This is a genomic window from Pseudomonas sp. LBUM1666 (genome assembly GCF_059695775.1).
On record NZ_CP166789.1, the window covers coordinates 3830463 to 4061148 of the forward strand.

Genomic DNA, 230686 nt, shown 5'->3' on the forward strand with positions numbered 1-230686 from the left:
CGACCCTGACGGCCCTGCCACCAGTAAGGAATAACCACGGGGCAGGCCACCGCCGAGCATGTCATCGAGTTGCGGCACACCCATTTTTAGGCGTTTGATCGGGAACTCCAGCGGCGCTTCCACCGGGTTCAGTGGTGCGGGCGCAAAGACCTTGATCCCCGACGTCGCGATGCGGAAGGTGTGCAGCCCCGGCAATGTCGGCTGGCCGCGCATCTTCATGATATCCATCTTGCGCACCATCGAGTTGCGCTCAACGCTTTGGCGCAGCCAGATCAGGCCATCGGCCACGGTGAAAATCGGGTTGGTGTCGGTTTCGGTGAAGTATTCGCCAATCAGGAAGGTCGTCGCCTGCCAGGTGGTCATCAACATGCCCAGTCGCTGAACGAACTGCGGCAGGTTGTTGTTGGGATTGTCCTGGGTCTGGCTGGCCAGTACCACGGAGCGGAACGAGTCGACGAACACCAGTGACGGCGAGTGCGCCTCCACCTCGCTGACGATCCGCCGCAGCACCTCGTCCAGATCCCCGACCAGGGTGTCGTCGGCCAAGTTGATGTAGCGGATCGACTGGTTGATCGCTTCGCTGTCGAAAAAGTCGAATTGCTGTTGATAACGCAGCATCTTCAGCGGCGGCTCGCCGAGTACCGTAAAAAACAGCGCCGGGCGTTCAGGCGTCGCCAGGGCAAACATCATTTGATGCGCCAGGGTGGTTTTTCCGCAGCCAGGCGGGCCGGCGATCAGGTTGAACGAAAACTCCGGCAATCCTCCGCCCAGCACCTCGTCCAGTCCTGGCACACCGGTGGCTAGGCGGTTGATAGTCACTTTGGTGCTCATGGCGAATTTTCCTGCGAAGGGGTGTCGCTCAAAGAAGGTTCCCACACGCCACGAAGCAATTGTGCGGTGAGCGAGGGCCCGATCAGCGTGATCAGCAGCTCGTAGAAGGTGGTCAGCAGCACTTCACCGAAGAACAGCGCATCGGCTTCGCTTTGCTCGGCGAGTACGGACTTGAGGGCAATTAGATCCATGCCGGCCGGCACTGTGCCACAGGTGCCGGCCAGTCGCGGATGAGTGGAAACGCACAGATTGAGGCTTCGGCGATAAAGCGCGGCAACCCCTTGCTGACCGATAATGGGCCCGAGGGCTGCGTCCATATCCTGCAAGGTTGAAATAATCGCGTGGACGGTCTTTGCAAGACCAGCAATGTCACCAACACGGTGCGCCAGAGAAGCTACGATCTGGCGGCCCCCTTCGCTTTCCATGGAAATGGCTCACTAATTTTTGATGGGCACCTATCGATGGTACACCCTATAACCTGTGATCGAGTTTTCATTTGGGCGCAGAGCTGATGATGTTCGGATACCTGCTAGGTGCCTGCAGAGAAGTATTCCCAAACAGCAAGGATTTGCCTCTCTGTCTACGTATCAAGCACCTGGATTTGTGATTTGGATACAAACCGACCAAATGCCAAGCAATATCCAGAATGTCGCAAAGATCCAAGGTGTGCGCACCGAAAACAGCAACGCCTTTCGATACCCCTTGTGCGTGGACTCTCGCTCACAAAATAAAGGCGATTCGTCATACGCCAACCCCATTACAGGCTCGCTATGCAATAGCTCGCTCTGCTTGAAATGCCAGTGGCCGATAATGTCGTATGCCGCGCGAATACCGGGCCAAGCATTCAACGAACTTAGCACTCCAAGCAACGTAAGAAACGGTGGTACTACCAGCGTGAACAACTTGCCCCATTCGGGGTTGAGATTGCCCATAGAAGAGGCAAATGCGATGACCAAAAAAGACTGAGATGCCAAAAAGGCGTCAGTTCGATTAGCCAAGATGCTGGTTTCGTACTGAATCTCTCTTCGGTAAAAGTCCAAGCGCTCCTTTGGCGATCCGAACATCCTGGCATTGTGCTCGTTTAGTGCAGTGTCACTTATCTGGGAAGTCAAAATTCTCGGCAAGGTGGGTTCATCCTTATCAAACATGTGAAGCCGGCTTACCACCCATCCCAACCTGCGAATTGAACTGGATTTCTCCCACGTTAGCATTGGTACTCACTAACATCTGTGTTAGCCGGACGTTTATCCGCATTCCCCGCAACGCCAACAAAAATGGCCCTCTCGGGCCGTTTTGTACTCAAACTAAACTCACTTGGAAAGCCGGGACTCGACGGTGTCGGAGCCGTGTTCAGCGTTCCATTCTTTAAGACCCTTGTGGTTACCGCCTTTGGTTTCGACGACCTCGCCGGTGTGCGGATTTTTGTAGAATTTTACCCGCGAGGCTTGCTCAGCATGTCGCAGATGACAACTGTCGCCACTTCGTACTCATGATGTATTTCTAACGCTTTTGCTAAAAACACTCCTTGCCGACTCATAGGACTCTCCTGCATCAGACAAAAAGCATTGATCGAGATTGTCAATCTCAGCTAGTGAGCCCGTCCTTTTCAGAATCCGCAATTTAAATATTTGTGTTAGGCGTATTCATAAAGGCATCCCAGCTTTCATAGGCGTCGTGCTGCCTCTTGCTGGCAAAATCCCAGTCGGGGCCTGAAACGCATTTGGATGTCACCAGCGTCATCATTTCCATCGTAGCGGCGTCGAGTTCTATCAGGAGCTCGTGTGATTTCATCCTGAAATCTTCGATCGATGCCATTAGCTTTGCCTCGGCGCGGAGGTCACCGCCATTGAGAAACAACTGCTCCTCGAGCGGTGGAGTACGAACACGCCAAATAATTCATACCGTCTGATCGCTGGTTCGTTTAGCCCCGAACCTTCTCCGTCAAAGTCAGCCGCTATAGCGGGACGGAAGAGTCGTGCATGAAAAAAGGGGGCGGCCCGATCGTCCCCGCGTTTGAAAGCGACGCGGATCAGTCGATGTCGCCGACAATGCGCACAGCGCGCTGGACGCCATCGACAGAAACGAAAAGTTCATCAAACTGACGCTCGCGGTATTGACGTCCCCCGGCGTTACGGCGTTCGGCCAGAAGCAACCATTCAAATTACCCAAATTAGATTCATACATGAAAGATTCACATCGACAAACAGCTCGAACTTGCGGCTTGAATTGAAAGGTGGCCAGCAAGGCAACGGGCCCTCCTGATGAGCGCCCCGCCTCTACTTGGACAGGAGAAAACGCAAAGCCCGGTGATGCATGGAGAGATCCGTGTCTTTCCAAACTCCTGAACTAGCTTAGATAGATGTCTTTCAAAGATTCTTCGATCACGCTTTTCCCCGCCAACACGGAAACGATCTCCCCGACGCGAATCGCATACACCCGGGTCGCCATCTGGATGGCTTCCACTGTTTTCTGTTCGACTAGCAGGATTGGCGTTTTACGCGAGCGGATCTCTCGAAGGGTATCCAGCACAACCTCAATTATTTTAGGTGAAAGCCCCATTGTCGGCTCATCCAAAATCAACAACTCCGGACGGGACATAATCGCCTGGGCAATGGACAGCATTTGTTGCTCGCCGCCGGACATGGTGCCCGCATGCTGCTTGCGTCTTTCCTTCAGCAGCTGGTACATATCCTCGATATCTTCATCAATGGCTTTGCAACCTATCTCGTGTTAATCCACGAGATGCCATCAATTAGAAGTCATCAATATCAACTATACAATTCCTACCCTTGGATTTTGCGTGATAGAGCGCACTGTCTGCGGAGATTAACAACTGCTTGAGAGTGGATCGCGATTCATTCATCGAGGCACACCCAATACTGACTGTGATTTTAATTTCCTCACCACCAGTATCGACACTAGATGCTTCAATGCTGCTCCTGAGTCGCTCCGCAATAACTGACGCATCGAGGCTATTTATCTTAGGCAACATAACGACAAACTCTTCGCCCCCAAACCTAGCTATAGTATCTCCGGGACGAAGAACTCCCTCAGCAATTTTCACTATAGACTTAAGAACTTCGTCGCCAATGGGATGCCCCCAGCTATCATTAACATGCTTGAAGTGATCGGCGTCTAGCATGATTATCGATATTGAGTGCTCGTATCGACTTGCCCGAGCAAACTCTTTCTCTGCCAAGTTGAAAAAGTGAGCGCGATTAACTGCGCCTGTGAGGTGGTCTTTAGTGAGCAAGTTGGCCAGATTATCACTCGACACCTTTCGCTCGGTGATATCTCGAAGCACAACTGTATAGCCAGAAAACTCATCATCTTCTTCACGTAAAACGGCGATCATCGTTTGAGCGAAAAAACTGTGTCCTGATTTGTGTTGGCAAAGATAGTCTCGTGAATGCCAACCTTCTTCACGTGCGAATGTGAGATGTTCATCCAAAACATTAACTTCCAAGGCGGACAAATTACAGAAGCGGCGCAACGTCTCACCAATAGCCTCGGATTCCGTGTAACCTGTTAAACGCTCTGCCGAAGGGCTCCAGCTATTAATTACTCCCTGTTTAGTCAAGCCGAGAACTGCGAAATCGTTAACAATCGTATAGATGGCGTCCAACCATGAGTCTGTTTGCCTTAGTCTCCTTTCAGTTGCAACTTGGCAAGAGACATCAGTCAGAACTGTTATTAGAACCTCGTCGTTGACCTTTACAATTGTACATGCGAGAACAATACCTCCGTCAGCTGCGGACGACACGTGGATTCTATGATTTACACATATTGATCCGCATGATTCTCTAAAACTCGTTACAAGGTTACGTAATTCAGGCGCTACGGAAGCAAGTGTTTCAAACAGATTTTCAAGGCCAATAGACTTAACCAATGGCATCAACAATTGTGTTGCCATGGGGTTAAGCATATCAATTTTTCCGCTGGGGTCGGTTCTTACCAGCCCTACTGGCGATAGATACATGAATGAAAGTAATGCTTCGTACTCTGACTCGATTGAGTCATTGCCCTGCTCGATGCTACTCATTTTTTATGCCCATTCAACCAGTAGGAAGCGGGTATTATTATCAATTTTTTTAAGTAGTCTTAATCTGACGGGGATTGGCCGCATTCTAAGCGCCAGAACGTAAGAAATGATCACGTCTAACTCAGGTTCATTCTCAAATCTGTGAGCGACCATGGCGTTATTCATGCAGGGAGCAATTTCCAAAAATAAATTCTTACCTAAAACACGTGCCTGTCGTAAGGCCGCACTTGTAGCTTCAAAAGTATTGTAAATTACCACCTTTGAAGCGTCGTTAAAGCCAATTATGCCGAAGTTCAGAGTATCCAGCTGATCAGGCGCACCCAACAATGCTTGCATCGATGCTTCTTCGAACGTAAGATTCATTTTCCTACTCACTCCCAAAGTGCAATATTAATTTGTAATCCCTGTCGGGCTGTATTCACCCTGCCATATAGCAATAAGTACTCTCCCCTTTTAGAATTTAATGATGACATATAGTAGCAGCAAATTATTTTGAAGAGCGGATGGATATTTTCCAACTTGACCTTGAGCCCCTCTACCACCGCCTAGCATCTCAAGCGCCTACCTTCGGAACGTTGCAAAAAGAGTCTAGTATCAAATCAAGCATAGCTACTCATTTGCTATTGTGCTGTCCACTCACCGTATTTTAGCCAATCCCGGACTGTCACCCTGGGTAGCTATCGATCCCTTATGGGTAATCTGTGATATAGATACTCAGGTGCGAGGTGCGACGTTTACCTTTAGTGCCTTTGGCTACGGCGCTTTTCAGATTAAAGGAGCATCGGCGTCACTACGCCTCTGTGTAATCTACGCTTTTTTCCAAGCATTAGGTGCGACCAGAGCCATTGCTTGAAATGCAGGCTTGGCGAACCAAAACCCTTGCATTAGATAAACTCCGCAATCGGCCAGAAAATCCCGTTCCTCGGCATGTTCGATTCCTTCTGCAATGATTTTAATATCCAGCTCCGCACATATTATGACAACACCACGGACGATAGCCTGACGGGAGCGATCACGATGGATATTACGCACTAGCGCTATATCAAGTTTTATAAGATCCGGTTGAAAGTCTGCCAACAGTGTGAGCCCTGAATACCCTGAGCCAAAGTCATCAATTGCTGTTTTGAAACCGAACTCCCGGTATTCACGTAGAATATTGGTCAGATGGTGATTATTCTCAACGTATTCGCTTTCGACTGTTTCGAAAATCAGTCTGTCGAGCGGGAAGTTATGAATTCGCGCGGCTTCCAACGTGCTTCTAATGCACAATTCTGGACGGTAAACCGCGTTGGGTAGAAAATTAATCGATAGGTTTTGAGTCATTCCAAGTTGCGCAGCAGTGGAAATAGCCCGTGTGCGGCAAAGCTGATCGAATCGATAACGGTTATTATCGTTTACTTTCTCCAGCACTGACAGAGCACCCTCACCATTAAGGCCTCTCACCAACGCCTCATGTGCAAAAACCGATTGATCGCGCACGTCCACAATTGGCTGAAAAGCGAAAGTAAAATCTAAATCCAGTTCAAGAGTGTTTTTGCAACCTTGGCAACCATTGGACGAAGTCAATGAGCTTGGAAAAATTGTCACGTCGTACTCCAAAAATTAATTACCATTTTTATGGTAGTTATTCTAACCAAGCCATAAGTATTGGAACAAACAACAAATTAACTTTGGGTAAAGTGATGATGATTCACTTAGGAATTTTGATTGTAGCAGTTTATTTTTAAATCGATTCTTCCCGGCTGATAAATGCACGATTATCTTCCCTCAAAATCACACGATGATGTTAAAAACGGTTATGACTTAGACACTTACCCTTATTTCACACCGCTGGATTTTTTTGATTTAGGGAACTGTCAGTCGATGATTACAAGGCTCTGCGACGAAAATAGAGGCCAAAATAGTCAGATGGGCAGCTCCAGATGAGGGGGCTTGGGGTACAATGCTGGGTGAATTGCCCCCAGTTGCTTAGACTCATCAACGGATAGTTATGAGACGGGGGTATCTGATAGACCCCGCAACGGTACCGCCATCAACCACCTACCTGCACAAGCCTTGGTCATTGGACGACTTGGTAATCGCGGTAGCGTCTCTCCTGCAGCCTGATTACCCCATTCGTAAGATTTGAGTCGTTGTTGGCCTGTTAGCTCTGATGCTCCCAAGTCCACCATTTGCCCTCGGGCTCACGCACAGATCGCTTGGCGCGCCGCCATTTCAATTCTGAGTTCGCCAATCAAATTTGAAATCGCCCGACTGGACGTGAGATCCGATGCCAACACGCCGGGGACAAACAGTTCCACGCGGCCAGAGGAAGGCTCAATCATCTTGATCAATAGCGAACCTTTGGGATTCACGGAGCAGGTGCAGGAGCGAGGTAATAAACCGCTTTCAATGATATGTCGGAGCTCAAGAGAAGAAATCATGGGGTACGTCCGAAGGAAAAATTCCTTCTCAGTCTTGTCTATGAAACCCAGTAGTCAAGGAACACGCCGGAGTAAATTCACGACCAATTGTTTCCCGTCCACTGGCCTTGAGCTGACGCGGCTGACTATTCATTTTTTATACTGCTAGGCTTGGCGTTTTCATGGAGGAACCTTGATGCCAAATTCAGATTTGCTCCCTTCCCTGCTCTTCAAAATCAATCAAAACCAATTAGCTCTTGAGGCCGCCATCATGGAGCTGACGCTCTGGGTCGAGCAACGTGGTTCTGCTGAAGTCGCCGGCAACGTTCGCGGTGCTTTAGACACGATTAGCAAAAACGAGGAATTCATCAATATGAGTCTTGCGGTGCTTATGTCACCTGAGTGACCTGGCCAAAACGCTATCAGTGGCGTCGTTCAGTCAATACTGCGCCAAGGATCGCGTGAGTAATGAGACAAGCTGCCGAGGCTATGTATCGTCGTCGTGGCCGAAGAATTTGGGATCAAGCACCAACGCGCGTAATGGCTTCAAACGTTTTTCGGCGAGATCAGCTTGCCGGGAGCATTCAGTGGCGTCCCCGGCAGCGCCCACAGCCGTCGCCTGCTCATTCAAATAAGTTTGGTCACAGCAGTGACCAAAACTTAATTCTTTATATTTATGAAGTTATATTCAAGCCGGAGACGTAGTTGCCATAATGGGAAATCGTTTAATCTAGGTGTCTACGATATCGATCTAGTTAATACCCATAATAAAAACAAAGCATCACACATGGATAGCACACTAATTAAAAGCTGATTAACTTTTTTACTTCCAATTTGCCATTCGTCGTCATGCAGAAAAAAAATTCAACTTTTTCGAAAGCGGGTGACTCTCACTAATACAGCCATCAAGGCGGTGGGTGCATTTTCTGATTGATTGGCGATTGCTGATAGGAGATAGTAATGAACTACGAAGATCGCGATACCTATGGCATGTACAAAACCAACCTCCTACGAGATACCAGCTCTGAGGAACAGGGGCCTGGCCCCGACCTGATGGGGGCAGACACACTCATTGGAAATGATGTTTATAACCATAATGAAGAAGACTTGGGAGATATCAAGGAAATCATGCTGGATGTTCGCAGCGGTAGAGTGAGTTATGCTGTTCTCTCTTTTGGTGGCTTTCTTAGCATGGGAGAAAAACTGTTTGCGGTACCCTGGAATGCATTGACACTCGATACAGTAAATAAGCGCTTCGTACTAAACGTAGAGAAAGAACGCTTGGAAAATGCACCAGGTTTTGACAAGGACAATTGGCCTAATATGGCCGACGAATCTTGGGCAACTGAAATCCATTCTTTCTATGGAACTAAACCGTTCGATTACGATACTGTCTAGATACAAAGTATCGACAAAAGCTAACTGTCCATAACCAAAATGAAGAGTGATGCGCGCCGAGCAAACAACGACATGTTAAGATTGGTCGTTGGTGGCCAAACCCTAAGGCGCGCATTGCGGTGAAAAAGCGGTAACAACAAGGGTTTAGGGTGGATTCTGCTGACCGCCGTCGAATCCAAGGCTAGCTCAGCCGCATCGTACCCGAAAAGCTATTCGTTTGAAGTCCAAAAGCTCGCGCGTCACGCGGGCTTTTTTTGATGCGACATCTAGGCTCATCACGTGACTCTAACGATTTTGGCTAGCGAATGAGACTAATGGCGGTGGCTCGGATCAGAATTTCTTCCTGTTGAAAACGCCCTTCAAGATCGCGCTTAATGTAGTGGTCTAATGAAACCGGACACCCATTTAGGCGAGAATGCTCGCCAGATCGAGGTGTCAGATGACCAAACAACGCCGTTCCTTTTCCGCTGAGTTCAAACGCGAGGCTGCCGACCTCGTGCTCAAGCAAAACTACAGCTACATCGAAGCCAGCCGTTCACTCGGCGTCGGCGAGTCGGCCCTGCGCCGTTGGGTTGACCAGGTTCAGAAGGAACGCCAAGGCGTTACTCCGCAGAGCAAAGCGCTGACATCAGAGCAGCAGAAAATCCAGGAGCTGGAAGCCCGGATCGCCCGCCTTGAACGGGAGAAATCGATACTAAAAAAGGCTACCGCGCTCTTGATGTCGGAAGATCACGAGCGTACGCGCTGATCAATCAGCTGAGCGTCCACGAGCCGGTTGATTGGCTGTGCCAAGTGTTTGAAATCAACCGCTCAAGTTACTACGCCCACCGCCTCAAGCGTCGAACGCCTGATGTCGAACGGCTTCGGCTACGCAGCCGGGTGAGCGAGTTGTTTTCGCAAAGTCGCAGTGCTGCCGGCAGCCGTAGCATTCTCTCGTTGATGCGTGACGATGGTGAGCAACTCGGTCGGTTCAAAGTACGCAGCTTGATGCGTGAGCTTGATCTCGTGAGCAAACAGCCAGGGTCTCATGCTTATAAACGGGCGACGGTTGAGCGGTTGGATATCCCGAACATCTTGAATCGGGAGTTCGATGTCCCGGCACCCAACCAAGTGTGGTGCGGCGACATCACCTACATTTGGGCTCAGGGGAAATGGCATTATCTGGCTGTCGTGATGGATCTTTGCGCGCGCCGGGTGGTGGGCTGGGCGTTGTCGGAAAAGCCGGACGCCGAGCTGGTTATCAAGGCGCTGGATATGGCCTACGAACAACGAGGAAGGCCTCAGGGCCTGCTGTTTCACTCTGATCAAGGGTCGCAGGGCGGATTCAACCGGTCGTCGCAACACTGGATTGTTGAATTGATTTTAGATACTTGTTTAGTGCTTCGGCAGGTGTTTTCCAGCCGAGTGTTTTCCGAGGCCTTGTGTTCAGCGCATGGGCTACGGCTTGGATCTCTTGGGCACTCCAGCGAGACAGGTCGGTACCTTTCGGGAAGTATTGGCGCAGAAGACCGTTCGTATTCTCGTTCGTGCCGCGCTGCCATGGACTATGAGGGTCAGCAAAAAAGACCTTCACTCCGGATTCGATGGTAAATCGAGCGTGATCAGATAGTTCCTTTCCACGATCCCAAGTCAAAGATTGCCACAATTCGATGGGTAGGTCAGTCACCGTCTTCTTCAGTGCATTGGCCATAGTGACAGCCCCGTAGCCGGCCAGCGCCGGGCCGTTCTTCGTTCGAGGAATTAGCCCATAACCTTCCTCGCGAGGCAGGTGGACGAGCATGGTGAATCGAGTTGAGCGCTCGACCAGGGTTCCAATCGCAGATCGGTTCAGACCGATGATCAGGTCTCCCTCCCAATGCCCTGGTACAGCCCGGTCTTCCACCTCAGCAGGGCGACTGGAGATCATGACATCCTCGCTGACGTGCGCCCATGTTTTGGCCTGCGCCCTAGCTCTCGGCACACGCAATGCTCGCCCTGTGCGCAGGCAGCTCACTAGCTCGCGCTTAAGAGCTCCTCGCCCCTGAATATAGAGGGCCTGATATATGGCTTCGTGAGAGATGCGCATGGATTCATCGTCCGGAAAATCGATCTTTAACCGGTTGGTAATCTGTTCGGGCGACCAGCCATTGACCCATTTACGGTCACTGCGATGTGGTTTATTTCGGCCTTTGAAGGGAGCTTGTCGAGGCCCAACAATCTCGCGACCATTAGCGCCGTGAACTTTACCCTCCAGACGGTCTTGCACGTAGTGACACAGCCGCGGGTTAGTCAACAGTTTCGCTGGCTTCGGTCTTTTGGCAACCAGTTCTGCCTTCCATTGTGCGACTGAAGCACGATACTCAAGCCGACCGCAACGAGTTGCAGCATTACGTGTCAGTTCCCGTGAAACTGTCGACGGGCTTCGTCCAAGGAGACGCGCAATCTCACGTACGCCAACACCTTTCGCCCGAAGCAGCCCAATCTCTTCTCGCTCTGCGAACGATAAGTACCTTCCGGATATTTGGTTAGACATGAACAATGGCATCCCGCCCCGATGACGGAACCAGCGTGTGCCTACCGCTGATGATACGCCAGTCGCCTCCGCTGCCTTTTCGCTTGTGATCCCGGTTGCGATTTGTTTCCAGAATAGCCGCTCGATTTCATTACGAAGTGACGGCGCACCTGGCGAACGCATCGCTCCACGCCCCGTCAACTTTTGCATCCAGCCTGCAGACCGTCCCATAAACACCTCGATCAAAGGTGTTGCGACGACCGGTTGAATCCGCCCAGTATGCGAGTCGTTTATTTCGCCAGCGACTGTGGCGTTATCGAATGCGTCAGAGCATGAGTCGTCGGGGAAATTGCTGGGACAACGCGCCGATGGAGCGCGTGTTCCGCAGCTTGAAAACAGAATGGATACCGACCACGGGCTACAGGACTGCTCAAGAAGCCCAACGCGATATCAGTGATTTTTTGATGCATCGGTACAACTGGATTCGGCCCCATCAATTCAACGATGGACTGGCGCCAGCTCGGGCCGAAGAAAAACTTAACGTCGTGTCCGGGATTAGTTGACCACTACATAAAGCTTTGCCACCAAAGCCGATCAATAGCTTCAACCATGACCTCATAGACGATGATGTCGTCCTCTGCTCTCTCGTTATCTTTCTGCAGTGAAATACCTTTCGCCGGATTGCGAGTGAAAGCCGTCACTCCTCCGAACTGTTCGGCCAACTGCTCCCGTACACGGCGAAAAAGCTCGACGGGCTGAGGCGTGCCATCGTTCGTGTTGAGCGGCAAAAAAATCTCGATCAGGTGCATTAGATAACCACAGCAGCCCACGGCTGTAAGTAATGCGATTCCCCTTGGGCCCCCAAGGCCTGCGTTTCAGTTTCAGCTTCTGTTCCAGCTTTCAATCCTGTGGGATTAAAAAGCTAAAGAAAACAGAAGAAAAACCGGCGGCATCCTATCGGATAAAGGTGTTTGGGGGCAGCGCTGCTTTTCTCTTGCCTTCAAATATATAAACCCTGTTCCATCCTTGTATAAAGGCCCACTCTCACCATCAAGAATTTAATTCTGGAACCCGCTCCGGGTTTTATACTGTGGTTCCCAACAGGGTACCGACTCCTGCTGCCACCGCCATCGAAAGCGCACTCCAAAAAGTCACACGTAAAACCCCATTTTTAATATTCGCCCCACCGACCTTGGCCGCCAAGCCGCCAAGGATAGCAAGGAAGACCAACGACGCGACGACGATGACTGGGATGAGATGTTCTTGTGGAACTACTACGACCACGAGTAATGGTAGTGCCGCACCTACGGCAAAGCTTAGCGCAGATGCAAGAGCAGCCTGTAATGGCTTTGCACTCATCGCATCGGTGATTCCCAACTCATCTCGGGCATGCGCCCCCAAGGCGTCGTGATCCATTAGTTTAGTCGCGACTTCTTTTGCAAGCGGCACCTCAAGTCCTCGCTCAACATAAATTCCTGTCAGTTCACGATTCTCGCCCTTCGGATTTTCCTGAATCTCAATTCGCTCCGCCTCTAGGGCAGCCGCTTCCGTGTCGGCTTGGGACTGCACGGAAACGTACTCTCCGGTAGCCATCGACATAGCACCGGCGACGAGAGCAGAGACACCCGCTATAAGGATGCTGTTGTGAGTTGCGTGAGAGGCGGCTACGCCCAGAATCAGACTTGAAGTTGAAACGATTCCGTCATTGGCCCCCAATACGGCAGCGCGCAGCCAACCAATGTTGTCTATTGGGTGTTTCTCTTTATGATGCGCTGCCATTCTGGAATTCTCCGTGTGAAAAATTGCATTAGGTCAGGTCTCTGGCGTCATGAGCACCGTGAGATTCATGTTGATGAACGGAGATCCAATCACCGGCAATGACTGAATCAACCGATTAAATTACAGTTGAACCAGATAGTCAGCACTATCGAGCGTCGTGGCAGCCTTACCGACGTTAATATGCTGATGCACATTTGCTACTGCAAATATTTTGGCAGCCGCTCTTGAAATCTCCTTAGCCGCTTCAGAGTTGCCCAGCTGAGCACTCTGAATGCTCAGCATTGACACAATCAAATGGAGGCTATTCATGACTCGATGGTCAATTTCCTCGGCCATCAAGTGGGAATGATTCAGCGCTGCTTCCTTCTCAGCTATGGATCGCATGGCGGAGAGGCGCAGTTCAAGCTGATCCATTACAACGCTAGCAAGATCCGCCAACGTGTCTATCTGATCTTGGGTAACCGTGCGCGGCTGCGTGTCCAGCACACATAACGTACCGAGATTGAAGCCGTCGTGAGTATGCAGCGGCACACCCAAATAAAATTGAAGACCAAATTCACCTGCGACAAGGGGATTAGAAAGCGTTCGAGGATCATGCCTAGCGTCTGTTACTAACCAAGGCCCATTCTGTAAGATCGCGGAGGCACAGAGTCCTGGATTGCGGGAAATTTGATTTGCGTCGAGCCCATGATGGGATTTGAACCAGATTCGATCTGTATCGACGATGCTCACGATTGCTATCGGAGTACCGAGAAGGCGCGCTGCTATTGCGGTCACACGATCAAATGCGCCGTCCGGAGGGGAATCAAGAATGGCGTACCTACGAACGACGTTCATGCGAAGGGATTCATCTGGAGCTGTTTCACTGGAGCTAACGGAATGAGGCGTGGTGTTCGCAGTCATTTTTACTCCCGAACGGCTCAAGGTCACTGCTTTAAGTGGGTTATCCGATGGTATGCCCGCTTTCAAACCGTTGCACCAAGGTCGCACTCGATTGATGGCCTGGATGGCAGCAAAACGATGTATGGTCTCACGTTTGTATAAGCCATGTCAGGCACGCACACAAACCGCTGCAATCAGTGGGGTGGTGGCAATGATCCCGCTGCCCGCAGGTCACGCCCTTACCCACCTACCGGATTGTAAAATCCGTACCAGGGAACCGACAAGCACCAACAGGGCAGATTCCGCGCTTGCGCGAGTAAGCCTTCCGGTGAGTAACGGATGGTGCAAACTGGCTCACCATTCTTTGGCGAATCGAGGCTAAGGTTCATGTATTGGAGATTCAAATTCCACGACTAGCCCGTTTTCATCGCCCCCGTGGAGCTACTCAGAGGATGTAACGCTTTAGATGGGCAGGACTCACACAATTCAATGATTATCTAAAAAACCAAAAAAGAGGTGATGATGTCTCCCTTTGATATTCAACGGATGTTGATAGATGAGTTTCCACTAACATTTTTGCTAGAGGTAGGGTTTCGGGCAGCTTTTGCCTTTCTTGCCGTTTTCTTGTTCTTAAAATCAAGTGGCCGACGCGGGATAAGACAGCTCTCACTTTTTGAGTTGGTCGTGATTTTGACGTTGGGCTCCGCTGCCGGAGACGTGTCCTTCTACCATGATGTACCACTGTTGCCCGTTGCAGTCGTTTTCCTCACGCTGTTGCTGCTCTATCGCATGACGGTTTGGGTCATGACCAAAAGCAAGAAATTTGAAGCATGGATTGATGGTCTACCTGTAACCGTCATTCGCAATGGCTTATATGAACTTAAATCCTTAGAGAAGCTGAATATTTCATCGAGCGAAATATTGATGGAGCTTCGACAACGGGGCGTTGAGCACTTAGGCCAAGTAAGATTGGCGCTTATGGAAACAGATGGCGACATCAGTCTTTATTTTTACGATCAAGAAGACCTGCGCCCTGGCTTGTCAGTCCTACCTTTAGAACATCGTGCGGAGTTTATAAAAGTGCCCGCTTCGGGACTTTATTGCTGCGTGAGTTGTGGCTTTGCACAATCTATTCTTGAAGAACACGAAGCACGCTGCTCGCGGTGCGATCATGACATCTGGTCAAAGGCGCTGAGCACCCAACGCTGTAGGTGATGGTTGCTGGAAACAATCCCACCAGGCATCAGTCAAATCCACAGGCGCCAGCATTTTGAGGGGAACAGATGAAGGTATTCATAAGCTCGGTGGTAAGGGGATTTGAGCAATTCAGAGCGGCTGCCAAGGACGCCGTAGAAGCTCTGGATATGAAGCCGATCATGAGCGAGCATTTTGGAGCCCGCACCTATTCTTCCGTGCATGCCTGCCTGACAGAGGTTGATCAGTGCGACGTCTTTGTCCTCATCTTGGGCGCTAACTACGGCTACGAGCCTGAGCCGGGTCTGTCGGTTAGCCTTGGCGATTGCCTCTCACCACACTCAAGAATTCGACATTAGCCCCTTCGTGCTGGGCCTTCTGCTGTCCTCCTTTTTATGGCTTTACCTCTTCGCACTCATACCCATGGGAATGCTGGAGGATCGATACGATACTCGGCTGGTCAACGCCTGGGGCATCGGCGTCTGGTCTGTCGCCCCCCTCCTCTCTGCAGCATCAGGGGGGTTCTTCTCCATGCTGATCACTCGTTTGCTGATGGGTGTCGGAGGGTCGACTTCGTACCCCGCCGGGGGACGCGCTCTGCGCGAATGGGTGCCTGCCGGCGAGCGCGGAATGGCGACCTCACTGTTCCATGCCGGTAGCCTGATAGGCCCGGGGATTGCTGCGTTGGGCCCGAGCATTGTCGTCAACAGTTACGAATGGCGTGTTGCCTTCGTCATACTGCCGCTGTTCGATTCTTATGGCTGGCTGCCTGGCTGATATGGTTCAGGCAACCTGAAGTCGCGCGCTGGTTACATCCGCTTCAGGCGCTGCTCGCTGTCGTTAGGAATCTTGCTGCCTGAGCTAAGAGGCATAATTAAAACTTTAGCTGGGAAGGGGTGGATGGCTCGGCAATGTGCTCACTGCCGCCCGCCTTCGGGCCTGGCCTCATTTCACGGAAAAACATTCGCCGATACTCAGAAGGCGATGTGCCGAGGTGAACGCCGAACTGTTGTCTCAACGACAAAGGCGTTCCGAAACCCGCCTCACCGGCGACACACTCGATAGGTAGGTCGGTCGTTTCGAGCAGCTGTTGTGCTCTGGCGACTCGCTCAGCATTCAACCATTTAGAGACGGTACTGCCAGTGGCCTCCCTAAAGCGACGAGTAAACGTGCGCCTACTCATTTTCGCCATGTCTGCCAGGACGTCGAGCGATAGATCACTGGCTAGGTTCATTCGGGCCCACGCCAGTACATCAGAAAAATGAGTCTCGCTGGATAGCTGCGGCACAGGATGTTCTACGTATTGAGCTTGGCCTCCTTGCCTATGCGGCGGCGTCACCAGCATCTTCGCGGTGCGATTCGCCACATCAGCACCGAGCCGCTGGCGTATCAGATGCAGGCAACAATCGATTGCCGCCACGGTTCCCGCAGAGGTCATGATGTTGCCATCACTGACATAGAGCACCTCGGGCCTGAAACGAACTTCAGGGAAGCGTCGCGCAAACTCGTCTCTGACTGCCCAGTGAGTGGTTGCTTCTTTGCCATCAAGCAGCCCGGCATCTCCGAGCACGAATGCTCCCAAACATAACCCGACTATGAGCTTTCCTTGGACATTAGCGAGCCGTAAGGCTTTCACAAGCTGTGCAGATGCAGCGACCGATTGATCGCCCCACGCTGGAATGACAATTACATCAGATGCCTCCATCAGTTCCAGGCCATGAGTGACCTCTAAGCCGATGCCTTGGTCGCTACTCACCATACCCGGCGACTCTGCGCAGTAGCTGACCTCGTATTGAGGTTCACCAGGTGCGGATTGAACTGTCCCCAGCACCACTCCTGGCACAGAAAGATGGAACAGGCTTACGCCGTCAAAAGCTAGAACAGCTACACGTATGGATTGCATCAGGCAGCCTCGGATTTGCCGTGTACTTGCTATCGAACGCACACAGGAATTATGAGCGACCGTTCACAGAGATGTATTTTCACGGATGGAAGAGTACATCGCCCCCTCATCTCACATTTCCGGACGACGCGCATCACTTGGCCCGATTATATCGAAATGTGTCATTCAGGCCACTGTCAGGCTTCAAAGCATTCGGCAAGAATGGTGTCCTCGATGTATCAACAGGATTAATTTCATGAATCTTAGAACTCTTCCTCTTGCCCTCAGCATTGCTTGCGCTGCGGCCACCACAACGGCATTTGCGGACTCAAACGTCCCCAAGGCGCCGGACGCATCCCATAAAGTGGACTTGCAGCAAGTTCGTAACGCAACGGTGAAAATCTCCTACGGCGGTACGACCTTCCTGATCGACCCGATGCTGGCAAAAAAGGGAACCTACCCAGGGTTTGAAAATACCTACCGAAGCAACCTCCGCAATCCCCTGGTTGATCTAACCGAGTCGCCCACCGAAGTTATCTCAGGTGTCGACGCAGTCATCGTCACTCACACGCATCTTGACCACTGGGACGATGCCGCACAAAAAGCGCTGCCTAAAGACATCCCTCTGTTCACTCAGCATGAAGAAGATGCGCAGCTGATTCGTTCCCAAGGTTTCAAGAATGTACGCGTACTGACTGATGAAGCTGAATTCGGCGGCGTAAAAATCACCAAGACTGGTGGTCAGCATGGCACCGACGAAATGTATGCCGTACCAGCTCTTGCGAAACCTCTGGGCGAAGCAATGGGCGTCGTTTTTCAAGCACCAGGCTACAAGACCCTCTACCTCGCCGGTGACACCATCTGGCGTAAAGAGGTCGACCAGGCCATCGAGAAATATCACCCCGAGGTCATCGTACTCAATGCAGGGAAAGCAAAAATGACGGGGTATGAGGGTGCGATCATCATGGGTGAGGAGGATGTACTGCGCGCTTCACAGGCCGCGAAAAACGCGAAAATTGTCGCCGTGCACATGGATGCAATCAACCATATGTCCCTGACCCGCGAGGAATTGCGCACCTACGTCAAAAAGCAGGGTATCGAGAGTCGCGTAGACATACCGGAAGACGGCTCTTCGTTGGAGTTTTGATTTAAAGCACCGGGAGCCGCTGTTGAAGGCGGCTCGTGATCACCTATTAGCGACTGGGTTCTCACGAAGAGAAGTGGTTTATTCAACGGCCCGCTTTTACGCAGTCTGTGAGAGGCAGATCAGCCTTCACGGAAAAAACAAATTAGTGACTTAATTGGAGATCGTTATGAAACGAGGCCTTGTAGTAGTTGATCTGCAAAACGAATACCTGCCGACTGGCAAATTGCCTTTATCTGGGGTCGAAGCAGCTGTGGCGAATGCTAGCCGAGTGATTAGTCGCGCGCGAGATACAGGCATTCCAGTTTTTCATATACGACATGAATCCGATAATGAGGGTGCCACGATATTTATCAAGGGATCTAGCGGAGCGGAAATTCAGACCGCTGTAGCTCCTGTTGGTCAAGAACCCGTGATCGTTAAAAAGCACATCAACGCCTTCAGAGACACTGATCTCAAGAAGCAGCTAGATGCTTTCGATGTCCAGGATGTCGTGGTGGTGGGTGCGATGAGCCACATGTGCATCGACGCTGTAGTGCGTGCTGCGGCGGACATGGGTTATCCGGTTACTGTGCTGCATGATGCCTGCGCCACCCTGGATCTCACATTTCGCGGCGTGAACGTGCCTGCCGCTCAAGCGCATGCGGCGATGATGGCAGCATTTGAGTTCGGCTACGCCACCGTTAAATCTGTGGACGAGTACCTCTCGGCTTAAACGCGTAACGGTTCAGTTTTTCGGAGCCCGTGCGGGCTCCTTCTAGTTTCTAGTCATGATCGGGCGAGCTACACGAAAGCGGTTTGCCCCCCGCCTTTACATGACTCGGGTAAATGACGCAGGCGTGCACGTACGGCTCACGTGAAGTCCTCTAATCCTAGGCAGCTGTCAGTTGTTTTCCGACGGCTTCAAGATTCAGTCACGATTTTTTATCGCGTAGGCTCTCCTGTGGTGAAAATAATTACAAACGCTAATCGAGACCGTACCAGCCGATCACGCTGGGTACTCCAAGTGATCTTGTGCCTAGTAGCTTTCGCGGCAAATTCAATTTTTTGCCATCAGGCGTTGATGGAGGGGCAAATCGATCCCGAGTCATTTACGGCGATTCGATTGCTCAGCGGTGGACTTTTTCTGTTGCTGCTAACCAGATGGGGGACGGTGCAATTCGAATTCCAGATGAAGCGCTGCAGGAGCTGGAGCTTGATGTTGGCGACTTGCTGTATTTGATAGAGGAATTTGTCGGCAACTCGCACTGCCTAGTCCTATCAAAAAAGCCTCAAATCGCGGATCGAATGGACGAACTCACTGGGGCCTGGGATAGCGGACAGCCTGGAAACGCCGAGGTGAAATAAAGCAGTCACTCTAAGAGCCGGGCCTTAGGCTCCAAAACGCGACAACAACCCGTCTCAGAAGCCGGCTAGGAATGAAGCGCGAAACAAACCTTAGCAAGCCTTTCTCCTTGTAAAACGCTATCGACAAGCATTATTCCTTCAGCGCAAAAACTGCGCTCATGTCATCAATGCTCACGATAAACTTCGGCTTGCGAATCATCCCCTTCAGTCGTTCAACGGGATACGTTGCTGCCACGATGGCGAACTGACCATTCTCCAGGTCGACGAATTCGATTTCATCTACTGTTCGCAGGCCAAGAGTAGCCCGTACCTGAACAGGGATGGTGATTTGGCCTTTAGAGTTTTAATGATTCATTCTTTCGATGGTTGGACAGCCTTCGATTGACAGCAGTTCGCCAATGAGAAAGCCCCAATCAATTGATTCGGGGCTAGTACTGTTCAGTTGGCTAATTAAGGCGCTACATGCGTGTGGAAAATCTTGCTAACCACAGTCCACTTGCCTTCGACTTTCAGCAAATGGAAGAAGTCGGTGAAGGAGATCCCTGACATGTCGTTAGCGTCGATGCGAGCGCTAGCCGCAGTACCGACGATCTCGATACGAACGATAGCGGCCTGTGCGTCAGGAGATGGTCGGAAATCCTTGTCGATCCCATCAAACAGGATTGGAATCGCACCGCCTGCCAGCTTGCCATCGGCCCCGACGCTGTACATCGTCGCATGTTCGTTGAAAGCGGGCTTCATGATACTGCTCTTGGCCTGCTTGCAGCCCTCAATGTACTTGTTAAGCACCTCGGTGATAGCTTGGTATTCTTCTACGTACGTAGGTTTGCTCATTGTTTCACTACTGATAATTTGTTGGTCGCTCGGTAGGTTTTCTGCTTGAGCAATCGCGCCCAAGCTCGAAATTACTGCCACAAAAAACAAATTTTTTATAAAAGTAATTTTCATTTAGTCGCTCTTAATAAGTTTGGAAATTACTGATTTATACTCAACTGCAAAAAGCACAGCAGACGTTCCGAAAACTTCGGTGCTGCTGTAGCATCGCAATGAAATGAACGATGTGTTTTCAACAATCAATCCCGCAGTTTCACCGTGACCTGCGGGTTCTTTGTTCTTGAAATTACTTGTTCAGGCTGGTCTTGAGTTCTTGAGATGCCTGCGCGATCGCGCTGCGGGGCGCCGGCAGATGGCTGAACGCGTTCGACAGCCCAAAATCGTGAATCATTCCGTTGTAGCGCACCGACTTCACATGTACACCTGTAGCGTCGAGCTTTCGGCCGTAGGCTTCAGCTTCATCGCGCAGGACATCGAATTCGGCGGTCTGGATCAGGGTCGGCGGCAAGCCCTTCAACTGCTCAGCCGTCGCCTGCAGCGGTGAAGCGTAAATCTGCTTACGTGCTTCGGCGTCGGGCGTGTAATTGTCCCAGAACCACACCATCAAGTCCTTCGTCAGGAAGTAACCGTTGGCAAACTCCTTGTAGGACGGCGTGTCGAAGTTCGCATCCGTCACCGGACAAAGCAACACTTGCGAGCGCAGTGCTGGTTCACCCTTCTCGTTCGCCATCAAGGCAACCACGGCCGCGATGTTCCCGCCTGCGCTGTTGCCAGCTACGGCGAGGCGCTTGCCGTCTACCTTGACCTCTTTGCCATGCTCGGCCACCCATTTTGTCGCTGCATAGGCTTGCTGGATGGCGACGCCGTATCCCGCCTCAGGCGAGAGGGTGTAGTTGACGAAGACCGCCACCGCACCCGAGCCTACCACCAGGTCACGCACCAGCCGTTCGTGGGTCGGGAAGTCTCCCAAGACCCAGCCGCCTCCGTGGAAGTACATGAACGCAGGTAGCGTCTTCTGTTCGCTGCCGACCGGGCGAACGATGGTCAGCTTCAGGTCGCTGCCATTGACACTGATTGTCTTCTCGCTGACGTCAGCTGCCGGCAAGGCCACTTGCGGGGCAGCCTGGGCAGCCACCAGCGCAGCGCGGGCATCGACCGGCATCATGGAATCCAGCGTCTTGCCGCCTTCGAGGGATTTTAAGAATTCTGCCGTGTTGTGTTCAACGCTCCGCTGGTCGGCTGCAAGTGCATCACCAGGCGACAGAGTCACGACGGAAAGGGCGAAAGCGGAGGTGATGGTTTTCATGATCTTTCCTTTGTATTGCTTGGGTGTGTGCATTATTAAATTAGGCGTGCTGCGAAGCCTCATCTGCCCCCTTCTCAAGGATGGCAGAGGTTCAAGGGGCGACGTGGGTGTGGAAGATCTTGCTGATTACCGTCCACTGACCATCGACTTTTAGAAGATGGAAGAAGTCGGTGAAGGAAATGCCAGACATGTCGTTAGCGTCGATGCGAGCGCTAGCCGCTGTACCGACGATCTCGATGCGGACGATGGCTGCCGGTGCGTCAGGAGATGGGCGGAAACCCTTGTCAATCCCTTCGAACAGAATTGGAATCGCGCCGCCTGCCAGCTTACCTTCGCCATCGACGCTAAACATCGTTGCTTGCTCACTGAAAGCCGGCTTCATGACGCTACTTTTGGCCTGCTTGCATCCCTCAATGTACTTGTTCAGTACCTCGGTAATAGCTTGGTACTCTTGTACGTAAGTAGGTTTGCTCATGGTTTTACTCCTGCTTCGTTGGATTGCATTGATTACTGATTTGATTAATGCAGAAAAGCTTCAGGCTTTGGTATCAAGCCAGACAGATCCATAACGTGTGTAGGCCTCAGGAATCTCTATGACCTCCCTCAGATCATCTGCTGCGGTGCGCACCCAGAATGGATCTCGCAGCATTTGGCGACCCACGAACACCAGATCAGCTCGGCCGTTTTGCAAAATTTCTTCAGCCTGACGCCCACTCTGAATCACACCCACAGCACCAGTAGCAATATGCAGCTCCTTACGCAGTAATTCGGCGGCAGGTACTTGGTAACCCGGGTAGGTCTGCACCTTGACCATCTTGATTCCGCCGGAGCTGCAGTCGATCAGGTCAACACCCTGCTCTTTCATCCAGCGACCATATTCAAGGAACGACTCAGGCGTGTTTCCGCCATCGGCGTAATCAGAACTGGATATCCGTACGAACAGAGGACGATCACCCCAATGATTTTTTACCTCCTCCAACACCTCGCGCAGGAAGCGATAGCGACGCTTGGCATCACCGCCGTATTCGTCGTCGCGGGTGTTAGCCAGCGGCGAGAGAAACTCACTCAACAAGTAACCGTGCGCGGCATGGATCTCGAGTACATCGAATCCAGCGTCGCTGGCACGCCGTGCGGCATCGCCGTAAAGCTTAACCAAACCCGGAATTTCATCCGCCGCGAGTTCGCGAGGAACAGGGCTGGTTTCCGTGAACGGAATCGCCGATGGCGCGATGTGAATGAGATTGGGCAGGTCAGCATTGCGCCCCGCATGGCCGATCTGAGCGCCGGCTTTTGCACCAAAACTGTGAAGCAGTTCAGTTAGCGCTTTCAAGCCGACAACGTGTTCATCGCTCCAGATACCGAGGTCACCGGCTCCGATACGACCGTCAGCCTGAATAGCCAACGTTTCGGGAAAAATCAGCGCCGCCTGACCCAGAGCACGAGCTCCATAATGAACGCGGTGCCATTCAGTGACAAAGCCATCATCCGCTGCCATGTGCATGCACATAGGGGACATAACGACGCGGTTTTTCAGTTTAAGGCCTTTAATTTCATGGGGCGAAAGCAGCAAGCTCATCAAGCGGATTCCATAGTGGTTAATATGGAATCATGCTAACTTACGCAGCACTTGCGTGTAAGTACGCACAATTATGTGCTATAGGCACACTTTTTATACCGTGGTGATAACAGTGAAAAAATGTAACCCTCAGGATGAAATTGAGGCCTTCGCTTGTCCCGTCGCGTTTACTGTCGATGTCATTGGTGGAAAATGGAAATCGCTCATACTGTTTCACCTGATGTCAGGAACGAAGCGCTTCAACGAACTGCGACGCCTAATACCAGATATCACTCAGAGGATGCTGACACTCCAGCTGAGAGAGCTGGAGGTTGATGGGATTATTCATCGCGAAATCTATCGCGAGGTGCCGCCAAAGGTGGAGTATTCGCTGACAGAATTAGGTAGCTCTCTCGCGCCTTTGGTGAGTGCCATGCGGGAATGGGGAGCTGTGCATGAGCGTAAAATTTTGGAACTCAGGCGCTCTGCGGTGCCGGTAAGTTCGGTCGCCTCCTGTTCCAGCATTTGATCTCGCGCGAGCGTCGGGCCTTAGCGCAGCCTTAGCCTTGATACGCCCTGGCGTGATCGGCGACCATCGCAACGAATTCCGTCTCGCCAAGCGATTGCTGGTGGCAATCTTGGGCTCGAAGGGCCTCTGCTGCCCAAGCGATGGCGGCTTAACCCGGCGCCCAACATACACAGGCGTTGCTTTATGTGACCCTAACGCCCCAGCCCGGTGTGCATATCCTGCCAGCCGAGCGAGTGGTCTGAGTTTTTAATCCTTGTACTGACGTCACGCAGGCTACGGCCCGCCAGAGTTCCAGCAATGCACTCGGTTAAATAAAACACCCTGATCGAAACCCGGGTGTTCAGCGATGGCCGCAGTAAGTCAACTTAGCTGAATGTCATCAGCTTCCAAGGGCCCTTTTGCATTCAAGTTTAGAATGCTTGCCTAGCCACCAAGACTGGACGTGTCAATTCCTTTAAATCTTTAATGCCGGATTAGAAACAACTGAAGACTATTGTGGCCATCCACTATCAGTCCTCGTATGAGTTCCTGGTAGTGGTATGCTGTATTCAAATCTTGCAGGTCAAAGCTTGCAGACCAATTGATGAACGTCTTGGACTGTCCCGTAAGTGAGACCAATTTCACAGTGGCGAGATAGTTATCTAATGGTAACGGGGACTCCTCGAAGCGATAGCACAACGTTAGATTGCGATCATCCACCGTTAACAAACGCTCCCTGACAACCGCGCCATCGGCCAGTGTGAGCTTGCGAACACAACCAACCAATCCGTCAGGCTGGTTATCCTCAATACTGCTTTCGACTATAGAGGGATGCCATTTATGAATCTCTCCAAATTTTTTCAACACGCTCCAGGCGTGTCCTGTATCGCTGTCCAAGACAGCGGAAAACTCAACCATCGGCATTGTGTATCTCCCTTCAAATGATCTATTTGTGAAAACAGCTAACTCCGGCTCAAATGCAGCACTCGGAGGTGATTATGTGAACACCCGGTCTGTGCTCAAGGGCTGATTCGAGCAACACCTGGGCGATTCGCGACGCGGGGTTAAGTTGCCAGCGAACGGGTAACAATCTCCCCACCAGGCCCAGTACCACTACCAGTGCTCGCTCACCCAACCGCAGTTCGTCGCGCGTCCCACTGATGACGCCGGGCCTCACATAGGTGAGTGATTCAAAACCAAGCCTTGTAAGAGATGTCTCCAACTCGCCCTTTACCCGGTTGTAGAAAAAGCTCGAGTAAGGGTTCGCTCCGGTGGCCGAATTGAGAACGTATGCTGAGGTGCCATTCATCCTGGCCAAGCGCGCAACACCCAACGGGTACTCGTAATCAACAAGTCGAAAACTGTCTTTCGATCCAGCGCGCCGCATCGTCGTACCCAATGTGCAGATCACGGCATCCGCCCGCCACCAGTCGACTGTTTCCGGTAGATTGTCGAAGTCTGTTAGAGGCGCGTGTAACTTGGGATGCGCAGCAAGCGCACAGCGAGTCGGTGCAACCACCTGACTGATTCGTGGATCATCGAGCGCCTGTTTCAGTACCTCGCGCCCAACAAGACCGGTAGCGCCAACCAATACCAACTTCATTGCGAACAACGCCCACGATCAAGCCTGCGAACCGCGTCGGAGACTGGCGTGTCACCCTGAGTGAGCTCGATAATGACTCGGCTCACCTTGGGCTGGTCGATCAACTCGGCAGGAGTCGCTGCCACGTCATCTCTTGAAACTTCACCGTAGGGTATAGCGACATCAGCACGGATTTTGCCAGTGCCAGTGTCATTCAGAAGCGTTCCTGGGCGCACAATCACCCAGTCCAAATCCGTCGCCACTAGATGAGCATCTGCTCGTTTTTTCACGGCAATGTAATTTTCGAAACCTTCGGATAACCGGCTACCACGCAGCGCATCGGGGAAGGCCGAAACCAATATAAAACGCCTGACACCTGCTTGAATGGCTGCGGTCGCTGCCAACTCCAATGCTCGCCCATCAATCGCATTGGTCAGATCCATACCTGCACCGCCCGCGCCTGCAGTGAAGACCACGGCATCACTTCCCGACATAAGCTGCGCCATTTGCCCTGATGCAAGCTCCAACAAATTGCCCTCGATGGGCGTCGCCCCCAGAGCCGCGAGTTCACTTCCCTGCTCCGGGTTCCGATGCAGTGAGATAGCTTCGTGACCGCGTCCGACGAGTTGCTTAACCAATCGACGTCCCACTTTGCCAGCGGCGCCGATGATGAAAACCTTACTCATGATCCCTTCTCCATTTGACGATGAGCGAGCTCCTATCCCTGCATTGATTCAGCCGGGATCGATGAGCGCTCAACCTTCGAACTGGTGATAAACCTTGGCGATGATCTTCCAGGCGCCGTCGATCTTGATCAGGGTCAGGTAGTCGTTGTAGTCGGCACCGATCGCATCTTTTTCCATATCGACACGCACCACGGCTGTTGTGGGTGTGATCGCCAGTATGTCGAGGCGAGTCGTAATTTCTGGGGCGCTGCCGTTCTTCTGGACGAAATCAAACAGATTCTTGATCGGGCCGCCAAGCAGCTCACCATTTGTGAAACCGTACATCACGGCGTCTTTATGGAAAGCTTGCGCAACGCCTTCTGCGCTGCCCACACGCAGACCTTCAACGTACTGATTAGCGGTGGCGATGACATCGTTGTACTCAGCAGTCGAAACTGCCTTGATATTCTTTGACATGGTTCTCTCCTTTCAATAAGGGCGAGGTACAACAAACCTCGCCAGAGGCGCTCGAGTGTTCAAGCGCTCGGATGGGTGTGGTAAATCTTGCTGACGATCGTCCACCTGCCTTTTACCTTCAGCAGGTTGAAGAAGTCGGTGAAACGAAATCCCGAAACGTTGTCGGTATCGACGCGAGCACTGGCGGCAGTGCCCACGATGTCGATGCGAACGATCGCGGCCTTGGCTTCGGGAGATGGGCGGAAAGAGTTGTCGATCACGTCGTACAGATTCTGGATCGCACCGCCGACGAGCTTGTCGCCGTCGACCCCAAAAATGGTGGCTTGGTCGTTGAACGCGGGCTTCATCAATGTGCTGTCAGCCTTGGCACCACCTTCGTTGTACTGACTCAGAACGGCAACGATCGCGTTGTATTCCTGGACGTAAGTTGGATTGCTCATGATGTACTCCTGGTTGCATGTTGCCGGTGACCCTTTTGGTCAATCGGACACGAAAAACTCAACCGACAATTACCAATCCTGGCGAGTCGGCGAGATGATCAAATCGTTGACGGTGACGTTTTCCGGTTGGTTGAGCGCGTAAATCACTGCGCGGGCAATATCGTCAGGCGCAATGGCAATCCGGTTCAGCTCTTGGGCAGCCTTGCGCCCTTCAGGATCGCTGACCTTGTCCGCCCAGCCGGTGTTGATGACGCCGGGACTGACGGTGTTGACGCGGATGCCATGCTGTACGCCCAACTCCTTGCGCATGGACTCGGTCATGGCCTGGACGAAAAACTTGGTAGCGCTGTAAACACCCGCCGCCGGGCCGACCTGGTGACCTGCAACGGAGTCCATGTTGAGAATCTGCCCGGTCTTCTGTTCCAACATGAATGGCAGTACCGCAGCAGTAGCGTTGAGGTAGCCCTTGATGTTCACATCAATCATCTTTTCCCAATCTTCCACGGCCAGATCGACCCAGTTGGAAAAGAGCATCAGACCGGCGTTGTTGACCAAGATGTCCACAGCGCCGTAGGTGTCTTGTGCAAACTTCGCGAGAGCTTTGGTTTGATCCAGATGGGTAACGTCTGTGGTGAAAGCGACCACGTCGCTCCCGGCCTCACGTAGCTCGGCAACAAACGCTTCCAACCCGTTCTGATCGAGTGCTGCTGCCACGACGCGGACGCCCTGTGCGGCCAATGCGCGGGTGGTGGCAGCACCAATGCCGGAAGATGCGCCAGTGACGATGGCAACCTTGTTTTGCAGATAATTCATACTTGAGTACCTCTTGTGCGGCGAAATGCTTTCGCGACGGAGCCTCCCCACGCCGAGCTGACGCAAGGGGAACCTCTCAATAGTTGGAGTTGGCCGTTGGCCAATCGGTGTAGCCCTTGGCGCCTCCGCCGTAGTAACTCTCACGTGGCGCGATGGTCAGTTCGGCACCACGACGCAGGCGCTCTACAAGGTCTGGATTGGCAATGAACAAGCGACCAAACGCTACCGCGTCAATCCGGCCTTGCGCCCGACGCTCCAACGCCATATCCAGGTCATAGTTGTTGTTACCAATGAACGACCCTTCGAACTGCGCACTCAGCGCGTCCAGATCCACCCCTTCCGGAACGGTGCGAGAGGTGGCGGTTGCGCCTTCGACGAAGTGCAGATAGGCCAGGTTGAACCTGTTGAGCTGTTGAATCAGGTAACCGTAGGTCGCCATGACGTTGCTATCGGGAGGCGTGTTACCCGCATCAGGTGTCACTGGCGAAAGGCGGATGCCAACCCGGTCACTGCCCCAGATCGAAACTACAGCTTCGGTGACTTCAAGCGTCAATCGAGCCCGGTTCTCGATAGAACCGCCATAGCGGTCGGAGCGCTGATTGGTGGAGTCGCGCAGAAACTGGTCGAGCAGATAGCTGTTGGCAGAATGGACTTCCACACCATCAAAACCGGCTCGCTTGGCATTTTCTGCCGCATGCCTGTACTGCTCGATGATCCCCGGGATCTCTGAAGTCTCAAGCGCCCGAGGCATCGACACTTCGACCATGCCATTGTTGGTGTAAGTGCTGCCTTCGGCCTTGATTGCCGAGGGAGCCACCGGCGCCTCGCCGTTTGGCTGTAACTCGACGCTGGAAAAGCGGCCCACGTGCCATAGCTGGCTGACGATTTTGCCGCCCGCCGCGTGCACCGCGTCGGTGACTTTTTTCCAGCCTGCCACCTGTTCTTCCGACCAGATCCCCGGCGTCATCGCGTAACCGCGCCCTTGGGCGGAAATGTTCGTGGCCTCGGCGATGATCAAGCCCGCGCCTGCACGCTGGGCGTAATAGGTGGCGTGCAGTTCATTCGGCACACCCTCTTCTGCCATCCGGCTGCGTGTCACTGGGGCCATAACGATACGATTAGTCAGTTGCAAGGCGCCCATCTGCACGGGCGAGAAAAGATCGGTGTTATGACTGTTATCAATCATGCTGAATACCTCCTACTATTAGACCAGTCGTCTAGTAGGTCAGTTAAAAAAAACGCCCCTAGGCCAGCAGGCGTTTACTTGTGATCAGTGCGGTCTCAAAGGGAGCCGTGGTCTTCTTGACCTTGACCAACAGCGAGGCGCCAAGCCATAGCTGATACAGCGATTCGGCTAATGTCACCGCGTCCAGGGTCTGCGAGATGGAACCATCGGCCATGCCCTGCTCAACACAACGTGTGATCCGCTGGATGATCAGAGTGGTGCCTTCTTCCAGCACCGTGCGCATGTCTTCCGACAGGTCGCAGACCTCAGCGCCGAGTTTCACCACCAGGCATTTCTCCTCGGGATGATCGAACGCTTGCGTCTTTGCCCAGTAGTGCAAATAGCCCAGCAGCCGCTCGGCTCCGGTTCCTTCTGCGGCCATCACGATATCGACGCGCCCAATGTACTCCTGAAAATATTCTTCAAGCAGCGCCTGGCCGAATTCCTCTTTCGAACGGAAGTAGTGATAGAAAGACCCTTTGGGTACGCCAGCGGTTGTCAGCACTTCCGACAACCCCACGGCGGTGTAGCCCTTGTTGGTCATCAGCGACTTGGCCACGTCGATGATGTGCTGGCGCATATCTTGGATAGGTTTCTTCATAGGGAAGGCAGCCTACACAAAACTAGACCGGTCGTCTAGTGACTCTCGCCGGCACCTGATGAACTGAGCCGTTAGCGTTTCCTGTCGGACGCCTTCTCGCGGATTGCTATGCTTTTTGTGCTACCGGATTGACTCGTGAAGGCTCAAGGGCCGCCCTCTCCCACTTGGCGATTACCAACGGTGCGATGGCATTACCCAGCACGTTCAGCGTGGTGGTTCCGCTATCAATAATCCTGAAGATCCCCGCGATCAGTGCTACCCCTTCCAATGGAAGACCGGCAGAAGCCAATGTCGCAGACAGAATAATGATGGCAAATCCAGGTACCCCGGCAGCACCTTTGGAGGTCAGCACCATCGTGACCACCAGCAGAATCTGCTGAGACAGCGACAGGTCGATACCATAGAGTTGTGCGACAAAAATCGTAGCCACGCCAAGGAAAATCGACGCACCATCCAGATTGAACGCATACCCCACCGGCACCACAAAACTGACGATCCGACGCGGAACGCCATAGCTCTCCAGCTTGCTCATTAGCTGCGGCATAACCGCTGCCGACGCGGCACTCGAGAACGCAAGAATCAGCTCATTCCGGAAATATTTGATCAGCTTGAAAATGTTCTCGCCGATCAGATAGCAGATCCCCCCTAGCACCAGCAATGCAAAGACAATCAGTGCCAGGTAAACCACACCAATCAGCTTGAGCAAGGGCAATAGCGAGGCAAAGCCAAAGGTCGCAACAGTAGCGCCGATCATGCCAAATACACCTATCGGTGCGTACGCCATGACGATTGAGACGACTTTGAACATCGCATCGGAAATACCCTGAACCACCGCGACCACTGGCGCGCTTTTCTCTCTAGGTAGCGAGTTCAAGGCCATGCCGAACAACACCGCGAAGAACAGCACCGACAGCAGTTTCGCTTCCGACATCGCAACGAGGACGTTGTCCGGGACAATGTTCTGCACAATGACGAGGGCGCCCTTCGAAGGTTCCATCGTGATAGACGCAGCGCTATGCGTGATGCCCGAAATATCGGTTCCCATGCCAGGCTTGAAGATGTTTGCGAAACACAGCCCCATCACAATCGCCAGGCCGGTGATCGCAAAGAAATATCCCAGCGACTTCATGCCCATACGGCCAAATGACTTGTTATCTCCGCCTCCTGCGATGCCCAGGATCATGCAACAAAACACGATCGGAACAACTACCATCTTCATCATCTTGATGAAGATATCGCCAAGCGGTTTCAGGATTTCTGCACTGACCCACGATTGATACTGCGGATGCGTATTGAAGTACCAACCGACGAGCACGCCAAGCAACAGCCCGGCAATGATTTGCCACACCAAGGGAATACGTTTCATGTCTAGCCTTCTTGTTGGAATGAAAGGACTGCGTTAATTGGCAGTTGCTAGATTCATGAGCTTCCAGCTCACTTGAGTTCAAATGGCACAACGCTGTTGTGCCAACACTTTTCTTATTTTGCGAAGAGCTGGCTCATATCCTTGAACGCCTTGAATTCAAGGGCATTGCCACAAGGGTCAAACAAAAACATGGTGGCTTGCTCGCCGACCTGCCCTTTGAAACGAATGTAGGGTTCGATCACAAACTCTGTGCCGAAAGACTTCAAGCGCTCGGCCAGCGCCTCCCATTCTTCCCAGCCCAGGATGATCCCGAAGTGCGGAACAGGTACGTCGTGGCCGTCAACCGGGTTGCTATGGACGCTTTCCTGGGAAGCGGTTTTTGGGTGTTCGTGAATAACCAGTTGATGGCCATAAAAGTTGAAGTCGACCCACTGGTTGCTGGAACGACCTTCTTCCAGGCCGAACACTTCGCCGTAAAATGTGCGTGCGCCAGCAAGGTTGTAAACGGGGATTGCGAGGTGGAAAGGCGAGAGGCTCATCAGAACTCCAATACAGTTTTTTTGTTGGTGAAGGACGGAGCGTATGAATACTGGCCGTTGGTTTTTCGCGACGCTTCACGTTCCGCCGTCCCACCGACATCGGCTTATAGGTTCGGGCAGTTGCCGGGGGATAGGCACATCGTAGGGCGGCCAACCAAACAAAAAAATCAATATAATTTTCTTAGAAACACAATTAATATTTGTGAATGATCAAAGAACTCAAAACACTCATCGCCGTTGCACGGGAAGGTACGTTTGCCGCTGCAGGGAATAAAATCGGCCTCACCCAAGCAGCGGTGAGCGCCCAGATTCAACGTCTGGAGGCCGAGCTCGGCTTTGAGATATTCGACAGGAAGGGACGCTCGGCCCACCTCAACAGGATGGGCCATCAAATACTCCTGCAAGCGCAAGAGCTGCTTCGGCTTTACGACAATCTGGGCTCCACCACGGTCGGACTTCCTGCGAGCGTTCTGGTGAACATCGGTGCTATCGCTTCCGTACAGCGCTCCTATCTTCCAGATGCACTAGCCAAGTTTCACCAACAATGCCCGCAATGCCGAACCCGCGTAATCCCAGGGCTATCGATGGAGTTGGTCAACCTCGTGGATGCCGGCGAGATCGACATGGCCGCAATCATTCGCCCACCCTTCTCGCTCCAGAGCGATCTACGCTGGACGACCTTGGCGCTTGAGCCCTACCGGCTGATCGTCCCGCGCGACGTGCCGGGAGAAGATTGGTCAGAACTACTTTCAAGCCAACCATTCATTCGGTACGACCGATCATCCTTCGGGGGCAGGCAGGTGGATCGCTTCCTGCGCCAGATGCATTTCACCTTGCGTGAAGTTTGTGAACTGGATGAGCTGGAGGCGATCATCAAGCTAGTGGAAAATGGCGTTGGTGTAGCGCTGGTGCCGCAGACAGCGATACATCAGGAATGGCCAGCGGCTGTAAGAGTACTCGATCTCGGACAGCACACCTTCCACCGTGATATCGGGCTCGTACACAGGTCTCGCCAGAGCTTTACCGAACCGGTGCGGATACTGGCCCAACTTATTAGTGAGCAAGTTAAGACCGGTTCTGAATAAATCCACACAGAAAAAAAGGCCCTCTCGGGCCTTTTTGTACTCAAACCAAACTCACTTTGTCAGCCAGGACTCAACTGTGGCGAAGCCGTGTTCTGCTTTCCATTCTTTCAAGGTCTTGTGATTGCCGCCTTTGGTTTCGACGACTTCGCCTGTATGCGGGTTTTTGTAGACCTTCACTTGGCGTGGCTTTCTTGTACCGGATTTTGGCTCGGCCGTTGGTGCGCGACGACCAGCCTTAGGGTCAAGCAAGTTGATCACATTCAGCAGGCTATAGCCGTACTCGGCGAGCAAAGCGCGCAGCTTTGTTTCAAATTCAATTTCTTTCTTCAGGCCAGCATCGCCTTTCAGCGTTTCGAGAGCTTCGAGCTGCTCTGCTAGGTGTTTTTCGAGCTGGCGGAATTCTGCGAGCTTGGACATGGTTAACCTCGTAAATGATTGCGTGGATATGTGAGATAGGGCGAACCAAACAAGTTGTCCGTTCACCGCTGAAGAGTTGAGGTCAGGATATCTCACAACGCATCGGCCGTGCACTTCTGTGTAAGGTCGCGCGACCCACTTCTAATTTTTATCACAGCGGACATCGGGCGTTGGGAAAAAACCTCCATCCGATGTACGTCGACGGCAATTTACTTCGTAGGTTTAATCCAACTCGCTGATGCAAACCACTTTAGGCTGCGTCATGTCCTCATACGCAAATCGAACACCTTCGCGCCCCAGACTTCCGTACTTAAAACCACCGAAAGGCATGGCATCAAAACGATAATCGGAAGAATCATTGATCATCACACCACCCGCCTCAATCTGACGCGCTAGTTTCAAAGCTTTGGAAATGTCACGTGTAAAAAGACCTGCATGCAAGCTGTACTCTGTTGCGTTAGCCAGAGCAACAGCATCATCCAGATGGTCAAAAGGCTCCAGGATAACCACCGGCGCGAAGACCTCCTGCTGCCAAATCGTACTGCTATGCCTCACGTGTTCAAGCACAGTCGGCGCATAACTTCCCCCTTGGCGATGGTGCCCACACAGAAGAACGGCACCCTCGGCCAGCGCATCATTTACCAATTGTTCGGTACGACGCGCCGCCTGTTCCGTGATCATCGGGCCTACATCTGTTGCTCGCTGGTCAGGATCGCCCACCACCAATGCACGCGTTTGGCTGACAAAACGCTCACGGAAGTCCTCATAAATTGAACGATGAACAAGGATGCGCTGTGTGCCGATGCAATTCTGCCCTGCGGCCCAAAAGGCACCAGACACACAGGACTCCACGGTCGGTTCAATATCACAATCTTCAAGCACGAGAACCGGGGCATTCCCTCCGAGATCCATTGCCAACTTTTTCAACCCAGCGCTACGTGCAATAGCCTCTCCCGTGGCAAAGCCCCCCGTAAAGGAAATCATCCGAACTTCGCGTACCTCTACCAATGCTTTACCCAAGTCGACGCCACCTGTAGCCGGGGTAATCACAGAGGGTGGAAGTCCCGCTTTCACCAGGCACTCAACAAGCTTGAGAGCAGACAACGGCGCGAGTTCCGAGGGTTTCAAAATCACGGCATTGCCACCGGCGATTGCCGGGCCGAGTTTATGGGCGACCAAATTCAGCGGATCGTTGTAGGGAGTGATCGCGACGATAAGCCCCAACGGTTCCCGCGTGAACCAACCCTGACGCGACTCCGATCCTTCATATGCCCCAAATGGAATCACTTCCCCGGCGTTACGACGCGCCTCTTCCGCCGATAGCTTCAACGTGTTCACGCAACGCTTCACTTCCTTCTCTGCTTGTCGTAGCGTTTTTCCCGCCTCTGCAACGATCAGCTTGGCAAATGCATCAGACTCAAGATCCACACACCGGGCGGCGTCCTCAAGAATGCGCGCACGCAGGTGACGAGGCATTGCCGCACTCTCGCGCACGCCGATTCGCGCGCGTTCCAGCAAGCCAGGAACTGCGGCTGCATCGAGGCAAGGGACGCTCCCTACCAAGCGACCATCGAATGGACTGAACACATCAATCTGTTTGGCTTCAACAAGCTGGATACTGGCCATGCTGGATACGCTCATGACTATCTCCTGTTATTTGCCGTAGGTGGTGTGGATAGCGACGATGTCCGACAGCAATGCGAAGGCTGTCTCCATACGCCCTGCCCCAGGCCCGGACACCGTGACAGCCCCCAGCAGTTCGGTATTGAATGACACTGCATTCGTAGCACCGCAAATTCCGGCAAGAGGATGTGAGTTCGACAGTAACCGAGCCTCCACACTCGCTCGAACCGAGCCATCTGCTTCACGATCGGCTGAGCCAATCAGTTTCCAGCTCGCGCCATTTGCACTTGCCTGAGCAATATCTTCCGCGCTGATATTGCTGATACCCGAACACGCTACATCACTGACATTCAATCGTGCATTGAGCAGTTCGTTGGCCAGGATCACCACCTTGAGGCGTACGTCAAACCCTTCCACATCGGCGGTTGGATCTGCCTCCGCGTAGCCGAGTTGTTGCGCTTGTACGACGGCATCGTTGAACGCTAGGCCGTCTTTCATTTGGGTGAGCACGTAGTTGGAGGTGCCGTTCAGGATGCCTTCGAAACCTTGTACGTTGGCACCCGCCAAGGCCTGTTTGGCCAGACGAATCACGGGGGTGCCACTCATCACCGCCCCCTCGTATTCGAAAGCGACCCGGCTGCGACGGGCCAACGCCTTGAGCTCGGCACCGTGCAGCGCAATAGGCCCCTTATTGGTGGTCACTACATGAATGCCACTTTCCAAGGCCCAGCGGCAAAAGGTAGTTGCGGGCTCGCCATCCACCGGATTGGTGAAAGTGGCCTCAGCGATGATGTCTGCACCGGAATGCTTGATCACGTTTTCGTTGAATGCCTCAGCATTGCCGCCGGGCAGTTGAGCGAGTGCGCCTTTCTCAATCGGCAGCGCGACCAACTGTTTTGCATCCAGACCGTCTTTAGCAACGATGGAGCCAAGGAACAGATCGGTGACACCGACAATTTTAATAGTGAAGCCCAGTGACTCTTTCCACTCGGAATTACGATCGGCGACCAATTGGGCGAAGCCACGGTTCACGCCACCAAACCCTACCAAGGCAATTTTGTACTCAGTCATAAAAGCTGTTCCTTTATTGATGTTGTTCGATAGGAACATGCTAAGAGTCGGGCTTTGGCAGTTGAATATGGCAGTCTGCTGTATTAGTTGGGCATTTTGCCCAAGCACGACTTTTAAAACACTGCTGAAAGGACGAACGATGTCACGGTGTTTTCCACCCCCGGCATGGCCGCGATTTCCTTCCACACGAGATGGACACGTTCAGGTGTGGCTGCATTCACGCGCAGCATTAAATCGAACTCCCCACTGAGTACTTCACACTGCACGACTTCGGGAATGGAGCGCAGTGCAGCCAGTACTTCTTCGCCACGCATGCGGTCGTAGCGGTAGACAAAGATCACCGCGCTGATAAGCGACGTAGGCCGCCGCGACTCACCAAGAAGTACCGTATAGCCCTGGATCGCACCGTCGCGCTCAAGACGCTCGATGCGCTGGCGCACAGCATTGCGCGACAAGTTGATCTTGGCACCCAGTTCGATATGGGCTATTCGCGCATTAGCGGTAAGTTCGGCCAGTATGCGCTCGTCCAGCGGATCCAGAATGCGCTTCATGAAAGCCTCTGCTGCGCCACACGAAGAGCCTGGCACAGCCCCTCCAGATCGTCCTTGGCCAGGTAAGGTGGTTGTGCGCGCACCTCGACAGTGCTCGGAACGCTTGCTTGCCAGACACCCAACTCGGCCAACAGCGCCGCCGACTTGGCCGGCGCAATTTGCCCGAAGGTGACCATTGGCGCCCCCAGGCTGCGTCGATGAAGCCGGCCGGCCAGTACACCGACAGCGGTGTGAGGATCGATGGCCGAGCCTGTCTCTCGGAACAGTTCGACCACCTCATCGCGCACCTGGGATTCGTCTACCGCATAGGAATCGAAGAGTACTCGGGCACGCAGCCATTGCTGATTGCCGATGCTCATTTCTCCGCAACTTTCAAAATGCTCCATCAGCGCTTTTGTTGAGCAGCCATCGTGCTCGTAAATTTCCCAAATAAACCGCTCCAGGTTGGAAAACAACGAGAAGTCCATCGCCGGCGATACTGTTCGATTAGTCATCCGGGTGGAGTAGCGATTGCAATGAAAAAACTGGTGCAGGGCATCATTGCTGTTGGTGGAAATGATCACCTGATTGATGGGTAATCCCATTCTCTGCGCGATGTAGCCGGCATAGATCTCGGCCGAGCTGGCAGCTGGAACGCTAAAGCCAACGGGACGCGAGCCACCGCCCAGTTGCAACGCCGCGTGGAAGTAAAAAACTATCTGGGCCAGGACGCCGATCCAATTGGTCGAGTTGAAACAGACCGGCATCACTCCGTCCAACGGCCACTCACGCAAGAGTCGGGAGACCAGCGTCTGGCAATCATCGAAATTACCGTCAACCGGAAACAGCTGAACCCGCTGCGGGTCGGCTGCCTGCAATGCACCGAGTTGCTCAGGCGCAAGACCGTCGCGCGGATACAGTATCGCCATGCGGGCGGCCGGGCAGTTAGTAAAGGCTTCAAGCGCCGCGAGGCCGGTATCACCGTTAGTTGCACCGACCACCAACGCTTCTTTACCGACCTCCTCCAGAAAATGCTCGACCAGGCGCGACTGCAATTGCGCGGCGAAATCCTTGGAAGAACGGGTCGGGCCATGAAACAGCTGGAGTATCCACTCGTTATGCCCGATCTGCTCAAGCGGCGTAATAGCGCGGTGCTTGAATTGTTGATAACTGTCGCTGAGCAAGGCACGGAGGGTGCTTTCGTCGATGGACGAGCCAACAAAGGGCGAGATTACCCGCCATACCAGCTCATCAAACGGCAGCCATGACCAGCTGGTGATTTGTTGCTCAGTGAATACCGGCAAACTGGTTGGGACATACAGGCCACCATTTTCGGCGAGCCCCGACAAAACCACACTGCGAAAGTCCGCCCGCATGTCACCGCCGCGTGTGCTTACGTAATCCATGACCACTCCCAATCGGTATTACAAAAGGCGGTGAGCTTGAGCCACCAGCCAAGTAGAAAAATTTGCGGCATCAGGCGATAGCACTTCGGTCTGCTCGTGCACCAAATAAAATGATTCGCTGGCCTCGATTCTGTGGCTGAATGGCGCAACCAACTGCCCACTCTTGAGCAAATCCTCGACCACCGAAGACCGTGCTAGCGCAACGCCCTGCCCTAGTTCGGCCATGCGGATCGTGGAAATCAGCGTGTCAAACTGAAGGCCACGGGAATAGTCGACGTCGTCTGCTCCAACTCGCTTCAGCCAGTAACCCCAACCTTCTTCGTACCCCAACACATGAAGCAGAGAATGGTTCATCAAGTCACAAGGCTCATGTATTGGAGAGCTGGCCATGAGCTTTGGGGAGCAAACAGGCTGAAGGATGTCCCAAGTCAAACGCTGAGCGTGCAAGCCCGACCACTCACCGCATCCCCAGCGAATCTCCAGGTCATCCTCGCCGTCCGGTTCTTTCACCCAAATGTTGCTGATATATCGAATATCAATCTGGGGATACTCCCGACAAAAATCTGCGAGTCGGGGGGCCAACCAATAGTGAAGAAAGGAAAGGCTGCCGCGCACCTTCAAATGTCTTCGATTGTGCTGGCCGAAAATCTCGTTTGTGCCAACTGCAAGGCGACTGATCGCGTCTTGTACGACAGGCAGGTACGACTGCCCTTCCTCGGTCAAGCCAAGCCCTCGGGGTAAGCGCTTGAACAGCGCCACACCGAGGTGACTTTCTAACTGACGGATCTGCTGACTCACAGCCCCTTGAGTCAAATGGAGTTCCTCCGCCGCGTGGGTGAAATTCAAATAACGCGCCGATACTTCGAATGCCCTCAACCAATTCAAGGGTGGTAGTGACTTTTGGCTCATCGGCGCAACCTCATCAGGGCTTTATCTATGCTCAATCATTGCCTGAGAAATTCACGCGGTGCTAGAGGAATGAACAGCTGCGGCTAAAGCCAACCGCTCTGCTCTCTTGTTTCGAGTGATCCAGTAAACAAAATAACACCACGCGATAAAGGGGAGGCCGAAGTAAAGCGCCACTCGCTGCTCAGGATCAAAAGCGATACCCACACAGGCCAGCAGACAACACAACATTGCACCGATAGGCACCCATGGATAGCCACGTACACGGAAATGTAGGTCTTCAACTCGTCCGCCATTAGCGACGTATTGACGACGGAACGCGATCTGGCTTGCAGCAATGCTCATCCACACGACTACGACCGCCAGACCGGAAATGGACACCAAGGCCAAGTAAACCGTATCAGGGGCAAACACACTGCTGAGCAGAGAAGCCACTGCACCCGCCATACTAAGAACGATGGCGTTCACCGGTGTGCCCCGACTGGAGAGCCTGGCGTAGCGCTTAGGCATATGTCCTTGATCGCTCAATGTCCACAGCATGCGCGATGCTGCATACAGTCCCGAGTTAGCGGCGGAAATCAGTGCCGTGAGAATGACGAAATTCATAATGTCGGCAGAGTATGGGATGCCAATCAACTCAAACACCATGACGAACGGACTTTCTACGAGCCCCGCTTGTTCTCGTGGCAGTAACGTCGCAAGGACGAAAATTGTCCCCACGAAGAACAGAGCCAAACGTACCACTGTCGTGCGGATTGCCTTGGGCACGCTAGTTTGTGGATCTTGCGCTTCACCTGCCGCAATTCCGATCAGCTCAGTTCCGGAAAATGCGAAGGAAACAGCTAGGAGGGTCATTGCAATGGGTAAGAACCCGGTGGGGAAAAGCCCCTCACGTGTGAAGTTGGAAAGTCCCGCACCCTGCAAATTCTGTACTTGAAAAAGACCGAAAATTGCCGCTCCGCCGATCACAATGAACGTGATAACGGTCAGAACCTTAATCAGCGAAAGCCAAAATTCAGTTTCCGCAAACAAACGAACAGAGACAACATTGCTTAAGAAGACTGCAATGGCAAACAGCGCACTCCAAATCCAGACCGGTGTGTCAGGAAACCACCGAACCATCAGTATGCCCGCAGCTGTAAATTCTGAACCGATAGCTACTGCCCAAGTGAGCCAGTAAAGCCAGGCCACTGTATAGCCTGTGCCTGGGCCCAGGTATCGCGTGGCGTAGCTACTGAACGATCCGGTTTCTGGCATCTGAACAGCCAACTCACCGAGACAGACCATGACTAAATACACCATCACTGCACCGATCATGTAAGCGATCACTGCACCGAGTGGCCCTGCCTGATTAACCGTGTAACCGGAAGTAAGGAATAACCCCGTACCGATCACACCGCCCAACGCCAACATAACGATGTGGCGGGTTTGCATTTCCTTTTTGAAATGCGAATTTGGATCGGGCTGATTATCTTCTATCTGTGTGGTCATAGTTGTATTCTCATGAAATGTTCGGACAAGCGTCTTGTAACTGGCTTTTGGGCAGTACAATTTTGTTGTCACTGGATTTTATTATTTTCATTCTTCATGAAGGGCTTAAGATGAATATCGAAAGTCCTGCCCGTATTCAGGCTCCTACCTCAATGAAACGTTGAGCACTGTCAGCGTGAGGGCTTGCATCACCTTGCTTACTTCGCACTAAAGCGAAGGCTTGTTTTAGATCAGCCAATAAATCGGCTGAATCTTCAATACCTACGGACACTCGAACCAAACCTTCGGAAATTCCAAGTGCCTGACGTTCTTCCAAGGTATTTTCCACGTGACTGGTCGTCCGAGCCGGCCCATAGATGGTCTCGACAGCGCCCAAATTACCCGCCCGATGCGCATATCTGAGCAGCGGTAGCAAACGAGTAACTGTGTCCATGCCTCCTTTCAGCACGAAGCTCACGATGGCTCCGAATCCGTTCATTTGCGAACGAGCGATGTCATGACCTGGATGTTGAGGCAACCCCGGATAGTTCACAGACTCGACCAGCGGTTCGGTACAGAGGTACTCGGCCAAAAGTTGCGCGCTCGCCTGTTGCTGGCGAAGACGCAGAGCCAGAGTCTTGATGCCTCGGATGATTAGATACGCCGAAAAAGGATCCAGCGAGGCACCATTGATTTCACGGTAATGGCGAACTTGAGACATCAAATGCTCGGCGCCGCAAACCACACCACCGAGTACATCACCATGACCGGACAGGAATTTAGTCGCGCTGTGCACAACCACATCAACGCCTAAAGCGAGCGGATTCTGATTCAGAGGCGTCGCGAATGTATTGTCCGCGACAACCAAAGCACCCACTCGCTTCGCCGCTGCCGCAAGGCGACGAATATCAACGATTTTCAGCGTTGGGTTCGTGGGTGTTTCCAGGTACAGGACGCTGCAGCCTTTAGCGATCTCCTGCTCAAGTGCCACAGTGTCGAGCGTATCGCAAAGGGTTACCTCCACACCCATGCGTGGAAGAAACTCCTCAAAAATTTTGTTCGTACCACCGTAGCTGTCACGTGTAGATATCACACGCTGCCCATAGGATAGGAAGGTGTGTAGCACACCGCTGATTGCGGCCATTCCGGTGCTGAAAGCTACAGCCGACTCTGCGTTTTCGAGCTCACAGAGTTTATCTTCTAAGACAGAGACAGTGGGGTTGCTCATCCGGCTGTAAATGAAGCCGGGCTCCTTTCCCAATGCCACGTCATACCACTTATCGATATCGTCATAGCCATAGGCGGCACTGACCACGATGGGTGTCTGGGTCGCATTGTAGGGATGCTGAACTTGCTCTCCTCCCCATACGACTCGAGTCCCCATACCAACCTCTGAAGCTTGGACGGCGCGTTTCTTATTTTCCATAAAATGTCTCGCATCAAGGGAAACACAACCGTGTTCCATGTGGGCTTGGGAGGACTATAAGGAAGGCTCATGCTTGTGAAAAATCATGATATCTGGGAGTAAGGGGTGCTTTTTTTAATGGCTGGATGCGAGTTACAGATTGTCAAACCGTTACTAGCTGAGAGCACCTCACCAACATTCAGCTGCGAGACATCACGTGCTGGGTATGCAGCACTAAAGCACCATGGATTTGCAGAGATGAACCCAATGACTCCTGACGGTCGATACTTTGTAGTCAAAGGGCAGCTGTGGCGTTGCAGCAACCCTTCGCTGAATGAGATGACCCGCAGCGCCTTGTTGACGAGCTGATGGCAGCGCGACGTGAGGTAAAGGCAGCGAAAGCCTCGGGCGATCCTGGGCAGCAGAAGTTGGCAAGGGCGCGCGTCCAAACGGCGAAGGTGGCGCTCGGGGAGCGCGGGCCGGTTTGGTGGGACGATGGGAGTCCTGATTTCAATAGATGTCAGGTCGCTAATACACCCTATGCTGAATGGTATCTCTCATTGAGTGCCGCAAACTCCAGAACACCAAAGGAAAAATGAGCTGGGGAAAACGAACAGCAGAAGCGCGGCACCTCAGAGCATTTATGTTTATGGATACCCGCTCGATTGAGAGGCCCCAGAGTCAACACCATTGTATTAACCCTGGGCTTACAACGAGTCTATTTTTCCTGCTCTACTCGGCTCGCTTTTTCGAGCCTCAGTCGGCTGGACGCGGTCAGTTTCTGAAGTCCCAGCTCTCTGGCCATGGCGTGCAGTAATGCCTCCCCTGCTTTGCCTTTGGCACGAAGCTCCCGAGCGAGTGATGCCAGCTCATCGCCACAGATTTCATCAACCGGTCGGACACTCGCCTCATCTTCTGGACGCCGACAGACAACGGCAGATGCATCAGTTATCTGGCTCGGCCAGTAGAACTCCCCGACATCATCAATCGTCATACGATGAGTGCTCTGCGCCATCGCCGACACTCTTTCTCGAATCTTCGAACCCGTACGCACCCAACCATGAGCCCTGGCAATTCGCCGAGCAAGTATTACATCGAGAATAGGCCCTTCTTCGCTGATCACATGCTCGATGAGTGCGCTTAAAACGCCGGAGTAACTCGCATCAAAAAAAGCTTCCGGATCCACCCCTTGGACATTCGAAGCAGGATCGGATTCTCGGTAATAAACAACCGCCGCCGGTAAATAATGCGATTGGGGGCTGCTCACAGGCTGAGGTGCCAAAGCAACTGCTGCGTATTGCTGGCTCTGAGGGGCATCCGCCTCGTCATTAGCACTCTCGATTGTCAGCGGCTCAGTGATTGAACCTGTGACCTCCTCGATCAACTCGATGACCTCCACTACTGCAGTTTCGGCCTGCAAGCGGGCGGCCTCTTCCCGGGCTTCATGCTCGGCGCGTTGAGCTCGACTCAACACAAGCAAAGCGGTCAGACGTTCATGGATAAGATCAGCGGTGCCAACGGCGTTAATCCACCAGTCAGTTGACCAGATACGCAGAATCTCCCAGCCAAGCCCACGCAATACGTGCTCACGCAGCTTGTCTCTATCCCGCGCCGTAGCGCTGCGATGGTAGGTCGCCCCGTCACACTCCACACCCGCCAGGTAGCGACCAGGTGCATCAGGATCGACCACGCCCAAATCGATCCTGAATGCGGAAACACCGACTTGAGTATGCACCTGCCATCCTCGGCTTGTGAGCGCCGCGGCGACCGCTTTTTCGAAAGGACTGTCAAAGCCGCCGACACTGCCAGTGACTGCTTCAGCGAGCGCTCGAGGCCCGCGCTGTGCAAATTCAAGGAAGTGCTTCAGGTCACGTACGCCAATCGACTGTGTTCTCGTGAGATCTATTTGCTCAGGTTGCAAACTAGCGAAGACGCACAGCTCGTGCCGAGCTCTTGTAATTGCTACGTTCAATCGACGCTCGCCGCCAGGGCGATTGATAGGGCCAAAATTCATGGCCAGAGTACCCGCTGCATCGCGGCCGTAAGTAATCGAGAAGTAGATGATGTCTCGCTCATCCCCTTGAACACTCTCAAGGTTCTTAACAAACAGAGGCTCAAGTTCGGTGTCGGCAAAGTACGCTTCAAGCGAAGGTTCGTTACGACGAGCTTCGGCCAACAAATCCTCGATGAGCTTCTGCTGCTCACCGTTGAACGTCACCACACCAATGGTCAGCTTGCTTTCTCGGAAACCTGGTGAGCGCAGACGACCAACTACATCAGCGACGATAGCACGTGCTTCAATCAGGTTTGTTCTCGAACCACCCTTGGAGTAGACACCCGCGATCTCGTGCAGTTTAACGGCACGGTCATTCGTCACGGGGGATGGAAACGTCACAAGCTTGGACTCGTAGTAACGCTGGTTCGAGAAGGCAATCAAACTTTCATGGCGACTGCAGTAGTGCCAATTCAAGTGACGAACCGGAAGGTTCGCGCTGATGCACTCATCCAGAATGCTCTCAAGATCGGCCTCAACATCTTCATCATCCGCCGTCGATTCTGCGCGATCAAAGAATGACGTTGGAGGTAGCTGTTTGGGGTCACCGACCATCACAACTTGTTTACCACGCGCCATGGCCCCAACTGCATCCCACACGGGGATTTGCGAGGCTTCGTCGAAAATGACGAGATCAAATGCACTCGCGCCAGGTGTGAGGTATTGGGCGATGGATAGCGGGCTCATCAGCATGCACGGCGTCAGTTTCGTCAACGCATCTGGAATCTTGGACATCAACTCGCGAAGCGGCAAATGACGAGTTTTCTTACCCATCTCGTACCTGAGTACACCCCACTCCGAGGAACGGGTTACGCTCTCGGGATTAGGAAGATCCGCACAAAGACGTGCCCGCAGCCAATCACGAGTCAATGCAGTGAAACGGTCATCCAGGGCTCTGAAATCCCGAATTCGCTGCTCATGCTCAACGCTAACAAAACCGCGAATGACTGGTTCGTTATCGACAACCGCGTTCAGCCACCACCGCGCGTAGTTGGTTTCAAATGAATGGCGGACTTCACCGGCTCTAACAAGGTTGCCTTCCATAGCCTGAACCAGACTCGAGAGCCCCGCAGCAACCGCCTCTTCACGCACCTTGCGCCATGCACACCAGGCACGAACACCGGGCTCAGATCGAACCATGGACTCGCAATGCCGCAGTAGCGCATCCAGCGTAAACAGTTGGATGTCCGCTTGCCCTGATTCTGTAAAACGCCCCGCTGTTGCAAGAACATTCACACGCTGACGGAGTAACTCAAAGCACTCACGCAATTCAGCACCTGATTGGCAAACTATGCCCTCCGGTTCAAGCAGTGCATTCGCGTCGCCGAGCAGTACCTGTATTGCACTGCGATACGCAGATACAAGTTCAGGTGTCGTACCGAGCTGAGCGAGTGCAGATGCTAGCTTGCCTTGGAACGCTACCGCTTCCGTGACCTTGTCTACTTTGGTTTTAAGACCCGCCCACAATCCGGAGCTAACCGCACTCAGATCATCGAATTCCAATATGGCTTTTTCAACGAGATGTCGCTGCTGAAGCACGGCCAAATCCGACTGCATGGTCTTGCCACATCGGCCGACTGCTACTGGATCATGATCACCCTCGAGCCCACCCTGCTCAACCACTGGACGACGCGAGGTTTGAAAAGCAATTGCAGCGAACAACGGTACCGCGTCGGTATCAAGTCCAGACCATAATCCTTCTGTGAGATCGCCCAGGTGCAGGTAGGGAGCCAGCTCTTGGTCAAGCAGGACAATAGAGTGCATATGGGCGAGGTCAGATTTCAACTGCTCACCGCAATGACCTTCAGCGATAACATCGAACCCGACATCAGTCCAAGGCTCCTCCGCTGCCACGCACAGCGTTGCCTGGCGCAATTGAATGACAGCCTTAAGATGCTGCGCAACCGATAGTGAGCCGTCCCAGATTTGCGTGCAGTGTTCACCCAACTCCATTGTGTCGAGCTTCTCACGCAGGTCTCGGATCTGAATCCAGACAAGCAGGTCTTTCGCCACATCGGGTTCTGCATCACCGGAGACGGCTGTGGAGAGAGTCTTTGTGACTTTGCGAGTTCCCATCAGTGACTTGGGCCAGAACGACTGCTCTGCGCTTTGCCAATCTCCGACTAATTCGCGTACATCAAGTGTTTCGATGATGTCGGTATAAGTCACGGAGAGCTCTTGTTTGAGTTCCGCGATACCGTCGAGCATGTTGCCGCTGACCGAAAACTGACCCAGTAGAGGCTGTTCTGCCGACTGAAAACTGACCCAGGTGTTCAACTGCTTCTGCTCACTTTTCGAGCAGGAGAACACAGGGTGATCAGCATGGAAATGTTGGGAACAATCCGGCGGATGTACTTCCGCGACAAGCTCTCGCTGCACCAGATAGCCAAGCGTACCGGGCTGTCGAGAAACACCATCCGAAAATGGGTCAGAGCGCCCGAATCCACTCAGCCGGCGTACCAGCGGTGCGCGACCTTCAACAAACTCAGCCCATTCCACCACACGCTGGAACAGGCGCTGAAAGCCGATTCGTTCCGGGCAAAGCACAACCGCAGAAGCGCCAAAGCACTTTTCGAGCAGATCAAGGCCGAGGGTTATGACGGCGGCTATAGCCAGCTCACGGCGTTTGTACGCTCGTGGCGAGGTGAGCAAGGCAAGTCTTTACGCGCTTTTGTACCGCTGACGTTTGCGCTCGGTGAAGCCTTTCAATTTGACTGGAGCGAAGAAGGACTGCTGATCGGCGGCCTGTTTCGACGCATCCAGGTCTCCCACATGAAGCTGTGCGCCAGTCGCGCATTCTGGTTGGTTGCGTACCCTAGCCAAGGTCACGAGATGCTGTTCGATGCCCATACACGCTCGTTCGGAGCGTTAGGTGGCGTGCCGCGTCGCGGCATCTACGACAACATGAAAACGGCTGTCGACAAGGTCAACAAAGGCAAGGGCCGCACGGTCAATGCCCGGTTTGCCGTGATGTGCGCGCACTACCTGTTCGATCCGGATTTCTGCAACGTAGCCTCTGGCTGGGAAAAGGGCATTGTCGAGAAGAACGTTCAAGACAGTCGACGGCGCATTTGGCTTGACGCTCAAAACTGCATGTTCCACACCTTCGAGGAACTGAATGCCTGGCTCGGCCAACGCTGTCGTGCGCTCTGGAACGAGCTGCTGCATCCGCAGTACAACGGACTAACGGTGGCGGATGTTTTGGAGCTGGAACGGGTCGAAATGATGCCGATGCCGACGGCCTTTGATGGCTACGTCGAGCGCACCGTGCGGGTCTCCAGCACCTGCCTGATCAGCGTGGCGCGAAACCGCTATTCGGTGCCTTGTGAGCGAGTCGGCCAGTGGGTCAGCAGCCGTCTTTACCCATCCCGGATCGTGGTCATCGCCGATGACACGATGATCGCCAGCCACGAGCGCCTCTTTGATCGAGATCAGGTCAGTTTTGACTGGCAGCATTACATCCCACTCATCGAGCGCAAGCCGGGTGCACTGCGCAATGGCGCACCGTTTGCCGATCTGCCCAATCCGTTGCGGCTTCTAAAACGGGGCCTGAGACGTCACAGCAACGGTGATCGAATCATGACGCAGGTGCTGGCTGCCGTGCCCATCGCCGGTCTCGACCCGGTGCTGGTAGCGGTAGAACTGGTGCTTGAGTCGGGAAGTCTGAGCGCCGATCACATCTTAAATGTTCTCGCTCGACTCACCGCTACTGCACCGCCGCCTTCCGTAGAAACCAGCCTGCAACTCAAGGTGGCGCCTGTTGCCAACACGGCCCGATATGACCAACTCCGTACAACAGATGAGGAGAGCCGCAATGCGTGACTTGATGGCAGAACTTAAAGAACTGCGTCTGCATGGCATGGCGCAGGCTTGGGAAGAACTGGCGGCCCAGGGAGAAGCTTCGACGGCATCCTCGAAATGGCTGCTTGAGCATCTGCTCCAACAGGAGCAAGCAGATCGCGCCGTGCGCTCTGTGAATCATCAGATGAACATGGCAAAGCTCCCCCTGCACCGTGATTTAGCTGGCTTTGACTTCAGCGCTTCCAGCGCTGATGCCCGTCTGGTCAAGGAGTTATCCAGCTTGGAATTTACGGAGACTGCGCAAAATGTAGTTTTCATCGGTGGGCCTGGAACCGGAAAAACACACCTGGCCAGTGCCTTGGCCGTGTCCGGAATCACTACTCATAACAAACGAGTCCGGTTCTTCTCCACGGTGGATCTCGTCAATCTGCTGGAGCGTGAAAAGTACGATGGCAAGGTAGGCCGAATTGCCCAAGGACTGCTTCGAACAGACCTGGTGATACTTGATGAACTTGGGTATTTGCCCTTCAGCCAGAGTGGTGGCGCGCTGTTATTTCACCTGCTTTCAAAACTGTACGAACACACCAGCGTGGTCATCACCACCAACCTCAGCTTCTCGGAATGGTCGAGTGTGTTTGGCGACGCCAAGATGACCACTGCGTTACTAGATCGGCTGACACACCACTGCCACATCGTCGAAACGGGCAACGAGTCCTACCGTCTGCAACACAGCACCTTGGCCGCCCAGACAAAGATCAGGTCGCGTGAACGAAAGCGCAAGGATGAAGAGGGTATCGAGGACGATGAACCGTTTTGATCTGCACCATAAACACCCTGCCGCATGCCTGCATGCGGTGGGGCCAGATGCGTCTTCAACCAGGACACTACTGCTAAGCTTATCCACAATTGCTGGGACAAAAATCAGCAATCCGTCCTGGGTCAATTTTCAATCGGCAGGGTGGGTCAGTTTTCAATCAGCGCCAACAGACGATCTTCTTAAACGCGTAAAACGCATCGCTGGACAAATTCAAGCCGTTGAACGGACATTGGAATCGGATCTCGATTGCGCCAAAACACTGCACGTTGTTGCTGCCACTCGCGGAGCCATCAACGGCTTGATGGAGAAAATCATCGAGGACCACGCGCGGGAGCATGTCGCGAACCCTGCGCTCAGTGAAGAAGAGCGTGACAAGGGGGTCGAAGAGCTTCTTGAAGCCATTCGCCGTTACTCCAAGTGAACTCATCCAGGCAGCTGCCGCGGTCTGTACCGTTTTACTCAGCGTGCTGGTACTTGGCTTGAGTGCCAATCCATGGGTCTCAAGGCTGGCCCGTCGAACAGCGGACAAAGTCGATTGAAAATAAACAAAATCTCTACAACAAAGTAAGCTCTGTACAGAATTTGTAGAGGCTTTGATGGGCCATGACACCTTCCGAGAAACTCGTTCCATGGCACGGAAACTGGTTCCTTTCGCAAACAAAGATCATCTACAGAAACTGCAGGGCAGAGCAGTCCGAGTCAGATAAAGAACTCAAATTCCCTCACATCTCCCAGTGTTCCAGATCAGGCTCTGTATCCAACCCTTGGCAGGAGCTGGATGAGTTTTGCAATGCAGTTTGAGATAACCCTCCTTAACTGGAGCGACTGGATTCAAATTTGCAGTGTTCCCCTTACCAAGGCTTCCAGTCTGGGCAAAATACTCGCTTCGTCATTGCCCAAAATGGCAATCGAAGAACCACGCAACCCTGCCGACGAAGCGGCAGCTGCGTCGCCGGCCAAGGCCACTGGGCACGTAACGCCCATTTGAAGCGCACGCAGTCGCTTGTGCGCATCTGCCTGCAGTGGCGCCTGAACCAATAGCACCAGCGCGGCGGGCTGAATTGCTTCACACAGCAACGGCAGTTCTTCCAGAGGCTGGCCCGTGCCCAACACCTCGATGCGCAGCTGGTCACTACTCATCAACAAACCAGCACACAACAGCTCCAATTCGCGCGCATGGCCCGAGCCGTCTGCTAGCAGCACGCAAGCACCGTTGCTCTGGTTCATCTGCAGCCGCAATAACATCCGCGCACGCAAGAAGGCGTCAAGGAACAACCACTGACTGCGTCGACCGAAATTATTACCGGATGCCAGGCTGCGCCAGACCGGCAGCAGAATAGCCTCCAGTGCAGTAGCTTTCGGATAGATCGTAAATAGTTGCCCGTGCAGGCGCTCCAGCTCAGCGCCATCAAAAGCCAGCGTGGCATGATGAACTGCCTCTTGCCACTGGACCAGGGGGGCTTCGGCCGAGCCAGATACAGTGATACCGGGCGTGTCCTGCTGCCGGACGAGCAAAGCGCCTATCTTGCTGATGGGCAGGCCCCGGCTGGTCCAGAGCATGATGCTACGAATATGTTCGATGTCCTGTTGCGAATACAGGCGATGCCCTCCCACAGTGCGTACTGGTCGGATCAGCCCGTGGCGGCGCTCCCATGCCCGCAAGGTGATCGGGTTGACGCCAGTCAGGCTGGCTACTTCCCGCATGGGGAGCAAGGCGTCGTCGGAGGTGGATTCGATGGGCTCGGTCATTGAAAGTCGTTGCATCCTGAGTGTGTCGGCATTCTAAACCAGGCATGACACTTTTTAACCAGCACCAATCGATGTCCGACGGCCCTGCGTCCTGCCATCTAGGCATGGCAGTCGCTGACGACTACGCTATGGGGCAAACCCACGAATCACAATGAGCCCAGACCATGATTGACGCCAAACTCCTGCAACTTATGGTCGAAGCCTCCAATGACGGCATCGTCGTGGCCGAGCAGGAAGGCAATGACAGCATCCTCATCTATGCCAACCCTGCCTTCGAACGCCTGACCGGCTACAGTGCCGACGAAATTCTCTACCAGGATTGCCGGTTCCTGCAGGCAGACGATCATGCCCAGGCCGCCCTGGAGGCAATCCGCGACGCCATCCGCCTCGGTCAGCCCTGCCGTCAGGTGCTGCGCAACTATCGCAAGGATGGCAGCCCGTTCTGGAACGAGCTGTCTATCACTCCCGTGCACAATGATGCCGACCAGTTGACCTACTACATTGGCATACAGCACGACGTCAGCGACAAGATTGCCGCTCTGGAAAGGATTCAGTCACTTGAGACCGAAGTGGCCGAGCTTCGCAGTAAACTGGCAAGCCTCGGTGGCTAACGACGAGTAGCGCTACGACCGACACAAAAAGTGTACAAGAATATTGACTTGTACAATTTTCCCCGTAGGCTTCAGATAAATCTGTACAGTTTTCTCGAATTGTACAACTTTACCTGGAGCCTGCCATGTCTGCATATCTCCACCAATTCGCTGATACGTTCGCAACGCTGAACGCCGATTGCCTGGACCGCCTGGGCGAGCTATACAGCAACGACGTTCAGTTTCGTGATCCCTTGCATCAGCTGGATGGCTTGCCGGCACTGCGCACGTACTTTGAAAAACTGTACACCAACGTTCAGGATATCCGCTACGACCTCCTTGACGCGGATGAAACCGCCCCCGGTCACGGTTATCTGCGCTGGAACCTGCATTTTCGTCATCCACGCCTGTCCCACGGCCAGCCGATCAGTCTGCAAGGCTGCAGCCACCTGCGCTGGGCGACACATGTCTACCTGCACCACGACTACTTCGATGCCGGCGCCCTGCTCTACGAGCACGTCCCGGTTCTTGGCGGGGTGATCGGCTGGATCAAGGGCAGGCTCGCATGAGCCGCTGCTGGCTGACAGGCGCTAGCAGCGGCCTCGGTGCTGCCCTGGCTGAACGGCTGCTGGAGCAAGGCCATGAGGTGGCCTTGGGGGGCCGCCGGGCGGAGGCACTGATGCCGCTAGTGCTGCGCTACCCTGGGGCCCTGCTCACTACCGGCGATGTGACTGACCCACGACAGGTCTCGGCTATCTGCGAGAACATCGAGCATGCCTGGGGCGCACTCGACCTGGTGATCCTGAACGCTGGCACCTGCGAATACCTTGTGCCGGGCAGGTTCTCGGCCGAGACCGTCGAGCGGATGATGCGCACCAACCTGCTGGGGGTCAGCTACTGCCTGCAGGCGGCCCTTCCACTGCTGCGCCGTGGGCAACGACCACACCTGGTAGTGATCGGTAGCTCGGTGACCTGGCTGGCGCTGCCCCGGGCTGGAGCCTATGGCGCGTCCAAGGCGGCCCTGCGTTATCTGGTCGAGTCCCTGCGCCTGGATCTACATGCCGAAGGCATCGATGTAACGCTGGTCAGCCCAGGCTTCATCGACACCCCCCTGACTCAGCGCAACACCTTTGCCATGCCACAACTCTGGACGGCCGACCGCGCCGCGCGGCATGTCGTCGCGCGCCTGACGCGACGACCGTTGGAGATCAACTTTCCACGCCTCTTCATACTCATCCTGCGCTTGCTTGGCGCCCTGCCAGCGCGTTGGCGCCTGGCCCTGGGCCGTCGACTGGCGCGAACCGAACAGGAATAGCGTCATATGCGTATCGCCATTATCGGCAGCGGGATCTCTGGGCTGACCTGTGCCTATCTGCTGTCACGTCGCAATGAGGTGACCGTGTTCGAAGCGGCTGACTGGATCGGCGGTCATACCCATACTGTCGACATCGAATGGCAGGGCCAGCGTTATGCAGTAGACACCGGTTTCATCGTATTCAACGACTGGACCTATCCCAACTTCATCCGCTTGATGGATCGCCTTGGAGTCGTCTCACGCCCCACCGAGATGAGCTTTTCCGTGAACGATCCGGAGAGCGGCCTGGAATACAACGGCAATAACCTGGACACCCTCTTCGCCCAGCGCAGCAATCTGCTGTCGCCGGGCTTCTGGGGCATGTTGCGCGATATCGTGCGCTTCAACCGCCAGGCGGTGGCCGACCTTGACGGCCACCGCATTGAGCCAGGTATGAGTCTTGGTGATTACCTGCACACGCGAAGCTACGGGCAGCGTTTCATCCATCACTACATCGTACCCATGGGCTCGGCCATCTGGTCGGTATCACGGGCCGATATGCTGCGCTTCCCGTTGCACTTCTTCGTCCATTTTTTTCGTAACCATGGACTGCTCTCGATCAGCCAGCGGCCACAATGGCGAGTGATCGAGGGTGGCTCGCGCAGCTATGTGGAGCCGTTGTGCAAGACGTTCAGCGAACGCATTCGGCTCAACTGCCCGGTGATGAGCGTCCGCCGGGACGACAACGGCGTGGTGATCACTAGTGCGGCAGGCCATGAGCGTTTCGACAAGGTCGTGTTCGCCTGCCATAGCGACCAGGCTTTGGCGCTGCTGGAGAAACCGACGGCCACCGAGCACGAGGTGCTAGGCGCCCTCGACTATGCCGCCAACGAAGTATTGCTTCACACCGACACCCGCCTGCTGCCCAGCCGGCGCAAGGCTTGGGCCAGCTGGAACTATCGCCTCGGTGGACCCGCGCACGCCCCGGCGGCCGTGACCTACAACATGAACATACTGCAAGGCCTCGACGCCCCGGTAACCTTCTGCATAAGCCTCAATCAGGGCGATTGCGTGGACCCGTCGCAGGTGCTGGCTCGCTTCAAATATGCACATCCTCAATACAGCCTTGCAGCCATGGCGGCCCAAGCGCGCCAGGGCGAGCTACAGGGAAACCAGCACAGCTACTTCTGCGGCGCTTATTGGGCAAACGGCTTCCATGAGGATGGCGTGGTCAGCGCACTGGACGTCGCCCAAAGATTCGGGGAGCGCCTGTGAACAGCAGCCTTTGCTACGGTTGGGTCAGCCACCGGCGTCTGGTGCCGCGGTTCCATGGATTCCGTTATCGCATTGGCATGCTTTATCTGGATCTGGACGAACAGGATCTGCTGCTGGGCCTGTCCCCGTTACTCGGTGCTTTTCGCCTGGCGCCGTTGTGCTGGCGAGAAACCGATTACCTGCCAGCCTGGACTCGTCGCGGTATCCCCTTGAAGGAAGCTGTGCGCGAAGTGGTGGCCAAGGCCTTGGGCCAGGCGCCCTGCGGCACCATTCATTTGCTGACCCAGCCGCGCAGTTGGGGGGTTTCATTCAATCCGGTCAGTTTCTACTTTTGCCACGACAGTGACGGTCTCCTGGCGGCGATTGTGCTGGAGGTACGTAACACCCCTTGGCGTGAACGTTTTCACTACGTGTTGTCTGTGCTGCCCGGTCAGCCCCGGCAGTTCTCGGTCACGAAGGCATTCCATGTCTCGCCATTCCTGCCAATGGATATGCAGTACCACATGCGCTTTTCCATTGATGACGCGCACATGCGCATCCACATGGAAAACCGCCGCGAAGGACAAAAAGTATTCGAGGCCGACCTGTCCCTGCGCCGACAGCCGCTGGATGCCGCCGCACTACAACGGCACGTATTGGCCTTCCCCTGGATGAGCCTGCGCACCCTCGGTGCGATTTATTGGCAAGCCATGCGCCTGTTACTCAAACGCACCCCGCTCTATGCCCACAAGACCAGTCAGAGCAGCCAAAACCTTGGCCATCACGTCCACGAGGAGCCCAAGCATGTCCGATCCAACTCTGAGCGTTAGCAAATCGTTGGGCCTGGCGCCGTTATTCGGCGGCCTGGCCAGGAGCGCCGTGCTCACTCAGCTTCGCAACTTGCGCCAAGGCCGGCTGCGCCTGATCTACCAAGACCGGCAGTGGCTGTTCGGCGACGTCGCCAGCGCGCTACACGCTGAGGTCGAGATCTTCGACGAGGCAGCTTGGGGGATGGTGGCTGCCAACGGCTCTATCGGTGCCGGCGAAGCTTACATCCATGGCTACTGGCGCAGTCCGGACCTGGCCGCGGTCACTCGCCTCTTCGTCGCCAACCTGGAGGTACTCGACGCCCTTGAAGGCGGGTTGGCGCGCCTGGGCCGTCCGATCCTACGTCTGCTGCACTGGCTAAACCGCAACAGCCGGCGCGGCGCGCGACGCAACATTCTTGCCCATTACGATCTGGGCAATGCCTTGTTCGAGCGGCTGCTGGACCCGACCATGATGTACTCGGCAGCCATGTTCGACAGTCTGGAACAGAGTCTGGAGCAGGCCCAACTGAACAAGCTCGAGCGTATCTGCGCCAAACTTGCGCTGCGCCCCGATGACCATCTGCTCGAGATCGGTAGCGGATGGGGCAGCCTGGCGATCCATGCCGCCACCCACCACGGGTGCCGGGTGACCACCACCACGTTGTCCGAGGCGCAGTACGCCCATACCCTGCAGCGCGTCCAGGATCTTGGTCTGCAACACCGCATTACCGTCCTGCGCGAGGACTACCGCGACCTTGGCGGACGCTTCGACAAGCTGGTCTCTATCGAGATGATCGAGGCGGTCGGGCACCGCTATCTGCCTGTTTACTTTCAGCGCTGCGCGTCGCTGCTCAAGGATGACGGCTTGATGCTGCTGCAGGCCATCACCATCCGTGACCAGCGTTATGAACAGGCCCGGCGGTCGGTAGATTTCATTCAGCGCTATATTTTTCCCGGTGGTGCCCTCCCCTCCCTGAGCGTCATGCTGCAGACCGCCAGTTGCCATACCGCGTTGAACCTGGTGCACATGGAGGACTTCGGCCTGGACTATGCGCGGACTCTTCAGCACTGGCGCGACAACTTGCGTCAGTCGCGCACCGCCTTGACCGAGCTGGGCTATGACGACACCTTTCAGCGCCTCTGGGACTTCTACCTGTGTTACTGCCAGGGTGGTTTCGAGGAGCGTACTATCGGCGTCGCGCAACTGCTCTGGGCAGCTCCGGCCGCACGCCGCGCAGCGCTGCCGGGCGCCTGATTTGAGCCGGGCCTGGTTGATCGGCAACGCGCTATGGATGCAGGCCGCCTGGTGGGCTTGCGTACTGAGCGAGCGGCATCCTTGGCTGCTACTCCCCGTGGTGGCAGGCCTGTTGGTGCATGTGGCTGCTTGCCCACGACCAGGCGACGAAGCAACCGCTCTGGCCTGTGTGGGGATGGCAGGCTGTTTACTGGATGCCAGCCTGGGTGCGCTGGGAGTCTTCGATTTTGCCCAGCAACCCCTTCCCCTGTGGCTTGCCTTGCTGTGGCTGGTACTGGCCAGTGGGCTTCGCCACAGCCTGGCGTGGGCCCGACGTCCCATCTGGTACGGGGCGCTACTGGGTCTGTGCGGTGGACCTCTGGCTTACATCGCCGGCGCAACGCTGGCCGGTGTAGGTTTGCCTTGGGGCACCCTTGGCACGGCCCTGCTGCTTGCGATGCTGTGGGCTGTATGGATGCCAATCATCCTGCGACTGGCTGCGTCCCGCTGATAAACAACAGCCTTTTGAATGCGTGAATATCGCCTGCTTTGCCGGTTATGGTGGGTTTACGGCAGCGACTCCGGCTGACGGCGGAAGAACAGGATCACTTGTCCCAACTCGACTCCAAGCTTGCTCATATTCGAGCGATTGATCATCGTGTCTTCGTCCATCAGGTACATCCAGTCGTCCAGATCCACTTCCCAATGCCTGCCGTCAACCGGCAGGTCAAGGCGATAGCGCCAGCGCAGCGCGTTGCCAGCGACCTCGCCGCTAGCCTCTCCGACTACGTCGTCCGCACGACCACGCCAACGCCCGGCGCCGGCCGGTTCCAGCGTCCAGACGCGCCGTTGACGCGTGCCATCGCTGTAGAGAAATCGCTCGTCGAGGATCAACTGCTGGCCCTCGACGCGGCTTTCGATCTGGACATGGAAGCGCTTGACCACCTCGCCCGAGCGATTCTGGAACAGGCCCCAAGCCTGTACCGGCCGAGAGAAGAACGCCACGAGATCCAGCGTCGGTCGCTCCTTTGCGTAGTGCTCCACGCCAACGTTGTTACAGCTGACCAGCAACAGGCTAACGAGCAGTACCAGTATTTGACGCATCTCAACCTCCTCACTCCGCCGGCCCGGCCATCCCCAGCAGTCGTTGACGCAGTTGCTTGTCCCGAGTGCGCGGATCAAGCCAGATATCGAAGAAGGCGCGGGCGAATGCAGAGTCGTCGACCCGCCGGCGCAGCTGACCGTCGACGAAGAACGTGCAGCCTTTGCCGGGATGGTAGACCCCGGTGATGCGCATTCCGGGCCGAACATCGACGAAGGCTTCACGCATTTCATTGGACCAGCGTTGGAGGGTGGACTCCTCTAGACGAGCCTCTGCCATGCGCTCCATTTCATTGAGGCTGACCTCCACCAGCGTGTCCCGGGAAAAGACACGGTGATAAGTCAGTTCGAGTGCAAAGGGCTGATCCCAGGTCAGCGGCAACCCAGAGCTCCACAACCGCGCGGTGTATAGACTCACGCCGAACCAGGTAAAGTCGCCGCTGCCCACCAGACGCCTATCGGGCAGCGCGGGATGCCAGTCCGCCCAGGCAGGTACGGCGAGTAACATCGCGAACAGCCAGCATATCGACAGACGATGTTCGAGAAAGCGTCTGGAATCAGCCACGTTCATCAACGTCTCGGCCTTTTTTAAAAATTCTATACAAGACTAGCTCAATGCATAGTTTTTACGCCATCAGTACAGAACGTGTACAATTTTTTACCCCCAAGGGAAGCGGTTGAGAACATAGGTGCCGTCGACAACCCACTGGAGGTCTCCAACTTTATGCGCTAGAGGCTTCTTTGATGATCATCTTTATTGGGTCGTTTTCAGCCGGTCACGACAGGCAGAAATCGGCCGAGGCTGTGTAAAAACGTTTTGGAGCTGGTTTGACGGTCAGAAGAAGAGCGAAAATCCCGTTCCTACGCAAATTTCAGCTCCGCTACTTCACCAAGTACGGGCAGATTTTACGTAGCAACGCGAGCTTAAAATCGGTGCCTGCGTTTTTACACAGCCTGGGCCATAAGCAGCCGCTGGACAGACTAGTGGCTAATAGGTAGCGTCGACCCTCTGCACTGAATCTTTCCCGTAGTTGAGTCGTCAGGCGTATTGGTTGGAGGAGTTGCAATGACAACAATCGATGTGAAATCCCGATTCGAAGCAAAGCTTCTCCGTCCGGCAAAGCCTGGTAATGATACGTCGTGGGCGTTTCTGGTACTGCCAGGAGACGCGAGTGAACAGCTTCCGAGGCGAGGAAGGACGACAGTTGAAGGCACAATCAATGCGCACCACTTCCAGGCAACCCTTGAGCCGGATGGTCAGCTGAGCCATTGGCTGCGGGTCAGCAGAGAGTTACTCGAAGCCGCAGGCGCGGCTGTTGGGGACATCGTTACGCTGGAGCTAGCCTCTGTGAAGAAGGAACCCGAGCCTGACATCCCGGCAGATTTTCAGGAGGCACTGGCAGCCACTCCTGAGGCTCGTAAAGTCTGGAACAATACGACGACCATCGCACGAGTAGACTGGATTCACTGGATTACTTCAGCCAAGCAACTCAAGACCCGCGCAAAACGAATCAGTGATGCCTGCGAAATGCTCGCATCCGGCAAGAAGCACGTTTGCTGTTTCGACCAGTCCGGTTACTACAGTAAGGCCTTCCGTGCGCCCGAGGCGGATAATTCTTAAATGGGGCATTAGATTCAAATCGTTCGGCTCGTTCACCGGGACCGACTAAGCTGGTCTTTTAGCTTGATTGTTATGAATGTCTGCAAAGGGTTGTGGATTTCGGTCAGTTACGACAGGCAGCAATCGGCTGTGGATTCAACCGGTCGGCGCAACACACCTAAATCCCGCTGTCTGCCGAAGACGTTCACGGCGCCGACGCCCTATTGCATCGGTCTCGCTGATCCCGTCTCGCACCACCCCGAATGCATGTAAGGTCAGGGTGCGCGGGCTGGCGACGTTGATTCCGTACGTTGCACTATCTGGCTAACGACGTTCAGGCCTCCCCGAGGGCTGCCCGCGTTGAGCGGGCATCGGAAATCATCCGAACTAATTCAGGCACCTGATTCAGGGTCACTCGCAGGCATCCCGCGAGCCTCCTTATCGTTTTCGTCCTGGTCGTTCATCTGTGGGTCGTTGTCTGGGTTATCGACGTGGCTGTTCGTACCAGCTTTTGGATGCTCACTCGATACCGAATTAGTAGCATCCACATCATCCATATCTGCATCGACAGGAGCTTCATCGTCGGTCGGTAATGGAACTTCGTACTGGTTCCAGCTCGGGTCGTGGCCAGTTTCGTTGTCCGTGGTGCGTGTTTCGCGTTGCTGCGATTTATTGCCTGGTGCGTTCTCGTTAATTTCCATGGTGGCTCTCCGACCTAATGTGCGTGATTTCCGTGCTTAAACATGAGAAGCGGTCGTGCGCTGCAAGTGCCTACCATTGGACAGACGGCGAACACAAAAAACCCGGCTTGCTGGCCGGGCTTTCTCTCCTATCGCATATCGTCTGATAGCGGTGTTATTTCATCTGCCTCTGGTGTAGTCCTCTCACCAGGTTCTTTCCAGTCTTCTGGGCGATCATCGCTGGGTTTTGTTAACGGATCGTATTTATTCGGATCGTCTGGATCTAGCGTCGGCTCATCTGAACCTGGCTCAGGCTTGGATGGAACAGAACCTTGTGTTTGGTCTCGAAAACTCGAATCGGAAGACATACCCACCTCACCAATGAGGTCCAGCTTTTCTGGGCCGTAATAGTTTGAAGTTGGCAGGTGAAAAGTGTGCGACTGAGCAGATGAGCGGGCAGCAAAAAGCCGTTTGGGGTTGCACGGAATTGCCCCCAACTGCATCACCACTGACCAGTCATTTGCATCGGACTTGACCAGCGCACATGGGAATGACGACCGGCAGAGAACGGCCAAGAGCAGTCATTTGGGGAATCATCTATGAAATCAAGGACGATTCGGTCGTGCGGTACGGCGACCCTTCGTCCGGTCACTAATCGTCGAGCAAAACCTGAGCGTTCTGTCGGGTGCATGAGTCTCCGTAGGAAACTACTGGGATACTCAGTTCACTATGCTCAAGAGCGTCAGTCCAATCTGACCCGTGCTGGGGTTGGCCCATTAAGTTCCTTTGTGTTGACCTGTCGATTGGATACTGATCTCGGCCAGTGCATCTGCGAGACTGTAAGTCGACTCATTTGTTGGCCTCCATGAGGAACACCGATGCCTTCAATTATCTTCTTCGCATGGGGTCTGGCGGCCAGCACAGTGATCGTGCATGCAATCGGTTTGGCCTGGTTGCTGATGGCATTGATAGTTGTGGTGATCGGTTCGGTCATGAAGAAGAGGCTCCGCGGATTTAACGGAAGCCGCTTTGACCGACACTGGAGGGAACGGCTTGTGCGCTGTATCAACACCTGCGGTGGATGACTTATCCAGTGCCTCTCGATACCCTTTCGCACCTCGGGTGCCTGACAGTGTTCCAGGTCAAACCACACCCCATCCAGACGAACAAATAATGAAATCCTCCGCAGGTTTGCTGTTATCAGGTATTGAGCTGGACCGTGCCAGCTCCATACCCTTGTACCGCCAACTCTACTTGCAAATTCGCAAACAGATTCTCAGTGGAAGAATTCAAGGAGGCGTGCGCCTGCCATCGACCCGGACGTTGAGCAAAGAGCTGGAGCTGTCGCGGATTACCATTCTCAATGCGTTCGATCAACTGATTGCCGAAGGTTTTCTGACGTCGCGTACAGGGGCCGGTACCTATGTCGGCAATGAGTGGGACAGCCGTGGTATTGCCGACGATCAGCGCCAGCGCCAGCCTCCTCGCCTGTCCAATCTGAGCCAGTCCATGCTGTCGCTGCGCAGCAATCATTTTCAGGGGGTTTCCTATGCCGACTGGGCCGCCGGGACCCCAACCTCATTCCTGCCCAGCCACAGCGCTTACGACGCGTTCCCGCAACCTGTCTGGAAGCGCTTGACGAGCCGCCACCTGCACAAGCCGACCAAGGCCATGCTCGGCTATGGCGAACTGCAAGGATTGTTGGCCCTGCGCAAGGCGATTGCTGAATACGTTTTTGATGCCCGTGGCATCGACTGCAGTGCCGAGCAGGTGGTCATCGTTTCCGGCGCCCAGCAAGCCTTTAACCTGCTGGGCATGCTTTTGCTCAATCCACAGGACAGCTTTTGGATGGAGGATCCGGGGCATATCGCGGCGCGAATCGCGTTCCAGGCTCAAGGTGGTCTGGTGGTCCCGTTGCGTATCGACGAACAGGGGATCGATATCCAGCAAGGCCTGGCTCAGTGCCCTGACGCCCGTCTGGTGTTTACCACGCCTTCTCGTCAGCATCCCTTGGGCGTCACCATGAGTTATGTGCGGCGCCAGGAACTCATCGACTGGGCCGCGCACAACCAAAGCTGGATCATCGAGGACGACTGCGACAGTGAATTTCGCTACAGCGGCCGCCCCCTGCCTGCACTCTATGCCATGGACCAATGGGCCCGGGTGATCTACGTCGGAACGTTCAGCAAAGTGCTCTTCCCCTCGCTACGACTGGGTTACGTGATACTGCCGCACGCCTTGATCGAACCCTTCTGCACCCTGCGGGCGGTCATGGATCGCAGCCCGCCCACACTGCTACAGGCCGTGACAGCAGACTTCATGCGCGAAGGCCACTTTCTCGGCCATATTCGTCGCATGCGTGCGCTGTACCAGACTCGCCAGCAAGCACTGGTCGAACAACTGCAGCAACGGCTGGGCGGTTTCTTCAAGATCACCCCGGTGGAGGCCGGCATGCACCTGATCGCCTGGCTGCCACCGCAGCTTGATGACGACGCCATCGCCAAGGAACTGGCCCGGCATAATATTCATACCTATGCCCTGAGCGACTACTGCCTTGAGCATGTCTTGCCACCTGCTCTGTTGATCGGTTTTGCCGGCACGCCTGAGGACCAGGCCGAGGAGCGCGTCGAAGCACTTGCCCAGGCCTTGAGCAAAATGGGCTATCTGCAGCAGGCCACTTGAAGTATGGCAAGTGGTCTTATGATTTAACTGATAATGGATCTATCGAGAGTTCCTGACTGGCGCGATAAAGGCTGCGCCGGTAGACCCGGCGTCTGAACCAGGAATGACTCGAATGAACAATAAGATCCAGGAACGATTCAATGCCTTGCTCAGCCACAAGGCTGCCCGGGCCGGAACACCTCCCATACTGACTGAAGCACTGGCCCGCCAGCTGCTCGACCGGCTGGGGCAGATGCGCTTGTTTGCTCATGCCTACCCCTTGCTGACCAACCTCACCCATGGCCGTGTCACGCCTGCCGACCTGCTGGACTTCGCTTATCGCCACGAACTGCAGGGTCTGAGCCTGCACTTGCTCGACGGCGAGGAAAACAGCCTGAGTCAAATGACACCCGCGCAACTTCAGGCGTTTGCTGACAAGGCCAATGCACTCGGACTAGATGTGCACCTGGAAATCAGCAGCACGCTGAAAAAAGATGTCGATCAAGTGATCGCCATTGCCAAGGCTCTGGGCACCCGCAACATCCGCGTTTACTCACGCTACGAGGGGACCCTGTCCCGGGTCATGGACATGATCGAGTCAGACCTGCATTACCTCGCGCAGCAGGCAGACGAGCACGACCTGTTCTTCGACTTCGAGCAGCATGAGGAACTCAAGAGCGCCGAGATCGCGCAACTGCTGAACCGGCTAAACCACCCACGGCTACATGCCTTGTTCGACTTCGGCAACATGATCAATGCCTGCGAACAGCCCCTGCCGGCGCTCCGAACCTTGGCGCCGCACATACGCCAGACCCACCTCAAGGGTGTGCGCATCGTCCCCGAGCAAAACGGCTTCGGCCATTACGGCGTGCTGCAGGGCTGTGACGAAGACGATCTACCCAACGCACGCATGTTGTTCGAACTGTTGATGCTCGGCGAATCAACCCCGCAAGTGATCGCGTTCATTCTTGAGCAGGAAAATCACTACGTTGCCCCGGCGTTCCGCCAGATTGACGAAGCCGCCGACCCGTTCATTGCGTACCGGGAAATGAGTGAAACAGCGCTGCCAGGCGGCTACTCGCTGGAGCGAATGTTGGCCGATGAACACCGTTGGGCGAACAACCAGGTCGCCTATGTACGAAGCCTACTGGCCGAGTTCCGAACCCTGGCCGAGTTGACCCTGGGCAACCGCGCTAACGCCTGAACCTGACGTTGCTTACCCAATTACGCCTGGAGAACAATAATGACAACTCGTGACAAGGCCAAATGGCTCAGATTCCTGATTCTCATCCTCGGTGGTGGCACCATCTACAAGTTGGCGAACCTCAAAGACGCCTTCTATATACCCATGCAAGAATTCATGGGGTTGACCCACACTGAAATTGGCCTGCTGCTGAGCGCCAACGCCATTATCGCCACCGCGCTGTTTGTCGTGGGCGGGCTGCTCGCCGATCGGTACGACACTCGCAAGCTGATCCCCATCGGCCTGATCGGAACCGGCGGCCTGGGGCTCTACCTGGCGACCTTTCCGCCTTTCAGCAATCTGCTGATTGTATTCAGCCTGCTGGCCGTCTGCGCCGATTGCATCTTTTGGCCCTCGTTGCTCAAAGCCATCCGCAATCTGGGTGATGACCAGGAACAGGGGCGCCTGTTCGGGCTTCTGGAAGGCGGGCGTGGCGTCATTGATACCCTGGTAGCCTTTTCTGCGCTGGGCGTCTTCGTCGCCATGGGATCCGGTGAAACCGGTCTGAAATCGGCAATCCTTTTCTACTCGGTCATCGACATTCTTGCCGGAACCCTGACCTGGTTCCTGCTCAAGGGCGGCAGCACGCAGTCGACTGCCAAGCCGAAGAACGGTTTGTCGAACCTGCTCGAGGCCATCAAGGTGCCGGGTATCTGGCTGGTCAGCCTCAACGTGTTCATGGTCTACATCGTGTACTGCGGCCTGACCTATTTCATTCCCTACCTCAAGGAAGTGTACGAACTGCCCGTAGCACTGGTGGGCGCTTATGGCATCATCAACCAGTACTTCCTCAAAATCCTGGGCGGGCCCGCCGGCGGCTTCATTGCCGACAAGCAGTTCAAGAGCTCCAGCCGCTATCTGAAATGGGCATTCCTGGCCTTACTGCCGCTGATGGGCGTCATTATGCTCATCCCGAAAAGCCCGAGTTTCATCTACGCGGGCATGGCGGCCACCCTCTCCTTCGCGCTGATTGTTTTTTCCATGCGCGGCGTGTTCTGGGCGCCCATGGGTGAAGTCGGCATTCCCCAGCACATCACAGGCTCAGCCTTTGGTATTGGTTGCCTGATCGGCTATGCGCCAGGCATGTTTGCTTACGTCATCTATGGCGCAATACTCGACCATTTCCCAGGCCAACAAGGCTACAACTACGTCTTCAGTTTAATGAGTCTGTTGGCCATTCTTGGTTTCATGGTGTCCAGCCTGCTGTATCAGGCTGTCCGGAATAACTCCACGACCACCGGCAAAGTTAGCGCAGCGCAAACCTGAACATCGCCCTGGTAACCTGAAACTGGCTGGTCTCCTGGAAAAGTTGCTGTATGAGCAGTGGATTCCACCATACAGTAACCCTTAATCACGTGAGTACAGACGATCGCGCGAATGTCGGCTGTGTGAAAACGTTTTAGAGCAGGTTCGATAGTCAGAACCGCAACGAAAATCACGTTCCTACGCAAATTTCAGGTCTGGCTGACCAACCAAACGCTGGCAGATTCACCGTGTACTCGGAGAAGGTCGAGGTACCCATGTAGTGGAATATGGGTTGGTCTTTGTAGGAAAAGCGGCTGGTGCCGTCAGGCATCAGGCCTTTGCCCTGCCACAACTTCGATAATTTGCAGGGGCTGGTTAGCAGCGAAGGTTATGGCAGCTCGCAGGCGCGAGATTGAGAAAAGCAATCGCCTGACAGCCTGACAGACGATATCAGAACGTTGCAATACCGATCCCTGGTTTGCTCCACCGCGAAGTTGCACCAGGCTTCAAGCTGCGCTATCGATACCAAGGTACTGATCTAAAGGTGGTTTGTTGCACTGGTTTTGACAATCGCCAGTTCAGGGTGAGCAACAAGTTTATCAATATGCAATTGGTCGTTGTTCAACCAAGTCTCTGTCACAACACGGTAGTGTTCCATATCCTTGCAACGCATACGCAGACTGTAGTCGAACGGCCCCGTGATCAATTGGCAATCGAGCACTTGCGCACACGTTTTTACGGTGTTTTCGAACGCTTTCTGGGCGGTGCGCCCGCTTTGATTGGACAACGCCACCAGCACCAGCAACGATAACCCTGGCGAGACCGCCTGCATATTGATGATCGCGCTGTAGCCCCGAATAAACCCTTGCCGCTCAAGCTTGCGTACTCTCTCCAAGCAAGGTCTGGGCGTCAGATGCACTAAGGTTGATAGCTTTTCATTGGTGATCCGGCCGTCATGGCGTAACACCTCTAAAATGGCTTGGTCGATACGATCCAGCGCAGGGGGGACAAGCGGATTTCTTTCTTTGGTGTTCATCTTGGATTCTTGCTCACTGGCTTACTTCAGAGCACCGCAGAGAAATTGGCGCAGGCGTTCGCTTTTGGTCTGGCTGAAAACCTGCTGAGGAGTACCTTGCTCCTCTATATGGCCGTTGTGCAGGAAAATCACCTGAGTCGATACCTCACGGGCAAAGGCCATCTCATGGGTCACTACAATCATGGTGCGGCCTTCGGCGGCCAGGCCCTGCATCACCTTGAGCACCTCGCCGACCAGTTCCGGGTCGAGGGCTGAAGTCGGCTCGTCGAACAGCAAAACGTCCGGCTCCATGGCCAGCGCGCGAGCAATTGCCACCCGCTGCTGCTGGCCGCCGGACAAGTGCGCCGGATAAACATTGGCGAACTCACCGAGCCCCACCTGCTGCAGATACTTCTGACCACGGTTCAATGCTGCGGCGCGACTCAGGCCAAGCACATGAATGGGCGCCTCGATAACGTTCTCAAGTACGGTCAGGTGCGACCACAGGTTGAAGTGTTGAAACACCATGGCCAGCCTGGTGCGCATGCGCTGCAGCTGCTTGTGATCGAGGACCTGCAATTCTCCATGGCGATCCGTGCCCAGGCGAATGTCTTCGCTGCCCAGGCGGATCGCCCCGGCATTGGGTTTTTCCAGGAAGTTGATGCAACGCAGGAAGGTGCTTTTACCCGAACCCGAGGAGCCGATGATGCTGATCACATCGCCCTTTTGCGCAGTCAGCGAAACACCCTTGAGTACCTCCTTGTTGCCGTATTGCTTGTGAATATTTTCTACGACGAGGGTTGTCATTGTTATTCCTCTTGAACGGTATAGGACGACTCAATTTGCCGTGCGTGGCGCCAAATAAGCCAGGTATCGCACTTCCAGTAACCTGAAGAGGCCTACCAGAGCGAAGGTCATGACCATGTAAACCAGGCCGATAAAGAGAAACGCCTCGAACGGGGCGTAGTAGTCCGAGTAGACACTGCGGCCTGCCCCGGTAAGGTCCATGAGGGTTACCGCACTGGCGATGGATGACCCCTGCAGCATCAAAATCACTTCATTGCTGTAGGACGGGATGGCACGCCGCAAGGCCGACGGCAGGATTATCCGACACAGCAGTGTCACAGGACTCATCCCGTAGGCACGCGCGGCCTCGATCTCACCCTGTGGAATGTTGCGCATGGAACCGGCAAAAATTTCAGTGGTGTAAGCGCAGGTATTCAGCGCAAAGGCAATCAAGGCACACCAGTAAGGCTCGCGCAGGTAGGGCCAGAACAGGCTGTTACGTACCCATTCGAACTGTGACAAACCGTAATACAGCACCAGCAATTGCAGCAGCATCGGCGTACCGCGGAAAAAGTAGGTGTAGGCCTGGACTGACTGACTCAACCAGCGATTACGCGACACTCGCAGGCGCGCCAATGGCATGGCCAACAGAAGGCCGATCAACAAGGAGCAGCCGGTGAGTTTGAGGGTCATGAGCAAACCGGCAAAAAACAGTGGCAAGTTGTCGAGGATGATCTGAGGTTGCAGGTCGATCATGATCAAATCTCCGCGTGCCGAACGCCAAGGGAATAACGTTTGCTCAAGGTGCCGAGAGCATATTGAGAGCAGGCCGTCAGGGTCAGGTAGAGCAGGCATACCAGCATGTAGAACAGGAACGGTTGACGAGTCGCCCGACCCGCCTGATCAGCCATCCAGGTCATGTCCTGCAGACCGATCATGGTCACGATCGCGGTGCTCTTGAGCAGCACCAGCCAGTTATTGCTCAGGCCGGGCAGAGCGAAGCGCATCATTTGGGGGAACAGCACACGGCGAAACACTTGGCCGCGGCTCATGCCATAGGCAACCCCTGCTTCCAGCTGGCCTGCCGGCACAGCAAGAAAGGCACCACGAAAGGTTTCGGAAAAGTACGCACCGTAAATCAGTGCCAAGGTAATGACTCCGGCAACATAGGGATCGATATCCCATTGCGCCAAACCGTAAGCCTCGGTGAAGACGTTGCAGAAAATCTGCATCCCGTAGAACAGCAGTAGCATGGCCACCAGGTCTGGCACGCCCCGCATGATGGTTGTGTACAGATGCGCCGGCCAGCGCAGCCAGGCGAACGGCGAGAGCTTGAGACAGGCACCCGTCAGCCCCAGCAAAATGGCTAGCAGCAACGCCAACAGCGCCACCTCAAGGGTAGTCAGCACGCCAGCGAGAATCGCCGGGAGGTATCCGTTAAACATGGTTCCTCCGGGGCGTGCTGACGTGCAAGTCTTCGCCAGTGCGGGTGTCCGCCAGCATGTGTTTGCCGATCAGTACCAACGGGAAACGTAATTTCATGGTCATCTTATTGTTATTCCTGTTACCTGCCCTGCTTGACCGGGGGATGAATCCTTAGGCACCAAGCAAACATCCATTACGCAGCGGCACTTGCCCTGCGACGAAGGTCAGCTCGGTATTGGCTTCCGTGAAACGCTCAAGCACCCGCGCGTAAAACACGCCGCAAGTGTTGCTGGTGAGGGGGCTGACCCGATCAGTCAGCGGATCGATAACATCGGCCAAAACGGTGCCCGGCTCGACCCAGCTGCCGATCGGTACACGGTAAGCCACCACACCTGAGTGCGGTGCATTCAGCACCTCGACCCCAGCCAGCGGCGTCGGCTCGTGCACTGGCGGCGGCACCACCGGCTGCGCATCGGCGATCAGACCGAGGTGACCGAGGTAGGCGAGCAGCGCCTCGGCATCGGCCTGAGCCAGTTCATGACTGACATCATTGGTGCCGCGCAACTCGACCGTGGCGGCGAAGGTGGCCATGGGAATCGGCTGCTGCGCAAAGGCCTGACGCAGGTCATACCAGGCAGCGGTGAAGGTTTCGTCGAAGGAACTGCCGCCCTGCTTCAGGGCATGCAGAGTCGCATGCGCGCCGGTCAGGCCCGCCAGCACGCGGGCTTCGGCCTGCTGCTCGCTGTGCACATAGAGATGCACCATGGCCTCGCTGTCGCAATGCAAATCGAGCACGCAGTCGGCATCGCAGGCCAGCCGCAGCAGGGTCAGGCGCATCGACTCAAGCTCGGTGCGGGGCTGCAACGCTTGCAGGCTGCTGCGCATGCACTGGCGAATCAGTGCCACGTTGGCGTCGACATCCGTTCCTAACTCGTCGGCCACCTGCTCACGCACCAGTTCGGCTAGGTCAAGGTAGTGACGATTGAAGTTTTCCCGGCTGGACAACTCGAAACGCCCCAACTGGCGGCCGAATACGTAGTTGCTCAGACCAATCGGGTTGGCGATCGGTACCAGCACCACTTCACCGGTTAGTCGGCCAGCGGCCTCGAGTTCCAGCAGCCGCAGTTTCAGGTGATGCAGCACCAGCATGCCGGGGTGTTCGTCGGCATGCAGGCCAGCCTGCAGGTAAGCCTTGGGCCCCTGCCCTTGCGGGCCGAAGTGCAGGCTGATGATTTCGCGCGGGCTGCCCACGGTTTGCACTACAAGCGCATGTTGCTGCTGTTGCATGGGGATATCCAAATTGAAAGATCAACCTGGCGCGGCGAAACCGACACCAGTGAGAGGGCATCAGTCGTACTGGTTGTACGGGAAGTACTTATCGTTTATCTGCTTGTAGGTGCCATTGGCGAGAATGGTCTTGAGCGCCTGATTGAATTGCCCAAGCAGGGCCGGATCACCCTTGCGCATGGCAATCCCGGAGCCTGTGCCAAAGTACTTGGGATCATTGAATTTCTCGCCAAAGGCATGGTAGGCGCCCAGGTTCGGATCTTTCTGCGTGTCGTAGATAATCCCGACTTCCAGCACCACGGCGTCCACCCGCCCGGCGTTCAGATCCATCAGCGCCGTCTGCGTATCCGGGTAGCGCTGTACCCGGATGCCGGCCTTCTCGTAGTAATCCTTGGCGAAGTTCTCCTGAATCGAGCCTTTTTGCACGGCGATGACCTTGCCCTGCAGGGCCGCCGGGCTGCTGTCGGTCAGACTCTTGCTGCCGAACAGCATGGAGTAGCCGCCCTCATACTTGTCCGAGAATGCGACCTTTTTCTCGCGCTCCGGGGTAATCGCCATGGAGGAGACAATGGTGTCGTACTTCTTCGCCATCAGCCCGGGAATGATGCCGTCCCAGTCCTGTTTGATCAGTTTGCACTGGACTTTCATCTCCGCGCACAGGGCGTTGGAGATGTCGACATCGAAGCCACCGAGACTGCCATCCGGATTGACGAAATTGTACGGAGGATAGGCCCCTTCAATGGCAATCCGAACGATTGGAGTTTCTGCCTGGGCAAAACTGCAACTGGCAAAGATGAAAGAGCCGATGAGTATTCTTGTTATTGTGCGCATCTGGGGTGTTCCTCTGATGAGTGCTGGTAACGCCCCTCCACGTTATCCCTTCTGCGTTCAGGCTCCATACACAGCAGCCCCTAAATGGACCGCACCTGTATCAGTTGAAAAACCTGTACAGGGGGCGACAAAACATCGGGGCACGACCGCCCTGCACAGGCAGGTAGCCCCCTGGCGACTGCACCGGCAAACTTCCTTTCCAGGGCCAGCGCTCCTAAAATGGCAGCCATTGCCCCTCAGCCCGCGGATGCCTCCCCCTGCCAATGGAACCTGCTCGTAAAACCTCACTCATCGGTCAACTGGTAGAGCACTTTTCCCAGCGCATCGAACACGGCCAACTGGCCCAAGGCACTCGCCTGCCGTCTATCCGTTCCGCAGCCAAGGAGTTCGATGTCAGCACCTTCACCGTGGTTCAGGCATACGACCGTCTGGTTGCTTTGGGCTATGTCGAGGCGCGCAAAGGCGATGGTTTCTTTGTCGCGCAAACTACCCTTAGCATCGAGCAGCAGCGCATCACAGCGCCGCTCAGCGATGTTTACTGGCTGCTGGATGACGCCTTTCACCCAGATGCGGATGCCCTGCAACCAGGCAGTGGCGGTCTGCCGCACACCTGGCTGGATGAGCCAGGCCTGCACTTGGCGATGCGCGCCCTGGGCCGCTCCAGCGGGCTGATTACCGAGTATGGTGAATCCCGTGGCGACCATGGTTTGCGCAGCTGGATCCAGCGCTACCTGAGTGATCGCGGCGTTCCCGCGCACATAGACCATATCGTGCTCACCAACGGTGCCAGCCAGGCGCTCAATCTGGTGGTCCGCGCCCTGCTGCAACCCGGAGACTGCGTGCTGGTGGATGACCCCGGCTACATCAATCTGCTGGCCAACCTGCGCGATCACAAGATCAAAGCCATCGGTGTACCCTGGACACCGCAGGGGCCGGATGTGGAAAAACTCGACGAGCTACTGACGCTGCATCAACCCAAGGCATTCTTCACAAATCCCTGGCTGCAGAACCCGACCGGGGCCAGTTACAGCCCGGCCGTGGCGCATCGTGTGCTGCAACTGGCCGACACCCATGACTGCTGGATCGTCGAGGACGATGTGTCCGGTCAGTTGGTCGGCGACAATCAGGCACCGCTAGCGGCCCTGGACAATCTGCAGCGGGTTATCCACATCGGCAGCTTCTCCAAGACTCTGGCAGCCTCGCTACGCGTCGGTTTCATCACTGCGGAACCGGCGGTGGCCGAAGCCCTGCTGCATTACAAGATGACCACCGGGCTGTACAGTTCGCAACTGAGTGAACAATTAGCACTGCAGATGCTCAACGACGGTACCCAGCGCAAACGCTGCCAGAAGTTGAGCGCTCGGCTGCTCAACGCGCAATTGTCCGCACGACAGCAACTGCAACAACTCGGCTGGCAATGCTGGGCGCCCGCCGCCCCCACTCCTTATCTGTGGATCGGCAGTAGCAAGGCCGATTTTGATCCAGTGGCTCTGACGCGTGCCGGACTCAAACAGAACATCCTGCTGTCACCCGGCTGTATCTTCCGCCCTTCCCTACAAGCCACGCCTTGGCTGCGTTTCAACGTGGCTTTCGGCGAGAACCCATCTGTCTGGAGCTTTCTCGCCGAGGCCCATCAGAACCAGGCATGATCCAAGGTCAGAGTCGAGTGCCTGCGCAAGTACTGCTGGGGCGTTCGACAAGCAAGGTTTTCAGGTATTCGTCTCGCTCATGCGCAGTTGATTGCCTGTTACCCTTGATCTTGCCAACTGCGGCTTTGGCGCTCGACACAGCTGCAAACGAGTACCTAGTCCGGTGGAAGGCTGTCAGGAGCGCACCCGCCGAAGGCCTGGCGCTGATGCTCGTGAACAGCAACGAACAGTGCTTCCGCTTCGAGGCGCAGCTTCTCCACTTCTTCCGCAGGCTAAGTCTCTGCGCTTCGTGGTACCGGCGTAATGCTTGCACCGCCTGTTCCATCAGCGGTTCGCCTGTTTTTACTTTTCACCCAGGCTCTGGTTTTCCTCGCTATCTCTATCCTTACTCATCGCATTTCCTTTCAAACTTTCAGCTACCCGTCCTATCACGCACTTCCGCATCGGCTTAGGTAATCGGCTACCTTCCTCAGTGCGTGAAGGGCAGAAAACGGCCAATTGCAGTCCTTCGCGACAGGCATTAACCGGCCGAAGCGGACGGTCGCACAAGCGCTGCGCACACTGGCTTCCGTCTACAGGGCAATGGGTAAGACGCGTTCATGAGGAGACTCCATCCCATGGCAATCTAATTGCATTTGCAATCATATTAAGGCGTGCAGTATGGTGCAAGCATGACGGAACGCACGGAGATTTTCGGAATATGATCGGCTTTTCCAGCTTCAGCAAAACACCAGATACCCGCCTTGCCGCTCAGGCCTGCATCGATAAAATCCGAACCCCGGCACATCAACACACCGCTGGCTTCTCCTCTCCGCTTTACACCATGATCGATATCGCCAACCGACTGGAAAGGGATCCGGGAACGGCCAGGCATGTCTGGGTCATCCGGTCCGACAAGCAGTCTCAAGTCGAAAGCTGTCACACACGTATCAGCGCCTGGCCTCTGCGCTTTAGCCATACTGCCTGCGCCAGCGAAAAACCGCTGTTGTACCTGACCAGTTCTGCGACATCAGCCGAACTTTGCGCACTTTCAAACGAGTCCGCCCGCCGGGGCATTCTGTGCAATGACATAGAAACCCTGCCCTCCCGCTGGCCTAAAGGCGCTCACCCCTGGGTTCCGCTTTGGCTGGCCGCCAACCCGCACTGCCTGCCCTTCGACCCCGCCAGCGGTGCCGAAGCGCACGCCATTGCGCTAGCTGCGTTGCAAAGTTTGTATGTGGAAGACAATGCCGGCTTCTATTACATGGCGCTTCACGATGAACCCAATGATTTCGTCGCCCCCATCAGCCACCTTAGTGCGAGCCAGGCCTTCAAGGGCATGTACAAACTCAACGAGATTGATACAGATGCCGGGCAACCCCGGGTCCGCTTGTTGGGCGCGGGGCTGGCCTTGCAGTCGGTAGCCTCAGCGGCGCAGATGTTGCGTGATGACTGGGGCGTCGAAAGCGAACTCTGGAGCTGCCCCAGCTACACCCGCCTGGCCCGTGATGCAGACAAGGCACAACGCTGGAACCGGATGCATCCTGACATGCCGCGGCGGTCGTCGCATTTGCTCGACTGCCTGAGCGCCGATGATTGCCCGGTGGTGGCTGTGACCGGTTATGCCCAGCATGTCGCCGATCAGATCGGTGGGCATATCCAGTCACGGTTCGTGGCGCTCGGCGCGGACTCAACCGAAACATCTTCGGGCAAATCGGTGGATAAACGCTGGATCGTGGCACTCGCTCTGCGAGCCCTAGCCCAGGAAGGTGTTATCGCGCAGGCGTGCGTCGAACAGGCCATGGGGCGTTATCTGCTGCAATGACAGGACAACGCTCAGCCCGCTCGCCCACTGTTGCGCGCTGCCATTGCGGCCCGCTCAAGCGCGTCACTGAGGAATCGCTGTTGCTCGTCGTCGAATTGCGACAAAAACAGCTCGTCCACCGCCCCTTCATAGATTTTCCACATTTTTTTACGCAGCACTTTCCCGCTCTCGGTAATGGCGGCATACGCACCACGGCCGTCATCGCTGGCACGGCTGCGTGTGACCAGGCCTTCGGCCTCCAGACGGTCCACCAACCGGGTGAGGTTGTAGCGCTCGATCGCCATCACGTCAGCCAATTCGCTCATGCGTCTGGTGCCTTCAGGGCCGCTTTCCAGGCCCCATAACGCGTCGTACCACGCGTACGCCGGCAGCCCGGCAGCCGCCAGTCGACGCTCGATTTCCCGGATCAGGCAGCGGTGGGCCCTGACGAATCTGAACCAGGTATCCGGATCGCTTGAAGACATGCATCACCCTTTTCATGACATCGATTTAGTTGCAATTGTAGCGTGTGGCAGGCTAAGTTCTCGCATGTAGTTGCAACTGCAACTACAAATATTCTTTTAGGTTGGCGTCGACCCACGCCCCTTAGCCAGGCACCCAACGACTCGGTGCTGCTGCACTGTCCAGGAGACGACGATGGCACAACAACCCCTGTTTCTCGACGAGGATCCACAAGAAACTCGCGAATGGCTCGAATCCATCGAATCGGTGGCGAGCGTCGAAGGGCGTTCTCGCGCTCACTACCTGATCGATCAGATGCTGGATTTCGATGCCAGCCGCCATGGTGATTTTTACGGGCGCGTCACCACGCCCTACGTCAACACAATCCCGGTCGACCGTCAGCAGCCCTACCCCGGAGACCTGACAATAGAGCGCCGGATCAATGCTTATATCCGTTGGAACGCTTTGGCCATGGTGCTGCGCGCCGGAAAACATTCGAACGTGGGCGGGCACATCGCTTCCTATGCCTCGGCAGCCATTCTGTACGACGTCGGCTTCGAGCATTTCTTCCGTGGGCGCACCGAGCAGTTTGGTGGCGACATGGTGTATATCCAGGGCCACTCTTCACCGGGCATCTACGGGCGCGCCTATCTGGAAGGTCGCCTGAGCGAAGAACAGCTGGACAACTTCCGCCGCGAGACTGACCGCGACGGTGTCTCGTCATATCCGCATCCAAGGCTCATGCCGGACTTCTGGCAATTTCCGACGGTGTCCATGGGACTAGGACCGATCACCGCCGCGTATCAGGCCAGATTCATGCGCTACCTCGAAGACCGTGGCCTGAAAGAACATCAAGGGCGCAAAGTATGGGCGTTTCTCGGTGACGGAGAAATGGACCAGCCGGAATCCCTGGCGGCGATTTCCCTGGCGGGTCGGGAGAAGCTCGACAATATTATTTTTGTCGTCAACTGCAACCTCCAGCGTCTGGACGGACCGGTGCGCGGCAACAGCAAGGTCATTCAGGAGTTTGAAAGCCTGTATCGGGCGGCCGGCTGGAACGTTATCAAGGTGATCTGGGGCAGCGGTTGGGATGCCTTGCTGGAAAAGGACAAAAGCGGCCTGCTACGCCAGCGGATGATGGAATGCGTGGACGGCGACTATCAAAACTACAAATCCCAAAACGGCGCTTACGTCCGTGAGCATTTTTTTGGCAAATACCCCGAGTTGCTGGAACTGGTCAGCGACCTGAGCGACGAAGAAATCTGGAAGCTCTCTCGCGGCGGCCATGACCCGGAAAAAGTCTACAACGCCTACGCCGCCGCGATGCGCCACACCGGCGGGCCGACGGTCATTCTGGCGAAGACCGTGAAAGGCTTCGGCATGGGCGAAGCAGGCGAAGGCCAGAACATCAACCATCAGCTCAAGAAGATGGGCGAGGACGCTGTCAAAGCGTTCCGTGATCGTTTCGCGCTGGACCTCACCGACGATCAACTGGGCGACATGCCTTACCTCAAACCGGCAGCGGACAGTATCGAGGCCCTTTATCTGCAAGCCAGGCGTACCCAACTGGGCGGTTACGTGCCTGCACGCTTCAGTGCAGTCGAGCCGTTGCAGATCCCGCCATTGTCGGCCCTGGACACCCAGCTCAAAGGCACTGGCGAGCGCGGTATTTCCACCACCATGGCGTTTGTGCGCATCCTCGGCACGTTGCTCAAAGACCCGAATATCGGAAAGCTGATCGTGCCCATTGTCCCGGACGAATCACGCACCTTCGGTATGGAAAGCCTGTTCCGCCAGATCGGCATCCATTCCCACATCGGCCAGTTGTATACCCCTCAGGACGCCGGTCAACTGAGTTATTACAAGGAGGCGCGGGATGGGCAGATCATGCAGGAGGGACTGAACGAGTCCGGCGGGATTTCTTCGTGGATCGCGGCGAGTACTTCGTACAGTACGCACGGCGTGACGACGGTGCCCTTCTACATCTTTTATTCAATGTTCGGCTTCCAGCGCGTCGGCGATCTGGCCTGGGCGGCTGGCGATGCCCGCGCCCGAGGTTTTCTGCTGGGCGCAACGTCCGGCAGAACCACGCTGATGGGCGAAGGCCTGCAACATGACGATGGTCACAGCCATGTGCTGTCCTCCACCGTACCGTGCTGCGTGTCCTACGACCCGACGTTCGCCTATGAACTGGCCGTGATCATCCAGGATGGCATGCGGCGAATGTATGTCGAAAACCAAGACATTTATTACTACATCACGTTGTTGAACGAAAACTACGCCCACCCGCCCATGCCCGAAGGTATCGAGCAGGACATTCTTAAAGGCATGTATCGACTCTCAGCCCCGGCGCAGCCAATCGAAGGCAAGCACGTACAACTGATGGGTTGCGGTTCAATCCTGCAAGAAGTCATTGCCGCCGCGCAGTTGCTGGAGCAGGACTTCGACGTCAGCAGCGAAGTGTGGAGCGTCACCAGCCTGACCGAACTGCGTCGGGACGGCCAGGATGCCGAACGCTGGAATTTGCTGCACCCGCATAAGGCGCCACGTATCGGTCACGTTGAAAGTTGCCTGCAAGATAAACAGGGTCCGGTGGTGGTCGCGACTGATTACATGAAGATATTCGCCGACCAGATCCGCCCGTTCGTGCCCATGCGGCGCTTCGTGGCATTAGGCACCGACGGTTTCGGCCAATCGGATACCCGAGAATCGCTGCGCAGGTTTTTCGAAGTGGATCGCCACTTCATCGCGTTGGCGGCCTTGAAAGCGCTGGCCGATGACGGAGGGGTGCCAAGGGAAAAAGTAGCTGAGGCGATTGCGCTTTATGGGATTGACCCGGAGAAACAGAACCCAGCGAAAGTTTGAGTCTTATCTGTTGTAACTGCCTCCCACTGTAAATCGGGAGACGGCTTCTGGCCGCTGTGTTTGCAGCGGCCTTTTTATGGACTCTATTAACCTACCTGCTATTTCTTCGCGCAGATACGAAACTTCAAACCAGCCCCCCGCAGCCCGGCGATTCGACAGTTTGTTTGTGAGGGGACCTCGGCAAACTCAAGCCAACAGCTCGGTGATCCACCGGGGCCTGCCGGGCGATATCCTGCACCTTCTCCTTGTTTGCGGCCCCTCGCCACAGGCAGAAAACGGCCAAGGGCGGCCGGTCACAAGTGACAGCAGGCCAACGAACGGGGCTCTGGCGTCTCTAGAAAGCAGTCACTAAATGCACACCAAGATAAGGTAGTACCTCTTGATAGCGCCGCCGTCAGCACCTCGTCAATGCCTAGCTCAAAGTATCTCTTTGAAAGTACTATCACCAAGCCAGGACATTGTTTCGACAGGTGGATTGATGAGCTCTAAGGTCGTTGAGTTCTTCCGATGCCATAGCCTGATGACCGCTGGTGTCGTATAAGGAGGGGGCACGTCCTTAATAGTCGTTAATATGATTTTAACGCTTTCCTCTAGATGTGGCCGTTCAGCATGCCGCACAGCCTCCCAAATTGATTCAAGCTCGGTCGTGACCTTGCGAGGCAATGGGTCCACAGGGAACCGTGTACCTAGTTTTTTTAGATCAGCCTTAACCGGCCCCCAAATATCTCCACCATCACGCAGTAGCTGCTCCGCATCGAACAATAGATGCAGTGCGTGCATCGTCATTCCGCTAGTTCCTATTGCTGTGGTTTCAAAGTCGACAACACCCACCGGCGCACCACAATATTGAGAGAAATTTCTAAGTTTGTAGATAAAGCGGTAAGCGAAAACGCCATCGAATGCAGCTTCTATATGCTTGCGAAATGCTCCAAAGACTTCTGGAATTTTGGCATATTCTCTCTTTAGACGTGTCTCAGTGTGATCTAGGAATTGTCGTACGGCGGCTAAGAAGTTCAGAAAATGGCGATTGACTTCTATTTTCGCTTCCCGCTGTAGCACGCCACGTCCGCCGGGACCTGGTTGTTTTTTTGATAGTTCCCTTGCGCAATTCTCAAAGGCTGCAAGGTTTCTTCTTACGATCTCGATTAGAGAGGTCGCTTCGTCATGATTCAATAGGTGTTGATGAGCCTTACAGTAAGCGACAGCTTCGGGGGCAGTGAGCTCGCGAACCATATTAATATTTCCAGGGTTCATCGCCGCCAATCGCAACACTTTGTCAGGTTTCGCGCCTGCAGTTCCTACCATATTGTAGTGGTCAACTAATCCCGGACACGACGTTAAGTTTTTCTTCGGCCCGAGCTGGCGCCAGTCCATCGTTGAATTGATGGGGCCGAATCCAGTTGTACCGATGCATCAAGAAATCACTGATATCGCGTTGGGCTTCTTGAGCAGTCCTGTAGCCCGTGGTCGGTATCCATTCTGTTTTCAAGCTGCGGAACACGCGCTCCATCGGCGCGTTGTCCCAGCAATTTCCCCGACGACTCATGCTCTGACGCATTCGATAACGCCACAGTCGCTGGCGAAATAAACGACTCGCATACTGGGCGGATTCAACCGGTCGTCGCAACACTGGATTGTTGAATTGATTTTAGATACTTGTTTAGTGCTTCGGCAGGTGTTTTCCAGCCGAGTGTTTTCCGAGGCCTTGTGTTCAGCGCATGGGCTACGGCTTGGATCTCTTGGGCACTCCAGCGAGACAGGTCGGTACCTTTCGGGAAGTATTGGCGCAGAAGACCGTTCGTATTCTCGTTCGTGCCGCGCTGCCATGGACTATGAGGGTCAGCAAAAAAGACCTTCACTCCGGATTCGATGGTAAATCGAGCGTGATCAGATAGTTCCTTTCCACGATCCCAAGTCAAAGATTGCCACAATTCGATGGGTAGGTCAGTCACCGTCTTCTTCAGTGCATTGGCCATAGTGACAGCCCCGTAGCCGGCCAGCGCCGGGCCGTTCTTCGTTCGAGGAATTAGCCCATAACCTTCCTCGCGAGGCAGGTGGACGAGCATGGTGAATCGAGTTGAGCGCTCGACCAGGGTTCCAATCGCAGATCGGTTCAGACCGATGATCAGGTCTCCCTCCCAATGCCCTGGTACAGCCCGGTCTTCCACCTCAGCAGGGCGACTGGAGATCATGACATCCTCGCTGACGTGCGCCCATGTTTTGGCCTGCGCCCTAGCTCTCGGCACACGCAATGCTCGCCCTGTGCGCAGGCAGCTCACTAGCTCGCGCTTAAGAGCTCCTCGCCCCTGAATATAGAGGGCCTGATATATGGCTTCGTGAGAGATGCGCATGGATTCATCGTCCGGAAAATCGATCTTTAACCGGTTGGTAATCTGTTCGGGCGACCAGCCATTGACCCATTTACGGTCACTGCGATGTGGTTTATTTCGGCCTTTGAAGGGAGCTTGTCGAGGCCCAACAATCTCGCGACCATTAGCGCCGTGAACTTTACCCTCCAGACGGTCTTGCACGTAGTGACACAGCCGCGGGTTAGTCAACAGTTTCGCTGGCTTCGGTCTTTTGGCAACCAGTTCTGCCTTCCATTGTGCGACTGAAGCACGATACTCAAGCCGACCGCAACGAGTTGCAGCATTACGTGTCAGTTCCCGTGAAACTGTCGACGGGCTTCGTCCAAGGAGACGCGCAATCTCACGTACGCCAACACCTTTCGCCCGAAGCAGCCCAATCTCTTCTCGCTCTGCGAACGATAAGTACCTTCCGGATATTTGGTTAGACATGAACAATGGCATCCCGCCCCGATGACGGAACCAGCGTGTGCCTACCGCTGATGATACGCCAGTCGCCTCCGCTGCCTTTTCGCTTGTGATCCCGGTTGCGATTTGTTTCCAGAACAGCCGCTCGATTTCATTACGAAGTGACGGCGCACCTGGCGAACGCATCGCTCCACGCCCCGTCAACTTTTGCATCCAGCCTGCAGACCGTCCCATAAACACCTCGATCAAAGGTGTTGCGACGACCGGTTGAATCCGCCCTGCGACCCTTGATCAGAGTGAAACAGCAGGCCCTGAGGCCTTCCTCGTTGTTCGTAGGCCATATCCAGCGCCTTGATAACCAGCTCGGCGTCCGGCTTTTCCGACAACGCCCAGCCCACCACCCGGCGCGCGCAAAGATCCATCACGACAGCCAGATAATGCCATTTCCCCTGAGCCCAAATGTAGGTGATGTCGCCGCACCACACTTGGTTGGGTGCCGGGACATCGAACTCCCGATTCAAGATGTTCGGGATATCCAACCGCTCAACCGTCGCCCGTTTATAAGCATGAGACCCTGGCTGTTTGCTCACGAGGTCAAGCTCACGCATCAAGCTGCGTACTTTGAACCGACCGAGTTGCTCACCATCGTCACGCATCAACGAGAGAATGCTACGGCTGCCGGCAGCACTGCGACTTTGCGAAAACAACTCGCTCACCCGGCTGCGTAGCCGAAGCCGTTCGACATCAGGCGTTCGACGCTTGAGGCGGTGGGCGTAGTAACTTGAGCGGTTGATTTCAAACACTTGGCACAGCCAATCAACCGGCTCGTGGACGCTCAGCTGATTGATCAGCGCGTACGCTTGTGATCTTCCGACATCAAGAGCGCGGTAGCCTTTTTTAGTATCGATTTCTCCCGTTCAAGGCGGGCGATCCGGGCTTCCAGCTCCTGGATTTTCTGCTGCTCTGATGTCAGCGCTTTGCTCTGCGGAGTAACGCCTTGGCGTTCCTTCTGAACCTGGTCAACCCAACGGCGCAGGGCCGACTCGCCGACGCCGAGTGAACGGCTGGCTTCGATGTAGCTGTAGTTTTGCTTGAGCACGAGGTCGGCAGCCTCGCGTTTGAACTCAGCGGAAAAGGAACGGCGTTGTTTGGTCATCTGACACCTCGATCTGGCGAGCATTCTCGCCTAAATGGGTGTCCGGTTTCATTAGACCACTACATATTCAGTCATCGCCTCAGTTTATTGCATACAGAAATTTGCACGATTAGGACTCAGATCTGCTGATTGTTTCAACTCTCTATAGCACTCGTAACGTACAGGAACCGCTCGGCCAGGCCTACATCAAGGTTTAGCAGACCTGCACTCAATGACCGCTATGGGGCGGTCGTTAGCTGCTTTTCGTGAAAGGACAGCTTGGGGTCGACTGCGGTCTGATGCCACCGGCGGCACCCTCGTGGCAGCAGCCATTCCGATGGGCTGCAAGCCGAGTACTGATCCTGCAGCGGTTTAACTATGCAATAGTTAGCCCGTCGGACCAGCCGACCACACAAATGCTCAAGCAAACCCTGCGGCTCTAGAAGCCTACGTCCAGCACCACATTGTCGATATACGTCCCCCCCGGCGGGGTGTTCTGGTCCGTGTAGATCTTGGCGTTGTAGTTGAAAATCTGACTGCCGGTACCCAGGCCGTTGCCCGGGTTGACCTCGGCCGTGGAGCTGGCGCGGCGCGCGGTCGTCACACTGCCCCAACGGGTGGTGGTGGCGCTCTTGAAGATGTCATAGGCCAGCAGATTGCTGCCGGAGATCATCTGCCGCCGCCCGCCCACGCTTGCCGGGTTCTGGCCGTCACTCAAGCCCACGGTGTAGGCACTGCCCTTGGTGCAGGCGATGTTGATGGTTTGGCCGGTCACCGCGGCGAAGCCACTGACCACCGGTGCGCTGCCAAAACTGATATTGGGCGCGGTGATCTGGCAGTCATTGGTCACGGTCATGCTGACGGTCAGGCTGGCGACGCCGCTATTGATGTCGCGCAAAATACACAGACTACCCAGCCCCAGGGCCGCGCAGTAATTCCAACTCCAGGCAATGCTCAGCGTTTCGGTGTAAAGGCCAGCTGCCACATTGCTGCCGGTAATGCTGCTCAGGTAGATCGGCACGGTTTTATTGCCGGGTCCGGAGATCAGGCCCAGGCTCTGGGCAATACCGTTGCTGGCAAAGTCGAACTGGGTCCCACGAGTGATCGGGTAACTGGTGCTGTTATTGGCGTAAATCGTATAACCAATGACGTCACCCGTCGGGCCGACCATGCCGCTGGTCGCCGAAGTGATCGTTGCATAGAAGTGATCGCTGGCCGCCAGCAGCGAGATCAACGTCTCTCCACAACTCAAGCCGGCGTTGGTGGTCGAGCTGGTCTGGGCGGCGGTACGCACCGTCATCGAACTCACCGAGCCGAAACCGGCCGGCATGGTCGACACCACTGAGCAAGCCGCCCGGGCCTGTTCCGCGAAACCCAGGCTTGCCAGCAGCGCCAGGGAGTACCCCCCTTGCTTGAGCCGCATGTCCACACTCCTTACGTCATTGACAAACCAACGGGCCAATCAGCGGCACCTGTTCCTGCTTGATGTCCAGTTCGAATGTCGCCTGGCACGTGTGGCCCTCGCCCACAGTCACCCGCAACGTGTTGTGCTCGGCCAGGCCCTCCAGGTAGACCAGGCCATCCCAGCCCACCACCGCCTGCGCGCCGCTTTGCTCATGCTGCACCAGGCTGCCCAGGGGCAGGTCCTGGTGCTGAGCATCCACCAGGGTGATGCTGGCCGCAATGACCCGGCGCACTGGAAACTCCAGCACGTAGCCGCTGCCTCGGCGAACCGCGACGCGTTGTTCGACCTGCGGGGTTTGCACGTTGGACGGCAGGTTCAACGGATCGATTTCATACTTGGCGCGGTAATACGCGCTGCTCCAAGGCACCAGCAAATGCCCGTTGCGGTCGGTTTCCCCTACCTTCTGGTTCTCGTAGAGCACCGGCACACCGGCAAAGCCATCGGTGCTGACCACCACAAAGGCGTCATTGACCCGATTGGCGGCGAAGACTTGCTTGTCCATCCAAACCAGCGAGCCGCTGGCGTCCGCCCAACGGGTTTGCGCATCGCTGCTGCCATACACGCCAGCCTGCAACTGCACCGATTGCAAGCGCCAGATCAGGTCCGCCTGGCGATAGGCCGGACCGTCGCCATGAGCGTAGCCGAGGTTGTAGCCAACGCCGCCATCGGTGGGGACTGCACGGCTGTAGTTGACCCGCTGACGATTTTCCCCGGTCTGGCTGCGTTCATTGCCCAGGCTCAGGCTGCCGTACATGTCGAAGGGGATCACCAGTTGCGCCTGCATGGCCCAGTTGGTGTCACCAATCTCGCGGTTGGCGGACAGGTAGAAACTGGTGTTGTGCCACAGCTGTTTACTCCAGGTCAGGTTCAACAGCCGCGTGCGTGAATCATCCGCCGCCTGCACATCAAAATAGCCGGCGCCAATGCTACCGTAGCTGTCCAGATTCAGGCTCAGGGTCACCTGTTCGCTGCGCTTGCTGAGGCTGGCGTATGGCGTGTCGATCAGGGTCAGGTCGGCGTACTGGTCACGACGCCGTACCCTCTGGTAGGACAGGCTGTAGCGCTGGCTGCTGTACTGATAGCCCAGGCTAAATTGCTGGCCTTTCTCGCCGTCGAACTGACTCTGGCTGAGGGCCGTGTTGAGCACACCGAAGTTGCCCAGCCGCAGGTTGCCGCCCAGCCCTCCCAGGGTCAGGGAATTGGAAGCTTCGGCATGGCTCTCCAGGGTGAACGTGTCCGATAGCCCGTAACGAAAACTGCCGCTGGCCACCCCGGGCCCGTAGCCAAAGTCCCGTACGGTGTAGTCCCGGCGCAGAGTACCGGCGGCCACCGAAAAATCCGAAAGGCCTTTTTGCAGCAGCGTACTGGTGACGTAGAACGGCACCGTAGTCGAAACCTGTCGACCCAGGGCATCAGTGGTGACCACCACCGCTTCACCCGCGCCGTTGATAAAAGGAATATTGGTCAGGGTGTAGGGCCCCGGCTGCAGGTCGGCACCGCTGGATTTATAACCGTTGATAAACAGGTCCACCGACGATGGCACGGCGGCCTCACCGGCGAATTGTGGCAAGGGGTAAGTCACCAAGTCCGGGCGCACGGCAAAGTCCCGGGACAGTTGCACACCCCCCAGGCGTACCGAACTGCTCCAGGGCAACGCACCGCTGATCACGTCGCCGGCCTCGTAAGTCAGCAGGCGTTCATCGTCGGAAAAGCGCCAGGTGGTGTCATAGCGCCGGTAGCCATTGTTCAGGGTGCTGCCTTCCACTTGGGAGCCAATGGTGCTGCGATACTGGCCGGTGTTGGACAGCGTACCCCAGGTATCAAACAGCCGTACTTCATTCCAGACGGCCAGGTAAGTACCGCTGTCGTCGGTGTCGTTGAGGTACACGTCATAGTTGAGCAAGGCGCCAAAACTGGTCATCGCCTGGGTACGCGGGTAGTTGCTGCGGTTGCCGATGAGCTGATCCGGCAACCAGGCTGGCGGCACATTCAGCAACAAACGCTGGCCCTGACTGTCGTAGTCACTGTGCAGCCCGGCCAGGCTGTCGAGTGCGACTTCTTCGGTCACGCCAGCGGGCAGATTCATACCCACGTCACGCAAGGTGGCCGCCGGCAGGAACAACCGTTCGGCACGCTGATTGACGGCGACCACCCGGCCGGTGTCCATCTGGTTGACCACAAGTTCCAGAAACAACTGTGCATCGGCAACAGCCTCCATATTGCCGGGGGGGGGCGGCAACGCAGCGGCCATGCCCAGAGGCGCGAACACCAGGCCATACAGGTAACTCACTGCCAACACCGATCGCCACAGATAACGATGCCGATCATGGCTCATGAAGGCTTTGTGTCCTTCAATGGACATCTCCATCCTGTTAATAGCAGGGGCTGCCCCTGCATCACGCTCCAGACCGTGGCACTACCGTGCTGGCTTAATGTTTTCCACGTTTGTTGCCCCGTTGATCCGCACCTGCAACGGCTGATCGGCCGGCACCGTATCCGGTACCGGCCAGCGCATGGTCGCGCCCGGCAGCACGTAGCCGAGCAAGCCCTCCACCAGCGGCCTAGACTGGCCGCCCTGCTTGAGCGCGGCATCAGTCAGCCGGGCGTGCACCGCACCTTGATTGCGCATTTCCACATAGTTACGCCCGGCGACGGTGACCTTCTTCCAGCTCAGATCAGGCTTGCCCGCGCCTTTCGGATCCCGCTGGCGGGTGCTGTCGTCCTTGCTCCACAGGCCGGGGCCATAGACGAACAAGGGCACCGAATAACGCATCTGAAAGCGGATGGCAGCAGCCGTCTTGCCATCGGCAGGTGGTGCTACCGGCGTCGCCGAAGGGATTTCATCGATGATGATCCGATAGGCCAGCTCCTGGCCCGGCGGTACTTCCCGGGTTCGGGTCAGGCGCACCAGTTGCTTCTGCCCAGGTTCGATCTTGGCCACCGGCGGGCTGCCAATCACGTCGCGCTGGTTCTGGTATTGATCATCAAACCCGCTCTGGCTCCAGGCGAACACACGGATTTGCAGGTTGGCAGTCTCGGTGCCACGGTTCTCCAGCCACAACGCGCTGGCCTGTTGATCCGCTTCCAGAACCGGATCAATGGGCCAGATCAGCACGGAGCTGGCGGCCTGAACCTTTCCCATGCCTAACGCCACCAGCCCGATAAAACCCGCAACCCATAACCGCCGGGAAGCTGAATACATAGACCCCACTCCTTATGCCAATAGCCTTACCACGACAGCTGCACCTGCAACACGTCGCTGTACGTCCCCCCAGGCTGATTACCCGGTAACTGCACCTGTCCGTAAATCGGCAGGGTGATGTTGTTGGCGTTGCTGTAGGCCACGTTGACGCTCTGGCTGATCCCCAGACTCTGGCTCAGCGCGGCATCCCGAAACAACTGGTACGCCACCTGTGCACTGCCGCTATTGAGCTGCAGGTGCCGGCCACTGCTGTTGTACAAACCACCATCGACGCTCATGTTCAGGGTCACTCCCGGCGTGCATTGCAGGGTCACACTGCCGCTCAGCGGTACGGAAACGCTGCTGGTGGATAACGCCGAATAGGTGCCGAAGGTCAGGCTGCCATAGTTCGACCCGCCGCCGACCACCAGGCAACCCGGCGTAATTGTCGCGCTGACCTGGAATGTTTGGGTGGTGACCGCCAACAGTGACACCGGCATCCCCCAGCCGATAACCACCGCCGCCGTCGTGTACCAGACGCCTTTCATGGCTCTAGAACGTCAGTTGCACGGATACCGTATCGGTGTAAGTACCGGCCGGCAGCCCCGTCTTGCCCACGGCTTGACCGTAGATATTCACGGTTTGCGCCAGGCCTGTGCTCGCGCCCACGTTGATCGTTCCGCTGATAGCCAGAAGCGTCGAATGCCCGGAGTCGGTATAGAAATCATAAGGCACATAATTGGCAACGCCGTCGTACAGTGCCCGGGTACCGCCCGTCGATTGGCCGTCATGGGCCCCTGCGCCCACGGTGATCACCGGCGATGTGCCCGAAGAACACTGAATGGACAGGGCGCCCCCACCGCCGCCCAGCACTTGGCCGTTGGCCGTGGTGAACTGGCTGTTGGTGGTACCAAAATTGAGCGTACCGAAGTTCAAGCCCGTGGTACCGCCCACGCCATTGACCAGGCAACTGTTGGTCAATATCAGGGTGGAACTGATTTGCCCGGTCACGGTGGTCGCCGCCTGAGCGCTGGAGGCCAACACCAGCGCCATCAACGGAAGACCTACTTTCGAGACAAGTGCATGCATGATGTTCTCCTCATGGTTTACCAATCCAGTGTCACCGTCAGGGTGTCTGTGTAGATCCCGGCCGGTAAGGCCCTGGCATTCGCCTCCACCGAGCCGAATACCAGAATCGGTATTTGTGTGCTCTTGGTCACGACGAAATTGCGTTGTTGGCCGATGCTGTAGCTGTTGCGACCGGAAGCATCGGCAGAAAGACGATAGGGAATGGTCTGTCGACCGTTGCTCAGACGCCGGGTGCTGCCGTCGCCATGGGCACCACCATCGATGGTCACAGTGAAGCTGCTGACCGACGGGTTGCAAGAGACCGCCAACGGCGCCCTTTCACTGTCACTGATCTCGGCACTCGAGCGGTTGTCCCAAGTCGGGCCATGGTTACCGAAATCCAGCACCGCCACCCGGCCGTCCGGGCTGACCGGGGCGCTGTCGGTGCCTTTGCTCACCTCGCAGCTGGCGGTAATCACCAGCCGCGCGTGAATCTGCCCGCTGACGGCAGCGTTGGCGTCATCGGCCAGCAGCAAGAGGCCGGCCAGCGCCGCGAAGGCACAACGGCGGGCTACCATGTCACCGTCACCTTGAGCAGGTCGGAATAGCGCCCAACCTGGGGAATGCCCTTGAGCGGCTCAATACGCCCGTAAAGCGGTAAATCCACCGACCCTGAATCCGGTACACGACCGCTGACCGGCACATCCACGGCCAGAGGGATTCGCCGGGCGGCGTCGGTATAAATCCGATAGGGAATGGGTTTGCCTGACGCAGACGCGGCAGCCAGGTAACGCACCTCGCCAACGCCACCGTGCAGGCCACCGTCGACTCGTACCTGATAGGGCGTATCCGGGTTGCACTCCAGGCGTGGTTGGCGCTGGCTGATCAGCGCGGCACTCAACGGGCCAGCAGGGTCATCCAGGCGCGGGCCGCTGCCAAAATCCAGCACCCCGAGTTGTTCGATACCGGTACTGCGAGTGGTACCCACCAATTGGCAACCACGCTGTACGTCAATGCGCACCTCCACTTGGAGCTGTGCACCGTAAACCATGTCGCAGAGCATCGCGCTCACGACTGCCAAGACTGCGTGTCCCTTCACTGCCCCAATCCTTGTACAGGGGTGATTGCTGTGTATGAGGTTAGCAACGCAGGGGGAATCTGCCAGTCGGATCAGGTCTTGACGCCGGGCGTGGGGGCGGCTGACGGCCAGAAGCGACTCTCGAACGCTCAGCGCTCAATCCGGACGCTACTCAGATTCGGCACATGGCTCCCCGTAGCTAAACTAGCGCAAGGCTTTTTCATTCAGGCGCTATGCTTTCCACGATGCGCTCACAGCATGGCGCCCAGATTGAGACAAGAAAATCATTTATTCCCATAGAAAGTCCGCCGTACTCTGACTTTTTGTTGTTCTCCCTAACCATTGCAGGCTCAACATCGTCGCACGGGCTTAATCCATGCCAATAACCGCACTACAGTCACCGCATAATCGACAAAAAAATAAATGCAACCAATTGTTATTAAAGTATTTTTAGTAATATCGCATTAACTTTTCTGAATGGCAGTCGATGGCCTTATAGGAACCAGGGAGCAGTCATAATGAGAAATAATCAGCCAGTTACGCAGCGTGAAATTTCACTCGTCCCTCAGCAGAAGCTCATCTCCACAACAGATGCAAGAGGCGTTATCACATACTGCAATGACGCCTTCGTCGAGATCAGCGGTTTCAACAAGGTGGATCTGATCGGCGCGCCGCAAAATATCGTTCGTCACCCCGATGTACCCTCCGCCGTATTCGCCCACATGTGGGCCGCCCTTAAGCAAGGCAAGCCCTGGATGGGCATCGTCAAGAACCGCTCCAAAAACGGCGACCACTACTGGGTCAATGCCTACGTCACGCCCGTTTTCGAAGGTAGCCAGGTCGTTGGTTACGAATCGGTCAGAGTAAAGCCGACGGCCAACCAAATCCGCCGCGCCCAAGCGCTCTACAAGCGCATCAGCCTCGGAAAGGCTGCTGTCCCAAGCCGGGATCAATGGCAACCCGCCCTACTCGGCTGGGTGCCGGTTTTGGCGATGGGTTTAGTGGGCACGCTGGGCGGCGTCTTTCTCAGCACTGCTGAGGCCATCATGCTGGCTGTCGGGGTATCGGTTCCGGTCGGGCTGATTGTCTCGCGCCAGCAAAATCGAGGAGCGCTGCGTTTGTTGGAAATGGCTGAAGCCTCAACCTCAGACTCGTTGCTGGCCAAAATGTACAGCGACGAGCGCGGCCTTCAGGCGCGTCTTGAAACGGCCTTTGAGAGCCAGGCATCCCGGCTCAAGACGTGCCTGACTCGGTTACAAGACACCGCAGAGCAACTCACAGGTCTGGCCGGAAGATCTGACGGCCTTGCCTCCGATAGTTCGCGCGGACTCGAACGCCAACGAGTCGAGACTGAGCAAGTGTCAGCCGCCGTAAATCAGATGGCGGCGACCACACAAGAGGTCGCCAGCCATGTTCAGCGCACGGCTGATGCCACCCAGGAAGCCAACGTGCTGACCGGGCGTGGACGCGACGTGGCCCGAGACACCCGCGAAGCCATTCAGCGCCTCTCCGTGGTGGTGGGTGAAACAGGGCTGACGGTCGCGCAATTAGCTAAAGACAGTAATGAAATCGGGATGGTGGTCGACGTCATCAAAGGCATTGCCGATCAGACCAACCTGCTGGCGCTGAACGCTGCCATCGAAGCCGCGCGCGCGGGAGACATGGGTAGAGGTTTCGCGGTGGTCGCCGATGAAGTGCGCCAGTTGGCACAGCGCACGACTCAGTCCACGACTCAAATCCATAGCCTGATTTCCAAGCTACAGGTCTCGTCCAACAATGCCGTAAAGACCATGGAAAGCGGGCATCGACAGGCCGAAGAAGGCGTCGCCTGGGTGCTTGAGGCAGACAAAGCATTGGTCGGTATCAGCGAAGCCGTAGCGCACATTACGGACATGACCACCCAGATTGCCGCGGCGACAGAAGAGCAAACCGCCGTAGCAGAGGAAATCAGCCGCAACATCACGACCATCGCGAATCTGGCAGATCAAACATCTGAACAGGCGAAACATTCCGCAGAGCTGAGTAAGGAATTAACTCAAACAGCCATGACCCAGTACTCATTGGTCGAGCGATTTAACCGCTAGTCAATCAACCTGCTCGACAAAAGCCCGCTATGCGCGGGCTTTCTAATTGCATTTGTATCCGTTCGCTCTGGGTCGATTTCGGCCAGTTGTGACAGGCAGAAATCGCCAAAAGCAGACATTGGGCTTGATCAGTCAAGACGAGTATCCGGTTAAACGAAACCCCCTTGAATCTCTCGATTCAGGGGCTTTTATTTGGTGCTTACTGCGCCAGATGTAGCAACAGGAAATCGATGAATGCCCTCGATTTGTGGGGCAAATGCGGGCTGTTGGGAAACACCACGTTGACGGTCTGCGAGGGCAGCGAATAGTCGGGCAACAACCGGATCAGCCGCTCGCTGGCGATATCGTCCTTGATCACCCAGGCGGGCAGCACCGAGACGCCTAGCGACGACAACGTCATGGAGCGGATGGCCGTGGAAGAATTAGATTCAAACTGATTGATCCCGTTGATCTCGACAGCCCCCAAGTGCGGATGGCGCAACGTCCACTGGGTCGGTGCCTGCAGGTTGCTGTTGGCGATCCACGGCACCGAATTCAGGTCCTGAGGATTCTGCACCGGGTGACGTGCAAGAAACGCCTCGGTAGCCACCAGGACAATTTCATAATCCGCCAGTTTACGGCTCTTGAAAGCCGAGTCCGCCAAATTGCCTAAACGGATTACCAGGTCTAACTTTTCCGCCACCAGATCATTGAGTGACGAGTTGAAGTTATAACAGAGTTTTATTTCCGGATAGCGTTCTATAAATTGCGGTATCAACGGAAGAATATAGGCCTCGCCGTATTCACTGGTGGAACTGAAGCGCAACTTGCCGGACACCCGATTATGCCCTTCTAATACATTATCGAAGGCGTTATCGATGTCCGCGACAATACCTTTGAATTCTTCATAAAAGTCCTGACCGATTTCGGTGAGGTATATATTTCGGGTATTTCTAATCAACAACGTCGCTGACAGCACGTCCTCCAGCGCCTTGACATGCAGGCTGGCCATGGCCTTGCTGATGCTCAGGTAATTGGCAGCCTTGGTGTAAGAACCAAAATCGACCACGGCCAGGAATGTCTGGACCCGATTAAGATGAGTGTGCATAGAAATATGGCTCACTGTTAAATCCCGTCAAACATTGTTTCAAGGATAGTCGTATCGACAGTTCAAGTCCACCACCCCTATTCTTTGCGGCAAAGGGGAAACAACATGACCTATCGCTACAAAGTTGCACTGATATTTCTGATCGGCTTTTTTATAGACTGCATTAACATCTTTATGTCAGCGGTCGCATTACCGAGTATATCGGCAGCGCTGCACGTTAGTACTTCAGACGTTGCCTGGGTGGCTAACGCTTATATTCTGGGGCTGACACTGATCATTCCGGTCAGCACCTGGTTGGCCGGTCGTTTTGGCAGTCGGGAAATCCTCACCGCCTCGATGATCGTGTTTACAGCCTCCGTGTGGATGTGTGGGCTGGCCAACAGTTTCAACGAGCTGGTGATCTGGCGCTTCGTCCAGGGGATTGGCGGCGGCCTGTTGATTCCTGTCGGACAGGCACTGACGTTCAACCTGTTCAAGGGCGAGCAGCGGGCGAAAATATCCACGTTGGTCATGGCCGTTGCCCTGATTGCGCCCGCCATTTCACCGACCATCGGCGGCATCATCGTCGACAGCAGCTCCTGGCGCTGGGTGTTCTACAGCAACATCCCGTTCTCACTAATCGCGGCATTGCTGTCATGGTTCTGGATCAACGAAGCGCGACCGACGACTTTGCCCAGACCCGACATCAAGGGCTTGCTGCTGGTCAGCGCCGCACTCGGCAGCCTGCTGATGGGCATGTCGTTGTATGGCGGCGACGCTCCGGCATGGGTGGCCGCCCTCTTCGTCATGGCCGGCGTTACGTTCGTCGTGCTGTACGGGCTGCACTACCGCACCTGCAAAAATCCGATCATTGAACTGAGCCTGCTCAAAAGCAAAAAACTCAGCACCTCCATCTTTATCTATTACGCGATTCCCGGTGTGTTCACGGGGGTCAACTTGATGAGCATCTTCTTCCTGCAAAACACCCTGCACTTCAGCGCCCGACTGACAGGGATGTTCATGATCCTCTACGCCATCGGCGCATTCATCGCGATGCTGATCTGTGGCCGGGTCTATAACCGGATGGGCGCCAAGCGGCTGTTTGCCCTCGGCATGCTCTTGCACAGCGCCGGCATCGCCACCCTGTTACTGGTAAACGATCCCTCAGACTTTCTGGTGATCGTCATCGCCTACAGCTTGATGGGGATCGGCGGTGGCATCGGTGCCAACACAGCACAAACCACGTCGCTGATGGACTTCGAGGGCAATGACACCCACAAGGCCAGTGTCATCTGGAACATCAACCGACAGATGTCATTCAGCATCGGCGCTGCCCTCTTCCTGATGGTTTTCAACCTGCTCTTGAAGCATTTCGATACCACCCAGGCCTACCACGTGACCTTTGCCATCGCCGCGCTGGTGGGCCTGTTCCCACTCTTTCAACTGAGTCAGTTGAACACTCAAAAGGACTGTCATGCACAACAAAATAGTTGAACAGGCGCACCACAGCATTCATCACGTGCACGAGCTGATCCACACCCTGTTCACCGACGCAAACGGTAAGGGGCAGGCCACGCTTGAACCACTGATATCGGCCTTTGCCGAGCACTTCACCATGGTCACCACCTCGGCCGCCATTGTCAGCCGGGCGACGGTCGAACAGATGTTTAAAGGTGCAGTCGGCGCCAAGCCAGGCCTAGAGATCGTCATCAGCGATCTGCAGACGGTCTGGCAGGAAGGCAACAGCGTGGCGATTCGCTACAAGGAAACCCATCGCCTCGGCCAGCGCGAAAGCTCACGGGTTTCGGTGGCGATCATTGGCATGCATCACCACAACGCCCAATGGATCTACCTGCATGAAACGCCGCTAAGCCAGGAAAGCTGATTCTCGTATGAACTACACAATCACTGATTACCGAATGCTCTCGGCCTCTATAAAAGAAATCACCGTCAGCCCGCTAGCAACGGGGTGTGCGGTGCCGGCAGCGGGCGCACATTTCAAATGGTTCATTCCCGAACTGAATGAATGGCGGCACTACTCGGCGGTACAGCTGGCAGACCGCACTACGCAGCAAGGCAGCGTCGTCTTTGCCATCCGGCTCACTGCCGACTCGGTCAGCAGTCGCTACATTCGTTCGCTGGCCGTCAACGACACGGTGCAGCTCAATGGCCCGTTCAATACGTTCACCTACCCGCTCACTGAAGACGTAGGCAGGGACATTGCGATTGCCGGCGGCATCGGCATTACGCCGCTGACCGGGATCCTTCAACACCTGACGTCATTGAGTCGAAGCGCCCACCTGCACTATTTCGCCAGGAGCGACGATGACGCGGCCTATGCCTTGCCAATGCAGGCACTGCTGCAGGAACGCTTGCACTTGCACTTCTCCAATCAGCCCGAGGGCCGTCGCTCTGTCAGCCAGGTGCTGGCCGATCTGGCTCCACACGACCGGCTCTACGTCTGCGGTCCGCAATCGATGCTCAACGAGGTGTTTTGCCATGCAGAGGCCAATGGCCTGGCGCGCGAGCGCATCCATTTTGAAATCTTCAATGTGGTCCGTGAAGACGATGCGTCGGCCTTTGTGATTGACGCCGTCGAGTCGGGGATCAGCGTCAACGTTAATCCCGATCAATCCTTGCTCGAGGCGCTCGAGGCGGCCGGCCTGGACCCGCTCTATGACTGCCGGCGCGGTGAGTGCGGCGTCTGCGCAATAGAGGTCGTTGAGGGCGAAGTCGATCATCGCGATTTCATCATGAGCGAACAAGAAGCCGCCTGTAGCACAACGATTTATCCCTGCGTCTCGCGGGCCAAAAGCCAACGCCTGAAGCTGGCGATCTAACGAGGACAACCGTTTGGACAATTACTTCAACGGCAGAGAAGTGCACAAATCGCTCTTCCTTGATCAACAGCTCTTTGAACAAGAACAACACAGCGTCTTCGCCGCCAGTTGGTGCTATGTGGGGCACGACAGTCTGATCCCGCAGCCTGGTGACTTTTTCACCACCGACATTGCCCAACAACCATTGGCAATGGTCCGGCAAAAAAATGGAGAGATTGTTGTCCTGCATAACCGCTGCCCGCACAAAGGCGTAAAAGTATTGGCCGAGCCTCGCGGTAACGTCGGCCGGTTCATCCGCTGCCCTTACCATGCGTGGACATTCAAGACCGATGGCGAACTGTTGAGTATTCCGGTGAAGAAGGAATACGACGATTGCGACCTCAGCACGTGCTCTGCCCACAGAGGAATGCAAGCCGTCGCGGCGGTGGAGAATTATCGCGGTTTTGTGTTTGTCCGCCTCCAGGCGGAAGGCATCGACTTCAACACGTTTTTCGGCGAGTCATTATCGACACTGGACAACATGGTGCTGCGCTCACCCCTGGGTCAGCTTCGCATCGTTGGCCAGCCGATCCTGCACCGACATCGCTGCAACTGGAAAATGGTCGTCGATAACCAGACCGACACCTGTCACCCGATGATTGCCCATGAGTCCTCGGCGGGCGAAGCGATTCGCTTGTGGAAGGAAACCAGCGACCAGACCAGCCCTTCGCCCATGGTGGTCGAGCTGTTCTCGCCGTTCATGGCGTCCTACGAGTTTTTCGCCAACATGGGCATTCGAACCTGGCCCAACGGCCATGGGCATACCGGCGTCAGCAACTCGATCCATAAAGCCTATGCCGACATTCCGGGGTATTGGGACTTGATGGTCCAGAGCTATGGCGAACGCCAGGCCACCGAGATTCTCGAAGACACCCGACACAACACCGTCTATTTCCCGAACCTGATGGTCAAGGGACCGATCCAGACGTTGCGGGTGATCAAGCCGATCAGCGCTCAGGAGACGGTGGTCGAGTCATGGATCTTCGAGTTGCTGGGTGCCCCCATCCAGTTGCTGGAAAGAACCGTCCAGTACAACAACCTGATCAATTCCCCCTGCTCGATGGTGGCCCACGACGATGTGGAAATGTACGAGCGGGCGACGGAGGGATTACGCAGTCACGCCAACGAGTGGGTCAACGTGGCACGACTCTTTGAATCGAACGAATCCTATGAGCGGACCCAGGTGGTTTCGGGCACCAGCGAAATGGCGATGCGCAACTTTTACAACAGCTGGCAGCACTTGATGCGGGAAAACCATGCAACTCCACCAGAACAATAAACACGCGATCGAACAGTTGATTGCCAGCGAAATCCAGCTGCTGGACCAGCAAGACTTCAGTGCCTGGCAACAACTGCTGACTCCCGAATACACCTACTGGATACCGTTGAGGCGAGAACAGACCAGCCCCCTCCATGAGTCCTCGCTGCTGTATGAAGACCGGTTTCTGACCACGTTGCGCATCAACCGCTTGACCAACGCGCGTAACTACTCGCAACAGCCCAAGAGTCGCGGTTTGCATATCGCCCAGTGTTCGTTGATCCACCTGGAAGACGATGATCTGAGCGCATCGAGTAGCACCAACATGCTCTATTGCGAAGCCCGCGGTGACAGCGAATGGCATTTCCCGGTCACCGTCGAGCATCAACTGATTAACGTCGAAGGCACCTGGAAAATCAAAGGCAAAAAAGTACTTCTGCTCAATCCCTCCCGAGCGATTGAAAGCCTGCAGTTAATCATCTGATTTATCGAGAATCACACGTGAACGTTATGAGTACCGGCTTCGACGAAGCCACATTTCCCTGTTCCTTTCCGTATGTTGACCTGTTGTACGACTACGGCCAGTTTTTGCGCAATGCCGTCGATGCGATCGGTTACTTGCCACCCGAAACGGCCAACAGACACATCGGCATTGTCGGTGCCGGGTTGACCGGGCTGGTCGCTGCCTACGAACTGCTACGTGCAGGCGCCCGTCGGGTCACGCTGTTCGAGGCCGCCGAGGAACACTTGGGCGGGCGCTTGCTGACCCAGCGCTTTGACGACGACCACCCGCAATTCATCGCCGAAATGGGCGCAATGCGCTTTCCTCCCAGCGAGGTCGGGTTGTTTCACTACCTGAACCGCTTCGGTATCGAAACCACTGAAGCATTTCCCGACCCCGGTGTCGTGGACACTGAAATTCACTACCGCGGCGAGACTCATCACTGGGCGGCCATGCAGCCGCCGCCAGCGATTTTCAGCACGGTCCATCGGGGCTGGAATGCGTTTTTGAAAGAAGGCGTGACCTTCGATGACGGCACCTGCCTGGCGCCACCGTTGTTACTGACCGAGTTACTCAAACAACACAACTACGCGGAAGTGCAGCCGGAATGGCAGCGCTATCTGGATTGCTTCGGCGACAGCTCGTTCTATTCGGCCATGGTGCGGATTTTCACCGGCAGTAACCCGCCCGGCGGACAACAGTGGCGCAAACCCGAAGACTTCCATCTATTCGGGTCACTGGGGATTGGCTCGGGCGGTTTCCAATCGGTCTACCGCGCCTCCTTTACCGAAATTCTGCGGCTGGTGGTCAATGGCCTCGAAGTCAATCAACGGCTGGTGCCGATGGGCATCTCGTCGCTGTCGGAGTTGATTGCCGATACGTCATTCAACGGCATGCCCCTGCGCGACCGAATCTGTCGCACCCGCATCGAGTCCATCAACAAGGGCAATAACGGTGAAATCCTGCTGGCCGGCAGCAATGGCGAAACCTATGCCTGCGACCGGGTAATTACCACGACCACCACCCGGGCGCTGCAGGTGAACATGAAGCTCACGCAGAACCAGGCCTTCGTGAATCGTGATGTGGCGCGGGCGATCAACGAAACCCATATGGTCGGTTCGTCCAAGCTGTTCATCCTGACCAAAGACAAGTTCTGGTTGAAACACGGACTGCCACAGAACATCCAGACAGACACCTTGGTGAAGGGCGTGTACTGCCTCGATTACGCGCCTCAGGATCCTGAGTCCTGGGGCGTGGTTTTGATCAGCTACACCTGGGAAGACGACTCCCACAAGATGGTTTCAATGACCGACAAAGTTCAGCGCTGCCTGCGTCTTGTCGATGAACTGGCCATGAGCGCTCCAGAGTTTGCCAGCCACCTGCTACCGCTCGATGGTAACTACCAGCGCTACGTCCTGGAGTATGACTGGCTGACCGACAAGCATTCGCTGGGTGCCTTCAAACTCAACTTTCCGGGTGACGATATTTACTCGGAGCGCTTGTTCTACCAATTCAAAACGGCCCTCGACCCACAACAGGACACGGGGTTGTACCTCGCCGGGTGCGGCTGCTCTTTCACCGGTGGCTGGGCGGAAGGCGCCATTCAAACAGCGCTCAACGGTGCCTGTGCGGTGATCAGTAGTCTAGGTGGCGACTTGATTGCCGACAATCCGCTGGACGGGCTGCACGCTCAATACCGCTATTGCTGACGCCTTCATCGCAAGCCTCCATCCCCATAGCCGAGACCCGTTTTATGTACAGCCAGCATTCAATTGAAGAACTCGTCAGCGGATTTCGCAGTGGCAGTCACTGCCTGGACACCTGGCACCAATCCCTGCGCGACAAACAGTTTGATCATCAACACCTGAACAGCTTCATCACGTTCGATCCTGCGGCGTTCGAGGGCGCCCCCGGCGCGGATCGGGAGGCGGGCCTGTATGGCATTCCCGTTTCCTTCAAGGACAACATCAATGTCAGCGGCATGCCGACCACCGCAGGAACGCCGGGGCTGGCCGCTTATTACCCGTTGTCCAATGCCGGGATTGTCGAGCGCTTCAAGGCGCTGGGGGCGAGGGCCGTTGGTAAAAACAACATGCATGAACTTTCGTTCGGGGTGACGTCAGCCAACCGAACCCACGGCGCCGTGGTCAACCCGGTCGACGAACGCTACAGCGCCGGCGGCAGCAGCGGCGGTTGCGCGGCAGCCGTCGCCGCCGGCCTGGTGCCCTGCGCCGTGGGCACCGACACCGGCGGTTCGGTGCGCATCCCCGCTGCGTTCTGCGGGATCGTCGGGTTTCGCCCCACCACGGGTTGCTACCCGGTCGACGGCATCGTGCCCGTTTCCCAGACCAAGGACACGCCGGGGCTACTGACCCGCACACTGCAAGACTGTCAGTTCATCCACCGTCACTTGACCGGGGCCCTCCCCGCTGCGCTGGACGACAACAGACCGCTACGGGTAGGCATACCGGAAAAATTCTTCTGGACCAACCTCGACGAAAAAGTCCGACACGATTGCTTCGCGGCGATCGAAGTACTGGCAGATCGGGGAGTGCAGCTGGTTCCGGTCGATGACCTGTTGATCGGGGAAATCAATGAGAGCATTCAGTTCCCATTGCCGATTTATGAGTTTTTCATCGACTTCCCGCGCTTCCTGATGAAAGAAGGCTGGGGCGACCAATTCCTGAGCATCCTGGCGCAGATCCAGGACCCGGGCATCAAGAAAATACTGACGGCACAACTCGAAAGCCCGGCGATTTCCTACACGGACTATGTACAGGCCTTGATGAGCAAACTGCAGCTTGGTCGTGAATACAGTCGTCTGTTCAATGCTCATCAACTGGATGTCATTGCGTACCCCACCGTCAGCTGCACAGCACCGTTGCTCACGGAGTGCGAGGCAGAAAGCAACTTCGAGACGTTCGTGCGCAACACCGACCCGGCGAGCAACCTAGCGGCGCCCAGCGTCACCGTTCCGGTAGCGGAAAAACACTCGCTACCGGTCGGCCTTTCGTTCGACGCGTTGCCCGGGCAGGACAGCCTGTTGCTGGAGAGAACCCGTCAGTTGTCACGCTTGCTGGCCATGCGCTAACGCGCTGTCGGCGCCATCACCGGCAACGCTGAATGGTGCCGATCCTTTCTGACGCCGACCTCTTCGCCCACTGAAAGAACAGTTCTCTAATAATTCAAATGCAGGCCTTGCCATGCGCAGCACTTCTACGTCCTCTTCCGCTCCCCCCGTTGCACTCGAACGGTCGCCCTCGGTGCTCGGCGGCGCCATGATGATCGGTGGCACCATTGTCGGCGCCGGCATGTTTTCGCTGCCGGTCGTCATGTCCGGCCTGTGGTTTTATGGCTCCGTCGCGGTCCTATTGTTTGCCTGGTTCTGCACCTTGCATTCCGGGTTGATGATTCTTGAGGCCAACCTCAACTATCGTCCGGGTGCCAGTTTTTCAACGATCACCAAAGACCTGTTGGGTCATCGCTGGAATGTGTTGAACGGCTTGAGCATCGTCTTTGTCCTGTACACGCTGACCTACGCCTACATCTCGGCCAGTGGTTCAGTGATTCATCACAGCGCCCAGTCATTGGGCGTGAATCTGTCGGCGCGGGCCGGGGGCCTGTATTTCACCCTGACGGTATCGGTCATCGTGTGGCTGAGCACGGCAGCGGTGAGCCGGGTGACCACGGTGATTTTCGGTGCAAAGATCATCGCGTTTTTCCTGACCTTCGGCGGGTTGCTCGATCATGTGCAACCGGCGACGCTGCTCAATCGCAACGCCACGGACAGCCACTACCTCCCTTACCTGCTGATGACCCTGCCCTTCTGCCTGACGTCCTTCGGCTTTCACGGCAACGTGCCCAGCCTGATGAAACACTTCGGCAAAGATCCGCAGCGTATCCGGGCCTGCCTGGTCAGCGGCACCCTCATCGCGCTGGGTCTCTATGTCGTCTGGATGGTGTGCAGCATGGGGAACATTCCCCGGGACGGGTTCAAGGACATCGCTCAGCGTGGCGGTAATATCGACGTACTGATCAGCGCGTTGGGGGCCATGCTCAACAGCGCGAAAATCGACGTATTCCTCAGCCTTTTTTCCAACTTCGCCGTCGCCTGCTCCTTTCTGGGCGTGACCCTGGGGCTGTTCGATTATCTGGCCGACGTGCTGGGGTTTGACGACAGCCCGCGAGGTCGCCTGAAAACCGCAGGTACCACCTTCCTGCCGCCCATGCTCTGCGGGCTGTTGTGGCCCGAAGGGTTTATCCATGCAATCGGTTTCGCCGGTCTGGCGGCGACCCTCTGGGCCGTGATTACCCCGGCATTGCTGGCCAGCGCATCACGCAAACGCTTTGGCAGCCCGCGGTATCGCGTGTGGGGCGGCCAGCCCATGATTGCCCTGGTGCTGTTTTTCGGCGTGATCAGTGCGGTTTCACATGTACTGTTTTCCTTGGGTCTGTTGCCGGTCTGGCGTTAGCGGCCCTGAACACCATTTGGTTTTCCGAACGCGACCTGTCGGTCGATTCGGTTAACCTGATTATTCATTGTGAAAAATCACGCCATAAATATTTAATCTCATTAAAAATCAATAAGACGACCACATACGCAACGTCAATTACGCATTGGCCATAGACGAGATGGAACCCGGGACCATTTCTGTCGCCGTGCCGCTACGCGAACGCAGCGGAAAAGTGGTGGCTGCGAACAGCTTCGCCTCCAACCGTTCACGGCGTACCCCCGTGGACCTCACCAATAACGTGCTGCCTCATTTGCAGGCACTGGCACGGCAAATGGAATCGACCATCGGCAGTTATCAGGACCGGGAGTGGACGGTTTTTTAAATGAAACGTCAGTGAATGAAGGCGGCATTGCCTACCCACTCAGGGGATTTACCGCTTTTGTAGACATTTCTGAATGTCTGCAATGGGTTGTGGATTCAACCGGTCGCCACCGGCAGAAAACGGCCGGTTGCCGCCCTTCGCGACGGGCAGAAACCGGCCAATTTCAGCCTTTGCTGACCGGCGCAGAGTGTGTAAAAACGCTAGATCCCGCTTCGATCTTCAAAGCTGAGCGGCTGTCCGGCTTCGTAGCCTGATCAAGTCACGATGTCCCTTCCTGATGAGCTAAACCGCCCCAGCAACGCGCCAGATCATCGGGAGACGTAAAAACAGGCCGGCTTTTAGGCCGTTAGCGCCTTCATCAAGTGATGGGTACCGATGATTTTCATGACCCGTTTCAAGTTGTAGGCGAGCACATTTAAACTCATCTCCGCGCTCACCCCGGCCAGCTTTCGCGTCAGGAAGGTTGCACCCATCCATTGTTTGAGCGTCCCGAAGGGATGCTCAACAGTCCGTTTTCGGACTCGCATCATCTCTGGTGCTTTGCTCAGCCGAAGCTGCATCTCCTCCAATACGTCTTTCATGCTCCCAGCGTCGAACTCGTCGTTCCGTGCTCGGTGTGCAATGCAATTTCAACGCGCAGCCCCGGCATTTCGAACTCCAGTAACGATGCAGCTTCAGGCCTTTTTCAACGTAGGAATAGTGCCAGATCAGCGCCTCTCCAGCCGGGCAAATATATTCGTTTTTTGCCGCGTCATAGACGAAGGCATCGTTATTGAAACGCCCGTCAGCCTTGGCTCCAGAGGTCATCGGCTTGGGCACATAGGCGGTGATGCCTGCATCGTGACAGGCCAGGATTTGTTCGCTTTTGAAGTAACCTCGATCAGCCACCACCGACAACGTATCTGACGCCATCGCCTCGCGGGCCTGCTTGGCCATTGAGCTGAGTTGATCGCGGTCGGAACCGACGTTGGTCACCTCATGCGCAACGATCAAATGGTGCTGCGTATCGACCGCTGTCTGCACGTTGTAGCCGACGATTCCCGTGCCGCGCGTCATCATGGAGCGGGCGTCTGGATCGGTCAGTGAGACCTGTTTATCCGGCGATTCATTGAGCTGGATTTCGATCGCTTGAAGCTCCTTCATTTGAGTTTTGAGTTTGGCGATTTTCTCTTCCAGCCGCACGGCGCTGGGCTCGGAAACTGTTGGTTCTTGCCGATCGGCAGCATCGAGTGCCGTCAGGTAACGACTGATACTCGATTCAATTTCTTCCATTCGCCGCTTCAGTTTGGCGCTGGTGAAATTGCGGTCGCGGTTGTTGACTGCTTTGAATTTACTGCCATCGATGGCGACCAGATGTTCTCCAAACAATCCCAACTGCTGACACAGCACAACGAACTGGCGACAGACGCCTCGGATGGCCTTGCTGTTGTCTTTTCGGAAGTTGGCGATGGTCTTGAAGTCCGGCATCAAACGCCCGGTCAACCACATCAGTTCGACGTTTCGCTGGGCTTCTCGCTCCAAACGTCGGCTCGACTGGATGCGGTTGAGATAGCCGTAGATGTAGATCTTTAGCAAGATCGCGGGGTGGTAAGCAGGCCGGCCAGTATCGGCTGGAATGGCACCTTCAAAACCCAGAGTGACCAGGTCGAGTTCGTCGACAAAGACGTCGACTACGCGCACCGGATTGGTATCGCTGACGTAGTCGTCGAGGCTTTCGGGAAGTAAGGTGCCTTGGCCTCGATGTTCACCTTGGATAAAGCGCTTCATGGGCGATCCCTGCGATGAAATCCTCAGAAATCATAGCAAGGGTTCGCGAAGGTGTTTTTACACACTCTGGGCCAATTTCAGCCTTTGCTGACCGGCAGCTATGGGTGTTGCCTCCAGTGCGCTTTGCGCTAACGCCTGGTGCACATCAGCTGACGGCGCAACGTCGGGGCAACCAGGCATCCAACGCCAACGAATCCCTGGGACAATCTGACGGCCACTGACGATCCACCAGAATCCGCCGCCCGTCTTCAGGCGTGGCAGGTTCGCCTACACTTTTGCACTGGATCATCACATCTCACCCCCTCCACTCTCGCGGGCTGACTCCGGTCTTGCGGCGGAACGCCCGGGCCAGTGCCGACGGGCTTTCGTAGCCGACTTCTTCGGCGATCAGGGCGATCGGTTTGCCTTCGCGCAGGCGTTTCTGCGCCAGGCTGATTCGCCAGCTCACCAGATAATCCACTGGCGCCTGGCCGACCACGCGTTTGAAGTGTTCGGCGAAGCTGGCCCGCGACATGTTGGCCAGTGTCGACAGTTCGGCCACGCTCCAGGGCTTGCCGGGGGCTTCGTGCATCAGGCTCAAGGGCCGTGCCAGGCGCGGATCGGCGAGGCCGGCCATCATGCCCGGTTGCTGATTGCGTGTGCTGAGGATGTGCCGTAGCAACAGAATCACTACCAGTTCGAACAGCCGGTCCATCACCGCTTCACGACCACAAGTGCCCTGGAAGGCTTCGTCGAACAACCATTGCAGGGTGCTGGCCAGGGTCGGGATTTCATCGAGCTTGAGCACCAGAAATTCCGGCAGCGCTGCTGCCAGGGCGTTGCCCGAGCCGCCATCGAAACTCAGGGATGCACATACCAGTTGAGTGGCGGAGGCTTGCGAGGCGCTCAGGCGATGGCGGTACGGCCTGGGGAAAAAGATCAGCGTCGGCCCGCTGAGGCGCTGCTCTGGCTGATCGGCCAGTTTCAGCACGACTTCGCCGGCTTGCAGCAAGTGCACATGACCGCAGGCCTGGCTGCCGTCGAAGGCCGTAGTGCCGCAAAACGTGCCGCTGTGAAAGGTACCAGCGTTGACGCCGAAATGGGTGAGCAAGGTGGATAGGCGATCCATAGGGAAACTCCCGGGAGCAGTTCTGGACGATCTGTCGTATATCGTCGACGATTTGCATCCAATTAACCAGCTCGAATCCATAGGATGAACTCCGTACCCAGCGCCTGTCGCGCTCAACCACGGAGCATCACCATGACCCGCATCATCCCTGTCAGCCTCGAACACGCCACCGACGCCACCCGCCCATTGCTGGAAGGCGTGCAGAAGAAAATAGGTTTCCTGCCTAACGTTTTCCGGGTACTGGCCCACGCCCCCGCCGTGCTGGCTTCGTACCTGCAAAACTCGGCGGCCCTGGGCAAGACATCCCTGAGCGCCACGCAGAAGGAAGCGATCTTCCTCGCAACCTCACAGGTCAACGGCTGCGATTACTGCTTGGCGGCACACACGCTGTTTGCCAGCAAGGCCGGGCTCTCCGGCCAAGAGATCCGCAGCGCCCGGGTCGGCCAGCTCGACGCCTATGCCCTGCTCGCCCGGCAGATCACCGAAAGCCGTGGTCACTTGAGCGGCGAGCAGATCGCCGCGGCCCGCGCCGCCGGTATCGATGACGCGAAGATCATCGAAGTGATTGCCCACGTGGCCTCGCAAACTCTGACCAACTACTTGAACAACGTCGCCCTGACCGATATCGACTTCCCGGCCATCAACGCCTAATACCCACCCGCTGCGGAGAATACGAGCATGAACACTGTGACCCTTTACACCACCGACACCTGCCCTTACTGCCGCAGCGCCAAATCACTGCTGGCCAGCAAAGGCGTGACAATGCAGGAGATCAACATTCAGCGCGAACCCGACAAGCTTGAGGAAATGCCCAACCGCAGCGGCCGACGCAGCGTGCCGCAGATTTTCATCGGCGACATGCATATTGGCGGCTTCGATGACCTGGCCAAGCTGGATCGTCAGGGAGGGTTGATGTCGATGCTGGCTTGAGTGTTGCCGCTGACCGAAAACTGACCCAGTAGAGGCTGTTCTGCCGACTGAAAACTGACCCAGGTGTTCAACTGCTTCTGCTCACTTTCCGAGCAGCAGCTTAGAGCAGTGCTCTGCCAGACTTTACTGGGGGAATGCTGGTAAATTCCGATACGATCGAGGGCTCTCGGTGGCTGCATTTCGTACTTGGCGCGCTGCTTACGCTGTGCGTAGAGCTTTAGGTTTAAGTAAACAATTTTTGTCCTTGCGGCTGTTTTATGCGGTTAGGGGAAAGATTCCTTTCCCTAACAGCGTGCACCTCGCCATACCCTCATCAGGCTGAAACGCCCCACTCAAGGGCCTGAAGGACACGGCGAACTTGTTTGGCCCCTATCTCAGTTTCGCAGAGCATGATCGGTGCAGTCCCTCCGAGCGCTTTATTCGGTGTCGACATCCAATGTGCGGCAGTCACTGGTGTCTCTAAGATCTCCTCGGCCAAGTGACTGACCACAGCAATTCGGTCCAAACGCTCGGAGGCCACAGGATCCAGGTGCTTGTGCTCGCGCCGCCGTCGTTCAAGCGCCGACGTTGATACATTGAGCAGCGTTGCCAGGTGGCGGTCTTGAAGGTCAAAGGCCAAGCGAACAACCTGGATTAGGTCAGTGGGAAACCCTACTTTTATTTGCTGCAGCCGCTCCGATTCCGTCAGCGGCTCTCGATCGGAACTGAATCGCCAAAAGGCAGCGATGCCCTCCTCTCGGGACACCGCTTGCTTTTTTGCCGGACGTCGAGTCGCAGGTGAAGTGCCCATCAAACGTCCTCCCAATGATTGCCCATCCAATGGAATATGAGCTAACGCCGGTCTAAGCGGAAGCGCCATTGAGCGCCAGTGGAATTCCATAACGCCCTAGCGTCGATAAGGCGAGGGAGCCCTTTCCCCTCTACCTATCCTTGGCGCAGGATCAATGGCTTTTAGCCAAGGATGAGTGGCCACGGCGGTCAATCGATGCTGGAGCTCAGGAAGGGCTCGGTCAGTCGGTCGACCCTTCGCTCTTCGAGCTGCCCGGCCCGCAGGATCTCGTTTGCATGGGGATAATGCCGTAACAGCTGGCGGGCCTGACGTCGCATGGACGCTGAAAGCGCGGAATCTTCTGCAAGCTCGACCAGAAAGTCTCGCGTCTGGATGAGTGCGCGCGTGCGCTCGTTCGGCATTGTCATGGTGTCCTCCTCGCACACACCGTGCACGGTCCAGCCGCTCTGAGCTCGCTGGCGTCCGACGCAGTTTTCTGCCTGGTAAATCGCCTACAGCCTACACCTAAACCAAGACGGCCCATTGAGTCTATCGCCGGGATCGACCCTGGCTTTTCGAGAATCAAGCCCCTCTCCTCCTCGGCGTACCGTCCATCAAGGCCTGCGGGAAAAAAAACGTGCTGAGGTTTGAGAATCTTGGTTTCTCAAACCTGAGATTTCGACCGCATGCTTGATCAATAGTTGTCCATTACAGTTGTAATAACATGGCCTGTATCTCGGTACGAAATAGTCGCTCGCGCAGTCATTTCGACTACTTGAGAATGTCGCGCTGCCAGTCGCCGAACGGTGTGTACGTCAGGCCAACCGACATACTCCATCAAGGCTTTAGGGCTCCATTGGTTGCGACTGGCCCAAGTCGCGAAACCGCCGCGCGTTAATGCCCGGCGCAACACCCGCGCCACGCTGTACGGGTGGAGCGCCTCTGTGGAGAGATGCCCCCTGCGGTCGATGCCACATAGCACCGTCCCCTGATGCAATTGACTGAGGCTCAATCACTCTTCGTACACATGCACCGGGCACAGCCGTTTTAACGCCGGCACAGTGACGGTGCGGCCTTGACGATCACGGTTGGTATTACTGTTGGGGATAGGTACAGACTCAGGCTCCCCCCCACAACATCACCAAGACTGCGTATAAGCTCACACATAAATACGCAATACCACTCAATAAAAACCTATATACGGCCATGTCCTCGATTGTTGCGTCCAGCAGTCGCGGTAAGGGGGAAACCTGACGCTGGCCGCGCAGTATTTCTATTAATGCCACTACACCCGTATTCCACACGGCGGTACCTAATTCGCGGCGGCTGACCCGTTTTTCGAATGGCCGGATCGTTTTCCGGTAGTGCCCGGTTTCTCCTTGAACCGGGAGAAATCCAAATACGGCCGTGACTTCGCCAACTCGGGGTGATGGGCAAGTACGATGTCGACGCGATTCAATCGACAGTGGGTCTCTTGTCTGCCCTCCAGCTTGGTTTACGGGCAACAAAAAGACGCTAGCCTAATCAGCTAGATTTCTTCCAGTTGTCAATATCTCAGTGTCAATTGATCAAAACAGACGAGGCGCAGGGCCCGTAATTACTGATGTCCAAGCCAAATGATACATTTAGACATGTTCTGTCTGCCCATAAAACCACGCAGTACGAGCTGTCCGGCCGATACGGATCGGCTGACTCGGGGTCGAACATTTCCAGGAAGGGATGGGTTTCGTACACCACCAGGCTGCCACCGGGCTTGAGGGTTTGTGCGACATGGCGCAAGAATTCGCCGATGTCCGGCATCCAGTTCAATACGCCGATGGTGATCAACGCCACGTCGAAACGGCTGTGAAGCTCAAGCGGCAGGTGATGGATGTCTGCCTCGATGAACTCAGGCGCATGGGGCGAGCGTGACGCCAGTTCCCGCGCCTGATCAAGGAAAGCCTCGGACTGATCGACGCCTACGACACTGCGTGCACCCAGCGCAAACAACGAAAGGCTTTCGCGGCCGTTGTTGCAGCCCAGTTGCACCACGTCCTTGCCGTCGACACCGACTTGTGCCAGCAAACCTCGGAGGGTGTCGTCCATGCAGCAAAAATCCCTACAACCAACCGCCGTCAAACGGGCCTGCCATTCGGGGGTATCTTTGTGGTGTCGGGCGGAGTCATTCCAGGCATCGCGGTTGCTGGCGATGGCTTTTTCTTTTGTCGGCATTTCCATTGCGCGCTCCAGACTGGGGTCTTGATTGACCGGCACGAGTCTAGATCAGGGTTCTGAAAAACCCCATTGAGTCTTTGTTCAAATCTTGTAATCCGGGCATCGCGAACGCGCGCTCGTACGGCAGCTATAGTTAATGGCCTTGGGGAAATGCGGGAAAAGCCGATTTCGCAGGTGCTGCCATGAAAAAAAACGATCTGAGACTACTGTTCGCCCTCTGCCTGATCACCACAGCTGGCGCTCACGCAGACGACAGCCTGACACCCACTAGCGATTACAGCAGTGAGTTCAACTATTACGGAGCCGACCAACCCTTCGCTCACCCCGTGCCACCGTCACTGAACACGGTGCCGCCAGGGTCGTACATCCCGACAGCGCCTCAGGACTTCACCCCCATTTCGAGCCAGCATGAGTTCTACGACTCAAGATTGCCGACGGTAGCGGATGCCACGGTTCGAGTGTTCATCCGCTCCTACGATCAGCAACGCGGTGTCTACGTGAACGAAGAAGTCCTCGACCCTACGTGCCTGCTCGCGTGCCTCAGCCGTCAGGGGCCAGTGATGCAATAAGGCCTACCACTGGCGTTTGTCCGGGCGCGCGAGGCCGAGCTTCTCGATCCGGTAGCGCAGCATGTCGCGGCTCAGGCCCAGCAGTCGTGCGGACTTGGTGACGTTCCAGTCGGTCTTGTCGAGCATCTTGCGCACCATGTCGCGCTCCACTTCCGGCAGGTTCATGGACTCGTTGCCGTTGTAGACCGGACGCGGCTCGTAGTGTTGCGGCTCTTGCTGGAACACCAGCGGCTCATCCACCAGGCTCAGGCACACGTTCAATTGATGGGCGGCGATGGTGTCGCTCTGGGCCAGCAGCACCGTTTGCTCAAGCATGTTGCGCAACTCGCGCACGTTGCCCGGCCAGCTGTAGCTGAGCAGCAATTCCTCGGCCTGATCGCTGAAATGCAGGTTCGGTTTGCCATAGCGTTTGCCGTGGATCGCCAGGAAGTGTCGAGCCAGCAGCAGGATGTCTGCGCCACGGGCATACAGGCGCGGCACCTTGATCGAGATGATCCGTAAACGGAAGAACAGGTCGCGGCGGAACTTGCCCTGCTGGACCATTTGTTCAAGGTTGCAGTTGGTGGCGCTGATCACCCGCAAATCGACCTTGCGCTCCTTCACCGAGCCGACCCGGCGGATCGTTCGGTCCTCCAGCAGCTTCAGCAGTTTGGCTTGCAGCAACAAGTCCATCTCGCCGACTTCATCGAGAAACAGCGTCCCGCCATCGGCCGCTTCCACCAGCCCGACGCGGCGGTCCTTGGCGTCGGTGAAGGCGCCCTTCTCGTGGCCGAACAGTTCCGACTCCACCAGGTTGGAAGGAATCGAGGCACAGTTGAATTCAATGAACGGACCTTTGCTGCGCGGGCCGTCGAAGTGCAACGCACGGGCCACCAGTTCCTTGCCGGTGCCGGTCTCACCTTCCACCAACACCGGTGGCAGATCGGTATTGGCCATACGCCGCTCGGCGTCGATTAACTGGCCAATGGTGCTTTTCAGGTACTGCATCGGTGCCGATTCGCCGATCAATGCCTGCACCCCTGACTTCTGCGCTTCGCGCTCCTGATAGAACGACAGTGTGCGTTCCATTCGGTCGGTGGCCAGGGCCTTGTCCAGCAGCAGCTTGAGCTCCGGCAGCGCCACCGGTTTGGTGACGTAATGGAAAGCGCCCTCTTTCATCGCCACCACGGCGTCTTCGATGTTGCCATAGCCGGTCATCATGATCACTTTCAGATCCGGCGCGCTGATGCGCAGCTTCTGGATCAGGTCGTGACCGCTCATGCCCGGCAGCGAGTTATCGGTCAGCACCACGTCCGGGACGAAAGTGCCCAATTGCTCCAGTGCATCCTCAGCCGAGTGGCAGACCGTCACCTCGAAGTCCTTGCGCTCCAGGTAGGTCTGAATATTCTCGGCGAGGAGTTCGTCATCCTCGACCAGCAGAATGCTGTGCTCCATAGTCCCCTCCCGTTGCCACTTTAAAATTGAGACAGACGCGGGTTCCTTCCTGCTCTTGGCTGGTCAATTCGACCGAGCCTTCGAAACGCTCCATTATTCTTTTGACCAGGGCCAGGCCCACGCCCAACCCTCCTTGTTTGGTGGTGAAAAATGGCTTGAAGACCATTTGCTGCTGCTGTTTGGTCATGCCCTTGCCGGTATCGCTCAGGGTCATGCGCACGAGTCCGGGCTGCGGCGTTTCGATATCGATACTCAGCACGCCGCCCTTGGGCATGGCTTCCAGGGCATTGGCAAACAGGCTATTTAGAATTTGCGTGAGCAACACCTGTTGGCTGACGACCGGTGGACAACTCTGAGGAGTGAAACGCACGTCGATGCTGGAGCGTTTAATCAGCGCGTCAAACGCACTCAACGTGTCGTCGATGACCAGCACCAGGTCTACCGTTTCGTAGTCGTCGTTCATGGGTCGCAATGACACCAGCAACTCCCGAACCCAGCGCGACATACGGTCGACCTGACTGATGATGTCGCCGATATTCTTCTGCGCGTTCTGGCTGGCGATTTCCTGAGCCAGTTCGGCACTGGAACGAATGTTGGCCAACGGATTGCGCAAGCTGTGGGCCACCGCCGAGGACATTTCCCCCAGCGCGACGAAGGTCTCGTTGCTGATCAGTTGTTTCTGCTGGCTCTGCAGCAGCATTGCCGCATGCCGCACAATCCAGAACAGTCCGAGGTAGATGGCCAGGCCGCCGAGCAGGGTTGCCAGCCAGATCGACCTGAAGCCGCGCTGGATGCGTTCCACCAGGTCCACGGGTTCCTTGTAGATCTCCACCATGGCGATCACTTTGCTCTTGTCGGCATTGAACATCGGGATGTAGTTCTCGATGAACAGGTGTTCAGGCTCACGCAGCAGCCTCTGCTCGGGGCGCTCCTCATCGATTTCGTGGTAGCTGGTGGACACGGGTTCCTTCATTTCAAAGGATTCGTCCAGTTCCTCATCACCTTCGACGCGCATGCCAATCATTTGTGGATTGGTCGACCAGACCACGGAGCGATCCAGGGCGTACACCACCGCCAACAGCGTGTCCGGCAGGTGTTCGACATGATCGAGAAACTCTATGCGGGCAGCGGCACGGGCCGCCGGATCGACGTCGGGATAGGCATTGTCATCGCGCGGATCGAGCATTTCGCCCATGGTTCTTTTCAGGTTGATGCCGGCATGACGAATTTCCGCATCACCAATGGCCTGAATGAACTGCGCAGTCAGCATGGAATCGCGCTCGATGCTCTCATCGACGACGAAGCGCGTGGACACATAGCCCAACCCCAGCGCCACGACGGCGATGATGAAAAAGCTGCCCAGGGAAAACCAGCGCAGTAAATTGAACGGTCCTCGCCAACCCTTGCCTTTTGTTGCCGACGTCACCGGCGCAGGTATTTTTTGTTGTCCTGGTATCTGCATAGGACCTTCCCGGATGCCTTGCATCAAGCCTTTTCAGCCGCGCTTCGGATCAGTGTAGGTGGCATTGATCGAGACTGACGGCCTCATTGATGGTATTTAGCCGCTATTGCGTTTGCGCGGCCTGCAGCGGTTGCTGACGATCAGTTTCTTCCTGCAAAAACCCCACAATGGACTGCGCCGCGTTCTCATCCAGGCGCAGGTTGGGCATGGGGATTTTGTCGAAACGCTCAAACAGTTCCATCGCGAGCGGGTCTTTTTCCGCCAGCATGCGGTCTGGCTCGCGAATCCAGCGATTCAGCCAGGCCGGATCACGCAGGCGAGTGACGCCGATCAGGTCCGGGCCGATGCTGCGCATGCCGATGCCCTGCCCGTCCATCGGGCCCAGGCTGTGGCACGACGCGCAACGGGTGCGAAACAGTTCTTCGCCGTTGCTCGGCGGGCGAATCTCGGGCGCATTCGCGTAGTTTTCTTCAACGCTGGGCTGCTTCCAGTTCTGCAGCGTGTTGGCCAACTGATCGGCCAGAATCCACGGATTTTCGAAAGGTGAAGCTTTCATCCAGCGGCCCGTGGTCTGGTTGCCGACAATCAGGCTCAGGTTGTGGTCCTTGCTGCGCCCGTTGTCGACGCCTTCGATAAACAGCCCGAGTTTTTTGCGCAGGTCAGTGACGGCCTCGAATTCCCCGGTGAGAAACTGCCAGCCCGGCCCGACTTTGAAACGCTGTGCGTAGGCTTTGAGCACTTCGGGTGTGTCGCTCAACGGGTCGATGCTGATCGAGTAGAAAAAGATGTCTTGGCCGACCCGGTCCCCCAGCAACTGTTGCACCTGGCGCAGGCGCGCGGTTTCCAGCGGACAGGAGTCGCTGCACGTGGTGAAGATGAAGTTGATCACCACCACTTTGCCCTTGATCAGGTCATCGAAAAAACGCACCTGCCGACCGTCCTGATCGGTCAGCAAGGTGTTGGGGAAGTAATCGCCGCCCCAGGGTGTCGCCGATTCCGTCGACGACGGTGCACCTTCATGAGCGAGCAGCACCCAGGCGGCCAGCACACAGGTGACCAGCAGCAAAATCAGGTGCATGCCCAGGGCGCGGGAGCGCGGCGTACGTGATGTCATGTCGGCTCCCCTGCGGATCATGGTGTGACCTCTGCTTTAGTGCCGTAGCCGTCGCCGGTGCGGAAGGTTGGCAGCGCGGCGGAGTTCACGTAGCGCACGCCATCCCAACTTGGCAGCGGTGTCGGCATCAACTGCAGTTGCCCGGGTTTTTCAAGGTCCCAACGCAACAGCATCGAGTTGTCCTCATGCTGGGTGTTGTGACAGTGCTCCATGTATGTCCCGGCGAATTCGCGGAAGTTGATCGCAATCTCGACATTGTCCGTACCATCTTTTTCCGAACCGATGCGATACACGTCCTTGCGTGCCCATTTTTCCCATTCCGGTGGTGGCTTGCCGCCACGACTGAGGATGATCCCTTCCTCGAAGTGCACGTGCACCGGGTGGCTCCAGCCCGTGCCGCTGCCCTTGATGTGCCACACCTCCAGCGTACCGAAACCCGTGACGCCGGCGTCGGTCGGACCGCTGGCCAGTTTGGTGGAGGTGTTCAGCCGGCGCGGGTCCATGCGAAACCCGAAGCCTCCGTCGGTCTTGACCGTCCAGGGCGCTTCATCGGTGCCGTCGGAACGGCCGAAGGTGTAGGTGCGGTGACGGGCTTTGGCCAGCAGCGCCTTGTCGGCAGCATTGTCGTAGTGAATCTTCAGCGGGATCATCATCAGGCCTTCAGCCTTGCCCGGTTTGGCGGGCTCATAAGCGGCCGGGTCCATGGCCAGGTCCTGACCGGTGTAAGCCTTGACGTTGAGTTGCAACACCTTGCCTACCGCCGGATCACCGTCCTCCCACTTTGGCCCCTTGCTGGTTTGCTTGATGATCGCCTTGTATTTCTCGGACAGCACGTCTGCCAGGGAGACCGGTTCCTCCGGACCCTTGCCGTCTTGGTGCACCAGCAGGTTGACGAAGAACAGCTTGTCGCCCGTCTTGATCCCGTTTTTCGAGAAGTTAACGATGATGTCGTGACGCTCGGCGATGCCCAAGGTTGGCAGGATCGCGTTGTGGTTCTGTTTATCACCGTCGGCATCCAGGTCCATGCTGCCGTCGAACGGCACGGCGTGTTCCATGATATTGCCGTCGTTGGCAATCATGTGGAACGGCACCCGGGCATACGACACGCCCGACCCGGCAGGCCCTTGAAACTCGCCGCTGGTGCCCTTGATCTCGCGCACCAGCGCCATTTTGAAGTAGCGCGACACTGAGCCATTGAGCATGCGCAAGCGATAGCTGCGGGCGCGAACGTCCAGGGTCGGTTTCCACTTCCAGTTGACCAGCACCTGGTCACCGAGGAAGCCGTCAGTATTGAAGGGGTTGAACCACAGTTGACCGTTCTTATCCCACGCCTTGTCGGAAAACATCAGGTTGACGTCGTAGTCGCGGTTACCCCAGGGCAAGGCGCTGCCGCTGGGGAGGCGCAGGTTGACGCCGTCATTCACCGATTCATTGGCGCGGTCCAGGGCGCTGTAGTAGTTCATCATCGCCGCGTTGCCCTTGTAGACGTTCTGCGCGGTGAAATCGAGCATGTGGTCGTGGAACCAGTGGGTGCTCATGGTTTCGCGCCAGTCGCCGCGGACCTTGATCATGCCGTTGTCGCAGGTCTTGCGGCCGGGGGTGAGGTCGTTGGTCCACAGGGTTTCGCCCGGCGAGCACGGAAACGCTGCACGCGGGTCTGCAGCCGTGGTGTTGATGCTGTCGTAGCCGGCCAGCTGGATCGGCCAGCGATAGTCATAGAATTGCCCAGGGAAGAAAAACGCGTTGGCATAGCCGTCGCTTTCCGCCGGTACGTGACCGTTGTGTTCGTGGGTGGTGATGGTGTGCAGGCCAAACCCCATGTTTGCCGACGGGTCGATCGGCAAGCCGTTGTAATGGCGCATCAACACCGGTTGCCCATAACGCACCATGAGCAATTTGGGCGGAAAGGTGCCGTCGAAGGTCCATACCGAGTTGTGTTTCTGCACCGGCATTTTCGGGTGAAAACGCGGTTCAACGCCTTTGGAGGTGCCTGCGGTCGCCGGCACGCCAGCCACATTGTAATAGAGGCCACTGGGGCCAAACTCGCCCAAGGCATAGCGGTGCATCTGACGACTGTCACGCAAACCGGTATTCAACCGTGCGCCGGTTTGCACGGTTTTGTAAGCCACCTGCGGGTAAAACTCGTTCCAGCGCTGGTGCGACCAGCCTTTTCCTGGCGGACGGCCTTCAGCCGACGAGCCGATACGGCGGTTGAGGAAAAATTCAATCTGCTTCTGCCAAGGGTTGCGGTCGACCACGTTGGAATAATGGCTGGGGAACGGAGTCAAGCCTGGTTGACGCAAGAACGCGTCGAGCGCCGCGCTCGGCGGAGCGCTGCGGGCGACGCTGGTGGGATCTTGTTGCGGCAGCGGGCCGATGGTCGCGGGTGGAAAGGGCAACTGCGCCGCCGGGGTGGTGGGGTCGAGTTTTTCCAGACCGAATTCTTCGAACAGCGCCAGTGGCTGAGTGAACGGCAGAGCACCGTACAGCGGGCTGGGTTTTCCGTTAGTAGGGTAATTGAAACTGGTCTGCAGTGCTGGCGGCAGGATGTTTTCCTGGAGCGGGGTTTTTCGGGTGCCTTTGACGCCACCCGGCAAATCGAAGGAGTCCACGTTAGCCGGGGGCATGGTCAAAATGGCGTTCAAGGCTCCTGCTTTGTCAGCCGGTTCGTCGTAATACGCTGAGGGGTCGGACGGTTCGGGCTGTCGCTCATCGTCGATCGGGCTGGCACGTAGAGTCGCTGTGCCCAGCGTCATAGACAGAAGGACGCTTACACGCGTCAGGAGGTCGAACCATTTGAAGGGGTACCGCGCTTTTCTGTCCATTACCATCCGCCTCGAAGTCGTGAAGGGGTAATGGGGCTTGTGCAAGGACCTCGCCAGATTTGTAACGGTTTTTTACGAAAGTATTAAGACTAATAAAACAATGGCTTAACAACATCAATTTGCCAAAACCGGGGAAACGACTGGGGAATGACACCCGCTAACGGGGAAAGTTCACACCCGTTTTCAGGGGACCAATTTGAATGACAGACGGACACTCGTGCCCTCGCCTTCACGGCTTTCCAGGGTCACCGCACCGCCAAACCGCTCCATGATCCGCTTGACCAGCACCAGCCCGACACCCAACCCGCCTTGCTTGGTGGTGAAAAACGGCCGGAAGGCCATGCTGCGCTGTTCTTCGTTCATGCCTTTGCCGGTGTCGCTCACCACCACGCCAAGGCCATGGGATTCGGTCGGCTCCAGCGTGATGATCAATGTGCCGCCCTTGTCCATGGCTTCCAGGGCATTGGCCAGCAAACTGTTGAGGATCTGCGTCAACTGCACCTGCTGGCTCAGGACCATGGGCGTCAGCTTCGGGTCAAACACCACGTGGACCGAGGCTTTGGCAATTTGATGCTCGAAAGCCATCAGGCTGTCATGCAACGCCGCCACCAGATTTACAGGCTCGGCGTCATCGTTGAGCGGACGCAAGGATTGCAGCAGCTCCCTCACCCACTTCGACATGCGATCCACCTGACCGATGATGTCATTGATGTTCTTGTGGGCCGGGCCGCTGTCGAATTCCAACGCCAGTTCGGCGCTTGAACGGATGGTCGCCAGCGGATTACGCAAACTGTGGGCCACCGCCGACGACATCTCGCCCAGGACGACAAAGGTTTCGTTGGTGATCAGTTGCTTTTGTTGCGCGTCCAGCAAAATCGCCGCCCGGCGCACGATCCAGTACAGCCCCAGGTAAATCAGCCCGCCGCCCAGCGCAGTCGCCAGCCAGATCAGCACCAGACCGCGCTCCATGCGGCTGATCAGGTCCTTGGGTTCCTTATAGATCTCGACCATCGCCGTGACTTTGTCGCCGTCTGCATCGAACAGCGGAATGTAGTTCTCGATAAAGATGTATTCCGGGGGCGTCACGAACTTCTGTTCCATGCGGCTCTCGTCCACATCGTGATAGCTGGCCGACACGGGCGTCCTGGAGGAAAAGGCTTCATCCAGGTCTTCGTCGGCGTGGATCCTGGTACCCATCAATGCCGGATTGGTCGACCAGATCACCATGCGGTCGGGGGCATAGATGTTGGCCAGGATCACATCCGGCAAGTGCTTGACATGGTCGAGGAATTCGCCCCGGGCATTGGCGCGGGCCATTGGGTCGACGTCGGGAAAATCCTTGTCTTTGCGCGGGTCGAGCAATTCGCCCATGGTTCGCACGTTGGGAATCGACACGTGGCGCACCTCGGCCGAGGCAATCGCCTGAATAAACTGGGACGTCAACAACGCATCGCGCTGCACGCTTTCGGTAATCACGAACCGGGTGGACACCGACCCCAACGCCACCGCCACCGTGCCAATCACCGCCATGCTGATGAGCGAAAACCAGCGCAATAAATTGAACGGCTGCTTGCGCGAGCTCAGGCGAATATCACCCCCCTCGGCCTGGAGTGTTTGAGTAGGCATGTCCATGGACGTGTTCCCGGCGATTCCCCTATAGGGTTATAGCCCACTAATGGCCGTTTGCCCGACATTGGGTCTCGTCCCCTCACTTCCTCCTTATGCCCATCTACCCCCAATCCTGGGGACAGTGGCCCGTTCCCAAAACCCTCGATCCGATGCCGTTTTTGAGTGACACGCCCAAGACTCGGGCCTCTACCGTCCGTTTTCGCCGGTTGGTATGGAAGTTGCCGAAGCCCTCTCAACTGACCCGTCTCCATGGGGCAGGCATTCCGATATATAGAGGGCTTAACTCATGCACCCTTTACTGTCCAAAACCGTGGCCGCCCTGGTCGTTAGCGCACTGGCCCAAGGCGTCGCCCAGGCGGCGCTTTTTGCCGTCGACCCCGGTCCCTATGTACCCGCCAATGGCTCGTTCGCCGCCTGGTATCAGGACACTCATGGTCGAACCCTCGATCTTTGCCTGTCCAAGGCTGTCAGTTCCAGAGTTGCCAGTGCACCCGGTGCGCCGGCTTACATGTGCCTGTTGAATCCGACCCCCGGCGTTTTCGACGACACGCAGCCCGTCGTTTTCCCGAGCAACTTTCCCGATGAAGCGTTCTGGTTCACCGGCGATGGTTCAATCGTCGATGCCGCACGGGGCATCGACCTGAGCTATGTCAGCGCCGTGGAAGCAGCCTTCGCCGCTGAAGAACCGGTAGACGGCGACCAGGTCAGTTTTGGCCGCATCCGCATTCGGGTGGACGTGCCCACCGCCGGCGTCTACACCATCACCCACCCCTACGGCGTCGACATATTTGACGTTCCCGCCGGTGGACGCCGCGCAATCAACATGACCCGCGACATCGGCATAGGCACACCGAAAACCTACGACGGCGCACTCAAGAGTGACATAGGCCCGTTCCTGCGCAGCGTCAACGGCCCCTACACCGAGACTAACCCGGTCACCGGGTCGGCCGAGCGATTCGTTGGCGATCCGAATCTGGAAGAAGCCTTCACCGGCAGCCCTTTCAATACCAACTACATCCGCATCGAAGGACCTAACGGTCTGGACTTGCGCACAACGGTAATGGCCATTTCCGGCAAGTTGTCGACCGTGGTCCGGCCAACCCCGATGATCACCGAGCGCAGCACTTACTCGCGCAAAGCCGGTGAAAGCGCACCGGTGGCGCAGCAGGATGTGTTCGTCATGGCCCCACCGCCACCGGCCACCGTGACCCTGGACAGCAACAGCCCGGCGCTGCATCTGACCGAGGCTGATACCTCCGGCCACTGGTACGCCCAGTCCGCAACCAACCCGACATTGCCAAGCAACCTGGTGGTGACCGCCGATAACCACCTGGCCATTCCCAGCAGCACGCCGACCACCCTGTCGATGCCACTGACGGACCTGGTGGTGATCCAGACCGCCCAGTACAGCTTGAGCACCGCGCAAATCACGGTAGTGGCTTCGACCAGCGATGAAACCTCGCCGCCGGTACTCACCGCCACCACCGGCACCGGTGTCGCCATAGGAGCCCTGAGTGGCGATGGAGCAGTGAAATCCCTGGCGACCGGCATCTCGCCGATTCCACCGGCCAAGGTTCGAGTGACGTCATCCAATGGCGGCAGCGATACCGAAGAAGTGGTCATCGTGCAATGAACGCACACATGCCCAGATCCTCATCAGGAGGCATCATGAACAAATTGCCACGCCTGGCGCTCAACGCCCTGGGACTGACTCTATCGCTGTCCGGCAGCGCTTTCGCGCAGCTCAATGCCGTCGACCCCGGCCCCTACACGTTTGCCACCGGGAAATTCCCGATGTGGTATCAGGACAACAATCTGCTGTCGCTGGAACTGTGCCAGTCGCGAGCGACCAGCTCGCGGTCGCCTGGCGCACCGGGTGCGCCATCCTACATGTGCATCCTGAATCCGGAACCCGGGGTTTTCGACGACACCCAGCCGATGGTGTTTCCGGATAACTGGCCACCGGAAGCGTTCTGGTACCTCGCCGAGACCACCATCGCCGATGTCGGAGGCTATGGCGTGGATGCCTACGTAGCCGGGATCGAAGCGGCCTTCGCTGCGGAAAACCCTGTCGACGGCGATCAGGCAAGCTTCGCGCGGATTCGTCTGCGGGTGAACGTGCCTGTCGCCGGGACCTACACCATCACCCACCCGTATGGCGTGGAAACGGTCACCGTCACCACGCCGGGCCGTCGGGCGATCAACATCACCCGCGACATCGGCATCGGCGTTCCGGGCAACTTCTCGGGTGCCCTCGCCGGGCAGGTCGGGCCATTCCTGCGCAGCGTCAACGGACCCTACACCGAAGTGAACCCGGACACCGGTTCCATCGAGACTTTCGTCGGCGATCCGAACCTCACCGAAGCGGTCACCGGCAGCCCGTTCAATAACAACTTCCTGCGTGTGCAGGGGCCTGCCGGGACCATCCAGACCACCCTCTTTACCGTGTCCGGCAAAGTCCTCGACAACCGTGCGCAAACCCCGGTGGACATTGGCCGCGCCACTTACCGCCGCACCTCTTCAGGCCCGGGCACCAGCAGTACCCGGGTAGAAGTGTTTGGCAAATCGACCAACGGTTCGAGCCTGTGCTTCCGCGAAACCGTGGCCCTTGTGCCCGGACCACCGCAGACGCCATGCCTGACCAACATGCTCGGCGACAACAATGGCCAGTTCTTCGGCCATCGCCTGACGGGTGCCACCGTGCCTGCGGTGGTGGTGGTCACCGCTACCGACCCGGCCGGCACCACTCGCCCTACAGCGGTCTCGAGCAAGCTCGTTGACCTGGTGAAAATCCAGACCGCTCGCTACAACTGGAGCAATCACAGCCTGCTGATCGAGGCCACGTCCACTGACGAAGTGGCGGTGCCAGACATGGTCGCGCAGGGTTACGGACGTCTGTCGAAAACCGGCACCTTGCAAAAACTCACCGTCGCCGATCTGACCCAGCCACCCGCCACTGTCACGGTCAAATCCGCCGCCGGCGGCAGTGACACCGAGGTTGTCGTCGTGGTTGGTTCTGCACCGGATACCGGCGAGAACCAGGCGCCACTGTCCGTGGCCGACACCGGCAGCACCAGCTTCGGCGTGCCGATCACCCTCAACCTGCTGGCCAACGACAGCGACCCGGACGGCAACACGCCACTGAGCATCACCGCGCTGACCCAACCGGCCGCGGGCCAGGGCACCGTGGCGTTGAGCGGCACGACTGCGGTGGTCTACACCCCGCCCGCCGTGGTCACTGTGCCGTTAACCACGACCTTCACCTACAAGGCTCAAGACGTCAAAGGCCTGGCCTCGACCGCTGCGGCGACCGTGACCATTACCGTTGCGCCTAACCGGCCACCGGTGGCCGTCGCCGACGCCGTCGCGACCCTGGGCGTGGCGATACCGATCAACGTGTTGGCTAATGACACCGATCCGGAAGGCAACGTGCCGTTGGCAGTCGCCAGCGTCACCCAGCCACCGGCAGGTCGTGGCACGGTCAGCAGCAACGGCACGGCGATCACCTACACCCCACCGGCCACGGTCACGACGGCCTTCACGACGACCTTCACCTACATCGCCCGGGACAGCTTCGGCGCCCTGTCGACACCGGCCACGGTCACCGTGCAAGTCTCGCCAAGGCCTGCTGCGGAAACCTTCACGGTGACCACGGCTACGGTGTCGGCTCGCTCCAACAACCGCTTCACCTGGGACTTTGCAGGGACCTCATCGGTGATCACCGGCAACACCATCACCGTGCAGGTCACCACCCCGACCGGGCTCGTAACCCTGGGCACCACCACGGTGCCAGTGACCGGTCGCTGGCGGTTGACGGTGAGCAACAGCACCACAGTGATCCCGTCGGCTAACCCGACTGCGACCATCCGCTCGTCCCAGGGCACCGTGCGCACAGTGCCGGTGATCTCCAACTGAGCCCTTGCCCCGCTCGCCGATTCGGTGAGTGGGGTTGGCCTCTTCCCACAGGACAACGCCATGAAAACCTCGACCGCCGCCCTGCTCTGCCTGCTTCTGCTTTGCAGCAGTGCGGGCGCGCGCGCCGACGATTTGATGGAGAACGACGACCTGGGTCCTGGTGGCGACTTGGGGGAGTTACCACCACCGATTGGCCAGCAAGCGCTGATCGATCAGAACGGTCAGGCCAACGTTGCGCTGCTGCAACAGAACGGCCAGTCGCTGCTCGGTCGCATCGTCCAGTCGGGCAGTAATCAGGAAGCCTACATCCTGCAACAAGGCAGCGACCTGATGGCAATGATCACTCAGCAAGGTTCCGGCAACGCCGCCTCGATCACCCAGACCGGCAGCCACAACCGCGCGCAGATTTCCCAGAACGGCAACAACAACGACGCCAGCATCGACCAGGCCGGTGCGGGGCTTTCAAGCGCCGTGACCCAGTCGGGAAATGGCATGAGCGTTTCGGTCAAACAATACCGCTAAAGCACTGCACCACTTGGAGGTTTCATCATGTTCAAACTGACGCCCCTCACCGCCGCAATCCTGGTCCTTGTCAGTGCCCAGGCGATGGCCGACGACAGCGTTTCCACCCAGGATCAGGTCGGTACCGCCAACATCGCCGACGTGAAACAGACCGCGGCCCCGTTCAGTACCGCCACCCAACAACAACTCGGCGAGGGCAACGATGCCGCAGCGGTGCAAGACAATGCCACCGGCACCATCACCCAGGATCAACTCGGCGACTACAACGCCGGTTACGCCGAGCAACTGTTCGAAAACGGCAGCATCATCACCCAGCAACAGGTCGGCAGCTCCAACATCAGCCACGCCAGCCAGTCGATAGGCGTGGGCGGCAACGAAGCGCTGCAACAACAGCAAGGCAGCGGCAACTTCTCGTTCATTTATCAGGACACTCAGGAAGGCACTTCCGGGCAAACCTTCCAGTTTGGTGACAGCAACGAGGCCAATATCGAACAGATCCAACTGGGCACTGCCAACAACGCAGTGATCATCCAGTACGGCACTGCCAACTACGCCACCGCTGAACAGATCGCCCACATGGGCGGCCAGATCAATCTCAACCAGACGGGCGAAGGCAACTACGCCTATGGCGACCAGCGCGATGGCATCGGTGGCACCGTGACCATCAACCAGTTCGGCGACTTCAACGGCGCCGAAGTCTGGCAAGGCGGGCAAACCGCCAGCGAGGCCACCGTCAACCAGTACGGGCAAACCAACGAAACCGTGGTCGACCAGAGCTTCGGCGATAACAACGTCGCGCAGGTGCTGCAAGTTGGCGACCTCAATGCGATTTATGCCGACCAGTTCGAATCCGTCGGCTCAGTCCTGGCGCTGTACCAGCAAGGCACCGGCAACGTGCAGTTCACCTACCAGAATGGCGACAGCCATGTGCTGAACGCCACCTCCGTGGGTAACGACAACAAGGTCTACGCCAGCGACTGGAAAGGCCCGGAAAAGGGTGGCCAGTTCGGCAGCAACCAACGCGCAACCGTCAACCAGAACGGCACCAACAACACCGCCAACTTCACCCAGAACGGCATCGGCCACATCATGACCACCAGCCAGACCGGTACCGGCAACAAAACCACCGTCAAACAGGCTGAAAACTACAACGAGCTGTACTTCGACCAGAACGGCAGCGACAACATCCTCATCGCCGACCAGCGCGGCACTACCAACCTGGCCCAGGGCAGCAGCACCGGCATCGGCAACACCACCAACTTCGACCAGTCTGGCACCATGAACGTGGCCTACGTCACTCAGGGCGGCACCGGCAACATTGCCAATGTCACTCAGAGTGGCATGACCCAGACTGCGACCGTGCAGCAGTTGGGCAGCGACAACCGGGCAACCGTGCTACAGCAATAATCGCGCTGCAAAAAAAACCGCGGCCCTTGGAGGGTCGCGGTTTTTTTGTCTGTGCCGATCAGCTACGTGGGTGAGTCTTGCGGATCGATGTTATCCAGCGCCCGATTCACCGCCAGGTCGGCCGGCATGATGACCTGCTGGATGCCCAATAACATGCTGCGCTGTGGCCCCTCCACAAACACCGCGAAATCACTGGCCATGACACTGGCGGAAGCCAACGACTCACAGGCGTGGGCCAACAGGCTTTCGGTGTCGATGTCCGCGACGATAGCGAACATTCTGCTGGGGTTGTGGGGGGCGGAGTTTTTGAGAATGGCCGGGGTGAGGTGGAGGTCGGCGGTAGTGCTTTCGGTTTCTGATTCGGGGGGATTGGGTGTGGGTTTGACCATGGTGAAACTCCGTCTACGAGTTAAAGCTGCTCCATTCGGTTCCACGCGAAGGGGTGGCAGCTGTACGCGAGTTGGAACCCGGGGTAAACGGAACCCGGCAGACACTAAGGTCTCCCGCGCACAGCCGCCATAACGGAGTGCACACATTAAAGGCGCGCAAGCATACGTTATGAAGGGCGAATTTGCGCCGTCTACTCATCGGGGTTCCAGCCCGGTCGCTGAATTGGCAGCGACGACCAGAGGCTAGATGTCGCGCTTCCGACGGGCAACCTTAAAAAAGCGTCGGAAATTTCCTCGTTTTTTTGATTGTTTTTCATCGCATGTAGGAAATGTGGGTGTCAGTTAGATCCACCCCTCACCCTAACCCTCTCCCCAAAGGGGCGAGGGGACCGACCGATGTGTTTAAAAGAAATTCTGCGACCTGAGATATCGAGTCGAACTCAAGTTTGAAAAGCTAAAGCACAACAAAACCCACCACTCAACAGGCCGAGCGTTAGCTCGCCTGCCGCTCTTGATCTTGATCCACCCGCCCCTTCGGGAGGCTGAGTGGAGGTGTTCATCTGGGGGGAGGCGCGCAGCGCCGTTCGACGAAGTCGAACACATCGAGAGGAGGTCGAAGCGAAGCCGACCGGAGGCGATGCCCCCAGATGAATGCCGGAACGAAGGAACGCCGAGCCTAGGCGAGGGGCCGGACGCTCGGGGCGAAGACTTTTGGTTACTTTTTGTCGTTTGAAAAAGTGACTCGCTGTAAGAGCCAAACCATTAGCGGCCGTTACCGCAGGAATGGATATGTACGCCTGAAAGAAATAGGTCGGCTATCAGGCCGCCATCGCGAGCAGGCTCGCTCCCACAGTTGGACTGGGTACATCCGAGGGAGACTGGTCGGCTATCAGGCCGCCTCGGTTCACTCTTCCTCACCCTCAGGCACAACCTTGTTCTGAGTCAGGTAACGGTCGAGCGTCGCATTGTTGTCAGGCGAAGAATTATCCCCCGCCACCTGCCACAACCGCCGCTCAATCCCCTGCGCCAAAAGGTGCCCAACCGCCGCCTCGATCGCCGACAACACACACAACTGCGCCGGCTCGTTCGTGGTGTACCCAACCTCAGCCTCCAGCAACTTTTTGAACTCGATAAACTTGAACACCCCGGCACTGCGCCCGACAGAGTAAATCGTCTTGCTGGTCATCACATTGGCCAACACCTGCCCACTACGAACATCCACCGCACGAAGGTTCACCGACACCTGATCCACCCGATACTCCCGGGAAATATCGATCCCCAAATAGCGCGCCCCTTCCCCACCGCTACGCACGTTGGTGTCGTAGGCAATAATCCCGCCCTCAAGCATCAAATTGGCCGCCTGCAACGGTGGCAACTCACCCTGGATATTCACCGGCGTATTGGGCTTTTTCTGCGAGGCGCGAATGATCTTGCGCTCGGTCAACAGGTTCTGCAGCCCCTCACGTTCCAGCACCACAAACCAGCCACTGGCCTGCAGCGCATCCATCAACATGCTCGCCGCACCCTGGGTCACGCTGGTGGAAAAGGAACTGGCCGGGGTCGGTTTGTACTGCCCGGTCTGGTCCCGGAAACCATACACCACCGCCATCAACCGGCCCTTGGGTCGTGGCATGTTCAGCAAGTCGTAATAGGTCGACGCCCGAGGTGTCAGGGTCGGTGATTCGGTGTCCTGCTCGGCCCCCATCGGCTCGCGCAAACTGCACCCTTGTAATGCCGCCAACATCAGCCCTAGCGCTATTATTTTTTTCATGTCCTTAAACTCCCCATCGACCCAAATCCCCGTCAAGGGGCCAGGCCATTCACCTGGATTTCGGAAACTTCACCGGTCGCTCGGTCGGTCACTTCAATAGTCAGTGCGCCGGAGTCGTCGATGACGTTCACAACAAAAGCGTCAGTGGTCAGGCTCCCGGCATTGCCCGCGGAGATGTTGTCCATCAACTGCCCTAGCAGCCGTGATTGCAGCTGACTGGTGAAGCGCTCCAGGGCCGACGTGCCGGCCGCGCTGGTACGGTTCTTCAAGTCAGGGTCGTCGTAATCGTTCTGCGCCTGGGCGTTGTTGAGCAACCACGTTCCGTTCAACGGGTTGCCGCCGAACGACGGGTTGACGGGCGTGTAGACCAATTCCGTGGCGTGAACCAGCCCGCAGCTGCCTGCCCCTGTAAACCAGAGACCTAATAACCACATGCCTCTGCGTTTCGAGAAAGTTCCAGTGTTCATAGTTCGTCCCTCTCAAGGTCGGTGGTGTCCTGCAACAAGGTTTCCAGCCTGCGCTGGACGATCTGCACGCGGACCAGATCGGCAGCCTCGTAGGCCTCGTCCTTCAACTCCACGGTGTTCGGCGGCAGGAAGCGCCGATAAACCAATCGTTGCTGATATTCCACGGTCACCAGGCTGCCCCAGCGTGCCGAAGGTCGTTCACGCACCACCAGGTTGAAGTCCATCGGACTGGTGGCACGCAGGCGTTCACTGAATGAGTAATAAAAGTCGTGGCCGATGTGCGAGATCGTGTCGTCGACGATAAAACCCATCATTTCGTCTTCTTCGGCAGCCGACACGAAGGACGTCATCAGCATCAGGACCAGGGCCGGTAGCCAGTGTCTGTTCATGGCATCACCGCCCCAACACCCGAGTCGTTTTTGGATGGGCCTTTGGGCGCGGACGCGCCATCAAGGAAGGCCTTCTCGGCCACGAACTGCCAGTCCTTGTAGCTCGCCATGCCGGTGAAGTCCGACCATTGAGTGGGGAAATCCGCCTGCTTAAGCGGCGTGTCGGTGGAGGGGCTGCTGAGGCCGGTGATGCGTCCGTCGAAACCACGCATCAGCGTCCATTCGCCCCCCCAAATCGGGTCCGGGTACAGGTTGCGCAAGTGATGTTTGGGCGACGGAAAACGCTCGTCCTGCAACAGATCCGCCAATTCTTTCGGGTACTGGGCCAGACCAGGCGAACTGCGGTAATAACTGCGCAATGCCTGAGCGTATTGAGTGCCGACCCAGAGCAACTGGCGTTCACGATCACGGCGCGACGCGGTGGACCACAACTCACCGGCGCTGGCCAGGCCCATGCCCATCAACATGATCAGAAACAGCACGCCCAGGTAAGTGAAACCGGCCTCGTTCGAGGGCTTACCACTCGGAATACAGGCTGCCATCACGCGCCCTCCCTGTGGCACCGCTTTTGATATCGGCGACCCCGCCCGGCACGCCGTCAGGCGGCGCCACCAGCACCCAGAGGTCTTTGCGTTCGGCAATCGGGTCCATCGGCGGGTTGCGCAGGTAACGCTGCTCGACCAGCTGTTCGATGGAGTCGGGATAACGCCCGGTGTCGCCGTAGTAGTGGTCCAGCGCTTCGCGCATGGCCGACAGGCTCTGGCGCAGCGTGGTCTCTTTCGAAGCCTCGAGGCTGTTGAAATAGCGTGGCAAGGCGATGGTCATCAGGGTGGCGATGATTGCCATGACCACCATCAGTTCCAGCAGGGTAAAACCCTTTTCCCGACGCATAATCTCACCACTCCCGGTAGGCGATGCCGTTGAGACCCTTGCCGCGCGCCTTGGAGTAAACGTCAAAGACGTCTTCGCCTTCGCGCGGGTTTTGAGCCGTACTGTCGTAAGAGCGCACGCCCCACCCCCCTTCGTCGTCACGCTTGACCGGCGCCAGCGGGTCATGGGGCACGCGCCGCAAAAAGAAGAACTTGGCGCCCTTGGCGCTGCGCACATCGCGCACACCGTCCACCAGCACTTGCAGGTTCGGCGGGTAGCCGCTGCTGTTCAGGGACTTCTCGATGTAGCCGGCGTCGAACGCACGTTTGTAGGCGTCGATGGCATCGCGAATCTGATACAGCGCCGTGCGCAGTTCCTGCTCCTTGCCCCGGCGCACCACGGTCTCGGTCAGCGGCGCAGCCATGCCGGCCAGCAGGCCGATCAAAGCCAGCGTCACCACGACTTCGATCAGGGTGAAACCCCGTTGCGAGGCGTTCATGATCAAGGCTTCTCGACGACAACGTGGGTGGAAGCAACCGGAGCGCTTAGGGCCTCTGGGCGAATCACCGAGTCCATCCCACGGTCCGGTGCCTGAATGTGCATGCTGGTTTCGGTGCCGGTGGTGAACTCCATGTCCGACGGGCTCTGGTACGGCAGGTTGCGCACAATCCGCGGCGTGATCGACAGCACCAGCTCCGACTTGCCGACCGTGTCCTTGTTGCTGCCGAACAAGCGGCCAAGACCTGGAATGTCGCCAAGGCCGGGGATTTTGTTGCCGGTGGCGCCATGGTCGTTGCGCATCAGGCCGGCGAGGATCTGGGTTTCGCCGTCATGCAGACGCAGGGTGGTCTGGGCGTTGCGGGTGTCGACCTGAACCGGAATCGTGCCCTGGCGGGTCGGTTCCAGTGGCGTGGCGTTACTCACTTCCAGGGCGATTTTGATCGCCACTTCGTTGTTCAGGTGCACGGTCGGCTGTACTTCAAGTTTAAGACCGACATCGAGGTAGGTGACGCTTTCGGTAATCACCGGACCTTGAGTCGAAGGCACCGAGGTGGCGCTGATGATTGGCACGCGCTGACCAATGTGGATGCGCGCCTGTTCGCGGTTGCTGACGCGAATCACCGGGCTGGCCAAGGTGTTGATGTCGTTGTCCTGGGCGTTGATCTTGGCCTGCGGCGACGGCGAGATGGAGATCCGGCTGGAGTTGATGCCTTTGAGTTGATCGAGCAGGGTCACGGCCGAGCCATCGCTGTTGACCACGCCGAAGGTGTTCGGCCATTGCAGGCCAAGGTCGAGAATCCGCTGGGTGGCGACTTCCATCACCTCCACTTCCAGCACCACTTCAGGGTTGGACTGGTCCTGCGATTGCAGGAGTTTTTCGGCCATGCGGATAGCGTCTTCGGAGTCGCGCATGGTCAGGGTGTTGAGGCGCTCATCGACGAACACGTCGCGGGTCTTGAGCATGGTTTTGATCATGTTCAGCGCGGTGTTGGCATCGATGCTGGTCAGGTAGAAGGTGCGCATCACCAGCTCTTGGTAATCCTTGAGCTTCTGCGGCGAGTCCGGGTAAATCAGCAAGGTGTTTTCGTTCACCACTTTCTGGTGCAGCTGGTTCTGTTGCAGCAGCAGCTCCACCGCGTCTTCGATGCGCACGTCACGCACGAAGATGGTGGCTTTCATGTCCGGGCGCAGGTCCTTGTCGAAGATGAAATTCAAACCGGCGACCTGCGACAACACTTCGAAGATGGTTTTCAGATTGGCGTCGCGAAATTCCAGGGTCACCGGCCGATCGAGACGGGTCCGCAGTTGTGGATACGCAATCACGTTGCGGCTTTGCACGAGGCGGACGTCGCTTTGCAGCTCCAGCGCCCCTTCATTCTTCGGGTCCAGTTCGAGGATCTGTTTCACCTGGCGGTCGGCACCGTAGATGTCGCCGCGACGCAGGTCACCCCGGGCCAGTTCGAGTTTTTCATCGAGGCTTCGCATGTGATCGAGCTGGCGCAGCGAGTCCTGGGCACGGCGGTTGTTCGGTTCGATGGTCAACACCCGGCTGTAAGCCTGGCGGGCAGAAGCGAAATCACGCTGGACGCGATCCATATCACCCTGGGTCAACAGCGCTGTCACTGCACGAGCACGGCCACTGTTCAAGGCCAGGTGCAGCTCGGTGTCGCGAGGGTTGTCCTTCAGCCCTTCCTCGATGCGGGCCAGGCCGGCTTCGTACTGTCCCGACTCCATCAGGTCGGTTGCCTCTTGCTTGGCGACCTGCACCGAACTGCACGCGGCCAGCCCGGCACAAAGGCAAAGGTTCATCAGCAAACGGGATCTGTTCATTGCGTGCTCCCCACAGACAAAGTCTGAGACAAATGCAAAGGCAGGTAGACAAAGCTGAGTTCCACATCGGAAATCCCCTCGATCCGCCAGGTTTCGTCGATCACATCCCCCTTGCGTACGACGTATATTTTTTCGCCGTTCTGCAAAAACACTTGCAGGTCGGAACGGTCATTCAGCTTGCCAATGAACTGGAAAGGCATCGGTGGTGCCGTGGGGACTTGCACCACCGGGGTCAGGTTGACGGGTTGTTCGGTGACGGTGGCGAGCTGCGGCGCAGCCTTCCAGCTGCGGGCGGCGAACAGGTCGCCTGCCGGGCTCAGGTCCTTCACCACCGCTGGCTTGCCGGTGGCAGCGGCAGCAGGCAGCGCGCCGCGGGTTTTGCTTTTGGTCGGGGTGGTCACGGCGGCAACCAATGCAGCGCCCTCCTCTGACGACGTGAAGTATTCAGGCAACCAGGTCAGCGCCGCCGCCACGCCGAAGAACGCCACCCAACCCACTACGCGTTTGGTATTCATCATGACCTCGACAGGTAAAGGGTCATGCGGATCCGCCCGGTCAGGTCGGTGTCGACGATTTTTTTACGCTGGAACTCCACGTCCTCCACCACCACCGCCGGCAACTGGCCGAGCAAGGCATGCAGGAAGCGCCGCAGTTGCGGGTAGCTGCCGCGCACCGGCAGCAGAATCTGATAACGGGCCAGGTGCGTCTTGGGGTCGATGCCCAGGGAATATTCGCCCCGAGCCAACGTGATGTGTTCCTGAGCCGCCAGCGCGTAAATCTTGTCGATGGCCACGGTGGCCTGCGGCTGGGACGGCAACTTGCTGCGGAAATCATCGAGCTGACGTTGCGGCACCACCGGCGCGGCAACACTGCCGTCTTCGACTCTGGCCAGGTATTCGCCGGCTTCGCGCGTCTGCTGGCTGAGCGTTTGCAGCGACTGCCAGTCCGGCATCAGGCCCACCAGGCCATACACCAGCGCCAGCAGCAACATCGCCAGCCCTGCCAGGCCGGGAATGCCCAAACCTTGCAGGTATTCGTGGACGATCAATCTAGGGATTTGCATCGCCAATCTCCCAGGTAGCCGACAGGTTGAATTGCACCGGGTGTTCCGGCACGTTCGCGACGATTTCGTGGCTGAGCAGCGACACATCGGACAGCTCGTCGCTGGCTTCGAGGCTGCGGTGGAAGTCGAGCATGGCTTCCAGATCCCGCGCTTCGGCGCTGATTCGCACCTGGCCTTTGCGGGCATCCGGGGTCAGGGTCAGCAAGGCAATGTCGTCCCGGGGCATGGCTTCGAGCATGGCGAACAGACGCTCCCATGGCCGGCGCAATTGCTGGGACACCTTGCGCATCTCGGCCAGGTTGTGCGCCTGTTCACGGGTTTCGGCCGGGGTCAGGCTGACCTTGCCGCCGGTGTCGCCGGTGAGTTCGCGTTGGGCAGTTTGCAAGTGGCCTTGCTGTTGCGCAGCCTGTTCACTGACGTGCTGCTGAATCAAGAAGCAGGTCAACGTCAGCACCACGCCACCGGCCAGCAGGCTCCAGCCCAAAGGGCCCGAGCGACGGCGCGGCTGGAAGTCGAGCATCAGGGCGCGCATATCAGGCCACCGCCCGGGACATGACGTACAAACCATCGCGTACGGATGTCCGGTGTTCTTCGAGGGTTCGCAGGTGCACGCCGGGTACGTCAGGGTGCGAGTCAATGCGTGCCGGCGCGTGCAGGTAAACGTTCAGCGGCCGTTCGCTGGTGGACGCCTGCAATTGGTTTTCACGCCCGATCAATGCCGTCAGTGCGGCGTCGCTGTCGCTGCTGCCCACCGAACGCACCGATGCCCAGCGCCCTTCCCGGGCCAGCAACAAAACACTGCGCACTGGCTCGGCGACCACGAACAGGAAGTCGCCGGCTTCGAAGCTTTTATCGAAATGATTGAACGCCGCCATCAGGTACGGCTGCACCGAACGCAGGCGCAGGCCACGACCCGTGACCAGCGAGCGCAGATGCGTCAGCAAGTCTTGCGGCAGCGCGGTGGCAACCCGGTCGTAGCCCGCCGGTTCGGCCGACAGCACCATGCTCCAGGGTTGCGTCGGTACGCCGTAAAGGTCTTCGAAACACAGCTGGGCAAACCCGAGCAATTCGGCAGGGCTGCTGATTTGTTCGCTCCAGGGCACCAGACAGAAGCGGCTGAAGTGCCCGGAGATCACCACACTCAATTCGGCACCGGGACGGGTATGTTCGCCCAGCAGACGGTCGAGGGTTTCCAGCGCCACGGCCCAGGCATGGAAGCCTTCGTCGATAAAGCCGACGCTGCCCAGCCACAGGGTTTCACTGCCACGGCGCTGGCCCAGACCGACACCACTGGCGCCGAGCACGGCGACAAAACGATCACGAGATAAAAGTGACACGATTGATCTCCTCGAGCGTGGTCCGCCCCGCTTGCACCAGCTCCAGTGCCGACTCGCGCAACAGGCGCAAGCCACGGCTGCAGGCCAGGGCTTTGATTTTAGAAATCGGTTGGCGCTCGACGATCATTTGCCGCAGCTCGTCGTCGAGGTGCAGCAGTTCGGCAATCGCCGTACGCCCGCGGTAACCGGTGCCCCGGCAATTGCCGCAGCCCTTGCCGTGGACAAAGTGGTAGTGATCGACCTGTCGCGGATCGAGGCCCGAGAGGCGCAATTCTTCATCGGTCGGGTAAGCCGGCGCGCTGCAACTGGCGCAGACCAGTCGGATAAGCCGCTGGGCCAGCACCGCATTGAGTGCCGAAACGAGGCTGTAAGGGTCGATTTCCATCTGGGTGAACCGGCCGATCACGTCGAACACGTTGTTGGCGTGAATGGTGGTGAACACCAGGTGCCCGGTGAGCGCCGATTGCACGGCGATCTGGGCGGTGTCGGGGTCGCGGATTTCACCGACCATGATCTTGTCCGGGTCATGGCGCAGGATCGAGCGCAAACCACGGGCGAAGGTCAGGCCTTTCTTTTCGTTGACCGGGATTTGCAGCACACCCGGCAGTTGGTATTCCACCGGGTCTTCAATGGTGATGATCTTTTCAACGCCGTGGTTGATCTCAGTGATCATCGCGTACAGCGTGGTGGTTTTGCCGCTACCGGTGGGGCCGGTCACCAGCACCATGCCGTAAGGTTCGGCCGCCAGCCGACGCAGATGGCGCAGGGTTTCGTCCTCGAAGCCCAGGGCTTGCAACTGCACGCCGCAGACCTTGTCTGCCAGGTCCTGTTTGTCGAGGACCCGCAGCACTGCGTCTTCGCCGAAAATGCTCGGCATGATCGAGACCCGAAAGTCGATCTGCCGGCCGCTGATGCCGATCTTGAAGCGACCGTCCTGGGGCACGCGTTTTTCGCCGATGTCCAGTTCGGCCATGACCTTGACCCGGGAAATCACTTGCTCGGCGAATTCGCTGCCCTGGATTTTGCTGATGTTGTTCAGCACGCCATCGATCCGGTACTTGATCACCAGACCGCTGCCGGTAGTGCCCAGATGGATATCGCTGGCGTGCATTTTCAGCGCGTCGTAGAGGGTCGAGTTGACCAGTTTGACGACGACGCTGGCGTCCTCGCTGATGCTGGTCAGGGACAGGCTTTGCAGGGTATCGATTTCGACATTGGCGTCGGCCTGGGCGTTGAGCGATTCCACGGCGTGGAAGCTCTCTTCGTGGCGTGCCAGGTAGGCCTTCAGGTCGTCGGCATGCACCAGGTACAGCGGCGCGCCGTGCAGGCAGTCGTCGATCCAGGCCAGGCGTGAGGTATCGAAGGGGTCGGCAAAGACGCCAATGACCGCATCGTCGTGACGCAGCAGGATGAATTCGCGTTTGAGGCATTGGGCCAGGGTGACCCGGTCGAACACCGGGGTGGCTTTGAACAGGCTGTCGGTGTCGAGCACCGGATAATGCAGGGTCGCGCCGAGGTTCTGGATAAAGGGCATGGGGGCCAGTTCGCACAACACCCCGAGGGCTTCCAGGATACGTTCGCCGGAACTGGCGGCCCTGGCCCGGGCCTGGGCCAGTTGCTCACTGGAAAATCGAGACGGTACACAGTCCAACAGCGCCGGTTCGACGACAAGGGATAGACGGTCCATGGCATGCTCTCCAACGCCGGGGGCTTTGAGCCCTGTCGACGCGGCAGGCCATTGCGGCGGATGCCGGAACGTCTTGTCGCGCCACTACTCCCCGGTGAGCAATTGTTCGTCGTCTGGTGCCATGGAAGTCGATAGACTCTGTCGACGTTCTGCCAGCACCCAACTGCCGTCGTACAACTGCAGCGGGAAACTCTCGGTCCTGCTCTGGCGTCGTTCGACAAAACCTTGCGAATTGCTCATGCCTGCTTTGGCTTCGCGCTCCATCCCCAGAAGGTCGCAGACTGCTCGGGCCAATTCCGCCAATGGAAACGGTTTGAACAGGATATGGCTGACTCCCAGTTGCCGGGCCCGCTCACAGACTTCAGCGGTTGGGTGCCCGGTAATCAGCACAAAATGACACTTCCTGTTCTGGCGGACAGCATCGAGCACCTCAAAGCCTTCCATGTCGGGCAAGCGGTAATCGAACACCATCACATCGGGTGCAAACTGTTCGGCTTCACCGATACCCGTCACACCGTCACGTGCAATCCGGACGTCGAGCTCTTGCGCCTGAAGGTAATCCTTGAGGTTTTCGGCAAGGAGCTGTTCGTCTTCGACAACCAGTACTTTGTTTAACAAGGTCGACTCCTTGAAACCGCAGGTCCGATGTTCCAGCCCTGGGAGTACGCGCCTTCACTGAGGCTAACGCACACTTCATGCCAGGCTGATCGCCGGTTTTTTTACCGTTGCACGTCTTTGATTTTCATGAAAAAACCATTTCGTCCAGAAACTCCATCCCCCAAAGGCGGGGAAGCACTCGGATGTACCTTGAAGCTATTCCCCACTGTTGGGGGGGAACCTTCAATCATCGTCAACCCGTTCGATTCGATTGCTTGATCGCAGTTGCGCGAGAACCTGTAGACGAGCCTGAGCTTGTTGCTGTCGGGCAAGGTAAGCCCTGACCATTTCAAGCCCTTGCACCTCTGAGACATCGGTCGCCTCCAAGTGGTTCTGCAGGTAGATCAAATGCCAGCCCAGCGGTGTACGCACCGGTGTACTGACAGCCCCCGGTGCCAGGGAAAAAGCCGCCGCTTCGAATTCAGGCATCATCCGCCCACGAGGAAAATAGCCCAGATCACCGCCCTCGCTGGCGGAATCGTCTTCGGAACCGGCCCGGGCCACGCTGGCAAAGTCCTCACCCTGGCTGATTTTCACCTGCATCTCCTCTAAGCGTAGCCGGGCTGCTTCAACTGTGGCGGCATCCGCGCCTTGAGGCACTTTGATCAGGATGTGCCGTGCCTGGATTTGTTCCGGCCGGCTCATCTCGGCGCGATGCTCTTCATAGAACGCACGGATCTGTTTTTCGTCAGGCCCGGCGACCTGGGTGAGGTCGGCAAACACTTGCTGGGCTGCGAGCTCACGGCGGGTGTACTCGATATACGCAGCCTCGTCGAATCCGGCCTCTTCCAGGCGCCGGGCGAACACGTCAGCCCCGCCCATGGCCTGCCGGGCCTGATCGATTTGGCTTTGCACCACCGCGTCACTGACCACCACCCCGCGCTTGACGGCTTCCTGCCACAGCAATTCTTTGTCAATCAAAGCTGTCAGTGCCGCCTGACGCAATTGTTTGTAGGCCTTGGGGTTGCGGATGCTACCCAGCGCCCGGCCCTGGTCCTCCAGGTACTCGGCGAAATAACGCTCCAGGCGAAATTCGGAAATTTCCTCGCCATTGACCCGCGCGGCGGCCGGGCCATTGCTGCAGAACGCCACGGGAACCCACAGCGTCAGCAGGAGCAACAGAGTCTTGAGCGGCATGATCGAGACCTCCAGTCAGGGTGTAGCGGCAATGGGTTTATAGGGAGCGACCAGATAAAAGCGCTGGCCGGGCAAGTCCACGGTGACGATATGCGCACCACGCAAGCCCTGGCGGCGACCAGGACCGAAGCTGATAAGCGGGGTCAGCCCGGTATCGAAGTTATGCAGGCCTTCCAGCGCACTGATGAGTTTCTCGCGGCTGGCGTCGCGCCCGGCCTGTTTCATGCCTTCGCTGAGCAGCAACATCGAACTGAACGCGCCGACTTGCAGCATCGCATGCTGACCGCCGAGCCCCTGGCGTTCGCGCAGTTGGGTCAGGGCCAGGCGTCCGGCCAGCGTCCAGTCACTGGGCACGAACGGATAAGCCAGAAACACCCGCCGGGAAAAATCACTGGGCACCTGCAACAGATCACCCGCCACCTGGTTCGACGCAGCGAACAGATAAGGCACCTGCCCCGCCGCCTGCAAGCGCTCGGCGAGGCCACTGAAACCGCCGCCGCTGCCCAGGTAAAACACCGAACGCGAGCCCAGTGGCAGTTCGTCTTGTGCCGAGTCGTAGGCTTTCAGACTGACCTTTTGCCAGGCGTGATCCTGCAAGTACTGGCCGAGGCTCTGCGCCGCCAACCGTTGACTGGGCTCGTCCGGGTAGGTGATCAGCGTCGGCCCCTGGAGCACCCGCAAATTGTCGATGGCGTAATCGGCCAAGGCGATCAGTTGCTCACGCAAACCCGGCAGCGGTTCGAAAATCTGCCGACTGGCCTGCGCCGTGCCCAGCAATGAAAGCGGTCCGATCAGCGGAATGCCGGCCCGTTCCAAGCGCGCGGCCAGGTCCGAGTCCAGTGCCGGTGCCAGCGGCGCGATCAGGGCGAACACCTGTTCCTGCTCGATCAATTGATCCAGCGCCTGCTCGGCACTGGCGCGGTCCGGGCCCGGATCGACGATGGTCAGGCGCAACTGCCGGCCATGAATCCCGCCCGCTTCGTTGATTCGCGCCACGCTGCCCTGGAGCACCGCCGCCACCGTGGCCCCCTCCTCGCTCAACGGCCCCTGGCTTGGCAACAAGGTGCCCAGGTGCAGACTGTCGGGGGTCAGGCCGGGGTCACGGTCCTCGGCCACGCGTTTGAGGTAGGCCGTGAGGTTGCGCTGATCATTCATCGACAGGACGAATCGCGGCATCGCCGGGTCGAGCCGATTGTTGCCCGGATCACGCCCTTCCTGAATAGCCCGCGCCAACGTGCCTTCGGTATACGCCGGGTACGCACGGCCATTGATGTGCTGCTGGCCGTAGCTGCTGGTGAGCCGCGACCATCTGAGATCCGGCGGTCGCACCCCGCCTTCGGGCCGCCCGAGGCCATCGGCGCCGTGGCAGTTGGCGCACGGCAGGCTGGTGGCCGGCAACAGCATACCTGCCGCCCCGACCCGGGCCATGATCGGCTCACCACTCCCGGAAATACCCTCACGATACAGCCGTTTACCGGCGCTTTCGTTGGGGCTCAGCGGCATTGCTTCAGCGGCTAAATGGAAACCGCCCAGCAGTAGCAGGCCGAGGATAAGTGAGGTTTTCATGGCGCAGGCTCAACGACCGGCCACGGGCATTGTCAGCAACTGCAAACGCTGGGCAATGGCGGCGGCCGGGGCATCGGGACGGATTTTGCTCCAGCGTTTGTTGGCCACGTCACCCACGATCAGTTGTGTTGAATGCTGCTCGGGGGTCGGCACGATCTGGCCGATGCGCCCCAATACAAGGTCCATCTGTGCCTTGTCGCCGGTAAGAAAAAGCCAGTGAGGGCCATCGACGCCCTGCTTCAAGGTGTAAGCCTTGAGTACCGCTGGCGTGTCCCGCTGCGGATCACTGGTAAGGGAGATAAAAGTGATGCCGTCCGCCTTGTCGCCCAGCAACTCACGCACTTCCTTGAGCTTGCGGGTGATCAGCGGGCAGGCATCGTTGCAACTGGTGAAAATCACGTTCAACAGCACCACGCGGTTCTGCAGCGCGTCGCTATAGAAACGCAGGGTCTCACCGTTCTGGTCCTGCAACGGCGTGTCGGTGAACCAGGTTTTCGCATCGCGGGTGCCAGTGCCCGTAACCAAGCCGGGCGGTGCGGCAACGGCGGACACCTCAGGTGCCGGCTCTTCGTGCCCTTCGTGAGCGGACGCCAGCGAACTGAACATGCAAAAACACACCATCAGGGTGATCCGGTCGAGGGTTCTCATGGCTGCTGCTCCATAGCAATGGCCGTGTGCTTGGCGTGGACGTGGCGCTGACCGCTGAGTTTCTCCACTTCACGGGCCAGCACCGTCGGGTCGGTGAAGCCGTAATAGCGGGTCCAGTGGCGGCTGTTGCCGTCACCCACCAGAATCAGTGGTTGATGGCTTTTGAAGTCCCCGCTGAAGGTGCCCAGTCCCTTGAGGGTTTCGTTGATCGACTGCGAACTGCCTGTCAGCCAGCTCCAGCCCGGGCCGTTCTGGAAGTTGCGGGCGTAGTCGTTGAGGCGTTTGGCGTCATCGCGCTGCGGGTCGATGCTGATCGACACCAGTTGCACCTCGCCACCGACCCGGGCACCCAGCTGTTTTTGCACCTTGCCCATGATCGACGACACCACCGGGCAAACCGTGGTGCAACTGGTGTAGATGAAACTCATGACCACAATCTTGTTGGTCACCAGGTCTTTTTCCAGGCGCACCGGTTTGCCGTTCTGGTCCACCAGCGCCACGTCGGCGAACTTGACCTGGGCGCTTTCCGAACGGGCGCTTTTGGCCGGCATTTCGTGACCGGCGTGTTCATCCGCCGAGTGGGCCAGGGCCTGGCCGATACCGGCGGCCAACAGACAGAACGTCAGCAGTCCACGGTGTGCGAATCGGTTCATGTCGAAACTCCTTTTAATGGGCATCGCCGGGCAGGACCCGAACGCTGGCAAAAGTCTTGTCGTCGAAACTCGCGCCCAGCGACGCCGCGCGTACGTGCAGGTACCAGGCGCCGTTCTGGTCGAGGGTCACCGGGGCTTCATAAACGCCGTCGCCCACTTCCAGCGCGGCGACTTGCTGGACCCGGGACGTCGGGGCCAGGAAGTAGCGCACCTGAACGTCCTTGACCTCGCTGCGCTGTGCCTTCTGCTTGCCCTGAACGATGCGAAAACGCACCACGTAAGAACTGCCGAGGGCGGCCGTGGACGTGTCGAGCATGAATTCCACCTTCGGCACACCCGGGTGCTGAGCGAGGGTTTTATCCGGCTCAACCAAGGCCGTGAAGCAATGGATGATGTTCGGCTGGTTCAGCAGAAAGGCCACGTCGAAGCGTCCGGCGGCGGGCAGTTTGATCCGGGCGCTGTACAGCCCCGGCTCGACTTCGCGCAGGCTGCGGTCGATGACCATCGCCGCCCGCGCCACTTGTCCGCGATTGGGGTAGCCGGACATTGGCGCGTTCATGCCTTCGGCGTAGAAGTAGGTGGTGTTGTCCACCGGGTTGACCACAAACACCGCGTTGTCATCCCGCGACACCGCCAGGCTCGATGCCAGCGGCAGGTCACCAGCCAGCCGTGGCGCCTGAGGCCCGGCTTCGAAGCCCTGGCTGATCGGCGTGCGGCCTTCACCCAAGGACGACAGGTTGATCATCGTGACCTTGGCCGAGGCCAGTCCGCGAATGTAGGCGTAGGCCTTGGTGAACACCACTTGATAGGGTTCGGCGGACACGTCCAGTTCATGGATCAACGAATCGGTGGCCGCGTCGATTACCGAGGCCTGGTTCTCCAGCGTGTTGAGCACGATGCCGAAACGACCGTCAGCGCTAAAACCCATCGGGCCCAGGCCCTGTTTCATCTTGATCACCCGCCGTACCGCGAGGCTCGCGGTGTCGACCACGGTCACGGTGCCGCCCTTGCCATCGGCGACATACACCGCCTGGGACAGCGGCGAGTACGCCACGGACAACGGGTGCGAGCCGGTTTTGAGTTGCTTGCTGATGGTCAGGCTGGCGATGTCGATAATGCTCAGCGTCCCGTCATCGCGGTTGGTGACGAAGGCAAAACGACTGTCCTTGCTGAAGGCGATTTCGTGATGCCCGGCACCGGTGGCCAGGTGTTTGAGCATCTTGAGGCTGCGCGTGTCGATCACCGTCACCCCGGACGCCTCGGCCGATTTCGCGTTGTTGCCGACCCACAGCAGACGCTCATCCGGTTGTAATGCCAGCCGTACCGGGTTGCTGCCGGCAGCCACCGAGTCGATCAACTTGAACTGCTCGCTGTCGATCACCGCAATCTCATCGGCGGTTGGCATCGAGATGAACACCCGCTTGTTGTCACGGGGCGTGACCCAATCCATCGGCGGCTGCTTGATGTCGATCCGCGCCATGGTGCTGGTGATCCCGCCCACCGACACCGACGGATCGACCACCGAGACGCTGGCATCGCGGTTCATCACCAGCAGGTAGTAGCTGTTCATATCGAGCAACGGCCGCGCGCCGATGCTCGATTTCAGAAACACCCCGACCCGGGATTTGCAGCTGCGTTCGCGGCCCTGGGCCTGGTCGGCGGCGACGGCTTCCGGATCGAGCCAGGCGCCGGGGGAGACACCCGACAAGGGTTGACCCGAAGCGCTGTCAGTGACCCGAAAGCGCACGTCGGCGAACTCGCCCTCGCGCAGCACGCCGTCCTGCGCCAGCGGCCGCACCTCGAGCGCCACCGACACCCCGTCACGCTCAAGCATCTGGCCGCTCCAGGTGTCCGGCAGCGCGACCTCGCTCAGCGTGGCCGGGGGCATCGTGCGCCACACCCCGAGCCAGACCAAAGCCACCCCCACAACCAGTGCGCATCCGGCCACTTTGATGGTCCTGTTCATAATGCTTCTCCCCTTCAGATCTGTGTCTGCTATGGCTCAAGGTGCCGGAGCCGGTTCAGGTTCGTTGGTCACCCGCAGCAATCCCCAAAGCCCGGCGGTGTTGCCGTAGGCGCCGTAATCACGGAACAGGTAGTCGCCCGGTATCGCGTTGCTGCCCCCGGCGCTCGGGTGCATGAAGCTGAAGTGCGCCGCCGGCAGGATGCTTTCGCGGGCGCCGATGTACATCGACATCGGGTTGTAGCCGAACCGCACCGAACCCACCCCAGGTGTCATCATCGGATAGCCACCGGAATCGCTCTTCTCCGACTGGAACGGGTTGATCGACCAGACGTGACCGTCCAACTGGAAGGTCGAGCCACGGCTGCCACCGGTCGGCATCAGAATGTGCGTGCGGAACGGTTGCCCCGGTTTCACATACAGCACCGGCGTTTGCGGATCGCCCCCCACCAGCGCATTGCTGTAGGCCATGTGCGCGTTAGGCACGTCGCCGTAACCATGGCCGTCGGCGTGGCCGAACGGCGCATCCGGTGGCAGCCCAAAGCGGAACCACATCGGCTCGGTCTTGTAGTTGATGGCCATGCTCGAGTTGTCCTGCGGATCGGTCGGCACACCGGCCTCCGAGGCAATACCTTCCACCGGACGACCATTGGCCCAGCGCATGTTCAACGCCTTCTGCCAGACCATCGCAAAATCGCGGTAGGTGGTTTGCCCCGGTGCAGTGACGGTCGCATTCACTTTGCGCGTGTCTTCAACCCAGGTTGCGCCGATCGGCAGGATGCTCATCGCACCACCCAAGCCTTTCTGCGGCTGCTTGATGACGTCCGCCGGGGTGAAATTCAGCCCGCCGAATTCCACCGCCGTGGCATTGATGTTGTCGACACTGCGGCCCAGTTGCGTGATCGGCTTGCCTTCACGCTCCAGGTGCCCGGCGTAGTACTGATAGGTTCGCGTCGGGTACGCCCCAACATTGCCAACTCTCGGTGGCACGGTCTGGGTCGGGTTGGTGCCGACGTTGGTCCCGTCGGATTTGGTGATGTCGTACGCCAGCAGCTGTGCGTGCAGGCCCACCGTGCTGGACGGCCGCATCAGGTTATTGCTGAAGGTGGTCGAGCCCTCGCCACCATTACGGTCACGCTTGACCATGCCCATCACCGAAGCCGTCTGAGTCAGATCCGGCATCACCATGGGTAGACGGTTTTCCAGCGTGATTTTGATGCAGTCACCGGCCGCCGCACGCAGCACCAGCGGTTCGACAGGCACACCGGGTTTCAGCTTGCCGGTGATCGTATCGAGGTCGCCCTTGCGCACATACAGGATCGCCGTCGGATCATGCAATGGCCCGCTTTGCCCGCCGATGGTGAAGGTCGTCCCGTCCTCGGGGTCGTTCACCGTATCCTGAGGAATGCTCACTGCCCGCGAGTTGTACACCAGGGTGCCGCCCGCCTGATTCAATGGCCCGCCGACATGCTGACCCATCCCCGCCGGATCACCGATAGACAGGTTCAACGGATTGCGAAGGATGTCATTGGCCAGCGCCGCGACCACTTCATAGTTGCGCTGTGGTGTCGGCCGGGTGCCGATGCCGTTAGGGTTGGCGCCGTACCGTGGGCAGATGCCATCGAACGCCACGGTGTTGCGCATACCGGCCGGTTTCGCGTTGTTCGGTAGCGCAAACAGGTCGCTGCGCTGCGCCGTGTAGTTGCGCATCACGCCCCAGATCCCGCTCCAGTAACCTTCCAGGGAGGCGTCCATCGAGTACAGGTAATCCCCGGTGGTCGCGGCGGAGCTGGAGACCATCGACACCGGCGCATTGAAGCCCATCTGCTCGGAGATCCCGATCATCTGCGACGAGCGCCAGCCGGAGTTGGAGCTGTTGCCGAAACCGGAACCGCTTTGCAGCCACTTCACGCCGTGCAGCGTCACGTTGTGCTCTTCTTCGTGACCACCGGCATGCACCCGCAACCGCACGTTGTCACCGGTGTAGGTGCGCAGCATCGGGGTGAACGGGTCACCCGGTTCTGCGCCGCCACGGTTGATGTGTGGCGGGAACAGCGTGGTGCCGCCGGTTGGGCCGGTGGCTGCGGTGACCAGGTTCGGCGCCAGGTTCATCGCCGGGATGGCGCGGTCGGTGCGGCTTTGCATGGCGTACGCCAGGTCGCCGCCGAGGCCGTCGGCCTGCATGCCGCGCTTGCCGTCCGGGCCGACCTTGTTCGGGTCATACACCCGCAGGGCCAGCGGTTCGTTGCGGTAATTGACCACGAACATGCCAGGGTCATCGACCGAGATGGCTTGTGGGCATGGCCGGCTTGGGCAACCGGGCATCAGGCCACCGCGGGCTTCGACCACCTGTTCAAGCAGGGTCTCGGCTTCTTTGCGCACCGGAGGGTTGATCGCGTAGCGGAAGCTGTCTGCCGTGGCCGGGAAGGCTTGCGGATTAGGCACGCCGTTGGGGCCAGCGCCGACGTACACACCGGCTTCATAGGCGTGTTGGAAGTCGCTGTATTCGAGGAAGAACTCACGGAAGCTGTCATTCTTGCCGTCACCATCGATGTCACCGGTGGAAATCACCGCTTGCCATGAAGTCGGCCCGCCATCCTGGCGCGCGCCGCTGTACAACGGCTCGCCGGTTTCGGCGTGGAACCAGGTCGAACCGGCCGGCTCGGCCAGCACAGTGGCGTACAGACCGATCTGCTGGTGAGTCGATGGGCCGAGGTGGTCATGGGTGAAAATGGTCCCCAGGCCACGGTCGACGCCTTTAGCATTCACCACCGGATCGGCAAACCAGCGCTGCATTGCCGTACGCGCCCCTACCCAATCCGCCCGGCCAAATTGACCGAAGTACGGGTGATTCTTGGCTTTCGGGCAGGCCGGTGTGCCGTCACGCGGGTCGGTGCCTTCGCACTGGTTGAACTCGCGAATGGCGTGGATGCGTTCTTGCACGGCACCCGGGGAAAGCACGCCGTCTTCGTAGTTCCAGCCGTTGGCCGAACCGTCGGCGGCCGTCAGGTCCCATTTCGGCAGGTGGATGTGCTGGCCGATCACGTCGGTCGGCGTGCGCACCTGATAGTCGTCCATTTCATAGGTGGCCGGCACCAGGTTGGTTTGCTGGTACTGCACGCAGTCGAAGGTGTTCATGCGCATCACCAGAGGCTCTGGCGGACGCTGCTTGTTGATCACCGGCCAGGCGTCTTCCCACAACGCCAGAATGCGCGCTTGCGGGAAGTGGTAACCGACCTTGTTGTAGACCGCATCGAACTGGATGTTCGCGGCTTTATAGACCCGTGGCCGGTCGGCGGTGAAGGTCGAGGAGCCGGTGAACGACATGCCGTCGATCCGCTCGCCGCTGGCAAACTCGCCGGTGCCGGCGCTGCTGGTCAGGCGTTTCTGCCGGTCATCCATGCACGGTTCGAAGTACGGAGCGCCGGCGATCGGCAAGGCGCCGTTGGTGCGGAAGTTGCGCGCCACGATTTGATTACCGGGAAGCACGGCGAAGCTCGGGTGGTCTTTTTTGGCGTGGAACGCCATGGCCGCCTGTTCGACTTCGGTGCCCTCTTCCGGCATGTAAATGGGTTTGGCACGCGTCACTTCCTTGGAGAAATCCAGGGACGTGGTAATGGTGTGCGCCACGCCACCGGCAGAGAAACCGTCCAGGGAATGACGCCCCAGGCCGCCGTCCCAACCACCGGACTGAGCCGGGTCGAGATTGGCCCACAAGGCGTTGCCGCTGGCTTTCAAGGACTGCGCCTTGGCAGGGTCAAGCATGTCCAGCGGTGGGGTCGGTGGGCGCTGGCCGACCGAGCTTTCCATGCCGCCGATCCAGAATGGATAGCCAGGGTTTTTCAGGCTGCCATCGGCATTGCGGTTGGCTTCACTGCGATCCACCAGGGCCAGCGAACCGATGGCTTGAGCGCCGCCGTTACCGCCGTGATGTTCACCGTCGTCATCCTCCTCGTCATCGTCGTCATCACCACCAGCCACCAGGGTTTCGCCGATTCTCGGCACGACCGCGACTTTGCCCGGCATCGGCGCCATGGCTTTGCCTGGCAGCGGCACGACAGCTGGAATCGGTGTACCGGCAACGATCTCGCCATCGGGCAAGGCCCTGGCGCCAGCAGCCGGTTTACCGCTGCGCAGTGCATAAGGTTCGCTGTGATACCCGTCGGCACCCTGTTGGGACACCTCGAGTTTGGTGCCTTCTTCGAATACGTCATGCACCCGCCACATGCTCCACATGCCTTGGGCAAAGTGCGGATAGAAGTGGCAGTGATAGATCGCATCGCCCGCGACCCGGTTGCGGTTGCCCGAACCACCGTTGGCGATTTCATAGGTGTAACCGGCGCCTGGACCGATGCCTTGGGCGTCCACATAGTCGGAGTTGTCGTCGTTGGGGTTGAACAACCACTGGTGCCCGTGCAGGTGGAAAATGTGCTGCTCGTGGCCGTTGTGGGTGTTGCGGAATTTGATGAAGTCACCGATGTAGCTGTGGTTGACGTTGGACGGCTCGGACGGGTACAGCGCCATGGTCGCCTTGACCCCGACCTGATCAGCGCGAGGTACTTGACCGGGGAGAATGCCTTCCAGACCGGCGTTGGCCGGTACATCCACCAACATCGCCACGTCGCCGACGGTGTGCGAACTGAGGAAGAATTCTTCATAGGCGCAGGACAGGCAATCGTGCATCGGCCCGACGCCCAAACGGTTGGCGACCACTTCGGCGCCCATGCCGCCGGAGCCGTAGTTGATCATGAACGAGTCGCGGGTCGGCTCCAGCACGTGGGCCATGACCGGGTCTGCAAAGTAGGCGGGGAACGCCTGGGTCGCGGCGGTTTCATCCTGGAACTGCGAGGCGAAATCGCGGAACGGTTCCAGACGATTCGGGATCGCCGGGTTGCGTTTGCCGATCGCCTCCAGCGGATAGGTCGACGGCGGGAAGCTGCCGTCGGCGTTACTGCCCATCACAATCGCGTCGCTCTCGCTGGAAATGATTTCATTGCCGTCGACCATGTTGATGATCGGCGTGCCGGCCTTGCCTTCACGGATCCACGGTTCACGCTGCGGATAGCGCGTCTGGTAATCGACAATCGGTTGGCCGGCCGGGGTGCGGCCGACGCTGGCCAGGCGCATTTCTTCTTCGGTCACGGTGTTGCGATAGGAGCGGCCGCCCTTGGGCACCACCACCACTTGGCCGAACAGGCCGTTGGCAACGTTGCCCGCATCGCCTTCACCCCCGAAGGTCGCGCCGCGGCTGCTGGCGGCAAACGCCCCTTCGCGCTCGGCGTACAAGGTGTAGGAACGGGTGGCGCCGGGGGGAATCAAGGTATTGGCGTTGCGCCCGGTATAGGACGCAATGTCGTCGATGCTGTTAACCGCTTGCATGCCATTGACCTGGAAGCCGACGTGGCGGTCGGCGACCTGTTCATCGACCTTGAATTCGTCTTCGTTGCCGATGGCGACTTCGCCCTCAATCTCACCCTCTTCATCCCCCCCGTTTTCGTGGCTGCCGGGGTTGGCCTGGTAGGCGAGCAGGTTCTGCAGGTTGATGGTCAGGCAATCACCGGCAGCGACGCGCAGCACCAACGGACGCGGACGCTTGTCGGGCCGCAGCGAAACCTTGCCCGGCACCGCCGCCCCGCCCTGGGCCAGGGACATCTCGTGGTCATCGACCACATCGCGGCGCAGGGCGAACATCATGCCGTTGACGTTCTGTGCACCGAGGCGGTTGAACATCAGCGGCTGATCCAGCGCCACGACGTTAGCCACCAGATTGCGCTCGCAACGCACGGCCGCTCCAGCCAGCTCAATGCCCAGCATCGACACCACCAACAGCAGCAATTTAAAAACGGACGGAGTGTTGGGTATGCCGGTCATGATCACGGGCCTCGCTGTGGGTGCTCACAGGGAATACTTCTCGACTAATCCCCTTGAGCAATCCGCATGCCATAAATAATTTAGTTATTTTTCAATAAGTTATATGAACGACTTAATAACTCGGGGGATATTCCCCACTTATTCCCCACTTTTCGGCCGGGGCAACCATTCCCCACTATTGGGGGAACGTGCCCCACGGTTGCCGATCACAGCGGTGCATCCGCGGCCAGGCCCTGTAAGCGTCGGTATTGGCGCAAGACACTGGGCACATAACGCTGGGTTTCGGCGAACGGCGGGATCACCCCGCCACGGCTGAGCACCGCTTGCGGCCCGGCGTTGTAGGCCGCCACGGCGAGGCTGATGTCGTTATCGAACAGGGTCATCAGGTGCTTCAGGTATTTGGCGCCACCCTGAATGTTGGCTTTCGGGTCGTAGACATTCTTCACCCCCAACTCCCGGGCGGTCTCAGGCATCAATTGCATCAACCCGCCCGCGCCCTTGGGTGACCGCGCACCGGAGTCATACGCGGACTCGGCCTGGATCACCGCATGCAACAGCGCTGCCGGTAATTCATTGGCCGTGGCAGCCGCCGAAACCAGCTCGGCATAGGGCTGCCGGGCAATCATCTGGGGTTGCTGATCCATGCTGACCCGGGCGGTTTCAGTCTCGTGAATCACCCGTTCATAGGTGCGGCCGGGACGGTGGACATTGGACAGAACGTAGCTGCCCTTGGCGTCCACGGAAACGAACACATCGGCCTGTACGACGCCGGTCAGCACCAGCAGACCGAGCAGTCCTGTGGTGAGTGTTTTCATTTTTTTGCCTCCCCTGCCCGGCCCCGAAAAATGGGGCTAATGCCCCAATGGCCGGCAGTAAACCAGCCATATGCAAGCACTGCGCCGGATGCGCGAAGGCCCGTAATTCAGGGGTTGCAGAAGATTGTCCGGGCATGAGCATGGCAATTGCATAAGCCTTCACGGCGACCCTTCTGCCGACTGTGTGAGGTCATCATGAATCAGCGTTTGCGTTCCGCCCCGCGTGCCCAAAGCGGGTTCACTCTGCTCGAACTGTTGGTGGTGCTGGTGGTGCTGGGGCTGTTGGCCGGCATCGTCGCGCCGAAGTATTTCGCCCAACTGGGCCGCTCCGAAGTGAAGGTGGCCAAGGCGCAAATAGAAGGCCTGGGCAAAGCACTGGATCTGTACCGTCTGGAGGTCGGTCATTACCCGTCGACCGAACAGGGTTTGCAGGCGCTGGTCACCGCGCCCAGCGATGAAACCAAATGGACCGGCCCTTACTTGCAGAAAAAACTCCCGCAGGATCCGTGGGGCCGTAACTACACCTATCGCTACCCCGGCGAAAACGGCGAATACGACTTGCTGTCCATGGGCAAGGACGGCCAACCCGGCGGCGAAGGCGAAAACGCCGAAGTCACCAGCTGGCAATAACGGGAGTGGCGACCATGCGTTTTCATCTCAAAGCCGTTGGCAAGGCCGGCGTCGTCTCGATGACCGTCGAGGCGCTCGGCCACAGCGAAGCCCGTCGAATTGTCGAAGACCAGGGTTATCGGGTCGTCAGCCTGTACGCCGAGCGTCACTGGCGTGCGCTGCGCTTACGACAGCGCGAAACCTTCAACCTGGTGCTGTTCAGCCAGGAACTGACCACGTTGCTTAATGCGGGCCTGCCGCTGATCGATGCGCTGGAAAGCCTGGCGGAAAAAGAGAACGCGCCCCAGGCCCGCAAGACCTTGAGCGAACTGGTGCGCCTGCTTTATGAAGGCAAGTCCTTCTCCCAGGCACTGGGCCAGTTATCAGCAGTTTTCCCACCGCTCTACGTTGCGCTGGTGCAGTCCAGCGAGAAGACCGGCGCCGTGGGCGATGCCCTGGGCCGCTATGTCAGCTATCGCCAGCGCATGGACGAGGTTCGGCAAAAAATCGTCAGCGCTTCGATCTATCCGATGCTGTTGCTGGTGGTGGGCGGTGGCGTGGTGTTGTTTCTGATGGGCTACGTGGTGCCGCGCTTCAGCCTGGTGTTCGAAGGGCTGGGTTCGAACCTGCCGTGGTTGTCGCAGATCCTGATGAGCAGCGGGATGTTCCTGCACGCCCATCAGGGCGAATTCTTCGGCGCATTGCTGGCGATCATCGTCGCCATCACCTTCCTCCAGCGCCAACCGGCCTTTCGCCGGGGCATGGACCGCGTGATCGAAAAACTCCCGGCGGTCCATCAACGCATCTTCATGTACGAACTGGCTCGCTTCTACCGCTCGCTGGGGATTCTGCTGCAAGGCGGCATTCCCCTCGTCACCGCCATGGGCATGGTTCGCGGCCTGCTCACCGTCGCCTCCCGCGCGCGCCTGGACCAGGCCTGCGAACGGGTGCGCGAGGGTCAGTCGCTGTCGACCGCCCTGGAACTCAATCATCTGGTGACACCGGTGTCTCTGCGCTTGCTGCGCGCTGGCGAGCAGTCCGGCAACCTCGGGCAAATGATGGAGCGCAGCGCCGACTTCTACGACGAAGAAATCAGCCGCTGGATCGAATGGTTCGTGCGGCTGTTCGAACCCTTGCTCATGACCTTCATCGGCCTGCTGATCGGGGTGATCGTGATCCTGATGTACATCCCGATTTTCGAGCTGGCCTCGAGTATTCACTGACCCCTGGAACAGGGTCGAGCTGTACGTTGCATTATTCATCGACGATACAAATGAATAAATCCGCACGTTGAAGTGTTTATCAACTGAATCAAGCAGCACGTTGCATTGTTCATCAACGTTCCAACCCGAATCAAAAGACGGAGAACGACATGCACATCAACAAGCTTTTACTTGCAGTAGCGATTGGCGCAGTTCTGTCGGCGTCTACCGTACTGATTCCGGACAGCCTGTCCGGTGTATCGAGCGCGCAGGCCAAGGATGGCGGGAGTGGCGGTGGAGGCGGGGGCTCTGGTGGCGGCGGTGGAAGCGGTGGCGGCGGCAATGGCGGTGGTCACGGTGGCAGCGGCAGCGGCGGCAATGGCGGTGGTCACGGTGGCAGCGGCAGCGGAGGCAATAGCGGCGGTCACGGGGGAAGCGGCAGTGGTGGCAATAGCGGCAGCGGTCACAGTGGCAGCGATCATGGCTCGGGCCATTCCGGCAACTCGGCCTCATCCTCTTCCGGGCGTAGCGGCACTCATGCCGAACCGGGAGATGATCACGGCGTTCATCACGCGGGCGAAGTCGGCCACAATCGCGGGGTTCATCACGCCGGTGAAATCGGCGACGATCACGGCGTGCATCGCTCCGGTGAAGTGGGCGACGATCATGGCGTACATGTCGGCGGCGAACCAGGCGATGACAAAAGGTCCTGACAACCGCTGATGCCCAAACAACACAAATCCCTGTGGGAGCCGCTGATAACGTCAGCGGCTCGGGCCGGAATGGGACAGCCAAGGCGCGAACAATCGTGTCGCCATCGGCATGAACAGGTACACCACCGACAGCACGATGGTCAGGGTGATCAGAAAGGTGGCAACGATGTAATTGGACAGGACAGCATTGAGCTGCAGCAACGGCCCCCAGATCAGCGGCACCAGCAAAGTGTGCGGAAGAATCACCAACAACGTCACCACGGCCTGCTTCCAGCGCGGCGGTGGCGATCCCGCTTCAGCCTGCGGGGCGAACCAGAATTCATTAACCGGATTGACCTCAGTCTGATCACCGTCCGCCAGCATCGGCGTGGCTTCGTTGACCAGTGCTTGCCGTTGCGGCGAATCGAGCCAGCGTTGCATCGCCTCGGTGGAGCAAAAACGCAGCACGCAAGTGAACATATCGAGGCCGCCGCTCTTGCCGCGAATCACGTCCACGCCCAGATGCCCTTCGCTCTGCCCCGCCACACCCACGATGTGTCGAAGCCAGGCTTCGTAAGGCACTTCAAAACCGGCCTTGACCCGGTGTTTGACGATCAGTGTCACGACTTCCTCGAAACGATTGGATTCAGGCATCACACAAGGCTCTGGCGAAACGGACATGGTTAGTTAAGCAGCTTCGGCAAACCGTGCCCGAAGTTTGAAGCCTCGACAGGAGCCCGTGCCAACCGCCGGGATCAATCGCCCCCATGAGTGATGAGCCTTAAACCGTCACACGTCATCACGCCACAGCAATCCTCCAGCTCATCATCATCGGGCTGGAACGCATCTTCGTCTCGGGGGCTGACGGGATGGGGATTTTTGGAAGGCGCCAGATTGGCGAGGTCGAGTGGAACGGGGTCATCGTCGAACCAGATCAACCCGCCACGCGCGATCAGGTCCAGATGTAGACGACAGTCATAGCCCACTTGTTCTGGATCCTGATTGTGCTGCCCAAATCCAATGTGCACACCGGGGCAGCGCTCATTGATATGCGAGTTCAGCGCCAGACTAGCAGTGATACCCATGTTGGTACCAAGCCCCAGCTCCCCTACGTTCCGTACGCACGACTGACTGAAGCATTCATCCAGAAAACGTTGGACCGACAGGTTTTGGCATACCCAGCTACAGGCGCGTCGTTCTTTTATCTCAACCCTTACAGGATGAGCCTGCAACCGGGCATCTTGAGAAGTGAGCGCGTTGACGTTGAACGCGAAATCCGCGACGAGTACGCCTTCGATGGAGGCCGGAAATGTAGCCACTTCGCCAGCGGGCAGCACCACCGTACCGCCGAGACGAGCGCTGCCGCGATTACTGACCCAGCGATATTGATGGTTATCGAGCACTATCCGTAAATGGGTCCCACCGGGCGAAGTAATCCTCATTCGGTTCGCCACAAGAGCGCGCTCCAGAATGGTGGTGTTGCGGGCAGACAATTCATCGGGACCCGGTTGCAATGCAGTCGAGAACAGCGCTTCGCAGGCATTGATTATCCGGAATACCACCTGACGCGCACGCTTGAAAGGAGCCAGTGCCGTGCGCAGTTTTGCGTGATGGGACAGCGTGTCCCGCTCCAATGTAATCACAACAATGCGACCGGTTAACTCATGCGGTTCCGGCATTGCGCTTATGAGGCGCTCCTGGAAGGCATCATCGCGCAGAGGCTGCATCCAGACTCTGCGAAATTCAATTTTTCGGCACTCCAAAGCGACGCTGACCCAAGCCGCCTGCTCATCGCTATCGCTGGAATGGATCAGCATTACCCAGTCATCCGGCCTTACTTTTACATAATCATCCAACAATCTTTGTACGCCCCGCCAAGCCTCAATATTCATGCATCAACTCCAGGCAACAGGTACCCATGAACAGCAATCAGCCCGACCTAAATCAGCGTCGGGCAATACCAGGCTTTATTGGTTTTGATCTTTGTTCCTTGTCGCCCACGTAATTTCCCAAGGCGGTCCATCTTCCCTGTTTGTGTAATGCAGCACGTTGGTGACCTGACGGCTGGACTCCTGCCTTACCTGAGCGGTAGTCCGGTCCAGTAGTTGTTGCACAGCTTCAGTGAGCTCAAGCATTTCGTTCTCCTGTGATTAGCCGCGTCTACTTAATGCAGACAACTTGACTGTAGGCACACGAGAAAATAGTGCATGTAGGAACCGGCCTATCTTCTAGAAGGACGTTGGTATTTTTCGCGTAGGAACTTTCGCTCAACCTTTTATGAAGCACCTCGATGACGACGGTACGACTGTCGAAAATTTCACTGCTGTCCTGGCGCATCTGTTAAAACCCGAGCTTCAGTTTTTTACCGGCGAGCCACTCAATGACCGCTTCCCTTCTCACTCGTCTGCGTCGACGCTGGCTGCCGCTGCTGTGCATGGCCGTGCTAATCGTCGGCTTGCCGGTGAGTTGCGGTGTACTCAAGTACACAGAGCGCGAGCTGCTGTTTCGTATCGAGCCGGGCAACGCTGGTTGGTATCGCGGTCTGCCGCAAGACGTTCAGGAATTCGACATCAAACCCGCCAGCTTCAAGGCCGGGCAAAGCCTGCATGCCTGGTGGTGGCCGGCCGCGCGTCGCGATGCGCCGTCGATCCTCTACCTGCATGGCGTGCGCTGGAACCTGACGGGCCAGGCGTTCCGCATCGAGCAATTGCGCGCCATGGGCTATTCGGTGCTGGCCATCGACTACCGCGGGTTTGGCCAGAGCAAGGGTGATCTGCCGTCGGAAGCCAGTGTTTACGAAGACGCCCGAGCCGCCTGGGAGCGCTTCACCAAGATGCAACCGGACGCCAACAAGCGCCTGATCTACGGCCATTCTCTGGGTGGCGCGGTGGCTATCGACCTGGCGGCAGACTTGGCCGCACAGGCGAAAAAGGACCATGGCGTGGTGCCGGTGCGCGGTCTGGTGATCGAATCCACTTTCACCTCGCTGGGCGATGCCGTGGCGCAAGCGGCCGACAGCAACCTGCCAGTGAAATGGTTGCCGGTGCGCTGGCTGCTGTCGCAGAAGTTCGATTCCATCGACAAGATCGTCGACATCAACATGCCGTTGCTGGTGGTCCATGGCCTGGCCGACCCGTTCATGCCATCGCGATTCAGCCAGCAGTTGTTCAATGCCGCCAACGAACCCAAGCACCTGTTATTGGTGCCCGGTGGTACGCACAACAACAGCATGAGCCGGGGCGGTACCCAGTATCGCCAGGCACTCGACGGCTTGATGAAAACAACACCAACACAAATGGCCGGGCCGGCGGTGACGCGGGTTTCTCAGGAGTCTTGAGATCTATCGGTAACCGCGGGCCTGCAAATCAAACAACTGCGCATAGCGCCCGCCCGCGGCCACCAGACTGTCGTGATCGCCTCGCTCAAGGATCGCTCCCTGGTCCAGCACGATGATGTGGTCCGCATTGCGCACGCTGGAAAACCGGTGAGAGATCAGCAACGTCATCCGGCCCTCGGTGTGCTCACTGAAATGCTCAAACACCGCTGCTTCCGCTGCCGGGTCAAGTGCAGAGGTCGGCTCATCCAGAATCAGGATATCGGCGTTGCGCCGCATGTAGGCGCGCGACAACGCGATCTTCTGCCATTGCCCGCCGGACAGTTCCTGGCCTCCGGCAAACCACCGCCCCAATTGCGTGGCATACCCTCGATCCAACCCTTCGATAAAGGGTGCGGCCATGCCCTCGGCGGCGGCGGCCTGCCAGCGCTGTTCATCGTTGAACGCCAGGGTGTCACCGACGCCGATGTTCTCGCCGACAGAGAATTGATAGCGGATGTAGTCCTGAAAAATCACCCCGATGCGCCGCCGCAGCGCGTCTTCTTCCCACGCTTGAAGATCGCTGCCGTCCAGCAGGATACGGCCCTGATCAGGACGGTACAGCCGCGTCAGTAATTTGATCAGCGTGGTCTTGCCCGAACCGTTCTCCCCCACCAGCGCCACACTGTGGCCGGGCACAAGGTGAAGATCGATGCCTTCCAACGCGGCGCGACTGGCGCCCGGATAACGGAAGCCGACGTTTTCGAAACGCAGTCCATCGCCGGGTACCGCGCCCACGGTGAGGATGCCGGTATCCGCCACAACAGGCTCGGCCAGGTATTCATAAAGACTGGAGAGGTAAAGGCCATCCTCGTAGAGACCGCTGATGGCACTCAAGCTGCTGCTCACCGCCGTCTGCCCCTGCTTGAACAACACCAGGTACATGGTCATCTGCCCGAGGCTGATGTTGCCATGGACGGCATCGACCACGACCCAGGCATAGGCCAGATAAAACGCGCCGGTACCCAGTAGACCGAGGACAAATCCCCAGCCATCTCGACGTAGCGTCAGACGCCGGTCTTCGGCATAGAGACGCGCGAACGTCTCGCGATAACGCGTCAACAACAGCGGCGCGAAGCCGAACAGTTTGACCTCTTTGATGTAGCCCTCGTGGGAGAGCAGCGTTTCGATGTAATTCTGTTGTCGACTCTCCGGCGCGCGGCGAGTGAAAAGCCTGAAAGCATCACCGGAAAAATGTGCTTCGGCGAAGAATACCGGTAGTGCACCGACCACCAGCAGCACCAGCGCCCAGGGCGAAAAATGCACCAGCAACACACCAAAACTGATCAACACGATCAGGTTCTGGATCAGCCCCAATGACTTCATCACCAGCGCCAACGGCCGGGTCGAGGCTTCGCGGCGCACCCGAACCAGCTTGTCGTAGAACTCCGAATTCTCGAACTGCACCAGCGATAACGTCTGGGCCTTCTCCAGAATCATCGTGTTGACCTTCTGCCCCAACTGCACCCGCAATAGCGACTGCTGGACCGACAGCGCCCGCTGAGCCCCGGACAGCAACGCGAGCACGCCCGCCTCAAACAGCACATAACGCACGACCGGCCACAACGGCGCACTGCCCTGTTGCGCGTGCAACTGCATGGCGGTGACGACCGCATCGACGATACGTTGGCCTAACCAGGCCGCCAGTGCCGGGAGTACACCGGCGATCAGAGTCGCCAGCACCAATCCCAGAAACAGTCCGCGAGACGTTGCCCAGACCAGCAGCAAGGCGCGTCTCGCCTGGTCGAGTAACGAGGTAAAACGATCAAGAACAGGGTTCACTCCGTGAGCTCCCCCTGATACCTCGCCCGATACCGTCCCGGACTTTCTCCCGTCCATTTCTTGAACGCCCGGTGAAACGCGCTTGGCTCCTGAAAGCCAAGTTGCTCGGCAATGTCGCTGATACTCGCCTTGCTCTGACGCAGTTGCTCGAACGCGACACCGCGGCGCACCTCGTCCTTGATCTCCTGATACGAACACCCTTCGCGCTCCAGTTTTCGGCGAAAGGTGCTGGGGCTCAGGTGCTGTTCCAGGGCGAAGGCCTGCAAGGTCGGCCATTGGCTGTAATGACTGTTACGCAGGCGCTGATGGACCTGCGACGCCAGGCCGTGCTGATTACGAAAACGGATCACCAGCCATTGCGGCGCGGTGCGCAAAAACACTTTCAGTGAGGCCAGATCCTGAACCACCGGCAGACGCAGATAGTGGCTGGCGAATTCGATTTCGGTACGCTCGGCGCCAAAGGTCAGGTTGGGGCCCCAGAGTAAACGGTCATCGCTGAGCGACACACGCTCATGGCGAAAATCTGCGCGGTCGATGGGGATGCGCCGCCCACCCAGCCAGCAGAGCAGACTGATCATCAACACCAGAAACGTCTCCTCGCCCAAACGACTGACGTCGCTGTTTGGCGAGTGGTTCTGCAGGCTGATCACTGCACGTTTTCCGCGCACTGTCAGCGTGCCGCGAAAGTCATGGAGGAACAGCGCGAAATTGGCCAGGCACTGGCGCATGGCTTTGTGCAGGTCAGGTTCCTGAATCAATGCCCGGCAGATCAGGGCGAAACCGCCCGGTGGCATGCCATGGGAGTCGAGCCCGAAGAACTCATCGTTGAGCTCGCGGATCTGAATCAACCACAACGCGGCAAACGCACTCGCCGGCACACGCGCAGTAGGCTGCTCCATCAACGCAGGGTCGATGCCCGCCTGTTCCAGCGCAGCCCTCTGACGTTGCGGATTGTTTCCCAGCCCATGGATCATTGCCTGCACGAAGTAGGCGGAAACCGAGTCCTTTTCCCGCATGTGAACGCTTCTCTCCCCATCACCCGAATGGCAAAAAACACCAGTGCCGTTGAACAGTTTCGGCATAGGACAACCGCCCTGCCGGCTCTAGACTCGCGGCCAATAGTACGCCTTCGGCCCCTATGGCGGCCAAGGTATCGCGGGATTTGATCGGAAGGACAGAACATGAATCTGCAAAACATTGGCGTGATCGGCGCAGGCACCATGGGCAATGGCATTGCGCAAGTCTGCGCCTTGGCCGGTTTTAACGTGACCTTGCTCGACATCTCCGAGAGCGCCTTGCAAAAGGCCGTCGCAACCGTCAGTAAAAACCTCGATCGACAGATCGCCAAGGAAACGCTGACGCAAGAGCAAAAGCTCGCCGCCCTCGACAAGATCCGTACCAGCACCAACTACAGCAACCTGCAGAACGTGCAACTGGTGATCGAAGCCGCCACCGAAAACCTCGAGCTGAAACTGCGTGTGCTGCAACAGATCGCCGCGCAGGTCAGCGACGCGTGCGTGATTGCCTCCAACACGTCTTCGCTGTCCATCACCCAACTCGCTGCCAGCGTGAGCCGGCCTGAGCGCTTCATCGGTCTGCACTTCTTCAACCCGGTGCCGGTGATGGGCCTGATCGAGGTGATTCGCGGTTTGCAAACCAGCGACGCCACCCACGCCCTGGCGCTGGACATGGCGACCACTCTCGGTAAAACCGCGATCACCGCGGGCAACCGTCCGGGTTTCGTGGTCAACCGGATTCTGGTGCCGATGATCAACGAAGCGATCCTGGTGTTTCAGGAAGGCCTGGCCAGCGCCGAAGATATTGACGCCGGCATGCGCCTGGGCTGCAATCAGCCGATCGGGCCGTTGGCGTTGGCAGACCTGATCGGTCTGGACACCGTGCTGGCGATCCTCGAAGCCTTCTACGACGGCTTCAACGATAGCAAATACCGTCCTGCTCCACTGCTCAAGGAAATGGTCGCCGCCGGTTACCTGGGGCGCAAAACGGGGCGTGGCTTCCATGCCTATGCCTGAGCGTTGCTCGCGCTTTGCCGAGTACCGGGACAAGGTGCTGGAGCTATTCGCCTGCAAAGGTTTCGGACAGGTCGGCATGCGTGAGCTCGCGACCTGCCTGGGGCTCGCTCCCGGCTCGTTGTATCACCATTACCCCAGCAAACAGCACTTGCTGCTCGACCTGATCGAAGAGTTCTACGAAGAGCTGTTGGCAACCTTGGGGCGGATCGAGCAAAAGGCGCCGGCAAAACGTGACAAACTCCATGCCCTTATCCGAGCGCATTTGAACCTGCATCAGGAGATGCCTTGGCATTTTCGTCTGGCAGAGCGTGACAGCGGCTGCCTGAATGAAGAGCAACAGGAACGGGTTCGGCAGCTGCGCGAGCAATACGAGCGCAAATTGTTGCTGATGCTCGGGGCCCGGTCCCGCTTCAGTGAACAGGGTCTGCTGGCCGCCGGACATGCAATCGCAAACTTACTCAACAGCGCGCCCGGCTGGTTGGCGCAACATTCGCTGGATGAGCGAGAGCGCGTTGAGCTGTTGGAGAGTCTGGTGAGTGGAGCCATCGAACGTTTGCTGCGCCCCACGGTTCCACGCGCAGTAGCTTGAGGACCCAGGACGATATCCCCGTGACCGTGGATCGACACCTAGGCGCCGGAAGCCATAAGCCACGTCGCTTCAATAGAAAAAACATCTAAACAATTCCCGCCAATCACGACATCTAACGCTTTGCTAATGGGAGCCCAATCACTGCGGAGCCGGAGGTGAATTCGGCCTCTCTTCGCCTCTTCGTAACCGGGAGCAAAGCATGAAAATCAATCCCTATCTGATCTTCAACGGCGATTGCAAAGCTGCCTTCACCTTCTATGCCCAAAGTCTGCCAGGCCAGATCGAAGTCATGATGACCTTCGGCGAAAGCCCCGCGCTCGAACACTTTCCGGCGGACTACCACAACCTGATCATCCATACCCGCTTGCTAGTGGGAGATCAGGCGATCATGGGCTCGGACACAACACCTGATCGCCCTACTGACGAAATGAGCGGCTGTTCGGTTTCACTGAATGTCGACAGCATTGCGGAGGCTGAACGGGTATTTTCTGCGTTGTCGGACGGCGGCAAAGTTGAAATGCCACTGGAAACCACGTTCTGGGCGGCTCGCTTCGGCATGTTGGTTGATCGGTTTGGTGTGTCGTGGATGGTGAATTGCGAAAAGGATCAGTGAAACTCAACTTTCACAAAGGCATGAAAAAAGCCCAACCTGAAAAGGTTGGTTCACCTGGATCTGGCGGCTAATCCTCATGCACCGATGCGACGTGTACGTTTTGGCGGCAGCTGCGGGAGGCTGACATTGATCGATGAGCTTCAAGCTTTGCGTGAAGCAGGTGTGCAGCACGTTGGCTTGCATCTGCGCCGTAGCGAGCGCCCGGTTGCCGAGGTTATGGAAGAAATCGCTGAATACGTTCTTCCGAAGTTTCACTAACGATGCTGCTGGAACCAGGGATAGCCGATGGGCTGTCCCTTTTTCGCCACGCCACTTTTCTGCGGACAAAACAAAACCCCTACCTGCATACGCAGATAGGGGTTTCGGAATTTAATCTTGACGATGACCTACTCTCACATGGGGAAACCCCACACTACCATCGGCGATGCATCGTTTCACTGCTGAGTTCGGGATGGGATCAGGTGGTTCCAATGCTCTATGGTCGTCAAGAAATTCGGTAGCCAGGTCGTTTGCCTTGCGGCTCACGCTCCAGCGAATGGGTATGTGATAGATTTGTGTGTTGCGTTGCGAATTTTCGACTCGTGTCGTCTTCACACACCGCAATCTGGTGCCTCTTCAGGTCAGCAAATTGCTTGGGTGTTATATGGTCAAGCCTCACGGGCAATTAGTATTGGTTAGCTCAACGCCTCACAGCGCTTACACACCCAACCTATCAACGTCGTAGTCTTCGACGGCCCTTCAGGGGACTCAAGGTCCCAGTGAGATCTCATCTTGAGGCTAGTTTCCCGCTTAGATGCTTTCAGCGGTTATCTATTCCGAACATAGCTACCCGGCAATGCCACTGGCGTGACAACCGGAACACCAGAGGTTCGTCCACTCCGGTCCTCTCGTACTAGGAGCAGCCCCTCTCAAATCTCAAACGTCCACGGCAGATAGGGACCGAACTGTCTCACGACGTTCTAAACCCAGCTCGCGTACCACTTTAAATGGCGAACAGCCATACCCTTGGGACCGGCTTCAGCCCCAGGATGTGATGAGCCGACATCGAGGTGCCAAACACCGCCGTCGATATGAACTCTTGGGCGGTATCAGCCTGTTATCCCCGGAGTACCTTTTATCCGTTGAGCGATGGCCCTTCCATACAGAACCACCGGATCACTAAGACCTACTTTCGTACCTGCTCGACGTGTCTGTCTCGCAGTCAAGCGCGCTTTTGCCTTTATACTCTACGACCGATTTCCGACCGGTCTGAGCGCACCTTCGTACTCCTCCGTTACTCTTTAGGAGGAGACCGCCCCAGTCAAACTACCCACCATACACTGTCCTCGATCCGGATAACGGACCTGAGTTAGAACCTCAAAGTTGCCAGGGTGGTATTTCAAGGTTGGCTCCACGCGAACTGGCGTCCACGCTTCAAAGCCTCCCACCTATCCTACACAAGCAAATTCAAAGTCCAGTGCAAAGCTATAGTAAAGGTTCACGGGGTCTTTCCGTCTAGCCGCGGATACACTGCATCTTCACAGCGATTTCAATTTCACTGAGTCTCGGGTGGAGACAGCGCCGCCATCGTTACGCCATTCGTGCAGGTCGGAACTTACCCGACAAGGAATTTCGCTACCTTAGGACCGTTATAGTTACGGCCGCCGTTTACCGGGGCTTCGATCAAGAGCTTCGCGTTAGCTAACCCCATCAATTAACCTTCCGGCACCGGGCAGGCGTCACACCCTATACGTCCACTTTCGTGTTTGCAGAGTGCTGTGTTTTTAATAAACAGTCGCAGCGGCCTGGTATCTTCGACCGGCATGGGCTTACGCAGTAAATGCTTCACCCTCACCGGCGCACCTTCTCCCGAAGTTACGGTGCCATTTTGCCTAGTTCCTTCACCCGAGTTCTCTCAAGCGCCTTGGTATTCTCTACCCAACCACCTGTGTCGGTTTGGGGTACGGTTCCTGGTTACCTGAAGCTTAGAAGCTTTTCTTGGAAGCATGGCATCAACCACTTCGTCACCCAAAGGGTAACTCGTCATCAGCTCTCGGCCTTAGAATCCCGGATTTACCTAAGATTCCAGCCTACCACCTTAAACTTGGACAACCAACGCCAAGCTGGCCTAGCCTTCTCCGTCCCTCCATCGCAATAACCAGAAGTACAGGAATATTAACCTGTTTTCCATCGACTACGCTTTTCAGCCTCGCCTTAGGGACCGACTAACCCTGCGTCGATTAACGTTGCGCAGGAAACCTTGGTCTTTCGGCGTGGGTGTTTTTCACACCCATTGTCGTTACTCATGTCAGCATTCGCACTTCTGATACCTCCAGCAAGCTTCTCAACTCACCTTCACAGGCTTACAGAACGCTCCTCTACCGCATCACCTAAGTGATACCCGTAGCTTCGGTGTATGGTTTGAGCCCCGTTACATCTTCCGCGCAGGCCGACTCGACTAGTGAGCTATTACGCTTTCTTTAAAGGGTGGCTGCTTCTAAGCCAACCTCCTAGCTGTCTAAGCCTTCCCACATCGTTTCCCACTTAACCATAACTTTGGGACCTTAGCTGACGGTCTGGGTTGTTTCCCTTTTCACGACGGACGTTAGCACCCGCCGTGTGTCTCCCATGCTCGGCACTTGTAGGTATTCGGAGTTTGCATCGGTTTGGTAAGTCGGGATGACCCCCTAGCCGAAACAGTGCTCTACCCCCTACAGTGATACATGAGGCGCTACCTAAATAGCTTTCGAGGAGAACCAGCTATCTCCGAGCTTGATTAGCCTTTCACTCCGATCCACAGGTCATCCGCTAACTTTTCAACGGTAGTCGGTTCGGTCCTCCAGTTAGTGTTACCCAACCTTCAACCTGCCCATGGATAGATCGCCCGGTTTCGGGTCTATTCCCAGCGACTAGACGCCCTATTAAGACTCGCTTTCGCTACGCCTCCCCTATTCGGTTAAGCTCGCCACTGAAAATAAGTCGCTGACCCATTATACAAAAGGTACGCAGTCACCCAACAAAGTGGGCTCCCACTGCTTGTACGCATACGGTTTCAGGATCTATTTCACTCCCCTCTCCGGGGTTCTTTTCGCCTTTCCCTCACGGTACTAGTTCACTATCGGTCAGTCAGTAGTATTTAGCCTTGGAGGATGGTCCCCCCATATTCAGACAAAGTTTCTCGTGCTCCGTCCTACTCGATTTCATGACTAAGAGATTTTCGCGTACAGGGCTATCACCCACTATGGCCGTACTTTCCAGAACGTTCCGCTAATCTCAAAGCCACTTAAGGGCTAGTCCCCGTTCGCTCGCCACTACTAAGGGAATCTCGGTTGATTTCTTTTCCTCAGGGTACTTAGATGTTTCAGTTCCCCTGGTTCGCCTCTTAAGCCTATGTATTCAGCTTAAGATAACCATCTTATGATGGCTGGGTTCCCCCATTCAGACATCTCCGGATCAAAGTCTGTTTGCCGACTCCCCGAAGCTTTTCGCAGGCTACCACGTCTTTCATCGCCTCTGACTGCCAAGGCATCCACCGTATGCGCTTCTTCACTTGACCATATAACCCCAAGCAATCTGGTTATACTGTGAAGACGACATTCGCCGAAAATTCGCAATTTAACTCACAAATTTTACCTTAGCCTGATCCCACACCAGTGAAAGTGTGGTCCAGTCTATCTTTCTATCACATACCCAAATTTTTAAAGAACGATCTAATCCAAAGACTAGAAATCAACATTCACCATCGTGCGATGGAATGCTCATTTCTAAGCTTTCAACAAACAGAAGCAGTAGTGGTGGAGCCAAACGGGATCGAACCGTTGACCTCCTGCGTGCAAGGCAGGCGCTCTCCCAGCTGAGCTATGGCCCCGTATTTCTACAGGTTCCCACACAAAATTGGTGGGTCTGGGCAGATTCGAACTGCCGACCTCACCCTTATCAGGGGTGCGCTCTAACCAACTGAGCTACAGACCCAATTTCGGGCTGCTTCTTATCGTCTTCTTCAATGAATCAAGCAATTCGTGTGGGAGCTTATGGAGCAGCTGATGTCGTCGATTAAGGAGGTGATCCAGCCGCAGGTTCCCCTACGGCTACCTTGTTACGACTTCACCCCAGTCATGAATCACACCGTGGTAACCGTCCTCCCGAAGGTTAGACTAGCTACTTCTGGTGCAACCCACTCCCATGGTGTGACGGGCGGTGTGTACAAGGCCCGGGAACGTATTCACCGCGACATTCTGATTCGCGATTACTAGCGATTCCGACTTCACGCAGTCGAGTTGCAGACTGCGATCCGGACTACGATCGGTTTTCTGGGATTAGCTCCACCTCGCGGCTTGGCAACCCTCTGTACCGACCATTGTAGCACGTGTGTAGCCCAGGCCGTAAGGGCCATGATGACTTGACGTCATCCCCACCTTCCTCCGGTTTGTCACCGGCAGTCTCCTTAGAGTGCCCACCATTACGTGCTGGTAACTAAGGACAAGGGTTGCGCTCGTTACGGGACTTAACCCAACATCTCACGACACGAGCTGACGACAGCCATGCAGCACCTGTCTCAATGTTCCCGAAGGCACCAATCCATCTCTGGAAAGTTCATTGGATGTCAAGGCCTGGTAAGGTTCTTCGCGTTGCTTCGAATTAAACCACATGCTCCACCGCTTGTGCGGGCCCCCGTCAATTCATTTGAGTTTTAACCTTGCGGCCGTACTCCCCAGGCGGTCAACTTAATGCGTTAGCTGCGCCACTAAGAGCTCAAGGCTCCCAACGGCTAGTTGACATCGTTTACGGCGTGGACTACCAGGGTATCTAATCCTGTTTGCTCCCCACGCTTTCGCACCTCAGTGTCAGTATCAGTCCAGGTGGTCGCCTTCGCCACTGGTGTTCCTTCCTATATCTACGCATTTCACCGCTACACAGGAAATTCCACCACCCTCTACCATACTCTAGCTTGTCAGTTTTGAATGCAGTTCCCAGGTTGAGCCCGGGGATTTCACATCCAACTTAACAAACCACCTACGCGCGCTTTACGCCCAGTAATTCCGATTAACGCTTGCACCCTCTGTATTACCGCGGCTGCTGGCACAGAGTTAGCCGGTGCTTATTCTGTCGGTAACGTCAAAACACTTACGTATTAGGTAAATGCCCTTCCTCCCAACTTAAAGTGCTTTACAATCCGAAGACCTTCTTCACACACGCGGCATGGCTGGATCAGGCTTTCGCCCATTGTCCAATATTCCCCACTGCTGCCTCCCGTAGGAGTCTGGACCGTGTCTCAGTTCCAGTGTGACTGATCATCCTCTCAGACCAGTTACGGATCGTCGCCTTGGTGAGCCATTACCTCACCAACTAGCTAATCCGACCTAGGCTCATCTGATAGCGCAAGGCCCGAAGGTCCCCTGCTTTCTCCCGTAGGACGTATGCGGTATTAGCGTCCGTTTCCGAGCGTTATCCCCCACTACCAGGCAGATTCCTAGGCATTACTCACCCGTCCGCCGCTCGCCACCAGGTACAAGTACCCGTGCTGCCGCTCGACTTGCATGTGTTAGGCCTGCCGCCAGCGTTCAATCTGAGCCATGATCAAACTCTTCAGTTCAAACATCTTTGGGTTTTTAAGAAACCCTAAACTTGGCTCAGCAATCGTTGGTTACATCTTTGATTTCTCGCGGAGTAACTTGTGATGCTGATAATCTTGTTGACTATCAGTCTGACTCCACAAGCACCCACACGAATTGCTTGATTCAGTTGTTAAAGAGCGGTTGGTTAAGATCTTTCGTCTCAACCGAGGCGCGCATTCTACAGCAGCCTCTGTTGCTGTCAAGCGGTTATTTCTCGAAGTTTTCAAAGTTTCCTTTGCAACTTCAACCACTTGCGCTTCCGATCTCTCGTTAGCGGGAGGCGAATTCTACAGCGTTACTCGCTGCTGTCAACACCTCTTTTACACCGCTTTCGACCGAGAAGATCGAATCGTTAAAAGAGCCAAACAACCTCGCTCTTTCAACTCCTTCTGGGCTTCGATGACCTGAAGCAACTCGTTGTCGAAAACTGCGTAACTCATTGTTTGCCAAGGAGTTTTCCGTTTCGACTGCGCCGGAAGTGGGGCGAATTATAGACTTCCAGAATCTGCCGTCAACCCTTAATTACGCTTTTCTATCAATCACTTGTAGAAAGCCGGAAAACAGCCGGTTTCCTCTCTATATAGGAGAGCAAAACGAATCCTTCTATATAGAAGGATTGGAAATCCCAAAGTCCTTGGATAGTTTTGCGCAGCCCCAAAACGAGAAACAGGACCAAGCACCAAGTGCTTGATCCCCTTAGGGCGGCCCAATCAGCTGCCGTACACTTTCGCCGGTGGTACCGCCCTGGCCATCAATTGCTCTACCGCCTGACCCACCTCGCCCACCGCCCAACGCCCTTGCCTGTCCAGTTCCGGACCTCTACGCCAGCCGTCAGCAATCGACAACTTGCCGCCCTCGACTTCGAACATCTGCCCGTTGACCGCACTGGACGCTTGCGAGCCGAGCCAGACCACCAGCGGCGCAACGTTTTCCGGAGCGAAGTAGTCGAAGCCCTCTTCGGGTTTTTTCATGGTATCGGCGAACACTTGCTCGGTCATGCCGGTGCGCGCGGCCGGGGCCAGGGCGTTGACGGTTATGCCATAGCGACCCAGTTCGGCCGCCTGCACCAGCGTCAACGCAGCGATACCAGCCTTGGCAGCGGCATAGTTGGATTGACCGATGGAGCCCTGCAAACCGGCCCCGGAACTGGTATTGATGATCCGCGCACTCAGCTGCGCGCCCCCCTTGGCTTGCTCGCGCCAGTAACGCGCGGCGTGGCTGGCGATACAGAAGTGACCTTTGAGGTGCACGGCCACCACCGCATCCCAATCGGCTTCGGTGAGGCTGGCGAACATGCGGTCGCGACAGATGCCGGCGTTGTTGACCACCACGTCCAGGCCGCCGAAGGTTTCTATTGCTTGGCGCACGATCAACGCCGCATCGTCGTAACGGGTGATGTCGTTGCTGTTGGCCACGGCGCTTCCACCCTGCCCGAGAATTTCGCCGACCACGGCCAGCGCTGCTTCACGATTGATATCGTTGACCACCACTTTAGCGCCCTCGGCGGCGAAGGCCAGCGCGTAGGCCCGGCCCAGACCACCGCCGGCACCGGTGATGATCACTACGCGGTTCTCACAGATTTTCATGTTCCTGCTCCCTTCAAATACATCGCTTACAAGCGTTCGATAATCGTCACGTTGGCCTGGCCGCCGCCTTCGCACATGGTCTGCAAGCCGAAGCGTCCCCCGCTGCGCTCCAGTTCATGCAACAGCGTGCACATCAACCGGGTGCCGGTGGCGCCCAGCGGATGGCCGAGGGCAATCGCCCCGCCGTTGACGTTGGTCTGTTCGTGGGGATAACCCGTCTCCTTGAGCCAGGCCATGGCCACCGAGGCGAAGGCTTCGTTGATCTCCACCCGGTCGATGTCTTCAAGCTTCATTCCGGCTCGCTTGAGTGCATAAGCGGTGGCCGGGATTGGAGCGGTGAGCATCCAGATCGGGTCTTCGGCACGCACGCTGAGGTGGTGGATACGCGCGCGCGGTGTCAGTCCGTAGCGTTTGAGCGCTGTTTCAGAAACGATCAGCATCGCGCTGGCCGCGTCGCAGGTCTGGCTGGACACTGCCGCGGTCACCCGGTCGCAGCCAAAGAGAACGTCCAGTTCGGCCATTTTCGCCAGGCTGGTCTGGCGCGGCGTTTCGTCGTGCACGACTCCGGCCAGTGGCACGATTTCCCGGTTGAACCGCCCTTGCTCGATGGCCCGCAATGCCCGCTGATGAGACTCCAGTGAATAGGCTTCCAGTTGTTCGCGGGACAGCCCCCACTTCTCGGCAATCATTTGCGCCGAACGGAATTGAGTCGGCGGTTGTGCGCCATAACGCCGGACCCAACCTTCGGAGCCGCTGAACGGATCACTGAAGCCCAGCGGTTCGGCAGCGATCATGGCCGAGGAAATTGGAATCTGGGTCATGGTTTGCACGCCGCCGGCGACGACCACATCCTGGGTGCCGCTCATCACCGCTTGGGCGGCAAAGTGCACCGCTTGCTGGGACGAACCACACTGGCGATCGATGGTGGTGCCGGGTACCGCATGCGACAGGCCCGCGGCCAGCCAACAGGTGCGGGCAATGTCTCCGGCCAGCGGACCGATGGTGTCGACACAGCCGAAGATCACGTCGTCGTAATCGTCATCGGGGATGTCGTTGCGCTCGACCAGCGCACGCAAGACGTGGGCGCCCAGATCGGCGGCGTGAATCTGGCTCAAACGACCTTTGCGCCGTCCGGTGGGCGTGCGCAGGGCGTCGACAATATAGGCTTCAGGCATGGTGTACCTCGGGGTAAATGTTGAAGTCGGGCACCGTCGCCGTCAGAAAGTGTTGCCAGCACCCAGTGCTGGATTGCCGTCGAACAAAGCCGCGCGGATCCGCCCTTTGTGATGGCCGCGATCACCCCAGACTTTGTCCAGCGCCCAGGCGCGCTTCATGAACAAATGCAGATCGACTTCCCAGGTGTAACCCATAGCGCCGTGGGCCTGAATGGTGTTTTTTGCGGCCAGCATCACCGCTTCCGCCGTCGCCAGTTTGGCGTGGGACACCAGCACGTCTTGCCCCGGTTGCTGCTCGGCCAGTGCATAGGCCGCGCGATACAGCGGCCCTTTGGCGAACTCGATCTGCACCGCGACGTTGGCCATCAAATGCTTGACCGCCTGGAACGAGCCCACCGGTTTGCCGAACTGTTTGCGTTCAAAGGTGTAATCCACCGCGAGGTCGACCATGCGCTTGGCCAGCCCCAGCATTTGCGCGGCACAGCCCAGCGCGCCGCGATTAAACGCGGCGGCCCACAAGTGCCGGCCCTGTTCGCCAGCGGCCACGCAGGTGGCGGGCGTTGGCGTCCAGTCGACCTGAAACAACTGACGACTGGGATCGACCGACACATTGCGCGTCAGGCGCACTGCGCCAGGTTCGATCGCATGCACCTCATCACCATGAGCCAACAACAGCAAATCGGCGACGTGAGCATCACTGACCAGCGGGTTACCCGGCTCGGCAATCGCCAACCGTGCGCGACCTTCCGCGACGCGCGCCAGCCAGTGCTGTTTGAGCGCCGCGTGGCTTTCATCAAGGGCGGCGAGCAACGGCACGCCGATCAGCATCGTCTCCACCAGCGGCTCGGGCAGACCGGCATAACCACATTCCTGAGCAAGCAGAATGAAATCCAATTCATTCATACCCATCCCGTCTTGCTCTTCGGGAACGGTCAGCGCAGTCAGGCCTAACTCCACCAATTGGGCCCAGAGCTGATCGCTGCGCCCGCTATCGCTGAGCCACAGTTCACGAATGCGCTCGGGGGTGACCTCGTTGATCAGAAAACTTCTGACGTTGTCCTGGAACAGCAACTGGTCGCGGCTGAAACTAAAGTCCATGGTCTATTCCTCAGGCACGCGGCATGCCGAGCATGCGTTCGGCAATGATGTTGCGCTGGATCTCGTTGGTGCCGGCATAGATCGGTCCGGCCTGGGCAAACAGAAAACCTTCCAGCCAATGGCCGACATCGCCAGCAGCAGGTGCTTCGGGCAGCAGCTCGCCACGCAAGCCGAGAATGCTCATGGCGGTGTCGTGCATGCGCTGATCGAGTTCCGACCAGAAGATTTTGTTGGTCGAAGACTCCGGTCCGATCTTGCCGCCCTGCACCAGTTTCGAGGCGGTCATGTAGGTGCTCAGGGTGTAAGCCTCGGCGTCCAGCCAGGCGCGCATCACCGACTCGCCAATGGCCGGGTCACGGTCAGCCTGCTCGCGGTTGGCCTGGTACAGCTGCACCAGTCGCCGAGCGGTTTCCTGAAAGCGTGCGGGTGAACGCAGCAGCAAACCACGCTCGAACCCGGCGGTGGACATCGCCACATGCCAACCCATGCCCTCGCCGCCCAGCGCGTTTTCCGCAGGAACCTTGACGTCGTCGAAGAAAATCTCGGCGAACCCGGGCAAACCATTGAGCTGAGGAATAGGCCGTACCGTGATCCCCGGGCTGTCGAGCGGCAGCAGAATAAACGTCAGGCCCTGATGGCGCTGGGAGTGAGGGTCGGTGCGGAAAATGCCGAACACCCAGTCTGCCCACACGGCGCGAGTCGACCAGGTTTTCTGGCCGTTGATCACGTAATGGTCGCCCACCCGTTCGGCGCGCGAGCGGATCGCCGCCATGTCGGAGCCGGCGCCTGGCTCGGACCAGGCCTGGGCCCAGATGTCTTCGCCCGTGGCCATACGCGGCAAAAAGCGCGCTTTCTGTTCCTCGCTGCCGTATTCCATCAGCGTCGGGCCGAGCAGGAAGATGCCGTTCTGGTTAACCCGTGCAGGCGCGCCAGAGCGGTAGTATTCCTCCTCGAAGATCAACCACTCGATCAAGTCGCAACCGCGCCCGCCGAGATCGATCGGCCAGGTGACCATGCCCCAGCGACCGTCGTTAAGCCGGTTTTCCCAGGCACGGTGCTCGGCAAAGCCTTGCTCTGTGTCGAACGATTGCAGCGGTTCGCGGGGTACATTGGCCGCCAGCCAGGTCCGCGCTTCGGCGCGAAAGGCCTGCTGGGCCGGGGTGTATGTCAGGTCCATGAGAGTGCCTTCAGCCGTTGAAGTGGGCATCGCGCTTCTCGACGAACGAGTCGCGTGCTTCCTGTGAGTCCAGTGAGCGATAAGCCTCGAGCGTGAAGCCCTGCTCCCAGCGATATTTGTCTTCCAGATTGCCGTCTTCGATACCGCTCAGCGCTTCTTTGGCGAGGCTGATCATGGCCGGGCTCTTGGCGGCGATGGTGCGGGCGATCTGCAACGCGGCCTCACGCAAGTCCTCGCGCTTGACCACACGCTCTACCGCACCCAGGCGCCAGGCTTCGGCGGCGTCGATCATCTCGCCGGTGAAGTACATGTGACGGACCTTCTGCACCGGAAACAACCGCTGCAAATGCGCGCCGCCGCCCATGGCACCGCGATCGACCTCGGGCACGCCGAAGCGCGCGCACTCGGAGGCCACCAGAATGTCGGCCGCGCCGCAGATGCCAATGCCGCCGCCGAGGACGAAGCCGTGTACGGCGACGATCACCGGTTTCGGGTTGCGGTGGATCGCCTTGAAGCTGTCGTAGTTGCCTTTGTTCACCGCCACGATCAGGTTGCCGTCGGCGGCGAGTTCCTTGATATCGACCCCGGCGCAGAAGCCGCGCCCTTCGGCGCGAATCACGATCACCCGCACGCTGGCGTCGCGACCGAGGCCTTCGATCTCGCTGGCGATATCGGCCCAGCCCTGGCAATTGAAGGCGTTGACCGGTGGCTGGTTGAACACCAGTTCGGCAATGCCGTTATCGATACTGACGCTAAATGGTTTCATGCCTTTCCCCTTCACGACACACGGCGGCACAGCTCGCCCAGACGCGCTTCGGCGTCCCGGACGATCTGTTCAATCAATTGGGCGCAGCTGGGCAAACTGTCGATAGACGCGGCGATCTGGCCGGCGGGCAGTACACCTTCGGCCGGCAGCCCGTCGACCATGGCTTTCTGGATCACCATCGGCGCGTTGGCGGCCATGATGCTTTGCGCGGCCGTCAGCTCACCGCTGCCGCGCATTTTCAGCGCGCTGGTGAGCAGTTGCGTCAGGCTCATGCCACTGTGGCGGCGGTAAGCCAGGCCACTGCGGACCGCCAACAACCAGCGTTTGAAAACACCACTCGCTTCAAGCTGGTTGAGCAATTCGTTGCGAATCATCCGTTGCGGCATACCGTCGATGGCGCGACTGATGATGATCGCCGCCGGGTCCTTGACCGCGAGGTAACGCGACAGGGTCGCCTGCGGTACCGGGCTGTCGGCGCACATCAGAAAGCGCGTGCCCATAGCGATACCTTCGGCGCCGTAGGCCAGGGCCGAGACCAGACCGTTACCATCCTTGAAACCACCGGCGGCCACCACGGGCACCGAGACCGCGTTGACGACTTGATCGAGCAGTAACGAAGTCGGCACCGACCCGGTATGCCCACCGCCCTCGCCGCCTTGTACGGTGACCGCATCGGCGCCCATTTCCACGGCTTTCTGCGCGTGCTTGAGCGCTCCAACGGTGGGGATGCACACCACGCCGGCGTCCTTCAGACGGCTGATCATTTGCTTGCCGGGCGAGCGGCTGTAGCTGACCGCCCTGACGTTGTGGCGCAGCACCAGCTCGACGATCTCTGCGGCGTTGGCCTGGTACATATGAAAATTGACGCCGAAAGGCTGATCGGTCAGACGCCGGGTTTCGAGGATCGCCGCCTCCATCCGTTGCGGCTCGATGGTCGCCCCGGCGAGAAAACCAAAGCCGCCGGCATTGCCGGTGGCCGCCACCAGTTTCGGGTCGGCGACCCAGCCCATCGCGGTCTGGATGATCGGATAGCGACAGCCAAGTAATTCGGTCAGGCGGGTATTCAAAGAGATCGCCATGCTCACGCTCCGCCCGAGGTGCGTTGCGAACGGGCCATGGCCTTGGCGTCATATCCGCCGAGTCGGTCACCCGAGACCAGCTCATTGTGCGCATGGGCAAAGTGGTGCAGGCCAAAGACCATGTCCATGGTCGCGCGCTTGCCCATCAGGTCTTCGGCGTTATTGACTGCCTGCTTGCTCAGTTGCAGACCGAGGCGCGGCATCTGCGCTACGCGTCCGGCGATGTCGAGGGTTTGCTGTTCCAGTTCATCGCGGGCCACAACCCGGTTGAGCATGCCCATCTGGTAGGCGCGCGCCGCCGGCATGCGCTCACCGAGGAACAAAAACTCCTTGGCGATTCGCGCGTTCAGCTCATGCACATGGGCGAAGTACTCGACCCCGGGAATGCCCATTCGCACCACCGGATCCGCGAAGTAAGCATCCTCACTGGCGACGATCAGGTCGCACACCCAGGCCAGCATCAGCCCGCCCGCGATGCACGCCCCCTGGACCATGGCGATGGTCGGCTTGGGCATTTCGCGCCAGCGGCGGCACATGCCCAGATAGACTTCCTGCTCTCGGGCATAAAGGAACTCGCCGCCCGGTTTGTTCACATGGTCGTACCACAGGCTGGCACGGTCGAAGGTCTGATTGACGTCGCGACCCGGCGTGCCGATGTCATGCCCGGCGGAGAAATGCTTGCCGGCACCACGCAGCACTATGACTTTCACCTCATCGTCATCGCAGGCCCGGCGAAACGCTGCATCCAGCGCGTAGGTCATCTGCGAATTCTGCGCGTTGTGGTACTCGGGGCGATTCATGGTGACCAGGGCCACCGCGCCGCGCACCTCGTAAAGCACCACGTCGGCCTCGTTCCTGTCGTTATGTTCAGCCATCACTTTTCTCCGAAACGGGGGCGCTCAGCGTTGGCCTGGCGGGTTGTCTTTGAGCTGGCTGGCGCGCAGGTTGTGCGGGTCCAGGCGCTGGATCAGCTGCAATTGCTCGACGGTCGGGGCAGCCGTGATCGGGCAGTCTTGCGGTACATGCAGGGCAAATCCGGTGTTGTCCTGAACCTCGGCCACCGTCACGCCGGGGTGCAGCGAGCGAATGCGCATTTGCCGATGCGGGCCCAGGAAATCCAGCACGCAGAGGTCAGTGATGATCAGGCGGATATCGATGTCGTCCAGCGACCAGCCGCGCGCCAGGCGGGCCGGGTTGTAGCCGACCGAGGCGACCATATCGACCTCGCCTTCGACGAACACCCGACGGTTGTGGCTGGGTACGCAAAAGGAGTTGGCGTGGCTGATGGAGTTGCCGGGAAAACCGCGCACGCCGAGCATTTGCGCCTTGGGTTTGGCGTAGTCACCGATGCACGAAATGTTGGCCTGGCCGAAACGGTCGATCTGGGTCGGGCCGACCAGCGCATGGCGCTTGCCGCCCCACACGTTATCGAAAATCCGCGAAAAACCCATCCAGCTTTCGCGCTTGGGCTGGTAGCCGTTGCGCGCGCCGAGCGGCACCGGCTCGGCGACCATGTAGGCCTCGGAGTCGGTCATCAGCAGCTGCGGATTGCTGCCGAGCATGCTCAATGAGGCGGCCAGGCGCGGGATCACGCCGATGCCGCTGGCCAGAACCTCGCCATCGTCGCGCCAGGCTTCGGAGGCGGCGCAGATCATCAATTCGGCGAGGCTGTAAGTGGTAGTGCTCATCGCAAGGCTCCCTTAAAAAATCGGCAACGGCAGTTGGCGGATCGCAGCCAGGCCGCCGACCTTGTCCATATACTGTTCGTGGGTGCAGTCGACGTAGTTGCGGACATACTCCTGCCAGCCATCGACGGCTTGGGCCGTAGCGTTGTAAGCCTTGAAATGCGTGACATCGAAACCGTACAGCGGCGCGCAGGAAGACGGATGCGCGCCGCCCGGCACGTGGGCCACGGCGGTGGTCAGGTTGCGTTCCCAAAACACTTGATGCGCGTGGCCGGCATCGGCGTGGAAATACTCGCTGTCCACCAGTTCATCGCAGGTCACGTAGCTGCGGGTCGCGGCACGTACGAACAGGTCGTCCATGTAGTGATCGGGGCCGCTGATCTGGCAGACACCGCGCGCATCGGCACGGTCGACGTGAATCAGCGCCGCATCCAGTTTGAGCGCAGGCATCGCGACCCAGTCCTTGCCATCGGCATAGGGCGAGGCAATCAATTTGATCTGCCGGTTGTGGCGCAGCACGTCGGTGCCCAGACCAACTGCCGTCGGAATAAACGGCACATTCATCGCTGCGGCCCGCAGACCGAGCAGCAGCATGCCTTCGTCGATTTCCATCACCTCTAGCGCCGCCTCTTGGCGTGCCTTGCGGAAGTACGGTTCCAGTGGAATGAAATCCAGGGAAACGAAGGCGAACACCAGTTTCCTGATCTTGCCGGCCGCGCAGAGCATGCCGACATCCGCACCACCGTAGGCGACCACGGTGAGGTCCTTGAGGTCGGAGCGCAGAATCTCCCGCACCAACGCCATGGGTTTGCGCCGCGGCCCCCAGCCACCGATGCCGATGGTCATGCCGTCACGCAGTTGGCCGACCATCTCGGCCGTGGTCATTCGCTTGTCCATCGTCATCGTCCTCATTGGCGACCGACACTGAAGTCGTGGCCCCAGTGGCTGACCACCGTGCTTTCAAAAGGTGTGTGGCGATCCCAATCCACCACCAGGCCATCGCAGCCGTATTCCAGGTCAAACCCGGACGGCGTCTTGATGTAGAACGAAATCATCTGATCGTTGGTGTGCTGGCCCAGGGTGGCCGACAGCTTCACACCGTTGGCGTGCACGCGATCGAGAGCGCGACCGACTTCGTCCAGCGCGTTGACCTCGACCATCATGTGCACGCAGCCGTGGGGCATCGGGCACTCGAAGATCGCCAGCGAGTGGTGCCGACCGTTATTGCAGTGCAGGAAGTGGATGCGCTTTTGCGGCTCGGCCGGGTCCGGAGTGAAGCGGACTTTCATCAGGTCGGACAGACCGAAACCGAGGACTTGCTCGTAAAAATCCCGGCAACGCTCGAAGCTCGGCGCCGGCAGTACCACGTGGCCCATGCCCAATTCGTTGGTGACAAAACCCTTGACGCCGACAGGCGAGACGAAGCGTGCGAAGTCCTGTAACGGGCCCCAGAACAGTTCGTGGCGATTGCCATCCGGGTCGCTGAAGTGCACCAGTTCCTGGACCTTGCGAACCTCGGCCTGGGCCACGGTGCCGCGGGTGACTTGCACATCGGCCTGCTCCAGAACGCTGACAGCATGTTCAAGCGCCGCTTTGCCAGGCACTTCCCAGCCGCACGCACCGAAGCCGTTCTCAGTACTTTTCTCCACCAGAATGCGGTAATGGCGCTCGTCCATTTTCAGGTACAGCCGCTCATCGTCATCGCTGCCGGCCACCATCATGCCCAGCACCTGGCTTGCGTACTGACGCCATTGCGCCAGGTCGCTGGATAACAGGGTGACGTAACCCAGACCACGGATATCCATGGATGCACTCCTCGTTTTTTCAGGCCGAGCCACCCATCGGCGGCTGCCGGGGGAGACTTTATGTAGGGCTATTCAAACGGGTTTGCGCGGGGGGAACATCGTCCAATGGGACTAGCGGAAATGATGGGGTGATCACATAAAAAAACTGTGGGAGCGAGCTTGCTCGCGATGGGGTCATACCAGTCAACATTGATGTTGAATGGAAGAGCGCTATCGCGAGCAAGCTCGCTCCCACAGGGGTGATGTGGTGTTCAGATGCGTAAGTGGCGGGTTTTAAGCCTTGCGGAAATGCGGAATCACTTTCTCGCCAATGTTGCGTAAGGTCTCCAGTTGCGCCCATTGCGGCACGGTGCCCATCTGGCAGATGAACAGGATTTCGTCGGCACCGGCATCGATCAACCGTTGCACGTAACCGATGCAATCCTCGACGGTGCCGTAGGCGTGGTTGGGGTTCATCATCGCCATGGTCGGGTCAGAGAAATCGACGCTGACTTCTTCCGAGGCGAAGCGCGACTTGATCACGCTCTGGCCGTTGCCATCGACGAAGGTGTCGTCCTTCCACTTCTCCGGGTCCGGACGCTCGCCACCGCCGTACCAGTAGCCCAACGATTCCATGAAGTAGCGCTGGCCACGGATGCCGATGCGGCGCGCCTCTTCGTTGTTTTCCAACACGATGGCCGGGCACAGGGCTGCGATGTGCCGGTTGGGACGGAAACCCACTTGTTTCTTCTCATCGCGGTTGTCCCAGGCTTCATGGTAGACCTCGACTTTCTTGGCGATTTCTTCCGGGCCACCGAAGCCCAGCACCAGGGCGCCCATGCCGCGACCGCCGGCGTTTTTCAGCGACTCGGTGTTGGTGCAGGCCAGGTACATCGGCGGGTGCGGGTCTTGATAAGGCTTGGGATGGATCGGCCGTTTGGGAATCTGCACAAAGTCGCCGTTGTGTTCGATTTCGTCCTGCACGAACATTTTCGGGATCAGGTACATCATCTCGTCGATCTGCGGCTGCAACGTGGCCAGGTCGTAACCGAAGGTGCCGGCCTCCTGCTGGGTGCCGCCCTTACCGACGCCAAAATGTACCCGGCCTTTGGACAACAGGTCGAGGGTCGCTATGCGTTCCGCCACTTTCACCGGGTGGTTCATCGCCGGTGGCAGGCAGACCACGCCGTGGCCGATGCCGATGCGTTCAGTTTTTCCGGCGACGAAGGCCAGCATGGTTTCCGGCGCGGACATGTGCGAGTAGTTGCTCAGCGCCGTGTGCTCCACGCACCAGAAGGTGTCGAAGCCGAGCTTGTCGGCCAATACGGCCTGCTCGACGGTGTCTTCGAAAATCTTGCGGTCACCTTCGCGGCTGGAGTCCACCGTCTGGGCTTCGTAAATCAGTGAAAATTTCATGGTTGATCCTTGTGTTTATTGGATGCGCAGTCGGCGCCTGAGACCTACGCCTTGTGCCCATGCTCGGGCATCAAAGAGGCGCTCGAATCACGCAAACGGACTAGCCGACTCATAGGGAAGATCCGTAGGAAAACGTCAGAGAAAAAAGTCGTTGCTGTCCTGGCCCATGCTGACCCCGCCGAGATTCCAGGCGTACTTGGCCGGGTTGTTCGCGACGTGGGCGCGACCGGTGTGAATATCGCGAAATGCCCGATTGATCGCGTGGCTGCGGAAGATGGTCGAGGCGCCGCTGTTGAACATCAGGTCGGCAACCGCTTTGGCGCATTTGTCGGCGACCAGCGCCGAGTCGTAACGCATCTTCACCCGCTCGGGCATGTTCAACGGCTCTGCGCTTTGGGCCCGTTGCATCATCAGAGCGAAGTTGCGCAGCAGGACGGTTTTGCACTCGTCGACGCAGACCATGGCGTTGGCCAGCGCGGATTGCGCGGCTGGGTCCTGGACCATTTTGCGACCATCGTTGACCCCGACCCGCGCGCGGTTGTGCTCGACAAACTGATCCACCGCGCCCTGCAGGGCACCAATGGCCGAGGACGACACCGCCCGCACAAAAATCTGCCCGAATGGCAGGCGGAACAGCGGTGCGGTGTTCACTGCGTTACCCGGACTGTCCTGCATGAAACCGTCGAACGCCCGATGAGTGCGGTACTCCGGAACGAAGACGTTCTCCACCAGGATGTCGTGGGAGCCGGTGGCTTCCAGGCCCATGACATTCCAGTTGTCGAGCACCTGGTAGTCGCTGCGCGGCACCAGGAAAGTCCGGTAATCCGGCGCCCCGCCCGCCTCCTCTGGTGGCACCAACGCCCCCAAGAACACCCAGTCGCAATGCTTGCTGCCGGAAGAAAACCCCCAGCGCCCGCTCAGCTTGAAACCATTCTCGACCCGCTCGACCTTGCCCACCGGCATATAGGAAGAAGAGATCAGCACACTGGAGTCGGCGCCCCAGACATCCTGTGCCGCACGGTCATCGAACAGCGCCAGTTGCCAGTTATGGATCGCCACCACCCCCAGCACCCAGGCCGAGGACATGCAGCCTTCGGCGAGGGTCATCTGCACTTCGAAGAAGTCCTTGGGTTCGAGTTCATAACCTTCCCAGCGCGATGGCTGAAGAATGCGAAAGAACCCGGCGTCGTGGAAATCCTTCAGCGTTTCTTCAGGCAACTGGCCGGCTTGCGCGGCGTTCTGGGCGCGTTCACGCAAGATCGGCACCAGCTCACGGGCACGTTGGCTCAGACGCTGGCGAATCAGGTCTTGGTTGAGCATTTTTATTGTTCTCCTCTCTTCACCCCATCCGCCGGGGCGCGCGTGCAGCGGGGCGGATGCAGCACCAGTGATGCTCGCCTCCACAGCGGCATTCAAGCAATGCGTGGGGCGGTGGGCATCCCTCAAACGGACCATGTACCTAAGAGAAGAGCGAAAGAATGCAGTCTCCGGTAATTCCTGAAGTCATTGAATCAACCTTGAGAGATTGGCTGGCAGATAGACCGCCATCGCGAGCAAGCTCGCTCCCACAGGGGTTCGGTGTACACCTGCAAAAAACCGGTCGGCTGTCAGGCCGCTTTCGCGAGCAGGCTCGCTCCCACATTGGGACAGTGCACACCGTCCGCTTCTCACCACTCAACAGGCCGAGCGTTAGCTCGCCTGCAGCTTGTGATCTTGATCCACCCGCCCCTTCGGGAGGCTGAGTGGAGGTGTTCATCCGGGGAGTGGCGCGCAGCGCCGTTCGACGCAGTCGAACACGCTGCATGTAGGTCGTCGCGAAGCAGACCGGAGGGCAGTGTCCCCGGATGGATACCGGAACGAAGGAACGCCGAGCCTAAGCGAGGGGCCGGACGCTTGGGGCGAGCCTTTTTTTGCTTACTTTTTTTTGGCGTTTCCCTCCGTGTCAGGCTACCTGTCGCCCTTGTTGATTGACTCGTTCATTCAAGAGGGCGAAGGTACATATCGATGTCCAAGCTAGGCAAACGCTACGACAACGACTTCAAAGATTGGGTCGTTTTGCAAATGATGCCGCCCCTCAATCGATCAGTGGCAGAACTTGCCGTTGCGCTCAATCTCACGCCACAGTCGCTGCGAAATTGGAGACAAATGGCTAGAGATAAAGGCTTGATCGTTCCGGGAAACGGCAAGACCAGTGACCAATGGTCTAGCGCCGATAAATTCAATGCTGTCATGGAAACCGCGCCGTTGAGCGAGGTGGAGATCTCTCAGTATTGCCGAATCAAAGGCATTTACCCTGAGCAAATCCAACAGTGGCGAATGGCATGCCAAAACGCCAATCCGGTCGTTGATCTCAACTCTCGAACCTCTAAGACGGCCGAGCAACGGCGTATCAAAATACTTGAGCGTCAATTGATTCAGTCTGATGCCGGACGTGCGGAGGCGGTGGCCTTGCTGGATCTCAGAAAAAAAGCCAATGCGATCTGGGGCAAGGACAAGGAAGACTGATCGACGCCTCTGATCGTACGCAAGCCATGAAGTTGATTGCAGACGCGGTACTCAATGGCGCTCGTCGATATCGAGCCTGCAATGAGTTGGGGCTGAGCCTGCGCACAGTCCAACGCTGGCGACACGCTGACTGTGACGGACGACGGCTGGCTCAACGGGCAGCTCCGGCTAATAAGCTCAGTGAGACAGAACGCCAAGCGGTGCTTGATGCTGCCAATCAGGCTGGCTACGCCAGCCTCACCCCGCACCAAATCGTTCCAAAACTAGCGGATGAAGGCATTTATCTGGCTTCGGAGTCGACGTTTTACCGTGTGTTAAAAGCCGCCAATCAAAACGTGCGCCGTGGTCGTACCAAGACCCCGAAACGCAGAGTACTGACGACGCACCGTGCTGACGCACCCAATCAGGTGTGGTGCTGGGATATCACCTGGCTGCCCAGCACCGTCAAAGGCCGTTTTTTCTACTGGTACATGGTCAAGGATGTCTACAGCCGCAAGCTGGTCGCTAATGAAGTGCATGAGGTGGAATGTGCCGAACACGCGTGTGAGTTGCTCAGAAAGGGATGCTTGCGGGAGCACACAGCGGGTCGTCCGTTGGTGTTGCACTCGGATAACGGCCACGTTATGAGAGGCTCTTTATTACGTGAAAGCATGATCGCCCTGGGCGTCGAGCCGTCCTTCAGCCGGCCGAGGGTGAGCAATGACAACGCTTATGCCGAGGCGCTTTTCCGTACCGCCAAGTACTGCCCACTCTGGCCGGATCAACCATTTGATACGGTCACTGAAGCAAGGCTTTGGGTGCAGAAATTTATCGAGTGGTACAACGAAGATCACCGCCACAGCGCCTTGAAATACGTCACGCCGAACGAACGCCACGAAGGCAAGGCGACGGTTCTATTACAAGCTAGAGCAGTGCTTTATGAAGACGCCAGGGACGCTAATCCGAGCCGCTGGAGTACTCGGACACGCAACTGGAAGCTGGCAGATGCGGTGTATTTAAACCCAGAGCGCCCTGAGGTTAAGGGTGCAGCTGGCTAACAACAGTTGGAACAAGGTGACAGGTACCTTGACACGTACCGGTTTGAAAAAAAAGTGAGTCGCCGTAAGGGCGAAACCGCCAGCCGCCATCACCGAAGAAATGGATATGTACTCAACCAACAAAAACCTGGTCGGCCCAAAGGCCGCCAAGGCCTAGTCCCCTCGGACGATGTTACGGCGGGGCGTCAGAGCAAGAATCCATCGCACTCCATGCACAACGAAAGGGCTAGTGCGATGAACGACATCAATTTGAAAGCCGACATGCTCCAGGCCATGCGCCGCCTGGCCAAGTCAGTCACCATAATCAGCACCAGTAACGGCTCCGAGCGCTTCGCCATGGCCGCCACGGCAGTCGATTCCCTCAGCACCGAACCACCCTCGCTACTCATCTGCATCAACAAAACCGCCTCCCCCCATGCCGCACTGGCGACCGGCGCAGACTTCTGCGTCAACATCCTCGGCGTCGAACAACAAGACCTCGCCCACCTGTGCAGCGGCGCAATCAAAGGCGAAGCACGATTTGACCGAGGCAACTGGCTGACCAGTGCCGGCGGCATTCCCTATCTGGGAGACGCCCAATCGGCAATCCTCTGCCGGCAAGACGGCCACTTCAGCTACGGCACCCACACCGTCTTCATCGGACGCATCCTGCAAATCCACACCAGCGAAGCGATCACCCCGCTGGTCTACCTCGACGGCACCTACACCACCACCGCCAAACCCGCACCCTCCTTCGCCGCCGCCGCCGGCTGAGGCCTGAAAAAATGGACAGCCTGAACGGGTTGACGGCGCTGCGAGTGACCCGCGCCGACCAGCTGCAATGGGATGACCGCTGCGACCTGCTGGTCGTCGGTTTTGGTGGCGCCGGCGCCTGTGCCGCCATCGAAGCGGCCAGTCGCGGATTGGCGGTGCTGGCGCTGGACCGCTTTGAAGGTGGCGGCGCCACCGCGCTCAGTGGTGGAGTGGTGTATGCCGGTGGCGGCACGCCGTATCAGCGCCAGGCCGGCTATGAAGACAGCAGCGAAGCGATGTTCAACTACCTGCGTCAGGAAGTCGGCGAGGCCGTTAGCAGCCAGACACTGCGTAGTTTCTGCGAAGGCAGTGCCCAGCAACTGGCGTGGCTTGAGCATCAGGGTGTCGCGTTCGAATTCAGCGTGCCGCCGCACAAAACCTCGTATCCAAGCGACCAGTACTACCTCTATTACTCCGGCAACGAAGCCGTGCCGGCCTATGCCGCCATTGCAAAACCGGCACCTCGCGGTCACCGCACCAAAGGCCCCGGCATGTCCGGCGCCAGCCTGTTCGCCCCGCTCAAGGCCAGCGCCTTGCGTCACGGTGCACGCCTGCGTAGCCAGTGCGAAGTGCGACGGCTGGTGCTCGATACCAACGATCACGTGCTGGGGGTCGAAGCCTGGTACCTGCCGCCCGGTAGTCGCGCAGCCCGTCAACATGCCCGGTTTTCACGCTGGGCCAGCGCCATCCACATGTACGCCCCGGCATTGGCCGACCGTTTGCGCGCTCGCTTGCGACGCATCGAACAAACCAGTGCCGAACGCCAGCTGATTCGCGCCGAACAGGGTGTGTTGCTGAGCAGCGGCGGTTTCATCTTCAATCGCGGGTGGGTCCGCCAGCATGCGCCGCAGTATCTGGCCGGTTTGCCGCTGGGGACCACAGCCTGTAACGGCAGCGGAATCGCCCTGGGCCAGAGTGCCGGTGGCAGCGTGGCGCGGATGAATAAAGTCAGCGCCTGGCGTTTTATCAATCCACCACTGGCCTGGGCCCGAGGGTTGATCGTCAATGCCCGGGGCCAGCGTTACGTCAACGAAGAAATCTACGGTGCGACCCTCGGCCACGCGATGGTCGAAGAGCAGGACGGTCGCGCGATTCTGATTCTCAACCGGGCGTTGGTGCGCGAGGCATTGCATCAGGTCGGACCGGGCAAAGTCTGGCAATTCCAGCGCCTGCCGGTGCTGCTCAATTTGCTGTTTAACGCCCGGCGCAGCAACAGTTTGACGAGGCTGGCCAAGCGTTGCGGATTGCCCATCGATGCCTTGCGACAGAGCGTAGAAACCTATAGCCGCGCCGCGCGGGGCGAAGTCGTTGATACGTTCGGCAAGTCGCAAGCCATGCTCGCCGACATGGACCAGGGGCCGTGGTACGCCCTCGATCTGTCATTCGCCAGCCGCCTGTTTCCCTGCCCTGTCATCACCCTTGGCGGGCTGAAAGTCTGCGAGCACAGCGGTCAGGTGCTGGACCACGCAGGTCAGCCGATCCGGGGTCTTTACAGCGCCGGTCGCAATGCTGTCGGAGTCGCTTCCAACCTCTATGTCTCCGGCCTGTCGCTGGCCGATTGCATCTATTCCGGTCGTCGGGCCGCTGCCCATCTGGTCGATCAAGTCGCACTTCAAACCACACGCTCAGGAGAACAACAATGCAACGTGTAGAAGGCAAAGTCTGCATCATCACCGGCGCCGCCAGCGGCATCGGTCGCGAAGACGCCCTGCTGCTGGCCCGCGAAGGTGCCAAAGTCGTGCTGACTGATCTCAACGAAGAAGCCGGACGCCAGGTCGCCGCAGAAATCGGCAGCAATGCGCTGTTCATTCGCCACGACATTGCCAGCGAAAGCGACTGGCAACAGGTGATCAAAACCACCCTGGAACACTTCGGGCGCCTCGACGTACTGGTGAACAACGCTGCGATTCTGGCCTTGGGCAGCATCGAAGACACCACGCTTGAACTGTGGCAGAAGGTGCAGAAAATCAATGGTGACGGGTACTTTCTCGGCTGCAAATACGCGATCCAGGCCATGAAGGAAACCGGCGGTGGCTCGATCATCAATATGTCGTCGGTGGCGGCGCTGGGCGCGATGCCGATGTTCTGTGCCTACTCGGCGTCCAAAGGCGCGGTGGCGGCAATGACTCGCTCGATTGCCTTGCACTGCAAGCAACAGGGCTACCGCATTCGCTGCAACAGCGTGCACCCGGATGGCGTCAACACGCCGATGACCCAGGCCTTGACCGGCGGTCAGCCGATCCCTCAGGAAGCCCTCGACCAAGACCCGATGAACCGCATGTGTGCGCCCCGGGACATTGCCAATGTGGTGCTGTTCCTCGCCACTGACGAGTCACGTTTCGTCAACGGTGCCGAGATCCGCGTCGACAACGCCCAATTGATCAGCGGGCTCTGAGGCCGAGGTGAACATGGGCACGCAACAGCAGAACCTGACACCGGCCGAATCAGCGACGGGAAGCTACTCATTGCAAGTGTGCGCGGTGATCGACGAGACCTTTGATGCGCGCTCGCTGGTGCTGGATATACCGCCAACCTTGCGTGAGCGCTTTCGTTACAAACCGGGCCAGTTCCTGAGTTTTCGCGTGCCTTGCGCCGGCAAACTCTTGACCCGCTGTTACTCCATGGCCAGCTCGCCGCTGTCGGATGCGCTGCCCAAGGTCACGGTCAAACGGGTCGAGGGCGGCCGGGTGTCGAACTGGATGAACGAGGTACAGGTCGGTGACTGGCTGGAGGTGTTGCCGCCGGCGGGGCATTTCTGCCTGAACGAGGAGCAATCGGTCGATAGACCGCTGGTGCTGTTCGGCGGCGGGTCGGGCATCACCCCGGTGTTTTCCATTCTCAAATCGACGCTGCACAGTAGCCGGCGGCCGATCAAGTTGATCTACGCCAACCGTGATGAAGCCTCGGTGATTTTCAAGGATGAGCTGCGTCAGTTGATCAAGGCGCATCCTGATCAACTGCACGTGGTGCACGTCCTCGACTCGGTTCAGGGGTTTCTGACCGACGCCCAGGTGCGTCATCTGCTGCGCGGATCGGCTGGCGGTGACTACTTCATCTGCGGACCGGGACCGTTCATGGACACTGTGGAGCGCACGCTGCTGGGACTGGGCGAAGCCGCCGAACGCATCCATGTCGAACGCTTTGTCTCGCCTCCGGATCCCGACGTACTACTCGCGGAAGAAACCCTGGCCCGGGTCGCGGCCCTCGGATCACTGTGCGAGGCGCTGATTGTCGAGCTCGATGGTCAACCGCACGAGATTGCCTGCCGCCCCGGCGAGACCCTGCTGCAAAGCTGCAAAGCGGCAGGCCTGGACGTGCCCTCTTCTTGCGAAGAAGGGTTTTGCGGGGCCTGCATGTGCGTCGTCCAGGAAGGTGAGATTCAGTTGGCACGCAACGATGTGCTCAGTCCCAAAGAGTTGGCCGAAGGCTGGACGCTGGCCTGCCAGAGCCGTCCAACCGGCGCCCGGGTACGGTTGAAATTCCCGGATTGAACGTCCGTCAGCCATAGTCTCAACGGACGATCACCTTGGCCGGGTCTGCGGTTAGACTCGGCCACAGCATTAGCCCACAACAATAAAAGAGGTGCAGTTATGGCTCGTTTGCAGAACAAGGTCGCGGTGGTTACCGGCGGCGCTTCCGGGATCGGTCTGGCCTGTGTGCGCCGCTTCGCCGCTGAAGGCGCGCAAGTGGTCGGGCTGGACATCGGCACCGCACCGGCGGATTTCCCTGGCCTGTTCATGACCCTCGATGTGCGCGACGAAGCGCAGGTCCAGCAGGTCATGCAAGAAGTCATCGGCCACTTCGGGCGCATCGACGTGCTGGTCAACGCAGCCGGCGTTGCCGATCAGGGCAGCGTGACCCAAACCACCACCGCCAACTGGCAACGGGTGATGGACATCAACCTGACGGGCAGCATGCTCACCAGCAAATACGCGCTGGAATCGATGGTGTCGCAACGCAGCGGTTCGATCATCAATGTCGGCTCGATTTTCGGCCTGCAAGGCTGCGACGGCAACGTTGCCTATAACGTCTCCAAGGGTGGTATCAACCAACTAACGCGCTCGATGGCCATTGACTATGGCTATGCCAATATCCGCGTCAACGGCTTGTGCCCCGGCCTGATCGAAACGCCGATGACCAGCATGGTCCGCGAGCAGGAAGCCTTCCACGCCTTCTTCGCCTCGCAGCACATGCTCAATCGCTCCGGGCAACCGGAAGAAGTGGCCAACGTCGCGCTGTTCCTGGCTTCAGACGAAGCGTCCTTTGTCAGCGGCCAGATGATCGCCGTGGACGGTGGTTTCTCCGCCGGTCGCCGCTTCGCCCCGCCCACCCAGTAATTCGCTATCCGGTCGGGCGCCCTGCCCGGCCCACTCCCTTTTTCGCCACTGTCTTCTAACCGGGGAGGCCCCATGCCGCCTGTCGCACACGCACTGACCATCGCCCAACTGTTCGCCAACGCTGCCCAGGCCTACGGCGACCGCCCGGCCATCGAGGATGACGGGCGCTCGATCAGCTACCGAGAACTCGACCAACTGCGCCGCCAAGCCGCCCGCGCGCTGCTGGCGATGAACGTTCAAGCCGGGGATCGGGTGGCGATCTGGGCGCCTAATATGTGGGAATGGATCGTGGCCGCCGGTGCGCTACAAAGCGTCGGTGCTGCACTGGTGCCACTCAACACCCGCATGAAAGGCAGCGAGGCCGGTTTTATCCTTCGCCAAAGCGGTGCCTGCGTGCTGTTTGCCATCGGTGAATTTCTGGGTGCCGATTACCCGGGCATGCTGGCGTCTGAGGACCTGCCAGCGCTGCGCCAGATCGTCACCTTGCGCAGCGGCGGGTCAAGCACGCTGGGGTGGGAAGATTTTCTCGGTCTGGCAGCCGACGTGTCGCAACTGACGCTGCAAACCCGCGAACGCAGCGTTGGCCCACAAGCACTGTCCGACCTGCTGTTCACTTCGGGCACCACCGGCAAGCCCAAAGGCGTGATGACCAACCATGGACAAAACCTGCGGGTGGTGCGCGATTGGAGCGAGGTGGTGGGTTTGCGTGAGGGCGATCGCTACCTGATCGTCAATCCGTTCTTCCATTCTTTCGGTTACAAGGCCGGTTGGCTGGCGGCGCTGATGCGCGGCTGCACCATCGTGCCGCTGCAGGTGTTCGATGTGCAGGCGGTGCTTGAATGCGTCGAGCGCGAACGGATCACCGTGCTGCCTGGCCCACCGACGCTCTATCAGTCATTGCTTGCCCATCCGCAACGCAGCGAATTTGACCTGACATCATTGCGGGTAGCGGTGACGGGTGCCGCGGCGATTCCAGTGGAGATGATCCGGCGCATGCGTGACGAACTGGGGTTCGCCACCATTGTCACCGCCTATGGTCTTACCGAAGTCTGCGGTTTTGCGACGATCTGCCGTCCTGGTGATTCGCCGGAATTGGTCGCCAACACTAGTGGCCGGGCCATGCCTGGCGTGGAAATCCGCTGCGTTGGTAACACGGGCCGCAGCCAACCGGCCAACGTTCCCGGCGAGGTTCAGGTGCGCGGCTACAACCTGATGCAGGGTTATTTCAATGATCCGCAGGCCAGCCGGGAAGTCCTCGATGCCGACGGCTGGCTGCACACCGGGGACATCGGCGTGCTCGACGAACAGGGTTACCTGCGCATCACCGACCGCCTCAAGGACATGTTCATCACTGGAGGTTTCAACGTGTACCCAGCAGAGATCGAACACTGTTTGCTGACCTACCCCGGCGTGGCCCAGGTCGCGGTGATCGGCATCCCCGATGAACGTCTTGGTGAAGTGGCGATGGCCTTCCTGCTGCCAGCGCCGGGCATAGAGATCGAGCAGGCCCGGTTCCTCGCCTGGTGCCGCGAGCAGATGGCCAACTACAAAGTGCCGCGCCGGGTGCGAGTGCTTGAGAGCATGCCGCTCAACGCAGCGGGCAAAGTGACCAAGAATGTGTTGCGTGAGTGGGCCTCGCAGCCAGTCAATTAAACGCAATCCCTGTGGGAGTGAGCCTGCTCGCGAAAGCGGTGTATCAGTCAGCATCAATGTTGAATGAACAATTGCCATCGTCGGAACGCCGCCCGGAGCAAGCTCGCTCCCACAGGGTTTTGTGTTTGACCTGCCGAATGTGGACTAGACCACCCGTGCCGGATGTTGCTGGCGCGGGTCGCCGAGCATGGCGCGGTGGGAAGGTGGCTGGCGACCGCCGGCTTCGCTGATACCGTAACCGGCAGCTATTTCGGCGGTGATTAATGTCTGCCCGGAGAACGTCATCAACTGCGGGTCATTGAGCAGAGCGTGAATCACCCGGCCATTGAATTGCGGGGTTTCGGCATCCGCCAGAAAGGCCTTGTATTGCTCTCCATGCTGCTCGCCGGCTATCCGGGTGCGTTCGGTCAGTTGCGGGCCGAGCCATAGCGATAACGCCGCCACGCCTCGCCCCTCGAAGTCGATGGCCATGTCGGCCGCCAACTTGTCGCAACCCGCTTTTTGCGCGCCATACGCAGGGCCATGCATGTAACACCCGGCACCGAATGACGAGGTGAAACAGATCAGCCCTCGACCGCTGCGCAGCAACAACGGCGCGGCGTGATAACTGGCGATGTAAGCCGAACGCAGACCAACGTCGAGGATGCGCACCAGGTCCAGCGGCTTCTCCCAGAAAGGCCCCGGTTCGATCAACTGGTCGTGAATGAACGCGGCATTGTTCACCAGCAAATCCAGTTGCCCGCATTCCTTTTCAACCCGGGCGAACAGTGCCTGGACCTGCGCATCAACGGCATGATCGCAGACCACCGCGATACCCCGCCCACCCGCCGCAGTAATCGCCGCAGCCGTGTCCTTGAGTGAGCCGCGCAATGCATGCCCATACAAATTCGATCCACCGTGCTCCGGCGCACGTCCTGTGACAAACACCGTCATGCCCGCAGCGCCAAGGGCCAGGGCGATGCCCTGACCGACCCCGCGACTGGCGCCCGTCACGACGGCAACTTGTTTAAGTGGCTGATTCATTCGACGCTCCTGAACAGGCTTTTGGCCGAGATGGTCTCGCTCTGACACTTGATGTGATTGGCCGCCACGTAACCGAAGGTCATTGCCGGGCCGATGGTCGAACCGGCGCCCGGGTACGTGCGCCCCATCATCGAAGCGGCGCTGTTGCCGATGGCATACAAACCGTTGATGGGTTGCCCGTCCTCATGCAATACGCGGGCGTGAACATCGGTCAGCAAACCACCCTTGGTGCCGATATCCCCGGCATCAATGCGCACGGCGTAGAACGGACCTTTGAGCAACGGCGCCAGGCACGGATTGGGCTGCACATTCGGATCACCGTAGTAGCGATCGAACAGCGATTCACCTTTATGGAAATCTGCGTCGACACCCTGCACGGCCATGCCGTTGAAACGCTGCACCGTACGGACCAGACCGGCACCGTCGACGCCGATTTTTTCTGCCAGCGCCTGCAAACTCGCAGCCTTGTAAAAGTACTCGCGCAGATGCTCGGGCAGCTGCCAATCGCGCTGGGCGTAGCCTGGAAGTAACGCGCCACAGGGGTACTTGCGGCGGAATTCGGCGTCGAACACCATCCAGCACGGCACACTCACGGCGCCTTCGCGATTGTTGGCGTACATCGCGTAAACGATATCGGTATAGGGCGCGGCTTCGTTGACGAAGCGCTCGCCGGCAGAGTTGACCAGTACGCAGCCCGGCAAGGTCCGTTCGACGAACAGTGCGCGCTGTTTTTCCTCGCCCTGGACATGGGTGGTCGGCGCCCACCAGCTATGGTCCATCAGCGCGGTGCGAGCACCGATTGCCTGACCGGCACGAATGCCGTCACCGGTATTGTGCGGCGGTGTGGCACTCCAGGTGGCCTGGGTCGGCTGTGGCAGATACTGCGTACGCATCGCCTGATTACGCTCGAAACCACCGGCCGCGATGATCACGCCGTAGCGTGCCTTGACGTTGAGTAACTGCCCGTCGCGACAGACGCGAGCGCCACCAACCCGATCACCCACGAGCAGCAGTTCTTCCAGTGCACAGTTCAGCCAAAGGGATTTGCCGCGATCCTGCAACGAACAGCGCAACGCGCCGATCAGGGCATTGCCAAGAGTCAGGAAGCGGTCGCGGTGTGACAACCGCCGTCCCTCGCGGTCACGCCAGTAACGCCACATCACCCGCAGCGTCAGTCGCAACCAGCCAGGGCCACGGCACAACAGCACCTGCGCCTCTTTCATGGTCATCGCCATGCGTCCCATCATCAGTGTTCCGGGGGATGGCGCACGCATGCGCAGAAACTCTTCACCCAATTCGGCGGCGTCAAACGGTTGCGGGTCCATGGAGCGGTAGCCCGGTTTTCCGCCTTCGACTTCCGGGTAGTAATCGGCATAGCGAGGCTGCGCCTCGAAGCGCACGCGGGTCTGTTGTTCAAGGTATTCGACCATCTCGCGGCCGTGTTCGACATAGGCTTCGATGCGCCCGTCATCGATCTCACCATGGGTCACCGCACGGATATAGGCGATCGCTTCCGCTGCTGAATCGCTGCCGCCCAAGGCGTTGATCCGATGGTTGTCAGGTATCCAGATGCCGCCGCCGGACACCGCCGAGGTGCCGCCGTATTCGGCGCTCTTCTCGATCAATAGCGCATTGAGCCCCAGATCATGGGCACGCAGCGCCGCAGTCATTCCCCCCGCTCCGGAGCCAATCACCAGTACATCGCAGCACTCATCCCATTTGATCTCGGCAGCTTTCATGCGATCACCCTTGCTCAGCGCCCATCAGGCAAAAACCGCCGCCGCCAGATCTTCGCCCGGTGCAGTCGGTCTCGGGATTGTTCGCCGCGTGCCCTGAACGGTCATCGTCCGATGGGACTAAGGCGATGGGCGCCCCTACCCCGTGCAAATCGCTTAGTCCGCTTGGACGATGTTGCGCCCCAAAGCTGACTCCATAGTCGCCCACAGCACCAATCACCCCCTGAAATGCAGGTCGGGCAGGTCTGACCTGGGCATGAGGACGACATGATAAAAACAATAATCGCCCCACAATCGCTGCACCCTCGCGTACAGCTGGCCATGCTCTTGCTGGCTGGTGGACTGGGCAGTCAAGCCAGCGCCATGAGTTTCCAGCCGAACGAGGATTTGAGCGTCGACTGGGATACCACACTGACGTACAGCCTGGCCTGGCGGACCGACTCTCGCGATCACAAGCTGACGGCCAATGCCAACGGCAACGATGGCGACAACGCGTTCGACAAAGGCAGCCTGATCAACAACCGCACTGGTTTCCTCACCGAGGCCAACATCAAATGGCGTGAGGACTACGGAGTGTTCCTGCGCGGGACAGGTTTCTACGACAACGTTTACGATCAGGGCAACGACAACGACACAGGCACCTCGAACTGCTTCGCCGGCGGTCATTGCAACCGTCCCGACCGTTTTTCCCAGGACACCATCGACCAACACCGCAATGAACTGCGCATGCTCGATTACTACGCGTATGGCACCTGGGACATCGGCGGCCACAACTTCAACGCGCGGCTCGGCAATCAGGTGGTGAGCTGGGGTGAAAGCCTGTTCTACCCCGGCATTTCCGCCGCCCAGAGCCCGGTGGATGCGACCAAGTCGACCACTCCGGGGGTTGAGGTCAAGGAAATCCTGCTGCCCGTCGGCCAATTGTTCACGCAGTTCAGCCTGACCGACAGCCTCGATCTGCAGGCCTACTACCAATACAAATGGGAAAAGACCCAGTTGTTCGGCGTGGGTAGCTACTTTTCCACCACCGACTTCATCGACGAGGGTGGCTTCAACGACGCCAGCGGTTTCCTGACACGCCTGGGTGACGACAAGCCGAGCGACAGCGGCCAATACGGTGTGGCCCTGACCTATGCGGCAGAGTCGCTGAACAACACCGAGTTCGGCCTCTACTACTCGCGCTACCACGACAAGACCCCGTCGCTGGATTTCCAGACCGACCTGGGGCACTACCGTGTGCGCTACTTCGACAACATCGATCTTTACGGCGCGAGTTTCTCCACGGTGCTGGGCAGCGTGAGCTGGGCCGGTGAAGTCAGCTACCGCGACGGTCAGCCGGTGATGGTCGACAACGGTTTCTCAAGCCCGGTGCGCGGCAAAACCATGCAGGCGCAGACGGCGATGATCTACGTGCTCGGCCCGACATCATGGGCCGACAACACCACGCTGACCGGTGAGCTGGTCTACAACACCGTGCTCAGCAACGACAAGTCGGAACCTGTGACATTCGCCCCTGGATTCTCGCTGCCGGGCACCGACAGTCTGGTCTATGACCGCGACGCCTTCGGTTACACGGTTCAGGCGAACTTCGATTACAACAACGTGTTCAGCGGCTGGGACATGTCGGTGCCCGTCACCTACAGCACCGCCGCCCAGCATGACAGCGCACTGGTGGGCTCGATCAACTCAGGCCAGGGCGACGACCGCGCGAGCATCGGCAGCTCGTGGCGCTATCTGGGCAACTTCACCGTTGAAGCCCGTTACAACGCCTACCTGGGCAACGCCAACAACGCCCCGTTGGCCGACCGCGACAACGTCGCCCTCAACTTCAAATACCGGTTCTGAATCCCCTGATGGAGGAGCACAGCATGTCTAGATTTACCCACACATTGTTGGGCACGGCGTTGGCCGTCAGCCTGCTCGGCAGTGGCCTGGTTCAGGCCAAGATCAGCAATGAAGAAGCCGCACGCCTGGGTCAGGACCTGACCCCTATGGGGGCCGAGAAAACGGGCAACGCCGACGGCAGCATCCCGGCCTGGACCGGAAAATGGCGCGGCTTGCCGCCGCAGCTCAAATACGCGGGCCCCGGTACGCCGTACCCGGACCCGTACGCGGCAGAAAAGCCAATGTTCGTGATCAACGCGCAGAACATGGACAAGTACGCCGACAACCTCACCGATGGCCAAAAAGCGTTGCTTAAACGCTACCCCGCGACCTTCAACATTCCGGTGTACCCGAGCCATCGCGACTTCCGTTTCGATCAGCGCCTGGAAGACCTCGTCAAGAAAAACGCGGTCAGTGCCGAACTGGCCAACGACAACAACGACACGCAAAACGCCTGGGGCGCCTCGCCGTTCCCGATTCCCAAGAACGGTAGCGAGTTGATGTTCAACCATACGCTGGCCGGACGCGCCAATACCGAAGAGGCCAACTACGGGCAGGCGGTGGTCTATTCCAACAAGGAACGCGTCCTCGAAGAGGTCAATTACAAGATCTTCTCGATCTGGTCCAGCCCGAATAAAAACCTGGAGAGCGCCAACGGCATTCTCACCAACTTCCTGATCACCACCCTGGAGCCGGTGCGCAAGAAAGGCGAGATTGTCGTCGGTCACGAGTTCATCAACCCGACCGCCTCCCCTCGCCAGGCCTGGCAGTACAGCCCGGGGCAACGTCGGGTACGTCGCGCGCCAACCGTAGGCTATGACTCACCGAGCGGTGCCGGCGGCTTCCGGGTGTATGACGAAGACCGTTTGTTCAACGGTGCACCGGATCGCTACAACTGGACCATCGTCGGCAAGAAAGAAATCTACATCCCGTACCACAACTACAAGATCGACGATCCGAGCGTGAGCACCGACCAGATTCTGGCCACCACCGGCCACATCGATCCGCAGTACATGCGCTATGAAAAGCACCGCGTCTGGGTCTTGCAGGCAACACTTAAAGAAGGCGCCCGGCATGTTTACGCCAAGCGTGTGATGTATCTGGACGAGGACTCCTGGGCCGCGACCCTGGCCGACAACTACGACAGCCGCGGCGAGCTTTGGCGCACCAACATGCAGACCTCGATCTACGCCTACGAACTGCAGCGCTACCACGCTCGCCTCGGGATCTACCATGACCTGATCGCCGGTTCGTATCTGGTTGACCGAATGTTGATCGATCAAAAGCCCGCCAAGCTCAACGCCACCGCCTTCACTGAAGACGAATTCACCCCCGGCAACCTGCGCAAACTCGGCACTCGCTAAACCCTCTGCGCCCTGACCGATTTACTCGGTCGGGGCGTTGTGCTTTTTTGAACTCGCTCATTTCACGGAAAACTCCCCCATGAATAAATTGCTCACTGGCGTCATCGCCATGGCCAGCGTCAGCCTGTCGATGCAGGCCAATGCCCTGAACATCCTGCTGACCAACGACGACGGTTGTCGGGCACCCGGCATCGATGCGATGTACCGCGCGCTGACCGCCGCCGGGCATCAGGTGACCCTCGTGGGTCCATTGAACGACAGCAGTGGCATCAGCGCAGCCAGCGTGGTCGTGCCCGGGCAGGCGTTGGCAGTGACCGAGTTGGCACCAGGCAAATTTTGCGTCGGCCCACCCGAGGGCTACACCCCGCCCCCAGGCAAGACTTCCGCCATCGGCACCCCGGTGGATGCAGTCAATGTTGGCCTGGACGTGCTGCTCAAAGGCAATCCGCCAGACCTGGTGGTGTCGGGCAGTAATTTTGGTGAAAACGTCGGCCCGCTGACGCAAATGTCCGGCACCTTGAACGCAGCGGTCCGCGCAATGTTCAAGGGCATTCCGGCGGTGGCGGTGTCGACGGCCATCGACATGGACCTGATCATCCGCGACCAACAGGCCGGCTACCGCAAAACCCTCGGCGCCATGGACGACACCGCCCGGTTTGCGGTGAAGGTTATCGAGCAGGCGAGTCTCGCGGGTGCTCAAGCCAAACAGGCCTGCGAAAAAAACAAAGCCGGCTGCGAATTGAATGTGCTCGGTTTGCCGGGTGTCAGCGGGTTGAATATCAATTACCCGGCGCTGGCGGCCAGTGAGGTCAAAGGCGTGAGCTTTGCCCCGATCGGCAATTGGGACCGGGTGAACTTCACCTCCCAACGCGGCGCCGACGGCGTGGTTCACGTCAACCTGGTGGCCCCGCCGACACCAACGGCCGCCCAGCAACAGGCCGATGCGTATCAGTTGTGGCAGGGGCATGCGGTGATCACCGTGATCGACGGCAACATGAGTGCACCGGGTGCGGGGCAGGATCAGGCGAAGGAAATGTTGCGAGACGTTAAACCTTGAGACAGCGCAAAACCTGTGGGAGCGGGCTTGCTCGCGAAGAGGCCGGCACATTCAACATCTATGTCGCGGGTAACTCCGCTTTCGCGAGCAGGCTCGCTCCCACAGTTGATCGTCGGAAAACACAAAGCCTGTGAACACCCTAAATCCCTTGTGGGAGCAAGCTCACTCCCACAGGTTATGTGTTCGCTCCAGATAGCGCCCTGCGCAGGTCTGCCGCGGCATCGGACAAGGCTTGCGCAGCGCGCTCGACAAACGGCGCCATGCTGATAAACCCGTGAATCATGCCCTCGCAGCGCTCCACGCGCACCGACACGCCGGCTTCCCGCAGACGCAAGGCAAACGCCTCGCCCTCATCCCGCAAAGGATCAAACTCGGCGCTGATCAGGGTGGTCGGCGGCAAGTCCGACAACCGGTCGGCGCGCAACGGCGAGGCCAAGGGATCATCCCCCTGATCGGCATCCTGCAGGTACTGCTGCCAAAACCAGTACATCATCGCACCGGAGAGAAAATAGCCCTCGGCAAAATCCTCATAAGACTGACTGTCGCAACGGGCGTCGGTGACCGGGTAAAACAGGCATTGATAACTGATTTTCGGCCCCTGACGTTGCGCCGCCAGCCGACTCACGGCGAGCGCCAGGTTGCCCCCGGCACTGTCCCCGACCAAGCCCAGCCGATTGCCATCGACGCCCAGTTCAGACGCGTGCTCGACCAACCAGCACGTGGCTGCAAAACAATCGAGTGGTGCCGCCGGGAATTTGTTTTCCGGCGCCAGTCGGTAGGCGACCGCCACCACCACCGCCTCCGTCAGGCTGGCGAGTGAACGGCAGAGGTTGTCATGGGTGTCGAGGTTGCCCATGACAAAACCGCCTCCGTGAAAGAACACCAGCAGCGGCAGGTTGTCCTGCTCCAGTGGCCGATACAGCCGCGCATCCAGTTCGCCCGCCGCGCCGGCGACCCGCAGGTGACGCACTTCGATCATCGGGTCGCCGGGGATGGCGGGTAGCAGGTTGTCGCAAAACTGCCGATATTGCTTGGCATCGAGCTGACTGAAGTCGGGTTCCGGCAGGTCGCGAAATTGCTGGAGCACTGCGGCGATCTGCTTATCGAGCGGCATGGGCATCTCCCTCTACATCGGTCATTTGAAACTGCGGATTGGTTTCTTCCAGGATGCTTTGCATACGTCGCTCCAGAGCCGGTTTGAAACCTTTGTGAGGGAAGACCCAGAAGCGTTTTTCGGCGATGGCGGCGAACACCTGCTCCGCCAGTTCGCTCGGCGTCATGCCTTGGCGGATGCTGCTGTCGAGCAATTGACTGAATGACGAACCGGCCGCGTCCACCACTTGATTCGACGCCATGATTTCACTGGCCACCGGCCCTGGGCACACCACCGAGACCGATACCGGCACACCGAGCATGCTCAATTCGTAGTGCAGGGTTTCCGAGAGTGCGACCACGGCCTGTTTGGTCACGTTGTAAGGCGCCATCAACGGGCTGCTGAGCAAGCCCGCGAGGGACGCCGTGTTGATCACATGGGCCGCCCGCCCCTGGCGCAAAAACAGCGGCACGAAACTGCGAATGCCATTGATCACACCGCTGAGGTTGACGTTGAGCATCCGTTGCCATTGCTGCGCAGTGATTTCCCAGCTGTAGCCGGTCTGCATCACTCCGGCGTTGTTGAACAGCAGATCAACCCCGCCAAAGTGCTCGAGGGCGATATCGCGCAAGCGCTCGACTTGCGCCAGATCGCCAACATCCGTGACGCAAGCGATCGCCTGCGCACCGCCCGTCTGCAGTTCATCGCACAGCGCTTGCAGCCCCGGCCCATCGAGATCGGCCAGCACCAGGCGCATCCCTAGCCTTGCCGCATGCTCGGCCAAACCCCGGCCAATACCACTGGCGGCCCCGGTAATCACCGCAACCGGCCCTTGTTCATTGCTCATCGCCAACTCCTGCACTGGGTCCAATGGCGTCAGTAGAGCGGGCGGACGTAAACCGGCCATCGTCCATTCAGACGATGCCCGCTTCTACAGGGGAGGCAGAATCCGTGACAGGCGCCAAGCCCGTGAACCCTGGGAGAATAATAAGATGAGTACCTTGCACCGCATCGAAGCCAAACTGCTGGAGGACCGCTACGCCCGTGGCTGGCATTGTCTGGGTCTGGCCGCCCAATACCGCGACGGCAAGGCCCATCGTCTGGAGGTGTTCGGCACCCGGTTGGTGGCCTTTCAAGGCGATGACGGCGAGCTGCATATTCTGGATGGTTACTGCCCGCATATGGGCGCCGACCTCAGCACCGGTTGCGTTGAAGGCAACTCGATTCGCTGCCCGTTCCACGCCTGGCGCTGGGGTGCCGATGGTGTCTGCGATGACATTCCTTACGCCAAACGCATTCCGCCACGGGCCCGGCTCAAAAGCTGGCCACTCATGGAAGAAAACCAGCTGCTGTTCGTCTGGAATGATCCGGAAGGCAACCCGCCGCTCCCAGAGCAACGCATCCCGCGCATTGACGCCTGCTTCAGTGACGAGTGGGCCGCATGGGAAGTCGCCGAATTGCAGATCGGCACCAATTGCCGCGAACTGATCGACAACATCGCCGATATGGCGCACTTCGGTACAGTGCATGGCGCACCCGTCGAGGCGTTCAGTAACGTCTTCGAAGGTCACCTGGCCACCCAGATCATGAGCGCCCGCAGTGAGCGTTTGTCCGGCGACAGCGCGTTGAGCACCGTGGCCACCTACTACGGCCCCGCCTATCAGATCACCGATATGACCGGCGCGATGAACGGCCAGCCGATCCATTCGATCCTGCTCAACTGCCATGTGCCGATCGACCTCGACAGCTTCACCCTGCGCTACGGCGTGCGGGTGAAAAAGATCCCGGGGCTGAGCGAAGAACAGAATCAGGCGATGGCCAAGGCCTATGTGCAGCAGGCTCAGGCAGCCTTCTACGAAGACGTAACCATCTGGCACAGCAAGACCCGCGTCGACAACCCGCTGCTGTGTGACGGCGATGGCCCGGTCTATCAGTTGCGCCGCTGGTACGAGCAGTTCTACACCGACGTCGCGGCGCTCTCGGCCGACGTGCTGGAGCAAAAACGGTTCGTCGTGCGCGCCAGCGAACGGGCCTGAACACAGCGGCCTTTCGCGCTCCCTGCGCCTGACTGGCAGCCGCCCGTCAGGCCTTGAGCCCGAGCGTTGCAAGGAGTCGATATCGGCGCTTATTCTCGGCCACCGCCAACGCTAATAATAAGAACGGTTTTCCCTATGCAGCAGAGCCTCAGCCTCGATACGTTCAGTGATTTGATCGGCAACCTCTATCAGGGACCGCTGGAAACCATTCCCTGGGCGACCTTCCTCAACCAGCTCAACGTGTACCTGGAAAGCAAGTACGTGACCTTCATCCTGCGTCCGCCCAGCGCGCATGTGGATGGCTTGATGGTCAACACCACCGGTACGTCGACCGAGGCGACCGCGTCGTATAACAAACACTTTTTTACCCTCGACCCGTTTGTCGACCTGCCCAACCGCCAGGTGGTGACCCTCGCCGAGTTCGTGTCCAACGACGATTGGCAGCACTCGGAGTTCTACAAGAATTTCCTCGAACCGGTGGATGTGTTCCACATCCTCGGCGCCGACATCAACACCTGCGACGGCGCCCAATGCCGTATCCGCATCAGTCGCGGACGCGATGACAAGGCCTTCGGCAACGAAGAGAAAGCCTTGCTGACGCACTTCATCCCGCACCTGGAACGCTCAATCAAGATCCACATGCAGCTCAATCGCATCGAAGCCGAGCGCAACCTCTACGCCGGCGCGGTGAATCAGTTGGCGGTCGGTACGATCATCCTCGACGAGGCTGGCAAAGTGCTGCAAACCAACCAGGTCGCCGATCGGCTGATCCAGGAAAAGGACGGCATCAAACTGGTCAACGACGGCCTGCAAGTCGGCACCGCGCGAGACACTCAAGAGTTTCGGCGGTTGGTGAAACAATCGCTGCTCTCGCAAAAAAGCAGCAACCCGTCGGTGGTCGAAGCCCTGCGCGTGCAACGGCCGTCCGGGCGAGCGGACCTGGGGATCATCGTGCGCTCGGTGCCGTTGTCGGACTGGAGCGAAGGCAAACAATGCCCCACCGTGGTGATTTTCATCAGCGACCCAGAGCAACAGTCCACCGCGCCACAGGAGATCGTCCGCGCGCTGTTCGACTTCACCCCGGCAGAAACTCAACTGGCCATGTTGTTGGCCAACGGCTTGACCCTCGACGAAGCCTCCGAAGAGCTGGGCATCAGCCGCAACACCTCGCGGGCACACCTGCGGTCAACCTTCTCCAAGACCGGCGTGACCCGCCAGACCATGCTCGTGCGGCTAATCCTGCGCAGCGTGGCGACCCTCGGTTAGCGTTCAACCTCCGCCCTCGTCCGCTCGGACGATGGCGGCCATCCCGGCACGGCGCACAGTGGCTTCATCCCAACCAGGGGCCTGACCATGCGCAACTGTCCAACCATCCTCAAGACTGAATTGCTGGCTGAAAGCGGCTATTTTCAGATCGAAGCTTTGCACCTGCAATTCAGCAACGGCCAGCAGCGGGTTTACGAGCGGCTGCGCGGCACCGGTTATCGTTCGGTGATGCTGGTGGCGATGCCCGATCCGCTGCATGTGTTGCTGGTCCGTGAATATGCAGTCGGTGTCGAAAAGACCGTGCTCGGCCTGCCCAAGGGCGGTGCAGAACCCCATGAAGACTATCTGCAAGCGGCGCAACGCGAACTCTGCGAAGAAGTCGGGATGCGCGCCGCACGCCTCAGCGAACTGGGCGAACTGACCCTGGCACCGGGTCACCTGTGCCATCGCTACCGGGTGGTGCTGGCCGAACAGTTGAGTCCCTGCCAACTGGTCGGCGACGAGCCCGAACCGCTGGAATGCCTGCGCGTGCCGCTGGCGCAGATCCCCGACCTGGTGGCCCGCGGCGAACTCAACGAAGCGCGGGCCATTGCTGCACTGTTCATGGCCATGGGGGCATTGGCCCGACGCGGCTGACACGCAAAACCTGTGGGAGCGAGCTTGCTCGCGATGAGGGCGGCACATTCAACATCGATGTCGCCTGACACACCGCCATCGCGAGCAAGCTCGCTCCCACAGGGGGGTCTGTATAGTCCATTCGGACGAAGCCACGTTCCGCCAGCCGCAATACCTTGCCTCTACAACAATAAAACCCGTGTCGAGGCTCGCTATGCGAAAAGCCACCTGTGCCCTGTTCATCATCGTCTGCGCCGGCAGCACTGCCAGCCTGTGTCAGCGCTTCAAGAATGAAGCCTACCGACCGACCACCGCGTACTTAAGTTGCTCGACCAGTGCCATCAATTGCTATCCCCCGCTGGTGCGTAATCTGCTCCCATAAAAAAACCACCGGGCCTGCAAGCAAGGCCGGTGGCTTTTTTTTGCTGTCGCCAGATCAGGTTGGCAAGACTCCCCGCGAACGTGACAGGGTCAGCGCCAGGTCTTCGATCATGTCCTCCTGACCGCCGACGGTGCCGCGTCGACCCAATTCCACCAGCAGCTCACGTGCGGCAATGCCGTACTTTTGCTCGGCACGTTTGGCGAACAACAGGAACGAACTGTAGACCCCGGCGTAACCCAGGGTCAGGGCATCGCGGTCGAGGCGGATCGGCTGGTCCATCATCGGCACCACCAGGTCCTCGGCAACGTCCATGATCCGGTACAGGTCGATGCCACTGTTGACGCCCATCCGCTCAAGCACCGCGACAAACACTTCGAGCGGCGTATTGCCCGCCCCTGCGCCCAGCCCCGCCACCGAACCGTCGATACGTGCGGCGCCCGCCTCGATCGCGGCAAGGGAATTGGCAATCGCCATGCCCATGTTGTGGTGACCGTGAAAACCGACTTCCGTCCCGGCATTCAGCCCGGCTCGCAATGCAGCGATTTTCTCAGTGACTTCATCAGGCAGCATGTAGCCAGCCGAGTCAGTGCAGTAAATGCAGTTGGCCCCATAACTCTCCATCAACCGCGCCTGCTCCAGCAGTTTTTCCGCGCTGACCATGTGCGCCATCATCAGAAAGCCGACGGTATCCAGGCCCATCTTCGCTGACATGCCGATGTGCTGGCCGGAGACATCCGCCTCGGTGCAGTGGGTGGCCACACGAATGGTCGACACCCCGTGTTCATGGGCCATTCTCAAATGATCGAGGGTGCCGATACCCGGCAACAACAGCGCCGAGACCTTGGCCTGTTTCATCCGCGGGATCACCGCCGCGAAGTATTCCTCGTCGCTGTGGGCGGGGAAACCGTAGTTCAGCGACGCACCGCCCAGGCCATCGCCGTGGGTGATTTCGATCAGCGGCACGCCAGCTGCATCGAGACCGGTCGCTACCGAGATCATCTGTTCCAGACTGATTTGATGCTGTTTGGCATGCATGCCGTCGCGCAGGCTCATGTCGTGCAGACGGACGCTCTTACCTTGCAAATTCATGGCAATTCTCCACTCAACGGACGGGCAGTTGCAGGGTGCCCTTGTGGGCTTCTTCGGCGAACATCTCGGCGGTACGCAGCCCCGCAGCGGTCATGATGTCGAGGTTGCCGGCGGACTTTGGCAGGAAGTCGCCGAGGCCTTCGACTTCGATGAAAATAGACACCTTGTGCCCATCGAACACCGGGCCATTGATCAGCTTGTAGCCGGGAACATAGCGCTGCACTTCCTTGACCATCTGCAACACCGAGGTGCGAATGGCGTCCTGATTCGGTTCGTCATCCGTCAGGCAGTGGATGGTGTCGCGCATCATCAGCGGTGGCTCGGCCGGGTTGATGACGATGATTGCCTTGCCGCGTCGGGCGCCGCCGATCTTCTCCACCGCACCGGCCGTGGTGCGGGTGAATTCGTCGATGTTCTGGCGAGTGCCCGGGCCGACCGAACCGGAGGACACGGTGGCGACGATCTCGCCGTAACTCACCGACTGGACCCGCGACACTGCCGCGACCATCGGAATGGTCGCCTGGCCACCGCAAGTCACCATGTTGACGTTCATCGCCAGACTCAAAGCATGCTCCTTGAGATTGACCGGAGGCACGCAGAACGGGCCGATGGCCGCGGGCGTGAGATCAATCATGATCACCCCCAGTTCGTTGAGCTTGCGGCTGTTTTCCGCGTGTACATAAGCCGACGTGGCATCGAAGGCGATGCGAATATCATCGTCGAGCACATGGGGCAGCAGCCCGTCGACGCCCTCGGCTGTGGTTTTCACGCCCAATTCACGGGCGCGTTTAAGGCCCTCGGATTGGGGGTCGACGCCGACCATCCAGACCGGCTCGATCCATTCCGATCGATACATTTTCATCAGCAGGTCAGTGCCGATATTGCCCGGGCCGATAATGGCCGCTCTGAGTTTCTTGCTCATCCGGTTAAACCCCACAGGTCAGGCGCAAAAGGACACCCGGGCACTGCCCAGGCCATCAATGGTCAGAGAAAAAAGGTCGCCCGCACGCGCAGGCTCCAGCGGCACCAAAGAGCCTGAGAGAATGGTTTCTCCGGCCTTGAACGGAATACCGAAAGCACCCAGGGTGTTGGCCAGCCAGGCCACGGCCGTCAGCGGATTGCCCTGCACCGCCGAGCCCAGGCCTTCACTGAGAGGCTCGCCATTCTTAAATACGCGCATGCGCAAGTTGGGCAAATCCAGCGTCCGTGGATCGACCTGAACATCGCCCAGCACGAACACACCGCAAGAGGCGTTGTCGGCGACGGTGTCTTGTATGCGGATCCGCCAGTCATGAATCCGTGAGTCGACTATCTCGAAGCACGGCATCACGTATTCGGTCGCTTCCAGCACGTCGGCTTCGGTAACACCCGGGCCGATCAGATCGTGCTTGAGCTTGAAGGCAATCTCGCCCTCGGCGCGGGGCTGGATCAGCTTGTTGGCGGACAGGGAGATTTGCGCGTCATTGGCGAACGACATCTGCCGGGTGATGAAGCCGAAATCCGGCTGATGCACGTTGAGCATTTGCTGGACCGCCGCCGACGTTACTCCGATTTTCTTGCCGACAATCTCGTCCCCGGCAGCTACCCGGCGTTCGATGCTGTAGAGGGAAATATGGTAGGCGTCTTCGATGCTGATCGATGGCCAGCGCTCGGTCAGCGGTGCCAGGGTGGTGCCGCTCAGCAGCGCCTGATACAGCTCTTCGCCGAATTGATGGCGCAGTTGTTCACTCATGAGCGAGCCTCCTCAAAGAACGCCAGGCACTCGCGGTTGAACAGTTCACGGTGCTCGACCATCACCCAATGCCCGCATTCGCTGAGCAGTACAAAGCGAATGTTCTGGCAGTGTTGCATCATCGTTTGCGCGCCAGACACCGGGCAGAATTTGTCGTTCATGCCCCAGAAACCGAGGATCGGACACTGCAACTCGCCGAGGCGTGAGGTCATGTTCGGCACTTGCATGGTCGACAGCACGCAGACCGGCTGCTGTCGCACCACGGCTACCCGCTCATTGACCGTTTCATCGCTGATCAAGGACTCATCGAACAGTTGCAGCGCCAGCAGCCGGCGCATTCCGCCCGCATCGTGCAGTTCACCCTTGGCGAAGGCCGCACCCATTTTCTGGATGCCTTCCATCTGCAAGTAATACTGTTCTTTTTCCATCAGGCCGCCGGGCGCCATCAGCACCAGCCGGCTGACCCGCTGCGGCTGGTCGAGGGCCAGTTTGATCGCGATCGCACCGCCCAGAGAATTGCCGACCAGCACGCATCGCTGGATGTCCAGGGCATCGAGCAAACCGCTCAAAGCGGCGACAAAGAAGTCCAGGGTGTAGAGGGTGTCGGGTTTATCCGATGCGCCATAACCCGGCAGGTCGGGGACGATGGTGCGGTAGCCTGCCGCGGCAAACACCGGGTAGTTCTGCTTGAAGTTGCTGTGACCGCTGGCGCCCGGCCCGCTGCCGTGAATGAAAATCACCGGCTCGCCGCTGCCGATGTCCTGCCCGCCGATATCCAAGTAGTGCAGCTGCAAACCTTCCGGCAGCGTAACGAAGTGCCCTTGCGCTGATGCGCTCATAAGGTGTCCTCCCGGCCTGTTGTTGTCGCCGGATTATTCCGAGCGCCCGGGCAAACAACATCGTCCGACAGGACTACGCTGCCCTAGTCTTTTCGGACGTTGGCCGGCTCAGGCTGTGGACCTAGCATCGACAGCATTCCCGAGCGACAGAACGAGGCATCCCATGCTTGATCCGATGGACTTTCGCGGCAAAGTGGTACTGGTCACCGGCGGTGGCAAAGGAGTCGGTCGCGGCATCAGTCAGCGTTTTCTCGACTGTGGTGCCGAAGTGGTGATCTGCGGTCGCGAAACGCCGGACACCCTGCCTGCCAGCGCTGGGCGCGAGGCGCTGTTTCTGCCCTGCGACCTGCGGGATGTCGAGCAGTCCGGGCGGTTGATCGACAGTATCGTCGAGCGTTTCGGTCGCCTCGATGTATTGGTCAACAATGCCGGCGGCTCACCGAATGCCGACGCGGCCAGTGCCTCGCCGCGCTTTAGCGAAGCGATCATCCGCCTTAACCTGTTGGCGCCGCTGAATCTCTGTCAGCAAGCCAATCAGGTGATGCAGGCGCAAACCGACGGTGGCGCAATCATCAATATTTGCAGCGTCAGCGCGACCCGTCCCTCGCCGGGCACTGCCGCTTATGGTGCGGCCAAGGCCGGGCTGTTGAACCTGACCGGCTCGCTGGCCGTGGAATGGGCACCCAAAGTGCGGGTCAATGCTGTGACAGCCGGGTTGATTCTCACCGAGCAGGCGGCCATGCATTATGGCGATCAGGTGGGCATTGCCCGGGTGGCAGCGACCATCCCGCTGCAACGCCTGGCGGCTCCGGAAGACATCGGCGATACCTGTCTGTACCTGGCATCAACACTGGCACGTTATGTCAGCGGCGCGAACATCACCGTGCACGGCGGTGGTGAACGCCCGGCGTTTCTCGATGCGGCACAATCCAATTGAACAAGAGGAATTCCAGCATGCCCGCGATTGCCAGCTATAGCGTCCTGCTTGACCTCACCCCACAAGCCGCATGGGACAAACTGCGCGACCTGAGCCTCGCCCCGCATTACGTGCCGGGCCTGACCGGTTGCCAGTTTCATCCCGGCGCACATGAAGGGGTTGGCGCCAGTCGCCGGGTGTTCCGCAAGGGGGGGCAGTGGCTGGATGAGAGCGTGGTGCAATGGCAGGAAGGTGCGGGTTTCGTACTGATTCTGCACCGCGCCAGTAGCGGCGCGCCCTTTCCGTTCCGCGAGGCCAGCTTCAGTTATGCCTTGCAGGCCGAGGGCGACGCGACACGCATCACCACCCAAATGAGCTACAGCCTGCGCGGTGGCAGGCTGATGGAAATGCTGCTGGCCAAGGCGTTCAACAACGTCGTGCGCCAGATTGCCGAGAATCTAAAGGCGTACTACGAAAGCGGGCAGACGCAGAATGCGGAATATTCCCAAGCGCTCGGGGTATAACCGGTCACTGTAGGAGCTGCCGCAGGCTGCGATCTTGGCGATATCTGCGTCACCGACCAGATCAAGATCAAAAGATCGCAGGCTGCGCCAGCTCCTACAGGGAATCGTCTCAGGGCAGTGGGCCCATGTTGACCTCACTCCAATAGGCTTTCATCGAGCGGATCTTGCCGTGCGCATCGAACTCCATCACATCGATCACATGTAGCGAACACGGTTGCCCGGCCCATTCCATATCGACCCGAAACGGCATCGCCCCACAACCGTTGAGCGTCGCTCGAACCGGGCCGGTCAGGGTCGCCGAGACGTTGCTCGCACTCAGCCCTTCACGGTAGAAACGTTCGATGGCGACAAGCCCCTGAATCGGCGGCTTGCCGACCGGGTCTTCGACCACCGCATCCTGGGCGTAGAGCGCGACAATCGCGTCGATGTCACCGGCGTCCACCCATTCCACATAACGCGCCATGGTCGCTTGAATCTGTTGTGCACTGACCATTCAGACCACCTCGAACAGTGCGGCGGCACCCATACCGCCGCCGATGCACATACTCACCACCACGTAACGCAAACCGCGGCGTTGCCCCTCGACCAACGCGTGACCGACCATCCGCGCACCAGACATGCCGAAAGGATGGCCCACGGAAATTGCACCGCCGTTGACGTTCATGCGTTCAGCGGGAATGCCCAGGGTGTCGCGGCAATACAGCACCTGACAGGCGAACGCCTCGTTCAACTCCCAGAGGCCAATGTGGTCCACGGTCAGTCCATGGCGCTTGAGCAGTTTCGGAATGGCATAGACCGGGCCGATGCCCATCTCGTCGGAGTTGCAGCCAGCGACCGCCATCCCGCGATAAATCCCCAGCGGCTCCAAGCCACGCTTCTCGGCCAATTTGGCACTCATCAACACCGAGGCCGAAGCACCGTCGGATAGTTGCGAGGCGTTGCCGGCCGTGATGAAACGGCCCTTTTCACTCCACTGACCGCCCGGCCACACCGGTTCCAGCGCACTCAGGCTTTCGCGGGTGGTGTCGATGCGGTTGCACTCGTCGCGCAGCAAGGTGACGGTCTCAAAGCGGGTTTCGCCACTGGCCTTGTCGAAGATCGCCTTGCGGCTGGTCAGCGGCGCGAGTTCACGGTCGAACAATCCATTACTCTGGGCCAGCGCGGTACGCACCTGGCTCTGATAGCTGTATTCGTCCTGTTCCTCGCGGGAAATGCCGTAGCGTGCGGAGACGATCTCGCCGGTTTCGATCATTGGGATATAAGCGTGCGGATCCAGCTCGATCACCGAGCCAGACTGATTGCGGTACAGGTTCTTGTGCTTGTTCTGCACCAGCGAAATCGACTCCAGGCCTCCGGCCACGGCAATGTCGATTTCGTCGCACATGATCCCTTTCGCGGCCATGGCGATGCTCATCAGCCCCGATGAACACTGGCGCTCGACCGCCATCCCGGCGACGGAGGTCGGCAAGCCGCCGGCAATCGCGCACAGACGCCCCAAGTTATAAGACTGCGTGCCCTGCTGCGCCGCCGCGCCGATGATCACATCGTCCACTTCGCCCGGCTCGATGCCGGCGCGACGCACGGCTTCGCGCACCACATGGCCGCCGAGCTGCGGGGCGTCGGTGTCATTGAATGCACCGCGAAAGGCTTTGCCGATCGGGGTACGGGCGGTCGAAACGATGACGGCTTCTTTCATGCTGGTTTCCTCGAATGTTCTGCTAAAGGGTTCACGCGGGGTAGTAACGGCTGATGGTGTCGACCACACAGCCGGGACGCTCCTCGCCGTCGATTTCGACGCTGACGCGAATGGTCGCCTGAACGCCGCCCTTGACCTCCTCGACCGCCATCAATTGCGCACTGCCGCGCACCCGCGAGCCAACACGCACCACCGCGGGGAAGCGCACCCGCTCGCAGCCATAATTGACACCCATGGCAATGCCGCGCACCTCGACGATCTGCGGTAGAAACAGATTGACCAACGCCAGGCTCAAATAACCATGGGCGATGCAGGCGCCGAAAGGACCGCTGGCTGCCTTGACGGGATCGACGTGAATCCACTGGTGATCACCGGTCGCCTCGGCGAACCGGTCGATGCGGTCCTGCGCAAGCACCAGCCAGTCGCTGACGCCCAGCACCTCTCCCACGGCATCGTGCAAGGCGAAGGGCGTATCGAAAATACGTGGCATGTTCAAGCCCTCTGACTGGACACCGACAACACTTCGCCGGTCATGTAGGAGCTGTAGTCGCTGGCCAGAAACATCATCACGTTGGCCACTTCCCAGACCTCGGCGGCACGGCCAAACGCTTCGTTGGCGGCGAGCTGATCAAGCACCGCCTGAGGGGCGGACTTACGCAGGAAATCGTGCAACGCAATGCTCGGGCTCACCGCGTTGATGCGGATCCCGTAGTCGGCGGCCTCGACCGCGGCGCAACGGGTCAACGCCATGACTCCGGCCTTGGCCGCGGCGTAGTGCGACTGCTCTTTCTGCGCCCGCCAGCCCAGCACCGAAGCGTTGTTGACGATGACCCCGGCACGCCGCTCGATCATCTGCGGCAACATCGCACGGGTCATGCGCATGGTGCCGGTGAGCGTCACATCGAGGACCCGGCTCCACTCCTCGTCCGTCATGTCCACCAGCAGCCGTGAACCACCAAGACCGGCGTTGTTGATCAGCACATCGACGCCCTGCAGATCACGCTCGGCGCAGGCAATCAGCTGTTGAACCTGAGCTTCATCAGCGACATTGCAGACCTGACCGAAGACCTGTTGCAGACCGGTCGTTTCGCGAATTTTCAACACCGCGTCGCTCAGCCGGCCTTCATGGATATCGCTGATCATCAAGGCGCGGCAACCCTCCTCGGCGGCACGCACCGCCGCGGAAAAACCGATACCGGCCCCGGCCGCGGCCGTGATCAGTACCGACTTGTCACGCAACAGGCCGTGACCTGCAACATAGTGAGGAACAGACATGGAAAACTCCTTGGTCAGGTAGGCAAGCGCGGTTCTTTGGGCATTCCCAGGGCGCGCTCGGCGATGATGTTGCGCTGGATCTCGTTGCTGCCGCCGTAGAGGGTGTCGGCGCGACTGAACAGGTACAGCGATTGCAAACGGGTGAGTTGGTAAGGCGCGGCCTCCAGCGCTTCGGCCTCGGCGCCGAGGACGTCCATCGCCAGCTTGCCGAGGCTGGCGTGCCAGGTGGACCAGAACAGTTTGTAGATGGTCGCTTCCTTGCGCAGCGAACCGTCCTGCGCCCCGGACAGCATGCGCAGCGAGTTGTAGCGCATGATCCGCAGCCCGCTCCAGGCTTCGGCCAGGCGCTGGCGCAGGATCGGGTCGCGCGCGGCGCCATTGGCCCGGGCGATGGCGATGACTTCGTTCAGTTCATTGTGAAATTGCATCTGCTGGCCGAGGGTCGATACCCCGCGCTCGAAACCGAGCAACGCCATGGCGATCTTCCAGCCCTCGCCCGGCAAGCCGACGATGTTCGCGGCATCGGTTCGGGCGTTGTCGAAGAACACTTCATTGAACTCCGAGGTGCCGGTCAGTTGCTCGATCGGGCGCACGCTAATCTCGGCCTGAGCCATGGGCACCAGCAGGAAGGACAAACCGCGATGACCGACGCTGCCGGGCTCGGTGCGGGCGATCACAAAACACCAGTCCGACTCATGGGCCAGGGAGGTCCAGACTTTTTGTCCGTTGATCACCCAAGTGCCGTTGGCTTCATCAAGCACCGCGCGGGTCTTGACGTTGGCCAGGTCGGACCCGGCCCCCGGTTCGGAATAGCCTTGGCACCAGAAGGACGTGCCGTTGACGATGCCCGGCAGAAAGCGCTGTTGCTGCTCGGCAGTGCCAAACGCGGCAATGGTCGGTCCGGCCAGCCCTTCGCCGATATGCCCCATGCGCCCCGGCCCGCCAGCGCGGGCGTACTCTTCGTGGAAAATCACTTGCTGGCTGATCGACAGACCACGCCCACCGTGCTCCGGCGCCCAGCCCACACACGTCCAGCCGCCCTCGGCGAGTTTGCGTTCCCAGGCTTTGCGTTCCTCGGGAAACATATGTTCGTCACCCGGGCCGCCGCGAAAACGCAGGGGCTCGAATTCACCGCACAGGTTCACGCTCAACCAGTCGGCTACTTCCTGACGGAAGCGCTCGTCCTGTTCGCTGAAACTGATTTTCATGGTTGCTCCCCAAGAATCGCCACGGCAATGCGCTCTCGATGCCAGGCAGGTGCGCCGAGAAAGCTTTCGCTGGCGCGAGCGCGTTTGAAGTAGAGGTGCGGATCGTATTCCCAGGTGAAACCAACGCCGCCGTGCAACTGGATCGACTCGGACGCGCAGTGGAAATAGGTTTCGGAGCACTGCGCCTTGGCCAGCGCCGCCGCCAGCGGCAGCTCGGCGGCCACCTGCGGATCGCCTTCAGGATCGAGGACGTCCTGGGCCACGCAGGCCGCGTAATAACTGGCCGAACGTGCACATTCGACCTGCAGCATCATGTCGGCGGCACGGTGTTTGAGCGCCTGGAAACTGGCGATGGGTCGACCGAATTGCTGGCGTTCCTGCATATAGGCAACGCTCAGGTCGAGCACCTGCTGCGCGCCACCAGTCTGTTCGGCAGCCAGACCGATGCAAGCCAGTTGCAGGACTCGCTCAAGATGCGGCCAGCCCGCGCCGAACTCACCGAGCAGGCAGTCAGCGCTGAGGTACAGCCCCTTGAGCTGAACCCGTGCCTGACGACGGGTCTGGTCCATGGTCGGCAACATTTGACGCTCGATCCCTGCCCGGTCCGCGTCCACGGCGAACAGGCTGATGCCCACCTCGCCGGTCGATCCGGGAACCCGTGCGGCGATGATCAAGAGGTCAGCGCTGTGCCCGTCGAGGACATGTTTGAGGGTTCCATCAAGCACAAAACCCTCGCCCTCGGTCACCACCGTGGCCTGAATATCTTGGGCAGCCCAGCCGTTGGCGCTGCTGAAGGCCAGCGTAGCGGTGAGGCTGCCGTCGGCGATCAACGGCAGCCAGCGTTGTTTTTGTTGTTCGTTGGCGGCCAGCAACAGCGCGGGTGTGGCCATGCAGGCGGTGGCGAAGAACGGCGAACACAGCAAGCGCCGGCCCATCTGTTCCAGCAAAATCGACAGTTCGACAAAGCCCAGTCCCAGGCCGCCGTACGCTTCGGGAATATGAATCGCCGGCCAGTACATGTCGCGGCACAGGCGCTGCCAGAGCGCCTCGTCAAAACCTCGCTCGCTGACCATCGCCGCTCGCACGGCGGCAGAATCCGAGACATCGGCGAGAAAGCCCTCGGCCGATGCGCGGATCATTTCCTGTTCGTCGCTGAATGCAAACTCCATCGCGGCGCCTTCTGCTCGTTAGGCGGGGCACGCATGAAGCGACACCCCTCTGGCCTTCGAGTTTGGTGCCAGCGGCACACGAGAGAATCGTCAGGGCTGCCTAGTCTGAATGGGCGATGCCTCAGCTCAAATACCAACCCCACGCCCCGCCGTTGTATCGAGTGATCTGCTTGATTTCGAGGTAGTTGTTGTAGCCCCACTCACCCAGCTCGCGGCCAATACCGCTCTGCTTGTAGCCGCCCCAAGGCGCTTCCACGAAGGTCGGTTGCGAGCAGTTGACCCATCCATCAGCCTTTAACTGTCCATCCAAAACCTGCACAATCGGCGGCTTTTTTGCGACAGGAAGTCCTCATGCAACGGATTGTAATTCTGGGCAATGCCGGTAGCGGCAAGTCCACCCTCGCCCGCGCCCTCGGCAAGCGATTGAGTCTGCCCGTGGTGCACCTGGACACGTTGTTCTGGGAGCCCGGCTGGGTCGAACCCGACGCTGAGCAGTTCCGCACACGGGTCCGCGAAGCGGTCGCACCGGATGCCTGGATTTGTGAAGGCAACTATGCGCGGCGAACCTTCGACCTTCGCCTGCCCCGTACCGACCTGATCATCTGGCTCGATACGTCGCGGCTCACCTGCTTCACCCGGGTGATCATGCGCAGCGTAATGAACCGCCCTCGCCCTGACCTTGCAGCAGGCTGTACAGAAAAGCTCGACCGGGCGTTCCTGACCTTTCTGAACTTCGTGTGGACTTTCGATCGTGGCTATCGCCCAGGTATCGAGGCGGTGCGCCTGGCCATAGGCCCGCAAATTTCTACGGTGCACTTGCGCGGTACCCGGCAGATTGCCGCATTTCTCGATAGCTTGCCCTAGGCCCGGCAAGGGTTTTGAGAGAAAACCCTCGGGTTCGCGAAGAAGCCCGTGTGTCGCCTAAAGAAGAGTCAGGTGTCGATGTTGCTTTTTTACGACTACCGTTATCCGTCAGCACTACCACTGCATCCATAGACAAACAGCTAGCGGCACGAGTGCTTACGAATACATGCTCCCAACTTTGAGGATCAGACATGCATCCATCCTTTCTGCAGCGCATTGATGAGCTCGGCGCCCTACTCGTCCACTCCAAGACAGCACGCATCGATTTCTTCCGGCGCACTAATCGACAGAAGTCGCGCCGCGGTGTTCGCTTCCAGGTGGTGACCCTGCAGCTCGGCATCTTCCAGGTCATCGAGCGATACACTGGCAAGACCTGGGCCTACCGTTTCAACTACCGAGAGGCCATGGATTTCGCCATCCAACTCGAGGAAAAGTCCAACCGTCGGAAGGCAGTGGTGCGGTGTTCGGCGAGCTGATGCCGCATCCGCGAGACGCGATGATCGCCGAAACGGCCCACCATGACGCGTTAAGCCAGTTATGTCGGAAGGAGTCCCGCCTCTTGATAGCTCTGAACAAGTTCGTCGAATAAACCGATATCGAAGCGAGTTCGGGCAATCAATTGAGCGCCAGCAACGGCGGTATAAATGGCGCGGGAACGTCGCTCGCACACTTCAATGCTTCCCAGGCCGGTATCAGAGAGGACTTTCGTCAGCCACGCCACATTGAGGTCTGCAAACGCCAGCACTTCACTCTTCACCTCCTCGGGCAAGTCCTGGTGTTCCGCAGCCATGAAGCTGAACAAGCACAGCCTGTTGCCGTCTTCCAGAGATGTTCGAAAGATGCTCGGGTACGCCTGCAGGCAGCGAATCGGATCGGGGTTTTCACCGCGCAGGGCTTCCAGAACACCGGCAGTGTCCTCCCGGTATCGTCTGGCTACTGCGGCGCCGAGGTCGGCCTTGCTCGAGAAATGGTAATAGATGCTTGCGTTCTTGATCCCCACCGCATCAGCAATGCTTCGGAAATTGATCCCACTGTAGCCGTGGGTTTGAGCGGCCCCTTTGGCGGCTTCCAATATGGCTTCCCGGGCATTTTCGCTCACGTTTTCATTCCTCGGTTCTTTGATTGGCGTGGTCATTTGGCGCGATGTTACTCGCATATGTCACAACCTGCCAATTGGTAGGTAGTTGTTGACAGCACAGAAACAAGCGCCCAATCTCTACCTACCACTTGACAGGCAGGTAAAAAAATCATGACTTTTCAGCAGCAACACTCCGACGCGTCGAAATTCCCGATGATGAAAATTTACGACTGGTACAACGGCCCCTACCCGGCGCGGGTCCGAATTGCGTTAGCAGAGAAAGGCCTGCTGTCCCGGATCGAGTTTGTACCGATCAATCTATGGACAGGCGAGCACAAGAAACCAGCGTTTCTAGCCATCAACTACTCCGGAACACTTCCCGTCCTGGAGTTGGCCGACGGTACGCTCATCGCGGAGTGCACCGCTATCACTCAGTACCTGGATGTTCTGGATGACAACCCTGTGCTCACCGGTAATACGCCCACTGAGAAAGGCATCATCCATATGATGACCAAGCGTGCGGAAATTGAATTTCTGGACGCTGTCAGCGCGTACTTCCATCACGCAACGCCGGGGCTTGGGCCGGACGTCGAGCTTTCTCAGAACCCTGAATGGGGTGAGCGGATGCGGGACAAGGCCGTCAGGGGGATGCACTATTTCAACAGCGTGCTGAAAAATCAGCCTTTTGTGGCGGGCAATGCATTTTCGATGGCTGACATTGCGGTACTGGGCGGCATGATTTTCGCCTCGCTGGTGAAACTGCCTATACCTGATGAGTGTGAAGCATTGCATGCATGGCATGCCAGAATGAACGAACGATCAAGCGTCCAGGAATGGCGCGCGATGGTGAAACAAGGCGAGCCAAAAAACTGAGAAAGAATGCATCTGGGTATGGCTCATCCACATAGGCAACAGTTTTTAACTGGCACTGGTAACGACCGGCGCGACCTAGTGCGCCGGTCACTTCCACCCGCTAATTCACTTTTTTGTTGAAACGATCGTCGCGGTCTTCAATGAAGAGTCACAACCCTGCGGCTTTCGCCAATCCTGATCCGGTCCAGTGCCCTGTTTAGAGAATCCAGGGCGTCAAGGAGGGCTTTCGCCTCGATCTCTCGACCATCTCCCCAAAGGCGTTCAGCCATTCTGTTCAGGGCTTGGATGGCGTGCTCAATTTCATGAGCAGTAGCCGTCGCTGCTACTTTACTTTCCGTTTTTTTCTTCGGCATTCAGTAACCCTTCTGCAGGGCATTTGCTCTGTCTTTCAATTGTTAGCGCTACAAAGGATGGAAGGAGGAAGAGATGCCGGGCTTTCATGAAGTGTGGGCGCTGTCACTGCACCGGTACAAGAAGTTCAGGTCAATTTGGCGAGGCGCCACTCAAATTTTCAATCAATGACGGAGTCACCACTGCGCGATATCCATCAGCATTTGGGTGCAATCCATCCGCAACATACTGATTAAACAGGTCGGGATTTGATTTCAAGACCGCCTCCCACCTTGGATAATTGTCGATCAGACGAAGTCCCCTGGCTTTTGCGACATCCCGGTACATCTGGAAGTAATCCCTTAACTTCGGTCTCTGCACTCCAGAGCCTCCAACCACTGGATTCGTCACCATTAAAATGATCTCCGTCGATGACTTGGCAGCCTTGATCCGGTCAATCATTAGCTCGAGGTTTTTCCGCGCTTGTTCGACAGTGGTTTTGTTGGGAAGGAAAGCGTCGTTGATCGCGAATTCGATAAACACCGTGTCCGGGCTTTTGGAGATAACTCGACTTTCGAGATTTTCAACACCCCATCCCGACCACATCGAACCTTTGCCACTATTTATAACCGTGGCACGTCCAGGGTAACGCTGATTCAGATCATCCCCAAGCTGCTGCACCCAGGCGCCAAAGGCCGTCAAGCTCGTACCATAAGCTACGACGGTCTGCGCCTTGCCAGCATCAAGGTTTGAATAGAGATCGCTTTCCTGACCAGCAAAGCTGGCCGCGCTTAACGAAAGTAACATTCCAGCAAACAGAGCCTTGGCCCACAAACCATTCATTCAACTGTCCCGATCTTTTCACAGGTGGCAAGGATGAACCTGTGAGCTTGAAGCGTCCACAGGTGGCATTGGGCCCTCACCCCGTAAGGTGCGGGCGAGAATGTCTCGGTCATTGTCCGGAATGGATGGGCAGAAATCGCTGGTCATGCGAGCGAGGGCATGACCAAAAACTACCAGCGGAACCACGAGAAAATCGTCTGCTCCGAGGCGATTCCGGACCTGAATATCAGCGAAATCACCGGGTAGTTTTGCGCCAGTTTTGCGCGGGTTTTGCGCAGGCACAAAAAAGCCGATCTAGATGATCGGCTTAAGTGTCTGATTCTACTAAGGAAATATGGTCGGGACGGAGTGATTCGAACACTCGACCCCTAGCACCCCATCTCCTTTTTCGTACTTCTTGAAAGCTTCCACAATATTACTCTGGATTTTTCTAAGCCAGTATTTACTTGAGCTCCAGCGATGTTCTGCTCTACGAGAGTCCAGCAACGTCCATCAAGAGCCGACGTTTTTGTGGGGGTAAAAGTAGGGGAAACCTATTTTATGGCCAAAATCACCATCAAAGAACTCGAGTCGCTGACTGCCAACGATGCCGGCCGGATCCTCAGAGAGGATGGTAATCTCGCCGGTCGAATCTCCGTGCGTAAGGACGGTGTGTCAGTCAGCTTTTTCTATCGTTATCGCTGGGGCGACCAGAACAAAGAGTACTCCTGTGGCTCCTGGCCGCGCAAACCCCTGACGGGCATCCGCAAGGCACACAACCAGGCCCGCGCGCTCATTGATGAGCAGATCAACCCCAACGAACACAAGAAAACCGCCAAGGCACAGGCATACGCCGCGGCTAACGTAGAGGCCGAACAAGTAAAAACGACGAAGGTGCAAACGCTGACCGTCTAAGATCTGGCCAAGGTGTGGCTGTTGGATGGCGTGGCACGGAAAGATGGCAATGCTGAATTTTAGCGCCGTTTTAACAAGGACCTATACCCGGCACTTGGCAAGACAGCGGTGAACAATGTTTCCGAACACGATGTTCGGGCGCTGATCCGGGCCGTGCTCAACCGCGGCGCTCATCGGCAAGCCATCAGCTTCTTCGCCGACCTAACCCTAATGTTCGGTTGGGCCAGAAAGCGCCAACCCTGGCGGGCGTTATTGGTTGAGGGTGATCCGACGGAACTGGTCGACATCTCCCCCCTGATCCCTGCCGACTACGAGGCCGAAAGAAGCCGGACCCTTTCCCCGGCTGAGCTGTTGGAACTGCACAACCGCTTCCAGCAAATGACCACCGATTACAACGCCCTCCCCGCCGGCCAAAAATACGACGGCATTCGGCCGCTAAAGAAGGAAACGCAGCTCGCGCTCAGGATCAGCCTGGGCACCCTGTGCCGGATTGGCGAGTTGCTGCAGGCCGAATGGAAAAATGTCGATCTGGACCGGCAGACCTGGTTCCTCCCCAGCGAGAACGTCAAAGCCGGTTCAAAAACCGCAAGGCACTCTCAAGACGGCGTCACGACGACACGCTGGTGCTTGCCGACGGCCAAAACGGTGACTGGACGCCGCATGACCTGCGCCGCAAGGGTGCGACCACGATGCAGGCTTCGGGGGTCAGCCTGGACGTCATCGACAGCTGTCAAAACCATGTGCTGGCGGGCTCTCGAGTGAGGCGCCACTACGTGCATCACGATTATGCCGAAGAGAAGACGTGTGCCTGGAACCTGTTGGGCGATCGACTCAGCGCGGTGTTGTCTTCAACCTACGAACATCCACCGACCGAGTCGATAATGTCTTTTCCAGCCTACGCCACCACTGGATCTCTGCCGCCCCCATAGGCCAAATTCGTCAATACTGAATCCCTCAGTTTCGTAATCAGCGGGGTCGGATTCGGGAAAAATCCCCCCGCCCTCGTCAAGGTGCGGATTCACGCTAAACTTTTGTTGCTAGCTGTTGTGACGGTTACGGGCTGACTGGCGATCAAACGTACGAGGCATTTAACGCATTTAAAAAAAGGAATTTAAGCATGTTCATTGGACGACTCGCCGAGTTGACCGGCTGCACACCAAAAGCCATTCGACTGTATGAACAGATGGGCTTGATAAACGAGCCGGAACGTGACGGTCGATACCGGACCTACAACGCTCACCATCTGGAGATCGTCCACCTCATTCGTAGGGCACAAATTGCCGGTTTCAAACTGGCAGAGATGAGTCCCCTGATCAGCGCCAAAAACAAGCTCAAAGCCTTTCCTTTGGCGCTGGCAAACGAAGCCGTCGACGCCAAGCGTCAGCAAGTGAAAGAAAAAATCGCTGAGTTACAGGCGCTGGACCTTCATTTGATCGAGCTCAAGGGCGAGATGAACTCATTGTTCGGTCCTGCACCGACGTCAGTTCTTCATAAGGCTGAGTCGATCGCCTGCCCAGATAAACAAAAGCTGACATCAGCGCCTCTTCGGGCGGTCGCGGGTTGAACCCCAATTCAGTCTTCGCCTTGACGATGCTGTACTCCTGCCGGACGTTATGGAACAGGCGCACCTGGCTGAGCAGTAACTGGGCAGGCTTGCCCGTCAGTTGCGCGGCCCGTTCCTGCATCCAGGCAATGCAGACCAATAGCCACTGCGGGGCTCGCGGTGGCAGGCGATAACCCGGCGAAAGCGCATTGACGGACTCGACCAGGTTGGCGAGCGAAGATGAGCGCTCATTCGCAAGAATATAGCGCTGCCCGGCCCGGCCCTTTTCGGCGGCCAGAATCAAACCCTCCGCCACGTCGCGCACATCCACGAAATTGAAATGGAACCCTGGGTCCAGCGGGACCTGACGCTGTTTGACTGACTCCAGAAACCCCATGGTATCGGTCAGTTGGGTCGCGTTTGGCCCCACCATCGCCGAGGGCAGTACCGACACCATCCAGAGCCCCAGGTCGTTGGCGGTCCGCCAGGCCATTTGCTCGGAGAGAATCTTGGATTTGTAGTAGGCATTTTCGGCCTCGTCATTCCAATGCGCTTCATCCAGAGCACTGCCGTCATGACCGACCGCGGCGACGGAACTGACATAAACGACACGCTTGACGCCCGCCCGTGCAGCGGCCTCCAACACGCTACGTGTCCCCCGCACATTGGGCTCGACAATCTCGGTTTCTGGGCTTTTGGCCCAATGCTTGAAAACCGCCGCTACTTGAAACAGCACGTCGACACCGTCCAATGCCTTGAGCATTGCAGGCCCGTCCAGCAATTCGGCATAGACCAGTTCGCAATCAAGCCCCGCGAAGGGCGCCGTGTTACCGATGTCACGCACTCCGGCTCGGACTCTGTAGCCCTGACTGAGCAATGCTCTGACCAAGGTATTGCCCAAGTGCCCATTGGCGCCCGTGACCAGACATAACTTGCTCACTGAAACTCCTTCTTCTGGAAGAGAACCATTCTGTTCAGGATCGAGAGAATCATAAAGTCTGTCCCGCAGGACAGAGTCAAGCGTGTCTTGGCACCTTAGTTCGAGTTATGAGAAAAACATGCCGCTGAAATATTTAGACACATCTGCTCGACACAATATTTAGAATACTTAACACCAGCAAGTATGAAACGATCGTTCCAAGTTAAAAAAAACACCATATAAAACACCACCTTATTCATCTGTCCCTTAGGACAGATGAATCGCGTTTAGCAAAATAATATTTCGAATCACACTTATTGAGTTACGACGCGGGCACTGATAGCATTTCGCTACCGATCGAGAGCTCCACTCTTCGACTGATAACGCATGGACGCAGTAATGGATTTCAGCCCACAACTTTTATCTCTCCGCCGATTCTGCGAAGCGCACTTCCCGACCGCTTTCCGTACGGAGATGTTTTTCTTGAGCGCTAACCTAAACATCAAGTCCTATCCTCACGCCCATCTTTAGTGCGTTTCACGGCCGCTCTTGGCCCGGTAATTAAACAACTAGACAGCTTTAATAAAACGCACCCATTGCGACATTTCCGCGTGAACGATTAAAAATATAATACTTCGATCTAAGGCGTGCTCATGTTCAAATCATTCGTCTTCGCTATTTCAGCGCTGCCTGCACTTGCGCTCGCCGGAGAGTTCAACTCCGACTCGAAGATTTCATACCAGACTGCTGAAAACATATCCGTCGACAAGCTCTCCAAGTCAGAAGCACGGTTCTATAACGCGCTGTCTTACGAAACCGACACCGATGCCCGTTTTCTGTTATCCACCCGCATCAGATGGAACATGAGTGGCCAACTTGAGCCAGGAGAACCCGATCAAACCGCTCTCTCGCCCATCAACGATGGCCGTAAAATCTATGACAACTATCCTTTTCAGTTCGAACTGCGTGAACTCTATTTCAGAGACACCCTGGGTGATGACGGAACGCTGATTCTCGGCAAACAACAAGTGGTGTGGGGCCAGGCCGATGGGGTCACGGTGCTGGATATTGTCAACCCCATGAATTACCGCGAGTTCATCCTCGAAGACCCCGAAGAAGCCCGCATCCCGACATGGATGGCCAACATCGTGGTGCCGGTGGGCCAGTTTGATCTGCAATTGCTGTGGATCCCCGACCAGACCTACACCGACTTTCCGAATTACAACGAAGGTGAATTCGCCATTCGTTCGCGGCGGTTGATACCCCAGGCACCTCCCGGGTTGACGTTGCCCGTTGAGCGACGTCGCGCCGAACGCCCCGACCGGCCCATTAAAGATTCTGACGTCGGCATGGCCCTGACAACCAGCGTTGACTCATGGGATTTCTCGCTGAACTACATGTATCACTACAACGACGCTCCGTTCTTCGAAACTCAAGTATCCATGGCGGGTACGCGCCCGGTGATTGTTGTTCGCGAGCGTTATGAAAGAACCCATACCTTTGGTGGCAGTGCCAGTACTTCTATTAATGATTTCGTCTTGCGCAGCGAGTTGGCCCACACCACTCACCGCTCGGTAATCGACTACGACCTGAATAGCGAAAACGGACGATTCCAGACCAATGACACCAGTTACGTCCTGGGGCTTGATTATTATGGCGTAGCAGAAAGTGTATTCAGTGCTCAGTTCTATCAAAGTATCCTGGGTGAGACCACCGAGTACCTGCCACGCAAGAAAGTCGACAGCATCATGACCTTTCTCTACCGAAAGGACTTGCTGCACCAACGAGACAGTTTTGAAGCCCGATGGCTGACCAACAATAATGATGGCGATGGATTGTTTCGTCTTCAGTACACATCGAAGCTGAGTAAAAATATTAAAGGAACCGTCGGACTTGATGTTTTTTACGGCGACAAGAATGGACTATTCGGACAGTTTAATAACAATGACCGCATTCAGTTAAAACTAGACTTTTACTTTTAACCCCCCCTACCGACAACGACCCCGAGTTTGCTTGGGACCGACTGCCTGCGAGAATGAAAATGCAGACCATCAATCATAGATTCAGCCATGCAATGACCCAAGGCGAAGCCGTTTGGACGTTCGCTGATACGAATTGCTCGTACACGATTGCCGAAATAGGCGCGATTGTTGATACCTGCTCGTCGAAACTGGCCAGTCAGGGCCTGCGGCGGCAGGACCGGGTGGGCCTGGTCCTGAACAACAGTATCGAACTGGTCTGCTATCTATTGGCCTGCTGGCGATTGAACCTGGTGGCGGTCCCCCTCAGAACCAAATCAGGCAAATATCTGAACTACGCGGATTTCCTCGCCAGTTGTGACAGCTCCTGCAGCTTCAAACTGGTGCTGTGCGACGGTGCAATCACGGCCGAGGACATCGAGCAATGGCGCTCGCGCACGGGTCTTGAGATTCACTCGGAGCCTACCTTCAACCCTCAATGCGTGGAAGTACTGCCGCTGGGTGCGGATGTCCAGCCAGAGGACATGGCGATCATTCAGTTCTCTTCCGGCAGTACCGGTTTCCCGAAGGGCATCATTGTCACCCATGACATGATCATGAATCAGTTGAGGCACATCGAGCTGTCCCACAACGCCAGCAGGCACGGTATCCCAGTCAAAAACAGTGCCTCCTGGACGCCGATTCATCATGACATGGGCTTGTTTACCGGCGTCTTGTTGCCCATCTACGCCGCTTGCAACCATCTGCTCGCGACACCCGACTACTTCATGCGCAATCCGGCGCGTTGGTTCAAGTTGCTGTCCGAGAAACAGGCAGACTTGAGCTTCATCACCAATTCGGCGCTGGTGGCGGCACTTCGAACTGTGAAGCGTTTATATGGTGATGAACAAATTGATCTGTCCCGACTGCACCTCTACATCTCGGCAGAGAAAATCAGCGCATTGGTACTAAGAAAGGTCAAGGAGCGATTCTCGCCTTTGAAGTTGCTGCCGGAACATATTCACTCAGCGTATGGAATGGCTGAAAACAGTCTGGGCGCGAGTTGCAGTAAACTGGGTGAGCTCAAGATTCTGATGGTCAGCTTTAGTCCCGACGGTGATGTGAAACTCGCTGCCAGTGAAGATGAAGATCGCATTGAACTGGTTTCATCAGGACAAGCCAACGCTCGCCATCGCATTACGGTGCGCGACGCGAATGATCGCCCGCTACCGGAACTCAAGCTGGGCGAAATCAACATCGAGAGCGATTGCCTGACGCCCGGTTACTTGAACATGCCGGAGGCCACCCTCGCCAAACTGAAAGACTGTCGTCTGCGCACAGGTGACCTTGGTTTTTTTCATGAACAGGAACTCTATTTTTATAGCCGCCAGGACGATTTGATTATCATCGGCGGCAGAAACATTGTCCCGGACGACATTGAAGAAACCATCGAGAGTTTTGACTTTGTCCGCGCCTCCGGCAGTGCGCTGTTGTCGATGGAAAACAGCAACACGGGTTTGATGGAACTTCACCTGGTGCTTGAGGGGGATGCCAATGACAACAACAGTGAGCGCGCGCAAAAACAGCAAACCCTGACGTTGGCGGTTCTAGAAACTCACGATGCGTTGTTGAGTCGGGTTCATTTCTGCCCACGAGGAAGCATTGAAAAAACTTCAAGTGGCAAGAAGCGCCGGCGGGTCATACGTCAGCGCCTGATCGAAAAGCAACTCGTTGCTTTTTCGGCGCAGCACACCAGTCCCTGAATCACCCGGGCGCCTGTAACGCTCACTTTACCACCAATGCTATTTCACACATGGAGCAGTGACAGAATGAACGCGCATGCACTTGACCCTCTGACTTACGCGCCTCCGGCCTTATCGTCAGTCACTCGTGAAACTGTTGGGCACTGGATTTCCAGTTGGTTGACCGAACGTGACTATGATGAGAGCCAATCGATTTCCATCGACACACCGTTCTCTGAAATGGGATTGAGTTCAATCGACGCCGTCGAACTCGCCGCTGAACTTTCCCATGTTTCACAAGTGCAATTGGATTCGACGATCGCCTGGCATTGGCCCACCCCTGATTCACTGGCAGCTTATGTGGCCGATACCAGGGCCTGTGTGCCAAAGTCGGCCGAGGAGCCTGCAGGACACAACGCGGCTTACTTGCATCTGGATGAACAGGGCATGGCAGAACTTCTTGAGAGCTTACTGCACCCACAAAGTTTGACGCCGGCCACGTGATAACACGCGGCCAGAACGACCTGACCACTCGCTGACTTAAGTACCGAGCTGCGTTCCTCCTCAAAGAACCACTCCATTTAAATAAGCGCTGACCACCGATGTGCGGCCTCTTTTGCTGCAGGTTGGCTCGTGGTCACGGTTTGGCAATTTGCAGCACTTTTTTACTCGCCCTTTTGCGGGTGACGGCTAACTTCTTGAGATTAAAACAATGAAATCGACAGACACTACAACTTCGGGAATCAAGGAGCTTCTGGAAAACTCTGTCTCCGAAATCCTCAATCTCAGGCAGAAAGTCCAACATCTGCAATCCGGCATTAACGAGCCTGTCGCCATTGTCGGGATCGGTTGCCGGTTCCCCGGCGGAGCGAACACGCCCGATGCATTCTGGAAATTGCTCGAAGCGGGTAACTGTGCCGTTCGCAATATCACGGATGAACGTTGGTCGGCCGAAGACTATTACCATCCGGACGCCGACATTGCCGGCAAAATCTATAGCCAGCATGCCGGGCTGATTGACCGTATCGATCATTTCGACGCGCAACTGTTCAAGCTTCCGGCACATGAAGCCAATCTGATGGATCCTCAACAGCGCCTGTTGCTCATGGTCTGCTGGGAAGCACTGCGTAACGCCAACCAGAATCTGGACGCGTTGAAAGGCAGCAAGACCGGTGTGTTTTTCGGGATGAGCACCAGTGATTACGCACGCCTGGCCATCGATCAGCAAGCCCCCGAAAACATTGATGCTTATGCGTGCCTGGGGAATGCGCCTAGCGTCGCGGCGGGCCGTGTCTCCTACCTGTTTGGCTTCCATGGTCCGACACTTGCCTTGGACACTTCCTGCTCCTCGTCGTTGCTCTCCGTGCATCTGGCCTGTAACAGCCTGCGCTCCGGCGAGTCGACAATGGCCCTGGCCGGCGGGGTCAACCTGATCCTGGCGCCGGAAAACAGCATCGGATTATCCCGAATGCAAGCCTTGTCCCATCATGGCCTGTGTCGCACTTTCGATGCAGAGGCCGACGGCTACGTGCGTGGCGAGGGTTGCGGTGTCGTCGTATTGAAGACGCTGACGCAAGCTCGCAAGGACGGCGACCATATCTACGCGGTCATCCGCGGTTCGGCCGTCAACCATGACGGCGCCAGCAATGGACTGACGGCCCCCAACGGTCGCATGCAGCAAGAAGTGATCGAACGGGCGCTGAAAGACGCCCGAGTCAGCGCCGCCAAAATTCACTATGTCGAAACCCATGGCACGGGTACCCCGCTGGGTGACCCGATTGAAGCCAACGCCCTGTTGCGTGCCTTGCGTCGAGACATGTCCGATATTCCACTGGTCATCGGTTCGGTCAAGACCAACATCGGCCATCTGGAATCGGCCGCCGGCATCGCCGCGCTGATCAAGCTGACGCTTTCGCTCAAGCACAATCTAATTGCGCCCCACCTGCACTTTTCCAAGCCCAACCCCCATATCAATTGGGACGGCAACACGCTCGTGGTTCCCACGCAAAGTCATGCCTGGCCACAAACCGACGAACTCAATTACGCCGGTGTCAGCGCGTTCGGGTTGAGCGGCACCAATGTCCACATGATTCTGTCATCGGCCGAGAAAAACACCGACGCCGGCGAAGCGGATCCCGCTTCGGGCGTACTCACTCTTGCCGCCTCCACGGCTGAAACCGTGAAGCAAACGAGTCGCCGATGGAGCGAGTTCCTGCTTGAGAGCCCGCTGCCTTTTGCTGATGTCTGCAACAGCAGCAACGCCTATCGCCAGTCCGGAAAACACCGGCTCGCGGTGGTCGCCGAAACAGCAGACCATGCACGTGAACTGCTTACACAATTTGCCGCGGGAGAATTATCCGAGCATGTTCACCATGGGATCCCCCCGCTGCGCCGACCGTCCGTTGCCATGCTGTTCTCGGGTCAAGGCGCCCAGTACGCTGGGATGGGAGAACGTCTTTACGCCACCCAGACGGTCTTCCGGGCGGCCCTCGATCAGTGCGACGCGCTCTACACCGCCGAGGTCGGCCACAGTATTAAAGACATTCTGTGGGGCAGTCGCACGACAGAACTGAGCCAGACCGATTACACCCAACCCGCGATCTTCTGCCTTCAGTACGCGCTGACCCGACTCTGGGCAAGCATCGACGTCAAACCCACCGCGGTGATCGGCCATAGTCTGGGCGAGTACGCCGCAGCCTGTGCCGCCGGTGTTTTCTCCCTTGAAGACGGCCTGCAGTTGATCATCAAGCGAGGTCAGCTGATGACCGCACTGACGTCGCCCGGTGACATGCTGGCGGTGCACGCCGAGCGGCAGGCCGTGGAACTGATGCTCGCGCCATTTGCCGGCCAGGTTTCGCTGGCGGCCCAGAACAGCCTCAATGACGTGGTCATTTCCGGTGACGCCTCGGTGGTTGCGCAGCTCAAAGCCAGTCTCGACCAACAAGGCATCCGTAGCACAACTTTGCCGGTCTCCCGGGCGTTTCACTCGCCGTTCATGCAGCCCATGCTCGAAGCGTTTCGTCATTATGCCGAGCAGATCCGCTACAGCGCCCCCAACGTGTCGTTCTACTCCACCGTCCTGGGCCGGAGTGTCGAAAACGAGGTGTGCGAAGCCGCCTATTGGGTCAATCAGGTGGCCGCGCCGGTGGAGTTTCACGCCGCCCTGCAAGCGTTGCTTCACGAACACGACCATTTGCTGCTGGAAATCGGACCGAGCGGCACCCTGGTGGATTTGGCCAGCCGCAGCCTGCCGCCAGGCGATGTACGTGCAACGCTGTATTCTCTGCGCAAGGGGCACGAAGACGACCGGGTGCTGCGCAATAATCTGGCCCGACTCTACGTGCAAGGTGTGCTCTCGCGCATTCCCGCCAACAACGTCGTTGCGCGCAAGCTCGCGCTGCCGTTCGAGGTACTCGATGAACAACCCTACTGGATCGGCGGCGGAGCAAAACCACCGCTCAAGAGCAAGAAACGCCCTGCGACACACCTGCATTCGAATCAGCGCCTGAATCTCCACCGGCAATGGCACGACACCGGCAGTTTTCGCGGGCACCCACAACCGTTGATCGGTCGCTGGTTGCTGATCAGTGAGTCGGCCGACTTTCTGGCCGCCGTTCAGGACACCGCCTTCACTAAAGTGCTCCCCGCTGAACTGGATGCGAGCCTGCACGAACCCGGCCTCTCGTTCGACGGTGTCCTGTATCTCGCGACCCCTACCAGTGCTGACGTTGCCCGGGCCGCCATGGCGCACATCGAGCGCTTCGTCTCGCTCAGCACCCGGATCTGCGCCGCAGAATGCCTGGTGTCCGGGGCGCGTTTTGTCGTCGCCCATTACAACCAGGGCCCGACCTCACGACTCATTCACAGCGGTGGTGTCGGACTGACCAAGACACTCGCGCAGGAATATAGCCACCTGCAATTTGCCCAACTCGACTTGTTGTCATCCGGTTCGTTGGCCGAAGACGCCCAACGCCTGCTCGATTGGCTCGCGGCCCCTGTTACAACCGGTGTGCCGTTCGAAGTGCGCCTCGAACGGGACAATGCCTACGAATGCCGACTGGAGGACGCGGTTTGCGCCGGGCAGTCAGTGCCGATCGCTATCAAGGCCGACCATAGCTATCTGATCACTGGCGGCCTCGGCGCACTCGGGTTGATGATCGCCCAGGCCCTGGTCCACAAGGGTGCCGGTCAGTTGCTGTTGGTCTCACGGCGTACCACCCTGGATGAGCGGCAACAAACCCTCATCACCCGTTTGCGGGAACACGGTTGTGACATCAGGATCGTGTCGCTGGATGTCAACGACATCGATGCCCTGCGCGACCTCATCACCGAGTGCGACCAGTCGCTGCTGCCCCTGGCCGGCGTCGTGCATGCCGCCGGTGCGCTCAGCGACTGCCGGCTCGACAGCCTGGCACCCGGGGCGCCTGAACCAGTGGTTTCGCCGAAAGTGCTGGGTGGCTGGCACTTGCATGAACTCACTGCCCAGCTGAATCTGGATTTCTTCGCCCTCTTCTCTTCCGCCTCGGCGGTATTCGGCAACTACGGCCAAGGGATTTACTGCGCGGGCAACAGCTTCCTTGATGAGTTGGCGATCTTCCGCAACGCTCAAGGTCTGACCGCCACCAGCTACGCCTGGGGTCCGTGGGCCGGGTCCGGCATGGCGAGTGCCGACGCCGTCACCTCCGCGGCGCTGCACGCCCAGGGCCTGGCGCTTCTCGACCCCGTCGAAGGGCTTGAGTCGTTCTTCAGCCTGCTCTCGGGTGCCTCCCCTACTCCGGTGGTGCTCGACCTGCAACCCAAGGCTCTGGAAGCCCTGCGGCACAACCCCGCCAGCCCGGCGCTGATGAGGCTCTATGGCCAACAGGTGTTGTCGGCGGCGTTGGCACAGGACGCAGAAACCATCATCTCCCCCCTGCGTGCCTACGTCGAAAGAATGCGCCCGCTAGCGCCGGAAAAAGCCATAGAACGCTTGCTGCGTGACAGCATCGCCGAAGTCTCGGGCACCGAAGTCAAAGGTGACTACAGCGCCGATTCGCCGCTGATAGACATGGGCCTGGATTCGCTGATGGCGGTGCAGTTGCGTAATCGGCTGTCGAAAATGACCGGTGAAATCCTACCCGTCAGTCTGTTGTTCGACTACCCAAGCCTTGCTCAACTCGGCGCCTACCTAGTATCGCTGCTCAAGGACCACGCCTCCGTCGCCGCGATGAGCGACGCGATCCCGGCGACTGCGTCCTCCGTCGAACAGGACATCGCGATCATCGGCATCGGTTGTCGCTACCCGGGTGGTGTGAATCACAGCGCGTCTTTTTGGGCGATGCTGGTAGAGGGTGTCGATGCCATTGGTGAAGTCGGCAATGCACGCTGGAACAGCGATGAGTACTTTGATGCAGACCCGGATGCGCCCGGAAAAATGTACAGCCGCTGGGGCGGTTTGCTCGATGATGTCAGAGGCTTTGATAACAGCTTCTTCAACATCAGCGCGCAAGAAGCCATCAGCATGGATCCGCAGCAACGGCTGTTGCTGGAAGTCGGTTGGGAGGCGCTGGAACACGCCGGTGTAACGCCCTCGGCGGTAGAGAAAGGCGGGATCTTTGTCGGTTGCGGTCCCAATGAATACAGCCACGTCCTCAATGCGCAGGGCGGGCCCGAGACCAGCGCCTATTTCGCCACCGGGAACTCGATCAGTGTCAATGCCGGTCGCCTCGCCTATTTCCTGGGCTGGGAAGGCCCGGCCATCGCCATTGATACTGCCTGTTCGTCAAGCTTGGTCAGTGTGGCACTGGCCTGTCAGAGCCTGCGCAGTGGCGAGTGTTCTGTGGCGTTGGCCGGGGGCGTGAACCTGACCCTGTCGCCGCACACGAACGTGGCCCTGTCCAAGGCGCATATGTTGTCGCCTGATGGTCGTTGCAAGACATTCGACCAAAGTGCGGACGGTTATGTGCGCTCCGAAGGCTGTGGTCTGGTTCTGCTCAAACCGCTGAACGATGCCTTGCGTGATGGCGACAACGTACTGGGGGTGATCAAGGGCAGTAGCATCAATCAGGATGGACGCAGCCAAGGCTTGACCGCGCCAAACGGCCCGGCCCAGGAGCGCGTCATGCGTGCGGCGCTCACTCGCGCCGGGGTCGAACCCCATCGTGTGCAATACCTTGAGGCGCATGGCACCGGCACACCGCTGGGCGACCCGATAGAAATGCGCTCCATCGAGGCGGTCTACGGCGAACGTGGCACCCGCGCCCCCCTCTACGTAGGGTCGGTCAAAACCAACATCGGTCACACCGAGGCCGCGGCCGGCGTCGCCAGCTTGATCAAGCTGTCGTTGATGCTGCAACACCGCACCATCACCCGCAACCTTCACCTGAAAAACCTCAATCTGCACTTCAGCTCAAATATCCTGGGTGAAACCCCCAGCGTCATTGTCGCCGATCAACTGCGTCCGTGGCCGTCGACGGATGACCAGCCCATCGGCGCCGTCAGTTCGTTCGGTTTCAGCGGGACCAACGCTCACTTGCTGCTGGCCGCAGGCCCCGACTCACCCACCCATGCCGTCCCCGACGACGCAGGCGGGGCTTATCTGCTCCCGCTGTCTGCGCGAAACATGGCTTCGTTGACTGAACTGAAGCACAAGTACATCGAACAGCTTCAGCGTCATGAGCCCGATCTGGCCAGCCTGTGCCATAGCGCCAGTACCACTCGCTCGCATTTCGAGGTCCGTCAGGCGTTCGTCGCCACCACAGCGCAGCAGCTGTGCCAGCAGTTGCAGCTGCCAGCGGACGATACACCACGGCCCAACAGTAACGGCCCGGCCACCGTCGCCTTTCTGTTCACCGGCCAGGGCAGTCAGTACCTGGGCATGGGACGCGCGCTCTATCTGCAGGCCCCGGTGTTCAAACAGGTTCTGGATCAGTGTGAGCAGCTGATGCGTCCTTACCTGGCGGGTTCGATCCTGGATGTGCTGTGGGCCGACAGTGCCGAACAGTTGAACGACACGTACTACACGCAACCGGCGCTTTTCGCCCTGCAATATGCCTTGGGCAAACAGTGGATGGCCTGGGGTGTCATGCCTGACTACGTCCTGGGGCACAGCGTTGGTGAATACGCCGCCGCCTGTCTGTGCGGCGTAATGACCCTCGAGGAAGCAACCCGGCTCATCTGTGCCCGCGCACGGTTGATGGTCGAGCACTGTGAAAAAGGCTCGATGCTGGTGGTCTATGCCGATCGCCCCGGCACTCAGGCACTGCTGGACACTCTGGGCGATGTCACGCACAAACTGTCGATCGCGGCCCATAACGGCCCGGCCAACACCGTGGTTTCGGGCTGCTCTGAGACGATGGCGCAGCTGATCGAGTTGTGCGCCGAACACGGGATTGACGCACAGTCACTGCGGGTTTCTCACGGTTTCCATTCGCCCTTGATGGCACCGATGCTGGAGGCGTTTCGCAGTGTGGCGCAAGGCATCCGCTTCAAGCCTGCGTCCATGACCTTTGTGTCGACGGTCACCGGGACGGTCCTGGGCGACGAATGCGCCTGCGCAGATTATTGGGTTCAACACGTGCAAGCCCCCGTGCTGTTCGATGCGGCGCTGACCACGCTGGCAGCGCTGGCGCCGCAGGTCGGGCTGGAAATCGGGCCGGCCACGCAATTGATCGGCATGGCCAGGCGCTGTGTGTCGGATGCGCCAATCTGCTGGCTGTCTTCCCTCAAGGCGAAAACCGACGATCAATCGCAAATGCTCACGTCCCTCGGTGAGCTTTACCGCCGCCAAGTAACACCCGTCTGGTCAACGTTGTTTGCGCCCACCCGCACCTATCAACGGGTCACTCTGCCGACCTACGCCTTTCAACGGCGTCACTTCTGGCCACTACAGAACGGCCCACAGCTATTCCCTTCCCGTCAGCCCCACTCCGTTGCGCAGCGCGCCGAGCTGCCGAAGCTGGGAGAGAAAACCATCAGTGCCACCGGCGATGTGATCTACCAAACCCGCTTCGGCGCCGACATGCCGTTCCCGATTACCGATCACCAACTCTACGGGACCATTGTCATCGCCGGAGCCACCCACCTGGCCATGACGGCCCTGATTGCCGAGAACCTGAACATCGCGCTCGGCTACGAGCTGAGCGACATCACCTTCCCCGGTGCGATGGTGTTCGAACCGGACGAAACCAAGCACTTCCAGTACATCGTCTCGCAACAGCAGGACGCGTGTGTGGCCGTCGCCGGGTACAGCCGGACGGAAGGCGATGAAGGCCCATGGCAGCAGAACTTCGCCTGCACCCTGAACCCGCAGACGAACCAGCAACCTGTCGGCGAGCAAACGATAGACCCGCAACACCTGAGCCAGGCACTGCACCAGCAGTTGGACGGCCCGACGTTCTATCGCGAAATGTCCCAGGCCGGTTATGAGCTCAATGGCGGCTTCCGTTGGGTAGAGCACGTGTGGCGACGCCCGGGAGAAGCGCTTTCACGCTTGCGTAAGCCCGAGACCGGTGAAAGCGATTACATCGTCGCACCCGGTTTGATGGACGCGTTCTTCCAGACCACTGCGGCGGCTTCCTACGAAACGCAATTCAGCCTGTCCGGACGCGACACGATTTACATCCCGTTTGCCGTCGACGCAATGCGCGTACTCAAACAGGTCAAGGGCCCACTGTGGTGTCATGTCGAATGCTTGTCTCCGGCACCGATCGACGCCAGCGCTGCCGAACTTGAAGCGTACAGTCATCGGATCTCGGTCTACGACGAACACGGCGAGCGCGTGGTGACGGTCGAAGCGTTGCGCAGCAAGCGTGCGCCCAAATCCGTGCTGATCGACTCGCTCAAGCGCAAACAGGCACTGACCTATCAGATCGACTGGATACCCTGCTCTACACCCACCAACCATCGGCGCTTGACGGCCCTTGGCGCCGACCAACTCTGGGTCATCCTGGCTGACAGAAGTGGCCATGCCGCACGGCTGCAACAACGTTTGCACAGCATTGGCATTCGTTGCCTGTGCCTGGGCGCTGATCTCGACAGCGACCTCGCTTCGTATGCACGCTACGACATCGCGCATTTGCCGGACGGCCTCGCTGCGCTGATCGATCCATTGACCGAGGGGCTCTCGATTCAGCAGGTGATCGACCTCCAGGCCCTCGATACGCCGGCGGCTGACGATCACGATCTGGAGACGCAGCAACGCGATCTTTTACTGCCGGTGCTCGCCCTTCAACAGTACTGTCTCGTCAAGGGCGTCGAACCGGACTGGACCTTTGCCATGCCGGGCGATCACGCATCAAGGAATGAGGCTCCTGTCTGGGCAATGCTGCGCGGACTGGCCAAAGTCATGGGTGAAGAACATCCCCAGTCGCGCATCAAGCAAGTCGCCGTTGCCGCGAATGATCCGTCAGCCTGCGTCGACACCCTGTTTGCCGAGCTCGAATTGGATGACGATGAAGGCGACATCCGCTACGTCAACGGTTCACGCCAGATCGCCCGGTTGGCGCCGATGGCCTGCGATCCGGTCGACAAGACGCCCCCAGTGTTTCGTCAGGACCGGAGCTACCTGATCACCGGCGGGTTGGGCGCGATCGGGCTGAGTCTGGCGGATTTGCTTATAGAACGAGGCGCTCGACACTTGGTACTCGTAGCCCGAACCGTCAATACGGAAAAGCTCGACCCCTACCTTGCACGCTGGAACGCCGTGGGCGCATCAGTACTGATCAAGCCCTGCGATATCACGGTACGTGCGCAGCTGACTGACCTGCTCAATGAAATCGACCTCACGCAGCCAACGCTCGATGGCGTTTTTCATTGCGCGGGGATCTTGCGGGACGGCTTGCTCGGTTCCCAGTCCTGGCAAGACTTCCAGGCCCCGCTCGCGGCGAAAGCCGATGGCGCCTGGAGGCTGCACCAGGCCACCCGGGAGCGCCAACTGAGCTGGTTTGTGCTGTTCTCCTCGGCGGCGACCGTGTTCGGTTCACCGGGTCAGGGCAACTATGCCGCCGCCAACGCTTTCCTTGATGAACTGGCCGTTTCCCGGCGCGCCATGGGCTTGTCCGGGCTGAGCGTCAACTGGGGCCCTTGGGACGGACAAGGCATGGCCAACACCACCGGACGCGCGGCGAACTTCCAACGCGCACCGGGAGTGGATTTGCTGCCGCCTCAAACGGCCCTTGAGCTGTTATTGAGCTTGGCCCGCACCGAGCAACCTAACCCGACCGTGATCAATATCGACTGGACCCGGATTCACGGTTCGGTCAGCGAGCGTGCGCAACGCTCGTTACTGTCCAATCTCATCAGAAAAACCGCCGCGAGCGCCGAATACCTGACGGACCTGGGCACGTTGCGCAGTGACTGCGATCAACTCGCCCCGATGGAGCGCCAGACCTACATCGAGCAGTTCGTGCTCAGGGTGGCCAGAGACATCATGGCACTCAACGAACGCCAGCTGCTGGACGTCAGCGAGCCGCTGCAATCGGAAGGCCTGGACTCGCTGATGGCGCTGGAGCTGCGCAACAAACTGGCCAGCATCGTCGGCCGCAAGTTACCCGCCACGCTGCTGTTCGACTACCCGACCGTTCGCGCCATGAGCACCTTCATTATCGATCAACTGTATCCGTCGACTGCGACAAACGCAGAAGACTTCGCACACCTGTCGCCCCCCTCTGCACCCGCCGAAGCACCCGACAACTTCAGCAGTTTGAGCGACGACGAACTCTCTGCCCTCCTGGCGGATGAAGCACTTTGAGCCGACACAACCGCACACGAAAGGGAATGCAAGCATGACGCAACAAAACGATAGCCGCGCGCTCATGGAAAACGCGCTAAGAAAAATCCAGCGGCTCAACAGTGACATCAAAGAACTTGAGAACCGCCAGCACGAGCCCATTGCCATTGTCGGGATCGGGTGCCGATACCCCGGCGCCGACGACGGTGTCGAGCAGTTCTGGAGCAACCTGTGCGCGGGCGTGAACAGTGTCTCGCCACTGACAGACCAGCGCTGGAACCAGGCGCGCTATTTCGACCCGCAAAGCCCGGTGCCCGGGAAAACCTATTCGCCCAATGCCGGCCTGCTCGATGACGTCCTGCGCTTCGACGCCGAGCTGTTCGGCATTACACCCCGCGAAGCCGAATGCATGGACCCGCAGCAACGACTGCTGTTGGAGGTGACATGGCAGGCGCTGGAAAACGCCGGCATGGCCCCGGATAAAGTGCGCGGTTCAAATGCCGGCGTTTTTACCGGGATAATGAACAAGGACCACTCCGACCTGCTGGTCCGCCACCTGAACCTGGATGAAATCGCGGCGCACATGAACGCCGGTAATCATGAAAGCGTCCATTCGGGAAGAGTGTCGTACACCTTCGATTTCAAGGGCCCTTGCGTCACGCTCAATACGGCCTGTTCGTCGTCGCTGGTCACCGTGCACCTGGCCTGCCAGAGCCTGCGCCAGAACGAGTGCGACTTTGCCCTGGCCGGCGGTTGCAACGTCATGCTCGCACCGACCACCTCGATCGCCCAATCCCAGGCCATGATGCATTCGCCCGAGGGGCTGTGTAAGGCCTTCGATGCATCGGCCAATGGCTACGTCCGCGCCGAAGGCTGTGGTGTGCTGGTGCTTAAACGCCTGTCCCGGGCGGTGGCCGACGGTGACCATATTTATGCGCTGATCCGCGGTTCGGCGGTCAACCAGGATGGTCTGAGCCAAGGCATCATGGCGCCGAACGGCCCTTCGCAGGTCAGGGTCATTCGCAGCGCCCTGGACAATGCCCGCGTCAACGCCAAAGACGTCAGTTATGTCGAAGCCCACGGTACCGGGACCAAGCTCGGTGACCCGATTGAGCTGCAAACGCTGGGCGCGGTCTACGGACGGGCAACAGGTCGTGCCGCGCCGTTGCTGGTGGGCTCCGTCAAAACCAACATCGGCCATTGTGAATCCGCGGCGGGTGTTGCCGGCATCATCAAGGTCGCCAAAGCGCTGCAGCACGGCAAGATCCCTGCTCAGCTGCACTTCGACACCCCCAATCCGTTTGTCGATCTCAACGTCGAGAACATCGAAATATGCACGGTTCCAAGAGCCTGGCCGGCCTCCAGCACGCCGGCGCCAGCAGCCGGCGTACCTGCGTCGCGTCTGGCGGCGGTCAGCTCGTTCGGTTTCAGTGGCACCAACGCCCACATCATCCTGGAGTCCTACACCCCTGCGACTCACCGCGAGCCCGGCGTTGAACACCCGCAGCAACTGTTGTTCATCAGTGCCCGCGAACGGTCGGCGCTTAAAGCGTACATCCCCAGGCTGATTGATTTTCTCGAAAGCAGCGACGAGCAGACATTGGCCGATATTTGCTTCTCGCAAAACACTGGCCGCCGTCAGTTCGAGCAACGAATCGCCGTCAGTGGCAAAAGCCGCCGTGACCTGATTCAAGCGCTGCATCAATCGCTGGCCGCTGAACGTCTCGTGACCCGGCATGACCCTCAAGGCCCGCAAATCGGTTTCGTCATGGGCAAGCTCGATCCCCAGAGCAGAGCCCGGTTGCGCCCGCTACTGGAAGCCAACCTGCTGTTTCAAAAAGCATCGACCGAGTACCTGGACACTGCCACACAAGCCCTTGGCCGCGACGTTTGCGCAGCCCTGTGGAACACCGCAGCGAATGAACAGGACCAGGACCTGGTCGACGGCGCGCTGCTCTATGGGTTCGCCATGATGTGGCGCGGACTGGGCGTCCTGCCCCGCTGGATTATCGCGTACGGTCCTGCGCACCCGGTGGCGGCCGCCCTAGTCGGCGCGCTCTCGCTGGAGCAGGCGATCCTGGCGATTGTCGGCCTGGGCGCTCAGGACAAAGCCCTCGCCTACCTCTACCGGAACAAATCCGATCGCCATCAACCGGTGCAGCTGAATATCGATCCGCACGGTTTAGACCAGGCGCTCCAGGCGGATGCCGTCAACGTGGTCATTGCCATGGGGGAAGCCAGCTTCATCGACGAATACCTGACACGTCACATCAACATCACATCGTTGCAGATACCCGCGAAGACCGGGAGCGATGTCTGGGCCGATATCGGCGCTACCCTTGTCACCTTGTATGAAGCTGGAACGCCGCTCATCGCCGCGGCGTGGGACAACCGCCCGCAACGCAAAAAAATGCCACTGCCCACCTATGCCTTCCAGGGCCGTCGTTATTGGCTCGAACGGCTGAACGCGTTGAATGACGAGCAGCCCAACGCCAACGTCCAGCCTGTGGCGAACATGGTGCTTGCCGACCCTTCCAGCATGAGCGCTCGGGAGTACGTGAAGTACCTGATTCGACAACTGGCCAAGCTGGAAGACTACAGCCTCTCTGACGAAAGCTTGTTGATCGACGACGTGGGTTTCGACTCATTGATGCTGGCGGAACTGCGTACCCGCGTCGAGAAGGCCTACCCCACCCTCGGCAAGATCCCGCTCGACCTGCTTCATACCGGCCCGCTTGGCGAACTGCTGGACTTCGTCCACACCGCCGTCGGCAAAACCCAGCCGAGCCTGGCAACGCCAGACGCCCTGAGCGGCCGGGATTTCGCCATGGCCTGGCTGAAGCAGTGGAACGCCTCCGGGAACGTGGGCAACGTTGATCGAATGAACAAAAGGCACGTCCACAAGTCCAGCGAACGCAATGTGTTGCTGGGCGCTATCGCCGCCATTGAAGACACAGGCTGGTACGCCGCAGAACTGTTTCACGACCAGACCCACCCGTTCTTCTATGAGCACGCACAGGACCATATTCCCGGCTTGTACCTGATTGAAGCCGTGCGTCAATTCGGGATTGCCTGCACACACTTGTTCCAGGGCGTGCCTCACGACTTTCCGTTCATCCTGGACGACATGCACATTCAGTTCGACTCCTTTGCCGAGCACGACAGCCCTGTGTTTCTGATCGCCGAATACACCGACCTGATGTTCAAGGATGGCCACCTGCATCGCAGCCACAGCCGCTGCCACATCGTGCAGAACGGCAGGGCCCTGGGCACCGTTGAAGGTCGCGGGCTCATTCTCCAGCCCGCGGACTATCAAACGGCCCGTTCCCTGGAAGCCACCATTTAACGCGTCAATCCATTACCGCAAGGATCACCTGTGCCTACTCAACCTAACGATA

Annotated in this window: 201 protein-coding genes, 2 tRNA genes, 3 rRNA genes and 16 pseudogenes (2 of these 222 only partly in view); 87 read left to right on the forward strand and 135 right to left on the reverse strand. The window is 57.9% G+C overall.

What is annotated here, in order from left to right; genetic code table 11:
* From ACA056_RS17490 to ACA056_RS17535, 10 genes and pseudogenes are all read right to left on the reverse strand, one after another.
* A protein-coding gene (locus tag ACA056_RS17490; RefSeq protein ID WP_497266469.1) for an ATPase domain-containing protein crosses the window boundary here: on the reverse strand, positions 1-831 show its 5' portion. It extends 660 nt beyond the left edge of the window; only the first 831 of its 1491 coding nucleotides appear in the window; its start codon is at positions 829-831; its stop codon lies off the left edge, out of view.
* The gene (locus tag ACA056_RS17495) at positions 828-1256 is read right to left on the reverse strand and encodes a hypothetical protein (RefSeq protein WP_497266471.1); all 429 of its coding nucleotides are present in this window, start codon (positions 1254-1256) and stop codon (positions 828-830) included. Before ACA056_RS17495 ends, ACA056_RS17490 begins: the two co-directional genes overlap by 4 nt.
* 162 nt (positions 1257-1418) lie before the next feature.
* A complete protein-coding gene (locus ACA056_RS17500) occupies positions 1419-1955 on the reverse strand; it encodes a hypothetical protein (RefSeq protein WP_497273556.1) in 537 nt (178 codons plus the stop codon).
* Between the two features lie 186 nt (positions 1956-2141).
* A pseudogene (locus tag ACA056_RS17505) lies at positions 2142-2270 on the reverse strand (transcriptional regulator); the annotation flags it as partial.
* A 181-nt stretch (positions 2271-2451) separates the two neighbouring features.
* Positions 2452-2646, reverse strand: coding sequence for a hypothetical protein (locus tag ACA056_RS17510; protein ID WP_497266473.1), 195 nt, complete (start codon positions 2644-2646; stop codon positions 2452-2454).
* 531 nt (positions 2647-3177) lie between these two features.
* Positions 3178-3555, reverse strand: a pseudogene (locus ACA056_RS17515) (ATP-binding cassette domain-containing protein); the annotation flags it as partial.
* Between the two features lie 28 nt (positions 3556-3583).
* Positions 3584-4873: a sensor domain-containing diguanylate cyclase gene (locus ACA056_RS17520; protein ID WP_497266475.1), complete on the reverse strand. Its 1290-nt coding sequence runs from the start codon at positions 4871-4873 to the stop codon at positions 3584-3586.
* 3 nt (positions 4874-4876) lie between these two features.
* Positions 4877-5236, reverse strand: a complete 360-nt coding sequence (locus ACA056_RS17525) for a hypothetical protein (RefSeq protein WP_497266477.1) — start codon at positions 5234-5236, stop codon at positions 4877-4879.
* A 444-nt stretch (positions 5237-5680) separates the two neighbouring features.
* Complete coding sequence (gene rimA / locus ACA056_RS17530) at positions 5681-6460, reverse strand: S6 modification regulatory phosphodiesterase RimA (protein WP_497266479.1); 780 nt, start codon at positions 6458-6460, stop codon at positions 5681-5683.
* A gap of 596 nt (positions 6461-7056) precedes the next feature.
* Positions 7057-7296, reverse strand: a complete 240-nt coding sequence (locus ACA056_RS17535; RefSeq protein WP_497266481.1) for a DUF1652 domain-containing protein — start codon at positions 7294-7296, stop codon at positions 7057-7059.
* 175 nt (positions 7297-7471) lie between these two features.
* Between ACA056_RS17535 and ACA056_RS17540 the strand changes: the two genes are divergently transcribed.
* From ACA056_RS17540 to ACA056_RS17550, 3 genes and pseudogenes are all read left to right on the forward strand, one after another.
* On the forward strand, positions 7472-7681 hold the full coding sequence (locus ACA056_RS17540; protein ID WP_497266483.1) for a hypothetical protein: 210 nt from the start codon (positions 7472-7474) through the stop codon (positions 7679-7681).
* Positions 7682-8235: 554 nt separating this feature from the next.
* Positions 8236-8673, forward strand: coding sequence for a PRC-barrel domain-containing protein (locus tag ACA056_RS17545; RefSeq protein ID WP_497266485.1), 438 nt, complete (start codon positions 8236-8238; stop codon positions 8671-8673).
* Between the two features lie 439 nt (positions 8674-9112).
* Positions 9113-9996, forward strand: a pseudogene (locus ACA056_RS17550) (IS3 family transposase); the annotation flags it as partial.
* A gap of 1 nt (position 9997) precedes the next feature.
* Here ACA056_RS17550 and ACA056_RS17555 read toward each other — a convergent pair.
* Positions 9998-11374 (reverse strand): IS30 family transposase, encoded by a 1377-nt coding sequence (locus ACA056_RS17555; protein WP_497266487.1) that lies wholly within the window; start codon positions 11372-11374, stop codon positions 9998-10000.
* A 56-nt stretch (positions 11375-11430) separates the two neighbouring features.
* Here ACA056_RS17555 and ACA056_RS17560 point away from each other — a divergent pair.
* A pseudogene (locus ACA056_RS17560) lies at positions 11431-11727 on the forward strand (integrase core domain-containing protein); the annotation flags it as partial.
* Between the two features lie 3 nt (positions 11728-11730).
* Here ACA056_RS17560 and ACA056_RS17565 read toward each other — a convergent pair.
* The 3 genes from ACA056_RS17565 to ACA056_RS17575 all read right to left on the reverse strand — a co-directional run bounded on the left by ACA056_RS17565 (position 11731) and on the right by ACA056_RS17575 (position 13846).
* A complete protein-coding gene (locus ACA056_RS17565) occupies positions 11731-11973 on the reverse strand; it encodes a hypothetical protein (protein WP_497266489.1) in 243 nt (80 codons plus the stop codon).
* A gap of 274 nt (positions 11974-12247) precedes the next feature.
* Positions 12248-12943 carry a VIT1/CCC1 transporter family protein gene (locus ACA056_RS17570; protein WP_109631392.1) on the reverse strand — a complete coding sequence of 232 codons (696 nt, stop codon included), beginning with the start codon at positions 12941-12943 and terminating at the stop codon, positions 12248-12250.
* 120 nt (positions 12944-13063) lie between these two features.
* A complete protein-coding gene (locus ACA056_RS17575) occupies positions 13064-13846 on the reverse strand; it encodes a GAF domain-containing protein (RefSeq protein WP_497266491.1) in 783 nt (260 codons plus the stop codon).
* A 501-nt stretch (positions 13847-14347) separates the two neighbouring features.
* Between ACA056_RS17575 and ACA056_RS17580 the strand changes: the two genes are divergently transcribed.
* The 3 genes from ACA056_RS17580 (at position 14348) to ACA056_RS17590 (ending at position 15796) form a co-directional block, all read left to right on the forward strand.
* Positions 14348-15040, forward strand: a complete 693-nt coding sequence (locus ACA056_RS17580) for a DUF421 domain-containing protein (protein ID WP_497266493.1) — start codon at positions 14348-14350, stop codon at positions 15038-15040.
* A gap of 68 nt (positions 15041-15108) precedes the next feature.
* Positions 15109-15378, forward strand: coding sequence for a DUF4062 domain-containing protein (locus tag ACA056_RS17585; protein ID WP_497266495.1), 270 nt, complete (start codon positions 15109-15111; stop codon positions 15376-15378).
* Between the two features lie 7 nt (positions 15379-15385).
* A complete protein-coding gene (locus ACA056_RS17590) occupies positions 15386-15796 on the forward strand; it encodes an MFS transporter (RefSeq protein WP_497273557.1) in 411 nt (136 codons plus the stop codon).
* A gap of 97 nt (positions 15797-15893) precedes the next feature.
* Here ACA056_RS17590 and ACA056_RS17595 read toward each other — a convergent pair whose 3' ends face one another.
* Positions 15894-16922 (reverse strand): GlxA family transcriptional regulator, encoded by a 1029-nt coding sequence (locus ACA056_RS17595; RefSeq protein WP_497266497.1) that lies wholly within the window; start codon positions 16920-16922, stop codon positions 15894-15896.
* A gap of 235 nt (positions 16923-17157) precedes the next feature.
* On the opposite strand from ACA056_RS17595, the gene ACA056_RS17600 reads away from it, so the two are divergent.
* The 4 genes and pseudogenes from ACA056_RS17600 to ACA056_RS17615 all read left to right on the forward strand — a co-directional run bounded on the left by ACA056_RS17600 (position 17158) and on the right by ACA056_RS17615 (position 19392).
* Positions 17158-18048: an MBL fold metallo-hydrolase gene (locus tag ACA056_RS17600; RefSeq protein ID WP_497266499.1), complete on the forward strand. Its 891-nt coding sequence runs from the start codon at positions 17158-17160 to the stop codon at positions 18046-18048.
* A 166-nt stretch (positions 18049-18214) separates the two neighbouring features.
* Complete coding sequence (locus tag ACA056_RS17605) at positions 18215-18760, forward strand: cysteine hydrolase family protein (protein WP_415767597.1); 546 nt, start codon at positions 18215-18217, stop codon at positions 18758-18760.
* Positions 18761-19051: 291 nt separating this feature from the next.
* Positions 19052-19189: pseudogene (locus ACA056_RS17610) on the forward strand (EamA family transporter); the annotation flags it as partial.
* Positions 19189-19392 carry an AbrB/MazE/SpoVT family DNA-binding domain-containing protein gene (locus ACA056_RS17615; protein ID WP_497266501.1) on the forward strand — a complete coding sequence of 68 codons (204 nt, stop codon included), beginning with the start codon at positions 19189-19191 and terminating at the stop codon, positions 19390-19392. The pseudogene ACA056_RS17610 and the gene ACA056_RS17615, both read left to right, overlap by 1 nt.
* A 130-nt stretch (positions 19393-19522) precedes the next feature.
* Here the strand turns inward: ACA056_RS17615 and ACA056_RS17620 are convergent, their stop codons facing one another.
* From ACA056_RS17620 to namA, 5 genes are all read right to left on the reverse strand, one after another.
* A complete protein-coding gene (locus ACA056_RS17620) occupies positions 19523-19720 on the reverse strand; it encodes an AbrB/MazE/SpoVT family DNA-binding domain-containing protein (protein WP_497273558.1) in 198 nt (65 codons plus the stop codon).
* A 122-nt stretch (positions 19721-19842) separates the two neighbouring features.
* Positions 19843-20226: a nuclear transport factor 2 family protein gene (locus ACA056_RS17625; RefSeq protein ID WP_497273559.1), complete on the reverse strand. Its 384-nt coding sequence runs from the start codon at positions 20224-20226 to the stop codon at positions 19843-19845.
* Between the two features lie 286 nt (positions 20227-20512).
* Positions 20513-21532, reverse strand: coding sequence for an alpha/beta hydrolase (locus ACA056_RS17630; protein ID WP_497266503.1), 1020 nt, complete (start codon positions 21530-21532; stop codon positions 20513-20515).
* Between the two features lie 91 nt (positions 21533-21623).
* Complete coding sequence (locus ACA056_RS17635; protein ID WP_415767584.1) at positions 21624-22007, reverse strand: nuclear transport factor 2 family protein; 384 nt, start codon at positions 22005-22007, stop codon at positions 21624-21626.
* Positions 22008-22067: 60 nt separating this feature from the next.
* On the reverse strand, positions 22068-23108 hold the full coding sequence (namA, locus tag ACA056_RS17640; protein ID WP_463970098.1) for an NADPH dehydrogenase NamA: 1041 nt from the start codon (positions 23106-23108) through the stop codon (positions 22068-22070).
* A gap of 112 nt (positions 23109-23220) precedes the next feature.
* Here namA and ACA056_RS17645 point away from each other — a divergent pair, with 112 nt between their 5' ends.
* Complete coding sequence (locus ACA056_RS17645) at positions 23221-23616, forward strand: winged helix-turn-helix transcriptional regulator (protein ID WP_140678032.1); 396 nt, start codon at positions 23221-23223, stop codon at positions 23614-23616.
* A gap of 462 nt (positions 23617-24078) precedes the next feature.
* Here ACA056_RS17645 and ACA056_RS17650 read toward each other — a convergent pair whose 3' ends face one another.
* The 10 genes from ACA056_RS17650 to ACA056_RS17695 form a co-directional block, all read right to left on the reverse strand.
* Entirely contained in the window at positions 24079-24519 is a 441-nt protein-coding gene (locus ACA056_RS17650; RefSeq protein ID WP_497266506.1) for an SRPBCC family protein, read from the reverse strand.
* A 49-nt stretch (positions 24520-24568) separates the two neighbouring features.
* A complete protein-coding gene (locus ACA056_RS17655) occupies positions 24569-25198 on the reverse strand; it encodes a Rossmann-fold NAD(P)-binding domain-containing protein (protein ID WP_497266508.1) in 630 nt (209 codons plus the stop codon).
* Positions 25195-25863, reverse strand: a complete 669-nt coding sequence (locus ACA056_RS17660; RefSeq protein WP_497266509.1) for an SDR family oxidoreductase — start codon at positions 25861-25863, stop codon at positions 25195-25197. Before ACA056_RS17660 ends, ACA056_RS17655 begins: the two co-directional genes overlap by 4 nt.
* A gap of 69 nt (positions 25864-25932) precedes the next feature.
* Positions 25933-26319, reverse strand: a complete 387-nt coding sequence (locus ACA056_RS17665; protein ID WP_497266511.1) for a nuclear transport factor 2 family protein — start codon at positions 26317-26319, stop codon at positions 25933-25935.
* 59 nt (positions 26320-26378) lie between these two features.
* Positions 26379-26759 (reverse strand): nuclear transport factor 2 family protein, encoded by a 381-nt coding sequence (locus ACA056_RS17670; protein ID WP_497266513.1) that lies wholly within the window; start codon positions 26757-26759, stop codon positions 26379-26381.
* Positions 26760-26828: 69 nt separating this feature from the next.
* Complete coding sequence (locus ACA056_RS17675; protein ID WP_497266515.1) at positions 26829-27572, reverse strand: SDR family oxidoreductase; 744 nt, start codon at positions 27570-27572, stop codon at positions 26829-26831.
* 76 nt (positions 27573-27648) lie between these two features.
* Positions 27649-28758 carry an alkene reductase gene (locus ACA056_RS17680; protein WP_497266517.1) on the reverse strand — a complete coding sequence of 370 codons (1110 nt, stop codon included), beginning with the start codon at positions 28756-28758 and terminating at the stop codon, positions 27649-27651.
* Between the two features lie 58 nt (positions 28759-28816).
* The gene (locus ACA056_RS17685; RefSeq protein ID WP_497266519.1) at positions 28817-29398 is read right to left on the reverse strand and encodes a TetR/AcrR family transcriptional regulator; all 582 of its coding nucleotides are present in this window, start codon (positions 29396-29398) and stop codon (positions 28817-28819) included.
* Positions 29399-29504: 106 nt separating this feature from the next.
* Positions 29505-30764: a cation:dicarboxylate symporter family transporter gene (locus ACA056_RS17690; RefSeq protein WP_497266521.1), complete on the reverse strand. Its 1260-nt coding sequence runs from the start codon at positions 30762-30764 to the stop codon at positions 29505-29507.
* Positions 30765-30877: 113 nt separating this feature from the next.
* On the reverse strand, positions 30878-31303 hold the full coding sequence (locus tag ACA056_RS17695) for a VOC family protein (RefSeq protein ID WP_046054868.1): 426 nt from the start codon (positions 31301-31303) through the stop codon (positions 30878-30880).
* A 206-nt stretch (positions 31304-31509) separates the two neighbouring features.
* Here ACA056_RS17695 and ACA056_RS17700 point away from each other — a divergent pair, with 206 nt between their 5' ends.
* Positions 31510-32388 carry a LysR family transcriptional regulator gene (locus ACA056_RS17700; RefSeq protein WP_497266524.1) on the forward strand — a complete coding sequence of 293 codons (879 nt, stop codon included), beginning with the start codon at positions 31510-31512 and terminating at the stop codon, positions 32386-32388.
* A gap of 51 nt (positions 32389-32439) precedes the next feature.
* Here ACA056_RS17700 and ACA056_RS17705 read toward each other — a convergent pair whose 3' ends face one another.
* The 8 genes from ACA056_RS17705 to ACA056_RS17740 form a co-directional block, all read right to left on the reverse strand.
* The gene (locus tag ACA056_RS17705) at positions 32440-32805 is read right to left on the reverse strand and encodes a histone-like nucleoid-structuring protein, MvaT/MvaU family (RefSeq protein WP_497266526.1); all 366 of its coding nucleotides are present in this window, start codon (positions 32803-32805) and stop codon (positions 32440-32442) included.
* A gap of 222 nt (positions 32806-33027) precedes the next feature.
* Positions 33028-34446 (reverse strand): aldehyde dehydrogenase family protein, encoded by a 1419-nt coding sequence (locus ACA056_RS17710; protein ID WP_497266528.1) that lies wholly within the window; start codon positions 34444-34446, stop codon positions 33028-33030.
* 12 nt (positions 34447-34458) lie between these two features.
* Positions 34459-35499 carry a homoserine dehydrogenase gene (locus ACA056_RS17715; RefSeq protein ID WP_497266530.1) on the reverse strand — a complete coding sequence of 347 codons (1041 nt, stop codon included), beginning with the start codon at positions 35497-35499 and terminating at the stop codon, positions 34459-34461.
* 113 nt (positions 35500-35612) lie between these two features.
* Positions 35613-36050 (reverse strand): Lrp/AsnC family transcriptional regulator, encoded by a 438-nt coding sequence (locus tag ACA056_RS17720; RefSeq protein ID WP_030130664.1) that lies wholly within the window; start codon positions 36048-36050, stop codon positions 35613-35615.
* Entirely contained in the window at positions 36047-37435 is a 1389-nt protein-coding gene (gene thrC / locus ACA056_RS17725; RefSeq protein WP_497266532.1) for a threonine synthase, read from the reverse strand. The genes ACA056_RS17720 and thrC overlap by 4 nt, the downstream gene beginning before the upstream one ends.
* Positions 37436-37453: 18 nt before the next feature.
* Complete coding sequence (locus ACA056_RS17730; protein ID WP_497266534.1) at positions 37454-38344, reverse strand: LysR substrate-binding domain-containing protein; 891 nt, start codon at positions 38342-38344, stop codon at positions 37454-37456.
* A gap of 51 nt (positions 38345-38395) precedes the next feature.
* Positions 38396-39832, reverse strand: a complete 1437-nt coding sequence (locus ACA056_RS17735) for an amino acid permease (RefSeq protein WP_497266536.1) — start codon at positions 39830-39832, stop codon at positions 38396-38398.
* A gap of 136 nt (positions 39833-39968) precedes the next feature.
* Positions 39969-41237: a cystathionine gamma-synthase family protein gene (locus ACA056_RS17740; protein WP_497266538.1), complete on the reverse strand. Its 1269-nt coding sequence runs from the start codon at positions 41235-41237 to the stop codon at positions 39969-39971.
* Positions 41238-41474: 237 nt separating this feature from the next.
* Between ACA056_RS17740 and ACA056_RS17745 the strand changes: the two are divergent.
* A pseudogene (locus ACA056_RS17745) lies at positions 41475-41815 on the forward strand (hypothetical protein).
* A gap of 119 nt (positions 41816-41934) precedes the next feature.
* Here the strand turns inward: ACA056_RS17745 and ACA056_RS17750 are convergent.
* Entirely contained in the window at positions 41935-45546 is a 3612-nt protein-coding gene (locus ACA056_RS17750) for a DUF3320 domain-containing protein (protein WP_497266540.1), read from the reverse strand.
* A gap of 45 nt (positions 45547-45591) precedes the next feature.
* Between ACA056_RS17750 and istA the strand changes: the two genes are divergently transcribed.
* The 3 genes from istA to ACA056_RS17765 all read left to right on the forward strand — a co-directional run bounded on the left by istA (position 45592) and on the right by ACA056_RS17765 (position 48308).
* Positions 45592-47091: an IS21 family transposase gene (gene istA, locus ACA056_RS17755; protein WP_497273560.1), complete on the forward strand. Its 1500-nt coding sequence runs from the start codon at positions 45592-45594 to the stop codon at positions 47089-47091.
* Complete coding sequence (gene istB, locus ACA056_RS17760; protein ID WP_497266542.1) at positions 47084-47887, forward strand: IS21-like element helper ATPase IstB; 804 nt, start codon at positions 47084-47086, stop codon at positions 47885-47887. Before istA ends, istB begins: the two co-directional genes overlap by 8 nt.
* Positions 47888-48083: 196 nt before the next feature.
* The gene (locus ACA056_RS17765) at positions 48084-48308 is read left to right on the forward strand and encodes a metal/formaldehyde-sensitive transcriptional repressor (protein WP_497273561.1); all 225 of its coding nucleotides are present in this window, start codon (positions 48084-48086) and stop codon (positions 48306-48308) included.
* A gap of 410 nt (positions 48309-48718) precedes the next feature.
* Here ACA056_RS17765 and ACA056_RS17770 read toward each other — a convergent pair whose 3' ends face one another.
* Positions 48719-49636, reverse strand: coding sequence for a MerR family transcriptional regulator (locus ACA056_RS17770; protein WP_497266544.1), 918 nt, complete (start codon positions 49634-49636; stop codon positions 48719-48721).
* A gap of 164 nt (positions 49637-49800) precedes the next feature.
* Here ACA056_RS17770 and ACA056_RS17775 point away from each other — a divergent pair, with 164 nt between their 5' ends.
* The 7 genes from ACA056_RS17775 (at position 49801) to ACA056_RS17805 (ending at position 55328) form a co-directional block, all read left to right on the forward strand.
* The gene (locus tag ACA056_RS17775) at positions 49801-50247 is read left to right on the forward strand and encodes a PAS domain-containing protein (RefSeq protein ID WP_497266546.1); all 447 of its coding nucleotides are present in this window, start codon (positions 49801-49803) and stop codon (positions 50245-50247) included.
* Between the two features lie 125 nt (positions 50248-50372).
* Positions 50373-50795: a nuclear transport factor 2 family protein gene (locus ACA056_RS17780; RefSeq protein WP_415756275.1), complete on the forward strand. Its 423-nt coding sequence runs from the start codon at positions 50373-50375 to the stop codon at positions 50793-50795.
* Positions 50792-51541, forward strand: coding sequence for an SDR family NAD(P)-dependent oxidoreductase (locus ACA056_RS17785; protein ID WP_497266548.1), 750 nt, complete (start codon positions 50792-50794; stop codon positions 51539-51541). Before ACA056_RS17780 ends, ACA056_RS17785 begins: the two co-directional genes overlap by 4 nt.
* A gap of 6 nt (positions 51542-51547) precedes the next feature.
* Positions 51548-52795, forward strand: a complete 1248-nt coding sequence (locus tag ACA056_RS17790; RefSeq protein WP_497266550.1) for an NAD(P)/FAD-dependent oxidoreductase — start codon at positions 51548-51550, stop codon at positions 52793-52795.
* On the forward strand, positions 52792-53604 hold the full coding sequence (locus ACA056_RS17795; protein ID WP_415756272.1) for a DUF1365 domain-containing protein: 813 nt from the start codon (positions 52792-52794) through the stop codon (positions 53602-53604). Before ACA056_RS17790 ends, ACA056_RS17795 begins: the two co-directional genes overlap by 4 nt.
* Positions 53579-54838 (forward strand): class I SAM-dependent methyltransferase, encoded by a 1260-nt coding sequence (locus tag ACA056_RS17800; protein ID WP_497266552.1) that lies wholly within the window; start codon positions 53579-53581, stop codon positions 54836-54838. The genes ACA056_RS17795 and ACA056_RS17800 overlap by 26 nt, the downstream gene beginning before the upstream one ends.
* Position 54839: 1 nt before the next feature.
* Positions 54840-55328 (forward strand): DUF2878 domain-containing protein, encoded by a 489-nt coding sequence (locus ACA056_RS17805; protein ID WP_497266554.1) that lies wholly within the window; start codon positions 54840-54842, stop codon positions 55326-55328.
* 56 nt (positions 55329-55384) lie between these two features.
* Here the strand turns inward: ACA056_RS17805 and ACA056_RS17810 are convergent, their stop codons facing one another.
* Both ACA056_RS17810 and ACA056_RS17815 read right to left on the reverse strand, forming a co-directional pair.
* Positions 55385-55921, reverse strand: coding sequence for a DUF3833 domain-containing protein (locus ACA056_RS17810; protein ID WP_348123559.1), 537 nt, complete (start codon positions 55919-55921; stop codon positions 55385-55387).
* A gap of 10 nt (positions 55922-55931) precedes the next feature.
* Complete coding sequence (locus tag ACA056_RS17815; RefSeq protein ID WP_497266556.1) at positions 55932-56489, reverse strand: chalcone isomerase family protein; 558 nt, start codon at positions 56487-56489, stop codon at positions 55932-55934.
* A 495-nt stretch (positions 56490-56984) separates the two neighbouring features.
* On the opposite strand from ACA056_RS17815, the gene ACA056_RS17820 reads away from it, so the two are divergent.
* The gene (locus tag ACA056_RS17820; protein WP_497266353.1) at positions 56985-57539 is read left to right on the forward strand and encodes a YdeI/OmpD-associated family protein; all 555 of its coding nucleotides are present in this window, start codon (positions 56985-56987) and stop codon (positions 57537-57539) included.
* Between the two features lie 371 nt (positions 57540-57910).
* Here the strand turns inward: ACA056_RS17820 and ACA056_RS17825 are convergent, their stop codons facing one another.
* A complete protein-coding gene (locus ACA056_RS17825; RefSeq protein WP_497266351.1) occupies positions 57911-58219 on the reverse strand; it encodes a hypothetical protein in 309 nt (102 codons plus the stop codon).
* A gap of 857 nt (positions 58220-59076) precedes the next feature.
* Between ACA056_RS17825 and ACA056_RS17830 the strand changes: the two genes are divergently transcribed.
* The 4 genes from ACA056_RS17830 (at position 59077) to ACA056_RS17845 (ending at position 63368) form a co-directional block, all read left to right on the forward strand.
* Positions 59077-59283, forward strand: coding sequence for a hypothetical protein (locus tag ACA056_RS17830; protein ID WP_497266558.1), 207 nt, complete (start codon positions 59077-59079; stop codon positions 59281-59283).
* A gap of 88 nt (positions 59284-59371) precedes the next feature.
* The gene (gene pdxR, locus ACA056_RS17835) at positions 59372-60880 is read left to right on the forward strand and encodes a MocR-like pyridoxine biosynthesis transcription factor PdxR (protein WP_497266560.1); all 1509 of its coding nucleotides are present in this window, start codon (positions 59372-59374) and stop codon (positions 60878-60880) included.
* 112 nt (positions 60881-60992) lie between these two features.
* The gene (locus tag ACA056_RS17840; RefSeq protein WP_497266562.1) at positions 60993-62063 is read left to right on the forward strand and encodes a sugar phosphate isomerase/epimerase family protein; all 1071 of its coding nucleotides are present in this window, start codon (positions 60993-60995) and stop codon (positions 62061-62063) included.
* Between the two features lie 39 nt (positions 62064-62102).
* Complete coding sequence (locus tag ACA056_RS17845; protein WP_497266564.1) at positions 62103-63368, forward strand: MFS transporter; 1266 nt, start codon at positions 62103-62105, stop codon at positions 63366-63368.
* 223 nt (positions 63369-63591) lie between these two features.
* Here the strand turns inward: ACA056_RS17845 and ACA056_RS17850 are convergent.
* The 7 genes and pseudogenes from ACA056_RS17850 to ACA056_RS17880 form a co-directional block, all read right to left on the reverse strand.
* Positions 63592-63696, reverse strand: a pseudogene (locus ACA056_RS17850) (hypothetical protein); the annotation flags it as partial.
* Between the two features lie 189 nt (positions 63697-63885).
* Positions 63886-64383, reverse strand: a complete 498-nt coding sequence (locus ACA056_RS17855; protein ID WP_497266566.1) for an Lrp/AsnC family transcriptional regulator — start codon at positions 64381-64383, stop codon at positions 63886-63888.
* A gap of 21 nt (positions 64384-64404) precedes the next feature.
* Positions 64405-65169, reverse strand: coding sequence for an ABC transporter ATP-binding protein (locus ACA056_RS17860; protein WP_497266568.1), 765 nt, complete (start codon positions 65167-65169; stop codon positions 64405-64407).
* 30 nt (positions 65170-65199) lie between these two features.
* A complete protein-coding gene (locus ACA056_RS17865; RefSeq protein WP_497266570.1) occupies positions 65200-65904 on the reverse strand; it encodes an ABC transporter permease in 705 nt (234 codons plus the stop codon).
* Positions 65905-65906: 2 nt separating this feature from the next.
* Complete coding sequence (locus ACA056_RS17870) at positions 65907-66593, reverse strand: ABC transporter permease (RefSeq protein ID WP_497266572.1); 687 nt, start codon at positions 66591-66593, stop codon at positions 65907-65909.
* A 151-nt stretch (positions 66594-66744) separates the two neighbouring features.
* Positions 66745-67860: a succinylglutamate desuccinylase/aspartoacylase family protein gene (locus ACA056_RS17875; protein WP_497266574.1), complete on the reverse strand. Its 1116-nt coding sequence runs from the start codon at positions 67858-67860 to the stop codon at positions 66745-66747.
* A gap of 60 nt (positions 67861-67920) precedes the next feature.
* Positions 67921-68691 carry a transporter substrate-binding domain-containing protein gene (locus ACA056_RS17880; protein WP_497266576.1) on the reverse strand — a complete coding sequence of 257 codons (771 nt, stop codon included), beginning with the start codon at positions 68689-68691 and terminating at the stop codon, positions 67921-67923.
* A gap of 263 nt (positions 68692-68954) precedes the next feature.
* Between ACA056_RS17880 and ACA056_RS17885 the strand changes: the two genes are divergently transcribed.
* Positions 68955-70340, forward strand: a complete 1386-nt coding sequence (locus ACA056_RS17885) for an aminotransferase-like domain-containing protein (RefSeq protein WP_497266578.1) — start codon at positions 68955-68957, stop codon at positions 70338-70340.
* A gap of 700 nt (positions 70341-71040) precedes the next feature.
* Positions 71041-72144, forward strand: a complete 1104-nt coding sequence (locus ACA056_RS17890) for a transketolase-like TK C-terminal-containing protein (RefSeq protein WP_497266580.1) — start codon at positions 71041-71043, stop codon at positions 72142-72144.
* An 11-nt stretch (positions 72145-72155) separates the two neighbouring features.
* Here ACA056_RS17890 and ACA056_RS17895 read toward each other — a convergent pair whose 3' ends face one another.
* Positions 72156-72608: a MarR family winged helix-turn-helix transcriptional regulator gene (locus ACA056_RS17895; protein ID WP_497266582.1), complete on the reverse strand. Its 453-nt coding sequence runs from the start codon at positions 72606-72608 to the stop codon at positions 72156-72158.
* A 172-nt stretch (positions 72609-72780) separates the two neighbouring features.
* On the opposite strand from ACA056_RS17895, the gene aceE reads away from it, so the two are divergent.
* Positions 72781-75450 (forward strand): pyruvate dehydrogenase (acetyl-transferring), homodimeric type, encoded by a 2670-nt coding sequence (gene aceE / locus ACA056_RS17900; protein ID WP_497266584.1) that lies wholly within the window; start codon positions 72781-72783, stop codon positions 75448-75450.
* A 417-nt stretch (positions 75451-75867) separates the two neighbouring features.
* Here aceE and ACA056_RS17905 read toward each other — a convergent pair whose 3' ends face one another.
* From ACA056_RS17905 to ACA056_RS17955, 11 genes and pseudogenes are all read right to left on the reverse strand, one after another.
* Entirely contained in the window at positions 75868-76824 is a 957-nt protein-coding gene (locus ACA056_RS17905) for a hypothetical protein (protein ID WP_497266586.1), read from the reverse strand.
* Positions 76766-77056, reverse strand: a pseudogene (locus ACA056_RS17910) (integrase core domain-containing protein); the annotation flags it as partial. The pseudogene ACA056_RS17910 and the gene ACA056_RS17905, both read right to left, overlap by 59 nt.
* 4 nt (positions 77057-77060) lie before the next feature.
* Complete coding sequence (locus ACA056_RS17915; RefSeq protein WP_497266487.1) at positions 77061-78437, reverse strand: IS30 family transposase; 1377 nt, start codon at positions 78435-78437, stop codon at positions 77061-77063.
* Positions 78438-78472: 35 nt separating this feature from the next.
* Positions 78473-79380 (reverse strand): annotated as a pseudogene (locus tag ACA056_RS17920) (IS3 family transposase); the annotation flags it as partial.
* A 418-nt stretch (positions 79381-79798) separates the two neighbouring features.
* Complete coding sequence (locus tag ACA056_RS17925) at positions 79799-80782, reverse strand: Csu type fimbrial protein (protein ID WP_497266588.1); 984 nt, start codon at positions 80780-80782, stop codon at positions 79799-79801.
* A 16-nt stretch (positions 80783-80798) separates the two neighbouring features.
* The gene (locus ACA056_RS17930) at positions 80799-83192 is read right to left on the reverse strand and encodes a fimbria/pilus outer membrane usher protein (RefSeq protein WP_497266590.1); all 2394 of its coding nucleotides are present in this window, start codon (positions 83190-83192) and stop codon (positions 80799-80801) included.
* Between the two features lie 48 nt (positions 83193-83240).
* The gene (locus ACA056_RS17935; RefSeq protein ID WP_497266592.1) at positions 83241-84026 is read right to left on the reverse strand and encodes a fimbrial biogenesis chaperone; all 786 of its coding nucleotides are present in this window, start codon (positions 84024-84026) and stop codon (positions 83241-83243) included.
* Positions 84027-84052: 26 nt separating this feature from the next.
* Positions 84053-84505 (reverse strand): Csu type fimbrial protein, encoded by a 453-nt coding sequence (locus ACA056_RS17940; RefSeq protein WP_497273562.1) that lies wholly within the window; start codon positions 84503-84505, stop codon positions 84053-84055.
* 52 nt (positions 84506-84557) lie between these two features.
* Complete coding sequence (locus ACA056_RS17945; protein WP_497266594.1) at positions 84558-85094, reverse strand: Csu type fimbrial protein; 537 nt, start codon at positions 85092-85094, stop codon at positions 84558-84560.
* A gap of 17 nt (positions 85095-85111) precedes the next feature.
* Entirely contained in the window at positions 85112-85651 is a 540-nt protein-coding gene (locus tag ACA056_RS17950; RefSeq protein ID WP_497266596.1) for a Csu type fimbrial protein, read from the reverse strand.
* Complete coding sequence (locus ACA056_RS17955; RefSeq protein ID WP_497273563.1) at positions 85645-86136, reverse strand: Csu type fimbrial protein; 492 nt, start codon at positions 86134-86136, stop codon at positions 85645-85647. Before ACA056_RS17955 ends, ACA056_RS17950 begins: the two co-directional genes overlap by 7 nt.
* 533 nt (positions 86137-86669) lie before the next feature.
* Between ACA056_RS17955 and ACA056_RS17960 the strand changes: the two are divergent.
* Together ACA056_RS17960 and ACA056_RS17965 are read left to right on the forward strand one after the other, a co-directional pair.
* Positions 86670-86942, forward strand: a pseudogene (locus ACA056_RS17960) (PAS domain-containing protein); the annotation flags it as partial.
* Positions 86943-87143: 201 nt separating this feature from the next.
* Positions 87144-88235 (forward strand): methyl-accepting chemotaxis protein, encoded by a 1092-nt coding sequence (locus tag ACA056_RS17965; protein WP_497273564.1) that lies wholly within the window; start codon positions 87144-87146, stop codon positions 88233-88235.
* Positions 88236-88434: 199 nt separating this feature from the next.
* Here the strand turns inward: ACA056_RS17965 and ACA056_RS17970 are convergent, their stop codons facing one another.
* Positions 88435-89322 carry a LysR family transcriptional regulator gene (locus ACA056_RS17970; RefSeq protein ID WP_497273565.1) on the reverse strand — a complete coding sequence of 296 codons (888 nt, stop codon included), beginning with the start codon at positions 89320-89322 and terminating at the stop codon, positions 88435-88437.
* 105 nt (positions 89323-89427) lie between these two features.
* Between ACA056_RS17970 and ACA056_RS17975 the strand changes: the two genes are divergently transcribed.
* The 10 genes from ACA056_RS17975 to ACA056_RS18020 all read left to right on the forward strand — a co-directional run bounded on the left by ACA056_RS17975 (position 89428) and on the right by ACA056_RS18020 (position 99030).
* Positions 89428-90795 carry an MFS transporter gene (locus ACA056_RS17975; protein ID WP_497266598.1) on the forward strand — a complete coding sequence of 456 codons (1368 nt, stop codon included), beginning with the start codon at positions 89428-89430 and terminating at the stop codon, positions 90793-90795.
* Positions 90776-91186, forward strand: coding sequence for a DUF4440 domain-containing protein (locus ACA056_RS17980; protein ID WP_477800135.1), 411 nt, complete (start codon positions 90776-90778; stop codon positions 91184-91186). The genes ACA056_RS17975 and ACA056_RS17980 overlap by 20 nt, the downstream gene beginning before the upstream one ends.
* A gap of 7 nt (positions 91187-91193) precedes the next feature.
* Entirely contained in the window at positions 91194-92141 is a 948-nt protein-coding gene (locus ACA056_RS17985) for a flavin reductase family protein (RefSeq protein ID WP_497266600.1), read from the forward strand.
* Between the two features lie 13 nt (positions 92142-92154).
* A complete protein-coding gene (locus tag ACA056_RS17990) occupies positions 92155-93459 on the forward strand; it encodes a Rieske 2Fe-2S domain-containing protein (RefSeq protein WP_497266602.1) in 1305 nt (434 codons plus the stop codon).
* Complete coding sequence (locus tag ACA056_RS17995; protein ID WP_497266604.1) at positions 93437-93922, forward strand: aromatic-ring-hydroxylating dioxygenase subunit beta; 486 nt, start codon at positions 93437-93439, stop codon at positions 93920-93922. The genes ACA056_RS17990 and ACA056_RS17995 overlap by 23 nt, the downstream gene beginning before the upstream one ends.
* Before the next feature lie 17 nt (positions 93923-93939).
* Positions 93940-95649, forward strand: coding sequence for an NAD(P)/FAD-dependent oxidoreductase (locus ACA056_RS18000; RefSeq protein WP_497266606.1), 1710 nt, complete (start codon positions 93940-93942; stop codon positions 95647-95649).
* Between the two features lie 44 nt (positions 95650-95693).
* Positions 95694-97031, forward strand: coding sequence for an amidase family protein (locus ACA056_RS18005; protein WP_497266608.1), 1338 nt, complete (start codon positions 95694-95696; stop codon positions 97029-97031).
* Between the two features lie 112 nt (positions 97032-97143).
* Positions 97144-98412 carry a tryptophan permease gene (gene mtr / locus ACA056_RS18010; RefSeq protein ID WP_497266610.1) on the forward strand — a complete coding sequence of 423 codons (1269 nt, stop codon included), beginning with the start codon at positions 97144-97146 and terminating at the stop codon, positions 98410-98412.
* A 124-nt stretch (positions 98413-98536) separates the two neighbouring features.
* Entirely contained in the window at positions 98537-98776 is a 240-nt protein-coding gene (locus ACA056_RS18015; RefSeq protein WP_497273566.1) for an IclR family transcriptional regulator domain-containing protein, read from the forward strand.
* Positions 98761-99030 carry a hypothetical protein gene (locus tag ACA056_RS18020; protein WP_497266612.1) on the forward strand — a complete coding sequence of 90 codons (270 nt, stop codon included), beginning with the start codon at positions 98761-98763 and terminating at the stop codon, positions 99028-99030. Before ACA056_RS18015 ends, ACA056_RS18020 begins: the two co-directional genes overlap by 16 nt.
* 84 nt (positions 99031-99114) lie before the next feature.
* Here ACA056_RS18020 and ACA056_RS18025 read toward each other — a convergent pair.
* The 3 genes and pseudogenes from ACA056_RS18025 to ACA056_RS18035 form a co-directional block, all read right to left on the reverse strand.
* A pseudogene (locus tag ACA056_RS18025) lies at positions 99115-100543 on the reverse strand (IS1182 family transposase).
* A 145-nt stretch (positions 100544-100688) separates the two neighbouring features.
* Positions 100689-100832 carry a DUF488 family protein, N3 subclade gene (locus tag ACA056_RS18030; protein WP_330219776.1) on the reverse strand — a complete coding sequence of 48 codons (144 nt, stop codon included), beginning with the start codon at positions 100830-100832 and terminating at the stop codon, positions 100689-100691.
* Between the two features lie 6 nt (positions 100833-100838).
* On the reverse strand, positions 100839-101651 hold the full coding sequence (locus ACA056_RS18035) for a cupin domain-containing protein (RefSeq protein ID WP_497266614.1): 813 nt from the start codon (positions 101649-101651) through the stop codon (positions 100839-100841).
* Between the two features lie 132 nt (positions 101652-101783).
* Between ACA056_RS18035 and ACA056_RS18040 the strand changes: the two genes are divergently transcribed.
* Both ACA056_RS18040 and grxC read left to right on the forward strand, forming a co-directional pair.
* On the forward strand, positions 101784-102302 hold the full coding sequence (locus ACA056_RS18040) for a carboxymuconolactone decarboxylase family protein (protein ID WP_497266616.1): 519 nt from the start codon (positions 101784-101786) through the stop codon (positions 102300-102302).
* A gap of 27 nt (positions 102303-102329) precedes the next feature.
* On the forward strand, positions 102330-102581 hold the full coding sequence (gene grxC, locus ACA056_RS18045; protein WP_497266618.1) for a glutaredoxin 3: 252 nt from the start codon (positions 102330-102332) through the stop codon (positions 102579-102581).
* Positions 102582-102894: 313 nt separating this feature from the next.
* Here grxC and ACA056_RS18050 read toward each other — a convergent pair whose 3' ends face one another.
* From ACA056_RS18050 to ACA056_RS18060, 3 genes and pseudogenes are all read right to left on the reverse strand, one after another.
* Positions 102895-103371 carry an Xre family toxin-antitoxin system antitoxin gene (locus tag ACA056_RS18050; protein ID WP_497266620.1) on the reverse strand — a complete coding sequence of 159 codons (477 nt, stop codon included), beginning with the start codon at positions 103369-103371 and terminating at the stop codon, positions 102895-102897.
* 188 nt (positions 103372-103559) lie between these two features.
* Positions 103560-103778: a BPSL0761 family protein gene (locus tag ACA056_RS18055; protein WP_223434498.1), complete on the reverse strand. Its 219-nt coding sequence runs from the start codon at positions 103776-103778 to the stop codon at positions 103560-103562.
* 1231 nt (positions 103779-105009) lie between these two features.
* A pseudogene (locus ACA056_RS18060) lies at positions 105010-105567 on the reverse strand (class I SAM-dependent methyltransferase); the annotation flags it as partial.
* A 179-nt stretch (positions 105568-105746) separates the two neighbouring features.
* Here ACA056_RS18060 and ACA056_RS18065 point away from each other — a divergent pair.
* Positions 105747-106133: a hypothetical protein gene (locus ACA056_RS18065; protein ID WP_497266622.1), complete on the forward strand. Its 387-nt coding sequence runs from the start codon at positions 105747-105749 to the stop codon at positions 106131-106133.
* A 3-nt stretch (positions 106134-106136) separates the two neighbouring features.
* On the opposite strand, the gene ACA056_RS18070 is transcribed toward ACA056_RS18065, so the two are convergent.
* The 5 genes from ACA056_RS18070 to ACA056_RS18090 form a co-directional block, all read right to left on the reverse strand.
* Positions 106137-107567, reverse strand: a complete 1431-nt coding sequence (locus tag ACA056_RS18070; RefSeq protein WP_497266624.1) for a sigma-54-dependent transcriptional regulator — start codon at positions 107565-107567, stop codon at positions 106137-106139.
* Positions 107536-109029 carry a sensor histidine kinase gene (locus tag ACA056_RS18075; RefSeq protein ID WP_497266626.1) on the reverse strand — a complete coding sequence of 498 codons (1494 nt, stop codon included), beginning with the start codon at positions 109027-109029 and terminating at the stop codon, positions 107536-107538. Before ACA056_RS18075 ends, ACA056_RS18070 begins: the two co-directional genes overlap by 32 nt.
* A 103-nt stretch (positions 109030-109132) precedes the next feature.
* Positions 109133-110143, reverse strand: a complete 1011-nt coding sequence (locus ACA056_RS18080; RefSeq protein WP_497266628.1) for an SCO family protein — start codon at positions 110141-110143, stop codon at positions 109133-109135.
* 17 nt (positions 110144-110160) lie between these two features.
* The gene (locus tag ACA056_RS18085; protein ID WP_497266630.1) at positions 110161-112968 is read right to left on the reverse strand and encodes a multicopper oxidase domain-containing protein; all 2808 of its coding nucleotides are present in this window, start codon (positions 112966-112968) and stop codon (positions 110161-110163) included.
* A 183-nt stretch (positions 112969-113151) separates the two neighbouring features.
* Positions 113152-114600 carry a sensor histidine kinase gene (locus ACA056_RS18090; protein ID WP_497266632.1) on the reverse strand — a complete coding sequence of 483 codons (1449 nt, stop codon included), beginning with the start codon at positions 114598-114600 and terminating at the stop codon, positions 113152-113154.
* A 283-nt stretch (positions 114601-114883) separates the two neighbouring features.
* On the opposite strand from ACA056_RS18090, the gene ACA056_RS18095 reads away from it, so the two are divergent.
* Genes ACA056_RS18095 through ACA056_RS18110 form a run of 4 tightly spaced genes read left to right on the forward strand, consistent with a single transcriptional unit; the run spans position 114884 to position 120441 of the window.
* Complete coding sequence (locus tag ACA056_RS18095) at positions 114884-116230, forward strand: hypothetical protein (protein ID WP_497266634.1); 1347 nt, start codon at positions 114884-114886, stop codon at positions 116228-116230.
* A gap of 35 nt (positions 116231-116265) precedes the next feature.
* Positions 116266-118512, forward strand: coding sequence for an Ig-like domain-containing protein (locus ACA056_RS18100; protein WP_497266636.1), 2247 nt, complete (start codon positions 116266-116268; stop codon positions 118510-118512).
* A 60-nt stretch (positions 118513-118572) separates the two neighbouring features.
* On the forward strand, positions 118573-119034 hold the full coding sequence (locus ACA056_RS18105) for a curlin (protein ID WP_497266638.1): 462 nt from the start codon (positions 118573-118575) through the stop codon (positions 119032-119034).
* A gap of 27 nt (positions 119035-119061) precedes the next feature.
* Positions 119062-120441 carry a curlin gene (locus tag ACA056_RS18110; RefSeq protein WP_497266640.1) on the forward strand — a complete coding sequence of 460 codons (1380 nt, stop codon included), beginning with the start codon at positions 119062-119064 and terminating at the stop codon, positions 120439-120441.
* 62 nt (positions 120442-120503) lie between these two features.
* Here ACA056_RS18110 and ACA056_RS18115 read toward each other — a convergent pair whose 3' ends face one another.
* From ACA056_RS18115 to ACA056_RS18215, 21 genes are all read right to left on the reverse strand, one after another.
* Entirely contained in the window at positions 120504-120830 is a 327-nt protein-coding gene (locus tag ACA056_RS18115) for a DUF6124 family protein (RefSeq protein ID WP_497266642.1), read from the reverse strand.
* Positions 120831-121734: 904 nt separating this feature from the next.
* Positions 121735-122601, reverse strand: a complete 867-nt coding sequence (locus tag ACA056_RS18120) for a CsgG/HfaB family protein (RefSeq protein WP_056746588.1) — start codon at positions 122599-122601, stop codon at positions 121735-121737.
* A 32-nt stretch (positions 122602-122633) separates the two neighbouring features.
* On the reverse strand, positions 122634-123068 hold the full coding sequence (locus tag ACA056_RS18125; RefSeq protein WP_497266644.1) for a curli assembly protein CsgF: 435 nt from the start codon (positions 123066-123068) through the stop codon (positions 122634-122636).
* A complete protein-coding gene (gene csgE / locus ACA056_RS18130; RefSeq protein WP_123367323.1) occupies positions 123065-123457 on the reverse strand; it encodes a curli production assembly/transport protein CsgE in 393 nt (130 codons plus the stop codon). The genes ACA056_RS18125 and csgE overlap by 4 nt, the downstream gene beginning before the upstream one ends.
* A complete protein-coding gene (locus ACA056_RS18135; RefSeq protein WP_497266647.1) occupies positions 123454-123999 on the reverse strand; it encodes a type II secretion system protein in 546 nt (181 codons plus the stop codon). Before ACA056_RS18135 ends, csgE begins: the two co-directional genes overlap by 4 nt.
* The gene (locus tag ACA056_RS18140) at positions 123974-124348 is read right to left on the reverse strand and encodes a type II secretion system protein (protein ID WP_129443236.1); all 375 of its coding nucleotides are present in this window, start codon (positions 124346-124348) and stop codon (positions 123974-123976) included. Before ACA056_RS18140 ends, ACA056_RS18135 begins: the two co-directional genes overlap by 26 nt.
* A gap of 4 nt (positions 124349-124352) precedes the next feature.
* Entirely contained in the window at positions 124353-124826 is a 474-nt protein-coding gene (locus ACA056_RS18145) for a type II secretion system protein (RefSeq protein ID WP_283190490.1), read from the reverse strand.
* Positions 124827-124828: 2 nt separating this feature from the next.
* On the reverse strand, positions 124829-126658 hold the full coding sequence (locus ACA056_RS18150; protein ID WP_497266649.1) for a secretin GspD/PilQ domain-containing protein: 1830 nt from the start codon (positions 126656-126658) through the stop codon (positions 124829-124831).
* The gene (locus ACA056_RS18155; protein ID WP_497266651.1) at positions 126655-127173 is read right to left on the reverse strand and encodes a hypothetical protein; all 519 of its coding nucleotides are present in this window, start codon (positions 127171-127173) and stop codon (positions 126655-126657) included. Before ACA056_RS18155 ends, ACA056_RS18150 begins: the two co-directional genes overlap by 4 nt.
* Entirely contained in the window at positions 127173-127721 is a 549-nt protein-coding gene (locus ACA056_RS18160; RefSeq protein WP_497266653.1) for a pilus assembly protein PilO, read from the reverse strand. The genes ACA056_RS18155 and ACA056_RS18160 overlap by 1 nt, the downstream gene beginning before the upstream one ends.
* Positions 127708-128253, reverse strand: a complete 546-nt coding sequence (locus ACA056_RS18165; RefSeq protein WP_497266655.1) for a PilN domain-containing protein — start codon at positions 128251-128253, stop codon at positions 127708-127710. The genes ACA056_RS18160 and ACA056_RS18165 overlap by 14 nt, the downstream gene beginning before the upstream one ends.
* Position 128254: 1 nt before the next feature.
* Positions 128255-129058: a hypothetical protein gene (locus ACA056_RS18170; RefSeq protein ID WP_497266657.1), complete on the reverse strand. Its 804-nt coding sequence runs from the start codon at positions 129056-129058 to the stop codon at positions 128255-128257.
* A complete protein-coding gene (locus ACA056_RS18175) occupies positions 129039-130745 on the reverse strand; it encodes a GspE/PulE family protein (protein ID WP_497266659.1) in 1707 nt (568 codons plus the stop codon). The genes ACA056_RS18170 and ACA056_RS18175 overlap by 20 nt, the downstream gene beginning before the upstream one ends.
* An 84-nt stretch (positions 130746-130829) precedes the next feature.
* Positions 130830-131363 (reverse strand): response regulator, encoded by a 534-nt coding sequence (locus tag ACA056_RS18180; RefSeq protein ID WP_497266661.1) that lies wholly within the window; start codon positions 131361-131363, stop codon positions 130830-130832.
* 222 nt (positions 131364-131585) lie between these two features.
* On the reverse strand, positions 131586-132539 hold the full coding sequence (locus tag ACA056_RS18185) for a peptidylprolyl isomerase (protein WP_497266663.1): 954 nt from the start codon (positions 132537-132539) through the stop codon (positions 131586-131588).
* Between the two features lie 15 nt (positions 132540-132554).
* Positions 132555-134105 carry a cytochrome c/ABC transporter substrate-binding protein gene (locus ACA056_RS18190; RefSeq protein WP_497266665.1) on the reverse strand — a complete coding sequence of 517 codons (1551 nt, stop codon included), beginning with the start codon at positions 134103-134105 and terminating at the stop codon, positions 132555-132557.
* A 9-nt stretch (positions 134106-134114) separates the two neighbouring features.
* The gene (locus tag ACA056_RS18195) at positions 134115-134753 is read right to left on the reverse strand and encodes an SCO family protein (RefSeq protein ID WP_497266667.1); all 639 of its coding nucleotides are present in this window, start codon (positions 134751-134753) and stop codon (positions 134115-134117) included.
* Positions 134750-135406: an SCO family protein gene (locus ACA056_RS18200; RefSeq protein ID WP_497266669.1), complete on the reverse strand. Its 657-nt coding sequence runs from the start codon at positions 135404-135406 to the stop codon at positions 134750-134752. Before ACA056_RS18200 ends, ACA056_RS18195 begins: the two co-directional genes overlap by 4 nt.
* Before the next feature lie 13 nt (positions 135407-135419).
* Positions 135420-137372 (reverse strand): YncE family protein, encoded by a 1953-nt coding sequence (locus ACA056_RS18205; protein ID WP_497266671.1) that lies wholly within the window; start codon positions 137370-137372, stop codon positions 135420-135422.
* 36 nt (positions 137373-137408) lie between these two features.
* A complete protein-coding gene (mnxG, locus tag ACA056_RS18210) occupies positions 137409-143240 on the reverse strand; it encodes a manganese-oxidizing multicopper oxidase MnxG (protein ID WP_497266673.1) in 5832 nt (1943 codons plus the stop codon).
* A gap of 206 nt (positions 143241-143446) precedes the next feature.
* On the reverse strand, positions 143447-144055 hold the full coding sequence (locus tag ACA056_RS18215) for a lytic transglycosylase domain-containing protein (RefSeq protein WP_497266675.1): 609 nt from the start codon (positions 144053-144055) through the stop codon (positions 143447-143449).
* A 195-nt stretch (positions 144056-144250) separates the two neighbouring features.
* Between ACA056_RS18215 and gspG the strand changes: the two genes are divergently transcribed.
* From gspG to ACA056_RS18230, 3 genes are all read left to right on the forward strand, one after another.
* The gene (gene gspG / locus ACA056_RS18220) at positions 144251-144685 is read left to right on the forward strand and encodes a type II secretion system major pseudopilin GspG (RefSeq protein WP_123367341.1); all 435 of its coding nucleotides are present in this window, start codon (positions 144251-144253) and stop codon (positions 144683-144685) included.
* Positions 144686-144699: 14 nt separating this feature from the next.
* A complete protein-coding gene (locus ACA056_RS18225) occupies positions 144700-145887 on the forward strand; it encodes a type II secretion system F family protein (protein WP_497266677.1) in 1188 nt (395 codons plus the stop codon).
* Between the two features lie 149 nt (positions 145888-146036).
* Positions 146037-146579, forward strand: a complete 543-nt coding sequence (locus ACA056_RS18230) for a hypothetical protein (protein ID WP_497266679.1) — start codon at positions 146037-146039, stop codon at positions 146577-146579.
* Positions 146580-146630: 51 nt separating this feature from the next.
* Here the strand turns inward: ACA056_RS18230 and ACA056_RS18235 are convergent, their stop codons facing one another.
* Together ACA056_RS18235 and ACA056_RS18240 are read right to left on the reverse strand one after the other, a co-directional pair.
* A complete protein-coding gene (locus ACA056_RS18235) occupies positions 146631-147212 on the reverse strand; it encodes an antibiotic biosynthesis monooxygenase (protein ID WP_497266681.1) in 582 nt (193 codons plus the stop codon).
* A 101-nt stretch (positions 147213-147313) separates the two neighbouring features.
* On the reverse strand, positions 147314-148450 hold the full coding sequence (locus ACA056_RS18240; protein WP_497266683.1) for a CgnE/CgnB domain-containing protein: 1137 nt from the start codon (positions 148448-148450) through the stop codon (positions 147314-147316).
* Positions 148451-148938: 488 nt separating this feature from the next.
* Here ACA056_RS18240 and ACA056_RS18245 point away from each other — a divergent pair, with 488 nt between their 5' ends.
* A complete protein-coding gene (locus ACA056_RS18245; RefSeq protein WP_497266685.1) occupies positions 148939-149895 on the forward strand; it encodes an alpha/beta hydrolase in 957 nt (318 codons plus the stop codon).
* 3 nt (positions 149896-149898) lie between these two features.
* Here ACA056_RS18245 and ACA056_RS18250 read toward each other — a convergent pair whose 3' ends face one another.
* Together ACA056_RS18250 and ACA056_RS18255 are read right to left on the reverse strand one after the other, a co-directional pair.
* The gene (locus ACA056_RS18250; RefSeq protein ID WP_497266687.1) at positions 149899-151713 is read right to left on the reverse strand and encodes an ABC transporter ATP-binding protein; all 1815 of its coding nucleotides are present in this window, start codon (positions 151711-151713) and stop codon (positions 149899-149901) included.
* On the reverse strand, positions 151710-152729 hold the full coding sequence (locus tag ACA056_RS18255) for an AraC family transcriptional regulator (protein ID WP_056746510.1): 1020 nt from the start codon (positions 152727-152729) through the stop codon (positions 151710-151712). Before ACA056_RS18255 ends, ACA056_RS18250 begins: the two co-directional genes overlap by 4 nt.
* A 165-nt stretch (positions 152730-152894) precedes the next feature.
* Between ACA056_RS18255 and ACA056_RS18260 the strand changes: the two genes are divergently transcribed.
* The 4 genes from ACA056_RS18260 to ACA056_RS18275 all read left to right on the forward strand — a co-directional run bounded on the left by ACA056_RS18260 (position 152895) and on the right by ACA056_RS18275 (position 155206).
* Positions 152895-153746, forward strand: a complete 852-nt coding sequence (locus ACA056_RS18260; RefSeq protein WP_497266689.1) for a 3-hydroxybutyryl-CoA dehydrogenase — start codon at positions 152895-152897, stop codon at positions 153744-153746.
* The gene (locus tag ACA056_RS18265; RefSeq protein WP_497266691.1) at positions 153733-154335 is read left to right on the forward strand and encodes a TetR/AcrR family transcriptional regulator; all 603 of its coding nucleotides are present in this window, start codon (positions 153733-153735) and stop codon (positions 154333-154335) included. Before ACA056_RS18260 ends, ACA056_RS18265 begins: the two co-directional genes overlap by 14 nt.
* A gap of 199 nt (positions 154336-154534) precedes the next feature.
* Complete coding sequence (locus tag ACA056_RS18270; protein WP_497266693.1) at positions 154535-154948, forward strand: VOC family protein; 414 nt, start codon at positions 154535-154537, stop codon at positions 154946-154948.
* A gap of 126 nt (positions 154949-155074) precedes the next feature.
* Positions 155075-155206 carry a hypothetical protein gene (locus ACA056_RS18275; protein WP_497266695.1) on the forward strand — a complete coding sequence of 44 codons (132 nt, stop codon included), beginning with the start codon at positions 155075-155077 and terminating at the stop codon, positions 155204-155206.
* Between the two features lie 115 nt (positions 155207-155321).
* On the opposite strand, the gene rrf is transcribed toward ACA056_RS18275, so the two are convergent.
* The 17 genes from rrf to ACA056_RS18360 form a co-directional block, all read right to left on the reverse strand.
* A 5S ribosomal RNA gene (gene rrf / locus ACA056_RS18280) occupies positions 155322-155437 on the reverse strand.
* Positions 155438-155591: 154 nt separating this feature from the next.
* A 23S ribosomal RNA gene (locus ACA056_RS18285) occupies positions 155592-158483 on the reverse strand.
* A gap of 236 nt (positions 158484-158719) precedes the next feature.
* Positions 158720-158795, reverse strand: a tRNA-Ala gene (locus ACA056_RS18290).
* 27 nt (positions 158796-158822) lie between these two features.
* Positions 158823-158899, reverse strand: a tRNA-Ile gene (locus ACA056_RS18295).
* 82 nt (positions 158900-158981) lie between these two features.
* Positions 158982-160520: ribosomal RNA gene (locus ACA056_RS18300) — 16S ribosomal RNA — on the reverse strand.
* The 16S, 23S and 5S rRNA genes sit together here with 2 tRNA genes alongside, the layout of an rRNA operon.
* Positions 160521-161252: 732 nt before the next feature.
* A complete protein-coding gene (locus ACA056_RS18305) occupies positions 161253-162128 on the reverse strand; it encodes an SDR family oxidoreductase (RefSeq protein ID WP_497266697.1) in 876 nt (291 codons plus the stop codon).
* Between the two features lie 26 nt (positions 162129-162154).
* A complete protein-coding gene (locus ACA056_RS18310) occupies positions 162155-163303 on the reverse strand; it encodes an acetyl-CoA C-acetyltransferase (protein WP_497266699.1) in 1149 nt (382 codons plus the stop codon).
* A gap of 42 nt (positions 163304-163345) precedes the next feature.
* Entirely contained in the window at positions 163346-164401 is a 1056-nt protein-coding gene (locus ACA056_RS18315) for an acyl-CoA dehydrogenase family protein (RefSeq protein ID WP_497266701.1), read from the reverse strand.
* 10 nt (positions 164402-164411) lie between these two features.
* Positions 164412-165578 carry an acyl-CoA dehydrogenase family protein gene (locus ACA056_RS18320; protein WP_497266703.1) on the reverse strand — a complete coding sequence of 389 codons (1167 nt, stop codon included), beginning with the start codon at positions 165576-165578 and terminating at the stop codon, positions 164412-164414.
* A gap of 10 nt (positions 165579-165588) precedes the next feature.
* Entirely contained in the window at positions 165589-166344 is a 756-nt protein-coding gene (locus ACA056_RS18325; protein WP_497266705.1) for an enoyl-CoA hydratase family protein, read from the reverse strand.
* A gap of 11 nt (positions 166345-166355) precedes the next feature.
* Positions 166356-167423: an NAD(P)H-dependent flavin oxidoreductase gene (locus ACA056_RS18330; protein ID WP_497266707.1), complete on the reverse strand. Its 1068-nt coding sequence runs from the start codon at positions 167421-167423 to the stop codon at positions 166356-166358.
* Positions 167424-167425: 2 nt separating this feature from the next.
* Entirely contained in the window at positions 167426-168298 is an 873-nt protein-coding gene (locus ACA056_RS18335; protein WP_497266709.1) for an enoyl-CoA hydratase, read from the reverse strand.
* Positions 168299-168322: 24 nt separating this feature from the next.
* Complete coding sequence (locus ACA056_RS18340) at positions 168323-169111, reverse strand: CoA-transferase subunit beta (RefSeq protein WP_497266711.1); 789 nt, start codon at positions 169109-169111, stop codon at positions 168323-168325.
* Between the two features lie 12 nt (positions 169112-169123).
* Complete coding sequence (locus ACA056_RS18345; protein ID WP_497266713.1) at positions 169124-170005, reverse strand: CoA transferase subunit A; 882 nt, start codon at positions 170003-170005, stop codon at positions 169124-169126.
* An 11-nt stretch (positions 170006-170016) separates the two neighbouring features.
* A complete protein-coding gene (locus ACA056_RS18350; RefSeq protein WP_348131327.1) occupies positions 170017-170913 on the reverse strand; it encodes a VOC family protein in 897 nt (298 codons plus the stop codon).
* Positions 170914-171186: 273 nt separating this feature from the next.
* Complete coding sequence (locus ACA056_RS18355) at positions 171187-172308, reverse strand: LLM class flavin-dependent oxidoreductase (protein ID WP_449643350.1); 1122 nt, start codon at positions 172306-172308, stop codon at positions 171187-171189.
* Positions 172309-172443: 135 nt separating this feature from the next.
* Positions 172444-173628, reverse strand: coding sequence for an acyl-CoA dehydrogenase family protein (locus tag ACA056_RS18360; RefSeq protein WP_497266716.1), 1185 nt, complete (start codon positions 173626-173628; stop codon positions 172444-172446).
* Positions 173629-174312: 684 nt separating this feature from the next.
* Here ACA056_RS18360 and ACA056_RS18365 point away from each other — a divergent pair.
* From ACA056_RS18365 to ACA056_RS18395, 7 genes are all read left to right on the forward strand, one after another.
* Positions 174313-175850, forward strand: a protein-coding gene (locus ACA056_RS18365; protein WP_497266439.1) for an IS3 family transposase whose coding sequence is annotated in 2 segments (ribosomal slippage) — positions 174313-174781 and positions 174781-175850 — 1539 coding nt in all. Because the reading frame shifts where the segments join, the coding sequence is not laid out codon by codon here.
* 234 nt (positions 175851-176084) lie between these two features.
* Entirely contained in the window at positions 176085-176603 is a 519-nt protein-coding gene (locus ACA056_RS18370; RefSeq protein ID WP_497266718.1) for a flavin reductase family protein, read from the forward strand.
* Positions 176604-176614: 11 nt separating this feature from the next.
* The gene (locus ACA056_RS18375) at positions 176615-178294 is read left to right on the forward strand and encodes an FAD-binding protein (protein ID WP_497266720.1); all 1680 of its coding nucleotides are present in this window, start codon (positions 176615-176617) and stop codon (positions 178292-178294) included.
* Positions 178282-179037: a glucose 1-dehydrogenase gene (locus tag ACA056_RS18380; protein ID WP_046049827.1), complete on the forward strand. Its 756-nt coding sequence runs from the start codon at positions 178282-178284 to the stop codon at positions 179035-179037. Before ACA056_RS18375 ends, ACA056_RS18380 begins: the two co-directional genes overlap by 13 nt.
* 13 nt (positions 179038-179050) lie before the next feature.
* Complete coding sequence (locus ACA056_RS18385) at positions 179051-180133, forward strand: 2Fe-2S iron-sulfur cluster-binding protein (protein WP_497266722.1); 1083 nt, start codon at positions 179051-179053, stop codon at positions 180131-180133.
* A 99-nt stretch (positions 180134-180232) separates the two neighbouring features.
* Positions 180233-180979, forward strand: coding sequence for an SDR family NAD(P)-dependent oxidoreductase (locus tag ACA056_RS18390; RefSeq protein WP_497266724.1), 747 nt, complete (start codon positions 180233-180235; stop codon positions 180977-180979).
* Positions 180980-181051: 72 nt separating this feature from the next.
* The gene (locus ACA056_RS18395; RefSeq protein ID WP_497266726.1) at positions 181052-182632 is read left to right on the forward strand and encodes a FadD3 family acyl-CoA ligase; all 1581 of its coding nucleotides are present in this window, start codon (positions 181052-181054) and stop codon (positions 182630-182632) included.
* A 144-nt stretch (positions 182633-182776) separates the two neighbouring features.
* On the opposite strand, the gene ACA056_RS18400 is transcribed toward ACA056_RS18395, so the two are convergent.
* Positions 182777-183655: an SDR family NAD(P)-dependent oxidoreductase gene (locus ACA056_RS18400; protein ID WP_497266728.1), complete on the reverse strand. Its 879-nt coding sequence runs from the start codon at positions 183653-183655 to the stop codon at positions 182777-182779.
* On the reverse strand, positions 183652-185394 hold the full coding sequence (locus tag ACA056_RS18405; protein ID WP_497266730.1) for an FAD-dependent oxidoreductase: 1743 nt from the start codon (positions 185392-185394) through the stop codon (positions 183652-183654). The genes ACA056_RS18400 and ACA056_RS18405 overlap by 4 nt, the downstream gene beginning before the upstream one ends.
* 264 nt (positions 185395-185658) lie before the next feature.
* On the opposite strand from ACA056_RS18405, the gene ACA056_RS18410 reads away from it, so the two are divergent.
* From ACA056_RS18410 to ACA056_RS18420, 3 genes are all read left to right on the forward strand, one after another.
* Complete coding sequence (locus ACA056_RS18410; RefSeq protein WP_497266732.1) at positions 185659-187236, forward strand: DUF1302 domain-containing protein; 1578 nt, start codon at positions 185659-185661, stop codon at positions 187234-187236.
* Positions 187237-187259: 23 nt separating this feature from the next.
* Positions 187260-188639: a DUF1329 domain-containing protein gene (locus ACA056_RS18415; protein ID WP_497266734.1), complete on the forward strand. Its 1380-nt coding sequence runs from the start codon at positions 187260-187262 to the stop codon at positions 188637-188639.
* A gap of 79 nt (positions 188640-188718) precedes the next feature.
* Positions 188719-189696, forward strand: a complete 978-nt coding sequence (locus tag ACA056_RS18420; protein WP_497266736.1) for a 5'/3'-nucleotidase SurE — start codon at positions 188719-188721, stop codon at positions 189694-189696.
* A gap of 175 nt (positions 189697-189871) precedes the next feature.
* On the opposite strand, the gene lipP1 is transcribed toward ACA056_RS18420, so the two are convergent.
* Positions 189872-190810, reverse strand: coding sequence for a LipP1 family hormone-sensitive lipase (gene lipP1 / locus ACA056_RS18425; RefSeq protein WP_497266738.1), 939 nt, complete (start codon positions 190808-190810; stop codon positions 189872-189874).
* A complete protein-coding gene (locus ACA056_RS18430) occupies positions 190797-191636 on the reverse strand; it encodes an SDR family NAD(P)-dependent oxidoreductase (protein ID WP_497266740.1) in 840 nt (279 codons plus the stop codon). Before ACA056_RS18430 ends, lipP1 begins: the two co-directional genes overlap by 14 nt.
* A 145-nt stretch (positions 191637-191781) precedes the next feature.
* On the opposite strand from ACA056_RS18430, the gene ACA056_RS18435 reads away from it, so the two are divergent.
* The 4 genes from ACA056_RS18435 (at position 191782) to ACA056_RS18450 (ending at position 195088) form a co-directional block, all read left to right on the forward strand.
* Entirely contained in the window at positions 191782-192825 is a 1044-nt protein-coding gene (locus ACA056_RS18435) for a 3-ketosteroid-9-alpha-monooxygenase, oxygenase component (protein ID WP_497266742.1), read from the forward strand.
* A 135-nt stretch (positions 192826-192960) separates the two neighbouring features.
* Positions 192961-194091, forward strand: a complete 1131-nt coding sequence (locus tag ACA056_RS18440; protein WP_046054842.1) for a helix-turn-helix transcriptional regulator — start codon at positions 192961-192963, stop codon at positions 194089-194091.
* Positions 194092-194178: 87 nt separating this feature from the next.
* Positions 194179-194727 (forward strand): ADP compounds hydrolase NudE, encoded by a 549-nt coding sequence (nudE, locus tag ACA056_RS18445; RefSeq protein ID WP_497266744.1) that lies wholly within the window; start codon positions 194179-194181, stop codon positions 194725-194727.
* 193 nt (positions 194728-194920) lie between these two features.
* Positions 194921-195088: a hypothetical protein gene (locus ACA056_RS18450; protein ID WP_497266746.1), complete on the forward strand. Its 168-nt coding sequence runs from the start codon at positions 194921-194923 to the stop codon at positions 195086-195088.
* Positions 195089-195142: 54 nt separating this feature from the next.
* On the opposite strand, the gene dmpG is transcribed toward ACA056_RS18450, so the two are convergent.
* From dmpG to ACA056_RS18470, 4 genes are read right to left on the reverse strand one after another with little or no spacing between them, the layout of a single operon-like run.
* Positions 195143-196177, reverse strand: a complete 1035-nt coding sequence (gene dmpG / locus ACA056_RS18455; RefSeq protein ID WP_497266748.1) for a 4-hydroxy-2-oxovalerate aldolase — start codon at positions 196175-196177, stop codon at positions 195143-195145.
* Positions 196178-196190: 13 nt separating this feature from the next.
* Positions 196191-197099: an acetaldehyde dehydrogenase (acetylating) gene (locus ACA056_RS18460; protein WP_497266750.1), complete on the reverse strand. Its 909-nt coding sequence runs from the start codon at positions 197097-197099 to the stop codon at positions 196191-196193.
* 18 nt (positions 197100-197117) lie between these two features.
* Complete coding sequence (locus tag ACA056_RS18465; RefSeq protein WP_497266752.1) at positions 197118-197909, reverse strand: fumarylacetoacetate hydrolase family protein; 792 nt, start codon at positions 197907-197909, stop codon at positions 197118-197120.
* Positions 197906-198748 carry an alpha/beta fold hydrolase gene (locus ACA056_RS18470; protein WP_497266754.1) on the reverse strand — a complete coding sequence of 281 codons (843 nt, stop codon included), beginning with the start codon at positions 198746-198748 and terminating at the stop codon, positions 197906-197908. Before ACA056_RS18470 ends, ACA056_RS18465 begins: the two co-directional genes overlap by 4 nt.
* Positions 198749-198911: 163 nt before the next feature.
* On the opposite strand from ACA056_RS18470, the gene ACA056_RS18475 reads away from it, so the two are divergent.
* Both ACA056_RS18475 and ACA056_RS18480 read left to right on the forward strand, forming a co-directional pair.
* On the forward strand, positions 198912-199685 hold the full coding sequence (locus ACA056_RS18475; RefSeq protein WP_497266756.1) for an SDR family oxidoreductase: 774 nt from the start codon (positions 198912-198914) through the stop codon (positions 199683-199685).
* A 17-nt stretch (positions 199686-199702) separates the two neighbouring features.
* A complete protein-coding gene (locus ACA056_RS18480) occupies positions 199703-200188 on the forward strand; it encodes an SRPBCC family protein (RefSeq protein ID WP_497266758.1) in 486 nt (161 codons plus the stop codon).
* A 109-nt stretch (positions 200189-200297) separates the two neighbouring features.
* Here ACA056_RS18480 and ACA056_RS18485 read toward each other — a convergent pair whose 3' ends face one another.
* The 7 genes and pseudogenes from ACA056_RS18485 to ACA056_RS18515 all read right to left on the reverse strand — a co-directional run.
* Positions 200298-200681, reverse strand: coding sequence for a steroid Delta-isomerase (locus ACA056_RS18485; RefSeq protein ID WP_497266760.1), 384 nt, complete (start codon positions 200679-200681; stop codon positions 200298-200300).
* Entirely contained in the window at positions 200682-201884 is a 1203-nt protein-coding gene (locus tag ACA056_RS18490) for an acetyl-CoA C-acyltransferase (protein ID WP_497266762.1), read from the reverse strand.
* A gap of 31 nt (positions 201885-201915) precedes the next feature.
* Positions 201916-202374, reverse strand: coding sequence for a MaoC family dehydratase (locus ACA056_RS18495; RefSeq protein WP_497266764.1), 459 nt, complete (start codon positions 202372-202374; stop codon positions 201916-201918).
* Positions 202375-202376: 2 nt separating this feature from the next.
* Positions 202377-203159 (reverse strand): SDR family oxidoreductase, encoded by a 783-nt coding sequence (locus ACA056_RS18500; protein ID WP_497266766.1) that lies wholly within the window; start codon positions 203157-203159, stop codon positions 202377-202379.
* A 14-nt stretch (positions 203160-203173) separates the two neighbouring features.
* Positions 203174-204367, reverse strand: coding sequence for an acyl-CoA dehydrogenase family protein (locus tag ACA056_RS18505; RefSeq protein ID WP_497266768.1), 1194 nt, complete (start codon positions 204365-204367; stop codon positions 203174-203176).
* Positions 204364-205536, reverse strand: coding sequence for an acyl-CoA dehydrogenase family protein (locus ACA056_RS18510; protein ID WP_497266770.1), 1173 nt, complete (start codon positions 205534-205536; stop codon positions 204364-204366). Before ACA056_RS18510 ends, ACA056_RS18505 begins: the two co-directional genes overlap by 4 nt.
* Positions 205537-205657: 121 nt before the next feature.
* Positions 205658-205819: pseudogene (locus tag ACA056_RS18515) on the reverse strand (aldehyde dehydrogenase family protein); the annotation flags it as partial.
* Between the two features lie 68 nt (positions 205820-205887).
* Between ACA056_RS18515 and ACA056_RS18520 the strand changes: the two are divergent.
* Entirely contained in the window at positions 205888-206400 is a 513-nt protein-coding gene (locus ACA056_RS18520; protein WP_497266772.1) for a P-loop NTPase family protein, read from the forward strand.
* A gap of 191 nt (positions 206401-206591) precedes the next feature.
* A complete protein-coding gene (locus ACA056_RS18525) occupies positions 206592-206876 on the forward strand; it encodes a hypothetical protein (protein ID WP_497266774.1) in 285 nt (94 codons plus the stop codon).
* Between the two features lie 59 nt (positions 206877-206935).
* Here the strand turns inward: ACA056_RS18525 and ACA056_RS18530 are convergent, their stop codons facing one another.
* Positions 206936-207499, reverse strand: coding sequence for a TetR/AcrR family transcriptional regulator (locus tag ACA056_RS18530; RefSeq protein ID WP_497266776.1), 564 nt, complete (start codon positions 207497-207499; stop codon positions 206936-206938).
* Between the two features lie 150 nt (positions 207500-207649).
* Here ACA056_RS18530 and ACA056_RS18535 point away from each other — a divergent pair, with 150 nt between their 5' ends.
* Positions 207650-208351: a glutathione S-transferase gene (locus ACA056_RS18535; RefSeq protein WP_497266778.1), complete on the forward strand. Its 702-nt coding sequence runs from the start codon at positions 207650-207652 to the stop codon at positions 208349-208351.
* A 137-nt stretch (positions 208352-208488) separates the two neighbouring features.
* On the opposite strand, the gene ACA056_RS18540 is transcribed toward ACA056_RS18535, so the two are convergent.
* Both ACA056_RS18540 and ACA056_RS18545 read right to left on the reverse strand, forming a co-directional pair.
* Positions 208489-208704 (reverse strand): hypothetical protein, encoded by a 216-nt coding sequence (locus ACA056_RS18540; protein ID WP_033061728.1) that lies wholly within the window; start codon positions 208702-208704, stop codon positions 208489-208491.
* A 130-nt stretch (positions 208705-208834) separates the two neighbouring features.
* Complete coding sequence (locus ACA056_RS18545; protein ID WP_497266780.1) at positions 208835-209524, reverse strand: SGNH/GDSL hydrolase family protein; 690 nt, start codon at positions 209522-209524, stop codon at positions 208835-208837.
* 132 nt (positions 209525-209656) lie between these two features.
* Here ACA056_RS18545 and ACA056_RS18550 point away from each other — a divergent pair.
* The 3 pseudogenes from ACA056_RS18550 to ACA056_RS18560 all read left to right on the forward strand — a co-directional run.
* A pseudogene (locus tag ACA056_RS18550) lies at positions 209657-209770 on the forward strand (integrase); the annotation flags it as partial.
* 294 nt (positions 209771-210064) lie between these two features.
* A pseudogene (locus ACA056_RS18555) lies at positions 210065-211347 on the forward strand (tyrosine-type recombinase/integrase).
* A 188-nt stretch (positions 211348-211535) separates the two neighbouring features.
* Positions 211536-211847: pseudogene (locus ACA056_RS18560) on the forward strand (MerR family transcriptional regulator); the annotation flags it as partial.
* Between the two features lie 10 nt (positions 211848-211857).
* Here ACA056_RS18560 and ACA056_RS18565 read toward each other — a convergent pair.
* Positions 211858-212901, reverse strand: a complete 1044-nt coding sequence (locus tag ACA056_RS18565) for an NAD-dependent epimerase/dehydratase family protein (protein ID WP_497266782.1) — start codon at positions 212899-212901, stop codon at positions 211858-211860.
* A 632-nt stretch (positions 212902-213533) separates the two neighbouring features.
* Between ACA056_RS18565 and ACA056_RS18570 the strand changes: the two genes are divergently transcribed.
* The 6 genes from ACA056_RS18570 to ACA056_RS18595 all read left to right on the forward strand — a co-directional run.
* Positions 213534-214862: a DUF1302 family protein gene (locus ACA056_RS18570; RefSeq protein ID WP_497266784.1), complete on the forward strand. Its 1329-nt coding sequence runs from the start codon at positions 213534-213536 to the stop codon at positions 214860-214862.
* A gap of 59 nt (positions 214863-214921) precedes the next feature.
* Positions 214922-216601 (forward strand): AMP-binding protein, encoded by a 1680-nt coding sequence (locus tag ACA056_RS18575; protein ID WP_497266786.1) that lies wholly within the window; start codon positions 214922-214924, stop codon positions 216599-216601.
* Positions 216602-216667: 66 nt separating this feature from the next.
* Positions 216668-217084 carry an acyl carrier protein gene (locus ACA056_RS18580; protein ID WP_497266788.1) on the forward strand — a complete coding sequence of 139 codons (417 nt, stop codon included), beginning with the start codon at positions 216668-216670 and terminating at the stop codon, positions 217082-217084.
* Positions 217085-217292: 208 nt separating this feature from the next.
* Positions 217293-227309, forward strand: a complete 10017-nt coding sequence (locus ACA056_RS18585; RefSeq protein ID WP_497266790.1) for an SDR family NAD(P)-dependent oxidoreductase — start codon at positions 217293-217295, stop codon at positions 227307-227309.
* 34 nt (positions 227310-227343) lie between these two features.
* Positions 227344-230634 (forward strand): beta-ketoacyl synthase N-terminal-like domain-containing protein, encoded by a 3291-nt coding sequence (locus tag ACA056_RS18590; protein WP_497266792.1) that lies wholly within the window; start codon positions 227344-227346, stop codon positions 230632-230634.
* Between the two features lie 30 nt (positions 230635-230664).
* A protein-coding gene (locus tag ACA056_RS18595) for an HAD family hydrolase (RefSeq protein ID WP_497266794.1) crosses the window boundary here: on the forward strand, positions 230665-230686 show its 5' end (the start). Its footprint extends 605 nt past the window's final position; the window shows 22 of its 627 coding nt (coding positions 1-22); it begins with the start codon at positions 230665-230667; its stop codon lies off the right edge, out of view.

Coding starts and splice junctions, on each gene's coding strand:
- ACA056_RS17495 (WP_497266471.1), bottom strand. CDS start 1,256: ATGGAAAGCGAAGGGGGCCGCCAGATCGTAGCTTCTCTGGCGCACCGT.
- ACA056_RS17510 (WP_497266473.1), bottom strand. CDS start 2,646: ATGGCATCGATCGAAGATTTCAGGATGAAATCACACGAGCTCCTGATA.
- ACA056_RS17520 (WP_497266475.1), bottom strand. CDS start 4,873: ATGAGTAGCATCGAGCAGGGCAATGACTCAATCGAGTCAGAGTACGAA.
- ACA056_RS17525 (WP_497266477.1), bottom strand. CDS start 5,236: ATGAATCTTACGTTCGAAGAAGCATCGATGCAAGCATTGTTGGGTGCG.
- ACA056_RS17535 (WP_497266481.1), bottom strand. CDS start 7,296: ATGATTTCTTCTCTTGAGCTCCGACATATCATTGAAAGCGGTTTATTA.
- ACA056_RS17540 (WP_497266483.1), top strand. CDS start 7,472: ATGCCAAATTCAGATTTGCTCCCTTCCCTGCTCTTCAAAATCAATCAA.
- ACA056_RS17545 (WP_497266485.1), top strand. CDS start 8,236: ATGAACTACGAAGATCGCGATACCTATGGCATGTACAAAACCAACCTC.
- ACA056_RS17555 (WP_497266487.1), bottom strand. CDS start 11,374: ATGCAAAAGTTGACGGGGCGTGGAGCGATGCGTTCGCCAGGTGCGCCG.
- ACA056_RS17565 (WP_497266489.1), bottom strand. CDS start 11,973: ATGCACCTGATCGAGATTTTTTTGCCGCTCAACACGAACGATGGCACG.
- ACA056_RS17570 (WP_109631392.1), bottom strand. CDS start 12,943: ATGGCAGCGCATCATAAAGAGAAACACCCAATAGACAACATTGGTTGG.
- ACA056_RS17575 (WP_497266491.1), bottom strand. CDS start 13,846: ATGACTGCGAACACCACGCCTCATTCCGTTAGCTCCAGTGAAACAGCT.
- ACA056_RS17580 (WP_497266493.1), top strand. CDS start 14,348: ATGTCTCCCTTTGATATTCAACGGATGTTGATAGATGAGTTTCCACTA.
- ACA056_RS17585 (WP_497266495.1), top strand. CDS start 15,109: ATGAAGGTATTCATAAGCTCGGTGGTAAGGGGATTTGAGCAATTCAGA.
- ACA056_RS17595 (WP_497266497.1), bottom strand. CDS start 16,922: ATGCAATCCATACGTGTAGCTGTTCTAGCTTTTGACGGCGTAAGCCTG.
- ACA056_RS17600 (WP_497266499.1), top strand. CDS start 17,158: ATGAATCTTAGAACTCTTCCTCTTGCCCTCAGCATTGCTTGCGCTGCG.
- ACA056_RS17605 (WP_415767597.1), top strand. CDS start 18,215: ATGAAACGAGGCCTTGTAGTAGTTGATCTGCAAAACGAATACCTGCCG.
- ACA056_RS17615 (WP_497266501.1), top strand. CDS start 19,189: ATGGGGGACGGTGCAATTCGAATTCCAGATGAAGCGCTGCAGGAGCTG.
- ACA056_RS17625 (WP_497273559.1), bottom strand. CDS start 20,226: ATGAGCAAACCTACGTACGTAGAAGAATACCAAGCTATCACCGAGGTG.
- ACA056_RS17630 (WP_497266503.1), bottom strand. CDS start 21,532: ATGAAAACCATCACCTCCGCTTTCGCCCTTTCCGTCGTGACTCTGTCG.
- ACA056_RS17635 (WP_415767584.1), bottom strand. CDS start 22,007: ATGAGCAAACCTACTTACGTACAAGAGTACCAAGCTATTACCGAGGTA.
- namA (WP_463970098.1), bottom strand. CDS start 23,108: ATGAGCTTGCTGCTTTCGCCCCATGAAATTAAAGGCCTTAAACTGAAA.
- ACA056_RS17650 (WP_497266506.1), bottom strand. CDS start 24,519: ATGCCGATGGTTGAGTTTTCCGCTGTCTTGGACAGCGATACAGGACAC.
- ACA056_RS17655 (WP_497266508.1), bottom strand. CDS start 25,198: ATGAAGTTGGTATTGGTTGGCGCTACCGGTCTTGTTGGGCGCGAGGTA.
- ACA056_RS17660 (WP_497266509.1), bottom strand. CDS start 25,863: ATGAGTAAGGTTTTCATCATCGGCGCCGCTGGCAAAGTGGGACGTCGA.
- ACA056_RS17665 (WP_497266511.1), bottom strand. CDS start 26,319: ATGTCAAAGAATATCAAGGCAGTTTCGACTGCTGAGTACAACGATGTC.
- ACA056_RS17670 (WP_497266513.1), bottom strand. CDS start 26,759: ATGAGCAATCCAACTTACGTCCAGGAATACAACGCGATCGTTGCCGTT.
- ACA056_RS17675 (WP_497266515.1), bottom strand. CDS start 27,572: ATGAATTATCTGCAAAACAAGGTTGCCATCGTCACTGGCGCATCTTCC.
- ACA056_RS17680 (WP_497266517.1), bottom strand. CDS start 28,758: ATGATTGATAACAGTCATAACACCGATCTTTTCTCGCCCGTGCAGATG.
- ACA056_RS17685 (WP_497266519.1), bottom strand. CDS start 29,398: ATGAAGAAACCTATCCAAGATATGCGCCAGCACATCATCGACGTGGCC.
- ACA056_RS17690 (WP_497266521.1), bottom strand. CDS start 30,764: ATGAAACGTATTCCCTTGGTGTGGCAAATCATTGCCGGGCTGTTGCTT.
- ACA056_RS17695 (WP_046054868.1), bottom strand. CDS start 31,303: ATGAGCCTCTCGCCTTTCCACCTCGCAATCCCCGTTTACAACCTTGCT.
- ACA056_RS17700 (WP_497266524.1), top strand. CDS start 31,510: ATGATCAAAGAACTCAAAACACTCATCGCCGTTGCACGGGAAGGTACG.
- ACA056_RS17705 (WP_497266526.1), bottom strand. CDS start 32,805: ATGTCCAAGCTCGCAGAATTCCGCCAGCTCGAAAAACACCTAGCAGAG.
- ACA056_RS17710 (WP_497266528.1), bottom strand. CDS start 34,446: ATGAGCGTATCCAGCATGGCCAGTATCCAGCTTGTTGAAGCCAAACAG.
- ACA056_RS17715 (WP_497266530.1), bottom strand. CDS start 35,499: ATGACTGAGTACAAAATTGCCTTGGTAGGGTTTGGTGGCGTGAACCGT.
- ACA056_RS17720 (WP_030130664.1), bottom strand. CDS start 36,050: ATGAAGCGCATTCTGGATCCGCTGGACGAGCGCATACTGGCCGAACTT.
- thrC (WP_497266532.1), bottom strand. CDS start 37,435: ATGGATTACGTAAGCACACGCGGCGGTGACATGCGGGCGGACTTTCGC.
- ACA056_RS17730 (WP_497266534.1), bottom strand. CDS start 38,344: ATGAGCCAAAAGTCACTACCACCCTTGAATTGGTTGAGGGCATTCGAA.
- ACA056_RS17735 (WP_497266536.1), bottom strand. CDS start 39,832: ATGACCACACAGATAGAAGATAATCAGCCCGATCCAAATTCGCATTTC.
- ACA056_RS17740 (WP_497266538.1), bottom strand. CDS start 41,237: ATGGAAAATAAGAAACGCGCCGTCCAAGCTTCAGAGGTTGGTATGGGG.
- istA (WP_497273560.1), top strand. CDS start 45,592: ATGGAAATGTTGGGAACAATCCGGCGGATGTACTTCCGCGACAAGCTC.
- istB (WP_497266542.1), top strand. CDS start 47,084: ATGCGTGACTTGATGGCAGAACTTAAAGAACTGCGTCTGCATGGCATG.
- ACA056_RS17770 (WP_497266544.1), bottom strand. CDS start 49,636: ATGACCGAGCCCATCGAATCCACCTCCGACGACGCCTTGCTCCCCATG.
- ACA056_RS17775 (WP_497266546.1), top strand. CDS start 49,801: ATGATTGACGCCAAACTCCTGCAACTTATGGTCGAAGCCTCCAATGAC.
- ACA056_RS17780 (WP_415756275.1), top strand. CDS start 50,373: ATGTCTGCATATCTCCACCAATTCGCTGATACGTTCGCAACGCTGAAC.
- ACA056_RS17785 (WP_497266548.1), top strand. CDS start 50,792: ATGAGCCGCTGCTGGCTGACAGGCGCTAGCAGCGGCCTCGGTGCTGCC.
- ACA056_RS17790 (WP_497266550.1), top strand. CDS start 51,548: ATGCGTATCGCCATTATCGGCAGCGGGATCTCTGGGCTGACCTGTGCC.
- ACA056_RS17800 (WP_497266552.1), top strand. CDS start 53,579: ATGTCCGATCCAACTCTGAGCGTTAGCAAATCGTTGGGCCTGGCGCCG.
- ACA056_RS17810 (WP_348123559.1), bottom strand. CDS start 55,921: ATGCGTCAAATACTGGTACTGCTCGTTAGCCTGTTGCTGGTCAGCTGT.
- ACA056_RS17815 (WP_497266556.1), bottom strand. CDS start 56,489: ATGAACGTGGCTGATTCCAGACGCTTTCTCGAACATCGTCTGTCGATA.
- ACA056_RS17820 (WP_497266353.1), top strand. CDS start 56,985: ATGACAACAATCGATGTGAAATCCCGATTCGAAGCAAAGCTTCTCCGT.
- ACA056_RS17825 (WP_497266351.1), bottom strand. CDS start 58,219: ATGGAAATTAACGAGAACGCACCAGGCAATAAATCGCAGCAACGCGAA.
- ACA056_RS17830 (WP_497266558.1), top strand. CDS start 59,077: ATGCCTTCAATTATCTTCTTCGCATGGGGTCTGGCGGCCAGCACAGTG.
- pdxR (WP_497266560.1), top strand. CDS start 59,372: ATGAAATCCTCCGCAGGTTTGCTGTTATCAGGTATTGAGCTGGACCGT.
- ACA056_RS17840 (WP_497266562.1), top strand. CDS start 60,993: ATGAACAATAAGATCCAGGAACGATTCAATGCCTTGCTCAGCCACAAG.
- ACA056_RS17845 (WP_497266564.1), top strand. CDS start 62,103: ATGACAACTCGTGACAAGGCCAAATGGCTCAGATTCCTGATTCTCATC.
- ACA056_RS17855 (WP_497266566.1), bottom strand. CDS start 64,383: ATGAACACCAAAGAAAGAAATCCGCTTGTCCCCCCTGCGCTGGATCGT.
- ACA056_RS17860 (WP_497266568.1), bottom strand. CDS start 65,169: ATGACAACCCTCGTCGTAGAAAATATTCACAAGCAATACGGCAACAAG.
- ACA056_RS17865 (WP_497266570.1), bottom strand. CDS start 65,904: ATGATCGACCTGCAACCTCAGATCATCCTCGACAACTTGCCACTGTTT.
- ACA056_RS17870 (WP_497266572.1), bottom strand. CDS start 66,593: ATGTTTAACGGATACCTCCCGGCGATTCTCGCTGGCGTGCTGACTACC.
- ACA056_RS17875 (WP_497266574.1), bottom strand. CDS start 67,860: ATGCAACAGCAGCAACATGCGCTTGTAGTGCAAACCGTGGGCAGCCCG.
- ACA056_RS17880 (WP_497266576.1), bottom strand. CDS start 68,691: ATGCGCACAATAACAAGAATACTCATCGGCTCTTTCATCTTTGCCAGT.
- ACA056_RS17885 (WP_497266578.1), top strand. CDS start 68,955: ATGGAACCTGCTCGTAAAACCTCACTCATCGGTCAACTGGTAGAGCAC.
- ACA056_RS17890 (WP_497266580.1), top strand. CDS start 71,041: ATGATCGGCTTTTCCAGCTTCAGCAAAACACCAGATACCCGCCTTGCC.
- ACA056_RS17895 (WP_497266582.1), bottom strand. CDS start 72,608: ATGTCTTCAAGCGATCCGGATACCTGGTTCAGATTCGTCAGGGCCCAC.
- aceE (WP_497266584.1), top strand. CDS start 72,781: ATGGCACAACAACCCCTGTTTCTCGACGAGGATCCACAAGAAACTCGC.
- ACA056_RS17905 (WP_497266586.1), bottom strand. CDS start 76,824: ATGGACTGGCGCCAGCTCGGGCCGAAGAAAAACTTAACGTCGTGTCCG.
- ACA056_RS17915 (WP_497266487.1), bottom strand. CDS start 78,437: ATGCAAAAGTTGACGGGGCGTGGAGCGATGCGTTCGCCAGGTGCGCCG.
- ACA056_RS17925 (WP_497266588.1), bottom strand. CDS start 80,782: ATGCGGCTCAAGCAAGGGGGGTACTCCCTGGCGCTGCTGGCAAGCCTG.
- ACA056_RS17930 (WP_497266590.1), bottom strand. CDS start 83,192: ATGGAGATGTCCATTGAAGGACACAAAGCCTTCATGAGCCATGATCGG.
- ACA056_RS17935 (WP_497266592.1), bottom strand. CDS start 84,026: ATGTATTCAGCTTCCCGGCGGTTATGGGTTGCGGGTTTTATCGGGCTG.
- ACA056_RS17940 (WP_497273562.1), bottom strand. CDS start 84,505: ATGCCGGTGTCACTGTTGGCGGTCACCACCCAAACATTCCAGGTCAGC.
- ACA056_RS17945 (WP_497266594.1), bottom strand. CDS start 85,094: ATGCATGCACTTGTCTCGAAAGTAGGTCTTCCGTTGATGGCGCTGGTG.
- ACA056_RS17950 (WP_497266596.1), bottom strand. CDS start 85,651: ATGGTAGCCCGCCGTTGTGCCTTCGCGGCGCTGGCCGGCCTCTTGCTG.
- ACA056_RS17955 (WP_497273563.1), bottom strand. CDS start 86,136: ATGCTCTGCGACATGGTTTACGGTGCACAGCTCCAAGTGGAGGTGCGC.
- ACA056_RS17965 (WP_497273564.1), top strand. CDS start 87,144: ATGGGTTTAGTGGGCACGCTGGGCGGCGTCTTTCTCAGCACTGCTGAG.
- ACA056_RS17970 (WP_497273565.1), bottom strand. CDS start 89,322: ATGCACACTCATCTTAATCGGGTCCAGACATTCCTGGCCGTGGTCGAT.
- ACA056_RS17975 (WP_497266598.1), top strand. CDS start 89,428: ATGACCTATCGCTACAAAGTTGCACTGATATTTCTGATCGGCTTTTTT.
- ACA056_RS17980 (WP_477800135.1), top strand. CDS start 90,776: ATGCACAACAAAATAGTTGAACAGGCGCACCACAGCATTCATCACGTG.
- ACA056_RS17985 (WP_497266600.1), top strand. CDS start 91,194: ATGAACTACACAATCACTGATTACCGAATGCTCTCGGCCTCTATAAAA.
- ACA056_RS17995 (WP_497266604.1), top strand. CDS start 93,437: ATGCAACTCCACCAGAACAATAAACACGCGATCGAACAGTTGATTGCC.
- ACA056_RS18005 (WP_497266608.1), top strand. CDS start 95,694: ATGTACAGCCAGCATTCAATTGAAGAACTCGTCAGCGGATTTCGCAGT.
- mtr (WP_497266610.1), top strand. CDS start 97,144: ATGCGCAGCACTTCTACGTCCTCTTCCGCTCCCCCCGTTGCACTCGAA.
- ACA056_RS18030 (WP_330219776.1), bottom strand. CDS start 100,832: ATGATCCAGTGCAAAAGTGTAGGCGAACCTGCCACGCCTGAAGACGGG.
- ACA056_RS18035 (WP_497266614.1), bottom strand. CDS start 101,651: ATGGATCGCCTATCCACCTTGCTCACCCATTTCGGCGTCAACGCTGGT.
- ACA056_RS18040 (WP_497266616.1), top strand. CDS start 101,784: ATGACCCGCATCATCCCTGTCAGCCTCGAACACGCCACCGACGCCACC.
- grxC (WP_497266618.1), top strand. CDS start 102,330: ATGAACACTGTGACCCTTTACACCACCGACACCTGCCCTTACTGCCGC.
- ACA056_RS18050 (WP_497266620.1), bottom strand. CDS start 103,371: ATGGGCACTTCACCTGCGACTCGACGTCCGGCAAAAAAGCAAGCGGTG.
- ACA056_RS18055 (WP_223434498.1), bottom strand. CDS start 103,778: ATGACAATGCCGAACGAGCGCACGCGCGCACTCATCCAGACGCGAGAC.
- ACA056_RS18065 (WP_497266622.1), top strand. CDS start 105,747: ATGAAAAAAAACGATCTGAGACTACTGTTCGCCCTCTGCCTGATCACC.
- ACA056_RS18070 (WP_497266624.1), bottom strand. CDS start 107,567: ATGGAGCACAGCATTCTGCTGGTCGAGGATGACGAACTCCTCGCCGAG.
- ACA056_RS18075 (WP_497266626.1), bottom strand. CDS start 109,029: ATGCAGATACCAGGACAACAAAAAATACCTGCGCCGGTGACGTCGGCA.
- ACA056_RS18080 (WP_497266628.1), bottom strand. CDS start 110,143: ATGACATCACGTACGCCGCGCTCCCGCGCCCTGGGCATGCACCTGATT.
- ACA056_RS18085 (WP_497266630.1), bottom strand. CDS start 112,968: ATGGACAGAAAAGCGCGGTACCCCTTCAAATGGTTCGACCTCCTGACG.
- ACA056_RS18090 (WP_497266632.1), bottom strand. CDS start 114,600: ATGGACATGCCTACTCAAACACTCCAGGCCGAGGGGGGTGATATTCGC.
- ACA056_RS18095 (WP_497266634.1), top strand. CDS start 114,884: ATGCACCCTTTACTGTCCAAAACCGTGGCCGCCCTGGTCGTTAGCGCA.
- ACA056_RS18100 (WP_497266636.1), top strand. CDS start 116,266: ATGAACAAATTGCCACGCCTGGCGCTCAACGCCCTGGGACTGACTCTA.
- ACA056_RS18105 (WP_497266638.1), top strand. CDS start 118,573: ATGAAAACCTCGACCGCCGCCCTGCTCTGCCTGCTTCTGCTTTGCAGC.
- ACA056_RS18110 (WP_497266640.1), top strand. CDS start 119,062: ATGTTCAAACTGACGCCCCTCACCGCCGCAATCCTGGTCCTTGTCAGT.
- ACA056_RS18115 (WP_497266642.1), bottom strand. CDS start 120,830: ATGGTCAAACCCACACCCAATCCCCCCGAATCAGAAACCGAAAGCACT.
- ACA056_RS18120 (WP_056746588.1), bottom strand. CDS start 122,601: ATGAAAAAAATAATAGCGCTAGGGCTGATGTTGGCGGCATTACAAGGG.
- ACA056_RS18125 (WP_497266644.1), bottom strand. CDS start 123,068: ATGAACACTGGAACTTTCTCGAAACGCAGAGGCATGTGGTTATTAGGT.
- csgE (WP_123367323.1), bottom strand. CDS start 123,457: ATGAACAGACACTGGCTACCGGCCCTGGTCCTGATGCTGATGACGTCC.
- ACA056_RS18135 (WP_497266647.1), bottom strand. CDS start 123,999: ATGGCAGCCTGTATTCCGAGTGGTAAGCCCTCGAACGAGGCCGGTTTC.
- ACA056_RS18140 (WP_129443236.1), bottom strand. CDS start 124,348: ATGCGTCGGGAAAAGGGTTTTACCCTGCTGGAACTGATGGTGGTCATG.
- ACA056_RS18145 (WP_283190490.1), bottom strand. CDS start 124,826: ATGAACGCCTCGCAACGGGGTTTCACCCTGATCGAAGTCGTGGTGACG.
- ACA056_RS18150 (WP_497266649.1), bottom strand. CDS start 126,658: ATGAACAGATCCCGTTTGCTGATGAACCTTTGCCTTTGTGCCGGGCTG.
- ACA056_RS18155 (WP_497266651.1), bottom strand. CDS start 127,173: ATGAATACCAAACGCGTAGTGGGTTGGGTGGCGTTCTTCGGCGTGGCG.
- ACA056_RS18160 (WP_497266653.1), bottom strand. CDS start 127,721: ATGCAAATCCCTAGATTGATCGTCCACGAATACCTGCAAGGTTTGGGC.
- ACA056_RS18165 (WP_497266655.1), bottom strand. CDS start 128,253: ATGCGCGCCCTGATGCTCGACTTCCAGCCGCGCCGTCGCTCGGGCCCT.
- ACA056_RS18175 (WP_497266659.1), bottom strand. CDS start 130,745: ATGGACCGTCTATCCCTTGTCGTCGAACCGGCGCTGTTGGACTGTGTA.
- ACA056_RS18185 (WP_497266663.1), bottom strand. CDS start 132,539: ATGCCGCTCAAGACTCTGTTGCTCCTGCTGACGCTGTGGGTTCCCGTG.
- ACA056_RS18190 (WP_497266665.1), bottom strand. CDS start 134,105: ATGAAAACCTCACTTATCCTCGGCCTGCTACTGCTGGGCGGTTTCCAT.
- ACA056_RS18195 (WP_497266667.1), bottom strand. CDS start 134,753: ATGAGAACCCTCGACCGGATCACCCTGATGGTGTGTTTTTGCATGTTC.
- ACA056_RS18200 (WP_497266669.1), bottom strand. CDS start 135,406: ATGAACCGATTCGCACACCGTGGACTGCTGACGTTCTGTCTGTTGGCC.
- ACA056_RS18205 (WP_497266671.1), bottom strand. CDS start 137,372: ATGAACAGGACCATCAAAGTGGCCGGATGCGCACTGGTTGTGGGGGTG.
- mnxG (WP_497266673.1), bottom strand. CDS start 143,240: ATGACCGGCATACCCAACACTCCGTCCGTTTTTAAATTGCTGCTGTTG.
- ACA056_RS18215 (WP_497266675.1), bottom strand. CDS start 144,055: ATGAAAACACTCACCACAGGACTGCTCGGTCTGCTGGTGCTGACCGGC.
- gspG (WP_123367341.1), top strand. CDS start 144,251: ATGAATCAGCGTTTGCGTTCCGCCCCGCGTGCCCAAAGCGGGTTCACT.
- ACA056_RS18225 (WP_497266677.1), top strand. CDS start 144,700: ATGCGTTTTCATCTCAAAGCCGTTGGCAAGGCCGGCGTCGTCTCGATG.
- ACA056_RS18230 (WP_497266679.1), top strand. CDS start 146,037: ATGCACATCAACAAGCTTTTACTTGCAGTAGCGATTGGCGCAGTTCTG.
- ACA056_RS18235 (WP_497266681.1), bottom strand. CDS start 147,212: ATGCCTGAATCCAATCGTTTCGAGGAAGTCGTGACACTGATCGTCAAA.
- ACA056_RS18240 (WP_497266683.1), bottom strand. CDS start 148,450: ATGAATATTGAGGCTTGGCGGGGCGTACAAAGATTGTTGGATGATTAT.
- ACA056_RS18245 (WP_497266685.1), top strand. CDS start 148,939: ATGACCGCTTCCCTTCTCACTCGTCTGCGTCGACGCTGGCTGCCGCTG.
- ACA056_RS18255 (WP_056746510.1), bottom strand. CDS start 152,729: ATGCGGGAAAAGGACTCGGTTTCCGCCTACTTCGTGCAGGCAATGATC.
- ACA056_RS18260 (WP_497266689.1), top strand. CDS start 152,895: ATGAATCTGCAAAACATTGGCGTGATCGGCGCAGGCACCATGGGCAAT.
- ACA056_RS18265 (WP_497266691.1), top strand. CDS start 153,733: ATGCCTATGCCTGAGCGTTGCTCGCGCTTTGCCGAGTACCGGGACAAG.
- ACA056_RS18270 (WP_497266693.1), top strand. CDS start 154,535: ATGAAAATCAATCCCTATCTGATCTTCAACGGCGATTGCAAAGCTGCC.
- ACA056_RS18305 (WP_497266697.1), bottom strand. CDS start 162,128: ATGAAAATCTGTGAGAACCGCGTAGTGATCATCACCGGTGCCGGCGGT.
- ACA056_RS18310 (WP_497266699.1), bottom strand. CDS start 163,303: ATGCCTGAAGCCTATATTGTCGACGCCCTGCGCACGCCCACCGGACGG.
- ACA056_RS18315 (WP_497266701.1), bottom strand. CDS start 164,401: ATGGACTTTAGTTTCAGCCGCGACCAGTTGCTGTTCCAGGACAACGTC.
- ACA056_RS18320 (WP_497266703.1), bottom strand. CDS start 165,578: ATGGACCTGACATACACCCCGGCCCAGCAGGCCTTTCGCGCCGAAGCG.
- ACA056_RS18325 (WP_497266705.1), bottom strand. CDS start 166,344: ATGAAACCATTTAGCGTCAGTATCGATAACGGCATTGCCGAACTGGTG.
- ACA056_RS18330 (WP_497266707.1), bottom strand. CDS start 167,423: ATGGCGATCTCTTTGAATACCCGCCTGACCGAATTACTTGGCTGTCGC.
- ACA056_RS18335 (WP_497266709.1), bottom strand. CDS start 168,298: ATGGCTGAACATAACGACAGGAACGAGGCCGACGTGGTGCTTTACGAG.
- ACA056_RS18340 (WP_497266711.1), bottom strand. CDS start 169,111: ATGAGCACTACCACTTACAGCCTCGCCGAATTGATGATCTGCGCCGCC.
- ACA056_RS18345 (WP_497266713.1), bottom strand. CDS start 170,005: ATGGACAAGCGAATGACCACGGCCGAGATGGTCGGCCAACTGCGTGAC.
- ACA056_RS18350 (WP_348131327.1), bottom strand. CDS start 170,913: ATGGATATCCGTGGTCTGGGTTACGTCACCCTGTTATCCAGCGACCTG.
- ACA056_RS18355 (WP_449643350.1), bottom strand. CDS start 172,308: ATGAAATTTTCACTGATTTACGAAGCCCAGACGGTGGACTCCAGCCGC.
- ACA056_RS18360 (WP_497266716.1), bottom strand. CDS start 173,628: ATGCTCAACCAAGACCTGATTCGCCAGCGTCTGAGCCAACGTGCCCGT.
- ACA056_RS18370 (WP_497266718.1), top strand. CDS start 176,085: ATGAACGACATCAATTTGAAAGCCGACATGCTCCAGGCCATGCGCCGC.
- ACA056_RS18375 (WP_497266720.1), top strand. CDS start 176,615: ATGGACAGCCTGAACGGGTTGACGGCGCTGCGAGTGACCCGCGCCGAC.
- ACA056_RS18380 (WP_046049827.1), top strand. CDS start 178,282: ATGCAACGTGTAGAAGGCAAAGTCTGCATCATCACCGGCGCCGCCAGC.
- ACA056_RS18385 (WP_497266722.1), top strand. CDS start 179,051: ATGGGCACGCAACAGCAGAACCTGACACCGGCCGAATCAGCGACGGGA.
- ACA056_RS18390 (WP_497266724.1), top strand. CDS start 180,233: ATGGCTCGTTTGCAGAACAAGGTCGCGGTGGTTACCGGCGGCGCTTCC.
- ACA056_RS18395 (WP_497266726.1), top strand. CDS start 181,052: ATGCCGCCTGTCGCACACGCACTGACCATCGCCCAACTGTTCGCCAAC.
- ACA056_RS18400 (WP_497266728.1), bottom strand. CDS start 183,655: ATGAATCAGCCACTTAAACAAGTTGCCGTCGTGACGGGCGCCAGTCGC.
- ACA056_RS18405 (WP_497266730.1), bottom strand. CDS start 185,394: ATGAAAGCTGCCGAGATCAAATGGGATGAGTGCTGCGATGTACTGGTG.
- ACA056_RS18410 (WP_497266732.1), top strand. CDS start 185,659: ATGATAAAAACAATAATCGCCCCACAATCGCTGCACCCTCGCGTACAG.
- ACA056_RS18415 (WP_497266734.1), top strand. CDS start 187,260: ATGTCTAGATTTACCCACACATTGTTGGGCACGGCGTTGGCCGTCAGC.
- ACA056_RS18420 (WP_497266736.1), top strand. CDS start 188,719: ATGAATAAATTGCTCACTGGCGTCATCGCCATGGCCAGCGTCAGCCTG.
- lipP1 (WP_497266738.1), bottom strand. CDS start 190,810: ATGCCGCTCGATAAGCAGATCGCCGCAGTGCTCCAGCAATTTCGCGAC.
- ACA056_RS18430 (WP_497266740.1), bottom strand. CDS start 191,636: ATGAGCAATGAACAAGGGCCGGTTGCGGTGATTACCGGGGCCGCCAGT.
- ACA056_RS18435 (WP_497266742.1), top strand. CDS start 191,782: ATGAGTACCTTGCACCGCATCGAAGCCAAACTGCTGGAGGACCGCTAC.
- ACA056_RS18440 (WP_046054842.1), top strand. CDS start 192,961: ATGCAGCAGAGCCTCAGCCTCGATACGTTCAGTGATTTGATCGGCAAC.
- nudE (WP_497266744.1), top strand. CDS start 194,179: ATGCGCAACTGTCCAACCATCCTCAAGACTGAATTGCTGGCTGAAAGC.
- ACA056_RS18450 (WP_497266746.1), top strand. CDS start 194,921: ATGCGAAAAGCCACCTGTGCCCTGTTCATCATCGTCTGCGCCGGCAGC.
- dmpG (WP_497266748.1), bottom strand. CDS start 196,177: ATGAATTTGCAAGGTAAGAGCGTCCGTCTGCACGACATGAGCCTGCGC.
- ACA056_RS18460 (WP_497266750.1), bottom strand. CDS start 197,099: ATGAGCAAGAAACTCAGAGCGGCCATTATCGGCCCGGGCAATATCGGC.
- ACA056_RS18465 (WP_497266752.1), bottom strand. CDS start 197,909: ATGAGTGAACAACTGCGCCATCAATTCGGCGAAGAGCTGTATCAGGCG.
- ACA056_RS18470 (WP_497266754.1), bottom strand. CDS start 198,748: ATGAGCGCATCAGCGCAAGGGCACTTCGTTACGCTGCCGGAAGGTTTG.
- ACA056_RS18475 (WP_497266756.1), top strand. CDS start 198,912: ATGCTTGATCCGATGGACTTTCGCGGCAAAGTGGTACTGGTCACCGGC.
- ACA056_RS18480 (WP_497266758.1), top strand. CDS start 199,703: ATGCCCGCGATTGCCAGCTATAGCGTCCTGCTTGACCTCACCCCACAA.
- ACA056_RS18485 (WP_497266760.1), bottom strand. CDS start 200,681: ATGGTCAGTGCACAACAGATTCAAGCGACCATGGCGCGTTATGTGGAA.
- ACA056_RS18490 (WP_497266762.1), bottom strand. CDS start 201,884: ATGAAAGAAGCCGTCATCGTTTCGACCGCCCGTACCCCGATCGGCAAA.
- ACA056_RS18495 (WP_497266764.1), bottom strand. CDS start 202,374: ATGCCACGTATTTTCGATACGCCCTTCGCCTTGCACGATGCCGTGGGA.
- ACA056_RS18500 (WP_497266766.1), bottom strand. CDS start 203,159: ATGTCTGTTCCTCACTATGTTGCAGGTCACGGCCTGTTGCGTGACAAG.
- ACA056_RS18505 (WP_497266768.1), bottom strand. CDS start 204,367: ATGAAAATCAGTTTCAGCGAACAGGACGAGCGCTTCCGTCAGGAAGTA.
- ACA056_RS18510 (WP_497266770.1), bottom strand. CDS start 205,536: ATGGAGTTTGCATTCAGCGACGAACAGGAAATGATCCGCGCATCGGCC.
- ACA056_RS18520 (WP_497266772.1), top strand. CDS start 205,888: ATGCAACGGATTGTAATTCTGGGCAATGCCGGTAGCGGCAAGTCCACC.
- ACA056_RS18525 (WP_497266774.1), top strand. CDS start 206,592: ATGCATCCATCCTTTCTGCAGCGCATTGATGAGCTCGGCGCCCTACTC.
- ACA056_RS18535 (WP_497266778.1), top strand. CDS start 207,650: ATGACTTTTCAGCAGCAACACTCCGACGCGTCGAAATTCCCGATGATG.
- ACA056_RS18540 (WP_033061728.1), bottom strand. CDS start 208,704: ATGCCGAAGAAAAAAACGGAAAGTAAAGTAGCAGCGACGGCTACTGCT.
- ACA056_RS18545 (WP_497266780.1), bottom strand. CDS start 209,524: ATGAATGGTTTGTGGGCCAAGGCTCTGTTTGCTGGAATGTTACTTTCG.
- ACA056_RS18570 (WP_497266784.1), top strand. CDS start 213,534: ATGTTCAAATCATTCGTCTTCGCTATTTCAGCGCTGCCTGCACTTGCG.
- ACA056_RS18575 (WP_497266786.1), top strand. CDS start 214,922: ATGCAGACCATCAATCATAGATTCAGCCATGCAATGACCCAAGGCGAA.
- ACA056_RS18580 (WP_497266788.1), top strand. CDS start 216,668: ATGAACGCGCATGCACTTGACCCTCTGACTTACGCGCCTCCGGCCTTA.
- ACA056_RS18585 (WP_497266790.1), top strand. CDS start 217,293: ATGAAATCGACAGACACTACAACTTCGGGAATCAAGGAGCTTCTGGAA.
- ACA056_RS18590 (WP_497266792.1), top strand. CDS start 227,344: ATGACGCAACAAAACGATAGCCGCGCGCTCATGGAAAACGCGCTAAGA.